At 62.9% G+C, this 181,779-nt stretch carries 162 protein-coding genes, 2 tRNA genes and 1 pseudogene (1 of these 165 running past the window's edge); 74 read left to right on the top strand and 91 right to left on the bottom strand.

Annotated features, from left to right (window positions below):
- The 3 genes from C9I57_RS08435 to C9I57_RS08430 form a co-directional block, all read right to left on the bottom strand.
- A partial coding sequence (locus C9I57_RS08435; RefSeq protein ID WP_219909860.1) for a hypothetical protein occupies positions 1 to 893 on the bottom strand: 893 nt, incomplete at its 3' end.
- 148 nt (positions 894 to 1,041) lie between these two features.
- Positions 1,042 to 3,804: an RHS repeat-associated core domain-containing protein gene (locus C9I57_RS33005; RefSeq protein ID WP_219909859.1), complete on the bottom strand. Its 2,763-nt coding sequence runs from the start codon at positions 3,802 to 3,804 to the stop codon at positions 1,042 to 1,044.
- Positions 3,692 to 9,160, bottom strand: a complete 5,469-nt coding sequence (locus tag C9I57_RS08430) for a SpvB/TcaC N-terminal domain-containing protein (protein ID WP_219909858.1) — start codon at positions 9,158 to 9,160, stop codon at positions 3,692 to 3,694. The genes C9I57_RS33005 and C9I57_RS08430 overlap by 113 nt, the downstream gene beginning before the upstream one ends.
- A gap of 767 nt (positions 9,161 to 9,927) precedes the next feature.
- Here C9I57_RS08430 and C9I57_RS08425 point away from each other — a divergent pair.
- Positions 9,928 to 10,971, top strand: coding sequence for a hypothetical protein (locus C9I57_RS08425; protein ID WP_107150143.1), 1,044 nt, complete (start codon positions 9,928 to 9,930; stop codon positions 10,969 to 10,971).
- Positions 10,968 to 11,771, top strand: coding sequence for a peptidoglycan recognition protein family protein (locus tag C9I57_RS08420; protein ID WP_107150142.1), 804 nt, complete (start codon positions 10,968 to 10,970; stop codon positions 11,769 to 11,771). The genes C9I57_RS08425 and C9I57_RS08420 overlap by 4 nt, the downstream gene beginning before the upstream one ends.
- Positions 11,772 to 11,921: 150 nt before the next feature.
- On the opposite strand, the gene gyrB is transcribed toward C9I57_RS08420, so the two are convergent.
- From gyrB to dnaA, 3 genes are all read right to left on the bottom strand, one after another.
- Positions 11,922 to 14,393: a DNA topoisomerase (ATP-hydrolyzing) subunit B gene (gene gyrB / locus C9I57_RS08415; RefSeq protein ID WP_107150141.1), complete on the bottom strand. Its 2,472-nt coding sequence runs from the start codon at positions 14,391 to 14,393 to the stop codon at positions 11,922 to 11,924.
- A 142-nt stretch (positions 14,394 to 14,535) separates the two neighbouring features.
- The gene (gene dnaN / locus C9I57_RS08410) at positions 14,536 to 15,639 is read right to left on the bottom strand and encodes a DNA polymerase III subunit beta (RefSeq protein WP_107150140.1); all 1,104 of its coding nucleotides are present in this window, start codon (positions 15,637 to 15,639) and stop codon (positions 14,536 to 14,538) included.
- 239 nt (positions 15,640 to 15,878) lie between these two features.
- Positions 15,879 to 17,438, bottom strand: a complete 1,560-nt coding sequence (gene dnaA / locus C9I57_RS08405) for a chromosomal replication initiator protein DnaA (RefSeq protein ID WP_107150139.1) — start codon at positions 17,436 to 17,438, stop codon at positions 15,879 to 15,881.
- A 400-nt stretch (positions 17,439 to 17,838) separates the two neighbouring features.
- On the opposite strand from dnaA, the gene rpmH reads away from it, so the two are divergent.
- The 5 genes from rpmH to C9I57_RS32690 all read left to right on the top strand — a co-directional run bounded on the left by rpmH (position 17,839) and on the right by C9I57_RS32690 (position 21,300).
- Entirely contained in the window at positions 17,839 to 17,973 is a 135-nt protein-coding gene (gene rpmH / locus C9I57_RS08400; RefSeq protein WP_004198824.1) for a 50S ribosomal protein L34, read from the top strand.
- 74 nt (positions 17,974 to 18,047) lie between these two features.
- Positions 18,048 to 18,485: a ribonuclease P protein component gene (gene rnpA / locus C9I57_RS08395; protein ID WP_107150138.1), complete on the top strand. Its 438-nt coding sequence runs from the start codon at positions 18,048 to 18,050 to the stop codon at positions 18,483 to 18,485.
- A gap of 32 nt (positions 18,486 to 18,517) precedes the next feature.
- The gene (gene yidD / locus C9I57_RS08390) at positions 18,518 to 18,748 is read left to right on the top strand and encodes a membrane protein insertion efficiency factor YidD (protein ID WP_018441401.1); all 231 of its coding nucleotides are present in this window, start codon (positions 18,518 to 18,520) and stop codon (positions 18,746 to 18,748) included.
- Between the two features lie 30 nt (positions 18,749 to 18,778).
- Complete coding sequence (gene yidC, locus C9I57_RS08385) at positions 18,779 to 20,467, top strand: membrane protein insertase YidC (RefSeq protein WP_107150137.1); 1,689 nt, start codon at positions 18,779 to 18,781, stop codon at positions 20,465 to 20,467.
- Positions 20,468 to 20,805: 338 nt separating this feature from the next.
- Positions 20,806 to 21,300: a hypothetical protein gene (locus C9I57_RS32690; protein ID WP_181321771.1), complete on the top strand. Its 495-nt coding sequence runs from the start codon at positions 20,806 to 20,808 to the stop codon at positions 21,298 to 21,300.
- A gap of 112 nt (positions 21,301 to 21,412) precedes the next feature.
- Here C9I57_RS32690 and C9I57_RS08375 read toward each other — a convergent pair whose 3' ends face one another.
- Complete coding sequence (locus C9I57_RS08375) at positions 21,413 to 21,835, bottom strand: transcriptional regulator (protein WP_181321770.1); 423 nt, start codon at positions 21,833 to 21,835, stop codon at positions 21,413 to 21,415.
- Positions 21,836 to 22,245: 410 nt separating this feature from the next.
- On the opposite strand from C9I57_RS08375, the gene mnmE reads away from it, so the two are divergent.
- The 7 genes from mnmE to C9I57_RS08340 all read left to right on the top strand — a co-directional run bounded on the left by mnmE (position 22,246) and on the right by C9I57_RS08340 (position 31,655).
- The gene (gene mnmE, locus C9I57_RS08370) at positions 22,246 to 23,649 is read left to right on the top strand and encodes a tRNA uridine-5-carboxymethylaminomethyl(34) synthesis GTPase MnmE (RefSeq protein WP_107150135.1); all 1,404 of its coding nucleotides are present in this window, start codon (positions 22,246 to 22,248) and stop codon (positions 23,647 to 23,649) included.
- 176 nt (positions 23,650 to 23,825) lie between these two features.
- On the top strand, positions 23,826 to 25,040 hold the full coding sequence (locus tag C9I57_RS08365) for a tyrosine-type recombinase/integrase (RefSeq protein ID WP_107150134.1): 1,215 nt from the start codon (positions 23,826 to 23,828) through the stop codon (positions 25,038 to 25,040).
- Between the two features lie 271 nt (positions 25,041 to 25,311).
- The gene (locus C9I57_RS08360) at positions 25,312 to 25,539 is read left to right on the top strand and encodes a helix-turn-helix transcriptional regulator (RefSeq protein ID WP_107150133.1); all 228 of its coding nucleotides are present in this window, start codon (positions 25,312 to 25,314) and stop codon (positions 25,537 to 25,539) included.
- Between the two features lie 141 nt (positions 25,540 to 25,680).
- Positions 25,681 to 26,220 carry a hypothetical protein gene (locus C9I57_RS32395; RefSeq protein WP_146166191.1) on the top strand — a complete coding sequence of 180 codons (540 nt, stop codon included), beginning with the start codon at positions 25,681 to 25,683 and terminating at the stop codon, positions 26,218 to 26,220.
- A gap of 123 nt (positions 26,221 to 26,343) precedes the next feature.
- The gene (locus C9I57_RS08350) at positions 26,344 to 27,606 is read left to right on the top strand and encodes a hypothetical protein (RefSeq protein WP_146166190.1); all 1,263 of its coding nucleotides are present in this window, start codon (positions 26,344 to 26,346) and stop codon (positions 27,604 to 27,606) included.
- Positions 27,607 to 27,688: 82 nt separating this feature from the next.
- Positions 27,689 to 29,263: a hypothetical protein gene (locus C9I57_RS08345; RefSeq protein ID WP_146166189.1), complete on the top strand. Its 1,575-nt coding sequence runs from the start codon at positions 27,689 to 27,691 to the stop codon at positions 29,261 to 29,263.
- 775 nt (positions 29,264 to 30,038) lie between these two features.
- Entirely contained in the window at positions 30,039 to 31,655 is a 1,617-nt protein-coding gene (locus C9I57_RS08340) for a TIGR04141 family sporadically distributed protein (protein WP_107150129.1), read from the top strand.
- Between the two features lie 28 nt (positions 31,656 to 31,683).
- On the opposite strand, the gene C9I57_RS33000 is transcribed toward C9I57_RS08340, so the two are convergent.
- Positions 31,684 to 32,547, bottom strand: coding sequence for an HNH endonuclease (locus tag C9I57_RS33000; RefSeq protein WP_219909857.1), 864 nt, complete (start codon positions 32,545 to 32,547; stop codon positions 31,684 to 31,686).
- Between C9I57_RS33000 and C9I57_RS08330 the strand changes: the two genes are divergently transcribed.
- Both C9I57_RS08330 and C9I57_RS08325 read left to right on the top strand, forming a co-directional pair.
- Positions 32,546 to 34,543 (top strand): AAA family ATPase, encoded by a 1,998-nt coding sequence (locus tag C9I57_RS08330; RefSeq protein WP_107150128.1) that lies wholly within the window; start codon positions 32,546 to 32,548, stop codon positions 34,541 to 34,543. The genes C9I57_RS33000 and C9I57_RS08330 overlap by 2 nt on opposite strands.
- A gap of 335 nt (positions 34,544 to 34,878) precedes the next feature.
- The gene (locus tag C9I57_RS08325) at positions 34,879 to 35,799 is read left to right on the top strand and encodes a hypothetical protein (RefSeq protein ID WP_146166188.1); all 921 of its coding nucleotides are present in this window, start codon (positions 34,879 to 34,881) and stop codon (positions 35,797 to 35,799) included.
- Positions 35,800 to 35,818: 19 nt separating this feature from the next.
- On the opposite strand, the gene C9I57_RS08320 is transcribed toward C9I57_RS08325, so the two are convergent.
- On the bottom strand, positions 35,819 to 36,922 hold the full coding sequence (locus C9I57_RS08320) for a DNA-methyltransferase (RefSeq protein WP_258187551.1): 1,104 nt from the start codon (positions 36,920 to 36,922) through the stop codon (positions 35,819 to 35,821).
- Positions 36,923 to 37,196: 274 nt separating this feature from the next.
- On the opposite strand from C9I57_RS08320, the gene C9I57_RS08315 reads away from it, so the two are divergent.
- Entirely contained in the window at positions 37,197 to 38,174 is a 978-nt protein-coding gene (locus C9I57_RS08315; protein ID WP_181321768.1) for an HNH endonuclease, read from the top strand.
- A 48-nt stretch (positions 38,175 to 38,222) separates the two neighbouring features.
- Here C9I57_RS08315 and C9I57_RS08310 read toward each other — a convergent pair whose 3' ends face one another.
- The 5 genes from C9I57_RS08310 to C9I57_RS08290 all read right to left on the bottom strand — a co-directional run bounded on the left by C9I57_RS08310 (position 38,223) and on the right by C9I57_RS08290 (position 41,559).
- The gene (locus C9I57_RS08310; protein ID WP_107150125.1) at positions 38,223 to 38,798 is read right to left on the bottom strand and encodes a recombinase family protein; all 576 of its coding nucleotides are present in this window, start codon (positions 38,796 to 38,798) and stop codon (positions 38,223 to 38,225) included.
- Positions 38,799 to 39,106: 308 nt separating this feature from the next.
- On the bottom strand, positions 39,107 to 39,916 hold the full coding sequence (locus tag C9I57_RS08305; RefSeq protein WP_107150124.1) for an alpha/beta hydrolase family protein: 810 nt from the start codon (positions 39,914 to 39,916) through the stop codon (positions 39,107 to 39,109).
- Between the two features lie 37 nt (positions 39,917 to 39,953).
- Positions 39,954 to 40,232: a DUF2628 domain-containing protein gene (locus tag C9I57_RS33795; protein WP_181321767.1), complete on the bottom strand. Its 279-nt coding sequence runs from the start codon at positions 40,230 to 40,232 to the stop codon at positions 39,954 to 39,956.
- A gap of 390 nt (positions 40,233 to 40,622) precedes the next feature.
- Complete coding sequence (locus C9I57_RS08295; protein ID WP_107150122.1) at positions 40,623 to 41,108, bottom strand: hypothetical protein; 486 nt, start codon at positions 41,106 to 41,108, stop codon at positions 40,623 to 40,625.
- A gap of 10 nt (positions 41,109 to 41,118) precedes the next feature.
- Entirely contained in the window at positions 41,119 to 41,559 is a 441-nt protein-coding gene (locus C9I57_RS08290) for a hypothetical protein (RefSeq protein ID WP_146166187.1), read from the bottom strand.
- Between the two features lie 116 nt (positions 41,560 to 41,675).
- Here C9I57_RS08290 and C9I57_RS08285 point away from each other — a divergent pair, with 116 nt between their 5' ends.
- Complete coding sequence (locus tag C9I57_RS08285; protein WP_107150120.1) at positions 41,676 to 41,954, top strand: helix-turn-helix domain-containing protein; 279 nt, start codon at positions 41,676 to 41,678, stop codon at positions 41,952 to 41,954.
- Positions 41,955 to 42,028: 74 nt separating this feature from the next.
- Here C9I57_RS08285 and C9I57_RS08280 read toward each other — a convergent pair whose 3' ends face one another.
- From C9I57_RS08280 to C9I57_RS08250, 7 genes are all read right to left on the bottom strand, one after another.
- Positions 42,029 to 42,427: a hypothetical protein gene (locus C9I57_RS08280; protein ID WP_107150119.1), complete on the bottom strand. Its 399-nt coding sequence runs from the start codon at positions 42,425 to 42,427 to the stop codon at positions 42,029 to 42,031.
- The gene (locus tag C9I57_RS08275; protein WP_107150118.1) at positions 42,424 to 42,957 is read right to left on the bottom strand and encodes a hypothetical protein; all 534 of its coding nucleotides are present in this window, start codon (positions 42,955 to 42,957) and stop codon (positions 42,424 to 42,426) included. Before C9I57_RS08275 ends, C9I57_RS08280 begins: the two co-directional genes overlap by 4 nt.
- A gap of 2 nt (positions 42,958 to 42,959) precedes the next feature.
- On the bottom strand, positions 42,960 to 43,274 hold the full coding sequence (locus C9I57_RS08270) for a hypothetical protein (RefSeq protein ID WP_107150117.1): 315 nt from the start codon (positions 43,272 to 43,274) through the stop codon (positions 42,960 to 42,962).
- Positions 43,275 to 43,388: 114 nt separating this feature from the next.
- The gene (locus C9I57_RS08265) at positions 43,389 to 43,919 is read right to left on the bottom strand and encodes a hypothetical protein (protein WP_107150116.1); all 531 of its coding nucleotides are present in this window, start codon (positions 43,917 to 43,919) and stop codon (positions 43,389 to 43,391) included.
- 598 nt (positions 43,920 to 44,517) lie between these two features.
- Positions 44,518 to 44,916, bottom strand: a complete 399-nt coding sequence (locus C9I57_RS08260) for a glycosyltransferase (RefSeq protein WP_107150115.1) — start codon at positions 44,914 to 44,916, stop codon at positions 44,518 to 44,520.
- A 13-nt stretch (positions 44,917 to 44,929) separates the two neighbouring features.
- Positions 44,930 to 45,535, bottom strand: coding sequence for a hypothetical protein (locus tag C9I57_RS08255; protein ID WP_146166186.1), 606 nt, complete (start codon positions 45,533 to 45,535; stop codon positions 44,930 to 44,932).
- A 291-nt stretch (positions 45,536 to 45,826) separates the two neighbouring features.
- Complete coding sequence (locus C9I57_RS08250) at positions 45,827 to 46,705, bottom strand: LysR family transcriptional regulator (RefSeq protein ID WP_107150113.1); 879 nt, start codon at positions 46,703 to 46,705, stop codon at positions 45,827 to 45,829.
- 179 nt (positions 46,706 to 46,884) lie between these two features.
- On the opposite strand from C9I57_RS08250, the gene C9I57_RS08245 reads away from it, so the two are divergent.
- From C9I57_RS08245 to C9I57_RS08230, 5 genes are all read left to right on the top strand, one after another.
- Positions 46,885 to 47,316 carry a VOC family protein gene (locus C9I57_RS08245; protein ID WP_107150112.1) on the top strand — a complete coding sequence of 144 codons (432 nt, stop codon included), beginning with the start codon at positions 46,885 to 46,887 and terminating at the stop codon, positions 47,314 to 47,316.
- A 174-nt stretch (positions 47,317 to 47,490) separates the two neighbouring features.
- Entirely contained in the window at positions 47,491 to 48,177 is a 687-nt protein-coding gene (locus C9I57_RS08240) for a DUF433 domain-containing protein (protein WP_107150111.1), read from the top strand.
- Positions 48,174 to 48,551, top strand: a complete 378-nt coding sequence (locus C9I57_RS08235) for a hypothetical protein (protein ID WP_107150110.1) — start codon at positions 48,174 to 48,176, stop codon at positions 48,549 to 48,551. Before C9I57_RS08240 ends, C9I57_RS08235 begins: the two co-directional genes overlap by 4 nt.
- Positions 48,552 to 48,631: 80 nt before the next feature.
- The gene (locus tag C9I57_RS32390) at positions 48,632 to 48,862 is read left to right on the top strand and encodes a hypothetical protein (RefSeq protein ID WP_146166185.1); all 231 of its coding nucleotides are present in this window, start codon (positions 48,632 to 48,634) and stop codon (positions 48,860 to 48,862) included.
- A 306-nt stretch (positions 48,863 to 49,168) separates the two neighbouring features.
- A complete protein-coding gene (locus C9I57_RS08230; RefSeq protein WP_107150109.1) occupies positions 49,169 to 49,891 on the top strand; it encodes a GlcG/HbpS family heme-binding protein in 723 nt (240 codons plus the stop codon).
- Between the two features lie 58 nt (positions 49,892 to 49,949).
- Here the strand turns inward: C9I57_RS08230 and C9I57_RS08225 are convergent, their stop codons facing one another.
- On the bottom strand, positions 49,950 to 50,885 hold the full coding sequence (locus tag C9I57_RS08225) for a LysR family transcriptional regulator (protein WP_107150108.1): 936 nt from the start codon (positions 50,883 to 50,885) through the stop codon (positions 49,950 to 49,952).
- A 147-nt stretch (positions 50,886 to 51,032) separates the two neighbouring features.
- Here C9I57_RS08225 and C9I57_RS08220 point away from each other — a divergent pair, with 147 nt between their 5' ends.
- On the top strand, positions 51,033 to 52,046 hold the full coding sequence (locus tag C9I57_RS08220; protein ID WP_107150107.1) for a zinc-binding alcohol dehydrogenase family protein: 1,014 nt from the start codon (positions 51,033 to 51,035) through the stop codon (positions 52,044 to 52,046).
- Between the two features lie 55 nt (positions 52,047 to 52,101).
- On the opposite strand, the gene C9I57_RS08215 is transcribed toward C9I57_RS08220, so the two are convergent.
- The 3 genes from C9I57_RS08215 to putA all read right to left on the bottom strand — a co-directional run bounded on the left by C9I57_RS08215 (position 52,102) and on the right by putA (position 59,983).
- A complete protein-coding gene (locus tag C9I57_RS08215) occupies positions 52,102 to 54,321 on the bottom strand; it encodes a LamG-like jellyroll fold domain-containing protein (protein ID WP_107150106.1) in 2,220 nt (739 codons plus the stop codon).
- 456 nt (positions 54,322 to 54,777) lie between these two features.
- On the bottom strand, positions 54,778 to 55,926 hold the full coding sequence (locus C9I57_RS08210) for a branched-chain amino acid ABC transporter substrate-binding protein (protein ID WP_107150105.1): 1,149 nt from the start codon (positions 55,924 to 55,926) through the stop codon (positions 54,778 to 54,780).
- An 85-nt stretch (positions 55,927 to 56,011) separates the two neighbouring features.
- Positions 56,012 to 59,983, bottom strand: coding sequence for a trifunctional transcriptional regulator/proline dehydrogenase/L-glutamate gamma-semialdehyde dehydrogenase (gene putA, locus C9I57_RS08205; RefSeq protein WP_107150104.1), 3,972 nt, complete (start codon positions 59,981 to 59,983; stop codon positions 56,012 to 56,014).
- 490 nt (positions 59,984 to 60,473) lie between these two features.
- Here putA and C9I57_RS08200 point away from each other — a divergent pair, with 490 nt between their 5' ends.
- A complete protein-coding gene (locus tag C9I57_RS08200; protein ID WP_107150103.1) occupies positions 60,474 to 60,656 on the top strand; it encodes a hypothetical protein in 183 nt (60 codons plus the stop codon).
- 292 nt (positions 60,657 to 60,948) lie between these two features.
- Here C9I57_RS08200 and C9I57_RS08195 read toward each other — a convergent pair whose 3' ends face one another.
- Positions 60,949 to 63,171: a primosomal protein N' gene (locus tag C9I57_RS08195; protein WP_107150102.1), complete on the bottom strand. Its 2,223-nt coding sequence runs from the start codon at positions 63,169 to 63,171 to the stop codon at positions 60,949 to 60,951.
- Positions 63,172 to 63,612: 441 nt separating this feature from the next.
- The gene (gene hemE, locus C9I57_RS08190) at positions 63,613 to 64,719 is read right to left on the bottom strand and encodes a uroporphyrinogen decarboxylase (protein WP_107150101.1); all 1,107 of its coding nucleotides are present in this window, start codon (positions 64,717 to 64,719) and stop codon (positions 63,613 to 63,615) included.
- 346 nt (positions 64,720 to 65,065) lie between these two features.
- On the opposite strand from hemE, the gene C9I57_RS08185 reads away from it, so the two are divergent.
- Positions 65,066 to 65,791, top strand: a complete 726-nt coding sequence (locus tag C9I57_RS08185; RefSeq protein WP_258187559.1) for a transporter substrate-binding domain-containing protein — start codon at positions 65,066 to 65,068, stop codon at positions 65,789 to 65,791.
- A 630-nt stretch (positions 65,792 to 66,421) separates the two neighbouring features.
- Here C9I57_RS08185 and C9I57_RS08180 read toward each other — a convergent pair.
- The 27 genes from C9I57_RS08180 to C9I57_RS08055 all read right to left on the bottom strand — a co-directional run bounded on the left by C9I57_RS08180 (position 66,422) and on the right by C9I57_RS08055 (position 94,605).
- Entirely contained in the window at positions 66,422 to 68,152 is a 1,731-nt protein-coding gene (locus C9I57_RS08180; RefSeq protein WP_107150099.1) for an AMP-binding protein, read from the bottom strand.
- A 196-nt stretch (positions 68,153 to 68,348) separates the two neighbouring features.
- Complete coding sequence (locus C9I57_RS08175; protein ID WP_018441382.1) at positions 68,349 to 68,777, bottom strand: F0F1 ATP synthase subunit epsilon; 429 nt, start codon at positions 68,775 to 68,777, stop codon at positions 68,349 to 68,351.
- A 66-nt stretch (positions 68,778 to 68,843) separates the two neighbouring features.
- The gene (atpD, locus tag C9I57_RS08170) at positions 68,844 to 70,238 is read right to left on the bottom strand and encodes a F0F1 ATP synthase subunit beta (RefSeq protein WP_107150098.1); all 1,395 of its coding nucleotides are present in this window, start codon (positions 70,236 to 70,238) and stop codon (positions 68,844 to 68,846) included.
- A 93-nt stretch (positions 70,239 to 70,331) separates the two neighbouring features.
- Positions 70,332 to 71,207 carry a F0F1 ATP synthase subunit gamma gene (atpG, locus tag C9I57_RS08165; RefSeq protein WP_107150097.1) on the bottom strand — a complete coding sequence of 292 codons (876 nt, stop codon included), beginning with the start codon at positions 71,205 to 71,207 and terminating at the stop codon, positions 70,332 to 70,334.
- A gap of 73 nt (positions 71,208 to 71,280) precedes the next feature.
- The gene (atpA, locus tag C9I57_RS08160; RefSeq protein ID WP_107150096.1) at positions 71,281 to 72,822 is read right to left on the bottom strand and encodes a F0F1 ATP synthase subunit alpha; all 1,542 of its coding nucleotides are present in this window, start codon (positions 72,820 to 72,822) and stop codon (positions 71,281 to 71,283) included.
- A gap of 136 nt (positions 72,823 to 72,958) precedes the next feature.
- Positions 72,959 to 73,498, bottom strand: coding sequence for a F0F1 ATP synthase subunit delta (locus C9I57_RS08155; protein WP_107150095.1), 540 nt, complete (start codon positions 73,496 to 73,498; stop codon positions 72,959 to 72,961).
- A 2-nt stretch (positions 73,499 to 73,500) separates the two neighbouring features.
- The gene (locus C9I57_RS08150; RefSeq protein ID WP_018441377.1) at positions 73,501 to 73,971 is read right to left on the bottom strand and encodes a F0F1 ATP synthase subunit B; all 471 of its coding nucleotides are present in this window, start codon (positions 73,969 to 73,971) and stop codon (positions 73,501 to 73,503) included.
- Between the two features lie 139 nt (positions 73,972 to 74,110).
- Complete coding sequence (gene atpE, locus C9I57_RS08145) at positions 74,111 to 74,380, bottom strand: F0F1 ATP synthase subunit C (protein WP_007180033.1); 270 nt, start codon at positions 74,378 to 74,380, stop codon at positions 74,111 to 74,113.
- 74 nt (positions 74,381 to 74,454) lie between these two features.
- Positions 74,455 to 75,303 (bottom strand): F0F1 ATP synthase subunit A, encoded by an 849-nt coding sequence (atpB, locus tag C9I57_RS08140; RefSeq protein WP_107150094.1) that lies wholly within the window; start codon positions 75,301 to 75,303, stop codon positions 74,455 to 74,457.
- A gap of 143 nt (positions 75,304 to 75,446) precedes the next feature.
- Positions 75,447 to 75,980 (bottom strand): ATP synthase subunit I, encoded by a 534-nt coding sequence (locus C9I57_RS08135; RefSeq protein WP_181321766.1) that lies wholly within the window; start codon positions 75,978 to 75,980, stop codon positions 75,447 to 75,449.
- A 215-nt stretch (positions 75,981 to 76,195) separates the two neighbouring features.
- Positions 76,196 to 77,353: an SLC13 family permease gene (locus C9I57_RS08130; protein ID WP_258187549.1), complete on the bottom strand. Its 1,158-nt coding sequence runs from the start codon at positions 77,351 to 77,353 to the stop codon at positions 76,196 to 76,198.
- Positions 77,354 to 77,378: 25 nt separating this feature from the next.
- Entirely contained in the window at positions 77,379 to 78,269 is an 891-nt protein-coding gene (locus C9I57_RS08125; RefSeq protein WP_107150093.1) for a ParB/RepB/Spo0J family partition protein, read from the bottom strand.
- 40 nt (positions 78,270 to 78,309) lie between these two features.
- Entirely contained in the window at positions 78,310 to 79,080 is a 771-nt protein-coding gene (locus C9I57_RS08120) for a ParA family protein (RefSeq protein ID WP_107150092.1), read from the bottom strand.
- Positions 79,081 to 79,153: 73 nt separating this feature from the next.
- Positions 79,154 to 79,864 (bottom strand): 16S rRNA (guanine(527)-N(7))-methyltransferase RsmG, encoded by a 711-nt coding sequence (gene rsmG / locus C9I57_RS08115; RefSeq protein WP_107150091.1) that lies wholly within the window; start codon positions 79,862 to 79,864, stop codon positions 79,154 to 79,156.
- Positions 79,861 to 81,825, bottom strand: coding sequence for a tRNA uridine-5-carboxymethylaminomethyl(34) synthesis enzyme MnmG (gene mnmG, locus C9I57_RS08110; protein ID WP_107150090.1), 1,965 nt, complete (start codon positions 81,823 to 81,825; stop codon positions 79,861 to 79,863). Before mnmG ends, rsmG begins: the two co-directional genes overlap by 4 nt.
- A 197-nt stretch (positions 81,826 to 82,022) precedes the next feature.
- On the bottom strand, positions 82,023 to 82,781 hold the full coding sequence (locus tag C9I57_RS08105) for an ABC transporter ATP-binding protein (RefSeq protein WP_107150089.1): 759 nt from the start codon (positions 82,779 to 82,781) through the stop codon (positions 82,023 to 82,025).
- Positions 82,782 to 82,783: 2 nt separating this feature from the next.
- Positions 82,784 to 84,586: a branched-chain amino acid ABC transporter ATP-binding protein/permease gene (locus C9I57_RS08100; protein ID WP_107150088.1), complete on the bottom strand. Its 1,803-nt coding sequence runs from the start codon at positions 84,584 to 84,586 to the stop codon at positions 82,784 to 82,786.
- Positions 84,583 to 85,641, bottom strand: a complete 1,059-nt coding sequence (locus tag C9I57_RS08095; RefSeq protein WP_107150087.1) for a branched-chain amino acid ABC transporter permease — start codon at positions 85,639 to 85,641, stop codon at positions 84,583 to 84,585. The genes C9I57_RS08100 and C9I57_RS08095 overlap by 4 nt, the downstream gene beginning before the upstream one ends.
- Before the next feature lie 2 nt (positions 85,642 to 85,643).
- Entirely contained in the window at positions 85,644 to 86,801 is a 1,158-nt protein-coding gene (locus tag C9I57_RS08090) for an ABC transporter substrate-binding protein (RefSeq protein WP_107150086.1), read from the bottom strand.
- Positions 86,802 to 86,833: 32 nt separating this feature from the next.
- The gene (locus C9I57_RS32680; protein ID WP_181321776.1) at positions 86,834 to 87,253 is read right to left on the bottom strand and encodes a hypothetical protein; all 420 of its coding nucleotides are present in this window, start codon (positions 87,251 to 87,253) and stop codon (positions 86,834 to 86,836) included.
- 45 nt (positions 87,254 to 87,298) lie between these two features.
- Positions 87,299 to 88,270: a branched-chain amino acid ABC transporter permease gene (locus C9I57_RS08085; RefSeq protein ID WP_181321765.1), complete on the bottom strand. Its 972-nt coding sequence runs from the start codon at positions 88,268 to 88,270 to the stop codon at positions 87,299 to 87,301.
- Positions 88,270 to 89,154 carry a branched-chain amino acid ABC transporter permease gene (locus tag C9I57_RS08080; RefSeq protein WP_107150084.1) on the bottom strand — a complete coding sequence of 295 codons (885 nt, stop codon included), beginning with the start codon at positions 89,152 to 89,154 and terminating at the stop codon, positions 88,270 to 88,272. Before C9I57_RS08080 ends, C9I57_RS08085 begins: the two co-directional genes overlap by 1 nt.
- Positions 89,155 to 89,257: 103 nt before the next feature.
- Complete coding sequence (locus C9I57_RS08075) at positions 89,258 to 90,436, bottom strand: ABC transporter substrate-binding protein (RefSeq protein ID WP_258187558.1); 1,179 nt, start codon at positions 90,434 to 90,436, stop codon at positions 89,258 to 89,260.
- 191 nt (positions 90,437 to 90,627) lie between these two features.
- Positions 90,628 to 91,395: an ABC transporter ATP-binding protein gene (locus C9I57_RS08070; RefSeq protein ID WP_107150082.1), complete on the bottom strand. Its 768-nt coding sequence runs from the start codon at positions 91,393 to 91,395 to the stop codon at positions 90,628 to 90,630.
- Positions 91,392 to 92,171 (bottom strand): ABC transporter ATP-binding protein, encoded by a 780-nt coding sequence (locus C9I57_RS08065; protein ID WP_107150081.1) that lies wholly within the window; start codon positions 92,169 to 92,171, stop codon positions 91,392 to 91,394. Before C9I57_RS08065 ends, C9I57_RS08070 begins: the two co-directional genes overlap by 4 nt.
- A 324-nt stretch (positions 92,172 to 92,495) precedes the next feature.
- Positions 92,496 to 94,211: a GMC family oxidoreductase gene (locus tag C9I57_RS08060; protein ID WP_107150080.1), complete on the bottom strand. Its 1,716-nt coding sequence runs from the start codon at positions 94,209 to 94,211 to the stop codon at positions 92,496 to 92,498.
- A 130-nt stretch (positions 94,212 to 94,341) separates the two neighbouring features.
- Complete coding sequence (locus C9I57_RS08055) at positions 94,342 to 94,605, bottom strand: DUF3717 domain-containing protein (RefSeq protein ID WP_107150079.1); 264 nt, start codon at positions 94,603 to 94,605, stop codon at positions 94,342 to 94,344.
- Between the two features lie 154 nt (positions 94,606 to 94,759).
- Between C9I57_RS08055 and C9I57_RS08050 the strand changes: the two genes are divergently transcribed.
- Positions 94,760 to 95,446 carry a response regulator transcription factor gene (locus C9I57_RS08050; protein WP_107150078.1) on the top strand — a complete coding sequence of 229 codons (687 nt, stop codon included), beginning with the start codon at positions 94,760 to 94,762 and terminating at the stop codon, positions 95,444 to 95,446.
- 20 nt (positions 95,447 to 95,466) lie between these two features.
- Positions 95,467 to 96,960 (top strand): sensor histidine kinase, encoded by a 1,494-nt coding sequence (locus tag C9I57_RS08045; protein WP_107150077.1) that lies wholly within the window; start codon positions 95,467 to 95,469, stop codon positions 96,958 to 96,960.
- Between the two features lie 26 nt (positions 96,961 to 96,986).
- Here C9I57_RS08045 and C9I57_RS08040 read toward each other — a convergent pair whose 3' ends face one another.
- From C9I57_RS08040 to mnmC, 5 genes are all read right to left on the bottom strand, one after another.
- Positions 96,987 to 97,466 carry an SET domain-containing protein gene (locus C9I57_RS08040; protein ID WP_107150076.1) on the bottom strand — a complete coding sequence of 160 codons (480 nt, stop codon included), beginning with the start codon at positions 97,464 to 97,466 and terminating at the stop codon, positions 96,987 to 96,989.
- Between the two features lie 184 nt (positions 97,467 to 97,650).
- Positions 97,651 to 98,295, bottom strand: a complete 645-nt coding sequence (locus tag C9I57_RS08035) for a MarR family winged helix-turn-helix transcriptional regulator (RefSeq protein WP_107150075.1) — start codon at positions 98,293 to 98,295, stop codon at positions 97,651 to 97,653.
- A gap of 545 nt (positions 98,296 to 98,840) precedes the next feature.
- Positions 98,841 to 99,959, bottom strand: coding sequence for a YbdK family carboxylate-amine ligase (locus C9I57_RS08030; protein WP_107150074.1), 1,119 nt, complete (start codon positions 99,957 to 99,959; stop codon positions 98,841 to 98,843).
- 31 nt (positions 99,960 to 99,990) lie between these two features.
- The gene (locus C9I57_RS08025) at positions 99,991 to 101,193 is read right to left on the bottom strand and encodes a cation:proton antiporter (RefSeq protein ID WP_107150073.1); all 1,203 of its coding nucleotides are present in this window, start codon (positions 101,191 to 101,193) and stop codon (positions 99,991 to 99,993) included.
- An 875-nt stretch (positions 101,194 to 102,068) separates the two neighbouring features.
- Positions 102,069 to 104,051 carry a bifunctional tRNA (5-methylaminomethyl-2-thiouridine)(34)-methyltransferase MnmD/FAD-dependent 5-carboxymethylaminomethyl-2-thiouridine(34) oxidoreductase MnmC gene (gene mnmC, locus C9I57_RS08020; protein ID WP_107150072.1) on the bottom strand — a complete coding sequence of 661 codons (1,983 nt, stop codon included), beginning with the start codon at positions 104,049 to 104,051 and terminating at the stop codon, positions 102,069 to 102,071.
- 321 nt (positions 104,052 to 104,372) lie between these two features.
- Here mnmC and C9I57_RS08015 point away from each other — a divergent pair, with 321 nt between their 5' ends.
- Positions 104,373 to 104,651, top strand: a complete 279-nt coding sequence (locus C9I57_RS08015) for an HU family DNA-binding protein (protein ID WP_018441348.1) — start codon at positions 104,373 to 104,375, stop codon at positions 104,649 to 104,651.
- A gap of 95 nt (positions 104,652 to 104,746) precedes the next feature.
- Here C9I57_RS08015 and C9I57_RS08010 read toward each other — a convergent pair whose 3' ends face one another.
- Both C9I57_RS08010 and C9I57_RS08005 read right to left on the bottom strand, forming a co-directional pair.
- A complete protein-coding gene (locus C9I57_RS08010; protein WP_107150071.1) occupies positions 104,747 to 106,051 on the bottom strand; it encodes a GTP-binding protein in 1,305 nt (434 codons plus the stop codon).
- Positions 106,052 to 106,264: 213 nt separating this feature from the next.
- On the bottom strand, positions 106,265 to 106,693 hold the full coding sequence (locus C9I57_RS08005; RefSeq protein ID WP_085952730.1) for a lytic transglycosylase domain-containing protein: 429 nt from the start codon (positions 106,691 to 106,693) through the stop codon (positions 106,265 to 106,267).
- Between the two features lie 493 nt (positions 106,694 to 107,186).
- On the opposite strand from C9I57_RS08005, the gene gspD reads away from it, so the two are divergent.
- The 3 genes from gspD to gspF are packed head-to-tail and all read left to right on the top strand — an operon-like array spanning position 107,187 to position 112,269.
- Positions 107,187 to 109,562 carry a type II secretion system secretin GspD gene (gspD, locus tag C9I57_RS08000; RefSeq protein ID WP_258187548.1) on the top strand — a complete coding sequence of 792 codons (2,376 nt, stop codon included), beginning with the start codon at positions 107,187 to 107,189 and terminating at the stop codon, positions 109,560 to 109,562.
- Positions 109,559 to 111,046, top strand: coding sequence for a type II secretion system ATPase GspE (gspE, locus tag C9I57_RS07995; RefSeq protein WP_107150069.1), 1,488 nt, complete (start codon positions 109,559 to 109,561; stop codon positions 111,044 to 111,046). The genes gspD and gspE overlap by 4 nt, the downstream gene beginning before the upstream one ends.
- Before the next feature lie 5 nt (positions 111,047 to 111,051).
- Positions 111,052 to 112,269 (top strand): type II secretion system inner membrane protein GspF, encoded by a 1,218-nt coding sequence (gene gspF / locus C9I57_RS07990; protein ID WP_018441343.1) that lies wholly within the window; start codon positions 111,052 to 111,054, stop codon positions 112,267 to 112,269.
- A gap of 80 nt (positions 112,270 to 112,349) precedes the next feature.
- Here gspF and C9I57_RS07985 read toward each other — a convergent pair whose 3' ends face one another.
- Positions 112,350 to 112,766 carry a general secretion pathway protein GspC gene (locus C9I57_RS07985; protein ID WP_181321764.1) on the bottom strand — a complete coding sequence of 139 codons (417 nt, stop codon included), beginning with the start codon at positions 112,764 to 112,766 and terminating at the stop codon, positions 112,350 to 112,352.
- Between the two features lie 138 nt (positions 112,767 to 112,904).
- Between C9I57_RS07985 and gspG the strand changes: the two genes are divergently transcribed.
- From gspG to C9I57_RS07945, 8 genes are read left to right on the top strand one after another with little or no spacing between them, the layout of a single operon-like run.
- Positions 112,905 to 113,369, top strand: a complete 465-nt coding sequence (gspG, locus tag C9I57_RS07980; protein ID WP_107150200.1) for a type II secretion system major pseudopilin GspG — start codon at positions 112,905 to 112,907, stop codon at positions 113,367 to 113,369.
- Positions 113,370 to 113,381: 12 nt separating this feature from the next.
- Positions 113,382 to 113,846 (top strand): GspH/FimT family pseudopilin, encoded by a 465-nt coding sequence (locus C9I57_RS07975; protein ID WP_107150067.1) that lies wholly within the window; start codon positions 113,382 to 113,384, stop codon positions 113,844 to 113,846.
- Position 113,847: 1 nt separating this feature from the next.
- On the top strand, positions 113,848 to 114,246 hold the full coding sequence (gene gspI / locus C9I57_RS07970) for a type II secretion system minor pseudopilin GspI (protein ID WP_107150066.1): 399 nt from the start codon (positions 113,848 to 113,850) through the stop codon (positions 114,244 to 114,246).
- A complete protein-coding gene (locus tag C9I57_RS07965; RefSeq protein WP_107150065.1) occupies positions 114,224 to 114,901 on the top strand; it encodes a PulJ/GspJ family protein in 678 nt (225 codons plus the stop codon). The genes gspI and C9I57_RS07965 overlap by 23 nt, the downstream gene beginning before the upstream one ends.
- A gap of 2 nt (positions 114,902 to 114,903) precedes the next feature.
- Positions 114,904 to 115,992 carry a type II secretion system minor pseudopilin GspK gene (gspK, locus tag C9I57_RS07960; protein ID WP_107150199.1) on the top strand — a complete coding sequence of 363 codons (1,089 nt, stop codon included), beginning with the start codon at positions 114,904 to 114,906 and terminating at the stop codon, positions 115,990 to 115,992.
- Between the two features lie 33 nt (positions 115,993 to 116,025).
- A complete protein-coding gene (gene gspL, locus C9I57_RS07955) occupies positions 116,026 to 117,525 on the top strand; it encodes a type II secretion system protein GspL (RefSeq protein WP_107150064.1) in 1,500 nt (499 codons plus the stop codon).
- Positions 117,522 to 118,040 carry a type II secretion system protein GspM gene (gene gspM, locus C9I57_RS07950; protein ID WP_107150198.1) on the top strand — a complete coding sequence of 173 codons (519 nt, stop codon included), beginning with the start codon at positions 117,522 to 117,524 and terminating at the stop codon, positions 118,038 to 118,040. Before gspL ends, gspM begins: the two co-directional genes overlap by 4 nt.
- A gap of 53 nt (positions 118,041 to 118,093) precedes the next feature.
- A complete protein-coding gene (locus C9I57_RS07945; protein WP_107150063.1) occupies positions 118,094 to 118,873 on the top strand; it encodes a type II secretion system protein N in 780 nt (259 codons plus the stop codon).
- A gap of 42 nt (positions 118,874 to 118,915) precedes the next feature.
- Here C9I57_RS07945 and C9I57_RS07940 read toward each other — a convergent pair whose 3' ends face one another.
- Entirely contained in the window at positions 118,916 to 120,457 is a 1,542-nt protein-coding gene (locus C9I57_RS07940) for an efflux transporter outer membrane subunit (protein WP_146166184.1), read from the bottom strand.
- A 329-nt stretch (positions 120,458 to 120,786) separates the two neighbouring features.
- Between C9I57_RS07940 and C9I57_RS07935 the strand changes: the two genes are divergently transcribed.
- Entirely contained in the window at positions 120,787 to 122,286 is a 1,500-nt protein-coding gene (locus tag C9I57_RS07935) for a DHA2 family efflux MFS transporter permease subunit (RefSeq protein ID WP_258187557.1), read from the top strand.
- A gap of 37 nt (positions 122,287 to 122,323) precedes the next feature.
- On the opposite strand, the gene C9I57_RS07930 is transcribed toward C9I57_RS07935, so the two are convergent.
- The 4 genes from C9I57_RS07930 to ada form a co-directional block, all read right to left on the bottom strand.
- Complete coding sequence (locus tag C9I57_RS07930) at positions 122,324 to 122,782, bottom strand: hypothetical protein (protein WP_107150061.1); 459 nt, start codon at positions 122,780 to 122,782, stop codon at positions 122,324 to 122,326.
- Positions 122,783 to 122,921: 139 nt separating this feature from the next.
- Entirely contained in the window at positions 122,922 to 124,535 is a 1,614-nt protein-coding gene (gene gshA / locus C9I57_RS07925; protein WP_107150060.1) for a glutamate--cysteine ligase, read from the bottom strand.
- Between the two features lie 122 nt (positions 124,536 to 124,657).
- A complete protein-coding gene (locus C9I57_RS07920) occupies positions 124,658 to 125,674 on the bottom strand; it encodes a DNA-3-methyladenine glycosylase family protein (RefSeq protein WP_107150059.1) in 1,017 nt (338 codons plus the stop codon).
- Entirely contained in the window at positions 125,671 to 126,930 is a 1,260-nt protein-coding gene (gene ada, locus C9I57_RS07915) for a bifunctional DNA-binding transcriptional regulator/O6-methylguanine-DNA methyltransferase Ada (protein WP_258187547.1), read from the bottom strand. The genes C9I57_RS07920 and ada overlap by 4 nt, the downstream gene beginning before the upstream one ends.
- A gap of 404 nt (positions 126,931 to 127,334) precedes the next feature.
- Here ada and C9I57_RS07910 point away from each other — a divergent pair, with 404 nt between their 5' ends.
- The gene (locus C9I57_RS07910; protein ID WP_107150058.1) at positions 127,335 to 127,760 is read left to right on the top strand and encodes a VOC family protein; all 426 of its coding nucleotides are present in this window, start codon (positions 127,335 to 127,337) and stop codon (positions 127,758 to 127,760) included.
- An 86-nt stretch (positions 127,761 to 127,846) separates the two neighbouring features.
- Here C9I57_RS07910 and C9I57_RS07905 read toward each other — a convergent pair whose 3' ends face one another.
- The 3 genes from C9I57_RS07905 to C9I57_RS07895 form a co-directional block, all read right to left on the bottom strand.
- A complete protein-coding gene (locus C9I57_RS07905) occupies positions 127,847 to 128,401 on the bottom strand; it encodes a YaeQ family protein (RefSeq protein ID WP_107150057.1) in 555 nt (184 codons plus the stop codon).
- A gap of 294 nt (positions 128,402 to 128,695) precedes the next feature.
- Entirely contained in the window at positions 128,696 to 129,040 is a 345-nt protein-coding gene (gene sap1, locus C9I57_RS07900; RefSeq protein ID WP_107150056.1) for a surface attachment protein Sap1, read from the bottom strand.
- A gap of 269 nt (positions 129,041 to 129,309) precedes the next feature.
- Positions 129,310 to 129,603, bottom strand: a complete 294-nt coding sequence (locus C9I57_RS07895; protein WP_146166183.1) for a hypothetical protein — start codon at positions 129,601 to 129,603, stop codon at positions 129,310 to 129,312.
- Here C9I57_RS07895 and C9I57_RS07890 point away from each other — a divergent pair.
- Together C9I57_RS07890 and C9I57_RS32675 are read left to right on the top strand one after the other, a co-directional pair.
- Positions 129,603 to 130,229 carry a LysE family translocator gene (locus tag C9I57_RS07890; RefSeq protein WP_107150054.1) on the top strand — a complete coding sequence of 209 codons (627 nt, stop codon included), beginning with the start codon at positions 129,603 to 129,605 and terminating at the stop codon, positions 130,227 to 130,229. The genes C9I57_RS07895 and C9I57_RS07890 overlap by 1 nt on opposite strands.
- Before the next feature lie 133 nt (positions 130,230 to 130,362).
- On the top strand, positions 130,363 to 130,530 hold the full coding sequence (locus C9I57_RS32675; RefSeq protein WP_181321763.1) for a hypothetical protein: 168 nt from the start codon (positions 130,363 to 130,365) through the stop codon (positions 130,528 to 130,530).
- Positions 130,531 to 130,579: 49 nt separating this feature from the next.
- On the opposite strand, the gene C9I57_RS07885 is transcribed toward C9I57_RS32675, so the two are convergent.
- The gene (locus C9I57_RS07885) at positions 130,580 to 130,780 is read right to left on the bottom strand and encodes a glycine zipper 2TM domain-containing protein (RefSeq protein ID WP_018441322.1); all 201 of its coding nucleotides are present in this window, start codon (positions 130,778 to 130,780) and stop codon (positions 130,580 to 130,582) included.
- 117 nt (positions 130,781 to 130,897) lie between these two features.
- Entirely contained in the window at positions 130,898 to 131,395 is a 498-nt protein-coding gene (locus tag C9I57_RS07880) for an Lrp/AsnC family transcriptional regulator (RefSeq protein WP_107150053.1), read from the bottom strand.
- Positions 131,396 to 131,506: 111 nt separating this feature from the next.
- Between C9I57_RS07880 and C9I57_RS07875 the strand changes: the two genes are divergently transcribed.
- On the top strand, positions 131,507 to 132,145 hold the full coding sequence (locus C9I57_RS07875; protein WP_107150052.1) for a UdgX family uracil-DNA binding protein: 639 nt from the start codon (positions 131,507 to 131,509) through the stop codon (positions 132,143 to 132,145).
- Positions 132,146 to 132,157: 12 nt separating this feature from the next.
- Here C9I57_RS07875 and C9I57_RS07870 read toward each other — a convergent pair whose 3' ends face one another.
- The gene (locus C9I57_RS07870) at positions 132,158 to 132,355 is read right to left on the bottom strand and encodes a DUF3562 domain-containing protein (RefSeq protein ID WP_107150051.1); all 198 of its coding nucleotides are present in this window, start codon (positions 132,353 to 132,355) and stop codon (positions 132,158 to 132,160) included.
- Positions 132,356 to 132,542: 187 nt separating this feature from the next.
- Here C9I57_RS07870 and C9I57_RS07865 point away from each other — a divergent pair, with 187 nt between their 5' ends.
- Both C9I57_RS07865 and C9I57_RS07860 read left to right on the top strand, forming a co-directional pair.
- Positions 132,543 to 133,004: a hypothetical protein gene (locus C9I57_RS07865; RefSeq protein ID WP_107150050.1), complete on the top strand. Its 462-nt coding sequence runs from the start codon at positions 132,543 to 132,545 to the stop codon at positions 133,002 to 133,004.
- Between the two features lie 256 nt (positions 133,005 to 133,260).
- Positions 133,261 to 133,734 (top strand): DoxX family protein, encoded by a 474-nt coding sequence (locus C9I57_RS07860; protein ID WP_107150049.1) that lies wholly within the window; start codon positions 133,261 to 133,263, stop codon positions 133,732 to 133,734.
- Positions 133,735 to 133,814: 80 nt separating this feature from the next.
- On the opposite strand, the gene C9I57_RS07855 is transcribed toward C9I57_RS07860, so the two are convergent.
- Entirely contained in the window at positions 133,815 to 134,390 is a 576-nt protein-coding gene (locus C9I57_RS07855) for a sigma-70 family RNA polymerase sigma factor (RefSeq protein WP_107150048.1), read from the bottom strand.
- Positions 134,375 to 135,016 carry a DUF1109 domain-containing protein gene (locus C9I57_RS07850; RefSeq protein ID WP_107150047.1) on the bottom strand — a complete coding sequence of 214 codons (642 nt, stop codon included), beginning with the start codon at positions 135,014 to 135,016 and terminating at the stop codon, positions 134,375 to 134,377. Before C9I57_RS07850 ends, C9I57_RS07855 begins: the two co-directional genes overlap by 16 nt.
- 237 nt (positions 135,017 to 135,253) lie before the next feature.
- On the opposite strand from C9I57_RS07850, the gene C9I57_RS07845 reads away from it, so the two are divergent.
- From C9I57_RS07845 to C9I57_RS07835, 3 genes are read left to right on the top strand one after another with little or no spacing between them, the layout of a single operon-like run.
- Complete coding sequence (locus C9I57_RS07845; protein WP_018441313.1) at positions 135,254 to 135,523, top strand: BufA1 family periplasmic bufferin-type metallophore; 270 nt, start codon at positions 135,254 to 135,256, stop codon at positions 135,521 to 135,523.
- Between the two features lie 34 nt (positions 135,524 to 135,557).
- The gene (gene bufB, locus C9I57_RS07840; RefSeq protein ID WP_107150046.1) at positions 135,558 to 136,454 is read left to right on the top strand and encodes an MNIO family bufferin maturase; all 897 of its coding nucleotides are present in this window, start codon (positions 135,558 to 135,560) and stop codon (positions 136,452 to 136,454) included.
- Complete coding sequence (locus tag C9I57_RS07835; RefSeq protein ID WP_107150045.1) at positions 136,451 to 137,230, top strand: HvfC/BufC N-terminal domain-containing protein; 780 nt, start codon at positions 136,451 to 136,453, stop codon at positions 137,228 to 137,230. The genes bufB and C9I57_RS07835 overlap by 4 nt, the downstream gene beginning before the upstream one ends.
- A 407-nt stretch (positions 137,231 to 137,637) precedes the next feature.
- Here the strand turns inward: C9I57_RS07835 and C9I57_RS07830 are convergent, their stop codons facing one another.
- Together C9I57_RS07830 and C9I57_RS07825 are read right to left on the bottom strand one after the other, a co-directional pair.
- Positions 137,638 to 137,988, bottom strand: a complete 351-nt coding sequence (locus C9I57_RS07830) for a ribbon-helix-helix domain-containing protein (protein WP_107150044.1) — start codon at positions 137,986 to 137,988, stop codon at positions 137,638 to 137,640.
- A gap of 36 nt (positions 137,989 to 138,024) precedes the next feature.
- The gene (locus C9I57_RS07825) at positions 138,025 to 138,603 is read right to left on the bottom strand and encodes a DJ-1/PfpI family protein (protein WP_107150043.1); all 579 of its coding nucleotides are present in this window, start codon (positions 138,601 to 138,603) and stop codon (positions 138,025 to 138,027) included.
- A 301-nt stretch (positions 138,604 to 138,904) separates the two neighbouring features.
- Between C9I57_RS07825 and C9I57_RS07820 the strand changes: the two genes are divergently transcribed.
- Positions 138,905 to 139,507 (top strand): phosphatase PAP2 family protein, encoded by a 603-nt coding sequence (locus C9I57_RS07820; protein ID WP_107150195.1) that lies wholly within the window; start codon positions 138,905 to 138,907, stop codon positions 139,505 to 139,507.
- A 344-nt stretch (positions 139,508 to 139,851) separates the two neighbouring features.
- Here the strand turns inward: C9I57_RS07820 and C9I57_RS07815 are convergent.
- Positions 139,852 to 139,927, bottom strand: a tRNA-Lys gene (locus tag C9I57_RS07815).
- Between the two features lie 218 nt (positions 139,928 to 140,145).
- On the opposite strand from C9I57_RS07815, the gene C9I57_RS07810 reads away from it, so the two are divergent.
- Both C9I57_RS07810 and C9I57_RS07805 read left to right on the top strand, forming a co-directional pair.
- Positions 140,146 to 140,550 (top strand): PaaI family thioesterase, encoded by a 405-nt coding sequence (locus tag C9I57_RS07810; RefSeq protein ID WP_107150042.1) that lies wholly within the window; start codon positions 140,146 to 140,148, stop codon positions 140,548 to 140,550.
- 39 nt (positions 140,551 to 140,589) lie between these two features.
- On the top strand, positions 140,590 to 141,477 hold the full coding sequence (locus tag C9I57_RS07805) for a patatin-like phospholipase family protein (RefSeq protein ID WP_107150041.1): 888 nt from the start codon (positions 140,590 to 140,592) through the stop codon (positions 141,475 to 141,477).
- Positions 141,478 to 141,481: 4 nt separating this feature from the next.
- Here the strand turns inward: C9I57_RS07805 and C9I57_RS07800 are convergent, their stop codons facing one another.
- The gene (locus tag C9I57_RS07800; RefSeq protein WP_107150040.1) at positions 141,482 to 142,495 is read right to left on the bottom strand and encodes a D-2-hydroxyacid dehydrogenase family protein; all 1,014 of its coding nucleotides are present in this window, start codon (positions 142,493 to 142,495) and stop codon (positions 141,482 to 141,484) included.
- 316 nt (positions 142,496 to 142,811) lie between these two features.
- On the opposite strand from C9I57_RS07800, the gene C9I57_RS07795 reads away from it, so the two are divergent.
- Positions 142,812 to 144,671, top strand: coding sequence for a phosphoenolpyruvate carboxykinase (GTP) (locus tag C9I57_RS07795; protein WP_107150039.1), 1,860 nt, complete (start codon positions 142,812 to 142,814; stop codon positions 144,669 to 144,671).
- Between the two features lie 242 nt (positions 144,672 to 144,913).
- Positions 144,914 to 145,828: pseudogene (locus C9I57_RS07790) on the top strand (LysR family transcriptional regulator); the annotation flags it as partial.
- Between the two features lie 297 nt (positions 145,829 to 146,125).
- Here C9I57_RS07790 and C9I57_RS07785 read toward each other — a convergent pair.
- The 3 genes from C9I57_RS07785 to dprA form a co-directional block, all read right to left on the bottom strand.
- Positions 146,126 to 148,780: a DNA topoisomerase III gene (locus C9I57_RS07785; RefSeq protein ID WP_107150037.1), complete on the bottom strand. Its 2,655-nt coding sequence runs from the start codon at positions 148,778 to 148,780 to the stop codon at positions 146,126 to 146,128.
- A 225-nt stretch (positions 148,781 to 149,005) separates the two neighbouring features.
- Positions 149,006 to 149,383, bottom strand: coding sequence for a thioredoxin family protein (locus C9I57_RS07780; RefSeq protein ID WP_107150036.1), 378 nt, complete (start codon positions 149,381 to 149,383; stop codon positions 149,006 to 149,008).
- Positions 149,384 to 149,451: 68 nt separating this feature from the next.
- Positions 149,452 to 150,618, bottom strand: coding sequence for a DNA-processing protein DprA (gene dprA, locus C9I57_RS07775; RefSeq protein ID WP_258187546.1), 1,167 nt, complete (start codon positions 150,616 to 150,618; stop codon positions 149,452 to 149,454).
- A 257-nt stretch (positions 150,619 to 150,875) separates the two neighbouring features.
- Here dprA and def point away from each other — a divergent pair, with 257 nt between their 5' ends.
- The 14 genes from def (at position 150,876) to C9I57_RS07705 (ending at position 163,228) form a co-directional block, all read left to right on the top strand.
- Positions 150,876 to 151,379: a peptide deformylase gene (gene def / locus C9I57_RS07770; RefSeq protein ID WP_107150034.1), complete on the top strand. Its 504-nt coding sequence runs from the start codon at positions 150,876 to 150,878 to the stop codon at positions 151,377 to 151,379.
- A gap of 27 nt (positions 151,380 to 151,406) precedes the next feature.
- The gene (gene fmt / locus C9I57_RS07765; RefSeq protein WP_107150033.1) at positions 151,407 to 152,390 is read left to right on the top strand and encodes a methionyl-tRNA formyltransferase; all 984 of its coding nucleotides are present in this window, start codon (positions 151,407 to 151,409) and stop codon (positions 152,388 to 152,390) included.
- A gap of 22 nt (positions 152,391 to 152,412) precedes the next feature.
- Positions 152,413 to 153,060 carry a LysE family translocator gene (locus C9I57_RS07760; protein WP_107150032.1) on the top strand — a complete coding sequence of 216 codons (648 nt, stop codon included), beginning with the start codon at positions 152,413 to 152,415 and terminating at the stop codon, positions 153,058 to 153,060.
- 130 nt (positions 153,061 to 153,190) lie between these two features.
- A complete protein-coding gene (gene htpX, locus C9I57_RS07755) occupies positions 153,191 to 154,048 on the top strand; it encodes a zinc metalloprotease HtpX (RefSeq protein WP_107150031.1) in 858 nt (285 codons plus the stop codon).
- Between the two features lie 120 nt (positions 154,049 to 154,168).
- Complete coding sequence (gene rsmB / locus C9I57_RS07750) at positions 154,169 to 155,629, top strand: 16S rRNA (cytosine(967)-C(5))-methyltransferase RsmB (RefSeq protein WP_107150030.1); 1,461 nt, start codon at positions 154,169 to 154,171, stop codon at positions 155,627 to 155,629.
- Complete coding sequence (locus C9I57_RS07745; protein WP_107150029.1) at positions 155,626 to 156,219, top strand: DUF4390 domain-containing protein; 594 nt, start codon at positions 155,626 to 155,628, stop codon at positions 156,217 to 156,219. The genes rsmB and C9I57_RS07745 overlap by 4 nt, the downstream gene beginning before the upstream one ends.
- Positions 156,209 to 158,644 (top strand): sensor histidine kinase, encoded by a 2,436-nt coding sequence (locus tag C9I57_RS07740; protein ID WP_107150028.1) that lies wholly within the window; start codon positions 156,209 to 156,211, stop codon positions 158,642 to 158,644. The genes C9I57_RS07745 and C9I57_RS07740 overlap by 11 nt, the downstream gene beginning before the upstream one ends.
- Positions 158,645 to 159,337, top strand: a complete 693-nt coding sequence (gene esaR, locus C9I57_RS07735; RefSeq protein ID WP_107150027.1) for a response regulator transcription factor EsaR — start codon at positions 158,645 to 158,647, stop codon at positions 159,335 to 159,337.
- A gap of 59 nt (positions 159,338 to 159,396) precedes the next feature.
- Positions 159,397 to 159,472, top strand: a tRNA-Phe gene (locus tag C9I57_RS07730).
- Between the two features lie 259 nt (positions 159,473 to 159,731).
- Positions 159,732 to 160,463 (top strand): 7-cyano-7-deazaguanine synthase QueC, encoded by a 732-nt coding sequence (queC, locus tag C9I57_RS07725; RefSeq protein ID WP_107150194.1) that lies wholly within the window; start codon positions 159,732 to 159,734, stop codon positions 160,461 to 160,463.
- A gap of 49 nt (positions 160,464 to 160,512) precedes the next feature.
- A complete protein-coding gene (gene queE, locus C9I57_RS07720; RefSeq protein ID WP_107150193.1) occupies positions 160,513 to 161,145 on the top strand; it encodes a 7-carboxy-7-deazaguanine synthase in 633 nt (210 codons plus the stop codon).
- Positions 161,146 to 161,155: 10 nt separating this feature from the next.
- Entirely contained in the window at positions 161,156 to 161,602 is a 447-nt protein-coding gene (gene queD / locus C9I57_RS07715) for a 6-carboxytetrahydropterin synthase QueD (protein WP_107150192.1), read from the top strand.
- A 64-nt stretch (positions 161,603 to 161,666) separates the two neighbouring features.
- Positions 161,667 to 162,449 (top strand): HpcH/HpaI aldolase family protein, encoded by a 783-nt coding sequence (locus tag C9I57_RS07710; protein ID WP_107150026.1) that lies wholly within the window; start codon positions 161,667 to 161,669, stop codon positions 162,447 to 162,449.
- Positions 162,446 to 163,228 carry a tetratricopeptide repeat protein gene (locus C9I57_RS07705; RefSeq protein ID WP_107150025.1) on the top strand — a complete coding sequence of 261 codons (783 nt, stop codon included), beginning with the start codon at positions 162,446 to 162,448 and terminating at the stop codon, positions 163,226 to 163,228. Before C9I57_RS07710 ends, C9I57_RS07705 begins: the two co-directional genes overlap by 4 nt.
- 60 nt (positions 163,229 to 163,288) lie before the next feature.
- On the opposite strand, the gene rodA is transcribed toward C9I57_RS07705, so the two are convergent.
- From rodA to C9I57_RS07680, 5 genes are all read right to left on the bottom strand, one after another.
- Entirely contained in the window at positions 163,289 to 164,440 is a 1,152-nt protein-coding gene (gene rodA, locus C9I57_RS07700) for a rod shape-determining protein RodA (RefSeq protein ID WP_107150024.1), read from the bottom strand.
- Between the two features lie 14 nt (positions 164,441 to 164,454).
- Positions 164,455 to 166,956 carry a penicillin-binding protein 2 gene (mrdA, locus tag C9I57_RS07695; protein ID WP_107150023.1) on the bottom strand — a complete coding sequence of 834 codons (2,502 nt, stop codon included), beginning with the start codon at positions 166,954 to 166,956 and terminating at the stop codon, positions 164,455 to 164,457.
- A gap of 33 nt (positions 166,957 to 166,989) precedes the next feature.
- On the bottom strand, positions 166,990 to 167,502 hold the full coding sequence (mreD, locus tag C9I57_RS07690; RefSeq protein ID WP_107150022.1) for a rod shape-determining protein MreD: 513 nt from the start codon (positions 167,500 to 167,502) through the stop codon (positions 166,990 to 166,992).
- On the bottom strand, positions 167,499 to 168,629 hold the full coding sequence (gene mreC, locus C9I57_RS07685; RefSeq protein ID WP_107150021.1) for a rod shape-determining protein MreC: 1,131 nt from the start codon (positions 168,627 to 168,629) through the stop codon (positions 167,499 to 167,501). Before mreC ends, mreD begins: the two co-directional genes overlap by 4 nt.
- 149 nt (positions 168,630 to 168,778) lie before the next feature.
- Positions 168,779 to 169,822: a rod shape-determining protein gene (locus tag C9I57_RS07680; RefSeq protein ID WP_017772379.1), complete on the bottom strand. Its 1,044-nt coding sequence runs from the start codon at positions 169,820 to 169,822 to the stop codon at positions 168,779 to 168,781.
- A gap of 406 nt (positions 169,823 to 170,228) precedes the next feature.
- Between C9I57_RS07680 and gatC the strand changes: the two genes are divergently transcribed.
- The 5 genes from gatC (at position 170,229) to C9I57_RS07655 (ending at position 175,307) form a co-directional block, all read left to right on the top strand.
- The gene (gene gatC, locus C9I57_RS07675) at positions 170,229 to 170,528 is read left to right on the top strand and encodes an Asp-tRNA(Asn)/Glu-tRNA(Gln) amidotransferase subunit GatC (RefSeq protein ID WP_107150020.1); all 300 of its coding nucleotides are present in this window, start codon (positions 170,229 to 170,231) and stop codon (positions 170,526 to 170,528) included.
- Between the two features lie 34 nt (positions 170,529 to 170,562).
- Positions 170,563 to 172,056, top strand: coding sequence for an Asp-tRNA(Asn)/Glu-tRNA(Gln) amidotransferase subunit GatA (gene gatA, locus C9I57_RS07670; protein ID WP_107150019.1), 1,494 nt, complete (start codon positions 170,563 to 170,565; stop codon positions 172,054 to 172,056).
- Between the two features lie 5 nt (positions 172,057 to 172,061).
- Complete coding sequence (gene gatB, locus C9I57_RS07665; protein WP_107150018.1) at positions 172,062 to 173,537, top strand: Asp-tRNA(Asn)/Glu-tRNA(Gln) amidotransferase subunit GatB; 1,476 nt, start codon at positions 172,062 to 172,064, stop codon at positions 173,535 to 173,537.
- Positions 173,538 to 173,663: 126 nt separating this feature from the next.
- Positions 173,664 to 174,503 (top strand): PPK2 family polyphosphate kinase, encoded by an 840-nt coding sequence (locus C9I57_RS07660; protein WP_107150017.1) that lies wholly within the window; start codon positions 173,664 to 173,666, stop codon positions 174,501 to 174,503.
- 27 nt (positions 174,504 to 174,530) lie between these two features.
- Complete coding sequence (locus C9I57_RS07655; RefSeq protein WP_107150016.1) at positions 174,531 to 175,307, top strand: exodeoxyribonuclease III; 777 nt, start codon at positions 174,531 to 174,533, stop codon at positions 175,305 to 175,307.
- 36 nt (positions 175,308 to 175,343) lie between these two features.
- On the opposite strand, the gene C9I57_RS07650 is transcribed toward C9I57_RS07655, so the two are convergent.
- The 4 genes from C9I57_RS07650 to C9I57_RS07635 all read right to left on the bottom strand — a co-directional run.
- Complete coding sequence (locus C9I57_RS07650) at positions 175,344 to 176,249, bottom strand: EamA family transporter (protein WP_107150015.1); 906 nt, start codon at positions 176,247 to 176,249, stop codon at positions 175,344 to 175,346.
- Positions 176,250 to 176,396: 147 nt separating this feature from the next.
- Positions 176,397 to 178,121 carry a carboxylesterase/lipase family protein gene (locus tag C9I57_RS07645; protein ID WP_107150014.1) on the bottom strand — a complete coding sequence of 575 codons (1,725 nt, stop codon included), beginning with the start codon at positions 178,119 to 178,121 and terminating at the stop codon, positions 176,397 to 176,399.
- Positions 178,122 to 178,281: 160 nt separating this feature from the next.
- The gene (locus C9I57_RS07640) at positions 178,282 to 179,934 is read right to left on the bottom strand and encodes a carboxylesterase/lipase family protein (RefSeq protein ID WP_107150013.1); all 1,653 of its coding nucleotides are present in this window, start codon (positions 179,932 to 179,934) and stop codon (positions 178,282 to 178,284) included.
- A gap of 93 nt (positions 179,935 to 180,027) precedes the next feature.
- On the bottom strand, positions 180,028 to 181,779 hold the 3' portion of the coding sequence (locus C9I57_RS07635) for a carboxylesterase/lipase family protein (protein WP_107150012.1). Its footprint extends 90 nt past the window's final position; only the last 1,752 of its 1,842 coding nucleotides appear in the window; its start codon lies beyond the right edge, outside the window; it ends in the stop codon at positions 180,028 to 180,030.

Below are 181,779 nucleotides of genomic sequence, written 5' to 3'. Positions count from 1 at the left end.
GACGTGCTCAATCGATTGCCCACCCATCGAGCCGACGACATCGCCGCGCTTCTACCGCATCGTTGGGCGCCTGCTGCGGCTTGATTGCCCGCACCTTGGGCCCAGGATGCCTTCACCGGGTGCTTACCGAACAGCGTCTGAGCGCGAATATCGTTTTCCTCTCGAAGCGCGGCCGCGATCCTGAGATACGCGATGCGCTCGAATTTGTCGCCTACTGCATTCGCTACGAACCGCAGTTCATCGGTCGACAATTCGATCAAAGCGGTGCCTTCAAGCTGTACCTCGACTGCTGCGGTGAGCGTGTCGAAGGTCGACAGTGGACGCACTATTCCGCTTGGAGCAGTGGTGAGGTCGAGTTGGACTCTTGCCGGAGCTGCGGGGGCGATAGCAGATTTAGCAATAAGCTCTTCCGCCTGGTCGAACGCGCGGACCTGAAGGTTCAGTGCTCTGGCGCGGCGATAAGAGATCGAATAAGCGCCACGTTTGTCGGTCGATGCGTCGGCAAGATGACTTTCATGCCGGACAAGGATCGAAAACAGCGACACCTTTTTGTCCGCTAACGGTGCGCCGTTCTCATCGACGAGTCGGCCTGTCACGACACCGTGGTGGCGGTTTTGGGCCTGCGGTTTTGGAGCTGATGACGTATCTTCACTGACGTCAATTGAGATGTTCTGCTTGAGTTCTAGGAGTACCTGAAGGATGGGTTCGTCAATCTCGTCAGTTTCCTCGAGCCCGTAGTGGCGCCGCAGGTCGCGTAGTGCGTCTACCGTGGTGGCGCCGAATTCCCTTCTTTTGGTCTCATCTGGATCGATGGTGAAACCAGCGTGAGTGAGAACGCGATGGAGTCTTGCAACATCTTCCCCGCTTTCTCCAGGCTTCATTCCAATCTTCACGGCAGCCTCCTCGTCAGGCGTCTACGATTCGATCATTCGCGTGGCGATGTTCGGACCAAAAGCATATTCGTCACAGGCCCAGTTGAGCGTGCCTGAGCCGGTTTTCAACAATAGATGGCGTCAATGTGACAAGTAGCCATGTCGTTGTCTATCGCATGAGGTCCATGAACTCGATTCCCTGTTTCTGAAGCGCCTCAGTAACACCGCTCAGAATCTGAGTCGAGCGCGTGACGAAATTAGCGTTCGTTACGACACGCTTGAAGTTCCCGCTTTGTATGGCCGCGAGCGCGTCTGTGAGCACCTTTCGCTCGCCCGGGCCTATCGCGGTATTGGCCAATTGCTGCTGCAACGATTGCACTACCGCAGCCTTGTTTGTGGCGAAGTTAGTCGTAAGTGCAGAAACAGAAGAGACGTTTCCGGATCGTGTCAGAGCTTTGTTGTCGACAAAATAGGCGACTCCGTCCTTGACCGTCACAATGTCGATGCCGGCTTGATTCGTTCCTGACACGCTTGGCTTGTAGCTAACGATTCGATGCCCGTCCGCAGCAAGCGAATCCGCAGCCATGCGCTCGCCAAAGTTGCCACGAGCAAGGTTGGCTGCGACTTCCTTGGTCGGGGCGGAGCCGGTTTGCCTAACTCCTTCCGATAGTTCGCTGAGAAACTCGCGTTCCGCCGCGGTCGCAGCGCCTTCGGCCTCTTTTCCCAGGAGGCGAGCTACTCCTTTGAAGCCATAACCCAAAATCTTTTCGTACGGGAGCAGTAACAATGCGACATTGAGCGCCTGAGCAGCATATGACTGGGATTCTGGGGCATTCCGTGCCTGTTCTTCATTTTCAGGTGCGCTGGCCGCGCTTCCCCCAAAAACCGCCTCGACCGTGCCTATAAAGATCTCCAGTGCCAGTTTTCCCGCTGCTTTCGCTCCGCGCGATAGTGCGTCGGAGATCGGGATTCCCGCACTTGCTGGGCCTTCGTGATGGCTCACATTGCAGAAACGGCGAGGCTCAGCGACAGCCCGCAGCCAGCCATCCGGCGAAGATGACGATTGGCTGACCGTGGAAGGTGATGTGTGACAGAGTTGGCATGGTCTATCGTCAAGACCAGTCGGGTCGCTACGAGATGCGGGCAAAGCGCTTGCATAGACGTATAAATTCACTCCGCCGCGAATTGAAATCGGGTCGCAAGCTATCCATCGCGCGAGCCACGGCGCAAAATATCGTGCCCCGTGGTAATAAAATCCATTGTCCTCATCTCGCTCCTTGCCTGTGTACCGATATCGTTTCTTCTTCTCCACCTGACTGCGCACGGCTTGATAGGTGGTACTTCCATAGGGCGCATATTCCTCGTAGGAGATGATTTGAGCTCGTACATCCAATTCCACACAGGCTGAATCAAGATGATTGCCCAATTGATAACGAATCAGTTGCCGTGGCGCTAGGTCGTTGCCTGCCGCGCCCACCGTTCGAGTCTCCACAAGCGCGATGCGCTGCTTGTCGTCCAATACATGCAACGTCTCGCGCTCCAGTGTCGCGGTGTTCGCACCTATGGGGCCAGCGTGCCTGCGGAAGACTTCGAAACCACCGAGATAGACACGCTCCTCTATAAGGCCCGCGGCCTTCTCCCACACCTTGCGTACGCGTTGGCCCGAGGCGTCGTACACATAGTAGGCCGTGCCGCCCCCGCCCAAGTTGGTCTGCACCAACCTGTCTTTGTAATCCCAGTGCATGTTCGGCCCAGGCAAACCGCCGCCCAAGTGCGGCATCATCACCATGTTGCCGTGAGCGTCGTGCTGATACGGCTCGACGAGCGGTGGCTTCCCCCCATTAGGGTTTAAGGTGGTGCGCGTAAGGCGATTGCTGGTCTTGAACAGTAGGCCGCCACCATGTTCAATCAGGCTAGCCTCCAGGTAGTCGTAAGCGCGAGTCCATCCTGCGTTCGCGGGATCACTGCCGCGGTGCTGCATCTGCAGGAAGTTGCCGACGGCGTCGTACACGTATCGCTCGATGTACGTGCCCATGGCGTTGCCATCATTGGGCGCGAATTGTCCGGCCGCATCGACAGATAGCAGGCCCACTTGACCAGCGTCGTCGTGCGAATAAGCAATGGACGCGCCGCCCTGCCCCAAGTGTTCTCGGCCATTTGCCTGGATCAGTCGGTATAAGGCGTCGTAGATGTAGTCGTTACTCGGCTCGACTCGCTTATTCTTGAAGTAAATTGTTTGTTGCGCGTCATCCTGGATGTGGGTTATGTTGCCGGCCGGGTCAAACGTGTAGTGGAGGTTCTGCACTTGGCGACCCGGCCAGCCGGCGATGGGCGGCTGCGGATCGTCCCCCGGAAAGACAGCCGCGGTGCGTCGCGTGACCAATTGGGTGAGCCGAAAGGTGAGAGGGTCGTAGCTATAGAAGGTGCTAGCGCTGTTCTTGTAGTCGATGCGCAGGCGTTGTCCCTTAGCGTCGTAGGCGACGTTATCGACGCCGACACGAGACGGCGCCTCGTTGTTCGGGTTCAATAGCGCGGTCGGCTCGGAAGCGCGTTCCAGCCACACATCCACTCGTTCAAGCAGGTTAGCGTCGTTGAACACTGGCTGGATAATATTGCATTTGGCGCGCGCCACATTGCTGTGCGGCGCGATGGACTGAATGGGGCGGTTGAGCGCGTCATAGCGCGTGCTGCCCTCAAAACTCTCGTCATCTACCTTCGGATTCGTCAACCAATCGGGAATCTCCACGTAGTCGCTTGCGAGGCGCCGCGTACTATGAAGCAAGTTGCCCTTGAAATCGTAGGCCTCCGTCACTTTGCCGTTAATGTCGAGCCGAGCGTTTGATACCTGCCGAATCGCAATGTCGGTAGACTCGGGTGCGCAGGTTGAGCAATTCAGCGTTGGCGACGCCTTCGCCGTATTCGAGTTGGTCAACTAAGACGTCGCGATTCAGTGTGTGTGGATCGGAGTCCGCCGTCGTACCACGCACAATCTGCCTCACTGGGCGGCGAAGCTCGTCGTAGGCAGTGGCAAGGTTATGGCCGCGGCTGTCCCAACTACGGATGGGCTTGCCAGCCACGTCATTCAATATCCAGCGAGCACCCGCCTCCATGCTGAGTTGGTGGATGCGGTTGCCGAGCATGTCGTAGTCGTAGCGTATAACGATGCGGCCGAGCGGGTCGCCCGCTTGCTGGACGGCATCGCGCACAGTGCGCTGGTTGCCCTCGATGTCCAGATCAACGCTAGTTGCGAAATTGTCTTCAGTGCCGTCTAGATCATGACCGGCGCAAACGACCCGGTTGCGCGCGGCGGTCATGAAGGAACGCCCCAGGACATCGAAGTACACGGTGGTCGGTGTGTTGGCATGCGCTTCAGCCCGAAGCGCCGCATTGCGCTCATCCGGTCCAAGTGCTCCACCAACGCGCTGTGCGTACCAGGTCTGCCAAGTGGCAGGTTGCGTCTTGAAATACTCAGCGACGTATCCGTCGATGTCGGGGTCGGTGCGCGGGTCGCCGGTCTGCGGCGGCCTCGGGTCGGTGGGTTGAGCGGCTCTTGCGGCACAGGTGTCGTTGACGTCGTAGGTGGTCTGTTGCCATGAGTCGAAAATCTCTTTCTGAAACGTGTGGTTCGGGTGCAGCGTAGCGATGACACGCTCTGCTGGGTCGTAAAACAATACGGGGCTGACGCCAACGGCGATGCCAAACTCGAATCGATGAGTTGCACTAAAGAAAGGTTCGTACCGGCGGACGGGCTTGCCTTTGTTATTGAAGATTGTCCAGCCGCTGCCAACCCAGCGCGGATTGATTGTCGGTGCTTGGGGATCGTTGACATCAAGCGGTCCCGGTTCGGCCTGATTCTTTTTCTGAACCTCGCGGCCGAATCCGTCGAAATATGAGAAGCTCAATTGCAGCTTGCTGCTTTCGCCGGCTGCAAGCTGACTAACATGTGTTTCTCGTGCGATGGTGGCAGCGAAAGAGGGCTCGCCCAATCGCTTGAAGCGATCCAGGTCGTAAACGATGCGTGTCGTCGCCCCATGTAGAACGTCGTAAGCGATCTGGCTCGCCTCGCTTGCATTCGGGTTGGCAGACGGCTGGCGCGGAAGAGCCATGAACTGGTCCAGTTGAGCTGGAGTGAGCTCGACCGCAAAGCCAGTGAGAGTGTCCCCCTCGACGGGCGCGGGCAACGGCTTGCCCATAATGGCGGTGCCCACTACCATCCCCAACGTGTCGAAAGCAACTTCGGTTTGGTTTCGGTTCGGGTCGCTGATCAAGCGCGGTTGCAAGACGCGGTAATCGTTGACTTCCACGGTGACACGATTGCTGAGCGCGTCGCGGGTTTCGACGATAAGCAGATCTCTGGCGTCGAAGTCAACAAAGGCGTCCCTCCCGAAGGGGTCACGGTAGCGGCAAGGGACAAAAAAGTGCTGTTGGGCCTGCGCCAACTCCGTCAATGCGTTATCAGCAGGATTCGCGCTGTAAAAGGACCGCCCAGAGGCGATCCACCAGTGATCGTCAGGGTCGCTCGCCGGAAAACGGCCGTCCGCCTTCAGCGCTTGGCTTTGCAAATAGCCACCGCTGTTTCCGGCTTGGCCGCCAAGGACCGTTGCCGGATTGGGCAATAACGGTTCGGCCGGCTGTCCTTGGCGCGGACGCTGGAAAACCTGAGTAAGCAGCCCTGGGGTAAAGGCGAGCTTGTAGCTTTCGCCGGGCAAAGCGAGCGTTTGAATTTGACCGAGGGGCAACAGGCCGGTCAGATCGTCACCGCGGTACAGTGTGCGCAGCGATTCGATGGGGCGACGCCGCATGGTACCGGTGGCTATGCCTTCATATGGGACTTCGGGCGCGGCGAACTTGAGGCGCAGGGTATCCGGCAACGTCGGAGCCTGTTCAACAAAATCCGACGCCTGATAGCGATTCGACGGTCCGGTGGCTGTGTAGCCCGTCAACTCGAAGGTGATCGCCTCGCATGGAAGCGGGTTCCGATGGTCGTCGGGAGAATCGACCGCATTGGTGAAGCGGTTCTCGACATAGGTGAGCAGTGAAGTCGTCTGCTTCGCTTGATCGGCTGGTTGAAGGCTGGTCAAGCCTGGATTGGGTACGCGCGCTGCATTCCCCAGTGCGTCGGTGAGTACGATTTGAGCGCGGCGCCCATAGCCGATAGTGGCCTGCTTGAGCACGTTGCCGAAATCGTCGACCTCAAGAGCCAAAGCGTGCTGGACACGCGGGTCAACAGGGTTGCGCTCGTAGTGATAGTTAATTGTCTCGAGCGCTCGAGAGAAGATGACGGCGTGGCGGTTGGCGCCCCGTTGCTGAAATGCACGGATTGCGAAGTTCTGCTCGATTACGCGATATGGAGTCTGCGCGCGCTGGAGCTGCTCAGCCCTGGCGCCGCTGACGGCGTCGTCGGCATAGACCTCTTGGCGCAGCATCAACCCCTTGAGTGCTCGGCATGCTTCGCGCTCTTCCTCCACCGTTAAGCCTTCAGGAAGCGCAGTGTCCGGCAACAACAATGAACGAATCTCGGCCTGACTGAGACCTGGCTCTCGGAAGTACTCGCCGCGGTCTATTGCGGTCAACAGGCCAGCAAAATAGTCGGAGACGTGTTCCCGGCCGATGTAAAGGCCGGTGTGGAACCACGTCTTCGTATGCACCGGCGGGACATGCGATGCAGCGTCAATGTTGTCCGCGGGGGCGTTGCCACCGGCAAGTGTCCCAAACTCCTCCGTGTCCCACTGCTCCACCATGCCGAAGCCACGGAACTCGCGCTCGTCGCCGTCGAAGTAGCCGTGGTGGTAAGCATAGCGGGTGACGAAGCGATTGCGGCTAATGAGGTCGTAGGTTTCTACGCGCTCGACGACATGCACCGGGAACGGCAGCCGTGTGACCCATGGCTTGCCATCACGCTTGTCTAGCAGGTAGAACTTGGTCGAAGGGGCATAATCGACATGAGTTTCTGCGCCCAGGTTATTGCGGGTCTTAATCAGCAGATGAGGTTTGCCGTCACCCATAAGGTTGACGTATCGCATTTGCCTCCGCGCATCACCTGGCAGGGGCGAAGACCAGACTAGGCAAGCGGTACCGTTACCCAGGAGGTCGAGCGGAATGATGCGCGCCACGTCGTCAACACGCGGAAATACTCTCAGCTGCACGGGCTTACTCCAGCCGTTCCCAGACTGGTTGAAGTACAAACGCACCCCCTGCGGGTGCAAATAGATAATGTCGGTGGTGCCACTCCCGTCAATGTCCGCGAGCCGGATTCGCTTATGGTCGAACTGGTCGGAATAATCAAACAAGGGAGCGTTGTCCATTGTCACCTTGGCGCCGAACTGGCCATAGCCGCAATTGGGCCAGTAGCAAACTTCGCCGTTGCGGATGCGCACGATATCGGTCAAGCCATCGCCTGAAAGATCGGCCAAATAAATGCATTCGTTCCCATCGGCGAACACGATGCGCGGGCCTTTCTCTTCGTCGAACGCCCGCGTGACGCGTAACGCGGGGCCGAAGCCGTCTTCGCCAAGAGACGCATGCCAGATGAAAGCGTTGTCTTCGGTGATAAGGAGATCAACGCGGCCGTCGCCATCCAGATCGATGTACTTGAGGTTTGGATTGTTCAGGCCGCAGTTCACGCGAGAGGTGAATGGACGGAAAGGTTGCCAGCTCTCGTCGTCGTCGTGCTCGTACAACCCCGGTGCGACGCCTTGCATGACGACAACGTCCGGTTGGCCATCTCCGGCCAAGTCCATGAGCTCCGCACCGCGGCTCAGAGTGATATTGGGCTTGTAGGCGACGGTTTCGAGCGGCCCCAACTGCGCCTTCGCCAACTCGCTGCCGTCGGGTAGCTTCTCGGGGATCGAACTCCAGTTGCGCTTGTAGAACCAGGCGCCAGCCTGCTCTGTGAGGATGCCGGGGATGCCTTCGCCATGTAAATCCGTCCAGCGGTAGATGGTGTCGTCCAGGCCGATTGGGAGATTTTCCAGGCTTGTCGGATCCACTTCTTCCACGACGTCCTGCACAACGGGCTCGGTATATTCGAACTCGACGGGCGGCAGGCTACGCTCATCGTAGCCTCCGTTCTTCCGGCGATAGCCTGTCTGAGTGACCGAGCGCAAAAAGGTGTAGACAGGATTGCGGACACCCGTCGGGTCAACGTCGTTCGAATAAGTAAAATTTGTCGAACGGACCAGGCAATCACGTTCTACGTTCGCTTCGCCCGGGAAGTGATGGAACATCAGTACGCGCTGGCAAATCCGGTATGTGCGAACCTCGAAGCCGGCACGATAGGAGGAAAATGGATCGCTACGTGCGGGCCATGTGCCTGTTTCACCTGGAGTCGGTGCGTTGGTTCGATGTTCGCCGTAATCGAAGACAACCTCAAAGTGCCAAGCGTTACTTCCGTCAAGCGCGCTCGCATCCTGTGGTTCCGGCCAGGGCGCATCGCCCCTCAGCAACGGGAAATAGGGCGAATGATTGCCGTAACGGATGCGTTCGAGATAGCGCTGTGCAGAACGCGATGCATCCGTGCGGTTGCGTTCGTGGACCTTGGAAATCGGATTGCCCGATGTGTCTTCGAATATCCGCTCGGAATCTTCCGGTTTGTAGCCGTAGACGATGACGTTGCCCTTGTCATCGTGGCTCTGGCAAATCAACCAGCTGAAGACGTGACTCGGTTCCGAAGGATCAGTAATTCGGCTTTCGGCCGTTTTGCCGTACCAAGTGGTAACGTTGTCCTTGGAAATCGAGCGCCACAATACATCGCTTACGTCGGCAACGTTCGTCCACCGCTCAATGCGGGCGAAAAGGCCCTCGATGCGCGGGCGGTACCGGTCAATCCGATAGGCCACTCCATTCACCGTTCGTATTGGTAGGGCCTCTCGCTCCCAATTCCCTTGGGCGTTTTTAATTAACACCGGCACCAAGTCTTCGGCGCCCGACAGTATAAAGACATCAGATTCAATGGCATCGCGGTACTGCGGCATGCCCTTGTCCGTCTTGCGGGTGATCGATGGCAGGGAGAGTTGCCAGCCGAAGCCGAATGGTCCGTTACCGGCGCCCGAATCGTAAGATAGAGAGAGCTGTGGGCCAAAACCCGATCGACCCGGGCTCGTAGCGATAGGTACCGACATCGAGCCGGTGCCTGTTACTGGGTTGGCGGCGAATTTCTCGCCAATGCCGCGAACTGCGCCGCCCCCCTTTGGTAATTGAATCGCCGGGGCATGCAGCGAAAAGCTCGACGCGGCGGGCGCCGTCTCGCCCTGGCCTTGGCGCGGATGCGGTGATTCATCGAGACTCATCTGGCATCCTCCCGGCGACGCAGATTCAAATCTGCAATCGCATCGGATGAAGCGACACTTTCCGTAGCCAAGCCTGTTCAGACTCTTATAGGCGATGCTACGAATCAAAGCAAGCCCGACTTTGTTTGTCGCCGTTTCGCAAATGAATGCTTCAGACCAAAATTCCTTAAAAACGTCTTGTCATTTCAGACATCCTTAGTACTAAGACAGACTTTGTTCGTTTACGCGCGCATTGATAGATGAAAGATAATGTGCGCTACCGCGCCGTTGGCAAAAATGCGCTCTATTCAGTCCGACGTTTGCCTTTTTATGGGCTTCCCCGGATTTCCCGGACGCCATCGGCCCATCAGACGTTGTTCGAACTGAACCACGCTAACGAAGTTCAGAGTCGAGTGTCTCCTGTGGTTTGCTTCCGGTGAGGATGGCGCACACTGAAGTGCCTCACCTCGGCGCGACGGTGCGTTTAGGTCGGCTTGGGATTGACTGAACAGCATTGGCAACTATGCTCTTAGAATTGGCGTGCGCAGCCAGTCCGGACAATAACAGCTTAGTGCGTTATCAAACATACCATCCCGTGAGCCTAGTAATAACGTTTATTGCCCCGTTGTCCAAAGGCATGCCACCGGACAGTTGATAAAGGCCGCGACCTCCAGAAATATATCTTTCTGATTGCGATTTTCCCCGTTGCAAGAGGGTGATGACGGATGCGCCGCATCTCGAACGGTTTGCCGCCGGTACAGTTCAAAACCACCACAACGAGTAGAAGCATGGCTGAAATCGATCCTGAAGTGGTCGCCGGCGACGACGGGCCCGCCCCGTCGTCGCCTACCGCGAAAGCTGCGACGTTACAACAGGTATGTCTCATCGGAGGAGGGTTGATTCTGCTCGCAATCCTGCTCGCGTATCTGCTGCTTCTAGTGTGGTCGATAAACGTTCCCGCCTCTCCCTCTGAGCCGATAGCAACAGCCTGCTGGTGGAAAACACCACTGTGCTTACCGATGACGCTGGACGTCAAATTATTTCTCGTTGTACTCGTGATGGGCGGACTCGGCAGCTTTATCCATACGGCAACATCGTTTGGTGACTTCGTCGGCAACCAGCGGCTAACTAGCAACTGGCTATGGTGGTACATTCTGAGGCCTTTCGTTGGTAGTGCGTTGGCGGCGATTCTCTATCTTGCGGTTCGCGGTGGATTCATGACGGCCGGAATGTCGGGCGGAAACTCCGCGGGTGGGTCGGACGTCAATCTCTACGGGATCGCGGCAATGGCAGGTCTGGTCGGGATGTTTGCCAAACAAGCCACCGACAAATTGGGTGAAGTCTTTGATACCTTTTTCAAAACGAGCCCTGGAGTGGGCGACGCGAGCCGAAAAGACAGCTTGTATGAGCCCGAGCCGATCCTCACTGGCGTGTGTCCGGATCACTTGTCGTGCCGCACGCAGACGCTCAAATTATTGCTGAGCGGGTCCGGCTTCACCAGCGCCTCCATCGTGCGCATCAATGGCGCGAATCGGGACACGGAGCTGAGGCAGAACAGCACGCTATCAGCGACGCTTCTCCCCGCCGATGTCGCCCAACCCCGCAATCTCGCCGTAACCGTTTTCAACCCGGCCCCTGGCGGTGGAATTTCGGCGCCGCAGCAAGTGGTCGTCTCGGAGATCGAGGCTGCAGTGTTTGCTCGAAGCACCGTAGCCGGTCAGGTGGATGCAGCGACGATCAATCCGCTCGATAGCGACGGATGCGGCGCAGATGTGGCTGTGCCTACGCTCGATGTAGCATTGCCGCCCGCCACGGGTGGAGTTGCATCATGAGCTTTTCGCTGACTTGGCTGCCCGATGTCCTGAAAGCGGCGGGCCTGAAAGTGGCGATTTGCCCCGGATGGGAGGAGCGAGGCCACGGTGATATGGGCGCTGTACAAGGAGTCCTTTGCCATCATACGGCAGGCCCCCCGCGTGGCAACATGCCGAGCCTCGATACCCTGATTCAAGGCCGTCCCGATCTCAAGGGGCCTTTAGCTCATCTCGGCCTTGGCCGCGATGGCACGTTCTACGTAGTTGCGGCGGGCCTGTGCTACCACGCCGGCGCGGGCCGTTGGCGCGGCATCACCGCAGGCAATACCCATTTCATTGGGATCGAGGCAGAAAACACCGGTAACTCGAGCGATAGCCCATGGCCGCAAATTCAGGTGCAATGTTATCGGCAAGGCGCTGCGGCGATCCTTCGGCGCATCCAGGGCTCCGCTGATTTCTGTATTGGCCACAAGGAATATGCCTTGCCGGTTGGCCGCAAGACCGATCCGAACTTCGATATGCAGTCTTTTCGCGTCGAGGTGGCTACTTTGCTCAACGCCGGCGTTCCGGCCCTGACTCCCATACCTGCAATGGAGGCGGCCGGTATGCAAGGCGAGGCTCCGCGCCGCACGCTTCGCCGCGGCGAGCGCGATCTGCTCGTACGGGACATCCAGGCGGCGTGCGGCGTTCACGTGGATGGATCGTTCGGAGCTGAGACTGAAGCCTCCGTACGTGAATTCCAGCGCGGCCATGGCCTCACGCCCGACGGCATAGTCGGACCGAAAACGTGGGAAGCGATCGATCGCGTAATGGAACACTAAACTCGTGGGATTCCCGACCACTAGTTCCGGCTAACACGGTGCGCATCGACGAATTCTCGATAAATTCAAGCTACCAATAGAAAAGACCCATAAGTTTCTCATCTTATGGGTCCGTTTTTCTCAGCTTATGAGGCTATCTACACTAGCCAATCAAACATCAATATTCCCCGCCCGCAGCGCATTCGACTCGATAAACGCCCGCCGCGGCTCCACTTCATCGCCCATCAGCGTCGTAAAGATCCCATCGGCCGCAATCGCGTCCTCGATCTGAACGCGCAGCAGACGCCGCACGTTCGGATCCATCGTCGTTTCCCAAAGCTGCTCGGGGTTCATCTCGCCGAGCCCCTTGTACCGCTGCTTCGAGACATTGCGTTCCGCGTCGGAAATCATCCACCGCATGGCGCTCTTGAAGTCGGTCACCGCCATGCTGCGCTCGCCGCGCTTGATCACCGCGCCCGTGCCGATCAATCCCTTGAACGTATTCGCCGTGTTGAGAAGCTGCTGATAGTCGGCGGTCAGCAGAAACTCTTCGTCGATGACCGAAACCTTGACGTTGCCATGATGACGCCGCTCGATGCGCAGCGACCTCAGTTCACGCGCCGCGTCATACATCGGATACACGCTGACCTCGGGCTTCAACGGATCGTTGCGCAGCGCAACCTCGAGGGCGTGCGCCGTAGCCGCCGCCGACTCTTCGCTGCCGAGATCGATCGTGACGCCATCCATGACGGCCTCGAGCGCATTCGCGTCGTAAAGCCGGCTCAGCCGATCGACCACTGCCTGGGCCAGCAGATACGACCTCGCGAGTTCGCCGAGCGCATCGCCGGCGATCGGCGGCGCGCCCTCGCTCGGCAACAGCTCGGCGCCTTGCAGCGCGAGCCGCAGCATATGCGCGTTGAGCTCGACATCGTCCTTCAGATACCGCTCGTCCTTGCCCGCCTTGACCTTGTAAAGCGGCGGCTGCGCGATATAGATATACCCGCGCTCGATCATCTCCGGCATCTGCCGATAGAAGAACGTGAGCAGCAGCGTGCGAATATGCGCACCGTCGACGTCCGCATCGGTCATGATGATGATCCGGTGATAGCGGACTTTGTCGATGTTGTAATCTTCCTTGCCGATCCCGCACCCGAGCGCCGTAATCAGCGTGACGATCTGCTCGGACGACAGAAGCTTGTCGTACCGGGCCTTCTCCACGTTCAGCACTTTGCCGCGCAGCGGCAGAATCGCCTGAAACTTCCGATCGCGTCCCTGCTTGGCCGATCCGCCTGCCGAATCGCCCTCGACGATGTAGATCTCGGACTTCGCCGGATCCTTCTCCTGGCAATCCGCGAGCTTGCCCGGCAGGCCCACGCCGTCGAGCACACCCTTGCGCCGCGTCATCTCGCGCGCCTTGCGCGCGGCGTCGCGCGCGCGGGCCGCATCGACAATCTTGCCGCAGATGATCTTCGCATCGTTCGGCGTCTCGAGCAGAAACTCCTCGAGCGCCTTGGCCACGACTTCTTCGACGGGCGCGCGCACCTCCGACGAAACGAGCTTGTCCTTCGTCTGCGAGCTGAATTTCGGCTCGGGCACCTTCACCGACAGAACGCACGAAAGCCCCTCGCGCATGTCGTCGCCCGACGTCTCGACCTTCGCCTTCTTGGCGATCTCGTGATCGGCGATGTACTTGTTGATGACGCGCGTCATCGCGGCGCGCAGGCCCGTCAAGTGCGTCCCGCCGTCACGCTGGGGAATGTTGTTCGTGAAGCAAAGGACGTTCTCGTTGTAGCTGTCGTTCCACTGCATCGCCACTTCGACACCCACCCCGTCCTTCTCGCCGACGACATGGAAAATCGTCGGGTGCAGCACCGTCTTCGTCTTGTTGATGAACTCGACGAATCCCTTCACGCCGCCGACAAACGCGTAGTCGTCTTCCTTGCCCGTGCGCTGATCGGTCAAGCGAATGCGCACACCGTTATTGAGGAACGACAGCTCGCGAATCCGCTTGGCCAAAATGTCGTAGTGATATTCGACATTGCCGAAGATCGTCTCGTCGGCCATGAAATGCACTTCGGTGCCGCGCTTTTCCGTCTCGCCGAGGAGTTGCATCGGCGAGACCATATCGCCGTTCACTTCCTCGATGATGCGGTTTTGCGTCACGCCTCGGTGAAACTCCATGAAGTACTTCTTGCCATCGCGCCGCACGGTCAAGCGCAGCCATTTCGACAGCGCATTCACGCACGAAACGCCGACGCCGTGCAGGCCGCCCGACACCTTGTAGCTGTTCTGGTCGAATTTGCCACCTGCATGAAGCTCGGTCATCACGATCTCAGCGGCGCTGCGCTTCGGATCGTGCTTGTCGTCGAGCTTGACGCCGGTCGGGATGCCGCGCCCGTTGTCGGTCACGGAAATCGAGTTGTCCGCGTGAATGATGACGTGAATGTCGTTGCAATGCCCGGCCAACGCTTCGTCGATCGAGTTGTCGAGCACTTCGAATACGAGGTGATGCAGACCGGTGCCGTCCGACGTGTCGCCGATGTACATCCCGGGTCGCTTGCGCACGGCCTCCAGACCCTCCAGGATCTGAATCGACGAGGCGCCATAGCTGTTGTCGGGCTGCGTGTTGTGCTGTTCACTCATGGGTATGTTCCGGTTCCGCATCTACTGCTGAGTACTACTATCGCTGCTTCCGAAAACTCCGCTTGCGAAATTTCGGAGCACTAAAGAAACGCCAAAGGGGCGCTGCGCCCCCTTTGGTCTTCTTGTTTTTTTCCGCTTTGGATCAAATGCGCATCGGCATGACGACGTACTTGAAATCGTCGTTCTCGGGTATCGTGATCAACGCGCTCGAGCTCGCGTCGGCCACGCTCACCTGCAGCATGTCCACCTTCAGGTTCGCGAGCACATCGAGCAGGTAAGTCACGTTGAACCCCATGTCGATGGTGTCGCCCTGATAGGCGATTTCGAGTTCTTCCTGCGCCTCTTCCTGGTCCGCGTTCGTCGACATGATCTTCAACTGGCCCGGCTCGATCACGCAGCGCACGCCCTTGAACTTGTCCGACGTCAGAATCGCGGCACGCTGCAGCGAACGCTGCAATTCCTCGCGCCCGATCACGAACGAGTTCTTGTGCGCCTTCGGGATCACACGCTGGAAATCGGGGAACTTGCCCTCGACGAGCTTCGAAACGAGCTCGACCTGGCCGAACGTAAACTTCACCTGCGTCGAAGCGATATCGATCTTCAACTGGTCGTCGATGTCCTCGAGCAACCGCTGCAATTCCAGAATCGTCTTGCGCGGAATGATCACTTCCTGCCGGGCAAACTCGCCTTCGATCTTCATCGACGAAAACGCGAGCCGGTGACCATCGGTCGCGACAGCCATGAGCCGCCCGCCATCGACGACGAGCAGCATCCCGTTCAGGTAGTAACGGATGTCTTGCTGCGCCATCGCGAAATGGACCATACCGAGCAATTGACGGAACGTCTTTTGCGGCACCGACAAGCTCGCACCGTAATCCTTGGCCTGCGCGACGGTCGGGAATTCGTCCGCGGCAAGCGTCTGCAACGCAAAGCGGCTCTTGCCCGACTGCACGGTCAGACGCTTGTCGGCCAACGTCAGGCTCACCTGCCCGTCGGGCATCGCGCGCAAAATGTCGAGCAGCTTGCGCGCCGCTACTGTGGTCGCAACCGATTCACCGCCAACGCCGAAATCCGCCCGCGTAGTGATCTGCAACTCGAGATCGGTCGACAGAAACGACACATCGGCGCCGTTCTTCGTAATCAGCAGGTTTGCGAGGATCGGCAACGTATGGCGCCGTTCGACAATGCCGCTTACGGTTGAGAGCGGCCTCAAGAGGTTGTCTCGTTCGGTCTTGACCAGTTGCATAGGGTTCCTTCGTTGATGTCACGGCGCGCTTGCCGACTCGCTGCGCAGATTCGTCGACGAAACCGTCGACTCCCCGCATCTTTCCGCGCTTTTTCCTTCTGCCCTGCACTTTCCACCGCCCGCGCAGCCAGGGCGGCTAAACCACTATTGTGCCTGAAAAAGAAACGATTTCCGCCAAAGCGACGGGCATTGTAGCGGCGCGCGGCTCACCCGCTCGCTCTCGCCCCCGTCGCACCCCGTCAACCCTTCAGCGTCTGCTCGAGCACGTGCAGTTCGTGGTTCAACTGCGCGTCCTTGCCGCGCTCGTCGGCGATCTTGCGCACCGCGTGCAGCACGGTGGTGTGATCGCGCCCGCCAAAAAGCTCACCGATTTCGGGCAGGCTCTTTTGCGTCAATTCCTTCGCGAGATACATCGCGATCTGTCGCGGCCGCGCGATATTAGCCGGACGCTTTTTCGAATACATGTCGGCGACTTTGATGTTGTAGAAGTCGGCGACGGTCTTCTGAATGTTCTCGACGGAGATCTGCCGGTTCTGCACCGTCAGCAGATCCTTCAGCGCCTCCTTCGTCAGCTCGATCGTGATCTCGCGGCCATGGAACTTGGAGTACGCGAGAATCTTGCGCAGCGCGCCTTCGAGCTCTCGCACGTTCGAGCGCAAATGCTTCGCGACGAAGAACGCGACATCCTCGGAAAGGCTCACCCCCTCCGACTGCGCCTTGCGCATCAGGATCGCCACGCGCATCTCGAGCTCGGGCGGCTCGATCGCCACGGTCAGGCCCGAATCGAAGCGCGAGATGAGCCGGTCGTCGATGCCCGAAATCTCCTTCGGGTACGTATCGCTCGTGATGATCACCTGCGCCTTGTTCGCGACGAGCGCCTCGAACGCATAGAAGAACTCCTCCTGCGTGCGCGATTTGCCCGAGAAGAACTGAATATCGTCGATGAGCAGCAGATCGAGCGAATGGTAATAGCGCTTGAAATCGTCGAACGCCTTGCGCTGATACGCCTTCACCACGTCCGAGACGTATTGCTCGGCATGGATGTAGCGAATTCGCGCGCCGGCCTTGTCCTGCAGCAACTGGTTCCCGATCGCGTGGATCAGGTGCGTCTTGCCGAGCCCCACACCGCCGTACAAAAAAAGCGGGTTGTACGAGATGCCCGGGTTGTCCGCCACCTGGATCGCGGCCGCGCGCGCAAGCTGGTTCGCCTTGCCCGTCACGAAGTTGTCGAACGTCAGCACCGGGTTCAGCTTCGAGCGCTCGTACATCGAATCGGCCTCGGCGCCACCCGTCGCCATCGCGCCGGGGCGCCAGGTCCGCCGCGCCGCCGCGGCCTCGGTCGCGTCGACGCTCGGCAGATCGATATCGGCACCGTCGTCCATCGCGCCCGCCGCGCTTGCGCTCTTCTCGGCGCCGCGTCGTTGAGCGTCGGCGGCCGTTGCGCCATTGCCGCTCGCCGGCTCAACAGGCAATGCCGCCGTCCCGGCCGACGCCGGCCCGCGCGGCAGCGGGACGTTGACGCTCGATCCCAGCGGGCCCGCGCGCATCGTTGCTTTCGGATCGAGGACGAACTGAACTTCGATCGGCGCGTGCCAAAAATCGCGCGCAAGATCGGAGATGCGGCCCGAAAACTGGCTCTTGACCCAGTCGAGCTTGAAGCGGTTCGGCGCGGCGATCGATAGCGTGTTCGCGGCGGCGTCGAAGGCGACCGGGGCCAACGGTTTGATCCACGTCACGAACTGTTGGGGCGTCAATTCGCGCTCCAGCAGTGCGGAACAGTGTTGCCAGAATTCGTTCATCAAGGTGGCGTCGTTTTTAGTGCACGGTCACTCGCCGCCACCTTCGCGCTCACGGCGCCAAGGACCCGGACTGGTCGGACAAGCCCGCCACGAAACCCTTGTGCGACAAGTACTTAGACACCAAAGGCTGACTCGGAGCGGCGTGCAGGATTCTTGAGACAAGGCGAGATTCTACCGCCAAAACACCCCGGCCAGGAAGTTATCCACAGGGCCGGATCGTGCACCGCATGCGTGCAGCAGTGCCTCCGCCATGCCGCCGATCCACGCTCCGCCCTCTTCTAAGGTATTGACGACCAAGAGAAAAGCAGTTTAAATAGCGGGTTCTCGCGAAAGCGAAAACCATTGTTCGACCCCGTCGGCAAGCCAATGCGCACGCGGTCCCCTCTCCAGTGAGAAAGACATGAAACGTACCTACCAACCTTCCGTGACGCGCCGCAAGCGCACCCATGGCTTTCGCGTGCGGATGAAGACCGCCGGCGGCCGCAAAGTGATCAACGCCCGCCGCGCGAAGGGCCGCAAGCGCCTCGCCATCTAAGCCGGAAGACCAGGCTGGACGGGCAAACGGCGCAGCCGTCGTTCGCGACGTCGCGCAATCCGCCGCACGCCGCCATCGGGCTCGATCCGTTGCGAGCGCAAGCCGCCTTTCCCAAAGCCGCGAGGCTTCTCAAGACGGATGAATTCTCATCCGTTTTTCGTTTACGCCCGTGGCGCCGATCGGCTCACTTCGTCGTCTACGCACGGCCCACCGGCCACGAAGCGCGGCTCGGGCTCGTCATCGGCAAGAAGTTCGCGCCGCGCGCGACGACGCGCAACCTCGTCCGGCGCATTGCGCGCGAGGCCTTTCGGGTGCGCCGCGCCGAGTTCGGCGGATGGGACATCCTGCTGCGTCTGCACGCCCGCTTCGACAAGACGGCGTTTCCAAGCGCTGCGTCGCCGCCGTTGAAGGCGCTTTGCCGCACCGAGATCGAGGAGCTGCTCGCGAAAACGGCGCGCGAGATCGCCCGCCGCCAGTCGGCGCCCGTGCACAACGGCACGGCTCATGACTGAATATGGGGTTTTGCGTCGTCGAATCAACCGCCATGCAAACGGTACTGATTGCGCTACTGCGTTTCTACAAGGTCGCCGTGAGCCCCCTGCTCGGCAGCCGGTGCCGTTTTTATCCCTCCTGTTCCGACTACGCACGCGAAGCAATCCAGTATCATGGCGCCGCGCGAGGCACTTACCTCGCGGTGAAACGCTTGTGCCGCTGTCATCCGTTTTCCGCGGGCGGGATCGATCTCGTACCGCCCCCTACCGCGAAAAAGCGCTGAAGCGCCGCTCCCTCGACTCCGAGACCACGCATGGATATCAAACGCACCGTCCTATGGGCGATCTTCTTCGTGTCAGCGATCATGCTGTTCGACAACTGGCAGCGCGAGCACGGACGCCAGTCGATGTTCTTCCCGAACCCGGCGGCCACGCACAGCGCCTCGGCGCCGGCCACGTCGTCGCCCGGTGCTTCGGGCACGGGCTCGGAGGCAGCCGCGCCGGCTTCGAACACCGCGCCGGCCACGGCGGCGACCGCGCCGGGAACACCCGCTCAGCAACCGGCTCCGGCGGCTCAGCTGATTCACTTCAACACGGACGTCTACGACGGTGAAATCGACACGCGCGGCGGCACGCTCGAAAAGCTCACCCTCACGCGTAAAAGTGATCCGAAGCAAGGCGACCTCAACATCACCCTGTTCGACCGCACGGCCAACCATACGTATCTGGCGCGAACGGGCTTGATCGGCGGAGACTTCCCGAATCACAATGACGTCTTCACGGCGTTGCCCGGCCCGCGCTCGCTCACCGACGATCAGAAGTCCTTCCAGATCAGTCTCGAGTCGCCGGTCAAGGGGGGCGTCAAGGTCGTCAAGACGTACACGTTCACGCGCGGCAGCTTCGTCATCGGCGTCGACACCAAGATCGAGAACGTCGGCACGGCGCCCGTTACGCCGAGCGTCTATATGGAGCTCGTGCGCGACAGCACGCCCGTCGACACGCCGCGCTTCTCGCACACGTTCCTCGGGCCGGCCGTCTATACGAACGAGCATCACTTCCAGAAGATCTCTTTCAGCGACATCGACAAGAACAAGGCCGAGTACGCGACTTCCGCGACGAGCGGCTGGATCGCGATGGTGCAGCACTACTTCGCGTCGGCGTGGATTCCGCGGGAAGGCGCGAAGCGCGATATCTATGTCGAGAAGATCGATCCGACGCTCTATCGAGTCGGCATGACGGAGCCCGTCGCGACGGTCGCGCCGGGGCAATCGGTCGACGTGTCGGCACGCCTCTTCGCGGGCCCCGAAGAAGAGCGCATTCTCGAAGGCGTCGCGCCCGGCCTCGATCTCGTGAAGGATTATGGCTGGGTCACGATCATCGCCAAGCCGCTTTTCTGGTTGCTCGAGAAGATCTATGGCTTCGTCGGGAACTGGGGTTGGGCGATCGTACTGCTCACGCTGCTCATCAAGGCCGTATTCTTCCCGCTGTCGGCGGCGAGCTACAAGTCCATGGCGCGCATGAAGGAAATCACGCCGCGCATGCAGGCGCTGCGAGAGCGGTTCAAGAGCGATCCGCAGAAGATGAACGCGGCGCTGATGGAGCTCTACAAGACCGAGAAGGTCAATCCGTTCGGCGGGTGTCTGCCGATCGTGATCCAGATTCCCGTGTTCATTTCGCTCTATTGGGTGCTGCTGTCGTCGGTGGAAATGCGCGGCGCGCCGTGGGTTCTCTGGATTCACGACCTGTCGCAACAGGATCCGTATTACATCCTGCCGGTGCTGATGGCCGTCTCGATGTTCGTCCAGACGAAGCTGAACCCGACGCCGCCCGACCCCGTTCAGGCCAAGATGATGATGTTCATGCCGATCGCGTTCTCGGTCATGTTCTTCTTCTTCCCGTCAGGGCTCGTGCTCTATTACGTCGTCAACAACGTGCTCTCGATCGCTCAGCAGTACTACATCACGCGAATGATGGGTACGCAGAAGAAGAGCAAGCCGGCGTAACTTATAGCCCGAGGAATTCAGCGGAGTCTCAGCTGTGGCCGCTCCGCTGAGTGGCTGCAAGAAGGCTGATTTGACGCACCAACGCCCCAGTCGATGACTGGGGCGTTCTATTTTGTCGACGCCAGTTCAACGCTTGGCCGTTGCATCAAGCGCGCCGGGGACGCCGAATATCCGTGCAAGCGCCGCCGGAATCGCGCCATGGAAGTGGCGCGATTTGGCGCGATTTGGCGCCATTTCGCTTTTCGCGCCATGGATCGCGCCATAATCGCGCCAATGACTTAGCAAATCGGTTCACACGTCGCATGCAAACACCGGACGAACTTCTCGACAGTATCCGAATGGACACCGACGGCGTCTCCATCGCCGGTATCCTGGCGAAGCATCCGGAGTGTGCTCGCCGCACGGTCCAACGCTGGCTCAATCAGCTAGTCGCAGCCGGGCGACTTCAGGCCGTTGGCGCCGGGCGGGCTCGCCGGTACGTCGCCAGTGGATCGCGGCCGGCGGTGACTGCACATGCGCCAGACGCATTTGCTCATCACTTACCGCTTATGCCGGAGTATCGCAAACGCGATCTGGCCGAACCCGATCCGTTGCGCCTCGCATGGCGGGAAGTCATTAAAGCGGCCGTTCGCGAAGCCGTCCGCCAGCCCGAAAGCGAGCCGCTCGACGTCGTCCGGAAATGCGTATCGAAGCACGAGCTCGGCGCCGACCGCGAGAAAGTCGAGGCGCTCGCGATAGAGGAACTCCGGCGCTTGCACGAGGGCGTGCTAGCGCGATATGGGCTGCGCCCCTCCGATCTTGCGCAATGGCAAACCCGCCAAGCGCAGATGTAGCCAGCGCTGAATCGAAGAGCCAATCTCGCCGCTCTGACCGAGGCTTGGCATATCCGCCAACTGGCCGGCGACTTTTTGGCGAACGATTGAGGGCTGCCGCCGACTCGCTGCCTCAGCGCTCCGATCGGTCGCCGTAGAACTGCGCGACGAGCTCCTGCACCAAGTAGCGATGGTGCGGAGAAAGTGCCTCGATCTTCGATGCCAATTCGATCGTTTCGGGAGTGAGCGGATATTTCTCGTCGCGCGGCAGCGGTTTTGGCGTCGCGCTTGCGGCCGCGTTCGGCGGCGGCCCGTAGTGGAGCCAATGCAGATCGACGCGCAACCATTCCGCCAGCGTCTGCAGCTTGTCATCGGTTGGAATCGTGCGCCCCGTCAGCCATTTGTGTGCCGTTTGCGGGGACACCGGATGTTCGCCGTGGTGGCGCAAATTGAAATGCAACGCAAGCTGCGTCCCGCCCGTCACCTTTTCGGGGCTGCGCAGGAGGGCAAACTTCAGGCGTTCGGAGAACGCCGCTTTCTCTTCGGCGGTTGGCATCGCAAAATTGTGCAATTGAGCCAACGCGAAGGAGACAACCAGGCAGGACAGCTTTAGCCCGCTCGGGAACCGGTTTAGCGGGTGTGCGCCGCCTTTGCACCGGATCGCGAAGCACGCCTGGATAGCGGAAAGCCAAGCCAGCCGCCGCTCAGTGACTGGATTGAGGCGGTTTCCCCTTCTCGTCGTCCGAAGAATACACTATCTCAATTGAGATAAATCGAATTTGTGGTAGGCGCCGCCGTGAACCGCGAACGGTGGCATGAGAAGTCGATCGGCGCAGCGCGCTACAATGCCGGGCGTCTACCGTCTGGGACGCACTTTCTCCGTCCGTCACTGGCCGCGCCGCCGATGCTCCTTGCTGGCGAAGTCGCCGGCTGCAGTTTTCGACCGCATTCACCGCTATCACCGCCATGCTTTCCATCGATTCCGATCCGATCGTCGCCATTGCCACCGCGCCGGGGCGGGGGGGAATCGGCGTCGTGCGGATATCGTGCGGCCGCGGTGGAGAAGCCGCCGCAGAGACGTTGATGCGGGCTCTTTGCGGGCAGACGCTCGCGCCGCGTCACGCGAGCTACGTCGCGTTCGTGGATGCGGGCGGTGCCGTGCTCGATCGCGGAATCGCGCTTTACTTTCCCGCGCCCCATTCGTACACGGGCGAGCATGTGATCGAGCTGCAAGGGCATGGCGGGCCCGTTGTACTGCAGCTCGTATTGCAGCGCTGCATGGAAGCGGGAAAGGCATTCGCGTTGCGGCTGGCCGAGCCGGGGGAGTTCACGCGGCGCGCCTTTCTCAACGATAAACTCGATCTCGCGCAAGCCGAGGCCGTCGCCGATCTGATCGAGGCGAGCACCGAAGCGGCCGCGCGCTCGGCGGGCCGTTCGCTCGAAGGAGCCTTCTCGCAGGATATTCGCGCGCTCGTCGATGAAGTGATCGCGTTGCGCATGCTCGTCGAGGCGACGCTCGATTTCCCGGAAGAGGAAATCGATTTTCTCGAAGCCGCCGACGCCCGTGGCAAGCTCGCGCATACCCACGAACGGCTCGATCGCGTCCTTATCGAGGCACGGCAGGGGGCGTTGCTGCGGGAGGGGTTGTCCGTCGTGCTGGCGGGACAGCCGAACGTCGGTAAGTCGTCGTTACTGAATGCGCTGGCCGGCGCCGAGCTCGCCATCGTCACGCCGGTCGCCGGGACGACGCGCGACAAGGTCGCGCAAACCATACAGATCGAGGGCATCCCGTTGCATATCATCGATACGGCCGGGTTGCGCGAGACGGAGGACGAAGTCGAGAAGATCGGCATCGCACGCACCTGGGGGGAAATCGAGAAAGCCGACGTGATCCTGCATCTCCTCGATGCCCGGACAGGGGTCACGGCTGAAGATGCGCTGATCGCGGCACGATTTCCGACGGGAATGCCCGTTGTGCGGATTTTGAACAAGACAGATTTGACCGATGTCGGGCCAGAGGTCAATCGGCTGGTTGCGGCCGATGGTGACGGTGGGATCTGCGAGGTAAGGCTCTCGGCCAAGAAGAGCGAAGGGATAGACTTGCTGCGTGCGGAATTGCTTCGTATCGCCGGTTGGCAAGCGGGGACGGAAAGCGTCTATCTTGCGCGCGAGCGGCATCTCATCGCGCTGCGGGCGGCGCGAGAACATCTCTCGCTCGCGGCCGAGCATGCGGAACTGGGGAATCGATCGCTCGATCTGTTTGCCGAGGAATTGAGGCTCGCGCAGGAGGAGCTCAATTCGATCACCGGGGAATTCACCTCCGACGATCTGCTGGGGGTGATTTTTAGTCGGTTCTGTATTGGCAAGTGATGCTGCGGATTCAATGGCCCAAGCAAGTCCATGAGAGAACACCGAGGAGCGTCAAAGCCTTGAATTTAATGGATTATTGTCCATCTCCGATTTTAGGCGGCCGTTGACATCCGACACTTATTGGTTCACATTATGGTACACATTCAATCAAGAATTCAGGAATGTGTACCATACATATGCCCAAAATCGTTGTTCCACTCACCGATATCCGAATCAAATCGCTCAAGCCGAAAGAGGCGCGCTACTTCGTTGCGGACGGCAATGGCCTCGTTTTGGAAATCATGACGTCGGGGTCAAAAATCTGGCGATTCCGGCATTCCCTGCATGGTCGTCGGCAACCTCTTCTAACCATCGGCGACTATCCTGCCGTCTCGCTTCAAGACGCGAGGGAGAGAACGCGCAAGTACGCCGAAATCGTCGCCAAAGGTATTTCGCCGGTCGCTGATGCCAAGAAAGACCGTGGCGCAATGAAGCGACTCGACACGGTCAAGATGTTCGCAGAAGAGTGGTACTTGATCGAGCTGGCATCTAAATCGCCGGAGTATCAACGCACCGTCAGACGCGCGCTCGAGAAGGACGTCTATCCCGCGATCGGGAACAAGCCGCTCGAAGACGTAACGCCCGGCGATGTACTGGCGATTTGCGACGAAATCAAGAAACGCGGTGCGCCCAAGATGGCTCTGACGACTCGAAATGTCATCAAGCGGTTGTTCGAGTACGCCGTTGCCCGCCAGTTGGCAACGATCAATCCGGCTCAGGCCGTTGTTGCACGATTCGTGGCTACCCAGAGCAGCCGAACCCGCGTTTTGTCTCCAGAGGAAATCGGGACGGTCCTGCGGTCGATATACACTTCAGACATTCGACGCACGCACAAGCTCGCGCTGCATCTGCTGGTTCTGACGATGACGCGCAAGTCCGAACTGACGGAGGCTGAATGGAGCGAATTCTTTCTCGACGAGGCCGTGTGGAGAATCCCGGCGGCTAGGATGAAGAAGTCGAGGGAGCATTGGGTCTATCTGCCGACGCAAGCAGTCTCGATGCTTCGCGAACTTCAGAGCCTAGCGGCAAGTGAGCGATACGTCTTCCCCTCCTCATATGGACGCGGCGACAAGCCAATCGCCAAGAGCACGCTGAATCAGGCAGTGCGCGCGCTCAGTCTTGATGTCCAACACTTCGTCCTTCATGACTTCCGGCGGACGGCATCGACACATCTGCACGAGATGGGCCTGTCGTCGGATGCAATCGAAAAAGCCCTTGCGCACGAAATTAAGGGTATCAAAGGCGTTTACAACCGGGCGCAATACGCCGATGAGCGCCGACGGATCTTGCAGGTGTGGGCCGATTTTGTTGAGGCTCAGATTGCGAACACAGCCTCGCCGCTCGTCCACTGACGTCAAGTGCAACATCCAGGTGCTTTCGCCTCAGGGCAATAAATCCTATAAAAATCAATTGCTTAAAAGCCCCGCGCGGAATCAAGTCTCGTGCCTCAAAAATAGAGAAAAACAATAATCAAATCATTGCGTTAGCCGCAATCGCAAGGCCGGCGCTGACCGCCCCGGTCTCCTCCGCGCTAAAGTACCCTCCGTTACACACACCTGAACAGAGTAGGTCATTTTCCCTAATCGGCTTAGCCTCTGTATTTTTTATCAATAGGAGTACTAAATGACTGCCATGCAAAAGAAACTACTTCGTCTCCCGGAGATCCTCGAGGCTATGTCCATGAAGAAGTCGTTCTTTTATCTTCAAATCAAGCGCGGACTGATGAGCAAGCCCATCAAGATCGGCCGCAGCTCCTATTGGGAGCGTGAGGCTGTCGAAAAGTTTATCGCCGAGCAGATCGCCAAGCGAGATGTCGCCGACGACAAGGAACCCGCAGTTAGATGCGAGTGATGCCTAAAGCGACGCACATCGCACAAGCGCGTAGCAAGTGGGCGAGTACCCCGTGGGGTGCGTCGCCTTACCTCGGCCTGTCGGCAATCCGGGAACTGTAACAGCACCGGAGAGCTTTTTACTTTTTTATTAGACGCGATCATGTCTATCTCGAAGAGCGAACCGCTTCCGAAATTTTCCTCAAAACCGAAACTGCGCGCCCTGCCGCAGATAGGCGGCCAGCTATGCCTTTTCCCCAACGATGAACGTAAGCCCTTTTCCGCTCACGATGATGCGCAGCCTGTCTGGACGCATGTGGCGATGTTCAACGTATGCGGGACCGAGTATCGACTCAAGCCCGTCCCTCAGGCCCCCCTCCGTGCCATGACGCTGACGATGAACGTAATGGTTCAGCTTCAGCACGAGCGAGACTCCTGGCTTCCTCGGCTGAAATTACCAGGGGAAGCAATCACGCTATCCCTCAAAGACGGTACCGAATGTGTCGTCTGCATCTGCGAGGGCGAGCAGCAGCATTTCGTCGGTGTCGAAAAGCACGGCGGCAAACTGCGGTTTTGCTTCCCGCCTCCGGGTCGTTGGGCTGATATCCACCTAGACTGGCTCGCTGCCGAGCGTTGCCGCTGCGGACGCTTCGATTGCGATCCGGCGCCGTTCCGTCGACTCGCCTGCCCTGAAGCGGATTGATAGACGGCAGCATTGTGGGGCGCAACGACTGCGTTCCGCGCGTCAACGCCATGGTTATCGGCCGCCCCGACAGCAAGCGGTGAGGCTACCGTATGCCACCAAATACACTCGCTTTTTGCAGCCATGATCGACCTACTTATCGTCAAAGCCCCACTCGGAACACCTCAAGACCACCACGAGAAGCGTCTTGTGCATGTTGGTGTGCGTCGACTTTCTAGCCACAAAGTCAGGCCGAGCATCACATTCATAAACGGCCCGCTCACCGCTGCGCAGATGGAGGTCCGGTACTGGATAGAGCACACGGAAGGAATACCGCTTGCGATAGCGTCGGTGAAGATCCCGCTTGCGTCCGCAACTATCGGCCAGAACTATGCACATGCGGGCTTGGACGATATTCGTCTTGAAATGCGCTGTGCAGCCTGGCTTGTGAAGATTGCCCTGACTGCCTGTGGTTTTTCGGAGCGAGAGATTCACCATTTCATCGAGCACGCGCGTACCGACTTGCTGGAACTGACGTGGCACACGCAGACAAAGAGCCGCAACGCTCAGCGGAACCTGATGAAGCGCACCCGCGAGGCATTCGACGGTCTGCGCGCGCTCAGCAGCCGTCAGGATGTTTTCGTGCGCGACGTGGACTTCCGCGAAAGGAACAATGCCTGTGGTCTGCTCGTTACGTTGAAGACCGGTGACGAGTTTCGGCAGTATCCGAAGTACGATCAGGTCGTGGCGAAAACGAACAAGGGGAAGAGCAAGTATGCGGTTGCGCCGTCGATCCGGCCGCGTGCGAAAGAGCTTCTCGAAGCAATTGACACCCACGGCCGTAACGAAATTATTCTCGGCGCTGATACGCTGGCAAAGCTCGGCTTATCTCATCCGGACACGTGGACCCCAGAATCGTTGCGCGGTGCTATTGACTGGTTCTGGTGTACGGCGGGACTCAACGTCGAGGATTCATTTGATCCGGCCACAATCGGAGATGCCGCGAGGCAGACGTTGACACGTTACAAGGCTGGGGACGCTGTCGAGCAATCGCTTTCTGCCGCGACGTTCACGCGGCACCGCCAAGAAATTCTTGCTGCCGGTGGCCCAGATATCGACCCTCGCGCCGCAGGTGTCATGGACAAGCTGAGATCCGTGGGGCGGCAGCTCGCATACGACAAACGCTGGCGAGTGCCGACCGAGTTTCGGAATCTGGTGCTGTGTGATGCCACCGCCCCGGCGATTATCGAGGAACTGAAACAAGGGCTCGAATATGTCCGCGATGGCGTACTGCCGGAGATCGCCGACGAGACAGCGCGGGACGCGTGGCTAGTTCGCTGGAACAAGTTCGTGCAGAGTGAGCGGTTATGGGACCAGCAGTTTGGCATTCAGGCAATCGGTCGATAATGGCGATTCGTCGCTTAACCCCGGGGGCAATTACAACTGCGCTTCGGACGTGCCAAAATTTCGTAATAACGGGAGGGAATCCGTGGACGAACGCATTGCACGAGTCAAGACATCGCAAGATGCCCGCCAACTGGCAGAAAATGCGCTGCGGCTTGGACGTTCAGATTTGTGGGCGCAAGCGCTGGAGCGTGCCCGAGAACTTCAGGCTGTCGAGGAGGGCTACATCAGCCCCGCCCAACAAGCCATAGCCACCGCGCTCTATGCCTATGAAGAAGAGCAGAGCCGGCTCAAGGGGCGCACATTCCGAGCCAATCGTACTCGTCAGATGATGACTAAGCACGGCGCACTTGTCGCGGCGGAACGCTTGGTGCTACACCGGCAACCGACAAAGGGTTTCGAGGTGCTTAAAGAGGCCGGACTGCGAGAGTTGAGTTTCGAGGCCATCATCGATCGTTTCCCTGACGAATTCTCCGCCGTCGCCGTGGAAGCCGCACGCGCACGACTAAATGGTGAGCCCCTGCCCCGCTCGTTGCAAATCGCCTCATCGTCAAACAACTCCGAGGACGAGTCGAACGACGATATCCTCGTGCCAGCGGTGCCGGATGGAGAAGCGCTGACCTTTCTGAACGGCTTCCGCAACCCTGACAACTGGTTCTTGGCAAGCTGGCTACCGCGCTACCGCGAGATAGTTTTGACCATCGCACAAGCCCTGTCCGAAGACCGCCCACAAGATCTGTTCGACATCTTTTGGAAACGCGCCGACAACTCCATCGCCTACGCCGGGCAAGGCATGCTGAGACACGACATAGTGGATGGAATGCGCGAGGAATTAGTCCAAGTCATTCGCGACATTCACGAGGATGGCAGCCCCGCGAACTTCAAACGTATCGTGGAACGCTTTGAAGGCTGGAAGACCGCGAGTCGCATTGGTATGGTGCCACGTCTGCTGATCGCGCGCGCCTTCGCCGGCATACATCCGGACCAGTACCACACCACAGTGGACGCAAGCAGCCACAACCAAGCGCTTAGATGGTTCGTCGAGCATACGGGCTTCGTCATGCCGACCTCCAGCGATTGGGCAACGCGGGCGCAAGTTCTGACGACCCACGTGGACCAAGCCAATATATTCGACGGCGATATCTTGGCCCGCAATATCTTCCCTTGGTTCGTCGTCGATCAGTTGCGCGGCCGCACTGCGCCCAGCAGCGTTCTGCCCGGACACTCGCCGCGCCCAAACACCGCTTTTGCGGACCTCCCGCCAGCTCAGCGCACTATCGCGCTACGACACAACACCATTCAGACGATCTTGTTCGCTCAGTTGGCTGAGCAATACGGCGAGGATCGAGTCTGGACCGAATACCCCACTGGAACCGGTGGCTATGCCGACGCCATCGCCCGGCAACCGGATGGTCGGTGTAATCTATACGAAATCAAGGTTGCGGACACCGCCGCCGAGGTAGTGCGGCAAGCAATGGGGCAGTTGTTGGAATACGGCTTCCGAGCGGGTGGCTTGGAGCCAGTGAAACTGTACGCGGTCGGAGAACCCGCACTGGACGACGTCACGCGGCACTTCGTTGCACGACTGCGCGCCGATTTCAATCTGGACCTTGACTACTTACAGGTCGTATTGCCGGGCGAACCCGAGGTTTCACCGTAAAGCATCAAAATCCTGGGGCGTTGCGTTGCGGCGCAACTCGGGTGACGTTCAACATAGCCGTCTACCGTTGAACATGTGAGCCACGCAGCGGCAGACTACTCACCGTTGCATTTGGCTATGCCGTCATTTCGTTACGGCTTTGTCGGATTACGCTACAGTTTTCGACACAGGACTGGTGCGGGCTTCAACCGTGGCGCTGGCGTTTAGCCAAATGCAACGGCAGGTCAATACGGAGCGACTGGCCGTAGGCGATCGACGGTGGAAAATCGGCCGTGACTTGTCAATAACCACTTTGCAGTAGCGAGGAAGGTCGGTCACAACGCAGCGGAAAATGCCCTGCCTTCGAGGGGCAGCAATCGCGGGGGATACTTCATGCCTGCAGACCGCAGATGCGAATTGTCGTTCGCGGGCAGTGCATACCATGCAGGTGACGCACGAACAGAACCACACGCGCCGCAATTGCCCAAACAATATCGAGTTGCACCTACGACCGACGCGGTTGTGTTGGCGCATGTGTCGATCACCGCGCCAAAGTCGATGTGTCCGATTGGCGGCTGAATGGAGCCTCGATGACGGCCAGCGATGGCCCTTGAACAGATCAGATCATCACGGGGCACATGAGTCGGTCAAAGCTATCCGCACTGCAGTAGACTTACCCATCCAAGCTTAATCGTCTCAGGATTTGCGAAAGTTTTCCGTTTACCATAAACGAGAGAAGGTCAACGCGCTGTGTCGTGAGACCGAGGCCGAGGGACAACCCGATGGGGGAAATAAGATGGCGAGAACTTACCGCCGCCTGAACCTTTTTATGGCAAAGCCATTAGTTGACGGTCAAGCATTTGGGGACCTGCTCACTGACGCACCCGTAGACAATTACCCGATGGCAGACAACTCGGGCATCGACGGGGTGCTCTATGTGAAGCAAAGCACGGAAACGCGGCCTAGTTGGGGTTCAGTGCTCGACGACGTTACGGGCCGCGTCATCCCGAATCTCGCAAATCGATCGAGTTCTGCTGTGCTCCTGCTTCGAGTTGACGGCGACGTCTTCGCCTTTACATTCGGCTATGGGCGGTTTCTGATCGAGCAGTCGCTGTTCGTTCAGGACTTTGGCCTCCGCACAGCGCTCAACACGCTCGATGAAAAATCACTACGCAGCGTCGACTTGCATACCCTCGAAGATCAGCCCGTTCAGAAGAAGTCTCAGGCAGCTCGCGACTCGGAGGTAGGCGTCTTTGGAATCGACATCCTGCGAGATGTTCTTCGCGCTGTGACGGGCGTTCCCAAACGCGGAGTCGGCCTTACGCAGATCGCGGGTGGAGACGCGACCTTCTCCTTTAGCACCGAAATGGAAGCCGCAGATTTCCCCGAGTTGGCACGCCGCATCAAAGGCTACTACGCCAATGACGACTATAAGACGTCCTTCTCGTGGGTGGACAACGTCCGTAAGGTCAAGGACGACGCCTCTATCGATGCGTTGAACGTGCAGTTGGTTCGAGCTGTCTCCGCGCGCAATCCAGGAATCATGGTCACGCTGCCGGAGATCGGCGCATGGGACACAATCCTAGGCTTCAGCTTTACGCGGAATAAGGATGGTGTGCGCCCCGTCATCCAGACTGCCGATTACATCGACACCATTCCTGATTTGGCAAACTTAACCGTCGATGGCTTGAAGCGCGACCGGCTTTTCGTTCACGACGTCGATAGCAACATTACCGAACACTCGGTGTATCGCTGTATCTACTTCGAGATCGCCGACGGCGACAAAACGAAGATCATCTTCGATGGCAAATGGTACGAGGTCGATGCAACATTTATTAGCCGAATTGCCGCGACACTGGACTTGGTCCAGATATCCACCCTTTCATTCCCGGCAGTTGAAGTGTGGGACGAAGAAGGTAAATCGAAAATTGAGTCCGAGGGCGACTACAACATTCGAGCGGCCGCGGCGCATGGATATTTTCTGCTGGACAAGAAGCTGGTCAAGACCAACCGTACCACATCGTCCATCGAACTTTGCGACTTGCTGACTCCTGCCAAGGAGATGGTACACGTAAAGCATCGCAAGGGTGGATCGGCCGGGCTGAGCCACCTCTTTGCCCAGGGCGGTGTGGCTGCCGAAATCATGCTCGGCGACAAAGCGTTTCGCAAAAAGGCGCGAACGGTGTTACGCGGAGTAGATCCGACCGCACGCGATCTCGTTCCCTTGGACAACCTCAGAAGCGCCGACTATGAAATCGTTTTCCTGATTTTGGGCGAGGGGAGTGCGACACTCAAGCAGAATTTGCCGTTCTTCAGCAAGGTCAATTTGTCGAAGGCGTTTGAAAACCTCACGCAACGCGGATTCCGCGTTTCGATCGCCGGTGCTCCGACGACACCGCGCGCGATTCCTTGAAATGGCGAGAATGATCGCGATCGCTACATCAGCTCCTGGCCTCCCGCAGATTGCTGGCAATCTGCGCGTGACGCTTCAGATGCTTGGGATGCGGTCGCGATGCTGTATCGGTCGGAAGACGCAGCCCCGTCCCATGAAGTGTTCCGTACTCTGTACGACGCAAGGCATTCGCGACTTCGACCTTCATTTCTCGATTGACCCACAAGAGACCCAGATCGAAGAGCGTGTGAATGTCTGCGCGCAGCAATAGCCCGTTGTCGCATCGATTCGTATCTTCTCCGTTATACGGGATGATATGGGCCGCCTCGAGTACCTCCTCCATGGCGCAGCCTGTGACGGCACATCGCTTCTCATAGGCATGGAGCAGGATTTTTCTGAACGCCCCTTGTCCGCGGCGCAGAAAGACCGCACGCAGTTCACGTTCGCGCGCGTCATCTTCGGATGTGATCGGCTCGGCGAGTTCTTTGGCCGCCCGCTGTTCAGCGCGGTCGATCGCGGCTCGGGGTGTTCGCTTGCCTAGGCTCGTGCGCGCCGCATTGTGCGATTTGTGCCCTGCGGAGCCGCGTGACGGAGGCACCATCTGGTCGCGTGAAAACGTTACTGTCGTGCGCAAGAACGCTTCCAATTCATCAAGGCTCGTGCCTGCCGCCACCGCGAATTCCAGCGCGTAATAGTCATTGCCATGCGCGTTCTTCAGCGTCTTGCTGATCCCGGGGCCTTTTCTTGCGCGCTTCGCGAACAAAGTGAATCGCACAACGACGTGTTTTTGCCTGGCGAAGAGTTGAACGTGCCGGAAGTGACGTTCTCCCTCGGTTGCATCAAACCGGTACTCCACGAAATTCGTAGCGCGGTTGATATAGCCTTGGTAGCTGCCCTCATAACGGCCGTCCATGAGCTTGATGATTCGCCTGAGGTTGCGTGCCGCATTAGGTTGCTTTCGCATCCATTGTTCGGCGTTCGGACAAGCTTTTACGTTTTTGCTTCTTTTGGGTCTCGCCATTGCTCATCTCCGATGCACGAACTGCCGTCCGGCAGATCAATGCCGTTACCGCCCAAATACGGCCCTAGTTGCCATATTCGATCTGGCGCGACCAAGAACTCGCAACAAAGAGCGGACCCGAGTAATATCTCAAAAAACTCTGGAAGGGTCAGCTTTGCCATCCTTGCCCCACAATATTCTCGGAGCCGAGGCCGCCGCAAAGGCCGCCAGTTCCGCTCCACTTCGTCCCTTCGCTTATACCCGCCGTTCGTCGGGAACAAAGGATTTATCCCTCAAGGAGGAAGTCCTCGAACAGACTGGCTATTGGGCAAAGCCGAGCGGGGTGAGCAGCAAGCCGCCCAGATGGATCGTCCACATTGACGCGACACGTGAGGTTCCCGTCGCTCTGCTCGCGCACGACTCGTCGGGCGTGACGCCCCCTGCTGCTGCGACCCCAGGGTATATCAACAACGGCTCAGGCAAGTGCGCGCTCGCCGCGTTTCGACTAATGCCGGCTGTCAAGCTGGGGCCGGCCAGCTATAAGTTCCCGGACGAATGGGAGTGGATTGTCCAGTTCGCGTTTGCCAGGGCGCTGCCGGTCGGCACGTCGGGCGATGTCCTGACCGACTTCAACGTCCAGGGCAGCACCTTGTCCTACAAAGGTCGCGAGACGCCGAAGACGGCCTATCCCATCGCGCACATCAGCCTGATCAAGACAATGGCCGAGCCCGAGCCAATTCAACTTGCTTCGGGCGAACTCTTCGCCTACGAAGATGCGACGGCGACGCTGTCGGCCTGGCTGAGCGACGGGAACGCGAACTTCGGCGTTTATTCGGCGGACAGCCGAGAGGACATGGAGCGGTTGCAATACGACCTTGGTTCGGTGTTCGAGGCCGAGGCGGACGCCGAAATCGAGCCCGCGCAGAATTTGGAGGTGTTGCCGGCCCCGGATCTCTTCGGCGTTCCGCCGGTCGTCTACAAGCTGATCAACGCCGCCTTGGCCGCTGGAAAGCGGCATTTCGTCTTTCATGGGCCGCCCGGGACCGGCAAGACCACGCTTGCCGAATACGTGGCCGAGCAGATCGCGGGCGACGATCTGTCGGAGGGGGAGGAGCCTTACACGCTGTTGACGGCATCATCGTCATGGAGTTCGCAAGATCTCGTCGGCGGGTATCAGCCGCTTGGGCCGGGCAAGATGGGATTTGTGCCAGGCGCCATGCTGCGGGATTTCCACAAGCCGATCATCATCGACGAGCTCAATCGCTGTCCGATCGACAAAGTGATCGGACCGTTGTTTTCCGTTCTGAGCGGGCAATCGACCTCCCTGCCGTATCGAGTGAAGGTCGAAGACGCGACAAGCGAAAACTATCGCATCCTGCCGAAGCCGAATCCTTCCAAGGCAGACCACGAGTTCGCCCCAGGTCCGGCATGGGCGATGCTATGCACGCTTAACCAGGTCGACAAATCGCAGTTGGAGCAGATCAGTTTCGCGCTGTCGCGGCGCTTCACATGGATTCGAATCGGCATACCCGAAGACCCGGCGGCTTTCGTTCGGGAACGGCTCGAAAAGCTCGAACTGTTGAAGGGAAACGCCGACGCTGCGTTGCCGAATCCGGTCGCGGATTTGTGGACGATCGTCAATCGGCACCGCGAGCTGGGCGGGGCGCCGGTGATTGATTTCTTGAAGCTTGCCGCCGCGATGGATCCCGACATCGACTTTCTGTCGGCTCCGACGCCGCAGACGCAAGAGACCTTCGTCGTGGTGATGGCCTCGACCTTCTTGCCGCTGCTCGACGGCATCAGCCGCGCGGAAGCGATGGATTGCTCGTCGGCTATTGTCTCGGCGTGGGGGTTGTCGGGCGCCGCGTCCGCCGACGTTGAGCAGCGTTTCATGGAGCTTGCGCCCTGAGCATTCCACTTGGCTCCACGCTGTCCGACCATTGCTTGGCCGCGCTCTTACGCTGCCATCGATCTCCGCATGGCAACGGATGGGACTCGAAGACTCCACGCGTTGACATCGAGGAGCGCGAGGAGCTTTTGCTGCGCTGGGCGCTCTCTGACGGGGTTCGGTGCATCGCGGAGCGTGTGATCGCAAACCCGCGAGACATTCGATCCTCGATCGCTTTCGAAACTCAGACGCACTCGGGCCAGATACCGGGGGTGGTTGACGCGCGGGCGACACTCTGTGAGCAGGAGCTCTCAGGCGACTCGACTCTATTTGTCGTGTCCGAGCCTGCGCTTTCCATGCTGACTCGTCGCAACCATGTTCTCGCCTGGGTGCTTCGGGAAGCCGAGTCGCTGGCCTTGTCGGCCATTCGCCGGCACAGGCTCGGTCCTGACCAAGATTGGATACACGCGCGCGTGGGCCTTCTCGAACGGGCCAGCCGCACTCGGATGCTGCGCGAGGTGATGTTGTCGCCCGTAGGGCGGCGCAGGCCAGGCGGGGCCGCGATAAGGGACGCACGCAAGGGCTTGTCGCCTCTCTACCGGATGGCCGCGGATTCGATGCTTCTGTTCGAAGGCGTCGAACGCATGGACGAGGATGCGATACGCTCCATTTTGTCGAGCACACTCGTCGCTCAATTGGAGGACTGGCAGAAGCTCGAACTGGCGGCCGCGCTCTCGGCAGCCGAAGCTTTGGCGCTGGAAACGGGCGATCGGATCAGATGGAAGGGCTCGATTGCCGGCGGCTCCGAGATCGTGGCTGTTGGGCGTTATCGGATCAGGTGGCAGAACGCGCTGCCCAAGCGCGCAGCCGAGCACCTAGACCCATCCGAAGCCATGATCCGAGAGACGGCGGAAGCTCTCAGCGCAGGAATGGGCCTGGCGCGCGCCGATGTCTCGATTCGAGACGCTGAAACCGGAATCGACGTCGCCCACTTCGAATGCAAATGGTTCGGCTCCCCGCTGTCAGCGTCAGCCGCAATCGTCGACGCGATATCCCAGCTTGTGCGATATTGCCGCGACTCGCGTCCCGAAAGCGTCGAGCAAGCGCGAACGATGCTTCGCAACTGTGCGGTGGTGTGCTCGGGATTGTCGGGCTTCGAAGAATCAACGGACGGGTCAAAGCCGATTGGCCTGACTGATTTTTCAGGATTGGCGAGCGGGGCCTTGATCGCGTGGGCGGCAAGGCTGCATCGCAGCCTTGCCGCCGATCCCATCTAATGTCAGCGACTGGCGTCTCTTATCTTGTGGCCCCGCCGTTCGCGACCAACGGCACCTCCGTCTCATCCGCAGGCTGCGAGCAGGGCGTGCTGATCGAGTAATTGGCGGGGCGGGAGCGCGCGTTTTCGGCGTCGGTTTGGAAGCGCGCCATGCCGCCGCGAATGTATTCGCTCGACAGTTCAACGCAGGCCCACTTTCGGCGCAGATTTTCAGCCACCATGCCGGTCACGCATGAGCCGGCGAATGGGTCGACCACCAGATCGCCCGGATCGGTCAACATCCTGATGAAATACTCCGGCAGCAGCGCGGGGAAGCGGGCCGGGTGAATGTCGATTTCGTTCGCGCGGCAGTAGTCTTGGTATTGCCCGTTGCTCTCTGTGTTTGCGATGGCGAGCAAATTGGGCGGCACCGATCCGCCATTGTCCTTCGAGAATTTTTCCGATATGTCATGCCCGGACGGCCGCAGCTTCGCCTTGTAGCCGTTCTTCAAAAGCCCCTTCATCGAGTCGGAATACGGAGCGAGAACTCGCTTGTTGTTCGCCTTCGGATACGGCGTTTTCGAGAGCCACCACACGCAGTTGACGGCGTCTTTGACGCGGACCCGGCGAATGTTGACCCACTCCGCGGGTGAGGGCAGCTTGGCCGGATTCCACCAGTAATGCTCCTGGGCGAGGTGAAAGCCAAACTCTTCGCAGAGCATGATCAACAGCTTGAAGTGGTAGAGAGATCGGGTCGGCGTGCCAGGCTTCCACGCGCCGCCGATATCGATCACCAAACTTCCGTCGTCGCGCAGCACGCGGTTGAACCCCTCCGCGAACGGACGGAACCAGTCGCAATACGCAGCCGCGTCCTCATTGCCATACGACTTCTTGCGAACCAAGCCGAAAGGCGGCGAGGTCATGATCAAGTTGACGGAGTTGGGCTTTGCGCGATGGTGCAAGTATTCGAGCGAGTTGCCGTTGTATATCTTCCCGAGCTTCGTTTCGTGCGCGACGGAGAACGGGCCGTAGCTCTCGCCGTTGATTCGCTCCGGCTTCTTGTCCTGCTTCGCAGCGATGTTGTGAAGATGACGGATGTAGTCGCTGAGCGACTTGAACCCCAACACATTGGAGATTGCCTCCATCTCTTGCCGCTCGTTCAGGGTGAGCCGTAGGCTCGCGATGTTGTCTCGGGGTTCGGAGACATGCGGACGGACCATTCTTTTCCTCTATGTTGCGCGCTGGTTTTGCGCATGCATCTAACTGGCAGGTTATTGTATTACGCTAACCTGGGTCGGCGCCAGGAATTTTTGCGCATGCACCAGGGTGCTTTGCGTCGCTCCTTTAGCCGATGAGCGTGCGTCGTCCCGCGACCAGCAATGGTTTATGATTCGCAGAAACAGCGATTCGAGAAGACCGATGGCAAACCTGCGGAAAGAACAATTGCTAGGTAAGGTACTGGACGCCATGCGTGAAGGTGGATGGCTTCCCAGCGTGTTGGAAGGTACCCATCCTTACCTGATTCAAGCTGTCCACCAAGAGCATTTCGTTTTTCGCATCAGGCTATATATTTGGAACTGCACACACGGCGGGACGAACCGCGCGGCAGACGAATATCGGATTCAATTCACCGACGCTCCTGTGGCGCGATGGGGCGAGTTGACACTTGTGTTGGGTTGGCACGACGAAGCCGGTGTTTTCGTTGGCTGGGATGTGGCCGCACACGACGGACGAACAGCATATTCATCGTCGGCGCAAGTGAAGGAGTCGACCCTGCAAGCCGCCCACGATCGGGCGTTCGCCATGCAGGAGAAGGGCAATGAGATCGTTGTCGCTTTTCAGCCCGCGTTCTTTGTGGACTATGCGCTAGGCCTCACGAGTCTCCACCAGTCGGTGGGGGCTTATGGCGACCAGGCATTGCTTAACCAACTCGACCAGGTTGACGATACCGCCTTGGCCCAAGTCCGAGACGAGACGCGGAGAGTCGTGATTCAGCAGATCGCTCGTCGATATAGAGCCTCTCACTTTCGAGGGACTGTGCTTTCCGCTTACGGTCACCGCTGCGCGTTTTGTGGCATTCAGCTTGGTCTTCTGGATGCAGCGCATATCGTGCCGGTCTTCTCTCCAGGAAGTAGCGATGAAGTCAACAACGGAATCGCTCTGTGCAAGACTCACCACCACGCCTATGACTCGAACCTCGTGGCCTTCGATGTCGACTATCGAATTTTAGTCAACGAGCCGCGTATGACTCAGTTGTGGCAGCGAGGCGAAGGCGGTGGCACGCAGGAGTTTCGTGCTGCGCTTTCCCAATACGTGATTCTGCCGGCCGATCCACGAAATTATCCTGGGCGGTTGTACATTGAGCGGTCTCTCGAAGTTCGGCAGTGGGATTTGTAGCGTCATAGGGCTATGGCTCCGTACACGTAGTCTGTACGGTCCAACTGCCTAGCTGCACGTGGCCGAGCAATACCTATGCACAGTCACGCGGTCGATGCAAAAGTCCCGCGCCAACTGAGAGCGATTCTCGCCCGCTGCGAAGCGTTGCCTCAGTTCGGCTTGCTGCTCGGCTGAGAGTTTTGGCTTGCGCCCCTGATACTTCCCACCCTCCGCCCGTGCGCGGGCAATCCCTTCCCGCTGACGTGCCTTCCTTATTCCGTTCTCGAACTCGGCGAACGCCGCAAACATGGTCAACGCCAGCTTGCCCGCTGGCGTGCCGGTATCGAACTGCTGCTGCAGGATTACCAACCGCACTCCGCGCGCGCCGAGCGTATTGATGGTTGTGAGGACATCAACCGTGCTGCGGCCGAGCCGGTCGAGTGCGTAGACAACGAGGGTATCGCCGTCCCTGAGATATTGCGCGCACGCGGCCCAGCCGCTGCGGCAGTCTGCGGCAGTCGTTCCGCTCGTCGCCTTGTCTGCGAACTCTCTTTCCACCTCGTAGCCAGCGGCGGCAATAGCCTGTCGCTGGTTTTCAACTGTCTGCCCAGCGGTCGACACACGCAGATACGAAATGATGCTCATGGCTGCCCGCCCTCCCGCGCAACGTAGTCTGCGGTGTATCGGCGACGATCAATCCTCAGCCCGTAGGCATATGAAACCATCTGTTCGGGCCAGGCCATGGTAGGTGAAACAGGAAATGGGCCAGCGGTCATGAACTCCTCCTTGGAATGCAAAAAAGCCAGGGCGCGATGTCCTGGCTTCGGTTCGTTGATCGGTGTTTTAGGGCGACGCGTTGTGCGTCGGGGTTACGTAAGGTGGGAAGCCTGTGGTAGCCGAAACGCTTCAATGCGGATAGCTTGTGGTCGCCGTGTGCCGGTTCGTAGCGGAATCTATTCGGTGGCGATCGTGCCTCGCAGCTTCTGGCCGATCCAGTCGTTGATGTCTTTCAGCGTGTCGCTTTCGATGCCGAGGAAGCCGTGCGGCGAGTGACCGCCACAGTCAGATTGCTTGTCGCCGCCTCCCTCGTCCGATTCCTCGGTGATGAATGCGACATTGTTGCGTGAGGCTAGACGCTTGCCGCCAGCATAGTTCGCGACGGGGCAAACGTCGTTCTTGTTGGAGACGATCAGCACCTCGCGGCGGTACTGTTCCGGCACGTCGAGGTCGGATATGCCGGGATGCTTGATGGCAACCGACTCCGGCGAGGTCAGCACGTATTCGTCAGCCAGCTCTGGTGCGTGCTCCAGCACGTTACCAACCGTCACGGTCCCGCGACTCGTGCTAACCAGAGCGATTCTTGAGTTGGGAAAACGCTGGCGCACCTGCGCGATGATCGCCCTCTGATCGACCAACGTATCCTTGCTGCGCCGCCAGTAGTCGTTCATGCCGTCCCGTTGCATGTCGGACGGCGCGTCGGTCAGGACCGCCGCGTAGCCATGCTGGACCCAGAAGTGGGCGGTACGGACGATAAAGTTGCCATGCTGACTCGTCGCGCCATTCTGGTCGAGCCGGGTGGTTCCGTCACCACCGCTATACAGGATGACGACCAGTGGCGGATTCTGCGATGGTGATTCGATGAAGATGCTCTGCGTCACACCATCACGCGTCGGGAAGGTCACGAGGTCGCCGTGATCGAGCGGAGCCGCCGCCACATGCGCGGCGATGAGCAACGCAGTCACTGCGCAATAGAGGCGTTTCATGCACGGTTTCCTGTCGAGTGTTCGGTCAGTCGCAACATCACCACCATTCCTTCCGCTTGAGGACGGTCTTGCGATAGTAATCGACGTTCGCGCACTGCCTGAAGATGACGGCCGACACGATCCAGAGAAAGCGATCAACGGGAACGCCTAGCGCGTCGCCAGCCATGCCGAGGATGACGTCGAGCGCCAGCGCGACGAGCGACAGCGTGATGGCCTTTCGCCACATCCCGAGATACAGGTAATAGAACGGCCCGAACACGAACGCCCACAGGTTCGAGGTAATCAACCTTTTTTCTTTCGCGGTCAGTCGGTTCACTTCGGGCCACCGCCACCATCGTGCGCGCTCGCCGCCCGCCCTCTCAATGGCCGCAAAGCGTTGCCGCCACTTCTCCGGTAGCCCGGAGAAGTCATCATCGGCGGCCGCTCGCGATGAACGGGGCGTTGACCGCTCCGCGACCGAGGACGTGATTGCCTTGCCGCACCCCGCGCAGAAGAGCGCACGTTCCAAAAACTGTGTACCGCACTGTTCGCAAAATGCCATGGTGCTGATCCCTTGGTCCATATCGATATGCCGTGTGTCACGGCACGTCGTGAAAACCGAACTGGCAGAAAGACTCGCGTTGCGGCGGCTCAGGCTCGACGACGTACCGTGCCCGTGAAACGAGTTGCCGCCGTCAAACGGTGGCCTGCCGCCTTCTCAATCCGATCACTCTTTTTTGATTGCCAGAAGTTTGCTGCCGGATAGCGCCAGCTTTCGCCCAACTATCTTGTAGACGAGCTGAGTCAGATGGCTCGGGAAGTTCGGCGAGTCTTCCTGCCCGACCTCGAGACTCTTGACGACGATCTGGTCGCTGTCGAATCCGATCGATTCGACCGAATTTGGAGGCTGGTTGGCCTGACTGCCGCTGCCGTCGGGAAGGAACACCCAAAGCCAGGTTCGCGGAGCTTGCCCGCCCGCGCAGCCGTTTGACATAGCTGAAACGACGGTCACCGGACCGACGCCCGTGAGGTTCCCCGAATACGCCGACGTTGCTACACCGTCGCCGGTATCGCCATCGCACTCTTTGGTAGCGACCCGCTCGACCTGCTTTTCATAGTGGGCGACCTGAGCCGTGCTGGCTGCATGGCACGGCATGGCCGCGAAGGCCGCTGCCGATGCGGCGGCTGCGATCAGGGATGTTGTTAGTTTCATTTTTCGCTCCTTATCCGAGTTGCATCGCGTCGTTGGTGTATTTCTTGATGCGCTCGACACGGGCGGCAAAGTACGCGCGGGTGTCGTCATCGTTGGCACTGAGCCCGTATCGGCGCAGAACTCCATTCATGCGGTTCGCCGCCGCCGCGTCCATGAAACGCGGATCGCGCGGGAAGCCCTCAGCGCTTGCCATTTCCGAATCGACGAAGATGCCGCCGATATCGAGCGCAATACAAAACTCGACGCTCCGATCGAGTCCCTTGCGACCTTGGCGCAAGTGCCCGTAGCACTCGTTCACGGCCGAGAAGATGCCTGCCACCCCACCTTGCTTGTACGTCTTGACCGCCTTCTGTGCCGCAGCCATCAGGTTGATGTCCTGCTCGGACAAGTGCTGTGCGCTGGCAATGGATGTCGACGCGACCAAAAGGGCCGCGAGAAGGACTCGTTTCATTGAAATTTCCCCGTAACGTAGAAATAACACTTTGGGTTTGGTTATCGCGCGTACTTTACTCCAAACCAAACTCAAAGTGTGTGGTATTGGGCGGGCAGCACCGGAACACTTCCGGCATGTCCAACCAAACTCAAAAGTGTGAAGCGCAACTCCTGTTTGCGGCCAACATGCGCCGCATCCGAAAGGCTAAGGAACTGACCCAGGAGAAGATCGCAGAGGCGGCCGACCTGCATCCGAACTACGTCAGTTCGGTCGAGCGCGGCGAGCGCAATATCTCCATCTGCAACATCGCGAGGATCGCCAGCGCGCTCGGTGTGACGATGGCGGCGCTTGTTGCCGAGCACGAACGCGACGGTGAGACTACGGCGGGTATGCCCGACGATATGGTGCGGTAGTGGCTTCGCTGCCGCCTGGTAGCTTGGCGCGCCGTATCAGACCGAGCGGTCGGTTTCGGCGGCACACGGCTGCGTCATTCGTCATCGATCACTCTCCCGTCGCCGATGTAGTCGACGGTGTACCGACGGCACTCGTGCGACAGCCCCTGCGTATGCGCGAGCGCTTCGGCAAGCTCGACCATCAGCCTGCCGATGGCAACGGTATGCGTTGCGGTGATGTCGCCGTTCGCGATCCCCGGTGCCGTGCAGACGTGAAGCACCCCGATTGCTGAAAACCCGTCGTGGAGGATGTGCGACAACAACTCCGCCGACTCGGCCAGCCCAATCAGCAGATCGGGTTCGGCTGCGGCGAAATCGGGGTGACCCGATTCGTTGACCGGCAACAGCGGCAACCGACAGAGGAGGTCGCGCAGCGGCCGGCGCAATAGGTCCGGTGACGCCATCGCCGGTGCGGCAGGATATGTACCTGTCATGTCATCGCTCTGCCTTGCAGTCGCAGCGCGACCACCTTGTGGCCATACTCGCCCTTGGGGTACACCTCAAGGAACCACTGAATGTCGGGCAGGCTGGTCCGCACGTAGTCTTGCGGTGCGAGCCAGTACGCCGGATCGATGACATACGCCACCGTGACAAGTTCGTCGCGATTGCAACGGGCGCGGTGGAACAACACATGTCGACCGAGATTGGTGTGGTCGTCGTAGTCCACGAGCGCGATCGCAAGATCGGGGATGTCATTAGTCGAGCTAGGTTCTTCGTACATGCCAGCGCTGTACCCATAGTGTCCGAGAAGTTTCGCGGCCAGTTCGCCTGTTATGCAATAAGGACCGTGCGGTGGATGATGAAACCGCTCGACGGCCACGCGGCGCACCTCGTCGAGGGTGACATGGGCGATCATCGCGATGACAGCGAATGGACAATCGAAGTCGCCGCTCTGTTGTACGCGTCTGTACGCAGGTTCGAAGCCAGTTTCGGTCACGCGGACGGTAGTTGGGATGCTCGGCATCTTCAATACTCCGAAGGCAGCAAAATCGTGGTCACGGCACGGTCGGCCTCTGTGATGATCCAGCAGCGCTCGGTGCCAACGCTGAAGCTCGACAAGATGCGCGAGCCGTGGCGCACGGCAAACCAGTTCGATTTCGCGTCTTCGGGCGGTACGTCGCCCCAGTCGCCCGTGATATGACGACGGAGAAACTGGTCGGCGGCGATGCCGTTACGGTCGAGCAGATCGAGCGCGCCGGGCGTCGCGACGATCTGCCCCACGGCAAATAGCGGCGTGTTGGGCCGGTTGCGTGGAGCTGAGTTCGGGTAAGTACACGTCATGGAAACTCCGTTCGGGTGACAACGGTTGCCGGCCGTAAACGCACAAGAGCCAGTGCTGCAAACACTGGCTCTTAATGCTTGGGCGACGGATAGCTTTGGTTCTGGTGCTCGGGATTACTTGCTCGCGCCGGCTTTCGTTTTCATTTGATGTACCCCGATTGTCCAAGTGCCGCGGCCAATCAGATTCTTGATGTCGGTACGAACGCGCTCAGCCGGCGGGATTCCTGGCAAGGGGTCCAGCGCATATTCGATCGTCGTGCCCGACGTGTGCGTCGCTTTAGCCCGATGGAACAGAATATGCCTGCCCATATCCATGTCCGGCACGTATTCGACAACCAATAGGGCAACGTCAGGAATATCGGAAACTGTGCTGACCTCCTTGTACACGCTGGCCACTAGCTGAATCTGGGCCAGAAGGGCTGCGATCCGTTCCTCTGTGTAGAAGTAGGGCCCTCGCGCTGGGTGCCGGGCCTTCGCGATGGCGAGCTGCCGCACTTCCTCGCTAGTCTTGAGCGCCCCGAGCGAAAGCATGCCGGTAATCGCCAGCACGTCATCGAAGTCGTTTGCCTGTGAGACGAATGGAAACGCGGGCGTGAAGGTTGTCGGAGTGCTCTCAACGGTGGTTGGGAGGGTAATCGCAGGCATGGTGGCTCCTGAAAATGCAAAAAAAGAGCGCGCAGCAACGCCTGCCTGGCGGCATCGGACATTTCGGGCAGATCAGAGAGGGAAATTCGAAGCGAAATCCGGCCGAACTCCGGCGGATTTGCTCAGGCGTGCGCTGCGGCGCATGGAAGACCGAGCAGTGCGGTGTGGCGAGCGACTATTCGGCTTAACCACATTTTATCAGGGGAAAATCGTTCGGCGGCGACCAACTAACTTTGACCAGGCTGGCGAAATTAGCGCTAAGATTGCGTTCAAGGTGTGGATCTACACCGGAATAATTACAAATCCCGCATATCCGACGATCCGGGTCGCCGAACTACCACCCACGTCCATGGCGGTTCGCAGGTCGAGTCCTCGCTTTTTGGTACACACATTGGTACACAAGATTCCACGACGACGCTGAACCCATTGGCCTGCAACAGCCGTGGTCAAGATCCTCGGTTTTGTATTGAAATAGGCCCGCCCGACCACGGAGCCGTCCGCGCTCCAAAGACGAACATAGAGCTACCGCACGATAGGCCGAGAGCGTTGCTGACACGCTGAACGACCATATCAAAAGCGCGAGATCGCCCGCAGCCGTTCACGTCGCCACCTCCTGCAAGCACAGTGCATGGATATTTCTGGCACGAACATTTGTCGTGTGATGCTTGGCAACCTTCAGCGATGCGCGCTCAACAATCGCCGACCAGCGCCGGACGTCATTCAGGAATAACCGCTGGACCTCCGCCGCGTCTTCGATGACGTGAAAAATATCCGTACCGATGTAATCCTCTCCTTCGACGAATCCCAACGCCGCAAGCTGAGTTCCCAGCGATACGCGATCCGCAATGACCAAACAGCCTGTCGCCATGCCCTCGAACACTTTCGCGACCAGATAATTGAATATCGAGCCACATACCAGCATCGCTGGATGGCGGCGCAACAGCGTTGCATAACGTGGGCCCCCGACAGTCGCAAGCGCGTTGGAATCGGCTCGCATCTGGTTAGTCCGGTCACCCGGATATCCGGGATAGCCGGGGTGATCCACGATGTTGCATACGGCGTCCGGTAGCTTCGCCGCGCAAAATTGACGGAAGGGATACGGCCAATCCCGACAACAAGACGCGATCAAAGACAGGGGCGAAGACGGGCGAAAAGGCGGACGCGGCCGAATGCGGTGTCCATTTGATGCGCTTCTTTACGTCAGGAAACCATTCGGTCAATTTGTTCGGATAAGTGGCCAAAATCAAGTCTGCCCAGTGAAAAGCTCGCAGTCGCTGAGCACGCCGATGCTCGTTGAAGTAATGAACATCGTCGCAAAAGACCACGCGTCTAATGTGTTTCGGGAGCGTGGCGAACGAATCGGCCAAGCGCTCTAGGATTTCATAGCATTCCCAGAGCAGCACCAACCGCGCTCGGCGAATTACATCGCGCAACCGCTCGTCATCCGTCTCGTCGACTACCATCATCGTCCAACCAAGAGATGCCAGGTTCTGGTGAATCTCATGAAATTCGCGCGAAATATATGAATCCCACCCTTTGGGCGTGCACAACACAAAGGCGTCCGGCGGAGCAGCTTCACTTGATTCGCCGATATCAAATTGAAAATCAGTCATCATCGCTATCACGCTAAGTATTGGTTTGCGGTTAACGGCCATGTGAAGGCCGACGTTCGTCGAACGTCGGCCCAGCTACACGGTAAGCAATACCTTTAGCTACGACTGAGCTGCGTTGGAATTTCGGACCAAGGGAAGTGGACGGCTTGCGCATCGGCCGCCGATACGCCCAGTCTGTGACTGGCTGCGTTGGCATGCGGCTGACGCAGCTTTGCGAATGCCCGTGGAAAGGAGCCTCAATCGGCGCGGTAGCCCTCGCTACCGATCGAATTGGACTTAGGATCGGAAGTACCCTCAGCGCGCCCGCAATTCCTCCGTGACCGCATGCACGCAGTCGGCGAATTCCTCCGCCGCGGGCTGTCGCCCCAGCGCACCGCGCTCGACGAGACCGATCTCACGCGCAAACGCATCGTCGCCAAGCGGCAAAGCGATCGTGCTCTTGGGCAGGTACAGTCCCGCCGCCAGCGGCACGAGCGCTACGCCGACGCCCTGCGCGACAAGGCCCACAATCCCCTGCAATTCGTCCAGTTCGACTACGTCGTGCACGCTCGCGCGGATCCGGCGCAGGAAGCGATCGACCAGTCGACCGCCAAACGAATTGCGGTCGTAGCGGATGAAGGGTTCCGATTTCAGCAGTTCGCGCCAGGGCCTGTCTGCCAAGTCGCGCGGTACGAGCAGTGCGAACGGCTCCATCGCCAGCGTCCGCCATTTGAGCTCGGTTGGCAGCGCGAACGGCGGCTTGATGATCACGGCGACATCGACTTCACCCGAATCGACCTGCGCCAGCAAGTTCAGCGACACACCCGGCACGACGCGTATGCGCCAGCCCGGTGCCTTGTCGCGGAAGCGCCGGATCGCGCCGACAAGAAACGAACCCTGCGCGGACGCGATCGATCCCACGCGCAATAGTCCTGACTGGTCGGCGCCGTGGCCGCGATCCGAGAGCCGGGCGTAGACCGAGAGAAGTTCCTCTGCCACGTCCACCGCCTGCCGGCCGGCCGCGTTGAGTGTCGCGGACCGTCCGGTACGGTCGAACAGCGCGAACCCCAACTCTGCTTCGAGCCGCTGAATCTGCGCGCTGACGGCCGACTGCGTGAGGCCGATATGCGAGCCAGCGCTCGCGAAAGTGCCATAGCGAACAACGGCAAGAAAGGTACGAAGCTCACGCAGCATGGTGTCGATTGATCGAAAACTTTGGTGCTAAGGTCGAAAATATATCGCTTTTAAACTACTTTCATCGTTCGTAAACTGCTTTCGATCGCGTGACCCGACGGCCACGTATGACAAAGCCGGCACCGCCCCGCCTTGAGGCCATACCTGCCGGCGCACCCCCTACTGATAACGGACCTGTCATGGACTCAACGACCAGCCTGCCCCCGTTCCACCTTGCCTTCCCGGTCCACAGCATCGCTGCGGCACGCGAGTTCTATGGCGATCTGCTCGGCTGCCCCGAAGGCCGCAGTGCCGAGGATTGGGTCGACTTCAACTTCTACGGTCACCAAATCGTCGCCCACTACGCGCCAGAGGAAGTCGGCCATCGCGCGACGAGCGCAGTCGACGGTCATGGCGTGCCGGTGCGGCATTTCGGTGTAGTGCTGTCGATGGCTCAGTGGGAGGAAGCCGCGAAGAGGCTGGCCGACGCCGGCGTGAAATTCGTCATCGAGCCGTACATCCGCTTCAAGGGCGAAGTCGGCGAGCAGGCGACCATGTTCTTCCTGGATCCGTCGGGCAATGCGCTCGAACTGAAGGCGTTCGCGAATATGGAGTCGCTGTTCGCGAAGTAAGCCGATTAGCGCGTTGCTTCAACTGCGCAGCGCGAGTAGTTGCGTGCGCTGCGTCATAGTGACGCGCGCCGGTTGATTGCATCCCAACTCAGACGACTCGCCGGAAAGAGGCCGGCCGAATTAGGTAAAATCGTGGGTCTATCCGATACGGCCAACTTTGGGAGGGAGGTGCGCATGAAGCTTACAGGCGTCGGCCTATACACCTTCCATGAGGCGGCTCGACTTACAAAGACCCCGTTGCGAGACCTGCGCCGGTGGTTGTGCGGCTACTCCTACCGAGACAAGAAGAGCGAGGCATCGGTAGAAGTCCCTCCCCTCTGGGAGACTGAGTTCGATGATGACGTAGATGGCATCAGCTTCCACGATCTCCTCGAAGTCCGGTTCGTGCGAGCATTCCGCCAGCATGGGGTCAGCCTGCAGACGATCCGTGTGGCAAGCCAGCGAGCACGTGAGTTATTTGCCACGGACTACCCGTTCACTTCCCGCAAATTCAGGACTGACGGCCGCACTATTTTTGCCTCCGCCATGAAGGAAGCCGGGGAGACCGAGTTACTCGATCTCGTGCAGCGGCAGTACGCATTCCGTAAAATCATCGAACCGTCGCTGTATGGCGGTATTGAGTTCGATGGGAATCAGTTGGCGGCGCGGTGGTACCCGTCTCCGCGAAGCAAAGCGGTTGTGCTCGATCCGCAAATTGCGTTCGGAAAGCCGATCGTCACGGATGGCGCTGTCAGGACTTCGATCCTCTACGACGCGTTTGCCGTGGAGGGCGACAAGGATTTTGTTGCGAAGCTTTATGAAGTGCCGGTTGCGGCTGTCGACGCAGCCATTGCCTTCGAAGAAGGCTTGGCAACCGCGTGAGGTTCTTTGTCGACAACAACTTGCCACCAGCCTTGGCAAGGGCGTTACACGCGTTGTCCGAGCCGCTGGGGCATTCAGTTGCTCATCTAAAAGAATTGTTCCCCCAAGACACGGGGGATTCCGTCTGGATCGATGCACTGTCGAACGAACGGGGGTGGTCCGTCATCACCCACGACAAGCTGAACAAAGGACTCGAACGGGAGGCCTTACGGCGAGCCGGGTTGATCGTCTTTTTTCTAGACAAAGGATGGTCAAACCACCAGTTCTGGGATAAGGCGCATAACCTAGTACGTTGGTGGCCGCGAATCATCGACCAGTCCGAGGGAATCAAGGGCGGAGCCGCGTTCAAGGTCCCCCTACAATTTCTCCGGTAAGGGCCAATTCGAACAAGTCGCCCTGTAGGAGTGCACTTTCCGTACTGCCGAACCGGCATCACCACCTGAAGGAGGTGCCGATGCGGCTGCTCCCTGTTGATCTCGATCGTCCTCGTCGTCGTTCCGTTCTGGCGCATCTGCTCGCGGGCCGGGTTTCATGGGGCACTCTTTCATCGTCAGGCAACAACAGGCATTCACTCGTGAGCGGATTCGGCATGGCCGGCGGCGTCAAATTCCGCCATTCATTTGTCCGCCGCCATGTGCCGCAGCGACCTATGATCCGTCGTGCAATGCAATTGAAAACAACCTGAAGCGATACTGTCTGGCAACTCCGGTGCACCCTCATGGCACCGACTCGGTCCATCTTGATTTCAAACGTCCAAGCACACCTTGGCGCGGGCCTCGCGCGTGTGTCGTCGCTGCTCGTCGATAGCCGCAGCCCCGATTCGATTCGTCGAAGTTTTCGGCTCGAAAACAAAAACTAATGCACTTGTCTCGCGCTTGCCGTTCATTCGACGATTGACGTCGAGCTATCGCGAGTCACGATTTTAGCTGTGCGGCGCGGAACCGTTAGGCGATTGCCGAACGGAGATTCCCATCTTTGGAGGCCATCCACCATGAACGCGAAACGCTGCATTAAGTTGCTCGCCACATTGTTGACCGTCGTTGGCGCGACGTCGGCATTCGCCGACGATGACGGCGGCAACGCCGTCGGCTGCACGATGCCCGCGGGAACCGTCGCACTCGTGCAAAAGCAGCTCGCCGTCGTCGTCAATTTGGGCGATGCCAACGGCGGCATCTTTAAGCCGAACCGCATGTGGTCCGCCGTGGTCGACCGGGATGGGCACCTTTGTTCGGTGATCAAGACGGGCGATGCCTGGCCAGGAAGCCGAGCCATTGCGATCGCGAAGGCCTACACGGCCAACGGTTTCAGCAACGATGCACTCGCTCTGTCGACGGCCAACCTCTATGCCCCCACTCAGCCCGGCGGCTCGCTCTATGGTCTCAACAATACGAATCCGTTCGACGCTCGCTTTCTCGCGAATGGAACTGGCCAAGGACGCGTGCTCGGCGGTGTCGTCACGTTCGGCGGCGGCGTTGCGTTGTACGTGGGGGGCAAAGTCATCGGCGGTCTCGGCGTCAGTGGAGACAGCGCTTGCGCCGACCATGCCATCGCGTTTCGCATGCGCAAGCTCGCGGGGCTGGCCGGCATCCCGTCCGGCGTAGCCCCGGACAAGACTGACAACATCATTTATGCCACCAATTCAGTACCGACAGGATTCGAGCACCCGCACTGCTTTCCTTCGGACTTGAGTCCATCGAAAATCGAAACGCCATAGCGCGGCAGACACTCCAACGACAATGCGCCGGCGGCGGCCAAAACGATTCGGCGAAATCTCATGAGAGGTCAGTCGTTGTTACGGGCAGCGGCAGCCCGCCGGCGTAGGCAGTGATCCTTTCCTTCAAGACGTCATGCAATCGTCGAATGGCGGGGAGGAACTGCTTTCGATGAGGGCAAACGAGGTTAAGCGGCACAGGCTCGCCCGGTTGTTCGGGCAACAGCAATTCAAGCCTGCCCGCCCGTACGTCGCCACATACGTCGATCCATGACTTGTAGGCAATGCCGTAACCGTCGATGGCCCAGCGCCGCGCGACATCGGCATCGTCGCACGATAAGGACCCGCTCACAGCGACCTGCCGCCGCTCGCCGTTCACCGGAAAACCCCATCGGTCGTAGACACGCCCGCTCAGCGCGTAAAGCAGGCACTGATGCCGGGCCAAATCGTCGAGGGTCCGCGGTCGTCCATTGCGTTGAAGATAATCGGGCGACGCGACGAGCACGCGCCGATTGTCTTCTGCAAGCGGCAACGCCACGTAGCTCGCATTCTCCGCCGCACCGTAGCGGATCGCGATATCGACCGGATCGCGAAAGACGTCGGTCAACTGATCCGACAAGAACAGTCTCAGCGACAACTTCGGATGCGCCTCGCGGAATTCGCTCAGCCACGGCAACAGCACATTGCGCCCGAGATCCGATGGCGCGGCGATCTGGAGCACGCCTTGCAAGGTGTCTTCTTCACCGCGCAACCGCTCGCGCCCTTCGCTCAGCATCGCCAGCACTTCGCGTGCGTACGGCAGATACTGCTCGCCCTCGGCCGTCAGCCGCAGGCTACGCGTGGAGCGTGCAAAAAGCCGAACGTCGAGTTCGCGCTCGAGCCGCTGGATCGCCGCACTGACCTGGCCCGGCAGCAAATCCGCTTCGCGTGCGGCGTTCGAGAAACTGCCGAGCGCAGCGGTGCGAACGAAGAGGCTCAAGTCGTCGAGCCGGATCATTTTCATTCCTACGGTGAAAGTTCTACCCGATTGTCGCTGTTTTTCAGTAAGCCAGTGTGACGGATCATTCGCTTGTTGCCCGATGCACTGCCACTAGCGGCCGGGCGCCTCTTCCCGTGATGTCTCGCTTCCTCGAAAGGAGATCAAATGAAAGCTATCGTCTACAGTCAGCATGGCCTGCCGATACAGGATCCGCGATCGCTTTATGAAACTGAACTGCCCAAGCCGGAACCCGGACCCCGCGATCTGCTCGTGAAAATCCGCGCGATCGCGGTCAACCCTGTCGATACGAAGGTGCGTAAGAACTCGGCAACCGATACCCCGCGCGTGCTCGGGTGGGACGCAGTCGGAACGGTCGAAGCGGCAGGCGCAGCCGTGACGCGCTTCAAGCCCGGGGACGAGGTCTTCTATGCGGGCTCGATCGCGCGCCCCGGGGCGTACGCGGAATATGGTCTGGTCGACGAGCGAATCGCCGGCCATAAGCCGAAATCGATCGACGATGCATGCGCCGCCGCGTTGCCTCTCACGTCGCTGACGGCATGGGAGCTTCTCTTCGATCGGCTCGGAGTAGCCGAAGGCGGGGGCGACGGCGATGCCCTGTTGATCGTCGGCGCCGCCGGCGGAGTCGGTTCGATGCTGACGCAACTCGCGCGTCAATTGACGAAGCTGCGCGTAATCGGCACGGCGTCGCGAGCGCAAACGCGCGAATGGGTCAGCGGCCTCGGAGCCCACGATGTCATCGATCATTCACGCGGGCTCGTCGACGAACTGCGTGCGATCGGTGTTCCGAACGTGCGTTACGTCGCGAGCCTCACGCATACCGACGCTCACTATGCGCAGATCGTCGAAGCGCTGGCGCCGCAAGGCAAGCTCGGCATCATCGACGACCCGGCCACGCTCGATGCGATGCAGCTGAAACGCAAGGCGATTTCGCTGCACTGGGAGCTGATGTTCACACGGTCGCTCTTCGAGACGCCGGATATGGTCCGTCAGCACGAAATCCTCGAGCGCATTGCCGCGCTCATTGATGCTGGGACTTTGAAAACGACGCTCGGCGAGCATTTCGGAGCCGTCAACGCCGACAACCTGCGGCGCGCGCACGAGCTCATCGAAAGCGGCCGCGCGCGCGGGAAGATCGTCCTCGAAGGCTTCGTGAGCTGAGCTCGCGGGAGACTCCAGAAACGCGCGGCGCTCCGGACCTTCCGCGAGCCGCGCGCTACGCCCCTTGCATGAGCGCCGTGATCTGATCGGCCGTCATCGCATTTCGATAGATGCGGAAGTCGTCGATCATTCCGTTGAAATACGGATCGGCCGAATATTGCGAACGTCCGATCCAGTTCTGCGCGGTGGGTCCGATGCGCCACGGCGCGTGGACGACGGTGCTCGAAGTACCGATCACGGCACCGTTGAGGTAAAGCGTCGCGGTCGTTCCCGAAAGCGTGACCGCCACGTGCGCCCATTGGCCCGTCGGCAATGCGACATTGCCATCGACTTGGGAATCGCCGTACCCGTTTACCGTCGTCGCAAAACGCATCACGCCGGCTGAATTTTTCGCCGTCAGCATGACCCAGCGCCCCGTGCCCGCGCCGAAGTCGAAGATGCGCGCCCACGCATTGCCGCCATTCCAGTTGACCCACGCGGCGATCGTGCAGTCGGACACGTCGGCCATGAGGTTGTTCGGCAAGCTCACGTAGCCGCTCGACCCGTCGAGCGAAACCGCATTCCCGATCTTGCCGGCCACGTGCGTCGCACCGCCGACGAGGGTACCCGCATGACCATTGCCGCTCGAATCGGCAGCGCTCGTGCCGCTCGACTCGTCGAACGTCAGATAGGTATGCAACTGCACCGCGTTCACCGCCACGATTTCGCTCGAGTTCGCGCTTTCACCCGCCGGCGTCTGCGCACTCACGACGTAGTACCAGGTGCCCGCACCGGGCGCGTCGGTATAAGTCAGCGGATCGGCGATGCCGGTTGCCACGACGGTATACGGGCCGCCCGAATTCGCTGCGCGCTTGACGTTATAGCTCGTGCCGTTCGCCACGCCCCACCACGAGAGCACCACCTGCCCCGCCGTCGGCCACGCGGTCACGCCGCTCGGCGCCGCGGCCGGCGCGATCGCACTGCGCGTGCAGGTGAGCGTGCCGTAGCCAAGTTGATCGTAGCCGCCGCTCGTCGAGCCATAGTTGCCGCCGCCGCCTTCCGGCTGGATCTTCGCCGCGAAGCTCTGCGACCAAGGCGCCGCGAGCCCCAGGCGGTTCACATAGTGGTTGTAGACGAGCGCCCAGCACGGCCTGATCGTCCCCTGCGCTGCCGTCGAGAACACCGATTGCGTGACGTCGACGTTCGAATAGGTCACGTAAGGCACCGTCAGATACGTCCCGTCGGCCTGCTGCAAATTGGCTTTCGCCACATACTCCGCTCCCATCAGGAAGCGGTTGTTGTCGTGGCCATACAGGTCGATTCCCTGATTCCAAGCCATCTCGCAAATGGCACCACCGAGCGCAATGCCAAGCGTGTTGTGCCCCTGGTCCCGGCCCGTCTCTTGCCATTGTCCGAGGTTGCCCGGATGAACGTAGTAGACCGCCTGCGCGATCGCACCGTTGCCGGGACCGTTCAGGAAGTAGTTGACGGCCGTATCGAACTTCGTGTGATCGTCGCAGAGCACGCCGATCGCCATGATCGAAGCGATGTTGCAAAGGTCCCAATTCGCCCAGTAATGCGTGATCTGGGTGTTGTTATGGCGATTGAGGAAGTCGATGTTGATCGGATAAAAAATGTTGCTCATCATCGACTGGAATGCGGTGAAATCGGCCGCGGCCCAACCGGCGTAACCGCGCATGATTTCGCCGGCGTTCGCGAATTCGTAGCCATAGATGCCGGCCGCCAGGTCGGCGTTGGAGTCGCCGCTGATCTGTTGCAGCGTGGACGACCACGCATTCATGATCTGCACCGCTTTGTCTGCGTAAGCCGTGTCGCCCGTCACCTTCCATCGAAGCGCACAGGCATAGGCCGCTGCAATGTCGTTGTACAAGTTCGGGTAGTTCTGCGGGTATGAGCCGCCCCGATACACGATAGCCACGGGCCGCGGCGTCCATGAAAGGCTCGCGTGGCTATTGGCGATCAGCACTTCCCAGTCATCGAACCATGGCGACACTTGCGCCGCGACCTTCTGCGCCATCCGATCAAAATCGGTCTGCGTATGGAGCAGCCCCGGATGAACAAAGGCTCCGCTCGTCGTGACGTCGGTTGCACCTGTCGCGACATGCGCGAGCGCCGCGCTCGATGTCGAGCTGGTCGCCGAGGACCGGCCCACCGATGCCGCATCCGCCGAGCCGCCCCCTCCGCCACATGCGGAAAGCGCGAGCGCGCCGAGGCTATAAAGGAATGTGCGCCGCGAAATCCCCGCTTGTTGCTCGTTGTGCTTTTTATCGTCCATATGTCGTCGCTCCGTCGATGACCGGTGGCTGAAAGTGCTCGAAGGGCAGGCGTGTACGCGCGTGCCGCCGCCCGCGGGCCCTTTCGCTGTCGACTTCCCGCCTCTCCGGACCGCGCGAACCATCCGGCGTTGCCAGGGGTTCGCAAACGTTTGCGCTCGGAGATTAGGTGGATGGCGTTGACGGCAGGGCCTGCTGCGTTAACGGAACGCGACGGCCGCGGGCGCACAGGAATTCGTGTGAGGATTTACGGAATCTGGCGTAAGGAAAGCCCTAGCCAGGTTCTCGCGGTTGCATTGCGCGCCATGAGGCGACGGGACGCGAGAATTCGGGGACGTATCGAAAGATCGGCCAACCGGTGCAGCACGGCTGACGCATGTCGGGATGAAAAAAGCGAGGATCGCCGCAGTGCGATTGCGCAGCCGCGGCGATCCTCGCTTCGAGTTGTCAGGCGACGATTACTTGCCGCCGATGCTCTGCAATGCCTTCCACTGGCCGTTTTCGACCTTGTAGATCGTGATGCCGCCGTTCTTCAGATCGCCACGATCGTCATAGGCGAGGTGGTTCGTCGTAACGGCCGGCATGCTGGTTTGCGCGAGCAGCGGCAGGTACTTCGCCGGATCCGTCGAGTTGGCCTTCTCCATCGCCTTGAACATCGCCATCGCGCCGTCGTATGCGTACGGCGAGTACGTTTCGACATCCTTGCCGAAGCGCTTCTTGTACTTCTCGACATACTCCTTGCCACCGGGCATGTCGTCGAGCGGCAGTCCCGCGAGCGAAGCGATCGTGCCTTCCGCGGCCGGGCCGGCGATCTTCAGGAACGTCGGCGTATGAACCATCTCGCCGCCCATCAGCGGCGCCTTGATCCCGAGTGACTTCATCTGCTTGACCATCGGAGCAGCCTGCGAATCGGCGCCGCCGAAATAGATCAGGTCGGGATTGCTGCCCTTCAGCTTCGTCAGGATCGACTTGAAGTCGACGGCCTTGTCGTTCGTGTACTCGCGATCGATGATCGTCGCGCCGGCCGCCTTGGCCGCCTTCACGAACTGATCGGCAAGACCCTGCCCGTACGCCGTGCGATCGTCGATGATGGCGATCTTCTTCACGCCGAGGTCCTTCGCCGCGAACGTGCCGGCCACCGAGCCTTGCTGCGTGTCCGAGGTCATCATGCGGAACGTCGTCTTGAAGCCCTGCTGCGTGTACTCGGGCGCCGTCGCCATCGCGATTTCGGGGATGCCCGCGTTCGCATAGATGCGCGAAGCCGGGATCGTCGTGCCCGAGTTGAAGTGGCCGAGCATGCCCTTGATGCCGTCATCGACGAGCTTTTGCGCGACCGTCGTGCCGGTGCGCGGGTCGGCCTGGTCGTCGGCCGCGTCGAGCACGAAGCGGACTTGCTTGCCGCCGATCACGGGCTTCGTCGCGTTGATGTCTTCGATCGCCAGAACGATGCCGTTCTGGAAATCAGCCCCGTAGTGCGCCTGCGCACCGGTCATCGGACCGGCGAAGCCGATCTTCACCTCATCGGCCTGCTGCGCATGCGCCGTCCCCGCCATCGCCATTGCCGTAACGAGCGCTGCGCCCGCGAGCTGTTTCATCTTGTGTTGCATAGCTTCTCCTAGGTACCAAAGAAATGGAGCGGCTTCAGGGTTCGCCATGCCGCTTCCTTTTTTGAGACCAACGGCCGAGGGTCGCTTAGCCGATCGTCATCAAATTCGCGTTACCGCCCGCCGCGGCCGTGTTCACGCTGACCGAGCGCTCCGTGAGCAGGCGCTCGAGCGCATAGTCTTCGTCGCCGTTCGCGAGCGCATTCGTCGCCACGCCCTGCACCGACACGATCGGCCCGTTGCGCTTCGACACTTCCTTCACGAGCGCAAGCAGTTCATCGCTGTCGCCTTCGAAGAGCACGGCGTCGAACGGCGCGTCGGCGCCGTTTCGGGTGCTCGCGAAGTGCTTGAGCGGCGCCGGCAACGCGGCGACGAGCGCCTCGCCGGCCGCACCCGCGAACAACGCGCGGTTGCCCGTTGCCAGCACCGCCGCGAACTGCGCTCGGGCGCCGCTCGCCGTGGAAGGCACGCAGCATACCGTGCCGCGGGCACCGAGCGTGAACGTGTTGCGTTCTCCGGTCGGCCCCGGCAACACGGCCGTCGCGCCGGCCGGGAGGTTCGATAGATACCCGTCGCAACGCGCCGCCAGCTCAGGCTCGCGCTCGGCAATGAGCCAGTCGCGCAGCGCGGCGAGCGCCGCGCGCGGAGTCGGCATGCCGCTCCCGTCGCCGTTGATGCCGCCGTTCTTGTCGCTCGGCTGCGTATCGGCCACGAGCATGGCCGACAACGCTTTCGGCAAGCCAGCGGGGCGCTTGGCGAGCAGCCGCTGCAGATAGAGCGGGCCACCCGCTTTCGGCCCCGTGCCGGACAGACCCTCGCCGCCGAACGGCTGAACGCCGACGACGGCGCCAATCACGTTGCGGTTGACGTAGATGTTGCCGACATGCGCACGGCCGACGACATGCGCGATCGTCTCGTCGATGCGCGTATGAATCCCGAGTGTGAGCCCGTAGCCCGTCGCGCGAATCGCTTCGAGCAGCTTGTCGAGCTCGCTGCGGCGAAAGCGCACGACATGCAACACGGGCCCGAACACCTCGCGCTTGAGTTCCGCGATGCCGTCGATCTCGATCAGCGTCGGCGCGATGAAAGTCCCATGCGAACAGGCGTCCGCGAGCGGCAGTTGCGTCACCTCACGGCCTTTTTCGCGCATGGCGGCGATATGCGTTTCGATCGTCCGCTTCGCATCGATGTCGATGACAGGGCCGACGTCCGTCGAGAGGCGATCCGGGTTGCCTACGGAGAGCTCGCTCATCGCGCCGCGCAGCATCCTCAGCGTCCGATCGGCGATCTCCTCTTGCAGACAAAGTACGCGCAACGCGGAGCAACGCTGGCCGGCCGAATCGAACGCGGACTGCATGACGTCAGCAACAACCTGCTCGGCGAGCGCTGACGAGTCGACGATCATCGCGTTCTGCCCGCCCGTCTCCGCGATCAGCGGAATCGGCTTGCCGTCAGGGTCGAGACGATTGGCCAGCGTCCTGTCGATCAATCGCGCGACTTCGGTCGAGCCCGTGAACATGACGCCGCGCGTGCGGGCATCGGCGACGAGCGTCGCACCGACGGTCTCCCCATTGCCCGGCAGCAGTTGCACGGCGCCCGGCGGCACGCCGGCCTCGCGCAGAATCCGCACGGCCTGCGCGGCGATCAGCGGTGTTTGCTCGGCCGGCTTCGCGAGCACCGTATTGCCGGCCGCTAGCGCCGCCGCGACCTGCCCCATGAAAATCGCGAGCGGAAAATTCCACGGACTGATACAGACGACAGGGCCCAGCGGCCGGTGGGTATCGTTCGAGAACTCCGCGCGGATCTGCGCCGAGTAGTAGCGCAGGAAATCGACGGCTTCGCGAATCTCCGAAATAGCGTTCGCCAGCGATTTGCCCGCCTCGCGCACGATGAGACCCATCAGCGTATGCATCTGCGCTTCGAGCAAGTCGGCCGCGCGCGCAAGGCAGTCGGCACGCGCCTCGACGGGGGTCGATTGCCAGATCGGGGCTGCGGCGACAGCGTTGGCCAGTGCCGTGTCGACATGCTCGCGCGTCGCTTCGAGGACGGTGCCGACGATGTCGCGATGATCGGCAGGATTGCGCACCTCGCGCGCGCCCGGGGCGCGTGCACTCGCCGCGAGCGGAGCATTGTCGGCGAGCATCGGCGCCGCGCGCCAACCGTGATGAGCGCTTGCGAGCAAGGCCGAGGAGAGCGACGCGAGGCGATGCTCGTTCGAGAGATCGAGCCCCATCGAGTTGACGCGCTCGGCGCCGTAGAGCTCGCGCGGCAGCGGGATCTTCGCGTGCGGCGCGCCGAGCGGCGCGATCTTCGAGGCTTCCTCCACCGGGTCGCCGACGAGCGACGCGACGGGCACGGTCTCGTCGGCGATGCGATTCACGAACGAGGTATTCGCGCCGTTTTCGAGCAGACGCCGGACGAGGTAGGCGAGCAGCGTCTCATGCGTGCCGACGGGCGCATAGATGCGGCAAGGGCGATTGAGCTTGTCGCGCCCCGTCACCTCTTCGTAAAGCGGCTCGCCCATGCCGTGCAGGCATTGGAACTCGTATTGGCCGGGGTAGTAATTCTGGCCGGCCAGATGATAGATCGCCGCAAGCGTATGCGCGTTGTGCGTCGCGAATTGCGGATAGACGGCGTCCGGTGCCGCGAGCAGCCGCTTCGCGCAGGCGAGATACGAGACGTCCGTGTAGACCTTGCGCGTATAGACGGGATAACCTTCGAGCCCGTCGGTCTGCGCGCGCTTGATTTCGCTGTCCCAGTAGGCGCCCTTGACGAGCCGAACCATGATGCGATGACGGCTGCGGCGCGCGAGATCGACGACGTAGTCGATCACGTACGGGCAACGCTTCTGATAGGCCTGGACGACGAAGCCGATGCCGTTCCAGCCCGCGAGCTCGGCATCGAAGCAAAGCGCCTCGAGCAGATCGAGCGAAATTTCGAGCCGGTCGGCTTCTTCCGCATCGATGTTGAGCCCGATGTCGTAGCGGCGCGCGAGCAGTGCGAGCGAGCGCACGCGCGGCAGCAGTTCGCTCATCGTGCGCTCCTGCTGCGCGCGCGAATAGCGAGGATGCAGCGCGGAGAGCTTGATCGAGATGCCCGGTCCCTCGTAGATGCCGCGGCCGCCCGCCGCCTTGCCGATCGCGTGGATCGCCTGTTCGTACGAGGCGTAGTAGCGTTGCGCGTCCTCCTCGGTCGTCGCCGCCTCGCCGAGCATGTCGTACGAGTAGCGGAAGCCGCGCGCCTCGTATTTGCGGCTGTTCGCGAGCGCCTCCGAAATCGTCTCGCCCGTGACGAACTGCTCGCCCATTAGCCGCATCGCGATATCGACGCCCTTGCGGATCAGCGGCTCGCCGCCCCTGCCGATGAGGCGCGTGAGCGCCGACGATAGGCCCGCTTCGCTGTTCGTCGTGACGAGCTTGCCCGTGATCATCAAGCCCCAGGTCGCCGCGTTGACGAAGAGCGACGGCGCATGACCGACGTGCGACTTCCAGTCGCCCTTGCTGATCTTGTCGCGAATCAAAGCATCGCGCGTCGCGCGATCCGGAATCCGCAGAAGCGCTTCCGCCAGGCACATGAGCGCAACGCCTTCCTGGCTCGACAGCGAAAACTCATGAATGAGCCCTTCGACGCCGCCGCCCGTGCGCTTCGCGCGCAACGTCTCGACGAGACCCGCCGCCATCTTGCTCACTTGCGCCGCGAGCGTTTCAGGCAGCCGTGCCTCGCCGATCAGCACCGGCAAGCACTCGGGTTCCGGGCGGCGGTAGGCCGCCGTGATGGCCGCGCGCAGCACCGATTGCGGCTGCACGCTCTGCGCGAAATCGAGAAACGGATGCGGCGCGCCTTCCTCGTCGGAATCGGCCGCATGGCCGTCAGCGAACTCGGTGATACCGGCCGCGCCCGATAGTTCGGGGGGCACTTGCCCATGCTCGATCTTCTCGAGGTAAGCGAAGATCGCCTGCTTGATGAGCCAGTGCGGGGTGCGCTCGAGACGCGCGGCGGCTTCCTTGAGCCGCGAGCGAAGAAGGTCGTCGACCTTCACGCCAAGGGTGGTACTCGCCATGTTTCTTCGACGCCGGTCACGCACCGGCATATGACCAAAAGGTGGCCGAATCGTACGCTTCCAAATTAAAAGGTGCAACCGATTACCCGGATCGGTTGCACCCACCGCGGCGGCCTTTAACTCCGCCGGTTTCCGGCGAATCGCGACAGGCGGGGCGCGGCCGGTCGCGCTCGGTGTTTTCCCTGATTCGTGACGTCGAGGCGAATGCGTTCCGACAGGCCGATCGGCGCGTCGAGCCGGCTTCGAGGCGGGTTTGAGCGGACTTCGAGCCCGCATCGAACCCGCGTCGCTCCGCGATCGGGCGAACTGCGGCAGTTTCCCCGCCTTTATCGATGCTTCATCATTCAACGCCGACGCGAATAATCGCTGTCAGTCGGAGGGCGTATGTGCGTGCGACCTCCTTCACAACACCGCTGCAGAAGGCGCTTCCGGTTGCCGTAAACCCGTTAAGCGCCCCACCGCACGGAGCGCGGAAGGCAAGGAGCGCGAAATGGAGAAGTGGATCGTAGTCGGCGGTATCTGGCTCTTGGTGATGGTGTGCCTCACGTTGTTCATCCGAGGCGCCTCGCCGGCCCGCAACCGGGCGCTCGCCATGGCGCGCTCGCGCGAAAGGCGGCTGAAGCTGCTCGAAGCTGCGGACGCGCGAGAGACCGCTACAGCCAGCGAGCGCTGATCCGCGAGACCACCGCGCGCCAAAAGCGCGATAAAAGCAACACGCGAGGCTCACATGCTTTGCTGCCACGAAAGCCGGTCTTCGGCGCGATATTGTCGGCAACTGCCGCAGCGGCGGCGGCCGGCCACGCCAGCCAGCGCGAGACGAGTCGCCTGCGGCCCGTCGAGCGGTACCTACGGTCCCAGCTACGCGATCGCGGTCCGCGCGCGCGCCCGCGCGGCGCGCAACCGCTTGCGATAACGTCCGGGCTCGGAGAGCAACGCTTCGCCCGGTTCGCCAGCCGGCGGGCGAATCAGATATCGAGCGGATCGACCTCGAGACTCCAGCGCAATGCGCCTTTCGTCGCGCGCAGCGCCGGCTGCCACGCACGCAGCGTCGCGAGCAGCGCGGCGCGCGATCCGCTTTCGACGAGCAATTGCGCGCGATGCACGTTTGCGACTTTGACGATCGTCATCGGGACCGGGTCGTAGACGGTGACACGTTCGGCCGTCCCGATTTCGGCGAGTGCGGCGCACGCCTGCTGCAAGAATGCGATTGCCCCCTCGAGCGTGCGCGCTTCGGCGCGCAGCAGCGCCTGATAGACGAAAGGCGGCAGGCGCGCGTCGCGGCGCTCGGCGAGCGTCGCGTCGGCGAAGCCCACATAGTCGTGACGCGTAAGCGCCTGGTAAAGCGCATGGCGGGGGTAGCGCGTTTGCACGAGCACCTCGCCGGGCAAGCCCGCACGTCCGGCACGCCCGCTGACCTGCATCAACTGCGCAAAGAGCCGCTCGCCCGCTCGAAAGTCGTGCGAAAAAAGCGCCGCATCGGCATTGAGCACACCCACGAGCGAGACGCGCCTGAAGTCGTGTCCCTTCGCGATCATCTGCGTGCCGACGAGGATGTCCACCTCGCCCGCGTGAACGTCGGAAAAAAGTGCCTGCGCGCTGCCCTTGCGACGCGTGCTGTCCGCGTCGATGCGCAACACGCGCGCGCCCGGCACGAGCGCCGCGAGCGTCTCCTCGACGCGTTGCGTGCCGCGCCCGAGCGGCGCGAGATCGACGTTGCCGCAGTCGGGGCATGCGCGCGGAATCCGCGTTTCCCAGCCGCAGTGATGACAGCGCATGGCGCTTTCGGGCTTATGCAGCACGACGTAGGCGCTGCAGCGCGGGCAGCCGGCCACCCAGCCGCAGGCGTCGCACGCGAGCACGGGCGCGTAGCCGCGCCGATTGAGAAAGACGAGGCTTTGCTCGCCGCGCTCGACTCGCGCCTTCAATGCGCCGACGAGCGGCCCTGAGAGCCCGTCGACGCTTGCTCTGCCGCGCCGGCGCTCGTCTTCGAGGTCGATCATCCGCACCGCCGGCAGCGCGGCGTCGGCCACGGCGCGGCGCGCGAGCGTGAGCCGACGATAGCGGCCTTGCCCTGCCTGCCACCAGCTTTCGAGCGAGGGCGTCGCGGAGCCCAGCACCACCGGAATCGAAAGTTGCTTCGCGCGCCAGACGGCAAGATCGCGGGCCGAGTAGCGTAGTCCTTCCTGCTGCTTGTAGGCCGGATCGTGCTCCTCGTCGACGACGACGAGCGCAAGCCGCGGCAGCGAAGCCAGCACCGCCAGGCGCGTGCCGAGCACGATGCGCGCGTGGCCCCGATGCGCCGCGAGCCAGCTGCGCGCTCGCTCGCCGTCGGCCATGCCGCTGTGCAGGGTCACGACCGACGCGCGTCCGTGCAGTGCCGCGAAACGCGCGCGAAACGCGGCTTCGAACTGCGGCGTCAGATTGATCTCGGGGACGAGGACGAGCGCCTGGGCGTCGGGCCGTTCGGTGAAGAGCGCGTCGAGCGCGTGCAAATAGACCTCGGTCTTGCCGCTTCCCGTCACACCGTGCAGCAGAAACGGCGCGAAACCGCGCGCGGCCCGGATCGTCTCGTAGGCCTGCGCCTGCTCGTCCGTCAGCAAGGGGCGCTCGGCCGGCAACGGAGAGGCCGATGGCCTATCGATCGTCTCGACCCATCCGCTTGACGCCCACTCGGTCAGCACCGACAGCGCCTTGGCATTGATCGCCCGCGCGTCGGCGGCATCGAGCGTCGCGCGCTCCGCAAGCGCCGCCGCGAGTCGCCGCAGCGCGCTCGCACGCGCCGGCAATGCGTCCGGCAGCGCGGTCCGTCCCTCGTCCGTCAGACGGAAAATCCGCGGCGTCTCTTCGAGCCGGCTCCAACGAGCCGGGTCGCGCAATGCCTGCGGCAGCGCCGGCAGTGCCACTTCTCCGGGTGAGCGTTGGTAGTATTCGGCGGCGAACGTGACGAGTTCGAGCCATTCGCGCGCGAGCGGAGCCACGGCATGGCAGACGGCGCGCACGTCACGCAGCCGATCGGCCGGCACTTCGCTCGTCGCGGCGACTTCCCAGATGAGGCCGACGACTTGCCGCTTGCCGAAAGGCACGCTCGCGAGCATTCCGGGCTCGGGCGACAGCGCGGGATCGCAGCGATAATCGAAAAGCGTCGGCAGCGGGTGATCGAGCGCGATGCGGACGAAAACCTCGCTCATGCGACGCGCGCTCGCGGAAAAAACCGGCGCGATGACGATCCGGACCCGAATATTGGCAAGTCCGACTTAAAGTAGTACTTGAGAATCGCCGCTAAGTTCACGATCTTGTTGAGAATTGCTCAGCGGGAGGCCGCCTCTGTGGATAACTTTGTTGAAAAGTGCCGCGCCAAAAGCCATCGAACGGCGTCGCGACGGCCTTCCGTGGGCAGACGCACATTTCTGTCGTCGCCCGCAAACCCTTGTCGAACAAGGCCAACAGCGTTCGGCTACATCGTTTAAATGTCAGAGTCAACCGCCCTCGACTCTACCGCGCCGCAACGAAAGGAATGTGCATAAGTCAAGTCTTGACAATTGCCGAAGCCCCGGTCGGCGGCGCGTTCGAGGCGGGTTAGTCCTTAGATCGCGAGCCCAGGTCATTGCATTGCAACACTAAGTTCATCTTTAAACGGATGTCGCCGGCGGTTGCCCTGCCCGAACGGCGCGACTCGCGCGGTGCACTTCGTCGACGAGCTCAGCGACATGATCGGGCGGCGTGAACTGCGAAATGCCGTGACCGAGATTGAAGACGTGTCCCGGGTGATTGCCGAAGCGCTCGACGAGCGCGCGTGCTTCGCGGCGAATCGCCGCCGGCGGCGCAAACAGGACAGTCGGATCGAGGTTGCCTTGCAGCGCTACGCGCGAGCCGACCCGCTCACGTGCACGGCCGAGGTCGGCGGTCCAGTCGAGCCCCACCGCGTCGACATCCGTGGCGGCAATCGCTTCGAGCCATTGGCCGCCGCCCTTCGTGAACGTGATGAGCGGAATCCGCGCGCCGTCGTGCTCGCGCTTGACGCCGCGCGCGACCGCTTCGATGTAGCGAAGCGAAAATTGCTGAAATACGCCGTCGGCCAGCGCCCCGCCCCAGGTATCGAAAATCATCGCGGCTTGGGCGCCCGCCTCGATTTGCGCATTGAGGTACGCACTGACCGCTCGCGCGTTGACCTCGAGGATGCGATGCATGAGATCGGGCCGCGCATAGAGCATGGTCTTGACCGTGCGAAAGTCGGCTGAGCCGCCGCCTTCGACCATATAGCACGCGAGTGTCCAGGGGCTGCCCGAAAAGCCGATCAGCGGCACGCGCTGCCTGCCCTGGCCATCGGTGAGCGCGCGTCGGATCTCGCGAACCGCGTCGACGACATAGCCGAGCGTCGCCTCGATATCGGGCACCTCGAGGCGCGCAACGTCGGCTTCGCTGCGTACGGGCCGGGCAAAGCGCGGGCCCTCGCCGGCCTCGAACGAAAGCCCAAGTCCCATCGCATCGGGAATCGTCAGAATGTCCGAGAACAGGATCGCGGCATCGAGCGGATAACGCGCGAGCGGCTGCAACGTCACCTCGGTCGCATAGTCCGGGTTCTTGGCGAGGCCGAGAAAGCTCCCGGCGCGCTCGCGGGTCGCGTTGTACTCGGGCAAGTAGCGGCCGGCCTGGCGCATGAGCCAGATCGGGGTGTAATCGGTCGGCTGGCGCAGCAGCGCACGCAGAAAAGTATCGTTGAGCAGAGTCGAGGCCACGGTTCGATGCAAGGGGCGGCAGAGCGTTGCGAGCGGTCATTCTACCGGACCTGACAGCGCCGCCCGCGCGTCACACCGTTTTTGCGGACCGGATCCTGTTACGATCGCGCGGAAATGCCGCAGCCTGTCGATTGAGGACAGGCGAACACAGGCCTTGTCTCGAACGGGAGCAACCTCGATGAAAAAGAACGTCCTCGCACGCCTTGCAGGCTCGGTGTGCTTCCTCGGTCTGACTTGCGCAAGCGGGGTTTTCGCTCAGCCGCAACCGGCTTCGGTTCCGAGCCACGTCGCGCCGGGCCGCAACGACGCCGCAGCCGCTTCCCGCTCCGAAGGCCCCGTGCAAGCAATGCCCGTGGCGCCGGGCCCAGTTGAGGGACGACTCGATGCGATCATCGGGCGCGGCACGTTGCGCGTATGCACGACGGGCGATTACAAACCGTTCTCGTTCCTCGCCGCCGACGGCACGTTCGAAGGCATCGACATCGACATGGCGGAGTCGCTCGCGAAATCGCTCGGCGTGAAAACTGAATACGTCAAGACGACGTGGCCGAAGCTGATGAGCGATTTCCTCGCGAAGTGCGACATCGCCGTCGGCGGCGTCTCCACGACGCTCGAGCGCCAGAAGCGCGTGTTCTTTTCGGAGCCTTACATGGTCGATGGAAAGGCGCCGATCGCCCGCTGTGCCGACGCGGACAAGTATCAGACGGTCGCGCAGATCGACGAGCCGGCGACGCGCGTCATCGTCAATCCGGGCGGCACCAACGAGCGCTTCGCGAGACAGTACCTTCCCCACGCAAGCCTCACCGTCTATCCCGACAACGTCACGATCTTCAAACAGATTCTGGCCGGCAAGGCCGATGTGATGGTGACCGACGCCTCGGAGACGCTGCTGCAGCAAAAGCTCAATCCAGGCCTTTGCGCGATCCATCCCGACAAACCGTTCCAGTATGGCGAGAAGGCCTACATGCTGCCGCGTGGCGATGTTGTCTATCAGCAGTACGTCGACCAGTGGTTGCACCTCGCCAGGGCAACAGGCGAATTTCAGACGATCTCCGACAAGTGGCTCAAATAGTTCAAGGCCGCTGCGCGCACCGCACGGTGACTTCCTGGCGCCGCGGCGACACGGTCGGTGAAGCGAACCCGTTTACATTTGGATTGCCGGAGAACACTGCCGAATCATCTCGTTGCGAGCCGTTCTCGCTATTATTTCGAGTAGCAGTTGCATAGAACGGGAATATTCGCATTAAATGATTTCCGGTTTATTCGATTGCTTACATGCAATCGATTTCAAACAACTGTCGAATCGGAAACATTGACATTCCAGCAGATAAGAAACGGCAAAAAATCCCGCGAAGCCTTGTCCGGCGTGGCGTTACATCCTGAAACACTTTGTTACCGCGTCGTCGGGCTAATTCGCCCACAATGCCCCTCAACGGTTTCAACACAGATGTCGTTCATCGCCGAATTCGCAACACAATGAAGAGCATCAAAAAATCGGCGAGCAAGAACGAATTCCTCTCTGGGAACATCTCTGTTGGAGCCGTTGCAGGTGCGGTTGTCGTTATTGATCGGCACCTGTCAGTTCCTTCATTGGTCTCCTCGCGCTAACCCCGTAGCGTGTGGTTTTTAGCGGGCCGCTGGCCCGCTTTTTTTTTGCCCGGCGTTTCCATGCTCGATGCGCACGTTGGCTTGACGGTCGCCGTCAGCATGTCTTCGGCATCGCGAGCTTGAGCTCTTCGATCATCCGCTCGCGCATCACGAATTTCTGGACTTTGCCCGTCACCGTCATCGGCATGTCGTCGACGAAGCGGATGTAGCGCGGCACCTTGTAGTGCGCAATCTGGCCGCGGCAGTATTCGCGCACTTCGCCCTCGGTCATTCGCTCGCCGGGGCGAACGACGATCCAAGCGCAGACCTCCTCGCCATACTTCGCGTCGGGCACGCCGAAGACTTGGACGCTTTGGATCTTCGGATGGCGGAACAGGAACTCCTCGATCTCGCGCGGATAAACGTTTTCGCCGCCCCGGATCAACATGTCCTTCAAGCGGCCGACGATGTTGCAGTAGCCTTCGGCGTCGATCGTCGCGAGATCGCCCGTTCGCATCCAGCCGTCGACGATCGATTCGCGCGTGCGCGACTCGTCGTCCCAGTAGCCCAACATGACGGAGTAGCCCTTCGTCCAGAGCTCGCCTGTCGCGCCGACCGGCACGGTCTGCCCCAGCTCGTCGACGACTTTCGCCTCGAGGTGCGGCTGGATACGGCCGACGGTCGATGTCCGTTTTTCGAGCGGGTCGGTCGTCGAACTCTGGAATGACACGGGGCTCGTCTCGGTCATGCCATAGGCGATCGTGATCTCCGACAAATGCATACGCGCGACGACGCGTTTCATCGTCTCGATCGGACATGGCGAGCCCGCCATGATGCCTGTGCGCAGCGCGCCGAGATCGAACTTGTCGAAGTCGGGATGATCGAGCTCCGCGATGAACATCGTCGGGACGCCGTGCAAGGCGGTGCAACGCTCTTCCGAAACCGCCGAAAGCGTCGCGGCCGCATCGAACGCCTCACCCGGGAAAACCATTTGCGCGCCGACCGATACGCACGCGAGAACCGCGAGCACCATGCCGAAGCAGTGATAGAGCGGGACCGGGATGCAAAGCGAATCGGCTTCCGTCAATCGCATGGCCATCGCGATGTAGCGTGCATTATTGACGACGTTGCGATGAGTGAGCGTCGCGCCCTTCGGATTGCCCGTCGTGCCGCTCGTGAACTGAATGTTGATGGGATCGCGAGCGTCGAGCGATGCGGCGATCTCCTCGAGCGGCACCGTCTCGAGCGCCATGCGCCCCATCTCGACGAGCTCGCTGAACGTCAGCATGCCCGGCGTTTCATGGTCGCACATGCGAATCACCGAGCGCAGATGCGGCAGGCGCGCCGCGTGCAGCTGCCCTGGCACGGCGTCCGCCAGCTCAGGAGCCAGCGCCTGCAACATTTCCAGGTACTTCGACGTTTTGAAATGCTCGGCCGCAATGATGGCCGTGCATGCCGATTTATTCAGCGCGTATTCGAGTTCGGCGAGCCGGTAGGCCGGATTGATGTTGACGAGGATCGCCCCGATGCGAGCGGTTGCGAACTGCGTCATGAGCCACTCGACACGATTGGGCGACCAGATGCCTACGCGATCTCCGCGGACGATCCCGAGCGACGCCAGGCCCGCCGCGAGCACATCGACTTCGTCGGCGAACTCGCGCCACGTCCAGCGAATGCCTTGCTCGCGGAACACGACAGCAGGCCGATCCGGAAAACGTCGGACGGTATCGAGGAGAAACTCGCCGATCGTCGCTTCGGAAAGCGGCGTATCGGTCGAGCCGCGCACGTAGGAAAGCCCGTCTCGGGGCGCGATGATTGCGCCACTATCGGAATTCGGTGTAGCCATCGGCGTCCCCTCTCTCCTTGTCGCGAATTCATGCCGCGGTTCTCGCAGCCCTCAAGACACGAACGTCCGGGAAGATTCTGCCATCGGCGCCGGGCCCCCGCATCGAGGGTAACCCGCAGCCGAGCCCACCAAAACAAAATGCCGTTCGGCGAGTTCGCCGAACGGCATCGTAGCCGACCTTGCGTCGGTTCGTCGGTCAGTGCTGCGTCGTCCGCATCTTGCGCAAGCGCTGAATGGCCGCGAGCTGCGCGACCGCATAGGCGAGTTCGGCTTGCGCCGTCGCATACTCGAGGTTCGAGCCCGAGTTTTGCAGCGCCTCTTCGGCACGCTTGCGCGCCTGGTCCGCCTTCGCCTCGTCGAGATCCTTACCGCGAATCGCCGTGTCGGCAAGCACCGTCACCGCGCCGGGCTGCACTTCGAGAATGCCGCCCGCCACGAATACGAACTCCTCGTCGCCGTTCTCGGCCTCGATGCGCACGGCACCGGGGCGAATCCGCGTGATGAGCGGCGTGTGCCCCGGCAGAATGCCGAGCTCACCCGCCTCGCCCGGGAGGGCGACGAACTTCGCCTGGCCCGAAAAGATCTGCTCTTCGGCGCTGACGACGTCTACTTTGATCGTTGCCATATCGACTCCATGTCGGCCTGAGCAAGCGCTTCCGCGCCTCACTCAGATCCCCATTACACCCGACCCTTACTGGATCTTCTTGGCCTTTTCGAAGGCTTCGTCGATCGTGCCGACCATGTAGAACGCCTGCTCGGGCAGATGATCGCACTCGCCGTCGACGATCATCTTGAAGCCGCGGATCGTCTCCTTGAGCGGCACGTACTTGCCCGGCGCGCCCGTGAACACTTCGGCGACGTGGAACGGCTGCGACAGGAAACGCTGGATCTTCCGCGCACGCGCGACCGACAGCTTGTCCTCGGGCGAAAGCTCGTCCATGCCAAGAATCGCGATGATGTCGCGCAGCTCCTTATAGCGCTGCAGCGTTTGCTGCACGCGGCGCGTCGTCGTGTAGTGCTCTTCGCCGATCACGTTCGGGTCGATCTGGCGCGAGGTCGAATCGAGCGGATCGACGGCCGGATAAATACCGAGCGAGGCTATGTCGCGCGAAAGCACGACGGTCGCGTCGAGGTGGCCGAACGTCGTGGCCGGCGACGGGTCCGTCAAGTCGTCCGCGGGCACGTAGACGGCTTGCACCGACGTGATCGAGCCCGTCTTCGTCGACGTGATGCGTTCCTGCAGCTTGCCCATTTCCTCGGCGAGCGTCGGCTGATAGCCCACCGCCGACGGCATCCGGCCCAGCAGTGCCGACACTTCGGTACCGGCCAGCGTGAAACGGTAGATGTTGTCGACGAAGAACAGCACGTCGCGACCTTCGTCACGGAAGTGCTCGGCCATCGTCAGACCCGTCAGCGCCACGCGCAGACGGTTGCCCGGCGGCTCGTTCATCTGGCCGTAGACGAGGGCCACTTTGTCGAGCACGTTCGAGTCCTTCATTTCGTGGTAGAAGTCGTTCCCTTCACGGGTACGCTCGCCCACGCCCGCGAACACGGAGTAGCCGCCGTGCTCCTTCGCGATGTTGTTGATGAGCTCCATCATGTTGACGGTCTTGCCGACGCCGGCGCCGCCGAAGAGACCCACCTTGCCGCCCTTCGCGAACGGGCAGATCAAGTCGATCACCTTGATGCCCGTCTCGAGCAGCTCCGTCGACGGCGAAAGCTCGTCGAACTGCGGCGCCTTCTGGTGGATCGAGCGAATGTTCTCGCTCTCGATCACACCCGCTTCGTCGATCGGACGGCCCAGCACGTCCATGATGCGGCCGAGCGTCGGCTTGCCGACCGGCACGCTGATCGGCTTGCCCGTATTCTTGACGGTCACGCCGCGGCGCAGGCCTTCGGCCGCGCCGAGACAAATTGTGCGCACGACGCCGTCGCCGAGCTGCTGTTGCACCTCGAGCGTCAAATCCGTCCCCTCGAGAACGAGGGCGTCGTAGACCTTCGGCATCTGCTCGCGCGGGAACTCCACGTCGATCACGGCGCCGATGCACTGTACGATCTTGCCTTCCACCAAAGCAGTTGTACTCATCGCTTTTCCTTTAGATACTCAATTCTTCACTCGCGCAAAGGCGCTGTCTCGAGCTGCCGTCGTCCGTGACGACGGCTCATCGCGAGCGCCGCGTCACACTGCGGCGGCGCCGCCGACGATCTCCGACAATTCCTTCGTGATCGCGGCCTGGCGGCTCTTGTTGTACGACAGCTGCAGCTCGCTGATCACGGTCTTCGCGTTGTCCGACGCGGCCTTCATCGCCACCATGCGCGCCGACTGCTCGGATGCCATGTTTTCCGCGACGGCCTGGTAGACGAGCGCCTCGACATAGCGAACGAGCAGCTCGTCGACGACGGTCTGCGCATCGGGCTCGTAGATGTAGTCCCAGGTCGAGCGCGGCGTCGACGTGTCGCCTTCGAAATGCTCGGCCGACAACGGCAGCAGCTGCTCGAGCACGGGCTCCTGCTTCATCGTATTGATGAAGCGCGTGTAAGCGAGGTACACGGCCGAGAGCTTGCCTTCCGAGTACAAGTCGAGCTGCACCTTCACGGCGCCGATCAGCTTTTCGAGGTGCGGCGTGTCTCCGAGCTGCACGACGTGCGATACGACCTTCGCCCCGAAGCGGTTCAGAAAGCCGAAGCCTTTGCCGCCGATGGCCGTGGCCTCGATCTTCTGGCCCTTCTGCTCGAGCTCCTTGAACTTTTGCACGGAGGCGCGCAGCACGTTCGTGTTGAGGCCACCGCACAGGCCCTTGTCCGTCGTGACGAGGATGAGACCGGCCGCCTTCGCGCCCTCGTTCGGCACCATGAACGGGTGACGATACTCGGGGTTCGCGCGGCTCATGTGCGCAGCGATGTCGCGGACCTTCTCGGCGTACGGGCGGGCGGCGCGCATGCGCTCCTGCGCGCGGCGCATCTTCGATGCGGCCACCATCTCCATCGCTTTCGTGATCTTGCGCGTGTTCTGCACGCTCTTGATCTTGCCGCGGATTTCCTTCATTCCAGCCATTGCTTGCTCCCTGATCGAAGCCGCGCGCCGCGGCTAAAAGCCGGCGCACGGCTCGGGTCATTTGCCTCGCTGATCAATAAGCACCCGACTTCTTGAAGTCCTTCAGCGCGGCGTGGAGCGCGCCCTCGTCGTCCTTCGACAAGTCCTTCGCGTCTTCGATGCGCTTGATGAGCTCGGCATGGCTCGTCTTCAGGTACTCACGCAGACCCTTCTCGAACGCCAGCACATCCTTCACATCGAGGTCGTCGAGGTAGCCGTTGTTCGCGGCGAAGAGCGCGACGGCGAGTTCCCATACTTGCAGCGGCTGATATTGCGGCTGCTTGAGCAGCTCCGTCACGCGGCGGCCGCGCTCGAGCTGCTTGCGGGTGGCTTCGTCGAGATCGGACGCGAACTGGGCGAACGCGGCGAGCTCGCGATACTGCGCGAGGTCGGTACGGATACCGCCCGAAAGCTTCTTGATGACCTTGGTCTGGGCGGCACCGCCGACACGCGACACCGAGATACCCGCGTTGATCGCGGGACGGATGCCGGCGTTGAAGAGGTCCGTTTCCAGGAAGATCTGGCCGTCCGTGATCGAGATCACGTTCGTCGGCACGAACGCTGTCACGTCGCCCGCCTGCGTTTCGATGACGGGCAGTGCCGTCAGCGAGCCGCTCTTGCCCTTCACTTCGCCGTTCGTGAACTTCTCGACGTACTCTTCCGAGACGCGCGCCGCGCGCTCGAGCAGACGCGAGTGCAGATAGAAGACGTCGCCCGGATACGCTTCGCGGCCCGGCGGGCGGCGCAGCAGCAGCGAGATCTGGCGATACGCCCAGGCCTGCTTCGTCAAGTCGTCATAGATGATGAGCGCGTCTTGACCGCGATCGCGGAAGTACTCGCCCATCGTGCAGCCGGCGTACGGCGCGAGGTACTGCATCGCCGCCGATTCCGAAGCCGATGCGGCGACGACGATCGTGTAATCGAGCGCGCCCGTCTCTTCGAGCTTGCGCACGACGTTCATGATCGACGATGCCTTCTGGCCGATCGCGACATAGATACAGATGAGGTCCTTGCCCTTCTGATTGATGATCGCGTCGATCGCGACGGCCGTCTTGCCGGTCTGGCGGTCGCCGATGATGAGCTCGCGCTGGCCGCGGCCGATCGGCACCATCGAGTCGATCGATTTCAGGCCCGTCTGCACGGGCTGCGACACCGACTTACGCCAGATCACGCCCGGGGCGATCTTTTCGATCGCGTCGGTGAGCTTGGCGTTGATCGGGCCCTTGCCGTCGATCGGGTTGCCGAGCGCGTCGACGACGCGGCCGATCAACTCGGGACCGACGGGCACTTCGAGAATGCGGCCCGTCGTCTTGACGATGTCGCCTTCCGTGATGTGCTCGTATTCGCCCAGAATCACGGCGCCGACGGAATCGCGCTCGAGGTTCAGCGCGAGACCGAACGTGTTGCCCGGGAATTCGAGCATTTCGCCTTGCATCACGTCCGACAGACCGTGGATGCGCACGATGCCGTCGGTCACGGAGATCACGGTGCCTTGGTTGCGAACGTCGGCGCTCGCTTCAAGACCCTGGATCCGGCTCTTGATCAGCTCGCTGATCTCAGAGGGATTGAGTTGCATTATTCGCTCCTGATGTTCAATTCTGTTGCATGCCGGGCGCGTCTATCCGCGTCGCCTGTTCCGCCTGTGTTCGTCTGTCGCGGCAGGGCCGCCGCCGCTTGTGCCGTTCGTCGCCGCTCATGGGCGTCGAGCGCCGTCAAACGGTCAGCGCAACCTGCATGCGTGCAAGCCGCGCGCGCACCGAGCCGTCGAGCACTTCGTCGCCGACGGTCACGCGCACGCCCCCGATCAGCGACGCGTCGACCTCGACTGTGGGCTTCAGCTTACGCTCGAATTTGCGTTCCAGACTCGCGACGAGCTCGGCGAGCGGCTCGCCTTCGAGCGGGAATGCGCTGACGATCAGCGCGTCCGCCGCGCCTTCTCGTGCGTTTTTCAATTCTTCGAACTGCACTGCGATTTCGGGCAGCAGCGAGAGCCGATGGTTATCGACGAGCATCCGCACGAAATTCCTGACCTCGGGCGCATCCTTTTGCGACGACTTCACCGCGGCGAGCAACAGCTCGACGACTTGCTCGCGCGTCACCTTCGGGCTCGTGGCGACCGACAGCACTTCGGGCAGACGCGCAACCTGTGCCAGCTCCTGCAGGAGAGCGGACCAGGCGGCGACGTCGCCGCGCTCGGCGACATCGAAGAGCGCTTCCGCGTACGGGCGAGCGATGGTTGCAAGTTCGGCCATGATCAGAGCTCGGTCTTCAGTTGGTTGAGCAATTCGGCATGGGCCGCCTGATCGATCTCGCGCTTCAGGATTTGCTCGGCACCTTTGACGGCCAGCGCGGCGACTTCGGCGCGCAACGCTTCACGAGCCTTGACGACTTGCTGCTCGGCGTCGGCTTTCGCCTGCGCCACGATGCGGGCCGCCTCGGCCTGGGCGTTGGCCTTGATCTCGTCGGCCACGGCGAGCGCGCGCTTCTCGGCGTCGGCGATGCGCTGCTGACCTTCGTTGCGCGCGGAGGCAAGCTCCTGGTCGACGCGCTTGTGTGCGGCTTCGAGCTCCGTCTTGCCCTTTTCGGCCGCCGCGAGGCCGTCTGCGATCTTCTTCGCGCGCTCGTCGAGCGCGTTGACCAGCGGCGGCCACACGAACTTCATCGTGAACCACGCGAGGATCAGGAAGACGACCATTTGCGCAAACAGGGTTGCGTTCAGATTCACGGTGTTTCCTCAAATGTTGCTGATACGGAAAGTGAAACGGTAAGGCGCTCATCGATATTGCGATCGATCAGCGCCTCTCCTCCCGTTTCGCCCCTGCGCCGCGTTCACCATCGACGCGGCGCAAACTCCCCCGGAAACGTCAGCCCGCGAGCTTCGAGAGCAGCGGGTTCGCGAACGCAAACAGCATTGCCACACCGACGCCGATCAGGAACGCCGCGTCGATCAGACCAGCGAGCAGGAACATCTTGGTCTGGAGCGGGTTCATCAGTTCCGGCTGACGGGCGCAGGCTTCGATGTACTTGCCGCCCATGAGGCCGATACCGATACAGGCGCCGATTGCACCCAGGCCGATGATGATGCCGATACCGATGGCGGTCAGACCTTGGATGTTGGCGATGAAAGCTTGCATGATCACTCCTTTGTAAAAGACTTTTTAGAACTGGATTTAGGGAAACGAAAAGAATCCGCTTTGCACGCCTTCGCTTAGTGCTTGTCGTGCGCCTGGCCGATATACACGAGCGTCAGCATCATGAAGATGAACGCTTGCAGCAAGACGATCAGGATGTGGAAGATCGCCCAGACGCTGCCCGCGATCACGTGTCCGACGAAGCCGAGCACGCTGGTGTCGGCGCCGAACGTCCAGAGGCTGCCGAGCAACGCAATGAGCAGGAAGAGCAGCTCGCCCGCGTACATGTTGCCGAAGAGCCGCAGCGCCAGCGAAACCGTCTTGGCGACGTATTCGATGATGTTCAGCGCGAGGTTCGGAATCCAGAGCAGCGGATGGCCGCCGAACGGTGCGGAGAGCAGCTCGTGGGCGAATCCGCCGGGACCCTTGATCTTGAAGTTGTAGTAGAGCATCAGCACGAATACGCCGAGCGCGATGCCGAAAGTGCCGTTGAGGTCCGCCGTCGGCACGATGCGATGATGCGAGATCACGCCCGACAAGCCGAGCCAGCCGATGATGCGCCCGGGCAGATCGACGGGAATGAAGTCGAGCGAGTTCATCAGCGCGACCCAAATGAAGACGGTCAGCGCGAGCGGCGCGATGAAGGTACGGTTGCCGTGGATGATCGACTTCGACTGGTCCTCGACCATCTCGACGAGCATCTCGACCGCGCATTGAAAGCGCCCCGGCACGCCCGGCGTCGCCTTGCGCGCCGCGAGCCGCAGCAAGACGATCGTGACGAGACCGCAGACGATCGACCAGAAAAGCGTGTCGAGATTCCAGACGTGGAAATCGATGATCGACGTCTGATGTCCGGTGGACAGGTTCTGCAAGTGGTGCGCAATGTACTCGGACGGATCCAAGTGCGTGCCTTCGTTCGCTGCCATATCGTTAATGCCACCCAAATTGTCGAAAATCTTTCGGGGCGGAGCGCCGGCACAGGCCGACCCCGCTGGAGAGGCCGGCCTCGCGCTCGCTCGGGAGCGGCGACGGCCGGCTTCAACCTGCCTTCAATCCTTCCAGTACCGCTTCAATGCCAGGCGAGCGCGATCCAGTACGTCTTCAGCGCGATGAGATAGGTGACGATGAGCGGAAGCCACCGCACGTCGTGGTACCACAAGCCGATCGCGACGAACATCGCAACCGTCACCCCCATCTTCAGCGCTTCGCCGATCATCCAAGTGAGGATCGATGCGGACGCGCCTGCCTTCTTGAGACGTGCCGCGAACAACGCGCTCGGCACCCAACAAACCGCCCCACCCAGGAACGCCGACAGCGCAGCAGCGCCCGGCGGCTCGTAAAACAGCCACCAACACAACGTCGCGACCAGGGACAAAACCATTTGCGCCATCACGACCTTGAACGGCGTGACGCGCGATGGACGGCTCACGGTCGGGCCGAACAACTTCTCGGCTTCGGCCCGCGTGAGCGGAACGGTATTTATGTCTTGCTGCTCGGCATCCCACGCATCGTCGAAAGTTCGAGCATGACCGACGTTCGCGGTGGTGGGCGCGGTGTCGGGCGAGCGTGTCTCCTGCCTCTTTTTCGGCTGTTGATCCGCCATCGCCGTCATCCTGCAAAGACCCTTTCCTACCCGCCGCTTACATCGCGCGCACGGACTCTTCCGTCACGCCGCCTTTCGTCGTGCTTACGGGGTGCCTAGCTGATAAATCCGGGGGATTGTAAGCGATAGTTGCAGGCGATTCAAGACTTTAGCCGCGACGAAAATGAGCCGGAAAGCGTCCTTTGGAAGGGGGCCGCGCAGCTGTCGATCGGCTTTCAACGCAGGGTCAGCAACCACGCGCCGAGCGCGCCGCCGACGACCCAGAACGGGATCGAGACGAGATGGAATCGAAGCCAGATCCCCCGCTCACGGGCGAGCCTCACGGCGATCAGATTCGCGAGCGATCCGATGGCAATGCCGAACCCGCCGACGCTCACACCGAACGCGAGCGCTCGCCAATCCTTCGTGAACTCCGCCAGCATGATCGCCGCGGGGACATTGCTGATGCCCTGTGACAGCACGGCCGCCGAGAGATAGGCGGAAAGCGGCTTGCCGAGCTCGAACGTCGCGATCGTCTCGCGTATCGGCGGCAGTGCCGCAACGCTGCGCAGCACGATGAACATCAGCACGAAAACGAGGAGCAGCACCCAGTCGATCTTCAGCACGGCATCGCGCCGCCAGACGAAAAAGCCGAGTGCGATGCCGGCAAGGCCGATGCCCGGATGGTGCGAATCGGCGAGCAGCACGAACGCGACGAAGAGCAGCGCCGCCGTTGCCGCATAGGCGCGATCGACGGGCTCGGTCGGCGCATCGCGCGAGAGGTCGAGCGGCCGGCCCGCGAAGGCGCACGCCGCAAGTCCGTACAGCATCGCCATCAAGACGGCGCAAAGCGGAGCGAGCGCAAGCACGAAGCGTCCGAACGACACGCCGCTCGTCTGCCAGAGAAACAGGTTCTGCGGGTTGCCGAGCGGTGTCAGGATCGAGCCCGCGTTGACGGAAAGCGCCGCGAAGATCGTGAGCCGCTTGATGGGCAATGGGGTCAGGCGGTTCAGCGACAGCACGAGCGGCACGACGACGAAGAGCGCGACATCATTCGTGACGAGCATCGACAACACGGCGGCGAGCCCGATCAACAAGAACGCGAGCGCGCGCTCCGAATGCACGCGATGCACGACGCGATGCGCGAGCCACATCAGGAAGCCCGACAGCTCGACCGCCTTCGTCAATATCAAGAGACCCGCGAGCGTCGTGACGGTCGGCCAGTCGACGAGGTGCGGCAATTCGCCCCATGCTCGCGGATGCCGCCATTGCAATGCGACGAGCGCGACGACGAGGGCCGACAGAATCGGCTCCTTCGCCACGAATGAAAAGCATTGCCGCAGGCGAAGCGGCCAGCTCGCGCGGGTGGGCCGCGCCTTCTCGGCTGCCGTCATGAGCGAGGGCGACGTGCGCCGCGGCTCACGCCGCGGGCCCGCCGCGCAAGCGCGCGAGGATCCCCTCGAGCGCGTCGAGATCGCCGAAATCGATCTGGAGCTGACCGCGCCCGCGGCGGCCGAGCTTGATCTTCACCGAAGCCGCGAGCAGATCGGAAAGCTCCTCTTCGAGGCGCCGCGTGTCGCGCCCGCCGTCATGATGGTTGACGCGCGCCTTCACGGCCGGCTCGGCCTTCGTCGTCGCGGCAACGAGGCGCTCGGTCTCGCGCACCGACATCCCCTTGTTCACGACCTGGTTCGCGAGCGTGATTTGCGAAGCGGCATCCACGGCGAGCAGCGCACGCGCATGCCCCATGTCGAGATCGCCGGCGAGCAGCATGGTCTGCACGGGCGCCGCGAGGTTGAGCAGGCGCAGCAGATTCGAGACGGCGCTGCGCGAGCGCCCGACCGATTCAGCGGCCTGCTCGTGCGTGAACTGGAACTCGTCGAGCAGCCGCTGGATGCCCTGCGCCTCTTCGAGCGGATTCAGGTCCTCGCGCTGGATGTTCTCGATCAGCGCCATCGCGGCGGCGGCCTGGTCGGGCACGTCTTTGACGAGCACCGGCACTTCCTCGAGGCCCGCCAGATGCGCCGCGCGAAAGCGCCGCTCGCCCGCGATGATTTCGTACTTCTCGGCCGATACCGGGCGAACGAGTATCGGCTGCATCAAGCCTTGCGCACGAATGCTCGCCGCGAGCTCCTGCAAGCTGCCTTCATCCATGCGCGTGCGCGGCTGATACTTGCCGGCCTGCAGCCTCGCGAGCGGCAGCACGTTCGGCGCCCCGTCGCTTTTCACGGCGGCCGTGATATCGGTGCTGCCACCGAGCAGCGCCTCGAGACCACGTCCCAATCCCTTCTTCTTCGCTACCGCATTCATACTATCCTCGCGCTTCCGCTTTTTCGTGTCGCGCGGCGCGTCAGAGCGCGCGCACGCGTTCAATCATCTCCGCGCCGAACTGAACATAGGCTTGCGCGCCGCGCGACGCTCTGTCGAACACGACGCCCGGCAAGCCGTAGCTCGGCGCCTCCGCAAGCCGCACATTGCGCGGAATCACCGCGTCGAACACCTTGTCGCCGAAGTGCTCCTTGAGCTGATCGGAAACCTGTTGCTGCAGCGTAATGCGAGGATCGAACATCACGCGCAAAAGGCCGATGATCTTCAGATCGCGATTGAGATTCGCATGCACCTGCTTGATGGTGTTGACGAGGTCCGAGAGCCCTTCGAGGGCGAAGTACTCGCACTGCATCGGGATGACGACGCCGTGCGCCGCGCAGAGTCCGTTCAGCGTCAAAAGAGAAAGCGCGGGCGGGCAGTCGATCAGAATGAAATCGTAGTCGCTCGCGACGTGCGCGAGCGCTTCCTTCAATTGTCGCTCGCGGTTTTCCACGTCGACGAGCTCGATCTCGGCACCCGCGAGTTCACGGTTCGCCGGCAGAACGTCGTAACCGACCGCGTCCGGCTTCTTGCGCGCATCGGCGACCGACACGCCGTCGACGAGCACTTCGTAGACGGTGTTTTCGCACTCAGCCTTATTGATGCCGCTACCCATCGTCGCATTGCCCTGCGGATCGAGATCGATCAGCAGAACGCGCTGCTCCTGCGATACGAGACTCGCGGCGAGGTTGACCGCCGTCGTCGTCTTGCCCACACCGCCCTTCTGATTCGCGACGCAGAAGATTTTTGCCATCGTTTTCCTGGATCCTCGGAGCTACTTCCGTTCTTCACCGCGCTTTTCTGCCGTGAGCCCTTGCCGCATGCCGCTAGCGCGAGCCGATCGGCTCGCCCTGTTCGATCATCACCTCGACCAGATGCCGCTCCGCGTCGAGCGACGGCACCGCCAATCGGACGACCTGCACCGCGCGCGCATCGGTCGGCAGGCGCGAAATCTCCGCATCGGGGCGCACGCCTTTCATCGCCCAGATCGATCCTCGCTCGCTGACCAAGTGCCGCGAAAGTGTAACGAAATCGGCGAGCTCTGCGAATGCGCGCGAAACAATCGCGTCGAATTTTCCCGACACTTCGATGCCGGGACGCAGCGTTTCGACGCGCCCTGTCACCACCGAAACGTTGGCCAGCTTCAATTCGGCTTTGGCCTGCGCCTGAAAAGCCGTCTTTTTCTGCACGATGTCGTTGAGCGTGATGGCCCGTTCGGGAAACGCGATCGCCAGCACGATCCCGGGCAGCCCCCCGCCCGATCCGACGTCGAGAATCGTCGCCCCCTCGCGCGCGGCGAGATGCGGCACGATCGAAAGCGAATCGAGAATGTGCTGGACGAGCATCTGGCGCGGGTCGCGAATCGCCGTCAGGTTGTAGACGGTGTTCCATTTCCCAAGCAACGCCACGTAATCGAGCAGCCGCTCCACCTGCTCGTCGCTCAAAGCGATGCCGAGCGCGACCGCCCCGCCGCGCAACAGATCATCGAGCGCATTTCGGTCGATCGCTTGCCGCGAATTCGGACGCGGCGCCGTCATTGCGCAACCGAAGCGGCGTCCGCGCCACGATCGTCGTTCGTAAGAGGCGCTGCCCGCCGGCCGAGGCCTTTCTTCAGATGAACCATCAGCAGCGAGATCGTCGCCGGCGTGATGCCCGAAATGCGCGACGCCTGCCCGATCGTTTCCGGACGGAACTGATTGAGCTTTTGCCGCGCCTCGAAAGACAGTCCACGCACCGCCATGTAGTCGATGCCCTCCGGCAGGCGCGTGTTCTCATTGGCCTCGTTGCGCTCGATCTCGTCGGCCTGACGCTCGATGTAGCCTTGGTACTTCACGCCGATCTCGATCTGCTCCTTGATCTGCGCCAGCAACACCGGATCGTCCGCGAGCGGCTCGGCCGGCCCGCACTCGCCGCCGCGCAGGCCACAGATTCCGTCATACGTCACGCCGGGGCGACGCAACAGATCCGCAAGACTGTATTCGTGATCGATCGGCTTGCCGAGCAACGCGGTCGCCTCGTCGACAGCGAGGGTCTTCGGGTTGACCCACGTCGCCCGCAGGCGCTCTGTTTCACGTGAAACAGCGTCGCGCTTGCGAGAAAACGCGTCCCAGCGGGCGTCGTCGACGACGCCAAGCTCGCGCCCGATCTCCGTCAACCGCATGTCGGCGTTGTCCTCGCGGAGGCTCAGACGGTATTCGGCGCGGCTCGTGAACATACGATACGGCTCGGAAACGCCGCGCGTCACGAGATCGTCGACGAGCACACCGAGGTAGGCTTGGTCGCGCCGCGGGGACCACGGCGCCTTGTCGAGCACGAAGCAACCCGCGTTGATGCCGGCGAGCAGCCCTTGCGCGGCGGCCTCCTCGTAGCCGGTCGTGCCGTTGATCTGCCCCGCAAAGAAGAGCCCTTTGATCGCCTTCGTCTCGAGCGACGCCTTCAGCGCACGGGGATCGAAGTAGTCGTACTCGATCGCATAGCCCGGACGCAGGATATGGGCATTCTCGAGTCCGCGCATCGAGTGCACGAGCGCGAGCTGGACGTCGAACGGGAGGCTCGTCGAAATCCCGTTCGGGTAGAACTCGTTCGTCGTCAGTCCTTCGGGCTCGAGGAAAATCTGGTGCGACGTCTTCGATGCGAACCGGTGAATCTTGTCCTCGATCGACGGGCAGTAGCGCGGCCCCACCCCTTCGATGACGCCCGTATACATCGGCGATCGGTCGAGCCCGCCGCGGATGATGTCGTGCGTCGCCTCGTTCGTATGCGTCACCCAGCACGGCAACTGGCGCGGATGCTGCTCCACGCGGCCAAGGAAGGAAAACACCGGGATCGGATCGAGGTCGCCCGGTTGCTCTTCGAGCTTCGAAAAATCGATCGAGCGACCGTCGATCCGCGGCGGCGTACCCGTCTTCAGCCGCCCCTGCGGCAGCTTCAGTTCCTTCAAGCGAGCCGACAGACTAACGGCGGCCGGATCGCCGGCGCGGCCCCCCGTGTAGTTGTTGAGGCCGACGTGAATCTTTCCGTCGAGGAACGTGCCGGCAGTCAGCACGACGGCGCGCGAGCGAAAACGGATGCCAACCTGCGTCACGGCACCGACGACACGATCGCCTTCGACCATCAAATCCTCGACGGCCTGCTGGAACAGCCAAAGATTCGGCTGGTTTTCGAGCCGATGACGAATCGCCTTCTTATAGAGCACGCGATCCGCCTGTGCTCGCGTGGCGCGAACCGCTGGGCCTTTCGACGAATTGAGAATACGGAACTGGATGCCGGCCTCGTCCGTTGCGGCTGCCATCGCGCCGCCGAGCGCATCGACTTCCTTGACCAGATGGCCTTTGCCGATGCCGCCGATCGACGGGTTGCAGCTCATTTGTCCGAGCGTTTCGATGTTGTGCGTTAACAGCAGCGTCTTCGCGCCCATGCGCGCGGAGGCCAAAGCGGCCTCCGTGCCGGCGTGGCCACCGCCGACGACGATGACGTCAAATTCTGTGGGATAAAGCATTGCGGATCCCGCGACGAGAACACGCGCGGGCCTGTCGAGAAAGGATATGCGCGAAATTATAGCGGGTTCGTCGGAGGAGCCGTGTTCTACGTTAAACAACTAACGGGAGGTTTCACGTGAAACATCGGCTTTCCACTGGCAAAGCGGGTCGCTCCGCGACACAGGCATGGGTGCGCGTGCCGCGCGAGCGACCGACCTCACGCCGTCTTCTTTGCAAGCCCGAGATATGTCTCGACTACCCGAGGGTTATGCGCGAGCGCGTCGGCGTTGCCCGACAGCGCCACTTCCCCCGTTTCCAGCACGTAGCCGTAGTCGGAAATTTGCAACGCGGCGCGCGCATTCTGTTCGATAAGGAGTATCGCCACGCCGGTCCGCCGCAACGCGCTGATGATATGGAAAATCTCTTTGACGATGAGCGGTGCCAACCCGAGGCTCGGTTCGTCCAGCATCAGGAGGTCGGGCTTGCCCATCAGCGCGCGCCCGAGCGCGAGCATCTGCCGCTCCCCGCCCGACAACGTCGCGGCGGCCTGCTTCCGGCGCTCGGCGAGGCGCGGGAACAGCTGCAGGACAGTATCGAGCTGATCGAGGAAATTGCGGTCGCCCGCGCGCTTGCGGCAATAGGCGCCCAGCACCAAGTTGTCCTCGACCGTCATCGACGCGAACAATTCACGCTTTTCTGGTACCAGGCACATCCCACGCGCCACGCGCTTTTCGATGGGCAGTGCGGCGATGTCCTCGCCGCTGTACCGGATATGCCCGACCGCAAGCCCCGCCGGCGGCAGCGCGCCCATGACCGCATTGAGCAGCGTGGACTTGCCCGCGCCGTTCGGCCCGATCACGCTGACGATTTGCCCACGGCAGACTTCGAGCGAGACGCCGTGCAGCGCCTCGACCTTCCCATAGCGCACGCAGAGTTCCGATGCGGCGAGAATCGGCGTTGTCGCGGTTTCGTGCATGGCTACTCCACTCCGCCGAGATAGGCTTCGAGCACGGCCGGGTCATTCTGAACCTCCCGCGGCAAACCGTGCGCGATGCGCGTGCCGAACTCCATGACCACGACCCTATCGGCCAGGTTCATGACGAAATCCATGTCGTGCTCGACGAGCAAAATGCTCATTCCCTCGGCCTTGAGCCTGCGCAGCAACTCGCCAAGCCGCTCCTTCTCCTGGTACCGAAGTCCCGCCGCGGGCTCGTCGAGCAGCAGCAACACCGGGTCGCAGCAAAGCGCACGGGCGATCTCGAGGATTCGCTGCTGCCCGAGCGCGAGGCTGCCCGCTTCGTCGTACACATGCTGCTCGAGCCCGACGCGCCGAAGCTGGCTGGCGGCTTCGGCCAGCAGGCGATCCTCCTCGGCCGCGTTCAGCCGAGCGATACTGCGCGAAATGCCGGTCGATCCCCGCAGGTGCGCGCCGAGCGCAACGTTCTCGAGCACCGTCATGCCGGGCACCAGCTTGACATGCTGAAACGTCCGGGCGATCCCGCGCCGCACGATTTCACGTGAACGAAGCGTGTCGATGCGCTCGCCGGCGAAGCGGATCGTGCCGCTCGTCGCGCGCAGGACGCCCGTCACGAGATTGAACGTCGTCGACTTGCCCGCGCCGTTGGGTCCGATCAGCGCAACGATTTCGCCCTCCCCGACTTCGAAGCTGACGTCGTTGACGGCGACGAGCCCTCCGAACGTTTTGCGGACCTTGTCGACAACGAGCAAGGGCCCGCCCGTCGCCGGTTTTGTGCGCTGCGGCAAAGCCTCGGCGGATGCCGGAGCGCGAGCCGACGGGTCGCGCGGAAACCAACGCGCGACGAACGGCCAAACGCCCTGCCTCGCATATTGCAGAAGCACAACCATGAGCACGCCGAACACGATGATCTCGAAATTGCCGCTCTGGCCCAGCAGCGTCGGCAACACGCTCTGCAGGTAATCCTGCAGGACGGTGAGAATCGCCGCGCCGAGAATCGCACCCCAAACATGGGCGACGCCACCCACGACGGCCATGAATAGATATTCGATTCCGTGATTTAGGCCGAACGGCGTCGGATTGACGGCTCGCTGCAGGTGCGCGTAGAGGAAACCGGAAATGGCGGCGAGCACGGCCGAATAGACGAAGATGACGATGCGCATCCATACCGTATCGACGCCCATCGCCTCGGCCATGACGCTGGCGCCGCGCAGCGCGCGAATGGCTCGACCGGGCCGGCTGTCGAGCAGGTTCTGCACGGAGACGACCGACACGAGCGCGACGGCCCAGATCAGGTAGTAGATGCCGCGGCCCGACGCAAGCGAGAGGCCGAAGAGGGACAGTGCCGGGATGCCGTTGATGCCGTCGTACTTGCCGAGCCAGTCTACGTTGCCAAAGATGTAATAGAGCGACAGGCCCCAGGCGATGGTGCCGAGCGGTAGAAAATGCCCGGAAAGGCGCATCGTCACGCCGCCGATGACGAGGGCGATCGCAGCCGTCAGCAGGATGCCGGCGATGAGCGCGAGCCACGGCGAGAGGGCAAAATTCGTCGTCAGGAAGGCCGTGGCATAGGCGCCGATACCCACGAACGCCGCCTGCCCGAAACTCGTCATGCCGCCGATGCCCGTCAGCAGCACGAGACCGATCGCGACGATCGAGTAGAGCCCGATGTAGTTCAAAAGCGTGATCCAGTACTCCGGGACGCGCACGGGCGCCGGCAGGACGGGCAGCAGAAAAATGACGACGAGAAAAGGCCAGAACGGCTTCTTGAGCGATGGGAGACGGTTCGCGCTCAAACGCTTCACTCCTCCTCCTCTTCTTCCACGCGAGGCCGCGCAAGGCTGAGCCACAGCAGCACCGGAATGATCAGCGTGAAGACGATGATCTCCTTGTAGGCGCTCGCCCAGAACGACGAATATGATTCGAGCAGACCGACGAGCAGCGACCCCGCTGCAGCCAGCGGATAGCTCACGAGCCCTCCGATGATCGCGCCGACGAAGCCTTTCAGGCCGATGAGAAAGCCGGAGTCGTAGTAGATCGTCGTCAGAGGCGCGACGAGCACGCCCGAGAGTGCGCCGAGCCCGGCCGCGAGCGTGAAGGCGAGCCGGCCGGCCTGCGTCGTCCCGATGCCGACGAGCCGCGCGCCGAGGCGGTTGATCGACGTCGCACGCAGTGCCTTGCCCGAAATCGACCGGTCGAAATAGACGTACAGCGCGACGATGAGCACCAGCGCGGTCACGACGACCCACAGGCTTTGCGCAGCCACCGAGAGGTTGCCCACGCTGAGCGACGCATCGGAAAACGGCGTCGTACGCGAGCCTTCGGCACCGAACATGAGCAGCCCGAGACCGACCATCGCGAAATGAACGGCCACCGCGACGATCAAGAGCAACAGCGTCGTCGCCTCGGCGATAGGCTCGTAAGCCAGCCGATAAATCAATGGCCCCATCGGCACGATGATGACAAGTGTCAACGCGACCTGGACGATCATCGGCAGCGCGAGCGCGGCCAGATGCGCCGTCAACGCGTAGACCGCGAGCGGAAAGAGCAGATAGCGGCCGGCGCTGAGTGCAAGCGTTCGCGGCCAATGCCGACGCCGCTCGGGCCGCCGCACCATGCCGATCGTCTCGACGACGAAGCAGGCCACCCCGAGCGCGATCAAGAGCAGTGCCGTCGGCGGCGCCTTGTTCGCTTGCAGCATCGCGAGCGTCAGCGCGCCATAGGAGACGAACTCGCCTTGCGGAATGAAGATGACGCGCGTGACCGAGAAGACGAGCACGAGCGCCAGCGCGAGCAGCGCGTAGATGGCGCCCGTCGTGATGCCGTCTTGCGCGAGAATGGCCGCGATCGATAAATCCATGCTTACTCGCCGATGACCTTCCATTTGCCGTCGACGATCTGCACATAGACGCGTGCGCGTTTGTCGAGGCCGTTATGATCGGTGGGCGTGATCGTCATGATCCCGTGCGAGACCGGCAGATCCTTGAGATTTTCGAGCGCGCCGCGCAGCGCCGTGCGGAACGCTTCGGTGCCCGGCTGCGCCGTCTGCAATGCGACAGGAATCGCCTTTTGCAGCATCTGGCCCGCGTCCCAGGCATGGCCGCCGAACGTGACGACCGAGCCCTTGCCATACTTCGCTTCGTAGGCCGTCTCGTACGCGAGCGCGGACTTCTTGACGGGATTCGAGTCGGGGAGTTGATCGGCGACGAGAATCGGACCGGCGGGCAGAATCTCGCCGTCGCAATCCTTGCCGCAGACGCGCAGGAAGTCGTTGTTCGCGACGCCGTGCGTCTGATACACCTTGCCCTTGTAGCCGCGCTCTTTCAGCTCTTTCGCCGGCAATGCGGCCGGTGTGCCCGACGCCGCGATCAGCACCGCGTCGGGGCGCGCGGCGACGAGCTTCAGCACCTGTCCCGTCGTCGACGTATCGGTGCGGTTGTACTTCTCGTCGTCGACGACCTTCAGTCCATGCGCACTCGCGGCATGCTTGAACTCCGCGAGCCAGCTCTGGCCGTAGCCGTCGGCAAAGCCGATGAAGCCGACCGTCTTCACACCCGCTTTCGCCATGTGCTCGGCGATCGCATCAGCCATCAGACTGTCGTTTTGCGGCGTCTTGAAAACCCACTTGCGCTTGTCGTCCATCGGCTCGACGATTTTCGCCGACGCGGCAAGCGAGATCATCGGCGTCTTGGCTGGCGCAACGACATCGATCATCGCGAGCGAGTTCGGCGTGACAGTCGAGCCGATAATCGCATCGACATGGTCTTCGTCGACGAGCTTGTGCGTATCCTGGACGGCCTTCGTCGTATCGGTCGCATCGTCGAGCACGATGTAATCGACGCGCTTGCCGCCGATCTCTTTCGGCAACAGTTCGATCGTGTTCTTTTCAGGGATGCCGAGCGAAGCGGCGGGCCCTGTCGTCGAGAGCACCACACCGATCTTCACTTGAGCGAACGCTGCGCCGGCGCCGCAGATCAAAGCGAGCGCGAGGCCGCCGCGTACCCATCGTTTTACCGTCATTCTCGATTCTCCAGATGCTTTTTGCAGAGCGTTCAAACGCGGCCGGCCGGCATGCCGGCCGATTTATTTCGGATTCCGAACGAAAGATCGTATCGTGATGCGACCTTGCTTGCAGCAATGGTCGGATAAAAAATCGCTGGAAAAGGCGAAGCATGGGCCGCTTCATCGGGCCAACGAACAAGCCGAATGCGCGTAAGCGTGCAGCCGTGCGAAGCATCGCTGGGATGGAACGGCGCACGAGCGCTGGGCAGCCTGCGCTCGCGAATGGGGAATACGAGGGAGCGATAGGCGGATGCACGAATCGAAGGCATAAAAGAAAAGCGCTGTTGGATTCCGTCCAACAGCGCTTTCTCGCGGGCACTTCGTGCCTCGATTGTCTCCTCGTTCTCCACCTGCAAATTCGGTGCATCAGAACTGGAACGAAGATTAAACGCCCCCGTCTGATGCGACAACCTAGCACTTTCCCTAGTGGTGCAAGCCCGCACGGAATTAGCGCATCAGGCCCGCAACGTCCGCACGCGTGCGACGACTTCGCCCACGATGCCGCGCCTGAACGCGAGCACGCAAGCGATGAAGATGAAGCCGATGACGATCGTCGTCGATTCGCCGAGCGTGCCGAACCACGTGATGCCCGTGATCGATGCGATGAACGAGCCGATGTCGCCGAGCCGGTCCTCGAGCGTCACGATGAGCGCGGCCCCGAGCAACGGTCCGAACAGCGTGCCCATGCCTCCCACGAGCGTCATCAGGATGACGAGACCCGACATCGTCCAATGCGCGTCGCTGAGCGTTTCGAAGCCGAGCACGAGTACTTTCATCGCACCCGCGAGACCGGCGAGCCCCGCGGAAAGCACGAACGCGAGCAGCTTGAAACGATCGGTGTCGTAACCGAGCGAAGTGGCGCGCGGCTCGTTTTCGCGGATCGCCGTCATGAGCTCGCCGAACGGCGAATGGACGATGCGCACGATGAGCAGGAACGCGAGCGCGATCACGACGAGCACGACGTAGTAGAGCGCGAGGTCCGACGAGAGGTCGACTAGGCCGAAGAGCGTCCCGCGCGGCACGCCTTGCAGGCCATCCTCGCCATGCGTGAACGGCACTTGCAGATAGATGAAGTAGATCATCTGCGCGAACGCGAGCGTCACCATCGCGAAGTAGATGCCCTGTCGCCTGATCGCGAGGAGGCCGACGACAAGACCGAGCAGCGTCGCGCTCGCCGTGCCGGCCAGCACGCCGAGAATAGGCGCAAGCCCGAGCGACTGCATCGTGAAGCCCGTGACGTAGCCGGCCGTCGCGAGAAACATCGCGTGACCGAACGAGAGCAATCCCGTGTACCCGATGAGCAGATTGAAGGCCGCCGCGAACAGCGCGAAGCAGAGCACCTTCATGACGAAGATCGGATAGACGCCGGCCCACGGCGCGACGAGAAGGCCCAAGAACAAGAGGCCGTAGAGCGCTTTTCTCTGCATCACCGTTCCTTGCCGAAAAGACCCGCCGGCCGCACGAGCAGCACGATCGCCATGATGACGAAGACGACGGTGGCCGACGCCTGCGGATAAAAGACGCGTGTGAAGCCTTCGACGACCCCGAGCATGAGGCCCGTGACGATCGAGCCCATGATCGATCCCATCCCGCCGATCACGACGACGGCGAAGACGGTGATGATCATCGACTGGCCCATCAGCGGCGAAACCTGGATCACCGGGGCGGCGAGCACGCCCGCGAACGCGGCGAGCGCAACGCCGAAACCGTACGTGAGCGTGATCATGACGGGCACGTTGACGCCGAATGCCTCGACGAGCTTCGGATTTTCGGTGCCCGCGCGAAGATACGAGCCGATGCGTGTCTTTTCGATCACGAACCACGTCGCGAAGCAGACCACGAGCGAGGCGACGACGACCCACGCGCGATAGTTCGGCAAGTACATGAAGCCGAGATTCGTTGCGCCCGCAAGCAAATCGGGCACATCGTAAGGCTGGCCCGACGATCCGTAGACCGAGCGGAAGACGCCTTCGATCACGAGCGTCAGGCCGAACGTCAGCAAAAGCCCGTAGAGATGATCGAGCCGGTAGAGCCAGCGCAGCATCGAGCGTTCGATCACCATGCCGAACGCGCCGATGACGAGCGGCGCGAGCACGATCATCGCCCAGTACGGCAGACCCAGATAGTTGAACCCCATCCACGCGAGCATCGCCCCGAGCATGAACAAGGCGCCATGGGCGAAGTTGATCACGTTGAGCATGCCGAAGATCACCGCCAGCCCGAGGCTCAGGATCGCGTAGAACGATCCGTTGACGAGCCCGAGCAGGAGCTGGCTCAACAACGCCTGCAACGGAATGCCGAAGATATCCATTGAACCTGCCTGCCGTCAAAGTCAAACCATGTAGCGTGGATCGGAGTAGGCGCTGACGCCAAAGCGCGCCGACTCCGATCGCACGTCAAGCCTCAACCCCGAATCACTTCCAAAGGTCGCACTGAGTCTCGGCCTTCGTCCCGAACGCCTGGTCGCCTGGGATCGTTGCTTTCAGCGTGTAGTAATCCCACGGCTTCTTCGACTCGGCCGGCGTCTTCACTTGATAGAGGTACATGTCGTGGAGCATGACACCGTCGGGACGAATCTCGCCCTTCGCATAGAAGTCGTCGATCTTCGTCTTCCTGACCTGCTCCATCACCTTGTCGGGATCGGTCGTGCCGGCCGCCTTCACGGCGTTCAGGTAGTTCATCGTTGCCGAGTAGTCGGCGGCCTGCAGGCTCGACGGCATCTTGCCCGTCTTCTTCATGTACTTCTCCGCCCACGCACGCGCCTTTTCGTTCTGATCCCAATACCAGCTATCCGTCAGCAGGAGACCCTGCGCCGTCGGCAGGCCGACGCTGTGCACATCGTCGATGAACATCAGCAGCGCGGCGATCTTCATCGTCTTCGTGATGCCGAATTCCTTCGCCGCCTTCAGCGAATTCACCGTATCGTTGCCCGCATTCGCGAGACCGAGCACCTGGGCCTTCGACGATTGCGCCTGCAACAGGAACGACGAGAAGTCCGACGCGGAGAGCGGATGGAACGCATGACCGAGCACCTTGCCGCCGTTCTTCTCGACGACCTCGGTCGTGTTCTTGTCGAGCGACTTGCCGAATGCGTAGTCGGCGGTCAGGAAGTACCAGGTCTTGAAGCCTTGTTTCACGATCGCGGAACCGGTGCCCCTCGCCAGCGCCGTGGTGTCATACGCGTAGTGAACGGTGTAAGGCGTGCACTGCTTGTTGGTGAGGGCGTCGGTACCCGCGCCGATCACATAGAACGGCCGCTTCTTTTCCTTGACGACATCGTTCATCGAAAGCCCCGTCGCCGAGTTCGTCCCGCCGATCAGCATGTCGAGGCCTTGCGTGTCGATCCACTTGCGCGCCGTCGTGGCGGCGATATCGGCCTTGTTCTGGTGATCGGCCGTCAGGAGCTTGATCGGCTTGCCGTTCACTTTCCCGCCGAAATCGTCGATGGCCATCTGAATGGCGGTCGCGCCGCCCTTGCCGTCGATGTCGGCATAGAGGCCCGACATGTCGGTGATGAAACCGATCGTGACTGCGTTCTCGTCGGCCGTGGCGTTTTGCACGGGCAAGGCAACGGCGCAAGCCGCGCTTGTCATCGCGAGGGTGCGTACCACGCGTGCGAGGAACTTCGTCTTCATTCGTATCTCCTTCTTTGCGTTATTGGTTCTAGCGTGCAACGTGAGACGTAAGATAGATGACATGCCAATCGCCGCGGGATGCCGCGAGGCAGCCTGTACGAGCAGCGCATGCGAAGCGCACGTTTCGTGCGGGTGCCCTCCGATGCCGCTCAAACGCCGAGCAGATCGTGCAGCACCGGCATCTTGCTTTCGAGCTCGCTCGCGACGAAGCGCTCGACGATGCGGCCGTGCTCCATCACGTAGAAACGATCCGCGAGCGGCGCGGCGAAGCGAAAGTTCTGCTCGACCATCACGATCGTGTAGCCGCGCGCCTTCAGCGTCAGGATCATGCGCGCGAGCGTCTGGACGATTACGGGCGCGAGGCCTTCGGAAATTTCGTCGAGCAAGAGCAGATTCGCGCCCGTGCGCAGGATCCGCGCGACGGCGAGCATCTGCTGCTCGCCGCCGGAAAGACGCGTGCCCTGGCTCGCGCGGCGTTCCTTGAGATTCGGGAACATCTCATAGATTTCGTCGATCGACATGGCGTCCTTCGCGCTGCCGACCATCGGTGGAAGAATCAGGTTCTCCTCGCACGAGAGGCTCGAAAAAATGCCGCGCTCCTCGGGGCAAAAGCCGACGCCGCAGTGCGCGATCCGGTGCGTGGGCAGCCCGATGGTCTCGCGCTCGCCGATCTTCACCGAGCCCGTGCGGCGACCCGTGAGCCCCATGATCGCGCGCAGCGTCGTCGTGCGCCCCGCCCCATTGCGCCCGAGCAGCGTCACGACCTCGCCGCGATTCACGGTCAGATCGACGCCGTGCAGAATGTGGGATTCGCCGTACCAGGCCTGCAACCCTGTGATCGTCAGCGCGGGCGTGCCCTGCCGCGCTTCCTCGATCACGCCGCCCGCCTCGATGTTTTCGCGTTGCGTGTCGTTCATCCGTGCGTCCCCGTCAACGCGGCGTCGGCGCTGCCCATGTAGGCCTGCATCACGAGCGGGTTCTTCGATACTTCGGCATAGCTGCCTTCGGCGAGCACCTCGCCGCGCTGCAAAACCGTGATCGTGTCGGAGATCCCCGCGATGACGTTCATGTTGTGCTCGACCATCAGAATCGTGCGACCCGCGGAGACCTTCTTGATCAGCGCTGTCACACGATCGACATCTTCGTGGCCCATCCCCTGCGTCGGCTCGTCGAGCAGCATCAGCTCGGGCTCCATGGCAAGCGTCGTCGCGATCTCGAGCGCGCGCTTGCGGCCGTACGAGAGCTCGACCGTCAGCGTATCGGCAAAATCGGTCAGGCCGACCTGTGCAAGCAATTCTCTCGCGCGTTCGTCGAGCTGCCGCAGCAAACGGTCGCTGCGCCAGAAGTGATAGGCGGTGCCGAGCGTGCGCTGCAGGCCGACGCGCACATTTTGCAAAACCGTCAAATGCGGAAAGACGGCTGAAATCTGAAACGAGCGAATAATACCGCGCCGCGCAATTTGCGCCGGTTTTTCACGCGTGATGTCGATATGGTTGAAAACAATTTGCCCGGCCGTGGGCTCGAGAAACTTCGTAAGCAAATTGAAGCACGTCGTCTTGCCGGCGCCGTTGGGGCCGATCAATGCATGGATCGAACCGCGGCGCACGCGTAGATTCACCCCGTTGACGGCGGTGAATCCCTTGAACTCCTTCGTAAGGCCGCGCGTTTCGAGAATCGTATCGCCCAGAATCATGTCCCCTTCCATGCGAAGTGACGAAGCATGCCATTGTTGGTGCGCGCCCGGTCGGCGTCGCCATTCGTTGCGAGGCTTCGATCGGGTCGCCCCTTTCTTTGGCATGGTGCGTCATTTCGGGAAGGTCGGCCCCGCACCATGCGGCACCGCGAATTGTCTCGCCATTGATGCAGCGCAATCATTGGGATTTGCACTTAGGCTAATTTGCGTAATCGGCGCGGAAATTGCAGCGTGGAGGCGCCGCCTCAACCGACCGCCCAACCCACCGTCCAACCGTTCGGCGCCGCGCGGCGGGCGCGGCTTTCGTCAGGCTCGTCAGGCTCGTCAGGCGGCCGGCGCAGGCGCCGACGCGGATGCTGTCTCCGGCGCGCACGCGCCGACGGCGCGTCCCGCCCGGGCATGACGGTCGGCACGGATCATCTCGCTTGCACGCTCGGCGATCATCAGCGTCGGCGAGTTCGTATTGCCGGACGTGATCGTCGGCATCACGGATGCGTCGACCACACGCAACCCCTCCACGCCGATGACGGAGAGCCGAGCGTCGACCACGGCGCCCGGGTCACCGATCGTGCCCATTCGGCATGTGCCGACCGGATGAAAGATCGTCGTGCCGATCGCGCCGGCCGCTTTCACGAGCTCGTCTTCGGTCTGGAACTCGATGCCGGGCAGAATCTCCCGTGGCGCGTACGGTGCGAGCGCGGGCGATGCCACGATGCGACGAGTGAGACGCAAGGCGTTGGCCGCCACGTGCCGGTCATAATCGGTCGAAAGGTAATTCGGCGCGATGAGCGGCGGGGTATGCGGGTCAGGCGATTCGATATGAATGCTGCCGCGCGAAGTCGGCCTCAAGGGGCACGCCGACGCCGTAAATGCGTTGAAGCGATGCAGCGGTTCGCCGAAACGATCGAGCGAGAGCGGCTGTACGTGGTATTCGATGTCGGGACGTGTGATCGATGGGTCGTCGGTGGAGGACTTCGCAAATGCGCCCAGCTGCGATGGCGACATCGACATCGGGCCGCTCCGCGATAGCGCATATTGCGCGGCGATCCAAAATTTGCCCCACCAGTGCGCCGAAAGAGTGTTGAGCGTGCGGACGCCCTCGACACGATACGCCATGCGCAATTGCAGGTGGTCCTGCAGATTCTCGCCGACGCCGCGCAGATCCTGGACGACCTCGATGCCGACGCGTTGCAGCCGTTCGCCGTTGCCGATGCCTGAGAGCTCCAGCAGCTGCGGCGAGTTCACGGCACCGGCCGCGACGATCACCTCGCAGCGTGCACGCGCGATGAACCTGCGAGCATCGTTGTTGCCACGCCGATACTCGATCCCCGTGCAGCGTTTGTGTTCCATGGTGAGCCGGTGCACATGGGCGTTCGTGACTATGGTCAGATTCGGACGTGAGAGCGTGGGCCGCAAGAACGCTTTCGAGGCGTTCCAGCGCACGCCGCGTTTCTGATTGACTTCGAAGTAGCCGACGCCTTCATTGTTGCCGCGATTGAAGTCGTCAGTCGCCGGAATGCCCGCCTGCTGCGCCGCTTCGTGAAACGCCTCGAGTATCTTCCATTTGAGACGTTGTTTTTCGACGCGCCATGGACCGCCGGCACCGTGCCATTCGTTGGCCCCGCCATGATGATCTTCGCTGCGCTTGAAGACAGGCAGGACCGCGTCCCACGACCATGACGGATCGCCCGTCACGCGCGCCCACTCGTCGTAGTCCTCGCGCTGCCCGCGCATGTAGATCATGCCGTTGATCGACGAGCTGCCGCCGAGCACGCGTCCGCGCGGATATGAGAGCGCGCGCCCGTTAAGGCCCGACTCGTTGCACGTCCGGTAAAGCCAGTCCGTGCGCGGATTGCCGATGCAATAGAGATAGCCGACGGGCACATGGATCCACGGATAGTTGTCCTTGCCCCCCGCCTCGAGCAGCAGCACGGTCACGTCGCGATCCTCGGAGAGCCGGTTGGCCAGCACGCAACCGGCCGTGCCGGCGCCGACGATCACGTAGTCGAATTCGCCCGCGGGGATCGTTTCGTCAGTCATGATGTCGCCTCCACGCTCACTTTGTTCGCGACTCTTCCCCAAAAGGAACGGGGCTCGAGTGCGCTTGTAACAGCCGGTAACCAAAACCCTTCGCGAGCCCGCTTCCGGCGCGGCCTCTCGCGACGCCGCGCTACGGCCTGCCCGAACCGCCTGAGACGCCCGCGCGGCCTGCCTCTTCGCGGCGCGCCTTCAGATAATCGTTCCACGCGGCGCGCGCGGCGGGCTCGAGGCCTTCCTCCGGCACCGCCGTGCGACGCTGTACAATCAGCAACGCATACGGCTTGGAGAGCGCGCTTGCCTCCTTGCACAAGCTCAGCTCGTCGCCTGTCGAAGGTGAACGGGTTCGCCAGAAGTTGATCGCGGCTTCCAGTTCGTTGATCGTAATTTCGGACATATGATTCGCGTGATGGCTGTGTGGCTACCCGCGGCTTTCGGCCGATCGCTTGTGGCGGCACGCGCTGGATGTGGCCGCGGGGCTCCCGCGAACAGCGCACCCGCCTTGCGAGTCGCGTGCTGAATGCCTAACCCATTGTACTTGAGCGACCTCCATGCGACTTCTCCTGATCGAAGACGACCGCCCCATCGCGCGCGGTATCCAAAGCAGTCTCGAACAAGTCGGCTTCACCGTCGACATGGTTCACGACGGCATCTTCGCCGAGCAAGCCCTGACGCAAAATCGCCACGAGCTCGTCATTCTCGATCTGGGCTTGCCCGGTATCGACGGCATGACGCTGCTCTCGCGCTTCCGTCAAGGCAACCGGCATACGCCAGTCATCGTGCTGACGGCGCGCGACGAGCTGAACGACCGCGTCCAGGGTCTGAACGCTGGCGCGGACGACTACATGCTCAAACCCTTCGAACCCGCCGAGCTCGAAGCGCGCATTCGCGCGGTGATGCGTCGAAGCGGTCCCGCGAACGACGCGCCGCGGCCCGAAGTGTCATTGGGCGGCGTGCGTCTTTCAGGCGTCGACCGCCGCATCTTCAACGAAGACAAGCCGCTCGAGCTTTCGCCGCGCGAGTTCGCCGTGTTGGAGATGCTGCTGCTGCGCCATGGGCGCGTCGTCAGCAAGGCACAACTGCAGGATCACCTGACGCACTTCGGTGGCGATCTCGGCGACACGGCGATCGAAGTCTATGTGCACCGCGTCCGCAAGAAGCTCGAAAACTGCCGAGTCGAAATCGTGACGGTGCGCGGCTTCGGCTATCTGCTGCAGGAAATTCGTCAGGCTTCGTAAAGGATCGCGTCTAGTCGATCATGCATCACCCCGCTGCAACCAGTCTGCGCCGTTCGCTGCTGCGGCGCCTCGCGGGGCCGCTGTCGCTGCTCGCCTTGATGAGTGGTCTCATCGCCTACTGGCTCGCCTGGCAGTACACGCAGCACGTGATCGACCGGTCGCTTGCCGATCTGGCGGCGGCCATTTCGAAGCAAATCCAGATAGCCGGACCGAACGCGCGAATTTCAGTGCCGCCGCTCGCACAGGCGATGTTCTCCGACCCCGCCCAGCACCTGATCTATCGGATCAGCGACGGCGAACGCGATATCGCCGGCGATCGCGATTTGCCGCTCGACGGCAAGAGCGTGCGCCAATTGCGCTTCGCCTATGTCTTCGAAACGCAGTATCACGATATGCATGTTCGCGTGGCTCAGGTTCGCGTCACGCAGCCGGACGGCAGGCCGATCATCGTCGAGGTGGCGCAGCGGCTACGCCATCGATACCGAATCGCGGCCGAGTTCCTCGTCGCCATCATGATGCCGCTGCTGCTGTTGCTGTTTGCCGGTTGGGGGATCGTCTGGCGCGTCGTCAATCAGCAGCTCGGCCCGTTGACGGCACTTGCCGATTCGCTGAACCGGCAGACGCACATGTCGCTCGAGAAGGTCGACGAAACGCATGTTCCGGCGGAGATCCGTCCGCTCACGAGCGCGTTGAACGCACTGCTGGAACGGTTGAAGGCCGCGCTCGACGCCCAGCGCAAATTCATTGCCGATGCCGCCCATCAACTGCGCACGCCGTTGACGGCGGTGAAGCTGCATGCGGAACAGGCGGCGAACGCGCGCGATCCGAATCAGACGCTCGCGGCCGTGCGCGAATTGCGCGCGGCAGCGGACCGGGCCGTGCGACTTTCCAATCAACTCCTTTCGCTCGCGCGAGCGGAACCCGGTGCGCAGACGGCGCGCTTCGTCGATGTCGATATCGCCGCGCTTGCATTCGAGACGGGTGCCGAATGGGTGCCGAGGGCCCTCGCCGCTCATGTCGATCTCGGCTTCCAGCGTCTCGACGATCCGAGCAACGACACGCCGCTCATCGCGCGCGGTAACCCTGTTTTGCTGCGGGAAGTCGTCGCGAATTTGCTCGACAACGCGCTCAAGTATGCGCCGTCGGCTCGCCGCGAGGGCGCGCGCGTCACGGTGACGGTCACGCGGCTCGACGCCGCGCGGGGTGCCGTTGCGCAGATCGTCGTCGAAGACAATGGCTCAGGCGTCCCAGTCGCGCTGCAGGCCGATCTTTTCAAGCGATTCTTCCGCGGCGACAGGGGCAACTCGGACGAGGAAGGCGTCGACGCGGGCGCGGGCCTCGGCCTGGCGATCGTCCACGACATCATGAATCTGCATGGCGGCGACGTGCAATACGCGGACGCGCCCGATGGCGGCGCCCGGTTCATCCTGCGCATCCCGCTCGCGGGAGAGGCGCAGGCGCCGACCGACGCGAAGCCGCACGCCGAAGCGGCTTCGGCATTGCGCGACAGCTGAAAAGCCGGGCTTTCAGCGCGGTGCGCTCAGCCCTTGCCGTTCTTGCCGTTCTTGCCGTTGCCTTTCGGCGCGAGCATCGTGCCGCGGCATTTGCGTGCGCCGCAGCGGCAGCCGTATTCCGCCTTGAGCTTCTTCGTGAGCCGCACGTCCACCACGAGGCCGTAGTCGTAGAACAATTCCTCGTCGGCATCGATATCGCGCAACGCGTGAATGAACACGCGTCCTTCGATTTCCTCGGCCTCGCAGTTCGGCGCGCATGAATGATTGATCCAGCGCGCGCTGTTGCCGTTCACGTTGCCGTCGATGACGCGGCCGTCCTCGAGCGCGAAATAGAACGTATGGTTCGGTTCGTCGGGATTGTGCGGATGCCGGCGCTGCGCTTCCTTCCACGAGATCCGCTCACCCTTGTACTCCAGCAGCCGCTCACCCGCGCTGAGCGGCGCGGAGGCAAACACGCCCTTGCCATGCACACCTGAACGGCGCACGACCAACTTGCGTGAACTCATCGACGAATCCTCAGAAAACCAACTATGCCGCTACCGCGGCGCGCACGCGTCGCCGCACATGAGAGCGCTTTCGACCATGGGATAGAAAACGCGGCGCCCGATGGGCGCCGCGTCGGCAAGTGACGTCATGTCCGTCACAAAACGTGATCGTACACGCTGACGATATCTTCGTTCAACGTCGAACTCAGCTCTGCTGCGCGAAGATCTTCCAGATTTTCTTCTGCGTCGCGGAATCGGCCTCCTCATGCGCCTCGCAATCGAGGCGCAGCTCGACGTCGCCCAACGAGACGCCGAGCGCCAGGCACCGATGCGGTGCCCTTTTTGCGTTTTTGCTTGGTTCCAAATGACGGCACGTCATGCACATCCTATGTGCCGGGATGTCGCCCTGGACCTGGAGCTGGCGGATCATCTTCAACAGCGTGCGATAGAAGATGGCCTGCTCGTCGCCGCCGAGCGTATCGATCGCCGTGCTGAGAAAATCGGGCCATTGGAGCGCACGCTTGGCCGCCGTGCGACCTTTGCCCGTCAAGCGCACGGCAAGCGCGCGCCCATCCTCGTGCGCACGCCGCTTTTCGATGAGGCCCTTCGCTTCGAGGGTGCTGACGGCATCGCTCGTCGTAGCGGCAGTCAGCGCGGTCTCGCGCGCGATCTCCCCGAGCCGCAATGGCATCTTGCGCTGCATGAGCAGAACGAGTATTTCCCCTTGCGTCGGCGTCAATCCGGCACTTTCCGCCCATTCCCACGCCTGGCTGCGCATCGCCGTATTCAATCTCAGCAAACTATGGGTCACCCGCCCCGTCGCTTGCTCTCCGTATGCACCTTCGCTCATAGTCTTTCTTCGCTATTCGCCATTGACAGCATGCCGCTGCTGATCCGGTTGCCAGTGTGCGCCTACCACGCGACGCGCCGCAACCTCCGTGGGATGACTCGCCCTCTCGAGCCTGTCGAATTTTACTATTCCCGAGTCTATCGCTCGACGTGGGATCAATTTTTCATCTGTCGAGACGGTACGACGCACACCCGAGTCTACGCTTGCAAGCAATGCGCAGCGTCGTTCACGCGATAACCCTCTAAAGCGCCGAGTCCGCCATTTTAAGCGAGCGAACGCGTCTGTCGAGCCAGTTATTCGCGAAAATCTGTGGATAAGTCGTGTATAACCGCGTGAGTCTTCTGTGGCACGATCTTCGATAACTTACGAATCCCAAAAAGTGCGACCCGAGTTATGAGCCGCATCTTTCGGTCATGCACGTTCGGTCCACGCGGTTATCGTTTGCGCATGCCGTTGAAGCATCGGCAAGATTTGACGTTTTCCACAGCGCCGGCCGTGGCTTGTTAACTACTACTACTTTTGTATACGTCTTAAGTTAAACAAACCTAGAAACTGCGCCAGCGCACGCACTGTTGCCGTACTGCCTCGTGGAGCGACTTCTCTTTGGCGACGACACTTCGCAGCCACGTCGCATCGTTCATCTGTTCGCGCGCGATAACGGCGATCTGATCGAGTGCGGCACCCGAATGAAGCGCCTGAGCGTGGGGTGCGATCGTCTCGAGCGTATCGAGAATATCTTCGAAGATCGTGCGACGCGCGCCGGTTTGCGGATCGATGCAGGTTCCGCCCAGGCCGAAGCGGCAGGCCTCGAAGCGGTTGAACGTGTAGACGAGGTAGTCGTCTTCTTTCGGCGTGAAAGGCTTGTCGACGAGCAGATGGCGTGCAAGCGTCTGGATGTAGCAGGCGATCGCCGCGGCCCGGTCGATCGATAGCGGCGTATCCATCACGCGCACCTCGATCGTGCCGTAGCCGGGCTTCGGCCGGATATCCCAGTAGAAATCCTTCATGCTGTTGACGACGCCCGTCGCCACCATCTTCGAAAAGTACTCTTCGAAGCCGTCCCAGGTCAGCACGAACGGCGCGCGGCCCGATAGCGGAAAGGCGAACACCGAGTTGAGCCGTGCCGAGTGAAACCCCGTATCCACGCCCTGGACGTACGGAGAAGAAGCCGAAAGCGCGATGAAATGCGGAATGAAGCGCGACATGGCATGAAGCAGGAAGAGCGCGCTGTCGGCGTCGGGGCAGCCGATGTGAACGTGTTGGCCGAATACGGTGAATTGCTTCGCCAGATAGCCGTAGAGCTCCGACAGGTACTGAAAGCGCGGCGCGTCGAAGATTTGCCGCTCGGTCCAATGCTGGAACGCATGCGTGCCGCCGCCGCAAAGACCGACGTTGAGCTGATCCGCCGCGGCCACGAGCGTGTCGCGAATCGTGCGCAGCTGAGAGAGCGCTTCTTCGTGCGACGTGCAAATGCCCGTCGAAAGCTCGATCATGCTTTCGGTGATCTCGGGCGTGATGTTTCCCGGAATCTTCTGGTCCTTGACGAGACGCATCAGATCCGATGCCGCTTTCGTCAGATCGTAGTCGTGCTTGTTGACGACCTGGATCTCGAGCTCGACACCGAACGTAAACGGTTTGGAGTCGACGAAGGGTTCAAGTGCCATATTTCTTTCCTATTCTGAAACGGCCGGACGCTCACGCGCGGCGCTCGCCGACGAGCGTCAGGCTCCGATAGACGATCCAAGGCCCGACGAGCTGCAAGACGACGATAGCGCTGAGCGCGACGGCCCGCAGCGTGGGATCGAACTGCGGATAGAGTTGGTAAGTGTCGTCGACGAGCAGATAAGCGAGCGCCGACATGGGAGCGAGCGAAAGTCCGAGCGCGAGGCCTTGCTTCCATCCGAGACCGCTCGGCTTCGCGAACGCGAGCACGCCGACGAGCTTGGCGACGAAGCGCGCGACGATGAGGCCGAGCGCCGCGACGCCGCCGATCGCCACATCCTTCCATTCGAACGACGTGAGCGTCAGCACGAACAGAATCACCGTGAGCAGCCAACCCGCCGTGCCGAAGTGCTGCGGCCAAAGCTGCGGTTTCTCCTCCAGATTCTTCACGACGATGCCGGCGGCGAGCAGGCTCAGGATCGTCGAGAGCTTGAAGATGTTCGCCACGGCGATCGCAAGCAGCACGAGCCCGAAAAGCGCGACGAACGAGTGCTCGTCCTGCATGTTGACGCGCCGGTAAAAGAACATGCAGGCGCGCGCAAGCAGGAACGCGACGATGAGCGAGCCGGCAATCAGGTAAAGCGGCTGGACGATGGTGGCGAAAACATTCCCGTAGACCTCCTGATGAAGCCAGGCGGAGACGATCTTCTCGACGATGACGGCATACATGCTGTTGAGCGCGGTGAGCGTGAGCAGCCGCTGCGTCACCTGCCCTTCGGCGCGCAGCTCCGTCTTGAGCTGAATGACCATCGCCGGTGACGTCGACATCGAAATAGCCGCCAGCACGGTCGCGACGGGCGGCGAAACTTTCGCGAACAACAAGACCACGAGCACGAGCGCGAACGTCAGCGTCGCTTCGGTCAGGCTCGACAGAATCAGCCAGGGATTACGGCGGACCCAGCGCAGATCGAGCCGGCTGCCGAGCTCGAACAGCAACAGTCCGAGCCCGACGTCGAGCAGCAGCCGCGACGTATCGATCATGTCGGCATCGATCGCGCCGACGCCGGCCGAGCCGGCGATGAGACCGATGACGGCATACCCGGAAATGCGGGGCAGGCGCCATGCCCGGTAGCAGAGCTCGCCGCATAGTCCCGCGACGAACAAGGCGAGTCCCGCCCAGAAGATACCGTTCAGTGGGAACGGCCAACTCGGCAGAAAGGAAAACGCCGATGTCATGAATAGCTTCTCCTTTACGGACAAGCCGCCCTCGGATATCGGGAAAGCGGCTGGTGTGCGTGCTCGTCCGATCGGGCATGAGGCCGACGGACGCGGATGGCGGCAGCCGGCGAACCGGCCCCGGGCCGGCGGACATCACCGGCACCAGGCAATGCCCGCTCGAATTCGACGGGCCGACCTACGGCGAATTGCCGGCAACGCGTTCGCGGTGAGCGGCGCTCACGCTGCCTGGCGAGATGAATGAGAACGGACGCGGCCGCTCAGGTCTGAGATTCCGAAGCGGCTTTCGCCGTTCCGTCGAGCCCCGCAATTTTCCAGGCTCGGACGTGCAACGCATGCAGGAAGAACGCGGATTGTGCCACAACCTGCGCGTTCTGTAGCCATTCGTCACCGATTTGTCGCGATTTCGGTAGAAATGACGCGCAACGGTACAGGTCGCGGAAAAACTATCCGATTTCGAGCCTCGATGGCTGCGCGCATCGGACAGCAGACAGCGCGATTCCGCCAACGATTTCCCGCATTCACCGTCCGTCCTGATCTCGCAGTCGAGCACGGGCACGTCGTTGGTTTACATGTTTACGTATGTATACAAGTAGTAGCAGTTAACAAGCTGCTCCGAATTCTGTGCATAACACGCGTTTGTCGCTTCGAATCAACGGGTTGGAAAACGCATAACCTTCTGCGCACCGTGTGAGGCGCCGCCGGGTTTCGCGGCACAACTTTTCGACGTTGTCCGCCCGTCCGTCGTTTGTCCCGTTTACGTCCACATCGATTTCACAGCGATTTCAGCCGCTCTTCGCCACGTTACCCACAGGCATCGGTGGATAAGGTAGCGGTTATCCCCGCGCTAACTGGCTCTCTTTCCGCTACGAGTCTTACGCGAAGCGATCCGCCAGACCGTGGCGCAGCGCACGGAGCAGATAACGCGCCGGATCGAGCGACTCGGCGAGGTCGCGTTCCAGCGGCCACGGTTCCCCTTCGATCTGCGAGGCGACGAGCTCGGCCGCGAGCGCCGCCCACACGAGGCCGCGCGAACCGAACGCGAACGCGCCGTAAAGCCCTTCGGCACGAGGCATGTCGAGGGGCCAGGCGCCGCGCAGGCTCGCGGCTTGCATCTCGCTCGCGCTCTCGTCGGCAAATTGACCGGCCATCGGCAGGCGATCGCTCGTGACGCAGCGAAAACCGACGCGGCCCGCGAGCGTTGCCGCATCGATCGCGGCGAGCTCGTTCGTCAACGAGGGAATCAGTTTCGACAGCCGTGCAAGGTTTTCGACATGACCCGACGGGCGAATGGCCGCGTCTTCGTCGTCGGGTTCGTACGTGGCGCCCGTCAGCAAGCCGTCGGCTAGCGGCACTGCATAGCCGTCGCCGATCACCGGGACTCGTAAGCCTGTCGCAAAGCGCGGCGGCAGCTGCGTGAGTTGGCCGCGCACGATGCGCGTCGGAATGTGGCGCAAGCGGGCGAGACGAGCCGCATCGTGCGCGTTCGCGACGATGACGACAGGCGCGCGGGCGACGAGGCGGCCGGCATCGTCGATCACGCTCCAGGCAGCGCCTTCGCGCTCGATCCGAGCGACTTGTACTCCACCGCGCCAGCTCGATGCATGAGCAGCACCCGCGCACAGCGCGGCCGCCAGTGCCGCCGGGCTCAGCGAGCCCCCTTGCGGATAAAAGCAGCCGCGAACCGACAGACCTGTCAGTGCCGCGCCTGCGAGCGCTTGCGCTTCGCCAGCCGACAGCATTCGTGCGAACTCGGCCGGGAAGGCGTAGGCCGTAATCGCTTCAGCGAGCGCTTGCTCTTCCGCTTCGTCGGCCGGCAAATGGAGGAGGCCATTCGCGCTGCGCTCGAATACGTGGCCGGCCTCTTCGAGCATACGCCAGCGATCGAGCGCGTAAAGGAAGCCCGCTCGCGAAATGCGCGAGGCGACGCTGTCGTCGCGCGAAAGCAGCGGATGAAAGACGGCGCCTGGGTTGCCCGACGTCTCGCTGGCGACGCGTGCATGACGGTCGACGAGCGTCACGTGCCAACCGCGCGCGACGAGTCGCTCGGTCACCGCGCAGCCGGCGAGTCCGGCGCCTATCACGACGGCTTGCCGCTCGGTACAGTCGATCGGCAAAGGCGGTTCGTGACGCCGCACGCGCCAGCGCGGCGCGAATGTGCCGACGAGCATCTCGCGCTTGCCGGCGAACCCTTGCGCCTTGGCGCAGAGGAAGCCGGCCGCTTCGAGCCCGCGTCTTACGTGACCGGCGCTCGTGTAGGTCGCGAGCGTCGCGTCTTTCCCGGCGAGGCGCGCCAGCGCCTTGAAGACGGGCGGCGACCAGAGATCGGGATTCTTCGCCGGCGAAAAGCCGTCGAGATAGAACGCGTCGGCGCGCAACCAAAGCTTCGGGAGTAGCTCGAGCGCGTCGCCGAAAGCGATCGTCAATGTGACGCGCCCTCCTTCGAATTCCAGCCGGTGAACGCCGGGGAGCGGCAGCGGCCAAGCGTCAGCGAGCGCGCGGGCGAGCGGCGCGATGGTTGCATCCGCAACGATCCGCTCGTGAAGCGCGCGCAGGTCCTGTGCGGAAAACGGGTGTTTTTCGATGGAGACGAAGGCGAGGCGCTGAGCTCGCGCCGGGTCGCGGCGCCAGGCGGCCCAGGTCGCGAGGAAATTGCCGCCCAGCCCAAAGCCCGTTTCGAGAATCGTGAAAAGCCGCCTGCCGCGCCAGCGGGAAGGCAGCCCGTTGCCGCCGATGAACACATGCTGCGCCTGCGCGAGCGCACCGGCGGCGCTGTGATAGACGTCGTCATAGGCGGGCGAATACGGCGTGCCGTCGTCGCGAAAGGCAAGCGTGGCGGGTCTGAGAGGAGCGGTCATGGCTTTTCGGGAACGTTGGCAAAATCCAACGTCGGCGTGTGGCAACCCCGCGAATCCCTTGGCAGACGGGGTTTTCGAGTACGACAATGCGGGAAACCCAGCAGCGACAAGGTTAAGAAGCGTTAAATTCTTCGGAAGCCTTGCCGTTATTGGGTTTGCGCTGAGCTATCATAGCAAGCGCCGCACGACCGTTGCGCCGGGGCCCGGCGCCGCAGCCGGTGGCGCTCGCTTCGCCACAGCTACAGGACGGCACAGCTTGCGTACGATGATGGGCGTAATTCGCGCCGTCAGTGTCAATTCAATCTGAAAAGAGGAACGTTAATGAACAAACAGGAACTGATCGACGCCGTCGCAGGTCAGACGGGCGCCAGCAAGGCTCAGACTGGCGAAACGCTGGACACCCTGCTCGAAGTGATCAAGAAGGCGGTGTCCAAGGGGGACTCGGTTCAACTGATCGGCTTCGGCAGCTTCGGCTCGGGTAAGCGCGCAGCCCGCACGGGCCGCAACCCGAAGACGGGCGAAACGATCAAGATCCCGGCGGCGAAGACCGTGAAGTTCACGGCGGGCAAGGCTTTCAAGGATGCGGTCAACAAGCGTTGAGCTCAGCGCTCGATGTCTCGTCGAGAACCCGCCGATACGGCGGGTTTTTTTTCGTCTTCGATTCTCGCGAGAAGCCGCGGCGCTGGCGCCGGGCGTCAATGCACGATCTGGCCGGTCCCGTCTTCGTCGCTGTCTTCGGCGCCGAGGTCCCACATCGGGAAAGGATCGGCAAAGCCAGCCCAGCCGGAAGGACCAAGCGCGTATTCGTCGTCGGTCAGCAGACATGCATCGAGCTTGGTGCGCCAATATGCCGCGTCGAGATCGACGCCGATCATGACGAGCTCCTGACGCCGATCACCTATGGTCATGTCGTTTGCGTCGCCGTGCCAGTCGGCCGCGATTTCGGCCGCGAGCTCCGCGTCTTCGGGCCATTCCTCGCGCGGCTGAGCCGCCCACCAGAAACCGGCCGGACCGTGTCGGCATGCGCCGCCCGCCTGCGAAAGCGAGCCGACGACGTCATGACGCGTCGCGAGCCAGAAAAAACCCTTGCTGCGCAAAACGCCACGCCACTCCTCGTGCAAGAGCGCCCATAGCCGCTCCGGGTGAAACGGCCGCCGCGCACGGTAGACGAAGCTGTCGATTCCGTACTTGTCGGCTTCGCCCCTATGCTCGTGGTGCTCGTGCGCATGCTCGTGATTCCGGTCGCCGGTTTCGTCGTGCGAGTGCGCGAGCGATGCGAGCCAGCCCGGCGCATTTGCGGCCGCCTCGAAATCGAAACGCTTGGTATCGAGCACTTCGCGCAGCGGCACGGCGCCGAAGCGGCTCACTATCTGAATCGCGCGCGGATTGAGACGGGCAAGGATGCGCTGCAGTCGGGCGAGCGTGTCCGCATCGACGAGGTCGGCTTTGTTGACGACGAGCACGTCGCAGAACTCCACCTGCTCGATGAGCAGCTCGACGAGCGTGCGATCGTCCTCGGCGCTCGCGGCGAGGCCTCGCTCCGCGAGTGCATCGGACGATTCGTAATCGCGTAGAAAGTTGAGCGCGTCGACGACGGTGACCATCGTATCGAGGCGCGCCGCGTCCGAGAGCGAGACCCCCTCGTCATCGGTCATAGCGAACGTTTCGGCGATCGGCATGGGTTCGGCGATGCCTGTCGATTCGATGACGATCGCATCGAAGCGGCCCTCGCCCGCGAGTTGCCGGATCTCGGTCAGCAGATCGTCGCGCAACGTGCAGCAGATGCAGCCGTTCGACATCTCGACGAGCCGTTCCTCTACGTGCGACAGCGTCGCGGCCTCACGCACGAGCGAGGCGTCGATGTTGACGGTCGCGAGATCGTTGACGATGACGGCGACGCGCAGGCCGGCGCGATTGGCGAGGATGTGCTTGAGCAGCGTGGTCTTGCCCGCGCCGAGAAAACCCGACAGCACGGTAACGGGCAAAGGAGGCTGATTCATGATGGTCGATCGGATAGGAGAAAGAGGCGGCGTGCGGCCGGCAAAACGCGGCGCAGGCAGCATTTTGCACCAATCGCGGGGTGCCGGGCGTTGAGGGCGCGTTCACGCCGATTGAGGGTTTGATGAGCCGAGATCGCGCCAAGATCGACGCAGCTCGCGAAATTGCTGTTAGAATGCCGGCCTGCACGACATGCGCAGTATTCCGCGATTCAGCTAGCGTTGCGCCTGCAACAGCTTCCAACGGCTGAGAATATCGACGATCTGGCGCGCATAACGATCGCGCAGGGCCGGGGTTTCAGAGTGGTACGCACCCACGGCTTCCCATGTGTTCCCGTACTTGTTCATCTTTTGTCGCAGGTGCCAGGCTGCGATATAGACGTTCTTGCACGGCTCCATCAGCGTCTCCGACGAAATCCCGTACTGCTTCAGTACAGGCAGGTGCACGGAGTTGATCTGCATGAGTCCGTAGTCCGTCGAGCCGTTGACGTTCTTGTGAAGCGCGTCCGGCGTGTTATGCGATTCCTGCCAGGCGATGGCGCGCAGGATCAGCGGGTTCACTTTCTGGTAACGGGCCGCTTCGTCGAAGCAATCCGCGCGTGCGCCGACGCTCGCAAGGCTTGCCGACAAACTGGCGGCAACCATTACGATGGCTCGCGCGATGAGCTTCGTCCGATTATTCCGAACGATGGTCGAATCAATCGTTCGACCCACTGCCGATACCAAGTCGCCTTGCATTTTCTTACCTTGCCTTACCTGTGTCTTTTGTGTCGCCCTTTTATGTTCCATGAACCGAAGCGCACGCTCGGCGCCCGGGAAAACCCGGGTCACCGGAGCATTCCATCGAAAATGTCCGCTCGTATCATACCGGCTGAGGGAACGTCCGCAAACCGGCCGGACGGACATAAGCGAGCCGGGCACGGACAACTTGATGTCGAGCGGCTCACTGCAGCCCGCTGCTGCCCGCCTTTTGGGGAAATGGCGCAGGTCTCGAACTTTGTGATTATTGGGACATAAAAAGCTGCTAATGTTCGGCTTTTCAGCGGCGGCGCACCGGGCCGAAAGGGCCGTGCCTCGGCGCGCCGCGGTGGATTGCCGCGGAGAGCCGCTTATCGCTTTCGCATTCAACTCTGATTCCATGACAAGAAACCCTAGGGCATTGCGCCGCATCGCCACCGCGTTCTTGATCGCGGGCTTGATGACGACACGATTCGCGTATGCGGACGTCTCGCTCAACTTCGTCAACGCGGACATCGATCAGGTCGCGAAGGCGATCGGCGCCGCCACCGGCAAGACGATCATCGTCGATCCGCGCGTCAAGGGGCAGCTCAACCTCGTGTCCGAACACCCGGTCCCCGAGGATCAGGCGATCAAGACGCTCGAATCCGCGCTGCGGATGCAAGGCTTCGCCCTCGTGCAGGATCACGGGGTGCTCAAGGTCGTTCCCGAGGCAGACGCCAAGCTTCAAGGCGTGCCGACCTACGTCGGCAACTCGACGCCCGCGCGCGGCGATCAGGTCATCACGCAGGTATTCGAGCTTCATCACGAATCGGCGAACAACCTGCTGCCCGTGCTGCGCCCGTTGATCTCGCCGAACAACACGATCGCGGCCTACCCCGCGAACAACACGCTCGTCGTGACCGATTACGCCGACAACGTGCGACGCATCGCCGCGATCATCGCCGGCGTCGACAGCGCGGCGGGTCAGCAGGTCGAAGTCGTGCCGCTGAAGAACGCCAATGCGATCGACATGGCGCAGTCGCTCTCGAAGATGCTCGATCCCGGCGCGATCGGAAGCACCGATGCGACGTTGAAGGTCTCCGTGCAGGCCGATCCGCGCAGCAATTCGCTCTTGCTGCGCGCGTCGAACAAATCGCGGCTCGCGATGGCGAAAAAACTCGTGCAGCAACTCGATGCGCCGAGCTCCGAGCCGGGGAACATGCACGTCGTCCGACTGCGCAACGCCGACGCCGTCTCGCTCGCGAAGACGTTGCGCGGCATGATGGGCAAAGGCGGCGGAGAAGGCGCCACGTCGAGCGCGGAAACGAGCAACGCCAATACCTTCAATGCGGGCGGCGGCGCGGCAGGCGCTCTCTCGACCGGCACGGCCGGCACGCCACCGCTTCCGTCGTCTTATAGCGGATCGCTCGGCAGCAGCAGCGGCGGCGGGTTGGGCTCGTCGGGCGGCATGGCGGGCGGCGGGTTGGGCAAGGCCGGCTTTCTGGGCCAGGCGCAAGGCGGCGGCGGCGCAGAGGAGAACCCGGCTGGCGGCATGATCCAGGCCGACGCGGCGACGAACTCGCTCGTCATCACGGCATCGGATCCCGTCTATCGCAACCTGCGCTCGGTGATCGACCAGCTCGACGTGCGGCGTCCGCAGGTCTATATCGAGGCACTCATCGTCGAACTCACCGCGACGAACCAGGCAAATCTCGGCATTCAATGGCAGGTCGCGACGGGGGCGCTCTATGGGGGCACCAATCTCTCGACCGGCCAGAGCGGTCTCGGCAACAGCATCGTCAACCTGACGGCCACCGCTGCGACGAATGGCTTGCCGGCGGCGTTGGCCGCCACGGGTACGGGCGGCCAGGGTCTCAATATCGGCTGGCTGCGCAACATGTTCGGTGTGCAGGGCCTCTCCGGCTTGCTGCAGTACTTCTCCGGCACGAGCGACGCGAACGTGCTGTCGACACCTAACCTCGTCACGCTCGATAACCAGGAGGCGCAGATCATCGTCGGTCAGAACGTGCCCATCCCGACGGGTCAATACACGAACCTGACGAGCGGCACGGGAAACACCGCGTTCAACACGTATGATCGTCGCGACGTCGGTCTCACGCTGCACGTGAAGCCGCAGATTACCGACGGCGGAATCCTCAAGCTGCAGATCTACACGGAAGATTCGGCGGTGCTCGCCGGCACCCAGACCTCGGTGACCGGTCCGACCTTCACCAAACGCTCGGTGGAGTCGACCGTGCTTGCGGACAATGGCGAGATCATCGTGCTCGGCGGTCTCATGCAGGACAACTACCAGGTGTCGAACAACAAGGTGCCGCTGCTCGGCGACATTCCGTGGATCGGCCAGTTGTTCCGTTCGGAGGGCAAGACGCGTCAGAAGACGAACCTGATGGTATTCCTGCGCCCTGTCATCATCGGCGACAGCGAGACCGCACGGGCCGTGACGGAGAACCGTTACGACTATATCCAGGGCGTCACGGGCGCATATCGGTCGGACAACAGGGTCATCCGCGACAAGGACGACCCAGTCGTGCCGCCGATCCCGGCTGGTCCGAACGAAGGTGGCGCACCCGCGACGAATCTTTTCGACCTCGACAAGATGCGGCGCCAGCAGTTCGCGCCTCCCCCGCCGGCTGGTACGTCGGCACCCGCGCCCCAAGTGACGCCACCGCCGGCGCCGGCAGCGCCGACCTCGAGCGAACCCGGCATCGCACCCGATACCCGTAAAAGCGCCGGGGGCAACTCCGCGCTCGACTTCACATCGTCAAGACCATGAGCACTAGCGTAGCGCCACAGCCGGTTCTCGAGCGGGAGGCACTCTCGCCGCTTGCCGCGCGCCTCGTGCCGTACGCCTTCGCGCGCAACGGCCAGATCCTTGTCGCCCATCAGCGCCCCGAAGGCGTCGAAGTATGGGTCAGCGAACGCACAAGCGACGCGGCGCTCGCCGAGGTTGCCCGCAATTTCGGTGCGTTGACGGCCGTGCGGCTGCCCGCCGACGAACTCGCGCAGGCGATCAATCAAGCGTATTCGCGCAACGACGGCAGCGCGGCGCAAATCGTCGGCGAGGTGGAGGGCGAAGTCGATCTGTCGCGCCTGATGCAGGACATTCCCGAAGTCGAGGACCTGCTGGAATCCGAAGACGACGCGCCGATCATCCGCATGATCAACGCGCTGCTCACGCAGGCGGCGCGCGAGCATGCGTCCGATATCCATATCGAGCCGTTCGAAAATGCGTCGGTCGTGCGCTTTCGCGTGGATGGCACGTTGCGCGATGTCGTGCGTCCGAAAAAGGCGCTGCACGGCGCGCTGATCTCGCGCATCAAGATCATGGCGCAGCTCGATATCGCCGAGAAACGCTTGCCGCAAGACGGCCGCATCACGCTGCGCGTGGCGGGCCGCCCGGTCGATGTCCGCGTTTCGACGCTGCCGACGGGGCATGGCGAACGCGCCGTCCTGCGTCTGCTCGAAAAGGATGCGCAGCACCTGAATCTCGAGGCGCTCGGCATGGGGCCCGATACGCTCGATCAGTTCGACAAGCTGATCTCGCGGCCGCACGGCATCGTTCTCGTGACGGGACCGACGGGTTCGGGCAAGACGACGACGCTCTATGCGTCGCTCTCGCGGCTCGAGACGACGACGACGAACATCATGACGGTCGAGGACCCGATCGAGTATGACCTCTCGGGTATCGGCCAGACGCAGGTCAACGAGCGCATCGGCATGACATTCGCGCGCGCGTTGCGCTCGATCCTTCGTCAAGACCCCGACGTCATCATGATCGGCGAAATCCGCGATCTCGAAACGGCGCAGATCGCCGTGCAGGCCTCGCTGACCGGTCACCTCGTGCTGGCGACGCTGCACACGAACGATGCGGCCTCGGCCGTCACGCGTTTGACCGACATGGGCGTCGAGCCTTATCTGCTCGCTTCGTCGCTGCTCGGCGTGCTCGCGCAGCGGCTCGTGCGGCGGCTATGCCCCGCATGCAAGGAAGAGCGCGTCGAGGACGGCCGCCGGCATTGGCATCCCGTGGGCTGCGACAAGTGCGGGCGATCGGGGTACGCGGGGCGGCGCGGCGTCTACGAGCTGCTCGTCATCGACGATGCGGTCCGCACGATGATTCACCACAACGCAGCCGACGCGGAGATTCTCGCGGCCGGCCGCGAGCGCGGCATGCGCACGCTGCGCGAGGACGGCGAGCGCTGGATCGCCTCGGGCGTGACCTCGCTCGAAGAGCTCATGCGCGTGACCGGAGGAGCGTAAGGAGCATGCCGGCATTTCGCTTCGAAGCGATCGATACGGCGGGCCAGGCGCAAAAGGGCGTGCTCGATGCCGATAGCGCGCGCTCGGCCCGCTCGCAGTTGCGCACGCAAGGGCTGACGCCGCTCGTCGTGGAGCCGGCCGGCAGCGCCGCACGCGGCGAGCGCAGCCGGCGCCTCGCGCTCGGGCGCAAGCTCTCCTCGCGCGAGCAGGCGATTCTCACGCGGCAGCTCGCGAGCCTGCTCATCGCCGGCTTGCCGCTCGACGAAGCGCTTTCGGTGTTGACCGAGCAGGCCGAGCGCGACTACATCCGCGAGCTCGTGGCGGCGATTCGCGCCGAAGTGCTGGGCGGCCACTCGCTCGCCAATGCGCTCGCGCAGCATCCGCGCGACTTTCCCGACATCTATCGCGCGCTCGTCGCGGCCGGCGAGCATACGGGCAAGCTCGGGCTCGTCCTGTCGCGGCTTGCGGACTACATCGAAGGGCGCAATGCGCTCAAGCAAAAGATCGTGCTTGCGTTCACGTATCCGGCCGTCGTCACCGTCATCGCTTTCGGGATCGTGACGTTTCTGCTCAGCTATGTGGTGCCGCAAGTCGTGAACGTATTCGCGAGCACGAAGCAGCAGCTGCCGATCCTGACCGTCATGATGATGGCGCTCTCGGGCTTCGTGCGGCACTGGTGGTGGGCGATTCTGATCGGCGTGGCCGTCGTCGTCTATCTCGTGCGCGCGGTGCTCGCGCAAGCGGGGCCGCGGCTCGCCTTCGACCGATGGCTGCTGACGGCGCCACTCGCGGGCAAGCTCGTGCGCGGCTACAACACGGTGCGCTTTGCGAGCACGCTGGCGATTCTGACGGCTGCCGGCGTGCCGATCCTGCGCGCGCTGCAGGCCGCGGGCGAAACGCTCAACAACCGCGCGATGCGCGGCAACATCGACGAGGCGATCGTGCGCGTGAGAGAGGGTACGTCGCTCTCGCGCTCGCTCGGGAACACGAAGACGTTTCCGCCCGTACTCGTGCATTTGATCCGCTCAGGCGAGGCGACGGGCGATGTGACGACCATGCTAGATCGCGCGGCCGAAGGCGAGGCGCGTGAGCTCGAGCGGCGCACGATGTTCATGACGAGTTTGCTGGAGCCGCTGCTGATTCTGGCGATGGGCGGCGTGGTGCTCGTCATCGTGCTGGCAGTGATGCTGCCGATCATCGACTTGAACAATATGGTGCAGTGACTGGCCCACGTTCCCGAGCGAGGACGCCTGGGAATAGCGAGCGGGCTCCATGGACTGGAGCCCCAGGCGCGAGCGACTTATCAGCGAACGTAGATGGTCGGGCCGCCGCCGGTGTTCGCGGGCAGAAAGACTTCGGAGCGCGCACCGTTGTGATCGATGACGATCGATCGTGCGCGCACTTCGGCGAGCTTGCTGTCGTCGCCGAGGCTGCCGCCGAGCGAAATCGCATGTGGCGGTTCGTCGCCGACGCTGACGATCGCCGCGGCGCCTTCCCTCAGCGAAAGGATGCCGAAGAGCTTGATGGCGCGGTTGATCGCGGGCGTGAGCTTGCCGCCGAAAAGCGTCGCCGCATCGTCGACCGATGCGGTCTGCGCGACGGCGGCGGCGCGCGGCGGCGCGGGTGGACGCGCGCTCAGCACGACGATCCAATAGGCCAGCGTCGCGCAGAAAACCGCGAACATGAATAACGACAGCAGACGGACATGTAAGGAGTTCATGCGCAGTATTGTACGGAGTATTCCTGCATTTGCGCGTAACGGCGTGGCGCTTCGAGCCGCGCATTACAATCAGCGGCCGAATCGAATGCCGTGCCACGCGGCAAGATTCTGAACCCATTTTCGAACGAGGTAGGAACGATGCAAAGGTGGACCCAACGCCGTAACGAGATTGCCGCGTCGCGCGCGCGGCGCCATCGCGGCTTCACGCTGATCGAGATCATGGTCGTGATCGCGATCCTCGGCATTCTCGCCGCGCTGATCGTACCGAAGATCATGAGCCGGCCTGACGAAGCACGCCGTGTCGCGGCGAAGCAGGATATCGGCTCGATCATGCAGGCGCTCAATCTTTACCGGCTCGACAACGGCCGCTATCCGACCCAGGACCAGGGTCTGCCGGCGCTCGTCCAGAAGCCGGCGACGGATCCGGTGCCGAACAATTGGAAAGACGGCGGCTACCTGGAAAAGCTGCCGAACGATCCGTGGGGGCATCCGTATCAATATCTGAATCCCGGCGTGCACGGCGAAATCGACGTGTTCAGTTACGGTGCCGACGGGAAGCCGGGCGGCGATGGCAACGATTCCGACATCGGTTCGTGGCAATAAGGTGTCGATTCGATGAAGACTTCGCGCCACGCGGGATTCACGCTGCTCGAGATGCTCGTCGTGCTCGTGATCGCTGGCCTGCTCGTCTCCCTCGCGTCGATTTCGCTCACGCGCAATCCGCGCACCGACCTCAATGAGGAGGCGCAACGCCTTGCGCTGCTGTTCGAATCGGCGACGGACGAAGCGCAGGTGCGTTCGCGTCCGATCGCGTGGGAGCCGGTCGCGGGCGGATTCCGCTTCGACGTTCGCACGCAAGACGGCTGGCGGCCGCTGCAGCGCGACGAGCTGCTGCGCGAGCGGCGCTGGGAAGGCGGCGTGACCGACGTGTCGATCGATTACCCGGGCTCGGATCTGCATCCCGATCGGCTCGTGTTCGGCGTGGAGAGCATCGGGGCCGCCGTGACGGTCACGCTCTACTCGGCCGTCGGGCGCGCGACGATCGTCGGCACCGGCAACGGCCGCTTCGAGGTGCGCTGAAATGAGACGACCCCCACGATCCTGCTCCCGCGCGCGCGGCTTCACGATGATCGAGGTGCTTGTCGCGCTCGCGATTATCGCCGTCGCGCTCGCCGCGGCGCTGCGCGCGAGCGCGATGCTCGCGGGCGACGAAGCGGGTTTGCATCGGCGTCTGCTCGCCGGGTGGAGCGCCGACAATACGCTCGCGCGGCTCTATTTGTCGCGCGAATGGCCCGAAGTCGGCTCGAAGAGCTTCGATTGCTCGCAAGGCAATCAGCCGCTCTTGTGCACCGAGCGCGTGAGCGCGACGCCCAATCCCGTTTTCAGGCGGGTCGAGGTCGTGGTGACGATTCCAGGGGAGCAAGGCATCCTCGCTCAACTCGTGACGGTCGTGCCGAATGAGACGAACCGTGCGCTCTGACAGCCGGCGCCGCGCGCGCCGCGCACGCGGCTTTACGCTCATCGAGCTGATGGTGGCGATCGCCATTCTCGCCGTCATCGCCGTGCTGTCGTGGCGCGGTCTCGAGCAGGTCGTCCGCGCGCGGCAGACCATCTCGAACGCCATGGAAGACGAGCGTGTCTTCGCGCAGTTCTTCGACCAGGTGCGCATCGATGCGCGCGAGGCGGCCACCGACGATGAAGTCGGCCAACCCGCCGTGTCCGTCGCCGGGGGCACGCTGCAGATCGTGCGCTGGTTCGACGCGAGCGGCCAGCCGCCGCGATTGCAGGTGGTGCGCTATCAAGTTGCCGGCGGGCGTGTCACGCGCTATGCATCGCCGCCTGTCGGGACGCCTGGCGCACTGCGGCGCATGCTGTCGGGAGCAAGCGCGGACTGGAGCGCGGTGCCGCTCATCGGCGGCGTCGGCATGATCAACGCGCGCCTCTTCGTGCCGCGTACGGGCTGGACGACTCAAATGGAAGACGTGACCACCGAGATCGCCCGCAACGACAACAACGTGAAGGTGCCGCAGTTCGGCAACGCGCCGATCGATCGCGCGGTCAAGGGACTCGAAGTCAGCATCGGCGCGCCATCGCTTCGCGCGCCGATCACGCGCGTCTTTCTGGTCGGAGGCTGATGATGAGAAGACGCCAACGCAAGCACGAACGCGGCGCCGCCATCATCAGCGCACTGCTCGTCGTCTCGCTCGCCGCCATTCTCGTCGCCGGTATTCTCTGGCGGCAACAGGTGCAGGTGCGCCGCATCGAAAACCAGCGCCTGCTCGCGCAGGCGCAATGGGTCGCGCGCGGCGCGCTCGACTGGACGCGCCTCATCCTGCGCGCCGAGGCCGACACGTCGCCGACTTTCACGTACCTCGGCGGCGTCTGGGCGGTACCGATCGCGAGAACGCGGCTCTCCGATTTTCTCGGCAAGATCGGCGAGGCGCAGGCCGGGCAAGGCGAAGACACCTACATCTCGGGCTCGATCGAAGACGCCCAGGGCAAATTCAATCTGCGCAATCTCGTTTCGGTTCCGGCACCGGGCGCGCTGCAGGTGAACATCGCCCAGGTCCTCGCGTTCCAGCGGCTCTTGCAATCGCTGGGGTACGACGGCCAGCTCGCAAGGCGCGTCGCGCTGCAGGTTCGCGCGGGCCTGCAGGGCTCGGCGACGCGCTTCCAATCGCCGATGAACGCGATCGGCGGGGGACAGACGCAGCAGCTCGGCGGCATCGTCGGCGGCAATAACTTCACCGACAACCCGGGGCTTCAGGAAGGCAACGACCAGTCGAGCATGGCCGCGCTCCAGATGACGAGCGTCGATTCGCTTCTCGACGTGCCGGGCTTCACGCCCGAAATGGTCGCGCGCCTGCGTCCGTTCGTGACTGTCTTGCCGACACAGACCGCTGTCAACATGAATACGGCGCCCGCCGAAGTCATCGCGGCCGTCGTGCCCGGGATGTCGCTCTCGAGCGCGCAGGCGTTCGTCTCACGCCGGGAGACCGTCTTTTTTCGCAACAGCGCCGACGTCGAGTTGGCCTTGCGAGGCGCCGGTGCGCCGCAGGCGACCGACGCCGCTTCGAGTCAGGTTCCCATCGACGTGACAACGAGCTATTTTTTCGTCCATGGGCTCGTGCAGCATCGACGGGCCGAAGTCGATCGGACGACGCTCGTTTATCGCGATCCGCTCACGCATGCGACGCGCGTCGTCCGCGTGAGCGATCAACCATGACACCCGCAAAGCTAAGCCTAGGAGAGACGGCCTTTGAGCACGTTGATCGTTTTTCTGCCGCCGCGTGATCCGGCGGTGCCGTCGCAAGAATGGCTGCTGCCGGATATGCCGTTCCTGCTGCTCGACAAAAGCGGCCGCAAGGAGCGCGCGGGCCGGGCAGGGCTTGCGTTCCTGCCGCGCGCCGCAACGACGGTGCTGATCGTCGCCGCCCGCGACGTTCTGATGTTATCGGCGTCGTTGCCACCGCTGAAGGGACAGCGGCTCAAGCAGGCGCTGCCGAACGTCGTCGAGGATCAGATGATCCAGGATCCGCAGACCTGTCACATCGCACTCGATCCGCAGCCGCTCGATGACGGCTCGCGTGTGCTCGCCGTCATCGATCGCGGCTGGTTTCGTTTCCTTGTCGAAGCCTTCGCGGCAGCCGGACACCGCAACTTGCGCGCGGTGCCGGTCACGCGTTGCTTGCCCGCGGCGCAGTCCGCACCCGGTGGCTTGGCCGAAAGCGCCGCAATCGGCGGGAACGATGAGCCGCCGGTCGCTGCGGCGCTTGCCGGCGGCGAGGCGGGCGCGGCCGCGGCCTCTCAGCCCGAATCGCCGCTCCTTGCCCCCGCTTCGCTCGTCGTAGCCGTGCTCGGCACGGTTCGCGAGACGGCGCAGGCGATTCTCGCCGACGCAGCCGCCGGAGCCGCGTCGGTCGTGCCCGAGGCGCCGTCGCCATCGTCCGCGCCGCTCGCTTCCGCCGATCCGCGCGTCGAGGTCGCGATCGCGCGCGGCTCGCTCGGCGAAGGGCTGGCCGTGCCGGCCTCGGCTCTCGAGGCGACGCTTTCAGCGCTGGCGGGCGATACGCCGCTCGACGTGTTCGAGCTGACCGACGTGCCCGGTGCGGAACCGGCGCTGGCGCCGCATGCGGCGTTGCCCATGTTCGGCAAGGCCTCTTCCGACGCGCGCATCGTGCTGCCGCCCGGCGCCAAGCCGTTGCCGTTCGAGGCACTGGCGCGCGCGGCCATCGCGTCGCGGCTCGACCTCTGCCAGTTCGAGTTCGAATCGCGCCCCTGGCGGCTCGACCGTGCGACCGTGAGGCGGCTGCGCGTGCCGATCGGACTCGGCGTTGCAGCGCTCCTCGTGGCGGTGATCGGCGCCAACGTGCAGTGGATCGTGATGGCGCGTGAGCGCGATGCGCTCAACGCGCAGATGACGGAACTGCTGCTCAATGCGTTTCCGAAAACGACGGTCGTGCTCGATGCGCCCGCGCAGATGAAGTCGCAGCTCGATCGGCTGCGGCTCGCGTCGGGCCAGCTCTCGCCCGACGATTTCCTCTCGCTTGCCGCACGGCTTGCGCGTTCGCTCGGGCCGCTTCCTGTGAATGGCATTGCGGCGCTCGATTACCACGACCGCCGGCTCGATCTCACCTTCAAGCCGCAGGTGAGCGCCGATCCCGACTTTACGAAGCGGCTCGCGCAAAGCGGACTCGCGGGCGAACTCGATAGCGGCACCGGCAAATGGGCGATCAAGAACAGGAGCGCGGCACAATGAAGACGACTACCGTAATCACCGACGCCTGGTCCGGCTTCTGGGCAGTGCGAACCGCGCGCGAGAAGATGATCATCACATGGGGCGGCGCCGTTCTCGGTGTCGTCATCGCCTACTCGCTGCTGTGGGCGCCGGCGCAGCAGGGTCGTGCGGAGCTGCGCGAGCAATTGCCGACGATGCAGCGCGAGCTCGCGCAGATGACGGCGGAAGCGGATGAAGCGCGCGCGCTCGCGCCGGCGGCGCAGGGCGTGGCTCCTACCGGCAACGCGCTGAAGGATGCGGTCACCGCGTCGCTCGCCCAAGCCGGCTTCGGCGATCCGCAAGCGCAGATTGCCGGCGAAGCCGTCCGTGTCAGCCTCAAGAACGCCTCGTTCGCCGCGTGGACGACTTGGCTCGACGCCGCGCGCAAGCAGTTCAAGGTCCAGGTGTTGGAATTGCATGCGACGGCCGCGAAGGCTGATGGTCAAGTCGACGTGACGGCCACGCTGCAGCCGGCCGTTGCGCGGCCGGGCCGCTGATCGATGCGTCGCCCCTTCGCCCGAGCAGGCCTCGCTCGACCGGACGGCCGCGCATGAGCGTCTGGATGCGCCGTATCACGACCGCGCTGCCGTGGCTCGCTGTCGCCTTCGTTTCGTGCGTGATCGTGCTCGTCGTGTTGCTGCCGGCCTCGTGGGTGACGCCGCGTTTCGCTCGCGCCACGCAAGGACACGTCAATCTGATCGAGCCATCGGGATCGTTATGGCACGGCTCGGCTACCCTGATGCTCGCAGCCGGCCCGGATGCGAGCGCGGCCACGGTGTTGCCGGGGCGCGTCGAATGGCATACGGCGTTCTGGCCGCTCCTCGCCGGCCGTGCGAGGATGCAATTGCTGCTGAGCGACGCGATGCCGGACCCGGTCCGCATCGACGCCTCGTTCGACGGCGCGACGGTTTCGGCTGGCGGCATCAAGGTGCCGGCCGCGCTGCTTTCGGGGCTTGGCGCGCCGTTCAATACGCTCGATCTGCAAGGCGATATCCACGTGACGTGGACGCAATGGCACTTGATCCGCGGCAATGCGTTCGGCGGGCTCACGATCACGCTCGAGGACATGATTTCGCGCGTATCGCCGGTGAAGCCGCTCGGCTCCTACCGCGTGGTGCTGCAGGCTCAGGGTGCGGCGTCGACGCTCGACCTTTCGACGCTCAAAGGCCCGCTGCTGCTCAGCGGGCACGGGACGATCGCCGGCAGCGGCACGTCGTTTCACGGCGAGGCGAGCTCGACGCCCGAAGCGCGCGACAACCTGTCCGGTCTGCTGAACCTGCTCGGACGGCCGATGGGGCCGGGCACCGTTTCGCTCGATTACAGGCGCTGAAGCGGGCCAGGGGCGGCACCTCCGCGCCCTGATGCCCTGTCACTAGTCCGCCTTCCCGTCGACGTGATCCATCTGTGCGACGTTCCAGCCGCCGCCGAGCGCCTTCACGAGGCCTACCGACGATACCATCCGTTGCCCCGCGAGCGTCGCGAGCTTTTGCTCGGCGGTAAAAGCCGTCGTTTGCGCGGTCAATACGTTCACATAGCCGACCGTTCCGGCCTTGTACTCGTTCGTCACGATGGCGAGCGCTTGCTGCGCCGAGGCCACGGCCTGTCGCTGGACGACGATCTCCTGAGCCAGGATGCGTTGCGAAGCGAGGTTGTCTTCGACGTCCTGGAAGGCGGTGAGAACGGCCTGCCGGTAAGTGGCCACTTGCTGATCGTAGGCGGCGCGCGCGGCTTCCGTCTGGGCGTGCCTCAAGCCCGCGTCGAAGAGCGTCGCCGCCAGCGACGGCCCGACCGTCCAAAACCGCGAGGGTAGCGTGAAGAGTTTCGAGAAGATCGAGTTCTGGAAACCGCCCTGCGCCGAAAGCGTGAGTGTCGGAAAAAAGGCCGACATGGCCACGCCGATCTGCTCGTTCGCCGCGGCAGCCCTGCGCTCGGCCGAGGCGATGTCGGGCCGCCGTTCGAGCAGCGCCGAGGGGACTTCGAGCGGCACGCGCGGCGGCTCGGCATCGAGCGGGATGCGCGGAATCGAGAACGTCGACGCGGGCTCGCCGACGAGCACGGCGATCGCATGCTCTTCTTGCGCGCGCGCGACGCCGTTTTCGATTGCCGCGGCCTGTGCCGATTGAAGCTGAGTTTGTGCCTGAATCACGTCCGAGCGAGCGGCGACGCCCGCCGCGTACTGGTTCTGCGTCAGCTTGAGCGCCGCGGTGTAGGCGCTGACAGTGTCGTCGAGGAGCTGCTGCAGCGAATCGGCCTCGCGCAGCTGAAAGTAGGTTTGCGCGAGCGTCGCCTGCGCGGACAGCCTCGCATTGGCGAGATCGGCCGCCGCGCCCTGTTCGCCCGCGCGCTCGGCGCTGACGGTGCGGCTGACCTTGCCCCAGAGGTCGGGCTCCCACGTGGCGTCGAGCGACACATCGAAGTTGTTGCTGATCCGCGATCTCGACCCGCTCGACGCCAGGAAGCTCGACGAGCTCGACAACTGCTGTCCCGAGCGCGTCGCGCTGGCCGAGGCGCCGATGATCGGGAAGTAAGCCGCCCGCGCTTCGGCGACGAGCGCGCGCGCCTGGCGATAGGCGGCCGCGAATTGCGCGATAGACTGATTCGCCGAATCGAGCTTGTCCATCAGCGCGTCGAGCCGCTCGTCATGGTAGATGGACCACCAGGGGCCGCGATCGGCGTGGTCGGACGGCTCCGCCACCTTCCAGCCCGGAGGCGCTTCCTTGAACGACGCGGGCATCGGCGTGTCGGGCCGCTTGTAATCTGGGCCGACGGCGCAGCCGCCGAGCGTGACGGCAACCGCGGCGATCAACGTCACGGCACGCGCTGAGACGGTTTTTCCCGAGGGGTTTGCTCGAGTCGGCGCCGCGGTCGTCCGTAGCGGACGAGCGGCAGCCGCGGGTTTTCGATCAAGCGGCATGCGAATGGGTGTCGGTGCTATGCGGCGATGGTATCGCAAGCCGTTTGTCGGCTGGGTTACCGCACGTTACATCGGAGCGCGGCAGGCTGCGCGCTGCGTACTATCGATAGGCTATTGCTTGCATAGAAGACTATTGACGCGGCAACAAAACGAGGCGATAGTGCAACCGGTGCGTGAGGTAAGTGCGTATTAACGCCTCGCGGCAGGACACGCATCGAAAAACAAGCAATAAAAGGAGAGCGCAAATGACGGACGCGGCTACCGAGGGCGCCGCGCAGGGCTCGGCTTCGCCCGGCACTTCCGCGGCGGCGAGGCCGCTGCGAGGGGCGATGCTTGCCTTGCTGACGGTCGGCCTTGCTTTCGGTACCTTCATGGAGGTGCTCGACACTTCGATTGCCAACGTCGCCGTGCCGACGATCTCGGGCACGCTAGGCGTGGCGGCCAGCGACGGAACCTGGGTCATTTCGTCGTACTCCGTCGCCGCGGCGATCGCCGTGCCGCTGACGGGATGGCTCGCGCGGCGCGTCGGCGAGGTGCGACTTTTCACACTGTCGGTCCTCGCATTCACGATCGCCTCGGCGCTTTGCGGCCTCGCCGCTAATTTCGAATCGCTGATCGCGTTCCGCCTCCTTCAAGGACTCGTGTCGGGGCCGATGGTGCCGCTCTCGCAGACGATCCTGATGCGCAGCTATCCGCCGAGCAAGAGAGGGCTCGCCCTCGGTCTCTGGGCGATGACGGTGATCGTCGCGCCGATCTTCGGCCCGGTGATGGGGGGCTGGATTACCGATAACTACACTTGGCCCTGGATCTTCTATATCAACCTGCCGATCGGCCTGATCTCGGCCGCGACAGCCTTCTTCCTGCTGCGCGGACGCGAGACGAAGACGGCGAAGCAACGCATCGACGCGATAGGGCTCGGCTTGCTCGTCATCGGGGTCGGCTCGCTGCAGATGATGCTCGATCTCGGCAAGGATCGTGACTGGTTCAACTCGACGTTCATCGTCACGCTCGCGCTCACCGCGGCCGTCGCGATCGCGTTCCTGCTCGCGTGGGAGATTACCGAAAAGACGCCCGTCGTCGATCTGTCGCTGTTCAAGGATCGCAACTTCGCGCTCGGCGCCCTCATCATTTTCTTCGGCTACATGGCGTTCTTCGGCTCGGTCGTGGTCTTTCCGCTCTGGCTGCAGACGGTCATGGGCTACACGGCCGGGCTCGCGGGGCTCGCGACGGCGCCCGTCGGGCTGCTCGCGCTCGTCCTGTCTCCGCTCATCGGGCGCAATCTGCACCGGCTCGACCTGCGGATGGTGGCGAGTATCGCCTTTACGGTCTTCGCCGTCGTCTCGCTTTGGAATTCAACGTTCACGCTCGACGTGCCGTTCAATCACGTGATCCTGCCGCGTCTCGTTCAAGGCATCGGTGTGGCTTGCTTTTTCGTGCCGATGACGACGATCACGTTGTCGAGCATTCCCGACGAGCGGCTCGCGAGCGCCTCAGGGCTGTCGAACTTTCTGCGGACGCTCGCGGGCGCGATCGGCACCGCCATCAGCACGACCTATTGGGAGAACGACGCGATCTATCATCACGCCGTTCTATCGGAATCGGTCAGTCTCTATTCGCCGAACACGAGCGCTTATCGCGATGCGCTCGCGGCCCTCGGCATGGCGGGCAACAGCCTGACGGCCCAGTTGAACGACACCGTCACGCAACAGGGCTACATGATGGCGACGAACGACTTTTTCCGCCTCTCCTGCGTTGCGTTCGCGTTGCTGGCCGTGCTGGTATGGACGACGAAGCCGCGGCGCGGAGGCGGACCGTCGATGTCGCATTGACGAGACGATCCTTAAAGCGGTGAAGCGCCGGCGCTGGCTAGCCCTGGTCCTTCGCGTCGCCGGTTTCGCTTGCCGGCGTCGGCGCATCGGGCGCCAATTGCAGCGGCTTTTCGGTGCCCGTCTTCACGAACTGTTTGAAAGCCGCGCCGGCTTGCCACGGGTCGGGCCGGCAACCGAGCATGCTGTCGCAGTGCGCGGCGAAGCCGATCGTGGCCGAGCCGTCGGCATTGGCCGTCTTCGTGATTTGGTAGGCCAGCTTGCCGCTGCCGCCTTCGGGCCCCGCCGATTCGATCAGCGAATCGGTCGCCGTCTCGACCTTATAGGCGCTGTGACGCGTCACCCAGTCCTGCGCACGATGCCACCAGACGGCGCACTCGTCGGCGTTTCGGCAGATGAGCGGCGCGGTCGCGATCTGCATCGTTTCCGGGGTCACATGATTCGTCGCCGCGCATCCGGCGGCGAGCGCGCATGACGCGAGCCAAAGCATCGTCTTCATCGGAACGCCCTCATTCGCTCTACATGAGGTTCGACGCGCAAAATGCGGGCACGTTCGGGCAACGAGGGTGCGTTAGCCGACCATATTCGAGTTCCGGGCGGCTCGCTGGCCGCTCTTGCGTGAAAGCGGCGATGCGCCGCTAGACGCTGAAGCGCTCGAGCGTGTAGCCGCGAAAGTCGGCGACGAAGGCGTCGAACGAGCTTCCGGCGTCGCGGCGTTCGAGCGCGGCCTGCTCTTCGAGCGAGCGCGCGGCGGCCGTGGCCGCTTCTTGCGCGCTCGCGGCATCGAGGGGGCGCGCGCGGAAATGAGCCGCATGCGCTTCGCTCTGCGCGAGGCCGAATGCGAGAAAGCCCTGGCCGCGCTCGCGCATCGCCCGCAGCACGCGCGCGGAGGGCGTGGTTTCGGGATCGGCAAGCTTCACGCGCTGAGCGGCGACGGCCCGCACGTGCGCATCGCCGCCGGCGAGCGCGTCGAGCGCGCGGGCGGCTTGCTCGATGCCGTCCATGAGCTCGGCAGCCCAGTCTTCGAGCGATATCTCGCGCCCTTCGCGCGTCAGCAGCAAGCCAGGCTTGCGCCCTTCGAGCGTCACGCGGCCAAAGTTGGCGTTGGCTTCGGCATAGGCCGCGGCCTGCAGCGGCGGGCTGTCGTCGAGCGCGCAGAGCAGCAGGTAGGCATCGAGGAAGCGCGCCGTTTCGAGCGCAATACCGCTCGGCTCGAACGGATCGATATCGAGGCAGCGCACCTCGACGTATTGCACGCCACGCGCGGCGAGCGCATGGAGCGGTCGCTCGCCGGAGCCGGCCACGCGTTTCGGGCGGATCGTCGAATAGAACTCGTTTTCGATCTGCAGCACATTGGTGTTGATCTGCACCCATTCGCCGTCGCGATGGATGCCGATCGCTTCGTAGGGCGCGTACGGCTCGCTGACCGCGCGCGCGAGCGCGTCGAGATAGCCCGACAGCGTTTCGTAGTCGGGGCGCAACGCCGCCTGCCCCGTCGTGTTCGAGTAGCCGAGGTCGCTCATGCGAAGGCTCGTCGCGTAGGGGCGGTAGAGCGTGTCGGCATCGAACGTGTCGAGCGTATGCGGCCGACCGCGCAGGAACGGCTTGTAGAGCGCCGGCGATGCGCCGAACAGGTACATCAACAGCCAGCTCGTGCGGCGGAAGTTGCGGATCAGCGCCAGGTAGCGCGCGGATTGGAAATCGATCGCCGTCGCCGGCGACGGCTCGGCGGCGTGCAACAAGCGCCACGTTTCGTCGTTCAGCGAATAGTTGTAGTGAATGCCGGCGATGCACTGCATCGTGCGCCCGTAGCGCAGCGCCAAGCCATGCCGATAGACGTGCTTGAGCCGGCCGATGTTCGACGTGCCGTACTCTGCGATCGGGATCTGGTCGTCTTCGGGCAGCTTGCCCGGCATCGAGCAGGTCCAGAGCATTTCGCCGTCGAGCGCCGAATAGACGAGTCGATGAAGCTCGTCGAGCCGGGCGAGCGTCTCGCGCGGGTCGCGCTCGGCCGGCGTGATGAGCTCCATCAGCGCTTCCGAGTAGTCCGTAGTCAGCGAGGGATGCGTGAGCGCGGAGCCGAACACGCGCGGATGCGGTGTCATCGCGAGCGAACCGTCCAGCGTCACACGCAGACTCTCTTTCTCGATGCCGCGCAGTCCGCGCGCGAGCACATCGCCCGCGGCAGGCGACGTCAAGACGGACAAACGCTGCGCGAATGTCCCAAAGGGCGAAGGCGAATGGTCTGACATTGAGGCGGGCCGGGGTCGACTACGAGCGCGAGCCTCCAGCGCAATTATTTTTGGGTAGCGGGCACTTTAACACCGCGCCGTGAAGCGCGCTTGAGGCGGCTTCAGCCGTGGGCTCGCACTCGCTACCCTCCGCGCGCGCCGCTCGCGCGATCGGCAATCTCGTTCCACAAATGCATGGCCGCGTACGCTCGCCACGGACGCCATGCGTCGGTGCGCGCGCGCTGTGCCGCCGGCCGCGCGCAGGCGGCATCGCGCGCGGCGATCGACTGCGCGAGGACGAGGTCCGTCGCCGGCCACGCATCGGGGTCGCGCCAGGCACGCATCGCGATGTATTCGACGGTCCAAGGGCCGATGCCGGGCAGTGCCAGCAACGCTTCACGCATCGTCGCGAGGTCTGCCGACGGACGCGCCGGACGGCGCTTGTCGCCTTTGCCGTCTGCGGGGTTCACACCGTTGAGCCCACCGTTGATTTCGCCACTGACTCCGCCATTGACTCCGTTCGCCGCAACGGCGCGCTCGATCGGCACCTCGCCCGACGCGACGGCGCGGGCCACGGCCTGCAGGGCCGCGACGCGCTTGCCCGGCATGCCGATCTGCGCGAGGTCCGCCTCGGCGAGCGCGGCCGGTGTCGGAAAGCGCCACGCGGTGCCCGCGTGCGGGTGGTCGTCGATGCGCGCCCCGGCGCGAACGACGAGGCGGCCGATCAGCGTCGTCGCCGCCTTCACGCTCACCTGCTGTCCGACGATCGCGCGCACGACCAGCTCGAACGCGGACCACGCACCGGGCACGCGCAGGCCCGGCGCCGCGCCGACGAGCGGCGCGAGCCACGGGTCGCCGCCAAGATGCGCGGCGATCGCGGCCGGCTCCGCATCGACGTCGAACATGGTCCCCACGTGCGGCGCGAGCGTATCGACGTGCCGGCTTGCCTCGCCTTCGACCGCAACGACGAGCCGCGCTTTGCGCGGATGTCGCCTGACCGAAAGCGTGCCGCTCGCGCCCCCCCACTCGATGGCGCGGTGATAGACGCCGTCTTCGACAGCTTCGACGCCCGGCGTCGCTCGGCCCGCGAGGAATCGCGTGAGGCGCGGCCAGTCGTACGGTGCCTTGAACGGCAGCTCGAAGTCGGCGGCGGTACTCAAGCGACGTCGCCCAGTTCGGTTCGCGCGGGCTGCACGTCGGCTGGCGTCTCGGCACCGGCATCGGCACCCCCTGCTTGCGCGGCTGACGCGATCGCCGTGCGGCGTGCCTCGGCGTCGAGCAGCGCGGCTTTGCGCGCGAGGCCCCAGCGGTAGCCGGCCAGGGCCCCACCTTTCTGGACGACACGATGGCACGGAATGGCGATCGCGACCGGGTTCGAAGCGCAAGCGCTTGCGACGGCCCGCACGGCGCGCGGCGTGCCGAGCGCTTGCGCAATTTCGGTATAGCTGCGCGTCTCGCCGTAGGGAATACTTCGCAGCGCATCCCAGACGCGCTGACGGAACGCGGTCGCGGCCACGTCGAGCGGCAGGTCGAACGTCTCGCGCCGGCCGTTCAGGTACGCATCGATCTGCGAGATGAACGGCGCGATGTGCGCACGATCCTCGATCAGTTGCGCATTCGCAAGTGTTGCGCGCAGGTCGTCGACGAGCGTACCGAGGTCGTCGCCGAACGCGATGCGGCAGATGCCCTTGTCGGTGGCGGCGACGAGCACGTGGCCGAGCGGCGTGGGCGACGAGGCGTAGCGGACGGTCAATCCCGCTCCTTTCTTGCGGTAGGCGGACGGCGCCATGCCCAGCTCGCTCGCGACATTTTCATAAAGCCGCGAGGGCGAGTTGAAGCCCGCATCGAGCGCCGCGCGCGTGACGCCGTCACCGCGCTGCAACGCGTCGCGCAACGCCGCGCCGCGCCGGGCGGCCTGGTATTGGCGCGGCGAGACGCCCACCACGCGCGTGAAAATCCGCTGCAGATGGAACGGGCTGACGTGCACGGCGTCGCTCAACTGAGCGAGCGTCATTCGGCCCTGCGGATCGGCGTCGAGCGCGGCGCACGCGCGCTCGACGATGGCGAGCTCGCGCGGCAGGCCGTCGGGCCGGCACCGCTTGCACTCGCGAAAACCAGCCGCGCGCGCTTCATCGGCTGTCGCGAAGAAGGCGACGTTCTCGCGGCGCGGCAACCGCGACGAGCACGTCGGCCGGCAAAAGACGCCCGTCGTCGAGACGGCATAGAAAAAGGCGCCTTCGGCGCGAGCATCGCGCGTACGCACGGCATCCCAGCGCTCGGCGTCGGTCCGATACCCGGGACGTGGCAGCGCGCCCGGCTCGGGCTCGCGGCCCGCGGGCCGGCTCGTTGGATCGTCGACTCGGTCGGTGTTACGGCGGCGTTGCATCGTGGCGTCAGTGCGATAGGCGGTTTGCATGTCGTTCCTCGGGAATTCAGGTGGACAGGATCACTGTATGCCCCGTCACCTGGGGCGACGCGCCGGAACTTGCGCTCTCATTCGCCCAGCTTCAGCGGCGGACCTCCCCCCTGCTTTCCCTAATCGACATTGTCCGCCGAAAAAGATATTGCGATGCACCATCCGATTGTGTATAGTACGTCCTGTCTCCTCCATGTCTCCTCCTGATATGGATTCACCCGCTCCTATGAGCGGGTTTTTTTTTGGCTGTTCGCTTTTGACGTTTCGACCCTGTAGCCGCCGTCCCCGGCGGTGCACCGGCGCGCCGGCCGGCCTACACTCGTGAGTGTGTATGCGCGCTGTGCGGCTGCGCCGATTGGCCAGCCGCTGGTGCCGCCAACCCGCGACGAAAAGAGGGCATTCCGATGAAGCTGACGATCCGCGAGATCGATCACGTGGTGATCCGCGCGGCCGATCCGGCTGCGATGACGCGTTTTTACTGCGGCGTGCTCGGCTGCACGATCGAGAAGGAGCAGCCCGAGTTCGGCTTGACGCAGTTGCGCGCGGGCCGCTCGCTGATCGACCTGCTGGCGGTGGGCGGCAGTCTCGATCGCGCCGAGAGCGGAGTCCCGGGCGCCGGCCGCAACATGGATCATCTTTGTCTGCGCGTCGAGCATTACGACGCCGAGGCGCTTGCCGCGCATTTGACGGCGCATGGCGTGCGGCTGGGCGCCGAAGGCCGGCGCTACGGTGCCGACGGGTTCGGCCAGTCCCTTTATCTATTCGACCCCGAAGGGAACATGGTCGAACTGAAGGGGCCGCCCGAGGCGGCGCAGATCACGTCGCTTTGAGGGGCGGCCGGCTCGGTCGTGCGCGCGGCGAACGCGATTCGGCGTCGGGCCGATTCGGCGGTTCAGTGGTGCTCCGTTTCTCGATCTCACCGAGCCTTGCCCGCCTTCAGCACCTCCCATTCGATGGCGACGGGGTCCGCCTCGGCGCTCGAGATCCACGCGGATCCGTCCTCCACGGTGACCTGTAGGCGCATCGAGCGTTCGGCAAGCCGCGCGAGCGCATCGCCCACGCCCTCGGCGAGCGAAAGCACGCGCACATTGCCGAATCGTTCGATCTTGCCGCGCAGGCCCTGCCACCAGACATCGGATGTCCGTCCGCCGTAGGCGATGACGATGACTTCGCCCGCGCGTGCGCTGGCTTTTGCGATGCGACGCTCGTCGGGCTGGCCCACCTCGATCCACGTCTCAATGGCACCGGTCAGATCCTTTTGCCAGAGATCGGGTTCGTCCGTATCGGAAAGTCCCTTGCAGAACTCGAGCCGCTCGCCGGCGCTCAGTGCGAACGCGACGAGGCGCACCATCATGCGCTCGTCGGTTTCGGACGGATGGCGCGCGATCGTGAGCGCGTGATCGGCGTAGTAGTGGCGGTCCATGTCTGCAATCTGCAGTTCCGCCTTGTAAATCGTCGATTTGAGAGCCAATTCCGGAGCGGTCGGGATACCGTCGATAGCGTTGAGGGGCGCGTTGAGAGACGGCGCATCATGCCTTTGCGGCGCTACGCGCAATTTGCGGTGGGCGGGATGAGAGACGCCGGCGCGGGCGTGATCTTAGCGAATTGCTCGCCGCGCGCAAAGGGCGCACGGCGCAGCAGGCCGCGCCACGCGACAGCTTGGTGCGAGCCGTCACGAGCAAACACAGATGCGGATCGGGGTTGCCGCCCGAGCCGCGATTGAAGCGGCAACGGCGAAGCGCGCCGCAGCCGCTGCCGACTGACGCTACTGCTTAATGAACCTGTCGTTGGTCCAGAGTCCTTCCGTATCGCCGTTGCCGGCATTCACGAACTCGACGTCGTGACCGACTACGCGCACGATTCGGAAGTCCGAATGCTCGGGCGTGGACAGACATTCGTAGCCCGCGAAATATTCCTGCATCTTTTGCTGTTCGCCGGCCTGCGCGTGCTGATAAGCGGCATCGAGCTTGTCTTTCGACAGGCAACCGTACCCGCCGGGCGCAAACTGGAAGGTCTGTTGCGGCTTGAGGACCGTATCCTGGGCTTGCGCAATCGACGCAGCCGCAGCAAAACCGGCCAGTACAAAAAGCGTCCCGAGTTTCTTGCTCATGTCCTACCTCCAATGCGGGTTTTTACTTAGATTAGCTATGTGTTTAAAGGCAATTGAAAACCCACGGCTTTCAACATAGGTCATGCGCCAAAAAGCACAAGCACATTTTGTGTGCACTTGCAAAAGCGACGGATTGTCGCACCCTATGGCAGGCGCCGCCGCACATGCGCAGTGGGTTGACGCAGGCTTGTCCAGACTGGCTGCACGCGCTGGCCCGTGGCGTCGTCTTTGATTTTTCAAGCGTTTGCGCGAGGTGTCGTCAGCGCCGATTAAATGATGTTAAGTGACTTAATAAAAATAAACCTAATTGATGCGCTGCACAGAAAGCGATGTCCCGCGGGCGTGGTCTGCTTTAAATAAAGATTCAGCTGACGCATAAAAAACAGTGCCTGCTCTATTCGGATTGTCTTCGAGAGGCGCTGACGACGGGCGACGGTTTTTGGCAGCGACTGCTCGCGGCGCAGCATCGCCGGCGCATAGGGGGCCGCGGCGTATCCACGTGCGCCTTGCGCGCCGCCGCGACGTATGGATAAATCGGGTTTTCCCCTGACGGAGCGCTTCAATGAGCTTTGCACACTGGCTACCGTTCGCGATCGCTTCCGCCATCCTTGTCATGATTCCGGGGCCGACGGTGCTGCTCGTCGTGTCATACGCGCTCGGCCACGGCCGGCGGTATGCGCTTGCCACGACGGCCGGCGTGGCGCTCGGCGATTTGACGTCGATGACGGCCTCGATGGTCGGACTGGGTGCCGTTCTCGCAGCCTCCGCCGCGTGGTTCTCCGTGCTCAAGTGGGTCGGCGCGGCCTATCTCGTCTACCTGGGCATCAGGCTTTGGCGCGCCCCCGTTGGTGATTCGCAATCCCCCGACATTTCGGAAACGCGCACGGGCAAGGTCTTTGCGCATGCTTATGCCGTCACGACGTTGAATCCGAAGAGCATCGTGTTCTTCGTCGCGTTCGTCCCGCAATTCATCGATCTGCACGCGCGCCTTTGGCCGCAGATCGCGATTTTTGAGGCAACGTTCGTGTTGCTCGGCACGCTCAACGCATTCGTCTATGCCTTGCTGGCATCGAGCGCGCGCCGGGCAATCCGCAGCCGCTCGGTGCAGCGAGCCGTCAATCGTACGGGCGGCACGATGCTCGTTTGCGCCGGCGCGCTGGCGGCGACGTGGAAAGCCGGGAGCACGTAAGTAGAGCGAGCGTTCCGGCACCGGGCAATGCGCGCCACCCCACGCGCGCGCATTGGTGCGGCGCTAACCGGTGGGCGACGGGCATACAATGAATTGCATCGTCGCGCCATCGACCAGAGCACGGAGGCTCATCGTGATCGAACACTTGATACTGGGTGCGTTCCTGGTGCTGCCGCTTCTGATCGTCGCGTTTCTTTTTTCCGACGAGTTGTGGCAAGAACATCGGAGCCACGAGCCGCGCAGCGACGCACGCCGCATCGATTGGCGCCATCCATTGCGAAGCTTGCTGCATCGCCATTGAGCGCCGACCGCAGAATACTCAGTTAATGAGGAATACTAAGTAAGGGCGATTACCAATGCTCGCCCACTTCGTGCCCGACGATCCCACCTGCGACCGCACCGCCTACGGTCCCGACCGCGCTCCCGTGCGTCAATCTGTTGCCCGCATATCCGCCCGCCGCCGCGCCGCCGAGCGTGCAGCCGCAAAGCAGGGAAAGCAGCGCGACGATGGCGCCGGCCTTCGCTCGTTTCAGTCGTTTGAACTGAGTCATCTGAGCCTCCGCGTTCGAAAGTCTTAGTCGAATGCAAGCAATGCGCGTGCCTTGCCGCGCAGCGCGCTGGGACCCCGTAGCCGGTTCTGCGCCGCGCTGGGAGCTTGTTTCGGAGTCCTAATCGTCGTGCGGCGCGCTTCGGCTCTTACTGCCCGTCAGGACGTGATCGAGCGGCAGTGCGGTAGTCCGCCTGACGACTTCCATCGCAAAGCTCGCGCTCACGTCGAGCAATTCGGCCACCTTGATCAACCGCTTATAGACGCTGTCATAACCGGCGATATCGGGAACGACGACCTTCAGCAGATAGTCGACGTCGCCCGTCATCCGATAGATTTCGACGATCTCGGGAATCGTCGTGACGCCGTTCAGAAAGCGCTCGGTCCATGCGTCGTTGTGCTGAGCGGCCCGTATCGTGACGAACGCGGTCAGCCCGAGGTTCAGCTTCGCCGCATCGCAAAGCACGACTTGCTTGCGGATGACGCCTTCTTCCCGAAGCTTCTGGATGCGCCGCCAACACGGAGTAGGCGAAAGATTGACGGCGCTGGCGATGTCGTTGAGTCCGAGCGAGGCATCCTCTTGCAAGAGTCTGAGGATTTGTGCGTCGATTCTGTCCATTTCGGGGCAGCCGTGGAAAAGTTTTCCAAGTATAGGCGTTCGGATAGAGCCAAAGGCGACTGGCATCGGTGTTGCTCGAACCGCAGGGGAACCTCCGCCGACGGAACGACTATGAACGCGCAGAAACGTCCCGCAACAAAAGCGGGCTCGCATGACGGCTCCGAAACGGACCGGGATCAGCAGCCGGCTTCGTTGGAGGACTGCCGCCGCTGCGGCCTCTGGCAGAGCGCGACGCAGGGCGTGCCGGGTGCCGGCCCCAGGCGCGCGCCGATCATGATGGTTGGCGAGCAACCCGGCGACAGCGAAGATCGCGAGGGCAAGCCGTTCGTCGGGCCCGCTGGCCGACTGCTCGATAACGCGCTACACGAAGCCGGTGTTGCGCGCGAGGAGGTATTCATCACGAACGCGGTGAAGCATTTCAAATGGGAGCCGCGCGGCAAGCGCCGCATGCACAAGACGCCCGCGCAGCGCGAAGTCGATGCGTGCCGCTACTGGCTCGATCGCGAGCTTGCCGAGGTCGCGCCGCGAGTCCTCGTCGCGCTCGGTTCGACCGCATTGAAGGCCCTACTCGAAGACACGCACGCGCGGCTTCAGGATTATTTCGGCAAAGTGATCGAGCACGGCGGACGCGCGGTATTGGCGACCTGGCACCCGTCGTATGCATTGCGCGCACCCGATCCCGAGACGCGTGAACGCGCATACGCCGATATTGTTGCGGCCCTTGCGCGGGCGAAAGCATTGTTACGGTGATTCGACTCGCGATCACTGTGCGCCGCGCGCGCGATTGCGCAACTCCTCGCGCACGCGCTTGGCGACGAGAACCGGCATGTAGTCCGTGATGCGTGCTTCCTTGCTGTATGCCTCCCAGGTTTCGTCATACATCTTTTCGACAACTTCCTGTGGCGTGTGAGTCGCGGTGGCAATTTCCTTGACGACTTCCTCGGCGTTCGGCTGGTGCATCGAGAGCTCCTCGCGCGATCGAGATCGGCTTGCGGAAGGCACATTACACGCTCTCGCAGGGGCCGATGCAAGCGTCGCGTTCGTGGCGGCGAACGCGCTCATTCGAGCTTTCAAGTCGCAACCGTTTCGTCGTTCGCGAATAAACCGTATATACTGTTTGCACTGTTTACCGATGAGGAGATCACTGATGGCCACTGCAAGCAGCGAAAAGGCAACGAAGAAGCCGGCGCGAGTGCCGAAGCACGCGAACGGACACGCCGCCGCGGCACCCGCCGCTGCGGCACCGGCCGCCGCGGCCGCCGATGCGGCCGTCGCGCCGCCCGCGGCCGCCGACGGTTCGCGCGCGAAATCCGCCAAGAAGGTGCGACGGGCGTTGGCAGAGCCCACAACGGGCGCCGTCGCCGCGCCCGAGAAAGTGAAGCGCGCCAAGAAGGAGAAAGTGGTGCGCGACAGTTTCACGATGCCGAAGTCCGACTATGAGAAGCTGGCGCAGTTGAAGCAGAAGTGCCTCGATGCCGGCGTCGCGGTAAAGAAGAGCGAGCTGCTGCGGGCCGGCCTGCACCTGCTCGATTCCGTGCCGGCCAAACGGCTGCTCGAAGCGGTATCGGCGATCGAAACCGTGAAGACGGGCCGTCCGGCTCAATCGTAGAAATTTTCGCTCGACTGTAACCGCTCGAGGCTCCATTCCGAATTGACGATCGGATCATCCGCATCGATCCGCCCGTCGCTCGACGCACCATTCGACGATGAGCGGCGGATGACGATCCGGTAACCGTCACATTCGCTGATTGGAGCCTCAAATGATGACTGTCGAAGCGCTCGCCGTTTCCGTCTCGCCTAGCACGACCGCACCGCGGCGCCCGCGCCAACGGCCCTGCACGTCGCGTGTCTGACGGGAGATCGGCATGCAAACGACCCCTATCGATAAGGCGCTGACTCGCGGCGGCCTGCGCGGCTCGTGGAACCGCTTGGCCGATCTTGCATCGCGGCTCATCGGTCACTCGCTGCTTGCGCTCGTGTGCCGCTTGTCGATCGCCGCGATTTTCTTCCTTTCGGGGCGCACGAAAGTCTCCGGCCTGCTCACCTTGAAGCCCGGAACCTATGCGCTCTTTCGCGACGAGTACAAGATCCCCGTCATTCCGCCGGAGATCGCGGCGCACATCGCCGCGTATTCCGAGCACTTGTTTCCCTTGCTGCTCGTGCTGGGGCTTTTCACGCGCGGCGCGGCGCTCGCGCTGCTCGGCATGACGACGGTCATCGAGGTCTTCGTCTATCCGGACGCATGGCCGACGCATCTGTCATGGGCCGGCCTGTTGCTTTACATGATCGGCCGCGGCGGCGGCGTCTTTTCGCTCGACCATCGGCTCGGCATCAAATGAACCGGTGAGCTGCGGCGCTTGGCTTTGCGCGATGCGGTAGCACCGGGGCGGTGCGTGCATCGCGTTGCAGGCCAGCCCCGCTAGGCGAGTCCGCGGATTCGTGCCGCGAGCGCTTTGAGACCGCGGTGCACGCCCACCTTGACGGCAGATTCCGAAAGCCCCGTCAACTGCGCCGTCTCCGCGACGGAAAGACCCTGCAGCTTTACATGAAGAATGGGCAGGCGTTGCTTGTCGGGCAACTGCTCGAGCAGCTTGCCGATATCGCGGCGTGCAGCCGAGGGTTCGTCGTCCGCGGCGGCGAAGATGTCGAGATAATCATCGATCGGCTCATGCAGCGATTCGCGGCGCGATCTCGCCCTGAAAAAATCCATCAGCTTGTAGCGCGCAATCGCATGAATCCAAGCGGTAAGCGGCTCGTCCGGCCGATACGTGTGGCGGCCGTTATGGACGGCCAACAGGATTTCCTGAACGAGGTCTTCGACGTCGTCGGCGAGTTGCGGAATTCTCCTGCGCAAGTAGCCGCGCAAGTACCGCGTCAACTCCGCGAGGAACGTGCGATAGGCGACAGCGTCGCCATCCATGCCGCTGAGGAGCAGAGCCCTCAGTCGCGTTTCTGTCGGGTGCACGGTCGGTCGGCCTCTTACCAGCGCAAGCATCGAGGTCCGATGAGCGCGCCCACCGCCGTGGGAAGCGCCATGCCGAGCAGATACCAGACGGCCCAGAACGGGACGCCCATTTCGGGGCAGTGTAGACAATAGGCAACCGTCGCCGTCGCGCCGGCCATCGCGCCCGCCGAGGCGCCGGCCATGCGCAGCCGTGTGGGCGCGAGCCCGCGCACCGCGGAGATCGCGGCGAGAAAACCCGGTATCGACAGAAAAGCGATATTGAACGGACAGCTTCGCCAGGTGTGGCCGAAGAGCAGTAAAGCGCGCTCTTCGGCCGGTGCGATCGACCATACGGCCAAGCCGGCGATCCAGACGATCGCGATCGGAACGGCAAGCCCTGCCCACGCGGTGCCGATGGTGACACCAGGCCGGGAGAGCCGCGCCGTGAGCGCAAGCGAGCCCGCGGCGAGCGCGACGGGAAGCGAGACCTTCGCCCAGAAGAGCGGCGTGACGAGCATCTCGCCGATATCGGGCCGCAAGCCATAGAAAACGAGCACGAGCAGCGTCGCGCCCAGCGCGCCGGCGAGAATGGCCCAACTGAAGCGGCGGGCCGCCGCGTGCTTGTCGACCGGCGTTATGCCGGCCGCGAGCAGCGTGACGAGACGATCGGTTTCCATGACGTTGTACTTGCGATTACCCTGGTAATTCGTTCGGCTGCCGGATTCGGTTACCGATTCCACTGCGGTCGCAGCGATTATCGTCGAAAAATCGACGGCGGCTGTAACCGCCGCCGCGAGCGTGGCGAACTAACCGACGGATCGCTCATTGCACTATGCTGCTGACGAACGAATCCTCGCCGCACTGCAGCGCTGACGGTCTGCTTACTATCCATCTATCGATCAGGAGTCCAGAGAATGAACGCAATCAAAGTTTCCGCCGCCGCTTTCGTCCTCGCATCGCTCGCAGCGAGCGTTTCCGCGCAGGCGCAGTCGAACGGAGCCGTCGAGAAGTGTTACGGCGTCGCGATGGCCGGCCAGAACGACTGCAAGGCGGGCGCGGGCACCACGTGCGCGGGCACGCAGAAGATGGATTACGACGGCGCGCACTACAAGAACGTCCCGGCCGGCACCTGCACGACGATCAAGACACCGAAGGGCCACGGCATGCTCGAGCCGTCGGCGTGAGCGACGCTTAGTCGTCCTGACGGTCGCCGCGATCATGGATGCGATGACGCAGCTCGGTGGGGGCCTCGGCCTGAAGCCCGCGCACTATGGCGACGCTTATGCGTCGACGGCGCGCGGTCTATGGTTCGAGGTGCACCCCGAGAACTACATGGTCGGCGGCGGTCCGCGCCTTGCGTGGCTCGAGGCGATCCGCTCGCGGCATGCGATCTCGCTGCATGGTGTGGCGCTCTCCTTGGCGGCGGACGCCGCGCCCGATGAAACCCATTTGCGGCGCCTGAAGGCGCTCGTGGATCGCGTCGAACCGGCGCTCGTCTCCGAACATCTTGCCTGGTCGGCCTGGCGCGGCACCTATCACCCGGATCTGCTGCCGTTTCCGCGCACGCATGAGGCGCTTGCGCGCGTAGCCGCGAATATTGGATGCACGCAGGATGCGCTGGGCCGTCGAATCGCGATCGAAAACCCGACGCACTACCTAGTGATCGATGGGCACGACTGGAGCGAAGCCGATTTTTTCGCCGAGCTCGTAAGGCGGACCGGCTGCGGTCTGCTGCTCGACGTCAACAACGTCTACGTCAGTGCGCGTAACGTCGGCATCGATGCGGCTGCTTATGTCGATACGATCGGCGCGGCATCGGTGATGGAGATTCACCTTGCCGGGCATTCCCATGACGCGGGTACGACGCCGCCGTTGCTCATCGACTCGCACGACGCCGCCATCGATGAAGCCGTATGGGCACTTTATCGGCGCGTGATTGCGCGCATCGGCGCGCGACCGACGTTGATCGAGCGCGATGACAACATTCCGCCGTTCGACGTTCTGCTCGCGGAGCGCGAGCGCGCGCAGGCGATTCTCGAAGCATGTCCACACTGTACGGGGCTTGAAGCTACACGGGGAGATTCCGATCGCGGCATGCAAGAGGCTGCGCAATGACGAGCACACTGACACAATTCCAGGATGCGTTCGTCAATGCGCTCTTCGGCGAGACGACGAACGACGAGCGAGTGGCACGCTTGACCGATCAAGCCGGCTTCACGGTCTATCGCAACACGATATTCAAAGGCTCGGTCGATGCATTGCAAGCCAACTTTCCAGCCGTCACACGGCTCGTCGGCGAGCAATGGTTTCGCGCGGCTGCGGCGGCGTATGTAAGGACGTCGCCGCCGGCCGACGCAAGACTCGTCTACTACGGAGCCGATTTTCCGGCGTTTCTCGAGGAACTCGAGACCGCGCGCGAACTGCCTTATCTCGCGGACGTCGCCCGCCTGGATCGCTTATGGGTCGAGGCGCATGTCGCTCGCGAAGACGCGCTTGCCGATGCCGCGGCGATTGCGGCATTGTCGGCCGAGCAACTGGAGCGGGCCGTGTTGCGCCCGCATGCGGCCGCACGCTGGATCTGGTTTGAATCCATGCCCGCTTACACGATCTGGCGCGCGAATCGTGAGGAGTCCGAAGTACCCGAAGATCTCGTCTGGCAGGCGGAGGGTGCATTGATTACGCGTCCGCGCGGCGAGGTGATCTGGCGCCCGTTGTCAGCGGCCGGTTGCGCGTTTCTCGACGCATGTGCCGAAGGGCAACCGTTCGAAAGCGCGGCGCAGCGTGTGCTCGAGCGCGGTGCCGATGTCGATCTGGGCGCGATCCTCGGCGATTTGTTGTCGGCGGGCGCGCTCGCCGACGTAATGCAATCGCCCGGGATCGTCAACCGCTAATCGGGACGCAGCGCACCGATACGACAGTAAGGCACCGAGAGCATAAGTGGCGCACCCGGCCTCCGCGACGGCCGACGTCGTCCGAATTTTTTGCGGGAAGCGTACCGCAAGAAGCGCATGCATCAGAATTCGCGTTCCCCGGCTTCGCGTTGCGGAAGGCATCAGGGATTTTCGCAATGCGAAAGCGGCAGCGGCGCGCGCCAATGGTTTAAAAGGTGGGCGCCCGCGCAAGCATTCGGCCTTGACCACGAAAGCTGCGTGACTCATAGGCCTGCGGGTCGCCGATGAATGCTGTGCGCGGCGGACACGCCGCCGACCGAGTTGGCGGGGCGGGTGCGCGCTTGAGGCGAGCGACTAGTGCAAACGAGAACTCGGTGATTTGCCAACAGCGCGGCGGTGATCCCCTTTCAGCCTGCGCTGACCACCACTGGCCTGAAGGCCTTCTCCACTGCAGTGCCCTTCGCCTTGTCCTCTTCCGCAGCATGGTCCTTTGCCGCCTCGAGCGAGAGATAGCGTAGGCAGCACACCCGTAAGAACGAGGCGAAGTTCGCGGGCGTTTCGCCCCGTAGCGAAACCAGTTCGTCGTAGAGCTTCACGGCGAACTGACTCGTCGTCACGCCTTCGCGGCTCGCGATCTCTTGCAATACGTCCCAAAAAAGATTTTCGAGGCGGACCGTTGTCACCACGCCATGGATGCGCAGCGCGCGAGTCCGCGATTCATAGAGTATCGGGTCGGCGTTGACGTAGATTTGGCACATCGTGCTTGCTCCCGTTTGCTGGTACTGTCCTCAGGCTCAGAGCGCGATTCGGGTACCGAGTAGATCGAGGAACTGCCTCAGCCACTTCGCGTGCGAGGTCCATGCCGGCGCCGTGACGAAGGATCCGTCGGTAATCGCCTCCGGCCAATCGAGCGCGACATATTCGGCCCCGCCTAGCCGAACTTCCGGCGCGCAGGCGGGATACGCCGAAATCCTGCGGCCGCGAATAACGTCCGCGGCGGCGAGCAACTGCGCCCCATGGCAGACGGCGGCGATCGGCTTACCCGATTGCGCGAAGTGCCGTACGCAGTCGATCACACGTTCGTTCAAACGCAGATATTCTGGCGCCCGTCCGCCCGGGATCAGTAGTGCATCATAGCTTGCGAAATCGATCGCATCGAACGTCGCATTGAGCGTGAAATTATGGCCACGCTTTTCGGAATAGGTCTGATCGCCCTCGAAATCGTGGATGGCCGTGCGGATCTGGTCGCCCTCTTTCTTGCCCGGCGTCACCGCGTGAACGACACATCCGACGACAGCGAGCGCCTGGAATGGGACCATCAACTCGTAGTCCTCCACGTAATCGCCAGCGAGAATCAAGATCTTCTTCGACATGGTAGTGCCCCCTTTTGACTGGTGACGTCGATACGCCTGGTGGCGGGTGCTCTCAGTCTAGGCAGGTTGCGCGCGCAGGGGTAATAACCGGTTAAATGCTGATCGGGACTTTCACTAGGTGGTTAGGCGCTGCGTCGAACCTTCTTGCGCGATCGGAGTAAGGCGGTTCGTGAGGTGGTTGTCGTAGTAGCGTAAAGGAGTATCAGTGCTCTTGCGTTAACCGGCCCTTAAGCTCTTTGCTCTAGTCTTTGGCGTTCATTCAACGCCGTCATATCAAGAATGGACTAAGCAAACGCCCATGATGCAAGCAATCGAAGCATTCAATCGAGCGGTTTTCCTCCATGTCAACGCCACATCCGGTACGCCACGTTGGCTTATCGATGCTGGCCTGCTTGTCGCCAACTACGCCATCTGGCTAGTCCCTTTCGCACTCGTGTGCATGTGGCTAGCTGGAGGAAGCCAGCGCCGCGAAGTTGCCGTGCGCGCGACTCTGGTCGGCTCGCTCGCACTTGCCGCCAATCAACTGATCGGGATGGCGTGGTACCACCCTCGACCGTTCGTGATTGGACTCGGACATACGTTCTTGGCACATGCGCCCGACTCATCGTTCCCAAGCGATCACGCTACGCTGCTTTCCGCAGTGGCGCTCACGTTCCTTTACGCCGGGAAGCGACTACTTGGCATGTTCGTTATCGCCATCGGCATTGCGGTGGCATGGGCGCGCGTATTTCTGGGCGTGCACTTTCCGTTCGATATGATCGGTGCGGCCGGTGTTGCCTGGATGGCCTACCTTGTCAGCGCACCGTTGTGGCGCTCGTGGGGACCGGCTGTTACGCGGACGTTCGTTGTCTTCTACCGAAGAGCGCTCGCTCGGCCCATTGGCCAAGGGTGGTTGAGGCAATAGCAGGGGCGCTGCCACCATTGCTACGAATCGTCGAAGCTACAAAAGGAAATCCCCCACATGAGTTGCCGGCTTGCACCGGGCCCAGATGTGAGGGACATATTGCGCTGCATGCTAGCGGCGATCGCCGCCTCGCGCAAGCGAATTTACCGCGATAGTGCTACCGAACCCAGTGCATTCCAACACGAGTTGCCCAGATCAACCGACCTTATTCGTTTTTCTGGCGCCATGCCCAAAGCGCCGCGGACGCTCAGAATATATTGAGCGCGTTGACCAGATCCGGTTACTCGGAGACGGAAAAGAAAAAAGGGTTACAGAGGCAGTGCGCCTATAACCCTTTGAATTCTTGGTGGGGCGTGAGTGACTCGAACACTCGACCTACGGATTAAGAGTCCGCTGCTCTACCAACTGAGCTAACGCCCCCCACAGACTGCAAAGTATGACGTACTTTTTCGTGCTTGCCAAGTCCCCTTCTTAATTTTCTTGGCTGAGCCAGCGAGTTGCCTCTTGTTGCACCTAAAGCAACAGCGGTGTGTTGCACCCCTTCCTGACGCATTCGTCTGACCACCGCTATCATTCCGCTGAGACGCACGCCGCGCAACCGCGCGAGCGGCGCGCCGCAAACGAGGACGGAGACACATATGAACGAATCCGCAACCGCCGCGCTGCTCGAGCGCGTGCTGGCGCCGTGGGTACGATCGCTGGCACTCGAGCCCGTCTCGGTCGGCGAAGGCAGTGTCACGCTGCGCTTGCCCTTTTCCGGTGAGTTCCGCCATTCGGGCGGCGTGATCTGCGGCCAGGTCTTCATGGCCGCGGCCGACACTGCGATGATCGTCGCCATCTCCGCCGCGCTAGGCGAGTACCAGCCGATGACGACGGTTTCGCTCAACGTGAACTTCATGCGCGCCGTCCGTAAAGGCGACGTCCTCGTCACCGCACGCGTACTGCGCCTGGGCCGAAATCTCGTCTTCGGCGAAGTGGAGCTCTTCGACGAAGATGGCAAAATGGCCGTCCACGCCACGACCACCTACTCGCTGCTCACCTGACGCGAAGCGGCGCGGCGGAACACGGAGCTCGATCACAACATGTTCGACCAGGTCGTCTTCGCGGGCGGTGGCAACCGCTGCTGGTGGCAAGCCGGATTCTGGGACGTCGTGAAGCCCGAATTAGCGCTGGCGCCGCGCGTCATCGCCGGCATCTCCGCCGGCGCCGCGACCGCATGCATGCTCTACACGCGCGATTCGCATTGGGTCATGCGCTATTACGAAGAGGCGCTGCGCGACAACCGCAAGAACGCTTACTGGGGCAACCTCTGGCGCCGGGGCGCCTCCGTGTTTCCGCACTACCGCATCTATCGGCAAGCGCTGCTCGATATCTACGGCGAGCGTTTCACCGATCTCGCCAAGGGACCGGAAATTCGCATCGGCGTCTCGCACGTACCACGCTGGCTCGGCGCACACGTTTCGGTCGCGGCCGGCCTCGTTGCCTACAACATCGAAAAGTACGTTCGCAAGAAGCTGCACCCAACGCTGGGCCAGGCGCTCGGCTTCCGCCCGGAATATATGCGCGCTCAGGACTGCGCGGATGCGGTGGAACTCGCCGACCTCATCCTGCAGTCGTCGTGCACGCCGCCGTTTACGCCGGTTCTGCGCCGCGGCGGCAAACCGGTGCTCGATGGCGGCATGGTCGACAATGTTCCCGTCGCGGCGCTCGACGCCACGCCCGGCCGCGTGCTCGTGATGGTCACGCGGCTCTACCCGAGGCCGCAAACCTTTGTGCTCGCGCACGGCGCGCAGCAACGCGTCTACGTGCAACCCTCGCGCAAGGTGCCGATTTCGAGCTGGGACTACACGCAGCCGGGGCTAATGCGGCCGACGTACGACCTCGGCCGCGCCGACGGCGAAGCCTTCCTGCGTCGTGTGCCGGAGCTGCTCGAGCGGGCCGCAAGCGCGCGACCCGCCGCGCACCGCTGATTCGTTACCGCCTCCGAAGAGCGGTCAGCGCCTCCGGATTGACGACGCTCGACATATCGCCGGCATCGAACGCGAGGATGTTCTTGAACGCCGCGCTGAAATAGAGCTCGTAGCCTTCACGCTCGACATAGCCGATATGCGGCGTGCAGATCACGTTCTCGAGGCGCAGTAGTCCATAGCCTTGCAGGATCGGCTCGGTTTCGAACACGTCGACGGCAACCATCCCGGGCCGATTGCGCGTCAGTGCATTCGCGAGCGCGTTGTCCTCGAGCAGTTCGGCGCGGCTCGTATTGACGAAAAGCGAAGTCGGCTTCATGCGCATCAGGTCGTCTTGCTTGACGATGCCGCGCGTGGCGTCGTTCAAGCGCAGGTGCAGCGTCAGCACGTCGCTCTCTTCGAACAGCGCCTCGCGGCTCGCCGCGGTCTGGAAACCGTCGGCCCGCGCGGCTTCGAGCGAATGCTCGCGCCCCCAAACGAGAACGCGCATGCCAAAGGCCTTCCCATAGCCTGCGACGATCCGACCGATCTTGCCATAGCCCCAGATGCCGAGCGTATGCCCGTGCAGCACTTGCCCAAGGCCGAAGTTCGGCGGCAGTGCCGATGTCTTCAACCCGGACTGTTGCCACGCACCCTGTTTCAGATTCGCGACGTATTGTGGAATGCGCCGCTGCGCGGCCATGATGAGCGCCCACGTCAGCTCCGCCGGTGCAATCGGCGAGCCGACGCCTTCGAGGACGGCGATGCCGCGCTCGGTGCAGGCAGCGAGATCGATGTGGGCGCCGACTTTGCCGGTCTGGCTGATCATCCGCAGGTGCGGACACTTGTCGAGCAACTGAGAGCTCACGCGGGTGCGCTCACGGATGAGGACGAGCGCGTCGACTTCTGCCAGACGGCTCGCCAGCTGACCTAAGCCGCGCACCGTATTGTTGAACACTTTGACGTCATGTCCCGCAAGCATTTGAAAGCAATCGAGCTTGCGGACGGCGTCCTGGTAGTCGTCGAGAATGGCAATTTTCATAGGGGAAGGTTCTGCAGTGCACGTTGAACGCGATAGACGCGGTGATATCCTTGTCAGTTCCAACCTGTCGGAGAGATGGGAGCTGGCATGAGCGATGCAACGGCTGTCGTCACGATGCTCGGTGCTGCTTTCAATGCTGCTGTCGCTAGGCAGGAAGGCCTCTTTTTAACAGCTTGTTGCGACGCCGCGCAAGCTGTACGGCTCCTGACGCCCTTTCGCATGCGCGCTTTGCCGCGAAATGCATGCGTTTCCCGCCCGCGGCGTCATCGAGCGCCCACCGTTTCCCCTTCAACGACCATAAAACGGAGACTGCTCAATGAACGAGATCGCCTTTGGAGGTGCAGCCGCATTTGAGGTCCCTGCATATGTCAGACATAAGCGGCTGCGCGAGTGGGTCGCACGCATCGCCGCTTTGACGAAGCCAGACCGCATCGTCTGGTGCGACGGTTCGGAAGCCGAATACGACCGGCTCTGCGCGCAGATGGTCGAGGCCGGTACGTTGAAGCGGCTCAATCCCGCCAAGCGCCCGAACTCCTACTTGGCGTGGTCCGCCCCTTCGGACGTGGCGCGCGTGGAAGACCGGACATTCATCTGCTCCAACCGTCGGGAAGACGCCGGCCCGACGAACAATTGGATGGAGCCGGCCGAGATGCGTGCGACGCTCGACGGTCTCTTCGACGGCGCCATGCGCGGGCGCACGATGTATGTCGTGCCGTTTTCGATGGGGCCGCTTGGCTCGCCGATCGCTCATATCGGCATCGAGCTGACGGACAGTCCTTACGTCGTCGTCAACATGCGGATCATGACGCGCATGGGCGCTCAGGTGTACGAAGTCCTGGGCGACGACGGCGATTTCGTTCCGTGTGTGCACTCCGTCGGCGCTCCGCTCGTGGACGGCGCACGCGATGTATCCTGGCCCTGCAACGACACCAAATACATTGTCCATTTCCCGGAATCGCGCGAAGTCTGGAGCTTTGGCTCGGGCTACGGCGGCAACGCGCTGCTCGGGAAAAAGTGCTTCGCGCTGCGTATCGCGTCGACGATGGGCCGCACCGAGGGTTGGCTCGCCGAACACATGCTGATCCTGACCGTCACGTCGAACGAGGGCCGCAAGTATCGCGTCGCGGCGGCTTTTCCGTCGGCTTGCGGCAAGACGAACTTCGCCATGCTGATCCCGCCACCCGCGATGAGCGACTGGTCGATCTCGACGATCGGCGACGACATCGCCTGGATCAAGCCCGGCAAGGACGGCCGACTTTACGCGATCAACCCGGAAGCCGGCTATTTCGGCGTCGCGCCGGGCACGAGCGAGAAGACGAACTACAACGCGATGGCGACACTCAAGCGCAACGTCATCTTTACGAACGTCGCGCTGACGGACGACGGCGATGTCTGGTGGGAAGGCATGACGGACGAGCCGCCGGCGCATCTCATCGACTGGCAAGGCAACGACTGGACCCCCGAGATCGCACGCGAGACCGGCCGCAAGGCCTCACATCCGAACGCGCGCTTCACGGCGCCGGCCGCGCAATGTCCGTCGATCGATCCCGACTGGGAAAACCCGGCCGGCGTGCCCATCGATGCGTTCATCTTCGGAGGCCGGCGCTCCAGCACGGTGCCGCTCGTCACTGAGGCGCGCAACTGGGTCGAGGGCGTTTACATGGCGGCGACAATGGGGTCCGAAACCACGGCCGCCGCAGCTGGCCAGCAGGGCGTCGTGCGTCGTGATCCATTCGCCATGCTGCCGTTTTGCGGCTACAACATGGCTGACTACTTCGACCATTGGCTCAAGCTCGGCAAACGCGTGGACGCGCTCGCCGGCAGGCTGCCGAAGATTTTCTGCGTCAACTGGTTCCGGAAGGGACCCGACGGCAAATTCGTCTGGCCCGGCTTCGGCGAGAACATGCGCGTGTTGCGCTGGATGATCGGACGAATCGAAGGCCGCGCGGGCGGAGTCGAGCACGCATTCGGCATTTCGCCGCACTACGAGGACATCGAATGGACCGGGCTCGAATTCACGCGCGAGCAATTCGATCAAGTGATCTCCGTCGACGAGGCGGCGTGGCGGCAGGAGCTCGCGCTGCACGACGAGCTTTTCGAGAAGCTCCACGATCATCTGCCTGCTGCGCTGACACAGACGAAGGCCGGTATCGAGGAGCGGCTCGCCGCCGCCTGACACCGCGACTGGGCGGCTCAGCCGCCTTTCCCGACGATCGAAAGCCGCCCGCGGGCGGCTTTTTTGCGTGCGCCCGCATCCCCTGCAACCGCCGCCGCGTAACAGACGGAAATCTGTCACTACTTCGAGGTCGGAAAAAAAGCGCTACCGCGCGCAACTCTGCACCGATTCGAGAGTCGTAGGACAATTACGTATTGGCTTGGGAATTTTTTTCTGAGCAATAACAGCGGCAGGAGTTGTCAATGGATCATTTGCAGTCAATGCGCGTGTTCGTGAAAGTCTCCGACCTGGGCAGTTTCGCCCGCGCCGCGAGCGCGATGGATATCTCCAACGCGGTCGCCACGCGCCATGTCGCGGACCTCGAAGCCCGGCTCGGCACGCGCCTGTTGAACCGCACTACCCGCAGCCTCTCGCTCACCGAATCAGGGCAAGTCTATCTGGAGCGCGCCCGCCAGATTCTCGACGAACTCGAGGACGTCGAGCAGATGGTCGTCGCCCGCAATCACGAACCGGTCGGCACGCTGCGCATCGTCGCACCGGTCGTCTTCGGCCTGCATAACCTCGCACCCGTATTGCAGACCTACGTCCGTCGCTATCCGAAGGTCGTCCCCGACCTCACGCTCGTCGATCGCGGCGTCGATCTCGTCGAAGAAGGGTTCGACGTCGGGATCGTCATCGCGCAGAAGATGCGCAGCGCCAGCATCGTCACGCGGCGTCTCACCACGGGCTGCATGATCGTCTGCGCCACACCGGCCTATCTCGAGAAACACGGCGTGCCGACGCGGCCCGAGCACCTGGCCGATCACGCGTGCCTCAGTCTTCCTTCCGAGTACTGGGGCGAAGAGCGCGTATTTACCGGGCCCGAGGGCGAGGTGCGCGTGCGGCCGTCGAACGTCATCGTTTCCAACAACACGGAAATGCTGCGCCAGTTCGCGCTGCTCGGCATGGGCATCGCGATTTTGCCGAGCTATCTGATCGGCAGCGACGCCACACGCGGCAATCTCGTCCGCGTACTCGCCGACTACAAACTGCCGAAGGTCGAGGTCAATATCGGCTACCCGAGCCGCCGGCATCTGCCGGCGAAAGTGCGCACGTTCATCGACCATCTCGTCGAGCACTTCAGCCGGACGCCGAATGGCACACTCGGCGAGCTCTGGCTACACCAGGACCGCTCGGCCGTGCAGGATGGATCGCTCGCGCAGCGGGACGACGAGGACGTCGTCGAATCGAACGAAGAGTACGAGGTGGACGCGCAGCATTCGTATGACGGCCGGCACGACGGCGCGCTGTCGAAGGTGCCGAGGGCGGCCCGCCCGCGTGTGAGCACGCCGTCGCCGCTCTGATTCGTCGTTTTCGGTCGAGCTCGCAGCCGGTGCCGGTTCAGTGCCGACCTGCAGGCCGCCGCACGGGATCTGAGTCAGTGCTGAAGCGCTGACTCGGATCGATCGCGGCAGTTACGCCCCGACTTTCCGAACGGGCGCTTTCTTTGCGGCCGGCGCCTTCGTCGCCGTCCTCGCGGCCGTCTTGGCGGCCGTTTTCTTTGCCGGCGCTGCTACGGCTTCGGCTTCATGCTCCTGAGTCTCGTCGGCCGCCGCGGCCCGCGCCGCTCCCTGTGATCGCCCGGCCGACTTGGCCGCGGTCTTGGCCGAGGGCTCCTTCTTTTCGAACTCGAAGCCGATCTTTCCGTCGCTCTGCTTGACGAGGTAGGCCTTGAAATTGCGGCCCGTGCGGGAGGATTTGAAGCCCGTCAGCAGATCGGTACGGCCTTCCGAGAGCAACTTGGCCATTTGCTCTCGGGCGATCTCCTGCTGGAGGATGACCTTGCCGGAGCGGAAATCGCAGCTCTTCGGCGTTGCCACGGCGTTCTCGCAGACGTAGCTCATGCCATGCTCGTAGACATTCGATCCGCATTTCGGGCAAGCGCCTACGGGTTCCTGATCGGAGAAATCGGGCGCTTCGCCGTCTTCGCCTCCCTGGTCCTGGCCGAAGTCGAATTCGAGCTTATAGTTCTTGATCTCGTCGTCGAACGTGAGCTTGAGAATCGCCGAGAACGGCCGCCCCATCTTGCTGCGAAAACCTGACAGCGGGCCGATCTCTTTTTTGGCCAGCAGCGTTTCCACTTCGTCGATTTCGAACTGCCTGCTACCCGGAATCTTCGAGATCGAGAAATCGCACTGAGTGCAGGCGAAGCGCCGATAGTTTTCCTTCACCTGCCCGCCGCAATTCGGGCAAGGCGTGGAAAGCGTCGCATAGTCGCCCGGGATCGTGTCGGAGTCGTATTCCTTCGCACGCTTGACGATGGTTTGCGTCATGCGCGCGATCTCCTGCATGAACGCGTCGCGTGCGAGCCCGCCGCGCTCCATCTGCGCAAGTTTGTGCTCCCACTCGCCCGTGAGCTCGGGGGCCGTCAGTTCCTTGACGCCGAGCCCGCGTAGCAGCGTCATCAGCTGAAACGCCTTGGCGGTCGGGATCAAGTCGCGGCCCTCGCGCACGAGATATTTCTCGCCGAGCAGGCCTTCGATGATCGCCGCCCGCGTGGCCGGCGTGCCGAGTCCCTTCGCCGCCATCGCCTCGCGCAGCTCGTCGTCTTCGACGAGCTTGCCGGCGCCTTCCATCGCCGAGAGCAGCGTCGCTTCGTTGTAGCGCGCGGGCGGCTTCGTCGTCAGCCCGTGCGCGGCGATCTTGTCGGTCTTGACCTTCTCGTCTTTCTGCACCGGGGCGAGGTTGCCTTCCTCGCCGCCCGCGTCACGGCCATAGACTTGCAGCCAGCCCGGCTCGATCAGCACTTTCCCCTCGGTCTTGAACTGATGTCCTGCGACCTCCGTGATGCGCGTCGTGACGCGATACTCGGCCGCGGGGAAGAAGACCGCGAGAAAGCGCTTGACGACGAGATCGTAAAGCTTCTGCTCGGGCTCGGAGAGCGACTTGGGTGCCTGCAGCGTCGGAATGATCGCGAAGTGATCGCTGATCTTCGAGTTGTCGAAGATCCGCTTGTTCGGCTTGACCCAGTTCTTGTCGAGAACCTGCTTCGCGAACGGCAGGTAGTTGTTGCTCTCCTTCAGCATTTCCAGCGTGCTCTTCACCGTGCCGAGGTAGTCCTCGGGCAGTGCGCGCGCATCGGTACGCGGGTAGGTGAGCACCTTGTGCTTCTCGTAGAGCGCTTGGGCAAGGCCGAGCGTGTTCTTTGCTGAAAAACCGAAGCGGCCGTTCGCTTCGCGTTGCAAGCTCGTCAGATCGAAGAGCAGCGGCGAAAGCTGGCTTGACGGCTTTGATTCTTCCGTCACCGTGCCGATCTGGTCGCGGCACGCTGCCACGACGGTCTCCGCGGCGGCAAGGCTCCAGAGCCTCGATTCGCGTTTTTCGGGATCGAACTCGTCGCGCTTGAACTTCGGGTCGAACCAGCGGCCCTCGTAGAAGCCGCCCGCACAGACGAAGTCGGCGCGCACTTCCCAATAGTCGCGCGGGACAAACGTGCGGATCTTCTCCTCCCGCTCGACGACGATCGAAAGCGTGGGTGTTTGCACGCGCCCGACGGTCGTGAGGAAGAAGCCACCGCCCTTGCTGTTGAACGCCGTCATCGCCCGCGTGCCGTTGATTCCGACGAGCCAGTCGGCCTCCGAGCGGCAGCGCGCCGCGTCGGCGAGCGGCTGCATCTCGGCGTCGCTGCGCAGACGCGCGAAGCCGTCGCGGATCGCCGCGGGCGTCATCGATTGCAGCCAGAGGCGTTGCACCGGCTGCTTGGCCTTCGCATGCTGGACGATCAGCCGAAAGATGAGCTCGCCTTCGCGGCCCGCGTCGCATGCGTTGATGAGTCGATCGACGTCCTTGCGCTTGATCAGCTTGGTCAGGACCTTGAGCCGCGACTCGCTTTTCGCAATCGGATTCAGATCGAAGTGCGGCGGAATCACGGGCAAGTGGGCGAAGCTCCACTTGCCGCGCTTGACTTCGTATTCCTCGGGTGCGGCGATCTCCAGCAGATGGCCGACCGCCGACGAAAGAACGTATTCGTCGCTCTCGAAGTACTCGTCATGTTTCGTGAAGCCGCCGAGCGCTCGAGCGATGTCGTTCGCGACGGAGGGCTTCTCGGCAATGATCAGTGCTTTGGACATGACTCGATATCGTGGGTGTTCGGGGTCATAACCCCTATAGTGGTCCCTTCAACGACCGCTTTATAGCACACGGCGCGCGGATGGCGGCCTTCCATCCGAAAACCAGCGTCGATCGTGCATTATTTCGAGCGCCGTGGTAGCGACACCGATCTGCCATCCAGCATCGTTGGTGCCGCGATCGCCCGATCGCGCAAGGGCGCTTTCGGGGCACGCAAAGAAAAAGGGTCAGGCTTCGATGAGCGCCGGACGAAGCTTCGGGGCTCCGACGGCGCCGGGCAGTGCCGTCAACTCCGAAAGCAGGCGCTCGGCGATCGAGACGTGCGGCAAGACCGTGCCAAAAAAGCGCGTGGTCGTGCTGTCTTCGATAAGCAGGGTCGGGAAGTTTTCGACGTCGAGGTCTTCGAAGCGATCCGCGTGCGTTTCGATGTCGATCCAGACGAAGCAAATCTCGGGATGCGCATCGGCAAGCCGGTCGAAATCGGCGCGATAGTCCCGACATGTACCGCACCATTCGGCGCACAGGCACGCGACAAGAAGCGTATCGCCGTCATTCACGCGCTCGGCGATCCGGTCCGAATCGGTATCGAGGTTCAGCGCGGGCATCGAGGTATTCCTTGCAATGTTTTTGGCTCTTTGTCTCGTGTGACTCTAGCATGCCGTAGTCTTGTCGGTCAGCCCGGGGGCCGCACCGTTCTCACGAATCGGCCGCCCGGCAGTGCGCTCAGCCGTCCCGCCAATTCGAGCTCGAGGAGCATGCCTTGGAGGGTCGCACTGTCGATGTCGGTCCTCGCCGCGAGGATTTCAAGCGTCGCGGGTGCGTGGCCGAGCGCATCGAGCACGCGAGCCGCGCGGCCGTCGGGCGGTGCCGTGTCGCGGCTGCCCGCGCGTTCCTGCGCTGCCGCCGGCTCGATGCCGAGTTCCTCGAAGACGTCTTCCGGCGTCTCGGTCAGCTTCGCGCCGTCTTTGATGAGCCGGTGGCAGCCGCGAGAAAGCGGCGAATGGATCGATCCGGGCACGGCGAACACGTCGCGCCCCATTTCGTTGGCGAGCCGTGCCGTGATCAGCGATCCCGAGCGCAGCGCCGCCTCGACGATCAGGACGCCTCTCGCCAGCCCCGCAATCAGCCGATTGCGCCGTGGGAAATGCTCGCGCCGCGCGGGTGTGCCGAGCGGCCACTCGGAGACGATCGCGCCGCGCTCGGCAAGCTCGGCGGCGAGCGCGCCATGGCGAGCCGGATAGACGATGTCGACGCCCGTGCCGACGATCGCGACGGTGCCGCCGTGCACATCGAGCGCGCCGCGGTGGGCGGCGCCGTCGATGCCGAGCGCGAGCCCGGAGACGATCGTGAGGCCCGCGCTCGCGAGGGCGCTGGCGAAATATTCGGCATCCTCGAGCCCCTGCGGCGTGGCGCCGCGACTGCCGACGATGGCCACTGCCGGCTCGTGCAGCAGTTCGAGCCGCCCTTTCACATAGAGCAGCGGCGGCGGATCGTGCATGGCGCGCAAGGCGGCCGGGTAGGCCGCGTCGCCCAGGGAAACGAGCGCGTTACCGGGCTCCCGGCACCAGGCGGCAACGCTTGCCACGATTTCATCGAGGCTGGCCGCGGGCGGCGCAAGCACGGCGCGTGCGGCGGGCTCGCCGGCCACCGCCGCGAGCGACGCCAACCGCTCGGCGCGTATTGCCTGCGGCGTGCCGAACGTGTCGATGAGCGCGCGCAGCGCGGCGTGCGTGAGCCCGCGCGCGCTGGCGAGCGTCAGCCACGCGGCCAACTCGGCGTCGGTCATGCGCGGCGCTTGCATGGGGCCTGGACTCGCCGCGCACGGAAGGGCGAGCTGCATGATAGAATTTTCATCATCCGAAATGATCTCCTGTGCAACGCGAGCGCCCGCCTGCCTTGGTTCGCAGGGGGCCGAGGCACGCGGCCTCCGGCGTATCTTGGCCGTGCGATCGGGACCGGACAAGCTGGCCGAACGGCATATCGACGAGCGCGGGAATTCCGACCATCATCATTTGTATGCGAGCGCCTGCCGTCGTAGCGGCTCATGCGCGAACGAACGTCGCGCGCGTTGCGCTCGGGAACGAGACTTTTTGAATCATGGCTTTGCTGAACATCCTTCATTACCCAGACAAGCGGCTGCACAAGGTCGCGAAACCCGTCGCGGTCGTCGACGAGCGCATCCGCAAGCTCGTCGCCGACATGGCCGAGACAATGTACGCCGCGCCCGGCGTGGGACTCGCCGCGACGCAGGTGGACGTCCACGAGCGTGTCATCGTGATCGATGTATCGGAGACGCACGAGGAACTGCGCGTCTTCATCAACCCCGAGATCGTCTGGTCGAGCGATGAGCGCAAGATCGCCGAAGAGGGCTGCCTCTCCGTGCCGGGCATTTATGACAACGTCGAGCGCGCCGAAAAGGTCCGCGTGCGCGCGCTGAACGAGCGCGGCGAGCCGTTCGAGCTCGATTGCGACGGCTTGCTCGCGGTCTGCATCCAGCACGAAATGGATCACCTGTTGGGGCGCGTTTTCGTCGAATACCTGTCGCCGCTCAAGCAGTCGCGCATCAAGACGAAGATGAAAAAGCTCGAGCACGCGATGTAACGCCCGCCTTCGGATACGCGCTTGCTCATGACACACCGATTACGCGTCGTTTTCGCCGGCACGCCCGAGTTTGCCGCGGCGGCCTTGGCCGAGATTCACGAGGCGGGCTTTCCCGTGCCGCTCGTGCTGACCCAGCCGGACCGGCCCGCCGGCCGCGGCATGAAGCTGCAGGCGAGCGCCGTCAAGCGCTACGCCGTCGAGCACGGGCTCGCGCTCGCGCAACCGCCGTCGCTGCGCCGTGGCGGCAAGTTCCCGGCCGAGGCCGCGGCCGCGATCGAGGAGCTGAAGGTGACGCCGCACGACGTGATGGTCGTCGCGGCCTATGGGCTGCTGCTTCCGCAGGAAGTGCTCGACATCCCCCCGCATGGCTGCATCAACATCCATGCCTCGCTGTTGCCGCGCTGGCGCGGCGCGGCCCCGATCCATCGAGCGATCGAGGCGGGCGACGTCGAAACGGGCGTCACGATCATGCGGATGGACGCGGGACTCGACACGGGGCCGATGCTGAGCTTCGCGCGCACGCCGATCGAGCCGCGCGACACGACGGCCATGCTGCACGACAAGCTTGCCGCTCTCGGCGCCCGGCTGATCGTCGAAGCGCTCGTCGAGCTCGAGCGGAGCGGCAGGCTCGTTGCCACGCCCCAGCCCGACGTCGGCGTGACCTACGCTGAGAAAATCGGCAAGGACGAGGCCGCGCTCGATTGGCGGCGGCCGGCCGAGGCGCTTGCCCGGCAAGTCCGCGCATTCGATCCGTTCCCCGGGGGCGCGGCCACGCTCGACGACGGCTCGCACCTGAAGATTTGGGCCGCCGAGCCCGTTGCCTCCGAGCGAAACGGTACTGAACCGGGTACGATCGTCGAGGTCGCGTCCGCAGGCGTCGTCGTCGCCTGCGGCGACGGCGCCCTGCGACTCACGCAGTTGCAAAGGCCCGGCGGCAAGCGCCTGACGGTACGCGAATTCCTCGCGGGCGTCCCGCTCGAGGCCGGCAGGCGGTTCGCGCTGCCGCACTAGTTTTGGCAAGGAGCACTGGCCCATGTTCGGCATCGTCCATTTCCCGTTTTTCGTCGTCGCGGTGTTCCTCTTGAACGTGACGCCGGGGCCAGACACGGCGTACATCGTTGGCCGCAGCGTCGCGCAAGGACGCGGGGCGGGGCTGATGTCGGCGCTCGGCATCTCGGCCGGCTGCTGCGTGCATACGCTCGCCTGCGCGTTCGGCCTGACTGCGCTCATTGCCGCCTCGGCGGCTGCCTTCACGGTCGTCAAAATCGTCGGCGCCATTTATCTGATGTATCTCGGCGTGCGGCTCATTTTCACGGGTCCTTCCAAGAAGGGCACGGATGCCGCACGACAAGCAAGCGCGCCGGCGGCCCCGAAGCCACTGAGGCAGCTTTTCGTCCAAGGCTTTTGGACCAACGTGCTGAACCCGAAGGTAGTCTTGTTCTTCGTCTCGTTTTTCCCGCAGTTCGTCGCAGCCGAAAGCGAACACAAGACGCTCGCCTTCTTGATGCTCGGCGCCGTCTTCATCGCGATGAGCACGGTCTGGAATAGCTTCGTGGCCTGGATTGCCGGCAGCGTGACGCAGCGTCTCGGCGGCAAGCCCGGCGTCAAGAAGTGGCTCGACCGCGCCGTAGGCAGCGCATTTGTCGGCCTGGGGCTGAAACTCGCCACGGCGCAACATTGAACATTGAATTTTTCTGCTCCGCCACAACCTAACGAATCGCTTACAATCGATCGCTGCGTATGGCGACGCGGCGCGCTTTCCGCGCGCCGGCAACGAAGCCCTTGGTGAGAAGAAAGGAAAAGGAGTCCACATGTTCAACTGGGTCAAAACCGCGATGCTGATGGCGGCGATCACGGCCCTTTTTGTCGTGATCGGCGGGATGATCGGCGGTTCGCGCGGCATGGTCTTCGCGCTGGTCATTGCATTTGCGATGAATTTCTTTTCGTACTGGTTCTCGGACAAGATGGTCCTGCGCATGTACAACGCTCAGGAAGTCGACGAGGCCACGGCGCCCCAGTTCTACAGGATGGTTCGCGAGCTCGCGACACGCGCCGAACTGCCGATGCCGCGCGTCTATCTGATCAACGAAGATGCGCCGAATGCTTTTGCGACGGGCCGCAATCCCGAGCACGCGGCCGTCGCCGCGACGACGGGTATCTTGCGCATCCTGTCAGAGCGGGAGATGCGCGGCGTGATGGCGCACGAGCTCTCGCACGTGAAGCACCGGGACATCCTGATATCGACGATTTCGGCGACAATGGCCGGCGCGATCTCCGCGCTGGCGAATTTCGCGATGTTCTTCGGCGGGCGCGACGAGGAAGGGCGTCCCGCCAATCCGATCGCGGGCATTGCCGTGGCGTTGCTCGCACCGATCGCGGCGGCGATGATCCAGATGGCGATTTCGCGCTCGCGTGAGTTCGAGGCCGATCGCGGCGGCGCACGGCTATCCGGCGATCCTCAGGCGCTCGCGTCGGCGCTCGACAAGATCCACCGGTACGCCTCGGGCATCCCGTTCCCGGCGGCCGAAGCCCATCCGACCACGGCGCAAATGATGATTCTGAATCCGCTCTCGGGCGGCGGTATCGCGAATCTGTTCTCGACGCACCCGTCGACGGAGGAGCGCATCGCGCGCCTCATGGAAATGGCTCGTACGGGACGTTACGACTGAGCGCAAACGGGGCGGCCGTGCACGCCCCGTCCATGGGACCGGGCTCTTCGACGAGAGCGGCTACAATGTCGCGTTTGTTCTACGCGATGCCCTGAGCGGCATGCCGGTTCGTCTCTTCCCATGACCCGATCTTCGTCGCCGCGCCGTCACGCCGCTAAGCCTGCAACCGCGCGCGGCTCCTATCTCTCGGCACTGCATCTCGCGCCCGATTCGCTCGGTTTCGCACTCGATGCAGCGGCACAAGCCGTGGGCGCGGTGCGTGGGGGCACGGCGTTGCCCGCGGCGCTCGCCGCCGTCCACGCGCAAAGCTCGGCCGCCGCGGTCGCGCTCTCGCGGGGGGCGGTGCAGGATATCGCTTATCGAACGCTGCGCCGCCTCGGCACGGCGGATTGGCTGATCGCGCGGCTCGTTCGCAAGCCGCCACCCACTCATGTCGCCAGCCTGCTCGCCTGTGCGCTGGCTTTGCTTGCCGATGAGGAAGATGGCGCGATGACCGGAGCCGAGGGCCGTTCGGCCTATGCGGCCTATACCGTCGTGGATCAAGCCGTCAGCGCGATCGGTGCGCGGCGCGAGCTGGCGTTTGCCAAAGGACTTGTCAACGCCGTGCTGCGCAACTTCGTGCGCGAGCGCGCTTCGCTGCTCGGCGAGGCCGCGACCGATGCCGTCGCGCGATGGAACTATCCGCGCTGGTGGATCGACGCGGTGGCGCGCGCGTGGCCCGAGCGTTGGCAGCAAATTCTCGACATCGGCAATCGGCCTGGTCCGCTTACGCTGCGCGTCAATGCGCGACGCGCGACAGTCGCGGCCTATGAGCAGACGCTGCGCGAAGCGGGTATCGAGGCGCTCGGAATCGGCACGCATGCGCTGCGGCTCGCGGCGCCGATGCCGGTCGAGCGAATTCCAGGCTTCGCGGAAGGCGTCGTATCGGTGCAGGACGCCGGGGCGCAACTCGCGGCCGAATGGCTCGGCGCGCGCGACGGCATGCGCGTGCTCGATGCCTGCGCGGCACCGGGCGGGAAGACCTGCCACGTGCTCGAGCTTGCCGACGTGAGACTCGTCGCGCTCGAGAGCGATGCGGAGCGGGCGGTACGCATCGGCGAGAATCTGCAGCGTCTCGGGCTCGAGGCCGACGTGCGCATCGGCGATGCGGGCGCGCCCGAGACGTGGCACGACGGCACCGCGTTCGATCGCATTCTTGCCGACGTGCCTTGTTCGGCCTCCGGCATTGTTCGCCGTCATCCGGATATCCGCTGGCTGCGCCGGCCCGCCGACATCGCGGCGCTCGCGCGCGAGCAGCAACGTATCGTCGATGCGCTTTGGCCGCTCGTCGCGCCTGGGGGAGAGCTGCTTTACGTCACGTGTTCGATCTTTCCCGAGGAGGGCGAGGAGCAGGCCGCGCGGTTTGAACGCGTGCATCAAGATGCGGTACGATTGGACGCGCCGGGGCAACTGGCGCCGGTCTCGGCCAGCGCGGCGAACGCGCTGGCGGCGTCCGAGACAGCCGGCATGCGCGCCGCTGAGCGCACCGGGTCCGATATCGACCACGACGGTTTTTTCTACGCGCGCTTTCAGAAACGGTGACGATCAGCAAACGCTTTTTCCCGCTTCGGCTCGTGGCCGTGCTCTGGATAGGGCTGACTCTTTGCCTCGCCGCGGCGGCGCCGGCGCATGCCGATCCGATTGCCGTCCAGCGCGCGTCGCTGCAGGCCGACGGTTCGGGCTGGAGCCTCGATGCGCGCTTCGAGTTCGAGCTGAACAGCAGCCTCGTCGAGGCGGTCAATCGGGGGGTGCCGCTTTATTTCACGACCGACTTCGAGTTGACGCGCGCGCGCTGGTATTGGTTCGACGAGCAGCCGGTGTCGATCTCCCAGACGTGGCGTCTTTCGTTTCAGCCGCTCACACGCGAGTACCGTGTCACGAGCGGCGGTCTGCAGCTCGGTTTCGGCTCGCTCGACGACGCCCTCGCGGTCATCAAGCACGTGAGCTCTTGGCACGTGATCGACCGCACGCAGGTGCAGGCGGGCGAAACATACACGGCATCGGTACGGATGGCGCTCGATACGGCGCTGATGCCGAAGCCGTTCCAGGTCGACGCGGTCAACAACCGCGATTGGTCGCTTGCTTCCGATTGGAAGCGCTTTACGTTTACGGTGGCCGAACATGCTAAGTAAGGCGCGGGTGCGCCGTGCCGCTGACGCGAAGAACATCGTGCTGCGCGTGCTCGTCTCGACGGTCGCCGTGACGGCGCTCTTGCTGCTCTTGCTGCTGGCCGCCGCGAGCGCGAACACCGAGTTCTTCGATCGCTACTATTCGTGGCTCTACGCGGCGAACATCGCCGTTGCGCTCGTTTTTCTGCTCGTCGTCGTCGCGCTTTGCGTGATGATTCTCGTGCGTTTGCGCAAGGGCAAATTCGGCACGCGGCTGCTTGCGAAGCTCGCTATCTTTTTCGCGCTCGTCGGCGTCGTGCCGGGTGCCATCATCTACGTCGTCTCGTATCAATTCGTCTCGCGCAGCATTGAGTCGTGGTTCGACGTGAACGTCGAGACGGCGCTCACGTCGGGCCTCAATCTCGGCCGCGGCATGCTCGACGCGACGCTCTCGGATCTGCAGACGAAGGCACGCCTGATGTCCGAGCAGCTCGCGAGCGCCGGTCCGGCCAACACGACGATCACGCTGCTGCGGTTGCGCGACCAGTTTGGCGTTCAGGAGGCGATGGTCCTCGAGTCGGTGAGCGGCGGCGTGTCGGGTGCGGCGCCGGGACTGCACGTCGTCGCGCAGGCGTCGGGCGGCAACATCGCGTCGCTCGTGCCGGACGACATGCCGACAGCGCTCATGATCGATCAGGCTCGCAGGCGCGGTTTCGCGGCGGTCGAAGGCGAAGTCGACGACGATTCGCATGCGAACGGCTCCAAGGGTGCGCTGCGCTTGCGCGTCGTCGAGCGCATACCGGATGCCAGTACGTCGCTGTTGCAGCCGGCCGAGCGTTACTTGCAACTGACGCAACCCGTATCGCCATCGCTTGCACGCAATGCCGACGCGGTACAACGCGCCTATCGCGAGTACCAGGAGAAGGCGCTGGGCCGCACGGGGCTGCGCAAGATGTACATCGGGACGCTGACGCTCGCGCTCTTTCTCGCGACGTTCATCGCGATGATGCTCGCGCTTGCGCTCGGCAATCAGCTCGCCCGGCCGCTTTTTCTGCTGGCGCAGGGAACGAAGGAAGTCGCCGAGGGCGACTACACACCCAAGCGCGAGATCAAGACGCGCGACGAACTCGGCTTTCTGACCCAGTCGTTCAATGCAATGACGCGCCAGCTCTCGGAGGCGCGCGCGGCCGTGGAACGAAACCGTATCGCGCTCGAGCACTCGAAGGCTTACCTCGAGAGCATTCTCGCGAATCTGACGGCGGGCGTGTTCGTGCTCGACCGGCAATTCCGTCTCACCACGGCCAATCGCGGCGCCGAGCGCATCTTCCGGCAGCCGTTCCAATCGATGCTCGGCGCTTCGCTCGAGCGCATCGGCGTCATGGCGGAATTCGCGGCGATGGTCCGCAAGGCGTTCGCGGATCGCGACGCGGCAAGCACGGGCGGCCCGGACGACGGCCACTGGCAGCAGCAATTCGCCGTGCCGATCGCCGGTGAAACGGAGCCGATCACGCTGCTCGTGCGTGGCTCGCGGCTCGTTGCGAGTCTCGAGGGCGGCCTCGACGCGAAATCCGACGAAGCGCAAACGACGGGCTACGTGATCGTGTTCGACGACATCTCCGACGTGATCTCGGCGCAGCGCTCCGCTGCGTGGGGCGAAGTGGCGCGGCGGCTCGCCCATGAGATCAAGAACCCGCTCACGCCGATTCAGCTTTCGGCCGAGCGATTGCAGATGAAGCTCGCGGACAAGCTGACACCGCCCGATGCCGACGTGCTCAAGCGTGGCGCGACGACGATCGTGAACCAGGTGGCCGCGATGAAGCGAATGGTGGACGATTTTCGCGAGTACGCGCGCACGCCCCCCGCCGTGCTGGCGAACTTGCAACTGAACGAGCTCGTGGCCGAAGTCCTTTCGCTTTATGGCATCGAGGAAGGCAAGAGCCCGATCGTCGTCGATCTGCACACGTTGCCGGTCATCAAGGGTGACGCGACGCAGTTGCGCCAGGTCATTCACAATCTGCTGCAAAATGCGCAGGACGCGGTCGCCGACGTCGAAAATCCACGTGTCGTGCTCGAGACCAAGACAGTAGAATATGGCGATCCCGACGCCCAAGGCAAAGTGCGCGTCGCGGTTCGCCTGACGGTCTCGGACAACGGACCGGGCTTTCCCGCCCGCATTCTCACGCGCGCATTCGAACCTTATGTGACGACGAAGGCCAAAGGGACGGGGCTCGGGCTTGCCACGGTCAAGAAGATCGTCGACGAGCACGGCGCTCGCATCGACATTCGCAATCGCGTCAAGTCGGGCGAAGCCGTCGAAGGTGCGCAGATTTCGATTTTGTTCCTGCAGATGGCGGACGACGGCGCGCCGCCCGCGGCAGGGCATGCGGCAACGCGCGGGGGCGCCACGCCGGGAACGACAAAAGCAATAGCGCAGACAAGGGCAGCATAAATGGCAACCATCCTGGTGGTAGACGACGAAATGGGTATTCGAGAGTTGCTCTCGGAAATCCTGAGCGACGAGGGACATGCCGTGGAAGTGGCGGAAAACGCGCAGCAGGCGCGGGATTACCGCTTGCGCCAAGCGCCCGACCTTGTGTTGCTCGACATCTGGATGCCCGATACGGACGGCGTCACGCTGCTCAAGGAGTGGGCGGCGCAGGGGCAATTGACGATGCCCGTCATCATGATGTCGGGACATGCGACGATCGATACGGCCGTCGAAGCGACGAAAATCGGCGCGCTCAACTTTCTGGAAAAACCGATCGCGTTGCAGAAGTTGTTGAAGGCGGTCGAGCAAGGGCTGGCGCGTGGCACCGCGCTGCCGGCCGTAGGTGGCGTCGCCGCGGCGAAGTCGACCGTGCCCGCTAACGCGACGACGGTCGCCGCGGCCGTTGCGCTGCCCGGCCTCACTCCCGACAATGCGTCGGCGGGCACCGTCGCCGCGCAAGCGGCCTCGATTTCATTCGATATCCCGCTGCGCGACGCGCGCGACGCGTTCGAGCGCGCCTACTTCGAGTACCATCTCGCGCGCGAGAACGGCAGCATGACGCGCGTGGCCGAAAAGACGGGCCTCGAGCGCACCCACCTTTATCGAAAGCTCAAGCAACTCGGCGTCGACCTCGGCAAGAACAAAGGGGAATGACGAGGCGTCAAAAGCGCTTGAGGAGCCATGAAGTCCTTGCTATAATCTCGCTTCTTCGTGGCCCGGTAGCTCAGTTGGTAGAGCAGCGGATTGAAAATCCGCGTGTCGGTGGTTCGATTCCGCCCCAGGCCACCAGCGGTACATAACCCCAAGAATCGCAAGGTTCTTGGGGTTTTCTTCATTGCTCCGGGATCGTCGCCGAGGCGCATCGGCACGCGTCGAACGTGCGGGCAAGCGCAGATGTTGCCGGCCCGACCCGCGGTATAAGGAACGGAACGCCTGGCTTCGGAAGGCGAGGCCTATACTGGGGAAGCCGAAGTCGTGTCGGCGCGGCGCGCGATACGCCGCGCAATCGCTGCGGTTCCTTTTCATTACGCGTCACGGAGTGTTCACGGTGATTGAGAGAGACGCTAAGACAGGCGCGCTCGTGTTGTTTTCGGGCGGCCAGGATTCGGCCACGTGTCTGGCATGGGCGCTCGATCGCTACGAGACCGTCGAAACGATCGGCTTCGATTATGGCCAGCGCCACCGCGTCGAGCTCGAGTGCCGCGAGGGTATCCGTGAACGGCTCGCGCGAGACTTCCCCGCGTGGGCCGGCCGGCTCGGCGACGATCATCTGATCGATCTCTCCGTGCTCGGCTCGATCAGCGATACCGCCATGACGCGAGAGATCGAGATCGAGACGGCCGCGAGCGGGTTGCCGAATACGTTCGTGCCGGGCCGCAACCTGATGTTCATGACGATCGCCGCGGCGGTGGGTTATCGGCGCGGCCTGCGCGTGCTCATCGGCGGAATGTGCGAGACTGACTTTTCGGGTTACCCGGATTGCCGCGACGACACGATGAAGGCGCTGCAGGTCACGCTCAATCTCGGGATGGCGAGCCGCCTGATCATCGAAACGCCGCTGATGTGGCTCGACAAGGCCGACACGTGGCGGCTCGCCGACACGATCGGCGGGCAGGCGCTCGTCGAGTTGATTCGGGTCGAAACTCACACGTGCTACGTCGGCGAGCGCGCGGAGCTGCACGACTGGGGTTTCGGCTGCGGCGAATGCCCGGCGTGCCGGCTGCGCAAGCGCGGCTATGAGGCCTACCTGATCGGCGAGAAGGTGACCCAGCCCGCCTGAGCCGGGCGCACCGCGCGTCGCCGCGAGCATGGACGGAAAAACAGGCAACATGACATACGCAGTCAAGGAAATCTTCTACACGCTACAGGGTGAAGGCGCGAATGCGGGGCGCCCCGCCGTCTTCTGCCGGTTCGCCGGATGCAATCTCTGGTCCGGGCGCGAAGAGGACCGCGAGAGCGCCGTGTGCCGCTTTTGCGATACCGACTTCGTCGGCACGGACGGCGAAAACGGCGGCAAGTATCGCGATGCCGCCGCGCTCGTCGCCAAAATCGCCTCGCTGTGGCCGACGGGCGAGGACTATCGTTTCATCGTCTGCACGGGCGGGGAGCCGATGCTGCAGCTCGACGCGCCGCTCGTCGATGCGCTGCATACGGCCGGCTTCGAGGTGGCGATCGAGACGAACGGCTCGCTGCCGGTGCTCGAATCGATCGATTGGGTTTGCGTGAGCCCGAAGGCCGACGCGCCGCTCGTCGTCACGAAGGGCAACGAGCTGAAGGTCGTCATTCCGCAGGACAATCAGCGTCTCGCCGAATACGCGGCGCTCGATTTCGATCACTTCCTCGTGCAGCCGATGGACGGCCCGTCGCGCGACCTCAACACGCGGCTCGCGATCGACTGGTGCAAGCGTCATCCGAAATGGCGCTTGTCGATGCAAACGCACAAGTACCTGAACATTCCCTGACCTCGCCGTGCTGACGATTACTCGAAAACTCGAATTCGATGCGGGCCACCGCATTCCCGACCACCGCAGCCAGTGTCGCAATCTGCACGGGCATCGCTATGTGCTCGAAATCACGCTGCAAGGCGACGTGATCGAGACGGAGGGCGCGCCCGATCGCGGCATGGTGATGGATTTCGCGGACGTGAAATCGCTCGCGATGGAGCATCTCGTGAGCCGTTGGGACCACGCATTCCTCGTCTATGAAGGCGACGAGCGCGTGCGTGATTTTCTCGCGTCGATGCCCGATCACAAGACCGTGGTGCTCGAGCGCGTGCCGACCGTCGAAAACCTCGCGGCGATCGCTTTCGAGACGCTTTCTCACGTCTATGACGCCCATTATGGCGTCAATCTTCGCCTCACTCGCGTGCGGCTTTTCGAAACGCCGAACTGCTGGGCCGATTTCGTCCGCGACGCATGACGGCGTCGGGCGGCCGCGTTATTGTCACGGTATGATCGGTGGCGTTCAAGGGAGGAAGCGGCCGATGAGCGCATTCACGAATCCCCTCAAAGAGCGCCTGAAGGAAGCCGAGCCTCTCTATGGGCTTTGGCTGTCGCTCGGCAGCCCCGACGCGGCCGAGGCACTCGCGCATACCGGGTTCGACTGGCTCTGCATCGATATGGAGCACGCGCCCAACGATTCGGCCGACGTCACGGCCCAGTTGCGGGCCATCGCGGCAGCCCATATGCCGACCGAGCCCGTCGTTCGCGTGCCGGCGGACGAGCCATGGCTCGTCAAGCGCGTCCTCGATGCGGGCGCGCGGACGCTGATGTTCCCCAATATCGAATCGGCCGAAGCCGCGGCACGCGTTGTGCGTCTTACGCGGTATCCCGGCGCGGGTTCGCCCGATGGTCTGCGCGGCGTGGCCGGGGTCGTACGAGCGTCCGCGTTCGGCGCGCGGCGCGACTATCTGCAGAGTGCCAACACGCAAATCGCGACGATCGTGCAGATCGAATCGGCACGCGCACTCGAAGAGGTCGAGCGGATCGCCGCGACGCCGGGCGTGGATTGCCTGTTCGTCGGGCCTGCCGATCTGGCCGCGAGCCTCGGGCATCTCGGCGATACGAAGCATCCCGACGTGCTGGCCGCGCTCGCTCGCGTGGCCGCGGCGGCCAAGCAGGCCGCGGTGGCGGCGGGCATTTTCGCGCTCGACGCGGCGAGCGCCCGGCAATACCGCGAGGCGGGCTTTCAGTTCATCTCGCTCGCCGCCGACGTGCTGTGGCTCGTGCGCGCCGCGCGCAGCGCGTTGCAGGAGGTACGGACATGAGGAAAGAGATGCTGGCCGCGTGGGCGCGTTCGGCGCTCCCGGCAGTTTCCGCGCTCGCGCTGGCCCTCGGCGGGCTCGTGCACGGCGAAGCCGCGCTTGCCGATGAGGCGCCGCTCGCGCAAGCGAAATCCCCGCAGGCGAAGCCGGCCGGACCCGCTCCGGCGGAGAGCGACCCCGAGACGCAGTCGGCAGTCGCGGACTACAACGCCGGCAACTTCGGCTCGGCGCTCAAAGAGTTCCACGATGCGGCCGAGCGCGGCAATCGGCTCGCGCAGTTCAACTACGCGATGATGCTGCTCAACGGCGAGGGGACGCCGACGAACGTCGACGAAGCACGTCGATGGCTGCGCAAAGCGGCGGACGCCAACATGTCGCACGCGCAATACGTCTACGGCCGCATGTACGACGATGGCGAGTTCGTTTCGCGCGACCCTGCCGAGGCGCACCGGTGGTTCCTGAAAGCCGCGCAGCAGGGCCACGTGCAGGCCGAACTCGCGCTGGCGAACCAGTTTCTCGACGGACGCGGCACCGCGCGCGACAACAAGCAGGCGTTCTACTGGTACAAGAAGGCGGCCGAAGGCGGCGACATGACGGCTCAATACGTGACGGGCTCGTTCTATGAGCGAGGCGGTGACGGCGTTACGCGCAACATCAACGTCGCACGCGCTTACTACGCGGCCGCGGCCGCGCAGGGCGATCCGGCGGCGCGCCTGAAGTTTCAACAGCTCTCCAGCGAGTTGAAGCGCGAAGCGCAGGGGCAGCAGCCGAAGCCGCAGTAGCCGCGAGGCGCTCGGGGCCGGTTGACTGAGGCAGCCACGGCACGCGGCCGTTTCAATCCTTTACGACTTCATGAGCCGCTTGTGCCGGCCAACGCTCATGATGAGGCCGATCGCGACGCCGAGCGTCGTCAGCGCCGTACCGCCATAGCTCATGAACGGCAGCGGCACGCCGACGACGGGCAGCACTCCGCTCACCATGCCGACGTTGACGAACGCATAAGTGAAGAACGCCATCGTCAGTGAGCCGGCCAGAAGGCGCGCGAACTGCGTCGCACCGTTCGCCGCGATAAAGAGCCCGCGCGCGATCAGCGCGGAGTAGAGCAGGAGCAGCACGAGCTCGCCGGCGAGCCCGAACTCCTCGGAGAACACCGCGAAGATGAAGTCGGTGTGCTTTTCGGGGATGAAGTCGAGATGCGCCTGCGTACCCTTCAGCCAGCCTTTGCCGAGCGGTCCGCCCGAGCCGATCGCGATGACGGCCTGGATCGTGTGAAATCCCTTGCCGAGCGGATCCGAGGTGGGATCGAGCAGCGTGCAGATACGGTGCTTCTGGTAGTCGTGCATGAGCGGCCATTGCACCTGCGGCTGGCAGATCTTTTCCTGGAACGCGGCGATCGAGCCCACCGCGATGACGACGGCGATGAGCACGGGCGCAATGATCTTGAACGAGAGGCCCGCGAAGTAGATGACGAAAAGACCGGCGGCGAAGACCAACATGGCCGTGCCGAGATCGGGCTGCTTCGCGATGAGGCCAACGGGCACGAGCAGGATGACGAAGCCGACGATGAAGTCCCACCAGCGCAGCCCCGCTTCGCGCTTCTGGTAGTACCAGGCCAGCATCATCGGCGTGGCGATCTTGAGAATCTCGGACGGCTGAATGACGACGCCGACATTGATCCAGCGCTTAGCCCCCTTTTTCGTGATGCCGAAGAGCGCGACGCCGACGAGGAGCGCGATGCCGAACGTATAGAGCGGCACGGCGAAGCGCATCAGCGTGGTGGGCGGCACGGTCGCGAGCCCCCACATGAGGATGAACGTCAACACGATGTTGCGCATCTGGTCTTCCACGCGGCCCGGCACGTCGAGGCTCGCGCTATAGAGCGTGACGAGCCCGACGCAGAGCAGCAGGAAGACGATGAGCGCGAGCGGGCGATCGAAGCCCACGAAGAGCTTCTTGACTCGTTCGAGCCAGACGCGCTTGTCGTCGGAATTCATGTTCCCCTGGTCCTTTAATTGTGCGCGGCGGGCGATGTACCCGACGCGGCGCCGCGAGGCTCGCTCGCGGGCCCTAAAGCGCCGCCCTGGGCGGATCCGGGCGGACGCGGTGCCGGCGCATGATGCCTCAGCTTGGCGGCGAGCGCGGCCGACGCGGCCGCGCTGAGGCCCGGCAGCGATGCCGTAGAGCGCGACCTCGTCGCGCTGGCCGACGAGCCCATGCCGGCGTCGGGATCGGCGGCCGGGAATAGATCGGCGGCCGAGCCCGATGCGCCGGATGCCGCCGGGGCCGGAGCGGCGGAGGCGAACGCGTCGGAAGCAGGCATGAGTCCCGAAGCGACGATCGCGGCTTCGGCCGCCGATGCGGCGGGCGGCACGGAAGCCGGTACCTCGGGCAGAGGCAGTGCTTTGAAGCCGGCCGCTACTTTGATCGGGAGCGATTGATCGGCATGCGGCTCCGAATTGACGGCGCTCGCCACTACGCTGGCGCTGGCACCAGAGCCGGCCTCGGCCGGCTGCGCGACTTGCCCCGCCCCGGACACAGCGGCGGCTTCGGAGGCGGCCGTCGCGGATGCCGCGGCGGCAGCCGCCGCGACCTCTTGCGCGAGCACGCCCGGCTTATTGCGCTGGAGCAGGTAGTAATCGAGGACGCTCTTCGCGATCGGCGCCGCGACGCTGGCTCCCCAGCCGCCGTTCTCGACGATCAACGCGACGGCGATCTGCGGATGGTCGGCCGGCGCGAATGCGATGAAAAGCGAGTGATCGCGCAGGTGTTCGGCAAGGGCGCCGCCGTGGTACTTCTGGCCTTGCAGCGAGAACACCTGCGCCGTGCCCGTCTTGCCCCCGACGCTATAGGCGGCGTTGCGGAACACTTGATAGGCTGTACCGGACGGGTTGCTCGTCACCTCGGTCATCGCTTTCTTGACGAGATCGATCTCGTCTTGCGTGACGAGCGGAATGCGTCCGCTCTCGTGCGGTACCGTGAGCCTCGTCTGATGCGAGATCGGATTCTCGATTTCCTTCACGAGGTGAGGCCGCATGACGACGCCGTCGTTCGCGAGCGTCGCTACCGCGTGCGCCATCTGCAGCATCGTGAACGAGTTGTAGCCTTGGCCGATGCCGAGGCTGATCGTTTCGCCCTCGTACCAGCGCTGTTGCTCGGGCTTGCGATAGGCATGCTTCTTCCAGTCGGTGGACGGCAGAATTCCACGCGCCTCGCCTGCGATGTCGATGCCCGTGATCTGGCCGAAGCCCCACGGTTTCATGAAATTGGCGATCGCATTGACGCCGAGATCATGCGCCAGCATGTAGAAGTAGGTGTCGTTCGACACCATGATCGCGCGGTCGAGATCGATCCAGCCCTGGCCCTGCGGCACGTCGTTGCGGAACGTATGGCCGCCGAACGTATAGAACCCGGGATCGTGAAAGCCCCACTCGGGCGTGCGCTTTTTCAACGCCAGCGCGGCGAGCGCCATGAACGGCTTGTAGGTCGAGCCGGGCGGATAGGCGCTGTGGAGCGGGCGATTGAGCAGCGGGTGATCGGGCGAATTGTTGAGCGCGTCCCAGTTCTGCTGATCGATGCCGTCGACGAACGCGTTCGGGTCGAAGCTCGGCGCCGAGACGAAGGCGAGCACATCGCCCGTCGACGGCTCGATCGCGACGAGAGCGCCGCGGCGTCCCGCGAACGCCTGCTCGGCGACTTCCTGCAAGCCGATATCGATCGAAAGCACGAGGTTGTTGCCCGGCGTCGCCTGCGTGCGCGAGAGCGTGCGCACCGGCCGGCCGCCCGCCGTGACTTCGACCTCCTCGAAGCCGGTGAGGCCGTGCAGCTCGGTTTCGTAGCTCTGCTCGACGCCAATCTTGCCGATGTAATCGGTGCCCTTGTAATTGTTCGCGTCGAGCCGCGGATCGTAGTGGTCGGGATCGCTGTCGTTCTGCTCGCTCGCCGCGTCGATGCGTTCCTGGTCCCGTTGCGAGATGCGTCCGATGTAGCCGATCACATGCGCGGCCGTCGGCCCAAGCGGATAATTGCGGAAGAGCCGTGCACGCACGTCGACGCCCGGGAAACGGAAACGCTGGGCGGTGAAGCGCGCGACCTCCTCGTCGCTGAGCCGAGTGCGAATCGGCAGGCTCTCGAAGTTCTTCGAGTCCTCGAGCAGCTTCTTGAAGCGCCGCCGGTCGACCGCATCGATATTGACAACCGTGGCCAGCTTGTTGATGACGTTCTCGAGCGTGTCGTCGAGCTTCGACGGCGTGATCTCGAGCGTGTAGGCCGAATAGTTGCGGGCCAGCACCACGCCGTTGCGATCCGTGATGATGCCGCGGTTCGGCACGATCGGCGCGACCGAGATGCGATTTTCGTCGGCCTGCAGCGAGTACTTGCTGTAATGCCAGACCTGCAGATAGAGAAAGCGCAGCACGAGCAGGCCGAAGCAGACGAGCACGAAGAATCCCGCCGCCGCGACGCGCACGCGAAACTGCCATACCTGCTGCTGAGTGTTCTTGAATTCGGTCATGCTCTCGCGCTCTCGCGTCTTCGCGGCGCTTGATTAGATGGGACGCGTGTCGTCCGGATCGGCCGGGCGGCGCTGCGGAATCAAGAGCAGCGTGCAGGCGAGCGGCCAGAGCGCGGCTTCGACGAAACCGTGGATCAGGTACCCCCAGCCCGGAAACGCGGCGCCGGTCAGCAGGCGAATGATGAACGGGACGAGCTGAGCGGTGACGAGCAGCGGCGCGACGGCGAAGACCTGCAGGCCGCGCGGCATCCAGAGCACGCGCCGGTGAATCGTGATCGCGCCGTACGAGAGCAGCGTGTAGGCGAGCGCGTGCTCGCCGAGCAGGCTTGCGTCGTGGACGTCCATCAGGAGGCCGAGCAGGAACGCAATGCCCATGCCGACTTTGCGTGGCTGATGGACGTTCCAGAACAGCAGGACGAGCGCGACGAAATCGGGCACGCCGATGAGCCGGCCCCATGGCATCAGATTCAGCAGGAACGCGGCCGCGAGACTGAACGCGATGAAGTACGGATTGACCGGCAGCAGAATGTATTGCGGACGGTTCATCGCGCGGCTCCCGATGCCGCATGACCCGCGGCCGGCGCTTGTGGGTTCTTCGTGCCGGCAGCCGGTTTGTCCGTGGGCTTCAGGGCCTGCCCGGCCGCTTTGCCGGTCGCCGAGCTCGCTTGCAAATCGGATGCCGCCTTGTCGACGGGCTTCCCGACTGTCTGAGAGGCAGCCTTGTCGGTCTTGCCGCCCTGCGCGGCCTTGTCGTTTTTGTCGGCCGTCTTCGCCGCCTTCTTGCCTTTCGCGTCCTTCTGCGCGGCCGGCGCCGGCAGCGGCTCGGGGCGCGGCGGTATGCCGCTCTTGTAGCTGACCACGAGCACGTCGCGCGCGCCGCGCACGGCGGCGACGGGCACGCAAACGACGCGTGCGAACGCCGTATCGGCGAGCTTGTCGACACGCACGACTTTCGCGACGGGGAGTCCGGGCGGATAGATGCCGTCCAGGCCGCTCGTCACGAGCTCATCGCCGACGACGATGTCGGCGCTGATCGGCACGAAGCGCAATTCGAGCGCATTGCCGGCGGGGGTGCCATAGACGACGCCGCGTAGCCCGGTGCGCACGATCTGCACGGGCACGGCCTGGTCTTTGTCCGTGAGCAGCGTGACCTCCGACTGCATCGGGAAGACGCGCGTGACCTGCCCGATCATGCCGTCCTCGGTGACGACGGGCGAACCTTCCTCGACGCTTTGCTGCGAGCCACGCCCGATGACGACCTTCTGCGTGAACGGGTCGCGCATGTCGTACTGGATCTCGGCCGGCGTCGTCTGCACGCCCGTTTGTTCGCGAAGCGCGAGCAACGCGCGCAGGTGCGCGTTTTCGGCGGCGAGCGACGCGGTTCGATTCGCCTGGACGGACAGCCGAAGATTGTCCGAGCTCAGCTTCGCGTTATCGCGGCGCAATGTCGCCGTGGAGACGACGAAGCTCGTCGCGTCGACGATCATGTCACGCGGAACGAGCGCCGCGCGTTGCAACGGATAGAGTCCGATGTCGAGTACGGCGCGCACCATCTCGAGCGTCCTGAAGCGGGCGTCGGAGACGAGCAGCGCGAGGGCCAGGGCAACGAAGAAAATGAGCCGCGCAAGCGCGGACGGGCCTTGCTTGAATAGCGGCGGCGGACTGTATTCCATGGTCGACGCCGGGGGCGTGATCGTGAGCGGGCGACGCGTTCCTCAGCGCATCGGCTGCGCCGGGGATGTCGTGCGTGCGGCACCCCGAAGGGAGCACCCTTTCGGGGGCTCCCTGAGGCAGTCCGCTTGGGAGGCGCCCGCGAACGCCATCACTCGTACGAGAAGATGCTGCCGAGCTTGTCCATCCGCTCGAGCGCCATGCCCGAGCCGCGCACGACGCAGGTGAGCGGATCTTCGGCGACGAGCACGGGCAGGCCCGTTTCTTCGGCGAGCAGCCGGTCGAGATCGCGCAAGAGCGCGCCGCCGCCCGTCAGCATCATGCCGCGCTCGGCGATGTCGGCGCCGAGCTCCGGCGGGGTCTGCTCGAGCGCGATCTTGACCGAGGAGACGATCTGGTTGAGCGGATCGGTCAGCGCTTCGAGAATCTCGTTGCTCGAGATCGTGAAGCTGCGCGGAATGCCCTCGGAGAGGTTGCGCCCCTTCACTTCCATTTCCTTCACTTCGGAGCCCGGGAACGCCGAGCCGATTTCCTTTTTGATCGCTTCGGCCGTCTGCTCACCGATCAGCATGCCGTAGTTGCGGCGGATGTAGTTGACGATCGCCTCGTCGAACTTGTCGCCGCCGACGCGCACCGAGCCCTTGTAGACGATGCCGCCGAGCGAGATCACGCCGACTTCCGTCGTGCCGCCGCCGATATCGACGACCATCGAGCCCGTCGCTTCGGAGACCGGGAGCCCGGCGCCGATCGCCGCGGCCATCGGCTCCTCGATCAGGTAGACCTGCGAGGCGCCGGCGCCATGCGCGGCTTCCTTGATCGCGCGGCGCTCGACCTGAGTGGAGCCGCAGGGCACGCAGATGATGATGCGCGGCGAAGGCGAGAACATCCGCGATTCGTGCGCCGTCTTGATGAACTGCTTGATCATCTGCTCGGTGACGGTGAAATCCGCGATCACGCCGTCTTTCATGGGGCGGATCGCTTCGATGTTGCCCGGCACCTTGCCGAGCATCTGCTTTGCTTCGCGGCCGACCGCCTGGATCGTTTTCTTGCCGTTGGGACCGCCTTCCTGGCGGATCGACACGACGGACGGTTCATCGAGGACGATGCCCTTGCCGCGCATGTAGATGAGGGTGTTGGCGGTGCCGAGGTCGATCGCCAGATCGTTCGAGAAGTAGCTGCGCAAAAAGCCGAACATGAAATTCCTGTCTCGCCGGAGAGCCGTGCTTCGCCACGAGGCGCCGCCACGGCAGCGGAAATTAAAATAAAAGCTTCGGGATCGGGCGAGAGCGGCCGCATGAGAACATGGGAGGCGCCGCCACCGCGAGCGCGAAGCTGCGATGATGAATTCGACCGGAGGCCGCCCTAAACGAGACGGCGGGCGAGGCGGCGGCTTCGAAGAGCGCCGAGTGGCCTGGGCCCGGGGCGGTCCGGGTTTGATTCGAACGCGTAATGATACCTTATAATTTCGACCTATTTGTAGTGAAGAGACGGTCCTTTTTGCCGCTATTCGGCCCATGGTCGGAGGGCCTGATCCGATGTCCCGACCCTTTGGCGCAGCAGGCTCTTCGCGCTGCGCCGCGCCCTATTTTTCCGGTGAGAGCATGGCCTTGACCTTGACCGATGTGAAACGCATCGCCCACCTCGCGCGGCTCGAGCTCGCCGACGCCGACGCCGAGCATACGCTCGTCCAGCTCAACGAGTTCTTCGGGCTCGTCGAGCAGATGCAGGCGGTCGACACGACCGGCATCGCCCCGCTGGCCCATCCGATCGAGCAGATCGAGGACGTGGCGCTGCGCTTGCGCGACGATGCCGTCACCGAGACCGTCGATCGCGAGGACAACCAGAGGAGCGCGCCGGCCGTGCAGGACGGCCTTTACCTCGTGCCGAAGGTCATCGAGTAGAAAGCCTTCACGACAGGACAGGAACGAATTCGAGATGCATGACAAAAGTTTGACCGAGCTGGCGCGCGCGCTGGCCACGAAAGAGATCTCCGCCGTCGAGCTCGCGCAGCACTACCTCGCGCGAATCGAGGCCGCGCGCGAGCTCAACGCGTTCATCGAAGTCGAGCCGGAGCGCACGCTCGAAGCCGCGCGCGCGGCCGATGCGCGGATCGCGGCCGGCAGCGCCGGGCCGCTGACGGGTGTACCCGTCGCGCACAAGGACGTGTTCGTCACGCGCGGCTGGCATTCGACGGCGGGCTCCAAGATGTTGGCCGGGTACGAGAGCCCGTTCGACGCGACCGTCGTCGAGCGTCTCGCGCGTGCCGGCATGGTGACGCTCGGCAAGACGAACATGGACGAGTTCGCGATGGGCTCGTCGAACGAGAATTCGGCGTTCGGGCCCGTGCGCAATCCTTGGGACAAGCGAGCGGTGCCGGGCGGCTCATCGGGCGGCTCGGCCGCGGCCGTGGCAGCGAGACTCGCGCCCGCGGCGACCGCCACCGATACGGGCGGCTCGATTCGCCAGCCCGCGTCATTCTCTGGCGTGACGGGGATCAAGCCGACTTACGGGCGCGTCTCGCGTTACGGGATGATCGCGTTCGCCTCGTCGCTCGACCAGGGCGGCCCCATGGCGGGAAGCGCGGCCGATTGCGCGCTTTTGCTGAACGCGATGGCCGGCTTCGATGAGCGCGACTCGACGAGCTTGCGGCGTCCCGACGAAGACTTTGCGCGTCATCTCGGCAAGACATGGGCGGATGACGCAGCGGCGGGCAAGCCGCTCGCCGGTTTGCGCATCGGTCTGCCGAACGAGTATTTCGGCGCGGGCCTGGCCGGTGATGTGCGCGCGGCCATCGACGCGGCGCTCGCGCAGTACGAGGCGCTTGGCGCGACACTCGTGCCCGTCTCGCTGCCGAAGACGGAGTTCTCGATCCCGGTCTATTACGTGATCGCGCCGGCGGAAGCCTCGTCGAATCTCTCGCGGTTCGACGGCGTGCGTTACGGCCATCGCGCCGCCGAGTACCGCGACCTGCTCGACATGTACAAGAAGTCGCGCGCCGAAGGGTTCGGGCCCGAAGTGAAGCGCCGAATTCTCGTCGGCACGTACGTGCTTTCGCACGGCTATTACGACGCCTATTACCTGCAGGCGCAGAAGATTCGCCGCATTATCGCGCAGGATTTCCAGGAGGCATTCAAGGTCTGCGACGTCATCATGGGGCCCGTGGCGCCGACGGTCGCCTGGGATATCGGCGCGAAGGGCGACGATCCCGTGCAGATGTATCTCGCGGACATTTATACCCTCTCGGTGAGCCTTGCCGGCCTGCCTGGCATGAGCGTGCCGTGCGGCTTCGGCGGCACGGGCGGCGATGCCGAGCGGCCCGTCGGTCTGCAAATCATCGGCAACTATTTCAGCGAGGCGCGGATGCTGCAAGTCGCGGATGCGTTCCAGCGCGTCACGACCTGGCATACGCAGTCCCCCGCAGGAGCTTGAACCCTATGTCGCAATGGGAAGTCGTAATCGGTCTCGAGACGCATGCGCAACTGTCGACGGACTCGAAAATTTTCTCGGGCGCATCGACGCGCTTCGGCGCCGAGCCGAACACGCAGGCATGCGCCGTCGATCTCGCGCTGCCGGGTGTGCTGCCCGTGCTGAATCGCGGGGCCGTCGAGCGTGCGATCCGCCTCGGCCTCGCGATCGGCGCGACGGTCGCGCCGCGCAGCATCTTCGCGCGCAAGAATTATTTCTACCCCGATCTGCCGAAGGGCTATCAGATCAGCCAGTACGAAATACCCGTCGTCCAAGGCGGTAGCGTCACGATCCAGGTGCCCGCCAACGAAAAGGCGGGCACGCAAGCGTATGAAAAGACGATCCATCTCACGCGCGCGCATCTCGAAGAGGATGCAGGCAAGTCGTTGCACGAGGACTTCGCGGGCATGAGCGGCATCGATCTGAACCGCGCGGGCACGCCGCTGCTTGAGATCGTCACCGAGCCCGATATGCGCAGCGCGGCCGAGGCCGTCGCGTACGCGAAGGCCCTTCATGCGCTCGTCGTATGGCTCGGCATCTGCGACGGCAACATGCAGGAAGGGTCTTTTCGCTGCGACGCGAACGTGTCGGTGCGTCCGGTCGGCCAGAAGGAGTTCGGCACGCGCGCGGAAATCAAGAACCTGAACTCGTTCCGCTTCCTTGAGGAGGCGATTCAGTACGAAATGCGCCGCCAGATCGAGCTGATCGAGGACGGCGGCACCGTCGTGCAGGAAACGCGCCTTTACGATCCTGACAAGCGCGAGACGCGCTCGATGCGCAGCAAGGAAGATGCGCACGATTACCGCTATTTCCCCGATCCCGACCTGATGCCGCTCGTCATCGATGCGGGCTGGATCGAGCGCGTGCAGGGAGAGATGCCGGAACTGCCGGCGGCAATGCAGCAGCGCTTCGTCGCGCAATACGGCGTGACGGCCTATGACGCATCGGTGCTCACGTCGAGCAAGGCGATGGCGGGCTACTTCGAGGCCGTCGTCGCAAAGACGGGCCCGGCTCAAGCAAAGATGGCGGCGAACTGGCTGATGGGCGAAGTATCGTCGCAGCTCAATCGCGACGGTCTCGACATCGAGCAAAGCCCCGTTTCGGCCGCGCAACTGGCGCTGGTCTTGCAACGGATTGCCGACGGAACGATCTCGAACAAGATCGCAAAGGAAGTATTCCTCGCGATGTGGGACGAGAAGGCGACGGACGACGGCGCGGCCGACCGCATCATCGAGGCGAAGGGCCTGAAGCAAATCTCCGATACGGGCGAGCTCGAGGCGATCATCGACGAGGTGCTCACCGCGAACCCGAAGTCGGTCGACGAATATCGTGCCGGCAAGGAGAAGGCATTCAACGCGCTCATTGGCCAGGCGATGAAGGCGACCAAAGGCAAGGCCAATCCGCAGCAGGTAGGCGAGCTCTTGAAGAAGAAGCTGTCGTCCTGAACACGGCGGTCGTGACGCCACGGCATGTTCACCCTCGATTGCAGGCTTGCGAACGTGCGTTGCCGGCCGCAGCGCAGGAGAGTGGGCCGCCGCGAGTGAACAGCCTAGACGAAAGGACAGCACGGCATGATGAAACAGGCGCATCTCGACGATTTCCGCATTCCGTTCTTCGAGAACGGCAAGAAGGCTCACGCGTTTGCGCTCGACGATTTCGATACCGGCGCGAAGCCTTTTTCGGCGGGCTCGAAGTCGGCCGATCGCGAGCGCCTCGCCGAGTTGGCCGTGCGGCTCGACGAGCTGCAGGAGCGCTTGCATGCGCAGCGCCGCGAGCGCGTGCTGCTGATCCTGCAGGGGATGGATACGAGCGGCAAGGACGGCACGATCCGCGCCGTCTTCCATGAAACCGATCCCCTCGGACTGCGGATTACGTCCTTTCGCGCACCGACGCTCGACGAGGCCGCGCACGACTTTCTCTGGCGCGTCCATCGCTATGCGCCCGCGGCCGGCGAGCTCGCGATCTTCAATCGCAGTCACTACGAGGATGTGCTCGTGCCGCGCGTGCTGGGCCAGCTGACGGATGCCGAGCTCGCATGCCGCTATCAGCATATTCGGCATTTCGAGGCATTGCTGGCCGATTCCGGCACCGCGATCGTCAAGTGTTTTCTGCACATATCGAAGGACGAGCAGCGCCGGCGCTTGCAGGCGCGCATCGATGATTCCACCAAGCACTGGAAGTTCGACCTCTCCGACCTGGAAGCGAGGCAGCATTGGGACGCCTATCAAGCGGCCTATCGCGACGCGCTCGCGGCGACATCGACCGAGCGTGCGCCGTGGTACGTCGTGCCGGCCGACTCGAAGTCGCATCGGAATGTGATGGTGGCAACGCTGCTCTTGCGCTTGCTCGAAGGCCTCAAGCTCGAATACCCGCCGGCGAAGGAATCGCTGAAGGGCGTCACAGTTGCTTGAACGAACAAAAAGGAACGGGAAAACACCATGCTGCGAGTCATCACCGCTAATTTGAACGGTATTCGCTCCGCCGCGAAGAAGGGCTTTTTCGAATGGTTCGGACAACAAAACGCCGATATCGTCTGCGTGCAGGAAGTGAAGTGCTCGCAAGACGATATGACGCCAGAGTTCCTTGCTCCGCACGGCTTCACCGGCTATTTTCAGCATGCGGTCAAGAAGGGCTACAGCGGCGCGGGGCTTTACACGCGTCACAAGCCTGACGACGTCATCATCGGCTTCGGCAGCGAGGAGTTCGATCCGGAGGGGCGGTATGTCGAGGCTCGCTTCGGGAAGCTCTCGATCGTATCGGTCTATGTTCCGTCAGGGTCGAGCGGCGAAGACCGACAGCAGGCCAAATACCGTTTCATGGACGAGTTCATGCCGCATCTCGCCGCGCTCAAGAAGGAGCGCGAGGTCATCCTTTGCGGCGATGTGAACATCGTCCACAAGGAAATCGACATCAAGAACTGGAAAAGCAACCAGAAGAATTCGGGTTGCCTTCCGGAGGAACGCGCGTGGCTGACGAAGCTTCTCGACGAGGTGGGCTACGTCGACGTTTTCCGCACCCTCGATCCGCGACCCGAGCAGTACACCTGGTGGAGCAATCGCGGGCAGGCCTATGCGAAGAACGTCGGGTGGCGGATCGACTATCAGATTGCGACGCCTGAAATCGCGGGCAAGGCGAAGGGCACCTCTATCTTTCGCGACATCAAGTTTAGCGACCACGCGCCGTTGACAGTCGATTACGAGCACGAAGTGAAGTAAAAACGAGCGGGCTCCCGCTCGTTTGCCGCATCGAGCCTAGCGATTCCGTTCTGTCGATGTCCGTTCCCGCGGACGGAAAGCGCCGACGATGCGCTCACCGAGTACGCTCGCGGCGAGGCCTGCCATGACGAGCGCCGCACCGGCCATTTGAGCCGCCGACAACGCTTCGCCTAGCAGCAGCGATGCCGAGGCAAGGCCGACGATCGGCACGAGCAGCGCAAATGGAGCGACTTCGCCGACCGGATGGCGCGAAAGCAGGCGGCTCCACAGTCCATAGCCGAGCAACGTGGCCACGAACGCAAGATAGGCAACGGCGAAGATCGACGACGGCCCGATGCCGGATAGCGCCGCGACAATGCGCTCGCGGCCTTCGAACAGGTAGGAGAGCGCGAGAAACGGCAGCGGCGGGATGAGGCTCGCCCACACGATAAAGCCGACCAGATCGACTTTGCCGATCTTCTTCGCGACGATATTGCCGAGCCCCCACGATGCCGCCGCGCAAAGCGTCAGGACGAAACCGGCCGCTGTCATCGCCTGGCCGCCTTGCAACGCAATGACCGCCAGACCGGTGGCTGCGACGAAAAGGCCCACGATGTTTTGCGCGCGCATCCGCTCGCGCAGGAGCCACCGTGCGAATAACAGTGTGAAAAACGCCTGAGCCTGCAGCACGAGCGACGCGAGCCCTGCCGGCATGCCGACGTTCATTGCTGAAAAAAGGAAGGCGAACTGCCCGAACGAGATCGTGAGCCCGTAACCGAAGAGCCAACGCCATGCCACTTTCGGCCGCTTGACGAAGAATACGGCCGGAACGGCCGCCACGGCGAAACGCAACGCGCCGAGCAGCATCGGCGGCACGCCGTGCAGACCGACCTTGATCACGACAAAGTTCACGCCCCACACCACCACGACGACGAGTGCAAGCAGCAAATCCTTCGGCGACATTGTGCGGCCCCTTCGTTGGCTGAATGGGAAAGTGTAGCCTGTCGCCCTGATTCTCGAATGGCGCGATGACGGTTTGCTGCTGGCTTTCCGCTGACGGTCGCTCTTGGATTCGACCTCGAGCGACCGCAGCGGCGACGCGTGTTCTTATCATTGGCCGCTAGTAGGCGATTCCCGGCTTTCGATGAACCGCTGCAGGAAGGCATGCCGCGGTGCGTCGCGGTTCCACGACGTGTAAGGGGTCGTCGTGATCACTTGCTGTGCAAGCCCGCCTTGCTCCTCTTTGACGGCGGGCCAATTGGGCGGCGTAAGAAGGTTTGGTTTGCGCGTCAATCCCAGCGCGGAAAAATACGTGAGCGGATTTTCCGCATGGCGCGGGTTCGGGTTGCCTGTTCGCACAAACTGGGCGATATATGTCGAGAAGGCCTGTGACACCTTGTAGTCTTCGGGCCGCCATGCATATCGCGGCCGCTTGTCGAGATTGCCGAGGGCATATTCGATCTCCGCGCTGTGTACCGCACCGATGGTCGGTTGCGGCCCGCGTTGTTGTTCTGGACCGACCTCGACTTCGGGCGGACGGATATGCGCGTAATGGTAGAAGTAGACGGGTGCACGACCGGTGCGCCGATGCAAGTCCATCCACCGCCATGTGCTGTGACCCACGAATAGGTCGGTCGCGAGTGCGGTGCCCGAGCGCATCACTTCGTCGTTGTCTTTGCCGGGATAAAGCGCCAAGGCTTCGTTGGCTTGATCGCGGAATAAGTCGCCGATGGAAGCGCGCCAGTTCTCGGGCGTTGGCGTCGCGCCGCCCAGCACCTGATCGAAGTGGCCCTCTTGCGAATTGACGCCGAGCAACAGGGGCACCGGCGCCTGCCTGCCGCTCGCGAAAATTGATTCTGGGGACTCGGGGAGAAAATGACCGTCGACATGAGGCCAGAATCGGTAGGTTGGCTTGGCGGTCTCAGCTGTGGCGTCCAGCAGTGTGCTCGCAGGCAAAGCGCGTAGTTGGTCCAATGAAGTGGCGCCGACGCGCTCTGCAAGATAGCCGGCCGCACGTTCGGCTTCTTCGCGAGACCACGGTCTGAGCGGCGCCAATGCGGCGCCGCTTTCGCCGATCGCGCGAGCAAAGAGCCCACGCGATAAAGGCGAGGCCATATGCGCGCTGACGGAGATCGAGCCCGCTGAGTTGCCCGCTATGGTCACCTGCTCCGGATCGCCGCCGAACTGAGCGATGTTGTCCCGCACCCAGCGCAATGCGGCGACCTGGTCCAGCAGCCCATAATTGCCGGCCGTGCCGTGCGGCGACTCGCGAGCCGCTTCCGGTGGCGCGAGAAATCCAAACACGCCCAGCCGATAGTTGACGGTCACCACGACGAGCCTGCGCGCCGCGAAATTCTCGCCGTCGTAGCGGCCTTCGGAGCCGTCGCCGCCGATGAAACCCCCGCCATGAAAGTAGACGAGGACCGGGCGCTTGCCGTCTCTTGCATCCTGCCCGGGCGCCGGCGCCCAGACATTGAGATAAAGACAGTCTTCGCTCATCTCCTTCGAGCGGAACACGGGCCTAAATGGCGACGACTGCATGCAGCGAGGACCGAACTCGCGCGCGTTCCGAACGCCGGCCCACCGACCCACGGGCTGGGGCTCGCGCCAGCGAAGTTCGCCGATGGGCGGCGCGGCATACGGAATGCCGCGAAACACATGCAAATCGGTACGACCGACGCGGATACGCTCGCCCTGGACAACGCCTTCGTTCAACCGGACCTCGGCTGGGGGAGACGTGGGGAGCGCGCCCGCCGCGTGGGGCAGCGTGCAAATCAGCGATAGGGCGGCTGCAGCGGCCGTACGGTCCACAACTCGACTGACGATGGATCTCATCTTTTTGCCTCCTTGGTGATGGGGCGCCACTGTTCGGGACAATGGCACTTCGTGGGAGGCTTTCATCGTCTTACCGATGGATTTCGAGATCGTCTCTTTATTAAGAATCAGACCAATTTACCCATCGCGTTGTTCAGGACGCGAGCGTTTTCGTCGCACTTCAACGGGCGAGCGCGCCGGCCTTTCTGACTGCGTAGCTGGCTTCCAAGAGAGCATGCCGGGCGTCGACATCCTGAGCGGCCCTTTGCTTATCAGCGCCTATCGCATGCCGCAAATGGCCCTCACGAGTGACCTGTACGGCGGGCCACGTTGGCAGTCCGGCGCGGTTTGGATTGCCGTCTTTGATGAATTGTTCGACATGGCCCGAGAAGACGCGCGAAATCTCGCGGTCATCGGCGCTCCAAGGATACGAGGGACGACTGTCGAGGTTGTCGAGTGCGAAAAGAGCCTCCTTCGCATTCCAGGGGCGGACTACAGGATCCGGGAGGTCTTCTTCGTCCGGGGCGATAGGGTGCCGATGGGTATAGCCATAAAAGTAGATTCGAGCGAGACTCGTCTGCCGATGCAGGGTCATCCAGCGCCACGCCGAATGGCTGACCCACTCATCGCCGGCCAAGGCGGAAGCGGATCGCTTGATCTCTTCTTCGCTTTGGCCCGGATAGAGCGCATGCGCCTCGCCGGACCGATCGCCAAAGCGTTCCTCGAGCACATGCTGCCAGTTTTGTGGCGTTGGCGCGGCGCCTTCGAGCGCCATATCATGGTGGCCGACATATAAATCGGAGCCGACGAGGAGCGGCACGTGGGCCTGCGAGCCGCTGGCGAAAATGCCGTTCGGCGCTTTGGGCAAGAACCGGCCGTCGACGGACGGCCAGAATGCGATTGCCGGGTGCTTCGTCAACCCCGTGACGGCAAGAATCGAATCGGCCGAGGCAGCTCGCAGCGATTCGACCGTCGTCCTTCCCGACGTCCACGAAAATAAGGTCGACAAGGCTCGGGCGAGGCCACGCGGAAGCGCGAGTTGAGGCCTGAACGCGCCGCCACTGAAGCCGACGGCACGGGCGAAAAGGCCGCGGGACAACGGTGAGGCCATATGGGTGCTCACGGAAAACCCGCCGGCCGAATCGCCGGCGATCGTCACCTGCTCGGGATCCCCGCCAAATGCGGCGATGTTATCCCGGACCCATTCGAGAGCCGCGTGCTGATCGAGCAGGCCATAATTCCCGGCCGTGCCATGGGGCGATTCACTTTCGAGTTCCGGCAGAGCGAGGAAGCCGAATGCGCCGAGGCGGTAATTGACGGTGACCGTGACGATGCCGCGTGCCGCGAGGTTGCCGCCATCGTAGCGCGGCTCCGAGCCGTCTCCGACGTCGAAGTTGCCGCCGTGGAAGTAAACGAGCACCGGCAGTTTTTGTTCCTGACCGGATGCCGGCGTCCAGACGTTGAGGTAAAGGCAGTCCTCGCTCGTCTGAGCAGAACGGAACGTGATCTCGTAGGGTGGCGCCTGCATGCAGCGCGGCCCGAATTCAATGGCGCGCCGCACGCCGGCCCATCGCTCGACCGGCTTCGGCTCGCGCCAGCGCAACGTGCCGATCGGGGGAGCCGCATAGGGAATCCCGAGAAACACGCGCAGGTCCTTCTCGCCGACATGCATTCGCTTGCCTTCGATCGATCCATTGACGAGTGGTACTTCAAGCGATGGCTGCGCGGTCGTCGCGCTCGCACCGCAGGGAAGCATAAAAAAAACCGATACGGTCACTGCGGCTGCGACGATTGCAGCAAAGCGCCCTGCGGCGCGCCCCAGGGCGAGTTTCATTGAGTGTCTCTTGCTATTGATCGTGCTTCTCCAAGAGAGGCGCGCATTCCGGATCGAACCGAGCGGTGACCGGAATGCGCGCGACGGCAAGGCTTACTGCTCGGCTGACGCCGCCGGGCTGCTAGACGGGGAAAGGCTCGTCAATGCTTGAGGACCGCTTCCGCCGCGGGTCTCAAGCAGCCGCTGAACCAGGCCTTGGCGCGGCCCTTCGCGGTCCCACGCCAAGTGCGTGTTTTCACCGATCACTTGGCGCAGAATGCCCCTGTTGTCGGCGCGCACGGCCGGCCAGACAGGGATGTGCATGCCGGCTTGACGGCGCGCAGACGCCTGCTCTGCCCCAGCTGTGACGGGGGCCGGCGCTTCGGGTTCGGCGGCTACCTGCACCAACTCGATTGCCGTGTCGCTGCCGGATCCGGCGGACGCTGTCCCGTTGGGATTGCCGGTCTTCACGAACTGCTCGACGTAGCCGGAGAAAATGCGCGAGACGTCGTAGTCCACCGCGGTCCATGCGTATCGCCGCTGCTTCTGCAGGTTGCCGAGCGCGTACTCCACCTCGGCGCTGTGTGCCGCCCCGAGGGTGGGCTGCGGCGTTTTATGCTGCTCTTTCGCCGAATCCGTCGCAGGCGGCCGCGGTTGCGTGTAGCGGTAATAGTAGACGGGCGCGTGTCCGCCTTGCAGGTGCGACTGCATCCAGCGCCAGGCGCTGTTGCCGACGAAAAGATCTCCAGCAAGCGCCGTGGCGGCGTGCATCACCTCATTGTTGTCATTGCCGGGGTAATGCGCGAGCACTTCCTGCGCATGACCCGGGAACATCGTGGTGACCGTTTGGCGCCAGTTTTCCGGCGTAGGTGCGGCATCGCCAAGGAGCGTAGTGAAGTGGGCTTCCTGCGAATTGGAGCCGAGCATCAGCGGGACCGATGCCTGCTGACCCGCGCTATAGATCGATTCAGGCGACTCGGTCACGAAATGTCCGTCGACAGTCGGCCAGAAAATGGCGGCCGTCGACTTCGTCTTCGTGGCGGCGAGCACCTTGTCGGCCGGCACTGCGCGCAGTTGCTGCAGCGATGTGCCGCCGAGCATCGCCGCGAATTGCGTGGCCGCACGCTCGGCCTCATCGCGTTTCTTGAATCCGACCGACCCGAACGCCCCGCCGCTCTCGCCGATCGCGCGCGCGAAGAGCCCGCGCGATACCGGTGAGGTCATGTGGGCGCTAACCGAAACAGAACCGGCAGAATTGCCGGCGATCGTTACCTGATCCGGGTCACCTCCGAACTTCGTGATGTTGTTGCGGACCCAGCGCAGCGCGGCGGCCTGATCGAGCAGCCCGTAGTTTCCCGTTGCCCCATGCGACGATTCGCTTGCCGCTTCGGGCAGCGCGAGGAAGCCGAATGCGCCGAGACGATAGTTGACCGTCACGACGACAATGCCGCGCGAGGCAAGCTCCGCCCCATCATAGCGAGCCTCTGAGCCATCTCCGGCTGCGAAGCCGCCACCATGAAAATAGACGAGCACGGGCCGCTTCTTGTCTTCGCCGATGTCCGGCGACCAGACATTCAGATAGAGGCAATCCTCGCTCATCCCAGTGGCGCGGGTGTCGCGCTTCGACGATTTCAGCTGCATGCAACTGGGACCGAACTGTCGGGCGGGTCGGACACCGGCCCACCGCGCAACGGGTTGCGGCTCGCGCCAGCGGAATTCGCCAACGGGCGGTGCGGCGTAAGGAATCCCGCGGAACACCTTCACGGTGGGCGCTCGCATGCTGCGGCCGAACGCGGGTACGCGCATACCCTCCACGATGCCGTCGGAAAGCTGCACGGAGGGCGGCGTCGGCGCGGCCGCAGCCGC

Origin of the sequence: Trinickia symbiotica, from assembly GCF_003028655.1 — a bacterium.
GTDB lineage: Bacteria > Pseudomonadota > Gammaproteobacteria > Burkholderiales > Burkholderiaceae > Trinickia > Trinickia symbiotica_A.
The sequence above is the reverse complement of the archived record's forward strand: the minus strand, read 5'-3'. Positions and strand labels throughout refer to the sequence as shown.

Coding starts and splice junctions, on each gene's coding strand:
- C9I57_RS08430 (WP_219909858.1), bottom strand. CDS start 9,160: ATGAGTCTCGATGAATCACCGCATCCGCGCCAAGGCCAGGGCGAGACG.
- C9I57_RS08425 (WP_107150143.1), top strand. CDS start 9,928: ATGGCTGAAATCGATCCTGAAGTGGTCGCCGGCGACGACGGGCCCGCC.
- C9I57_RS08420 (WP_107150142.1), top strand. CDS start 10,968: ATGAGCTTTTCGCTGACTTGGCTGCCCGATGTCCTGAAAGCGGCGGGC.
- gyrB (WP_107150141.1), bottom strand. CDS start 14,393: ATGAGTGAACAGCACAACACGCAGCCCGACAACAGCTATGGCGCCTCG.
- dnaN (WP_107150140.1), bottom strand. CDS start 15,639: ATGCAACTGGTCAAGACCGAACGAGACAACCTCTTGAGGCCGCTCTCA.
- dnaA (WP_107150139.1), bottom strand. CDS start 17,438: ATGAACGAATTCTGGCAACACTGTTCCGCACTGCTGGAGCGCGAATTG.
- rpmH (WP_004198824.1), top strand. CDS start 17,839: ATGAAACGTACCTACCAACCTTCCGTGACGCGCCGCAAGCGCACCCAT.
- yidD (WP_018441401.1), top strand. CDS start 18,518: ATGCAAACGGTACTGATTGCGCTACTGCGTTTCTACAAGGTCGCCGTG.
- yidC (WP_107150137.1), top strand. CDS start 18,779: ATGGATATCAAACGCACCGTCCTATGGGCGATCTTCTTCGTGTCAGCG.
- C9I57_RS32690 (WP_181321771.1), top strand. CDS start 20,806: ATGGACACCGACGGCGTCTCCATCGCCGGTATCCTGGCGAAGCATCCG.
- C9I57_RS08375 (WP_181321770.1), bottom strand. CDS start 21,835: ATGCCAACCGCCGAAGAGAAAGCGGCGTTCTCCGAACGCCTGAAGTTT.
- mnmE (WP_107150135.1), top strand. CDS start 22,246: ATGCTTTCCATCGATTCCGATCCGATCGTCGCCATTGCCACCGCGCCG.
- C9I57_RS08365 (WP_107150134.1), top strand. CDS start 23,826: ATGCCCAAAATCGTTGTTCCACTCACCGATATCCGAATCAAATCGCTC.
- C9I57_RS08360 (WP_107150133.1), top strand. CDS start 25,312: ATGACTGCCATGCAAAAGAAACTACTTCGTCTCCCGGAGATCCTCGAG.
- C9I57_RS32395 (WP_146166191.1), top strand. CDS start 25,681: ATGTCTATCTCGAAGAGCGAACCGCTTCCGAAATTTTCCTCAAAACCG.
- C9I57_RS08350 (WP_146166190.1), top strand. CDS start 26,344: ATGATCGACCTACTTATCGTCAAAGCCCCACTCGGAACACCTCAAGAC.
- C9I57_RS08340 (WP_107150129.1), top strand. CDS start 30,039: ATGGCGAGAACTTACCGCCGCCTGAACCTTTTTATGGCAAAGCCATTA.
- C9I57_RS08330 (WP_107150128.1), top strand. CDS start 32,546: ATGAGCTTGATGATTCGCCTGAGGTTGCGTGCCGCATTAGGTTGCTTT.
- C9I57_RS33000 (WP_219909857.1), bottom strand. CDS start 32,547: ATGGACGGCCGTTATGAGGGCAGCTACCAAGGCTATATCAACCGCGCT.
- C9I57_RS08325 (WP_146166188.1), top strand. CDS start 34,879: ATGCTGACTCGTCGCAACCATGTTCTCGCCTGGGTGCTTCGGGAAGCC.
- C9I57_RS08320 (WP_258187551.1), bottom strand. CDS start 36,922: ATGGAGGCAATCTCCAATGTGTTGGGGTTCAAGTCGCTCAGCGACTAC.
- C9I57_RS08315 (WP_181321768.1), top strand. CDS start 37,197: ATGGCAAACCTGCGGAAAGAACAATTGCTAGGTAAGGTACTGGACGCC.
- C9I57_RS08310 (WP_107150125.1), bottom strand. CDS start 38,798: ATGAGCATCATTTCGTATCTGCGTGTGTCGACCGCTGGGCAGACAGTT.
- C9I57_RS08305 (WP_107150124.1), bottom strand. CDS start 39,916: ATGAAACGCCTCTATTGCGCAGTGACTGCGTTGCTCATCGCCGCGCAT.
- C9I57_RS08295 (WP_107150122.1), bottom strand. CDS start 41,108: ATGAAACTAACAACATCCCTGATCGCAGCCGCCGCATCGGCAGCGGCC.
- C9I57_RS08290 (WP_146166187.1), bottom strand. CDS start 41,559: ATGAAACGAGTCCTTCTCGCGGCCCTTTTGGTCGCGTCGACATCCATT.
- C9I57_RS08285 (WP_107150120.1), top strand. CDS start 41,676: ATGTCCAACCAAACTCAAAAGTGTGAAGCGCAACTCCTGTTTGCGGCC.
- C9I57_RS08280 (WP_107150119.1), bottom strand. CDS start 42,427: ATGACAGGTACATATCCTGCCGCACCGGCGATGGCGTCACCGGACCTA.
- C9I57_RS08275 (WP_107150118.1), bottom strand. CDS start 42,957: ATGCCGAGCATCCCAACTACCGTCCGCGTGACCGAAACTGGCTTCGAA.
- C9I57_RS08270 (WP_107150117.1), bottom strand. CDS start 43,274: ATGACGTGTACTTACCCGAACTCAGCTCCACGCAACCGGCCCAACACG.
- C9I57_RS08265 (WP_107150116.1), bottom strand. CDS start 43,919: ATGCCTGCGATTACCCTCCCAACCACCGTTGAGAGCACTCCGACAACC.
- C9I57_RS08260 (WP_107150115.1), bottom strand. CDS start 44,916: ATGCGAGCCGATTCCAACGCGCTTGCGACTGTCGGGGGCCCACGTTAT.
- C9I57_RS08255 (WP_146166186.1), bottom strand. CDS start 45,535: ATGATGACTGATTTTCAATTTGATATCGGCGAATCAAGTGAAGCTGCT.
- C9I57_RS08250 (WP_107150113.1), bottom strand. CDS start 46,705: ATGCTGCGTGAGCTTCGTACCTTTCTTGCCGTTGTTCGCTATGGCACT.
- C9I57_RS08245 (WP_107150112.1), top strand. CDS start 46,885: ATGGACTCAACGACCAGCCTGCCCCCGTTCCACCTTGCCTTCCCGGTC.
- C9I57_RS08240 (WP_107150111.1), top strand. CDS start 47,491: ATGAAGCTTACAGGCGTCGGCCTATACACCTTCCATGAGGCGGCTCGA.
- C9I57_RS32390 (WP_146166185.1), top strand. CDS start 48,632: ATGCGGCTGCTCCCTGTTGATCTCGATCGTCCTCGTCGTCGTTCCGTT.
- C9I57_RS08230 (WP_107150109.1), top strand. CDS start 49,169: ATGAACGCGAAACGCTGCATTAAGTTGCTCGCCACATTGTTGACCGTC.
- C9I57_RS08225 (WP_107150108.1), bottom strand. CDS start 50,885: ATGATCCGGCTCGACGACTTGAGCCTCTTCGTTCGCACCGCTGCGCTC.
- C9I57_RS08220 (WP_107150107.1), top strand. CDS start 51,033: ATGAAAGCTATCGTCTACAGTCAGCATGGCCTGCCGATACAGGATCCG.
- C9I57_RS08215 (WP_107150106.1), bottom strand. CDS start 54,321: ATGGACGATAAAAAGCACAACGAGCAACAAGCGGGGATTTCGCGGCGC.
- C9I57_RS08210 (WP_107150105.1), bottom strand. CDS start 55,926: ATGCAACACAAGATGAAACAGCTCGCGGGCGCAGCGCTCGTTACGGCA.
- putA (WP_107150104.1), bottom strand. CDS start 59,983: ATGGCGAGTACCACCCTTGGCGTGAAGGTCGACGACCTTCTTCGCTCG.
- C9I57_RS08200 (WP_107150103.1), top strand. CDS start 60,474: ATGGAGAAGTGGATCGTAGTCGGCGGTATCTGGCTCTTGGTGATGGTG.
- C9I57_RS08195 (WP_107150102.1), bottom strand. CDS start 63,171: ATGAGCGAGGTTTTCGTCCGCATCGCGCTCGATCACCCGCTGCCGACG.
- C9I57_RS08185 (WP_258187559.1), top strand. CDS start 65,066: ATGCCCGTGGCGCCGGGCCCAGTTGAGGGACGACTCGATGCGATCATC.
- C9I57_RS08180 (WP_107150099.1), bottom strand. CDS start 68,152: ATGGCTACACCGAATTCCGATAGTGGCGCAATCATCGCGCCCCGAGAC.
- C9I57_RS08175 (WP_018441382.1), bottom strand. CDS start 68,777: ATGGCAACGATCAAAGTAGACGTCGTCAGCGCCGAAGAGCAGATCTTT.
- atpD (WP_107150098.1), bottom strand. CDS start 70,238: ATGAGTACAACTGCTTTGGTGGAAGGCAAGATCGTACAGTGCATCGGC.
- atpG (WP_107150097.1), bottom strand. CDS start 71,207: ATGGCTGGAATGAAGGAAATCCGCGGCAAGATCAAGAGCGTGCAGAAC.
- atpA (WP_107150096.1), bottom strand. CDS start 72,822: ATGCAACTCAATCCCTCTGAGATCAGCGAGCTGATCAAGAGCCGGATC.
- C9I57_RS08155 (WP_107150095.1), bottom strand. CDS start 73,498: ATGGCCGAACTTGCAACCATCGCTCGCCCGTACGCGGAAGCGCTCTTC.
- atpE (WP_007180033.1), bottom strand. CDS start 74,380: ATGCAAGCTTTCATCGCCAACATCCAAGGTCTGACCGCCATCGGTATC.
- atpB (WP_107150094.1), bottom strand. CDS start 75,303: ATGGCAGCGAACGAAGGCACGCACTTGGATCCGTCCGAGTACATTGCG.
- C9I57_RS08135 (WP_181321766.1), bottom strand. CDS start 75,980: ATGGCGGATCAACAGCCGAAAAAGAGGCAGGAGACACGCTCGCCCGAC.
- C9I57_RS08130 (WP_258187549.1), bottom strand. CDS start 77,353: ATGACGGCAGCCGAGAAGGCGCGGCCCACCCGCGCGAGCTGGCCGCTT.
- C9I57_RS08125 (WP_107150093.1), bottom strand. CDS start 78,269: ATGAATGCGGTAGCGAAGAAGAAGGGATTGGGACGTGGTCTCGAGGCG.
- C9I57_RS08120 (WP_107150092.1), bottom strand. CDS start 79,080: ATGGCAAAAATCTTCTGCGTCGCGAATCAGAAGGGCGGTGTGGGCAAG.
- rsmG (WP_107150091.1), bottom strand. CDS start 79,864: ATGACGGCGCCGCGTCCGAATTCGCGGCAAGCGATCGACCGAAATGCG.
- mnmG (WP_107150090.1), bottom strand. CDS start 81,825: ATGCTTTATCCCACAGAATTTGACGTCATCGTCGTCGGCGGTGGCCAC.
- C9I57_RS08105 (WP_107150089.1), bottom strand. CDS start 82,781: ATGCACGAAACCGCGACAACGCCGATTCTCGCCGCATCGGAACTCTGC.
- C9I57_RS08095 (WP_107150087.1), bottom strand. CDS start 85,641: ATGGATTTATCGATCGCGGCCATTCTCGCGCAAGACGGCATCACGACG.
- C9I57_RS08090 (WP_107150086.1), bottom strand. CDS start 86,801: ATGACGGTAAAACGATGGGTACGCGGCGGCCTCGCGCTCGCTTTGATC.
- C9I57_RS08085 (WP_181321765.1), bottom strand. CDS start 88,270: ATGCAGAGAAAAGCGCTCTACGGCCTCTTGTTCTTGGGCCTTCTCGTC.
- C9I57_RS08080 (WP_107150084.1), bottom strand. CDS start 89,154: ATGGATATCTTCGGCATTCCGTTGCAGGCGTTGTTGAGCCAGCTCCTG.
- C9I57_RS08075 (WP_258187558.1), bottom strand. CDS start 90,436: ATGACAAGCGCGGCTTGCGCCGTTGCCTTGCCCGTGCAAAACGCCACG.
- C9I57_RS08070 (WP_107150082.1), bottom strand. CDS start 91,395: ATGAACGACACGCAACGCGAAAACATCGAGGCGGGCGGCGTGATCGAG.
- C9I57_RS08065 (WP_107150081.1), bottom strand. CDS start 92,171: ATGATTCTGGGCGATACGATTCTCGAAACGCGCGGCCTTACGAAGGAG.
- C9I57_RS08060 (WP_107150080.1), bottom strand. CDS start 94,211: ATGACTGACGAAACGATCCCCGCGGGCGAATTCGACTACGTGATCGTC.
- C9I57_RS08055 (WP_107150079.1), bottom strand. CDS start 94,605: ATGTCCGAAATTACGATCAACGAACTGGAAGCCGCGATCAACTTCTGG.
- C9I57_RS08050 (WP_107150078.1), top strand. CDS start 94,760: ATGCGACTTCTCCTGATCGAAGACGACCGCCCCATCGCGCGCGGTATC.
- C9I57_RS08045 (WP_107150077.1), top strand. CDS start 95,467: ATGCATCACCCCGCTGCAACCAGTCTGCGCCGTTCGCTGCTGCGGCGC.
- C9I57_RS08040 (WP_107150076.1), bottom strand. CDS start 97,466: ATGAGTTCACGCAAGTTGGTCGTGCGCCGTTCAGGTGTGCATGGCAAG.
- C9I57_RS08035 (WP_107150075.1), bottom strand. CDS start 98,295: ATGAGCGAAGGTGCATACGGAGAGCAAGCGACGGGGCGGGTGACCCAT.
- C9I57_RS08030 (WP_107150074.1), bottom strand. CDS start 99,959: ATGGCACTTGAACCCTTCGTCGACTCCAAACCGTTTACGTTCGGTGTC.
- C9I57_RS08025 (WP_107150073.1), bottom strand. CDS start 101,193: ATGACATCGGCGTTTTCCTTTCTGCCGAGTTGGCCGTTCCCACTGAAC.
- mnmC (WP_107150072.1), bottom strand. CDS start 104,051: ATGACCGCTCCTCTCAGACCCGCCACGCTTGCCTTTCGCGACGACGGC.
- C9I57_RS08015 (WP_018441348.1), top strand. CDS start 104,373: ATGAACAAACAGGAACTGATCGACGCCGTCGCAGGTCAGACGGGCGCC.
- C9I57_RS08010 (WP_107150071.1), bottom strand. CDS start 106,051: ATGAATCAGCCTCCTTTGCCCGTTACCGTGCTGTCGGGTTTTCTCGGC.
- C9I57_RS08005 (WP_085952730.1), bottom strand. CDS start 106,693: ATGGTTGCCGCCAGTTTGTCGGCAAGCCTTGCGAGCGTCGGCGCACGC.
- gspD (WP_258187548.1), top strand. CDS start 107,187: ATGACAAGAAACCCTAGGGCATTGCGCCGCATCGCCACCGCGTTCTTG.
- gspE (WP_107150069.1), top strand. CDS start 109,559: ATGAGCACTAGCGTAGCGCCACAGCCGGTTCTCGAGCGGGAGGCACTC.
- gspF (WP_018441343.1), top strand. CDS start 111,052: ATGCCGGCATTTCGCTTCGAAGCGATCGATACGGCGGGCCAGGCGCAA.
- C9I57_RS07985 (WP_181321764.1), bottom strand. CDS start 112,766: ATGAACTCCTTACATGTCCGTCTGCTGTCGTTATTCATGTTCGCGGTT.
- gspG (WP_107150200.1), top strand. CDS start 112,905: ATGCAAAGGTGGACCCAACGCCGTAACGAGATTGCCGCGTCGCGCGCG.
- C9I57_RS07975 (WP_107150067.1), top strand. CDS start 113,382: ATGAAGACTTCGCGCCACGCGGGATTCACGCTGCTCGAGATGCTCGTC.
- gspI (WP_107150066.1), top strand. CDS start 113,848: ATGAGACGACCCCCACGATCCTGCTCCCGCGCGCGCGGCTTCACGATG.
- C9I57_RS07965 (WP_107150065.1), top strand. CDS start 114,224: ATGAGACGAACCGTGCGCTCTGACAGCCGGCGCCGCGCGCGCCGCGCA.
- gspK (WP_107150199.1), top strand. CDS start 114,904: ATGAGAAGACGCCAACGCAAGCACGAACGCGGCGCCGCCATCATCAGC.
- gspM (WP_107150198.1), top strand. CDS start 117,522: ATGAAGACGACTACCGTAATCACCGACGCCTGGTCCGGCTTCTGGGCA.
- C9I57_RS07945 (WP_107150063.1), top strand. CDS start 118,094: ATGAGCGTCTGGATGCGCCGTATCACGACCGCGCTGCCGTGGCTCGCT.
- C9I57_RS07940 (WP_146166184.1), bottom strand. CDS start 120,457: ATGCCGCTTGATCGAAAACCCGCGGCTGCCGCTCGTCCGCTACGGACG.
- C9I57_RS07935 (WP_258187557.1), top strand. CDS start 120,787: ATGCTTGCCTTGCTGACGGTCGGCCTTGCTTTCGGTACCTTCATGGAG.
- C9I57_RS07930 (WP_107150061.1), bottom strand. CDS start 122,782: ATGAAGACGATGCTTTGGCTCGCGTCATGCGCGCTCGCCGCCGGATGC.
- gshA (WP_107150060.1), bottom strand. CDS start 124,535: ATGTCAGACCATTCGCCTTCGCCCTTTGGGACATTCGCGCAGCGTTTG.
- ada (WP_258187547.1), bottom strand. CDS start 126,930: ATGCAAACCGCCTATCGCACTGACGCCACGATGCAACGCCGCCGTAAC.
- C9I57_RS07910 (WP_107150058.1), top strand. CDS start 127,335: ATGAAGCTGACGATCCGCGAGATCGATCACGTGGTGATCCGCGCGGCC.
- sap1 (WP_107150056.1), bottom strand. CDS start 129,040: ATGAGCAAGAAACTCGGGACGCTTTTTGTACTGGCCGGTTTTGCTGCG.
- C9I57_RS07890 (WP_107150054.1), top strand. CDS start 129,603: ATGAGCTTTGCACACTGGCTACCGTTCGCGATCGCTTCCGCCATCCTT.
- C9I57_RS07885 (WP_018441322.1), bottom strand. CDS start 130,780: ATGACTCAGTTCAAACGACTGAAACGAGCGAAGGCCGGCGCCATCGTC.
- C9I57_RS07880 (WP_107150053.1), bottom strand. CDS start 131,395: ATGGACAGAATCGACGCACAAATCCTCAGACTCTTGCAAGAGGATGCC.
- C9I57_RS07875 (WP_107150052.1), top strand. CDS start 131,507: ATGAACGCGCAGAAACGTCCCGCAACAAAAGCGGGCTCGCATGACGGC.
- C9I57_RS07870 (WP_107150051.1), bottom strand. CDS start 132,355: ATGCACCAGCCGAACGCCGAGGAAGTCGTCAAGGAAATTGCCACCGCG.
- C9I57_RS07865 (WP_107150050.1), top strand. CDS start 132,543: ATGGCCACTGCAAGCAGCGAAAAGGCAACGAAGAAGCCGGCGCGAGTG.
- C9I57_RS07860 (WP_107150049.1), top strand. CDS start 133,261: ATGCAAACGACCCCTATCGATAAGGCGCTGACTCGCGGCGGCCTGCGC.
- C9I57_RS07855 (WP_107150048.1), bottom strand. CDS start 134,390: ATGCTTGCGCTGGTAAGAGGCCGACCGACCGTGCACCCGACAGAAACG.
- C9I57_RS07850 (WP_107150047.1), bottom strand. CDS start 135,016: ATGGAAACCGATCGTCTCGTCACGCTGCTCGCGGCCGGCATAACGCCG.
- C9I57_RS07845 (WP_018441313.1), top strand. CDS start 135,254: ATGAACGCAATCAAAGTTTCCGCCGCCGCTTTCGTCCTCGCATCGCTC.
- bufB (WP_107150046.1), top strand. CDS start 135,558: ATGGATGCGATGACGCAGCTCGGTGGGGGCCTCGGCCTGAAGCCCGCG.
- C9I57_RS07835 (WP_107150045.1), top strand. CDS start 136,451: ATGACGAGCACACTGACACAATTCCAGGATGCGTTCGTCAATGCGCTC.
- C9I57_RS07830 (WP_107150044.1), bottom strand. CDS start 137,988: ATGTGCCAAATCTACGTCAACGCCGACCCGATACTCTATGAATCGCGG.
- C9I57_RS07825 (WP_107150043.1), bottom strand. CDS start 138,603: ATGTCGAAGAAGATCTTGATTCTCGCTGGCGATTACGTGGAGGACTAC.
- C9I57_RS07820 (WP_107150195.1), top strand. CDS start 138,905: ATGCAAGCAATCGAAGCATTCAATCGAGCGGTTTTCCTCCATGTCAAC.
- C9I57_RS07810 (WP_107150042.1), top strand. CDS start 140,146: ATGAACGAATCCGCAACCGCCGCGCTGCTCGAGCGCGTGCTGGCGCCG.
- C9I57_RS07805 (WP_107150041.1), top strand. CDS start 140,590: ATGTTCGACCAGGTCGTCTTCGCGGGCGGTGGCAACCGCTGCTGGTGG.
- C9I57_RS07800 (WP_107150040.1), bottom strand. CDS start 142,495: ATGAAAATTGCCATTCTCGACGACTACCAGGACGCCGTCCGCAAGCTC.
- C9I57_RS07795 (WP_107150039.1), top strand. CDS start 142,812: ATGAACGAGATCGCCTTTGGAGGTGCAGCCGCATTTGAGGTCCCTGCA.
- C9I57_RS07785 (WP_107150037.1), bottom strand. CDS start 148,780: ATGTCCAAAGCACTGATCATTGCCGAGAAGCCCTCCGTCGCGAACGAC.
- C9I57_RS07780 (WP_107150036.1), bottom strand. CDS start 149,383: ATGCCCGCGCTGAACCTCGATACCGATTCGGACCGGATCGCCGAGCGC.
- dprA (WP_258187546.1), bottom strand. CDS start 150,618: ATGCAGCTCGCCCTTCCGTGCGCGGCGAGTCCAGGCCCCATGCAAGCG.
- def (WP_107150034.1), top strand. CDS start 150,876: ATGGCTTTGCTGAACATCCTTCATTACCCAGACAAGCGGCTGCACAAG.
- fmt (WP_107150033.1), top strand. CDS start 151,407: ATGACACACCGATTACGCGTCGTTTTCGCCGGCACGCCCGAGTTTGCC.
- C9I57_RS07760 (WP_107150032.1), top strand. CDS start 152,413: ATGTTCGGCATCGTCCATTTCCCGTTTTTCGTCGTCGCGGTGTTCCTC.
- htpX (WP_107150031.1), top strand. CDS start 153,191: ATGTTCAACTGGGTCAAAACCGCGATGCTGATGGCGGCGATCACGGCC.
- rsmB (WP_107150030.1), top strand. CDS start 154,169: ATGACCCGATCTTCGTCGCCGCGCCGTCACGCCGCTAAGCCTGCAACC.
- C9I57_RS07740 (WP_107150028.1), top strand. CDS start 156,209: ATGCTAAGTAAGGCGCGGGTGCGCCGTGCCGCTGACGCGAAGAACATC.
- esaR (WP_107150027.1), top strand. CDS start 158,645: ATGGCAACCATCCTGGTGGTAGACGACGAAATGGGTATTCGAGAGTTG.
- queE (WP_107150193.1), top strand. CDS start 160,513: ATGACATACGCAGTCAAGGAAATCTTCTACACGCTACAGGGTGAAGGC.
- C9I57_RS07710 (WP_107150026.1), top strand. CDS start 161,667: ATGAGCGCATTCACGAATCCCCTCAAAGAGCGCCTGAAGGAAGCCGAG.
- C9I57_RS07705 (WP_107150025.1), top strand. CDS start 162,446: ATGAGGAAAGAGATGCTGGCCGCGTGGGCGCGTTCGGCGCTCCCGGCA.
- rodA (WP_107150024.1), bottom strand. CDS start 164,440: ATGAATTCCGACGACAAGCGCGTCTGGCTCGAACGAGTCAAGAAGCTC.
- mrdA (WP_107150023.1), bottom strand. CDS start 166,956: ATGACCGAATTCAAGAACACTCAGCAGCAGGTATGGCAGTTTCGCGTG.
- mreD (WP_107150022.1), bottom strand. CDS start 167,502: ATGAACCGTCCGCAATACATTCTGCTGCCGGTCAATCCGTACTTCATC.
- mreC (WP_107150021.1), bottom strand. CDS start 168,629: ATGGAATACAGTCCGCCGCCGCTATTCAAGCAAGGCCCGTCCGCGCTT.
- C9I57_RS07680 (WP_017772379.1), bottom strand. CDS start 169,822: ATGTTCGGCTTTTTGCGCAGCTACTTCTCGAACGATCTGGCGATCGAC.
- gatC (WP_107150020.1), top strand. CDS start 170,229: ATGGCCTTGACCTTGACCGATGTGAAACGCATCGCCCACCTCGCGCGG.
- gatA (WP_107150019.1), top strand. CDS start 170,563: ATGCATGACAAAAGTTTGACCGAGCTGGCGCGCGCGCTGGCCACGAAA.
- gatB (WP_107150018.1), top strand. CDS start 172,062: ATGTCGCAATGGGAAGTCGTAATCGGTCTCGAGACGCATGCGCAACTG.
- C9I57_RS07660 (WP_107150017.1), top strand. CDS start 173,664: ATGATGAAACAGGCGCATCTCGACGATTTCCGCATTCCGTTCTTCGAG.
- C9I57_RS07655 (WP_107150016.1), top strand. CDS start 174,531: ATGCTGCGAGTCATCACCGCTAATTTGAACGGTATTCGCTCCGCCGCG.
- C9I57_RS07650 (WP_107150015.1), bottom strand. CDS start 176,249: ATGTCGCCGAAGGATTTGCTGCTTGCACTCGTCGTCGTGGTGGTGTGG.
- C9I57_RS07645 (WP_107150014.1), bottom strand. CDS start 178,121: ATGAGATCCATCGTCAGTCGAGTTGTGGACCGTACGGCCGCTGCAGCC.
- C9I57_RS07640 (WP_107150013.1), bottom strand. CDS start 179,934: ATGAAACTCGCCCTGGGGCGCGCCGCAGGGCGCTTTGCTGCAATCGTC.